The organism is Micromonospora sp. NPDC047557 (assembly GCF_043205095.1).
Taxonomy (GTDB): Bacteria; Actinomycetota; Actinomycetes; order Mycobacteriales; family Micromonosporaceae; genus Micromonospora.
Window position 1 is genome coordinate 1 of sequence record NZ_JBIDDK010000005.1, and the last position, 230,686, is coordinate 230,686.

Genomic DNA, 230,686 nt, shown 5'->3' on the forward strand with positions numbered 1-230,686 from the left:
CCCCCCCCCCCCCCCCCCCCCCCCCCCCCCCCCCCCCCCCCCCCCCCCCCCCCCCCCCCCCCCCCCCCCCCCCCCCCCCCCCCCCCCCCCCCCCGCTCCGGTGCTTGCCACTGCCGTTGAGATCAAAAACTTGGCGGGCAGGGACAGCTACGAGGGGATGGCGTTCCGGCCGCGTCACCGCACGGCAACACCGCCCGGGCCGTCGGTGACGACCTGGTGACGCGGGCTCTGGCAGGGTCGCGGCACGAGGACGGCACGGTGCGAGGGGGCGGCATGATCAGGACGATGCTACGGCTGCGAGCACGTCCCGGCTGCGCGCCCGCGCTGGGGCCGGCCTGGGAGGACGTCGCCGGACAGCTCGGCGCGCTCCCCGGCGGCCTCCGGCACGAGCTGCTGCGGGACGCGCTGGACCCGTACGGCTTCGTCGTGGTCACCGAGTGGGCCGACGAGGAGGCGCTGCGCGCCTACCGCGACGGGCCGGTGGCCGCCCGCCTGTCCGACCTGCTCCGGCCGCTGACCGAACCGGCCGGCCCGCCCGACTACCCGCCGATGGTCGAGACCGGCGACGGGACCGGCCCGGTCTACGTGGACGTGGAGCTGACCGTGCCGAGCGCCCGGCTCGCCGAGTTCCATCGCGGCTACCCCGAGGTGGTGCGGCGGATGAACGTCGTGCCGGGCTACCGGCGTGAGCAGCTGCTCCGCGAACCCGGCTCGGACGTGCACCACATCTTCGCCGAGTGGGACACCGCGGCCGAGTTCCTCGACTGGATCGGCGACCCGGCTCACGCCTCGGCGCAGGCCGGGCCGATCGCACCGTTCCTTCTCGACATCCGACGCCGCCTGTTCCACGTCGTGCCCGGTGGGGACGGCCGGCGATTCGACACCACAGGCAGGGAGGCCGACGTGCAGAGGACAACTGACGTACTGGTCGTCGGGGCGGGCCCGACCGGGCTGACCGCCGCCGTCGAGCTGGCCCGGCGCGGCATCGACTGCCGCGTGATCGACAAGCGGGCGACCCCGGCCGGGCAGGCCGACAAGGCGATCGGCGTGCACTGCCGCACCATGGAGATCTGGGAGGAGCAGGGCGTCGTGCGGGAGGCGATGGACGCCGGCATCTGGCTCACCGGCAACATGGTCTTCGTCAACGGCGAGCAGACCCACCGGATGAGCTGGGAGCTGCCCGGCCTGCCCTACGACCACCTCGGCCTGCCCCAGTACGAGACCGAACGCATCCTCACCGCCCGGCTGGCCACGCTCGGGGTGCGCCCGCGGCGCGGCGCCGAACTGGTGGACTTCACCCAGGACGCGGACGGCGTGACCGCCACCGTGCGCACCGCCGACGGCGCCACCGAGACCGTACGCGCGGCGTACCTGGTCGGCTGCGACGGCGCGCACAGCCGGGTCCGGGACCGGCTCGGCCTCACCTTCACCGGCGGGCTGGGCCGCTTCCCGCAGCTGTTCATGCTGGTGGACGTCGACGTGGACTGGGACATGCCCGACGGGCACCTGCTGCGCTTCCTGCACACCACCGACGGGCAGATGGACGGGATGCTGGTCTGCGTGCCACTGCGCGGCGAACACCGCTACCGCATCGCCACCCTGGCCCCACCCCGGTTCTTCGCCCGGACCGGCGGGCAGGACGCCCCGCCCGGCTTCAGCGAGGAACTCGGCGAGCCGACCCTCGACGACGTGCAGGCCGCCCTCGACCGGCTCGCCCCGCCCGGCACCCGGGCGACGAACCTGCGCTGGTCGTCGGTGTTCCGGATCAGCCACGGCATCGTCGACCGCTACCGCCACGGCCGGGTCTTCGTCGCCGGCGACGCCGCCCACCTGCACCCGCCGGCCGGCGGCCAGGGCATGAACACCGGCATCCAGGACGCCTGGAACCTGGCCTGGAAACTGGCCCTGGCGGTACGCGGGCTGGCCGCCCCCGGCCTGCTGGACAGCTACGAGGCCGAGCGGCGCCCGGAGGGCGAGGAGATCGTCGGCCGCGCGGTGCGGCTGGCCGGCACCGAGGAACTGGACCGGGCCGACCTGGAACGGCAGTTCCTCCAGGAGATGTCCCTGCTGCTCAGCTACACCGGCAGCCCGCTGGTCGGGGAGACCGTCTCCGACCCGGCCGGGCTCGGTGACGCGCCCCGTCCCGGCGACCGCGCGCCGGACGTCGAAGGTCTGCGCCGGCGCGGCGTCGGGCATCCGCTGCGGCTGCGGGACCTGACCCGGGGCACCCGGCACACGCTGCTGCTCTACGCCGACGCCACGGCCGGCACGACGGAGCTGGCCGGGTTCGCCGACCTGTGCGCCGACGCGCGGCGGCAGGCCGGCGGGGAGCTCGACGCGTACCTGCTGCTCGACCCGGACGTCGCCGAGCCGCGCCTGGCCGACCCGCCGGTGCTGCGCGACGGCGACCGCCGGTTCCGCGCCGGGTACGGCCTGGCCGGCACCGGGCTCTACCTGATCCGTCCGGACGGGCACGTCGGCTTCCGCGGCACCCCGGTCGACGCCGACGCGCTGCGCAAGCACCTGCACCTGGTCTTCGGCGGCGCGCGGTGAGCCGGGTGCGCACGGTCCTGGCGATGCGGACCCGGCAGGGGTGCGAGGAGCGCTTCGAGGCGGAGTGGCGCGCCGCCGCCGAGGAGATCCGCACCCTGGACGGCTGCCTGCACCAGGACCTGGTCCGCGACGCCGACGACCCGAGCAGCTATCTGGTCATCAGCGACTGGGCGGACCGGGAGCGGCTGGACGCCTTCGGCCGCAGCGCGCACCGGGACCGGCTGCTGCGCGTGGTCCGGGAGCTGCGCGAGTCCGCCGAACGACACACCTACCAGGTGCTGCACAGTGTGAACAGCGAGCCGGGGGAGGCCCGATGACCGACGACGTGGTGCCGGCGAGCGAGCTGTACACGGAGGCGTTCGCGGCCGATCCCTATCCCACCTTCGCCCGACTGCGTGCCGAGCGGCCGGTCTGCCCGGTCGGCTCGCCCCGGTTCGACTCGTGGCTGATCACCCGCTTCGACGACGCGCGCACGGCGCTGACCGACCCGCGGCTGTCCAAGGACCTCTACGGGCCCGACCAGCACTACCTGCGGATCTTCGGCCCGAACTCGGAGGGCCTGAACCGCAACATGCTCAACTCCGACCCGCCCGAGCACACCCGCCTGCGCCGGGTGGTGTCGCAGGCGTTCGCGCCGCGGCGGATCGAGGCGTTGCGGCCCCGGGTGGCCGCGATCATCGACCAGCTGATCGACAAGATGCTGCCGCAGGGCGAGGCGGACCTGATGCGGGACTTCGCCATCCCGCTGCCGATGACGGTCATCTGTGAGCTGCTCGGCGTGCCGCCGGCCGACCACGACCGGGTGCTCGACTGGACCCAGGTGATCCGCACCTCCGGCTCGACCAGCCGACCCCCGGCCGAGGAACGGGCGGCGGTGCAGGAGGCCCAGCTGCAGCTGCACCACTACCTGGCCGACCTGGTCCGGGCCAAGCGCGACGACCCGGCCGACGACATCATCGGCGCGCTGGTGGACGCAGTCGACCGGGACCGCACGTTGTCCGAGGCGGAGCTGGTCACCACCACGTTCCTGCTGCTGTTCGCCGGCCACCAGACCACCGCCGACTTCCTCGGCAATGCGGTGCTGGCGCTGCTCACCCACCCGGAGCAGTGGGAGCTGCTGCGGACCACGCCGAGGCTGCTGCCGACCGCGATCGAGGAGCTGCTGCGGTTCGACGGCCCGCTGCCGGTGGCCAGCCCGCGCATCGCCACCGAGGACATCGAATACCAGGGGGTACGCATCCCGCGCGGCGCGATCGTCGGGGTGGCGATCAACGCGGCGAACCACGACCCCGCCCACTTCACCGACCCCGACCGGCTCGACCTGCGCCGGGTCCGGGGCCCGCACCTCGGCTTCGGCCACGGCGTGCACTACTGCCTGGGCGTCTCGCTGGCCCGGATGGAGGCGCTGCTCGCGCTCTCCGCGCTGCTGCGCCGGCTGCCCGGGCTGCGGCTCGCCGTCCCGCTCGCCGAGGTGCGCCGGCTGCCCGCCGCCTCGCCCTTCCGCGGCCTGCTGGAACTGCCGGTCACCTTCACCGTCTAGCCCGCCTACCCAGCCAAGGAGCACGTCATGGTCTTCCGGAACGTGATCGTCTGCCACATGGTCCCCGGCAGCGACGAGATCGTCGGCAACGTCTTCGGCCACTACGACCAGGCCACCCGGCCCCAGGATCTCGGCGTCATCGGCCGGTACCTGCTGTCGCACCACGACCTCTACCTGCACGTGATCGAGCGCGAGCAGGACCCGAGGATCTCCGGGCAGACACGCGGGCTGCCCGCCTTCCAGAAGATCGCCGAGGAGATCGGCCCGTACGTGACGCCGTACCCGCGCTACTGGAAGAACCCGTCGGACTCGGTGGCCAAGGAGTTCTACCACTGGGCGCCGGAGGGCGAGCCGCCCGAGGACACCACGCTCACCGTGATCGTGGGGCGGATCAAGCCGGGCGCCGAGCCGGACGTGGCCCGGGTGTTCGGCGAGTCGGACGCCGGGTCGCTCCCGACCGACCTGGGTGTCACCGGACGCTGGCTCTACTCCATCGACGATGTCTACGTGCACCTGCTGGAGCAGGAGTCGTCGGCGGCCGAGGCGACCCGGAACCAGCACGCCGAGAAGCCGGCCTTCGGCAAGGTGATGCAGGATCTCGGCCCCTACGTGGAGCCGTACCGGCCGGACCTCTGCCACGGCCCGCAGGACCAGGTCGCGACCGTCTTCTACCGTTGGCGCGCGCAGGACTGAGCCCGCGCCGAAACCACTATTCGTCGCACCCCGTGCGCCAGGCTGAAGCCGAGGCGTACGGGGTTGTGACGGGTGCCGACGAAGCAGATCAACCCAGCACGTCCGGTGCGGCGCTGGACCTGGCCGGGTGAGTCGGGCTTCGGAGGCGGCGGCGTCGTCCATCGCGACCAGTTCGGCGCCATAGGTCGAGGCGACGACCGCGGCGATCTGTTCGCCGTACGCAGTCGGTTCCGTCAGCAGTAGCGACGTATCTCAAGGGATGTGCGGCTTGCCGGGAACAGCGCGCCGCTCTTCGTGGTAGCTCGCTGGGCGTCGCGCAGGCTGACCGTGGGTTGCTCAGAGGCCGCTGACCCAGTGCGGCAGGCCGCACGGACACGCGAATCGGCGGTGACCGTCCGGGTGAGGGTCACCGCCGATTGCGTGGTCGAACCGGTCAGATGGCCGAGCAGGCGGTGTCCAGCTCCTTGATGGCGGCTTCCAGGGCCTTTTTGCTGGGCTTGGCGTCGGCGGACTTGTTGTACGCGTCGCTCAGGCCCATCATCTCGTCCTGGATCTTTTCGCTGGCGGCGGTGACTGCCTCGTTGGCGCCCATCGAGTGCGCCAGGATCGCGACCGAGCCGGCGGCCCACTGGGCGCTGACCGCGAAGTGCCCGGCTGGCGGGCCGATCTTCTCGGCCTTGGTGACCTTAGCCGCGTTGTCCTTGAGGTCCTTCTTGATGTCGGCGCAGGCCTTCACTGTGGCCGCGTCGTTGGCCGCGTCGTTGGCCGCGGTGCTGGTCGCGGTGGTGGCCGCACTAGCGGTCGGGGCGGCGCTCGAGGCCGCCGGGGACGGCGAGGTTGCGGTGCCCGCAGATTCGGGCTGCGGATCGCAGCCGGACAGCGCGATCGCCGCCGCAACGGCCGAGCCAGTCAGGACGAGTCGAGTTCGGTTCATCGATGTTTCCCCCATGATCTTCATGTTCGGCGCACGCTACCAGCCCTGGTCGGACGGGTCGGATCAATTAGTGGGCCGACGAGCACCGGGCCCTAGGTCTGGCGCTGGATGCGGGGCGCGTGGTGACTGTGGACGACGGGTGCCGCAGTGCTCGCACGTGTCGGTCCTCGGGCGGCGACGATTGGTCTGCGTCGAGAACGTCCCCGACCGGACCGGTTCCGGGCAGAGTTGGCCGAGGTGCAGTTGCACCCATGGAGTGCGGGTGCACGCCGCCGTGGCGGGCGGTGAGGCGGCATGCGCCAGACCGTCGCTGGCCGGGCCGAGTTGGGGGCGGCCCGGTTGCTGCTGGAGCGGATGGGCATCTCGCCGGCCGATCTGCTGGAGGTAGGGCCGGCGTATCGATGAGGTGGCCCCCGAAGGTCATTCGTTGGCGGCCCGGGCCTCGGGCTTGATCCAGCCGAAGGTGCGCTCCACCGCGCGCTGCCAGTTCTCCCGTTCCTCGGCCCGCACGGCGTCGTCCATCTTGGGCACCCAGCGGGCGGCGGGGTGCCAGTTGCTGCGCAGCCCCTCCAGGTCGGGCCAGTAGCCGACCGCCAGCCCGGCGGCGTACGCCGCGCCGAGGGATACTGTCTCGGCGACCATCGGGCGCACCACCGGCACCGCGACCACGTCGGCGACGAACTGCATCAGCAGGTTGTTGGCGGTCATCCCGCCGTCCACCCGCAGCGCCGTCAACTCCAGGCCGGAGTCGGCGTTCATCGCGTCGACCACCTCCCGGGTCTGCCAGCCGGTGGCCTCCAGCACCGCGCGGGCCAGGTGCCCCTTGGTGATGTACGAGGTGAGCCCGACGATCACGCCGCGCGCCTCGCTGCGCCAGTGCGGCGCGAACAGCCCGGAGAAGGCCGGCACGATGTAACAGCCGCCGTTGTCGTCCACCGTGCGGGCGAGGGTTTCGATCTCCGGCGCCGAACTGATCAGCTCCAGCCGGTCGCGGAACCACTGCACCAGGGACCCGGTGATCGCGATGGAGCCTTCGAGGGCGTAGACGGCCGGCTGGCCGCCGATCTGGTAGCCGACGGTGGTGAGCAGACCGTGGCCGGAGTGCACCGGCTCCGTGCCGGTGTTGAGCAGCAGAAAGCTGCCCGTGCCGTAGGTGCACTTGGCGTCGCCCGGCGCGAAGCAGGTCTGGCCGAACAGGGCGGCCTGCTGGTCGCCGAGCGCCGCTGCGATCCGCACGCCGGGCAGGACGGCGGTCGCGGTGCCGTACACCTCTGACGAGGAGCGGATCTCGGGCAGCATGGCGGCCGGGATGCCGAAGAAGGCCAGCGAGTCCGGGTGCCAGCCGAGCGCGCGAAGGTCCATCAGCATGGTCCGGCTGGCGTTGGTGACGTCGGTCAGGTGCAGACCGCCGTCCGGGCCGCCGGTGAGGTTCCAGATCAGCCAGCTCTCCATCGTCCCGAAGAGCACCTCGCCGCGCTCGGCCCGCTCGTACAGCCCGGGCGTGTGGTCGAGCAGCCAGCGCAGCTTGGGGCCGGAGAAGTACGTGGCCAGCGGCAGCCCACAGTGTTGCCGGAGGTCCTCGGCGCCGGGCGCCCGGGCCAGCGTCTCCACCAGTGTGTCGGTGCGGGTGTCCTGCCAGATGATCGCCGGCGCCACCGGGACGCCGGTTCGCCGGTCCCACACCACGGTGCTCTCCCGCTGGTTGGCGATGCCGATCGCGGCGACCTGGCCCGCGACGATGCCGGCCTGGGCGAGGGCCCTGGGCACCACCTTGCCGACGTTGCGCCAGATCTCCAGCGCGTCGTGTTCCACCCAGCCGGGCCGGGGGAAGTGCTGCTGGTGCTCCCGCTGCGCCACGGAGACGAGGTTGCCCCGGCGGTCGAACACGATGCAGCGGGTCGAGGTGGTGCCCTGGTCGATGGAGACGACGTAGCTGTCAGTCATTCCTCGTCCTCTCAGGCGCAAAGGCGGGGCAGGGTGGACGGATCACCAGCGCGCCGCGCCGAGATCCCGGGACACCGCGCGTGCGGCGTCGCGGACGTACGCGACGAGCGTCGGGCGGGGGTGGCGCTGCGCGTCGCAGACGCGGTCGACCGGGCCGGAGAGCCCGATCGCGCCCACGACGAGGCCGCCGTAGCCGCGGATGGGCGCAGCGATACCGGCCTCGCCGAGGGTCATCTCCTCGATCTCGGCGCCCCAGCCGGTGTCCCGGATCGCGGTCAGCGCCCGGCTGAGGGTCCGGGCGGTGACCAGGGTGCGCCGGGTGTACGGCTCGGGTTCGCCCTGCATGACCGCGTTGGCGGCGCCGACGTCGTAGGCGAGCAGGACCTTGCCGAGGGCGGTGGCGTGTGGGGGCAGCAGGGACCCGACGTCGAGGGTCTGCAGGGTGTCGTCGGGCCGGAAGACGTGGTGGACCACCAGCACCTTGCCGTCCAACAGGGTGCCGATGCGGACGGCCTCGCCGCTGCGCGCGGCCAGCGGGTCGGCCCAGTTGATGGAGCGTGAGCGCAGTTCGTTGACGTCGAGGTAGCTGGTGCCCAGGTGCAGCAGGGCCGCCCCGAGCTGGTACTTGCCGGAGGTCTTGTCCTGCTCCACGAAGCCGACGTCCTGGAGCGTGCGGACGATGCCGTGCGCGGTGCCTTTGGCCAGGTCGAGGGAGCGGGCGATCTCCCCGATGCCGAGGCGGCCGGAGCTGCTGGCCAGCAGGCGGAGGATCGCCGCGGCCCGCGCGATGGACTGCACCTGACCCGGCATGGGGCGGAATGCTAATCGCGTTTCGGCGGCCGCAACAGTGTTCGGCATTGTCGACCGGGGTTCGTTGACCCGGCCCCGAGGGTTTCCTACGGTTCACCGCACAGTGACGTGACTGCACCACGGCGTCACCGACCGGCCCTCCACTTCCCCCGAGGGGAGGGCTGCCACCCCCACCGTTTCTGGAGGTAAGATGGCGCAACGGTTGAAAGCGCCCGGGCTCCTTGGCGAGTTGGCCGCCGAGTTCGCCGGCACCGCGATTCTCATCCTGTTCGGCGTGGGCGTGGTCGCCCAGGTGGCCGCGTCGGGTACCGGCGAGTTCGACAGCATCGCCTGGGCCTGGGGCCTCGGCGTCACGCTCGGCGTGTACGTGGCGGGCCGCATCAGCGGCGCGCACCTCAACCCCGCGGTCACCGTCGCCCTGGCGGTCTTCAAGGGCTTCTCCTGGCGCAAGGTGATGCCGTACGCCCTGGCCCAGACCGCCGGCGCGTTCGTCGCGGCCCTGATCATCCGCTGGAACTACAGCGAGGTGCTGTCCCGGTTCGACCCAGGCCTGACCAGCAAGAGTCAGGGCGTCTTCTCCACCCTGCCCGGTGCCGGCGTGAGCGAGTGGGGCGCGCTGCGTGACCAGATCATCGGCACGGCCATCCTGCTGTTCCTCGTCCTGGCCGTCACCGACGCGCGTAACTCGCTGCCCGCCGGCAACCTCGCCCCGCTGATCGTCGGTCTGATCGTGGTGGCGATCGGCATGGCCTTCGCCGCCAATGCCGGCTACGCCATCAACCCCGCCCGCGACTTCGGCCCCCGCCTCGCCTCGTTCCTGACCGGTTACGAAACGGCCTTCCAGGACACCAGCGGTTATCCGTACTTCTGGGTGCCGATCGTCGGGCCGCTCGTCGGTGGCGTCATCGGCGCCGGCCTCTACGAGCTGATCATCGGCCGCTTCCTGCCCAGCGAGGACGAGTTGGAGCCGGGCGCCCTGGCCACCGAGAAGGCCTCGGCCGAGGACGAGCTCGCCCGCATCTGACATCGCCGACCAGAATCCTTACGACGGACACAGAAGGAGACACCCGAATGGCTGACTTCGTCGGCGCGGTCGACCAGGGCACCACCAGCACCCGCTTCATGATCTTCGACCACGGCGGCAACGAGGTCGGCCGCCACCAGCTCGAACACCAGCAGATCCTGCCGCAGGCCGGCTGGGTGGAGCACAACCCACTCGAGATCTGGGAGCGAACCCAGACGGTCATCCAGACCGCGATGAACGCCCGTGGCCTGACCGCCTCCGATCTGGCCTCGCTCGGCATCACCAACCAGCGCGAGACCACCGTGGTGTGGAACCGTCGGACCGGCCGGCCCTACTACAACGCCATCGTCTGGCAGGACACCCGTACCGACCGCATCGCCTCGGCCCTGGAACGCGAAGGCAAGGGTGACGTCATCCGACGCAAGGCCGGCCTGCCTCCGGCGACGTACTTCTCCGGCGGGAAGATCCAGTGGATCCTCGAGAACGTCGACGGGGTCCGGGAGGCCGCCGAGCGCGGCGAGGCCGTCTTCGGTAACACCGACACCTGGCTGCTGTGGAACCTCACCGGCGGCGTCGAGGACGGGGTGCACGTCACCGACCCGACCAACGCCAGTCGCACCATGCTGATGAACCTGGAGACGCTGGACTGGGACGACGAGCTGCTGTCCTTCTTCGACATCCCCCGCGCCATGCTGCCGGAGATCCGGCCGTCGTCCGACCCCCGCTCGTACGGCAGCACCCGGCAGCACGGCCCGTTCGCCGGCCGGGTCCCGATCACCGGCGACCTGGGCGACCAGCAGGCCGCCACGGTCGGGCAGGTCTGCTTCGCCCCGGGTGAGGCGAAGAACACCTACGGCACGGGCAACTTCATGCTCCTCAACACCGGCACGGAGATCGTGCGGTCGAAGGCCGGGCTGCTCACCACGGTGTGCTATCAGTTCGGCAACGACGCCCCGGTGTACGCGCTCGAAGGCTCGATCGCGGTCACCGGCTCGGCCGTGCAGTGGCTGCGCGACCAGCTCAAGATCATCAGTACCGCCGCGCAGAGCGAGATCCTGGCCCGCCAGGTGGAGGACAACGGCGGGGTGTACTTCGTGCCCGCGTTCTCCGGCCTGTTCGCACCGTACTGGCGCTCCGACGCCCGTGGCGCGATCGTCGGCCTCTCCCGCTTCAACACCGACGCCCACATCGCCCGGGCAACTCTCGAGTCCATCTGCTACCAGAGCCGGGACGTGGCCGACGCCATGGAGCAGGACTCCGGGGTGCACCTGGAGTGCCTCAAGGTCGACGGCGGCGTCACCGTCAACGACCTGTGCATGCAGATGCAGGCGGACATCCTCGGCGTGCCGGTCAGCCGGCCGGTGGTCGCCGAGACCACCGCCCTCGGCGCGGCGTACGCCGCCGGCCTCGCCGTCGGCTTCTGGAAGAACACCGACGAGCTGCGCGAGAACTGGAACGAGAGCCGGCGCTGGCAGCCGGGCTGGTCGCCGGAGCAGCGCGAGAACGGCTACGGCCGGTGGAAGAAGGCGGTCCAGCGCACCCTCGACTGGGTCGACGTCGACTGACGCCCCACCCCCCTCAAGGATCCGGGCGGCCGGCGCCCGTCGCCGGCCGCCCCCACCCTCCTCAGGAGAGAGAAGACCGATGCTTTCCGCGACACTGTCACCGGCCGCCCGCGAGCGGTCCCTGGCCGCCCTCGGCAGCGGCCAGGAACTGGACGTCCTGGTGATCGGCGGCGGCGTCACCGGCGCCGGCTGCGCTCTCGACGCCGTCACCCGGGGTCTGTCGGTCGGGCTCATCGAGGCCGGCGACTGGGCCAGCGGCACGTCGAGCCGGTCCAGCAAGCTCATCCATGGTGGCCTGCGCTACCTGGAGATGCTCGACTTCGGGCTGGTCCGCGAGGCCCTGCGCGAGCGGGGCCTGCTCCTGCAGCGGCTCGCCCCCCACCTGGTCCGCCCGGTGCCGTTCCTCTACCCGCTGCGCCACCGGGGCTGGGAACGGTTGTACGCCGGCGCCGGCGTGCTGCTCTACGACACGATGAGCCTGTCCAGTCGCCATGCGCGCGGCGTGCCGGCCCACCGGCACCTGAGCCGCCGCGGGGCGCTGCGCGCCTGCCCGTCGCTGCGGCCCGAGTCGCTGGTCGGCGCTCTGCAGTACTACGACGCCCAGGTCGACGATGCCCGGCTGGTGACCTTCCTCGTCCGCACCGCCGCCGCGCACGGGGCGCACCCGCTGTCGCGGGCCCGCGTCGTGGGTTTCCTGCGCGAGGGCGCCCGGGTCACCGGCGCGCGCGTGCACGACCTGGAGACCGACCGGGTGTTCGAGGTGCGCGCCCGGCAGGTCATCAACGCCACGGGGGTGTGGACCGACGACACCCAGGCCCTCGTCGGCGAGCGGGGCCAGTTCCAGGTGCGCGCCTCCAAGGGCATCCACCTCGTGGTGCCGCGCGACCGGATCCGGTCCAGCACCGGCCTGATCCTGCGCACCGAGTCCAGCGTGCTGTTCGTGATCCCGTGGGGTCGGCACTGGCTGGTCGGCACCACCGACACCGACTGGGACCTGGACAAGGCGCATCCGGCGGCGACCAGCCGGGACATCGACTACCTGCTGGAGCGCGTCAATGCGGTGCTGGCCACCCCGCTGACCCGCGACGACGTCGAGGGCGTGTACGCCGGCCTGCGCCCGCTGCTGTCCGGAGAGTCCGACGCGACCGCCAAGCTGTCGCGGGAGCACACCGTGGTCAGTCCGGCGCCCGGACTCGTGGTGGTGGCCGGCGGCAAGTACACGACGTACCGGGTGATGGCGCGCGACGCGGTCGACGAGGCGGTGCGCGGCCTCGGCGGCGCGGTGGCCGCCTCGTGCACCGACCGGGTACCCCTGCTGGGGGCGGAGGGCTACGTCGCCCGGTGGAACCAGCGCCGCCGGCTGGCGCAGCAGTCCGGCTTGCACACCGAGCGCGTGGAGCACCTGCTGCGGCGCTACGGCGCCGCCGTCGACGAGGTGCTGGCGCTGCTGCGGGAGGACCCCACGCTCGGCGTGCCGCTCGACGGCGCGGAGGACTACCTGCGGGTGGAGGTCGTCTACGCGGCGTCCGCCGAGGGGGCGCTGCACCTGGAGGACGTGCTGACCCGGCGTACCCACATCTCGATCGAGAGCTTCGACCGGGGCCTGATGGCCGCCCGGCCGGCGGCGATGCTGATGGCGCCGGTCCTTGGCTGGGACGACGAGCGGATCGACCGGGAGGTGGCGCACTACGTCGCGCGGGTCCGGGCCGAGCGGGCCGCGCACGAGCAGCCCGACGACGCGGCGGCCGACGCCTTCCGGCTGGACGCGCCCGACGTGGTGCCGGCAGCTACCGTGGCGGCCTGAGCGGGCTCCGGCGGTGTGCCCGGCATGCCGCCGGAGCCGGTGGGCAGTGTCGGCGCTACAGCGTGCCGCTCCCGCTTCCCGGCGAAGTCCTCACCCGGGCCGCGCAGACCTGCACGACGGCCGCGCACCGGCTGCTCCTGGCACTCGTCTTGTTCTCCGCCGGTCGAATGCGCGCCGACGCGCCCTGAGTGTCGGCGGCTTCACCGATCAGAAATCCTCCGCCACGTCGTCGGTTCTGTTGGGACTCACGCACCGGTGGAAGGATTGCTGACCATGGCCGACGCCAGACCGCTAAGAGCCACCGAGGCCGCGTTCATCGCGGCGGTCCACTCAGGCGATACGGCGCGGTTTGCACTCCTCACGGAGCGCCACCGGCGTGAGCTTCAGGTGCACTGTTACCGGATGCTCGCGAACTACGAGGACGCCCAGGACATGACGCAGGAGACGTTCCTGCGAGCGTGGAAGAAGCGGGAGTCGTTCAGGGGCCACGCGGCCCTGCGGACCTGGCTGTACCGGATCGCGACGAACGCCTGCCTCGACTTCCTCGAGAAGCGCAACGACCGCACGCCCGTACCGTTCGAGCTGCCCGACCCCGACTCCGAGGTGCCGTATCTGCAGCCGTACCCCGACCGGATGCTCCCCGAGGACCCGCAGGAATCGGTGGTGGCGCGGGAGACGATCGAGCTGGCGTTCATCATCGCCGTCCAGCACCTGCCGCCGCGGCAGCGGGCGGTGTTCATCCTGCGCGACGTCCTCGGCTGGCCGGCGTCGAAAGCCGCCGACGCCCTTGAGCTGACAGTCGCATCGGTGACCAGCGCACTGCAGCGGGCCCGTGTGACGATGCGCGAGCAGCTGCCCGACCGCCGTCTCGACTGGCGGAGCCCCGCCACCCACGAGCTGTCGAATGACGAGCGCGGCGCGGTGAAGTCGTACATCGAGGCCCATGAGCGCAACGACCTCGACGGGCTGACGTCCCTACTGCGCGACGACCTGCGTTTCGCGATGCTGCCCGATCCGGGCACCGTGACCACGACGGCCAGGGAAGCGGTGGAGGGCTGGGTTTCCCATGGGCTCTTCCAACGCGGCTACGACGACTGGCGCGGTATCACCACGACGATCAACCGCATGCCTGCCGCCGCGCTGTACCTCCGCACCCCCGACGACCCGCAGTACCGGCTGTTCACCATCGCGGTCCTGCACATCGTCGACGGGAGGATCGCCGAGCTCACCGGATTCGACGCCACCGACAAACCATGGCTGGGCCTGCCTCCGACACTGTGATCAGGCGAGTCCGGCCTGTGCTCATCGCCTCGTCTCGTATCTGGTCAGTAGCACGCCGCCGGGAAACGGCCGCGTCTCCACCAGGTGGAGGTTCACCCAGCTGTCCAGGGCCGTGAAGAACGGCGTGCCGCCGCCCAGCAAGGCCGGTGCGGTGACCAGCACGTACTCGTCGATCAGCCCGGCACGCATGGCCGCTGCGGCAAGTGTGGCGCCGCCGATGTCCATGGGGCCGCCGTCTTCGGCCTTGAGCCGGGTGATCTCGGTGACCGCGTCGTCGGTGACCAGGCGGGTGTTCCAGTCGACCGTGCGGGTCGTCGAGGAGAACACCACCTTCGGCATGTCCCGCCAGCGGCGGGCGTACTCGATCTCCGCCGGTGTCGCGCCGGGCTGCTGGTCGGCGGTCGGCCAGTGGGAGCTCATCGCCTCCCACAATTTGCGCCCGTACAGCGCCAGGCCGGTCGCCCCCACCCGGTCGGACCACCACTGGAACAGCTCGTCGCTCGGTACGCTCCAGCCGAGGTCATCGCCGGGCGCGGCGACATAGCCGTCCAGGCTCACGTTCATCGCGAAGATCAGTTTCCGCCTCGTGCCAACCTCCCGTAGGTCCATTTCGTACGTACCGACGGGCGCGGCGCGAAAACCTCATCGGTGCGCGATCGGCGCCCGCAGGTAGGCCCTCGCGTCCCGGAGGGTCAGCAGCCGCATCCGGTGCTACCGCAGCCGCATCCGGCTCCAGCGGTGGCACGCTGGGCCGAGCGACGGCGGTGCAGCCACCACATGCCCAGCGCCAGAGCCACCAGGCCGGCGGCGACGGCGAACAGCGTCTTCTCCAGGATCGCGGCGCCCGCGCCGGTGAGTACCCCGGCGGCGATCAGCAGCGGCAACGCGCAGCAGGCTGCGCAGGCGAGTACGGCAAGTCCGCCGGCAACCTTGCTGCGCCCCGGCGGCGCGTTGTCGATCTCCCCGGGGGCTGGGTTCAGGATGCGGGTCGGCGACGGGACGGGCTGGCTCATTCGCGTTCTCCGGAGGGTCGAGTGGTGCCGATGGTCAGATACGGGATCGGGCAGTCCGTGCAGGTGCAGTTGGTGAGGCTGTCGCAGCGCGCGTCGACGACTTCGGTGAGCGTGGCGCGGATCGCGGTCAGGTCGGCGATCTTCAGGTCGATCTCGGCGATCTTGTCGATGGCGCGTTGCCGCAGATCCGTGCTCGGGTGCCGGTGGCGGCCCGCGTCAAGGAGTTCGGCGACCTCGTCGAGGGTGAATCCGAGTCGCTGCGCTGCCTTGATCACGTTGAGCAGGGCGACCGTGTCGGCTGGGTAGAGGCGGTGCCCGCCGTTCGTCCGTGACGGTTCGGCGAGCAGGCCGCGGCGCTCGTAGTAGCGCAGCGTCTGGATGTTGACGCCGGCCTGCTCGGCGACCTCGCCGGTGCGCAGCCCGTCCATCACGACGCCCGTGCCGTCGACCGGGTACCGGCGAAGGGCAACCCAGCCTGGGCCCAGTCGGCCTTGCCGCCGTCGTAGACGCGTACGTCGGTGTAGCCGATCCGCTCGAACGCCGCGTCACAACTGATCCGCTGCACGACGCTCCTCTCGGCTCGCGGTGCGGGCGGCAGCGTCACGGGCGCGGTCCGCAAGAGAGGCCAGAACCTCGCCATGCTGGGGCGGCACCGCGACGTCCAGGGTCACGGCCTCCCCGTCGCCGATCAGCTCGACTGCGACGGTGAAGTCGAAGAACGAGCAGCATTCCGTCTCGCGAGCGGCAAGGTCACGCACCGTGGCCGCCAGACCCGCCGGGCCGGCCAGATGCAGGCGCGTGCGTGTCGCGTCGAGCTGGTCCACCTCGCGCACGGCGGTGGCGAACAGTTCAGCAAACTCCGCCAGCCGCAACGGCTGTTGCGCCGTCGGTAGCGTGCAGGCGTCCGGAATCACGAAAGACATGCCGGCCTCCTCGAACCTGGGCGCCATCGGCGCCGTCCGTTCGACGGTAAGCCTGTACCTGGGTACCGGATGCAACCCCTGGGCCGACACGACCTTCGAGGCCGCTGCCGGATCGCGCCGCTATCTCCGCAAGGATGGCCACGATCGGGTCGCGTCGCAGCTCGCACACGTATCGGTTCCCCCGTTTGTTGGTCGATCCGGTGGGTCAACCGTCGTCTGTCCGTCACGTTCGGTGCGGGTGTCAGGGGTTCCCGCTCGGTGGGTGGGTACGGCGTGGTGGTACTGGTGCACCACCGCGTGCCCCTTGCCCCGGCTGATCATCCACCGGTTGACGGGCGTGGTCAGCAGGAACGCCACGACCAGCGACCCGGCCAGGGACGCCCAAAACAGCACGCTGGTCAGCCCGGCGTTCATCGCCCCGGGCACCGCGACGATGAACGCGTTGTCCAGCAGCTCCATGATCGCAATCGACACGGTGTCGGCGGCCAGGGCCACCTTCAGCGCGGTGCGGACGTCGACACCGGCTCGCAACACGCCGCGCATGGTCAGGCCGTAGCCGAACACGAAGGCCAGGGCGATCGACAGCACCACGGTGGCGGCGTTGTGCAGCCCGGCCGTGGTGCCGATGACCATGCCCAGGACCTCACCGATGGCGCACCCGGTCAGGCAATGCAGCGTCGCCGACGCCGCGACCGCCCAGCTCTCCACCACCCGCATCTGCTGCCGGTCGGCGTCCGGGCTGTGCTGGTTGTGGCCCTCGTGCCCATGCCCACCGTGGCCGCCCGAGCCCGGAGCGGCAGCCGCCGTGGGGCTCTGAACGTGGCTGCTGTGATCCATGTCCGACCTCCTTCACTCGCCCACAGAGTACCCCCGGGGGGTATTGGTGCCAAGGGTCGAGTAGCAGCGTGCCCCCGTGCTGCCTGTCGCGCTGACCCGCCGCGACGACGACGGACCGCCAGCCCTCAACGGCCGTCAGGCCTTCAGTCATCGGGAGTGCGTCTTATCTGTCGAGGGCGGGGCCACGTGGTACGACTGCTTCAACGACAAGCCGACGAAGCAGGCGGGCCGGTGACGACGAACAGAGTGGCCAACCTGCTGCGCGGGCGTGAGAGTCCGCAGCGGCCGACCTTCCTGGAACTGTTCTTCGATCTCGTGTACGTCTTCGCGCTCACCCGGATCGTGCACGAGTTGGTGCTGGACTACACCAGGGGTCACGTCGCCGAGACGTTGACCACCACCCTTTCGGAAAACGGCGAGACTCTGCTGCTGCTATTGGCCGTCTGGTGGATCTGGACCCAGACGGCATGGATGACCAGCAGATTCGATCCGTTCCGGCCGGAGATCCAGTTCCTTGTCCTCGCGACGATGTTCGGGAGTCTGCTCCTGGCGGTCGCGATATCCGGGGCTCTCGCCGAGACCGGCCTTCTCTTCGCGAGCACGTACGTCGCGATCCAGGTGGGCCGCACCCTCTTCTTCGCGGTTACCTTGCGGGGCCACGATCTGCGCCGCGTCAACATGCTGGCGCTCGTCTGGTTCGGCGTGTCGGCCGTGCCGTGGCTCATCGGAGCCTTCGAACCCGAGTTGACGCGCAATTCGCTGTGGGCGCTGGCCCTGGCGATCGACTACCTGGGGGGCAGACTCGGCTGGCCGGTACCGGGGCTGGGCCGCTCGCGGGTGTCCCCGTGGGCCGTCGCCGGCGAGCACCTGGCCGAACGCTACTGGCAGCTCGTCATCGTCGCCCTTGGTGAGACGATCCTGACCTCCGGCTCGAGTCTTCTACGTGGTCCGATCGTGGATGAACGAATATTGGGTCTTACATTGTCGTTCCTCACCACGGTGTTGCTGTGGAGGATCTACTTCTATCGAGCCGGCCAGATCTTGGGCGAGGCCGTCGCGGTATCCGTCGACCCAGGCCGACTCGGTCGGTCGGCCGAGCTCTGTCACCTGCTCATGGTGTCCGGCATCCTCGTGACCTCAGCCGGTTCCGAACTCGTCTTGATGGATCCATCCGGACACGCCAAACCCGCCTGGGTCGGCGCCATCCTCGGCGGGCCCGCGCTCTACCTCGCCGGGCGTTCACTATTCGAGCACGTGGCCTTCGCACGCGTTTCCCGGCCGCGGCCGATCGGGATCCTCGCCCTCGTGGCCATAGCGCCGCTGCTGGTCCGCCTGCCGCCACTCAGGGTCGCTGCGGCAGCTGCCGCCGTCCTGCTCGGCGTCGCGGTCGCGGACGCGATCCGAGCCCACGGACGCCCACTGGAGCAGGCCTCGCCGCCACGCTGACCGAGCAGGCCGGGGTGCCGGTGTCCTGCCAGAGGTGCGGGGAGAACGGAGGGAGCCGTCTGGCCGTCACCGCGCTCAGCCCCTGGTCATGGGATGACAATTGCCGGATGGACCAGGTGCTCAACCTGCTGGTGGCGCTGCCACCCGCCCTGGTGCTCGTCTTGGCGTTTCTCCTCCCGGCGCTGGAGGCGTCGACCTTCCTTGGCCTGGTGGTGCCGGGGGAGGTGGCCGTGCTGGTCGGCGGAGTCCTCGCCCACGACGGGAGGCTGCCGCTGTGGGCGGTGGTGGTTGTGGCGCTGGTCGGGGCGGCCCTCGGCGACCAGGTGGGTTATCTGGTTGGCCGCCGTTACGGCCGGCGGCTGCTGGACCGGGCGCCGCGCCGGTTCGTTCGATCCGGTGAGCTGCGTCGTGCGCTTGACCTGATCCGTCGGCGGGGCGCCGCCGCAGTGGTGCTCGGCCGCTGGGCGGCCGCGCTGCGGGCGCTGGTGCCGGGCCTGGCGGGCATGAGCGGCATACCGCAGCGCACGTTCACACTGGCCAACGTTACCGGCGGGGCGCTGTGGGCCGCGGCGGTGGCCGCGCTCGGTTACCTGGCTGGCGCTTCGTATCGACTGCTGGAACGGCGGCTTGGCCTGGGCGGGGAGGTGCTGCTCGCGGTTGTGGCGCTGGTGATCGCGGCACGGATCTGGGCCGGCCGGCGGGCGGCCCGCCGCGAGCGGGCCCTGCCGGAACCGACGAGGCCCACTGACGGCCGCCATCCTGGCGCTCCCGGGGAACCTCGACGCCGCCGACGCCTGCGCCGCTGAATTATTCGCCACCGGCGGGCTCGCTGCGGAGCAACGGTGGGACTTCCGTCGGCAGGGCGTCGATAACAGACGCGTTCAGGCCGTCCATTTCAAGCGTTCGCAGCGTGACACAGCATCGACCGAGGGGCGCTCGTCAACCCCGGGTCAGTTCCAGGGATCGGCGTTCGGATTCTCGCCGAGCAGCTGCGCGCTCTCCAGGCACAGGTCCTCGCCGAACAGTTGATTGCCGCGGGAGTCGGTGCCCCATGCGTCGTCGGCGGAGGCAGCGATGGCACGCCGATCCCCGCGTTGTTGACCAACACATCGAGTCCGCCCAGGCGGTCGACGGTCCGGCGGACACCGTCGGCCACCGAGCGCTCGTCCCGCACGTCCATGGCGACGCCACCGACCCGCCCGCGATCGCCGTCGATCTGCTCGGCGGCCTGGGCGCTTGATCAACGCGAAGGCGCCCTGCAGCTGCGCCCTCGAGTTGGATGCCCCACCTGTCCGTTCCGACCGCACTGACCCGTCCGGGCTGCTGGACGCGGCCGTCCCGTCCCGCGTTTGGCGGCCGGAGGCGCGGGAACACCTCGCCGATCGGGCCCAGGCGACCCGCCACGTCTGTCGTCCGGCAGCGCTGGTGATGCCGGCGAGACCCGAGAGGAGCGAGGATGAGCCCACGCAGGACAACCGTCCCGGCACGCAGATCACCCGGAGCCACCAAGGCCACCGGAGCGACGAAGATGCCGCCGAGCCGGAAGGTGGCGGCCAAGAAGGTCGCCGCTGCCACGAAGCGGGCCACCGGCGCGAGCGCAGCCAAGACGCCCGGCGAGAAGCCCACGCCGACCACGCCCCGCGTCGCCCGGAAGAAGGACGTTTCCGCCACCACGGCCTCGCCCAGCCGCAGGCCGACGGCGAAGGCGGCCGCCGCCAAGAACGCACCGCCAAAGAAGGCGCCCTCAGCGAGGGCCGCGGCGAAGAAGGCACCGGCGAAGAAGGCCGCGCCGACCCGGGCCCGTACCACGCCCGCCACCAGGGCACCGGCAAAGAAGGCGACCACCATGGAGTCGTTCGGCAACCGGCGTACGGCGCGCAAGGCCTGAGCTCTGCGAGTGTTGCAAACGCCCCTGCGGGGTTCGCCCTTTATGAAATGGTTTGCTCTGAAGGTTGCCGATTATCGACGGCACCCGCACGAGCAGATCAAGTGACAGGGGCGGACATGAAGTGGCTGATCGGTGGTGCGGCCGCGATTGCCGGGGGGATGGTTGTCCGGCGCCTGCTCGGTGGGGCTGGCCGGGGCAATGACCAGTGGCAACGGGTTCAGGCCCGGCGGCGCGGGGCGCAGTGGCACGTGGCGACGGTGAACCGACCGGCGGGTGACGTCGCCCCAGGCGGCCAGTTCCCCGAGCCGCTGGCCGGGCTTGGCGACGCCGTCGAGGTCCAGGTCCGGCCTGCCCCCGGCGGCCGGGGGACCGAGATCGCCGTACGGCTGCGCGACGGCGCCCGACTCCCTGTTGCCGCCGCGGCCCGACGGGTCACCGGCCGGGACCCTGAACAGGCGATCCGGGCTGCGCTGCGCGAGTCGAAGCAACTGATCGAAACCAGTGAGGTCCTGCACCCGGACTATCCGCCCACGACCGAGCCGACGCCGATGAACAAGCCACTGCGAATGGCCACCCAGCAGGGTCGGCGGGAGGGACGACAGTGAAGGCGCTGGTCTGGGAGGGAGCCAACGAGCTCGCGGTGCGGCAGGTGCCGGACCCGCAGATGCGTAACGAGCAGGACGTCATTGTGCGGGTCCGGCGGACTGTGACGTGTGGTTCGGACCTGCACCTGCTCGGCGGGTACATCCCGTTCATGGAACGCGGCGATGTCCTCGGGCACGAGTTCCTCGGTGAGGTCGTCGAGGTCGGTTCGCAGGTACGCAAGCACAAGGTAGGCGACCGGGTCGTCGTCTGCTCGTTCGTCTCCTGCGGCAAGTGCTGGTACTGCCAGCAACAACAGTTCTCGCTGTGCGACAACGGGAACACGAACCCGATGATCACCGAGAACGTCTGGGGCGCCGCGCCCGGAGGCTGCTACGGCTACTCGCACGCACTGGGGGGCTTCGCCGGCAGCCACGCCGAGTTCATCCGCGTCCCCTACGCCGACCAGGGCGCTTTCACCGTGCCGGACGAGGTGAGCGACGAGCGCGCGCTCTTCGCTTCCGACTCCGCGCCGACCGGTTGGATGGGCGCCGACCTCGCCGGCGTCAAACCAGGCGATGTCGTGGCGGTCTGGGGCGCCGGTGCGGTCGGGCAGATGGCGGCTCGGGCGTCCGTGCTGCTCGGTGCCGATCGGGTGATCGTGATCGACCGACTCGACAACCGGCTCCAGATGGCCCAGACACATCTCGGCGTCGAGACGCTGAACTACGAGCGGCAGGACGTCAGCGGCGAATTGCTGGAGCGCAGTGGCGGTCGAGGGCCGGACGTGTGCATCGAGGCAGTGGGAATGGAGTCGCACAGCAGCGGTCCGCAATTCTTGTACGACCAGGTCAAGCAGCAGCTGCGCATCGAGTCCGACCGACCGATCGCCGCCCGGGAGGCGATCTACAACTGCCGCAAGGGCGGCAGCGTGTTCATCCTGGGCGTGTTCGCCGGCCTGGTCGACAAGTTTCCGCTCGGGGCGGTGATGAACAAGGGGCTGACGCTGCGCGGCGCACAGCAGCACGGCCAGCGCTACATTCCCATGCTGCTGGAGCGGATGGCCCGCGGCGAGCTGGTCACGGAGCACCTCGCGACACACACGATGCCGTTGGACGAAGGGCCGCGCGGCTACGAGATGTTCAAACAGAAACTCGACGGATGCGTACGGGCCGTCTTCCAGCCCACCAGCTGATTCCGCCGTCGCCAGTGCCCCGCACGCCCTAGCGCGACCTCGGGGCGCGCCCGCTCAGCTCGCGCCGCTGGGCCGCTCATTGGGCGAACCGCCGATAGTCGGTCGGCCAGGACACCCCGAAGCTCTCGGGGATGTGCCGCCACGCGCGGCCGGTGCGGACGAGGTACACGATCGCTGCCAGCACCTGCCGGTCGTCCGCGCGCCGCCGGCCGCCACCCTGCGGCCGGCGTACGACCGTGACCGGCACTACCTGCCGGAACAGTTTCCCACGGCGCATCCGGTACGAGATGGTGGACGAGTTCGGGCCTGCTCTGGTTGATCGATTTCACGCCGTCCTGGCCCGTTGTGTGACGACGATGCAGCAGAGGACGACGGTCGCGGTCAGCGGCACATCGCGCTGAGGTGCTCGCCCAGCAGCAGGACCGCCCACACCAGAGTCAGCAGCGGCTGGGCGAGTTGAAGCTGACTCGCTCGCGCTACCCCGATGAGGCCCATGCCGCGATACCAGACCACGAACCCGCCGAACTGCGAGATGGTGAACGCGATGATCAGCACCCCGAGCGCGGCGAACACCGTTCCGCTCGCGAGTGGTGATGTCCGGACCAGGGGGAGAGCGCTCAGGTCGAGCCCCAGGGCGGGGCAGAGACCACGTCGTCATCCGGAAGGCCGGTCACCACCCCTGCGCGGAGTCGTGACGTGTGGGGTCCGGTCCCCGGTCCACGCCGCTTCGAGGATCGCGGTCAGGCTCGCGGTGTCCGTCGGGCCCGGATGGTTCTGGATCAACCGGGTGACGCCGCTGGCCATCTCCGCGAAGCGCGGGAGGTCGGCGCGGGCCACGCCGATGTCCGCCAGGGTGGCAGGGATGCCGATGTCGGCGAGGAGCCCGTCGAGCCAGGCGAGGAAGGCGTCCGCGGCCTCGGCATCCGAGGCGTCGGTCACGTCGAGCCCGCACACCCGGGCGAGGATGGCCAACCGGTCGCTGATGGCGTCCCTTGCCGCGTCCAGCGCGTAGGGCAGGAGCAGCCCGACGCCCAGGCCGTGCGGCGTGTGCGTGGCCGCGCCGATGGGGTACTGGAGAGCGTGCGGGGCCGCGTTGCCCGCGTGGGAAAACGCGAGCCCGGCGAGCATGGACCCGTAGGACATGTCCGCGCGCGCGTCCGTATCGCCCCCGTCGGCGACAGCACGACGCAGGCTACGGGCGATTCGCTCCGCGGCCAGCAGCGCGTAGTGGTCGGTGATCGGGTTGCGGCCGAGGAACACCTGCTCCACCGGGTCGCGCGGTCCGTGGGCTCGGGGTCGCGCGGTGTAGCTCTCCACGGCGTGGCAGAACGCGTCGATGCCGGAGTGGGCGGTGACTGTCGCCGGGCAGGTGTAGGTGAGCTCGGGGTCGACGATGGCGAAGTCGGGCACGATGTGGACGCTGGAAACCCCCACCTTCAGCTCGCGGTCCGGGTCGGTCAACACGGAGACGGGTGTGAGCTCGGAGCCGGTGCCGGATGTCGTCGGGACCGCGACCAGAGGGATCGTCGGCCCCGGCACCTTCGACTCGCCGTAGAAGTCGCGCGGCGTTCCACCGTGGCGCCGGATGACGCCGACGATCTTGGCGAGGTCGATCACCGTGCCACCTCCGATGGCGAGGATCACGTCGGCGTCCACCTCGGCGGCGACCGAGACGGCCAGGGCGACGTCGCTGAGTGGCACGTCTGACGTCGCGTCGGAGAACACCTCGACGGCCTCGACCTTCTCCCGCACGGCGGCCACGATCTCGGCCACGCCCGCCTGGCTCAGGAGAACCTGGTCGGTCACGACGAGGACCCGCGAGCCACTCTCGGCCACCACTCGGGGGATGTTCTGCGCGACCCCTTCGCCCACTATCAGCTGGCGTGGTCCGCGGACGGTCTCAAGCATGTCAGTTCCTCTCTCGAACGTCGGCGGCGATCTGCTGAGCGGGCGCTCGGAGCGGCGGGCCGGTCACGGTAGGTCGATCGCCGCGTAGGTGAGGTCGAGGTACTCGAGGATGCCCTCGTGCGACCCCTCCTTGCCGATCCCGGACTGCTTCACCCCTCCGAACGGAGCTGACGGGTCCGAGATCAGGCCACGGTTGATGCCGACCATTCCCGTGTCCAGCCCCTCGGCGAACCGGAGCGCCCGCTGGAGGTCACGGGTGAAGACGTATCCGACCAGGCCGTGCTCGGTGTCGTTGGCCTTCACCAGCACCTCGTCGTCGGACGTGAACGAGATGATCGGCGCCACCGGGCCGAAGATCTCCGTCCGCAGCATCCGCGCGTCGTCGGGCACGTCGACGAGGACTGTGGGTGGGTAGAAGTGGCCCGGCCCGCCCGGCCGCTCGCCGCCCACCAGGACCCGTGCGCCGCGATCGACCGCGTCGGTGACGAGTTCGTCGATCGTGGTGACCGAGGCCTCGTCGATCAACGCCCCGACGTCCACGCCGTCGTCGAGGCCGTGGCCCACCGACAGCGCGCCCATCCGCTCGGCGAAGCGCGCCGTGAACTCCTGGCGCACCGGCTCCTCGACGTAGATCCGGTTGGCCGCGATGCAGGACTCCCCGATGTTGCGCATCTTGGCCACCATGGCGCCGTCAACTGCGACGTCCAGGTCAGCGTCCGCACACACGATCAGGGCCGCGTTGCCGCCCAGTTCCATTGAGGTACGCAGCACGTTGTCCGCAGCCTGCCGGAGCAGCACGCGCCCGACCTCGGTCGACCCGGTGAACGAGAGCTTGCGGGTCCGAGCGTCGGCCAGCAGTGCGGAGACCACCGGGCCGGAGCGCTTGGTCGTGACCACGTTGACGACGCCCGGGGGAACGCCGACCTCCTCCATGATGCGGGCCAGGAACAGCATGGTGAGGGGTGTCTGGCCGGCGGGCTTGGTGATGGTCGTGCAGCCTGCGGCCAGCGCAGGAGCGATCTTGCGGGCACCCATCGCCAACGGGAAGTTCCAGGGCGTCACGAAGACGCACGGCCCGACCGGCTTCGGCACGGTGAGGATGCGATATCCACCTGCGGGCGCGGTGCTGTAGCGCCCCTCGACGCGCACCGCCTCCTCGGCGAACCACCGGAAGAACTCGGCGCCGTAGGCCACCTCGGCCCGAGCCTCGGCGAGCGGCTTGCCCATCTCGAGCGTGATGAGCCGGGCGACCTCCTCGGATCGCTCGGTAAGTGCCCGGTACGTCGCGGTCAACAACTCTGACCGTTTCCGCGGCGGGGTCGCCGCCCACTCCGCCATTGCCGTGCTCGCCACGTCCAGAGCGGCGAGCCCGTCGACGACGTCGGCGTCCGCCACTTCGGCGATGGTCTTGCCGGTGGCCGGATCCTCGACGGCGAAGGTGGCTCCGCTTGCGGCGTCGCGCCAGGCGTCGCCGATCCGGAGCCGCCGGTGCTCGGGGGGCAGGACGTCCATCGGGTCACTCATTGCCTCACCTCCTGTGATCTTCCTGGTGATGTCCGGCGTGCCGCAGCGATCGCGCTGTACGCGTGGACGGACAGGTCACCCGCCCTCGTCGGGGGCGAGGTTGCCGAGCGGTCGACGGTGGCAGTGGCCCGGTCTGCCGGCGCGGTTACCGCCCAGCCTCGGACAGCGACAGCCCGGTGTCCGCATCGAACAGGTGCGCACGGTCCAGGTCTACAGTGACCTGCAGCCGCTCGCCCGGCGTACCGGTGACGGTGGGTCGTGCCTTGACCTTGAGGATCTCCGTCCCCACTCGGACGTCGACCACCGTGCGGTCACCGAGCGGCTCGAGCCCGTAGAGCTCCCCGGCCAACGACGCGTCCCCACGCTGTTCGACGGACAGGTCCTCCGCGCGCAGGCCCAGCAGCAGCGCACGACCGTCCTCGGCCGTGGTCCAGCGGGGCCGCGGCAGTGTCCAGCCGTCCGCACCGACCAGGCGATCTCCCTCGGCCTGGCAGGCGAGCAGGCTGATCGGCGGGCTCCCGACGAATCCCGCGACCCACTGGTTGGCCGGACGCTCGTACACCTCGGTCGGCGTTCCGACCTGTTGCACCTTCCCCTCCTTGAGGACCGCGACCTGGTCGGCCATGGACAGCGCCTCGACCTGGTCGTTGGTCACGTAGACGAAGGTTGCTCCGAGGCTCCGGTGGATGCGGGTGAGCTCGGTGCGCATCTCGACGCGGAGCTTGAGGTCGAGGTTCGTCAGCGGCTCGTCCATCAGGAACGCGCGGGGGCGACGGACCAGCGCCCGGGCCAGGGCGACCCGCTGCATCTCACCGCCCGACAACTGCGCGGGTCGACGTTGCAGCAGACGTTCGATGTGCAGCAGGCTCGACATCTGCTCGACGGCCGCGGCGATCTCGCTCGCGGAACTACGGCGTGCCCGCAGCGGCGAGGCGATGTTCTCGTACACCGTGTGTCGCGGGTAGAGGGCGTAGTTCTGAAAGACCATGGCCAGGTCGCGCGCCGCCGGGGTGTCACCCGTCGCGTCTTTCCCGTCCAGATGCACCGACCCGGCGTCGAGCTTCTCCAGGCCGGCGATCGCTCGCAGAGTCGTCGTCTTGCCTGCCCCGGAGGGCCCGAGCACGACGAAGAACGAGCCGTCCGGCACGTCCAGCGTCACCCCGTCCAGGGCCTGGACCTTGCCGAAGGACTTGCGCAGCCCGTGCGCTGCCACGGTTCCCATCAGGCCACCAGCTCTTCCGTGCTCACGTCGTAGACCGCCGGGGTCCCGCCGGTGTACCGCAGCCCGACCTTTGCGTCAGCGGCGAAACGAATGGTCGGTGGCATCCGAACCCGGACGTCGCGCTGGCCGCTGTGGTCGACCACGTAGATAATTTCGTCGCCCAGCCACTCCGCCGAGACGACCCGGGCCGGGATCGAGCCGTCCGCCCCTGGCGCGGTGACTTCCAGCGCCTCCGGCCGGACGCCCGCCACCAGGCGACTGTCGCGCGGCAGGCCTGGCGGTGGCGTGAGAACCAGTCCGCCCTGACCGTGCAGCTTCCCGTCGGCGACCTCCACCTCAATCAGGTTCATCGGGGGAGAGCCGATGAATGCGGCGCAGAAAAGACTCGCTGGACGGTCGTAGACCTCCAGCGGCGTGCCGATCTGCTCGACGCGGCCCCTGTTGAGGATGGCGATTCGGTGACCGAGCGACATCGCCTCGACCTGGTCGTGGGTGACGTAGACCATCGTCGCCCCCAGTTCCCCCTGCAGGTGCTTGATCTCCGTGCGCATGTCCGCCCTCAGCTCTGCGTCCAGATTGGTGAGAGGTTCGTCCATGAGGAATGCGCGCGGCCGTCGTACCAGGGCGCGAGCGAGCGCGACGCGCTGCTGCTCCCCACCGGACAGCTGGCGCGGCCGCCGGTCCAGGAGCGGACCGAGCCGCATCAGCCGGGCGGCCTCGTTGACCCGCTTGTGCACCTCCGGCTTGGGCAGTCCCTCCGCCCGCAGGGGGAACGCCAGGTTGTCGCGGGTCTTCAGATGCGGGTAGAGAGCGTAGAACTGGAACACCATGGCGATGTCGCGCTCGGCGGGCGGCAGGTCGTTGACCAGCGTGTCGCCGATGCGGATGTCGCCCGTCGTCTGCCTCTCCAGGCCGGCTATGGCCCGCAGCGTGGTCGTCTTGCCGCAACCCGAAGGGCCGAGCATCACGAACAGTTCGCCGTCGCGGATGGACAGGTCCACGTGATCCACCGCTACCGTCCCGTCCGGGTAGCGCTTGTGCAGGGCGGTCACCTCGATGTCGGCCATCAGCGTCGCACCGCCCCGAGCGTCACACCGGCGATGAGGTGCCTGCGCACCAGGTAGGCGAAGACGAGCACCGGTAGGGCGAACACGACGGAGGCGGCGGCCACGAGACCCCAGTCCGTCGTGGTGCCACCGATGAGGCCGGCGATGGCGGGCGGAGCCGTCCGCACGTCGTCGCTGGAGGTGAGGAAGATGGCGAACACGAACTCGTTCCACGAGAAGATGAGCGCGAAGACCGCCGTCGCGGCGATGCCGGGCACGAGCAGGGGCAGGGTGAATTTCCAGAACGCCTGCAGACGGGTGTAGCCGTCGAGCATGGCGGCGTCCTCGTACTCCGCGGGCACCTCGTCGACGAAGCCCTTTATCATCCAGATCGTGAACGGGACGTTGAATGCGGCGTAGATGAGGATCAGCCCGAGCTTGCTGTCGATGAGCCCGACCTGGCGGTACATCAGGAAGATCGGGATCACGACCACCACGGGCGGCATGAAGCGGGTGGACAGGATGAAGAACAGTTGGTCCTTCTTGGCCTTCACGGCGAAGCGTGAGTAGGCCCAGGCCGCCGGGACCCCCAGCACGGTGGCCAGCACCGTGGAGACCCCCGCGACCACGGCGGAGTTGAGAAACGAGACGGACAGCGCCGAGCGACCGCCGCCGGGAGCGACGAACACGTCCTTGAAATGGTCCATGGTGACCGTGAAGCCGAAGAACTTGGCCGGGATGGCGTAGACGTCCCGGTTTTCCTTGATGGACGTCTCGATCATCCACAGCACCGGAAAGAGCATCACGACGGCCAGCACCACCAGCAGCGCGACCTCCAGCCCGGAGTGGCCCCGGCCGCCAAGGCGGCGCGCGGGAGGCGAGTGATCCCGGGCAGGACCTGTGGACACGGCCTCGTCGACGGAGACGGCCATCAGCCCTCCTTGAGCTTGTTCAGGTAGCGCAGGTAGAGCTGCGTGAGGACGATGACGACGAGGACCATGAGAATCCCGTACGCCGAGGCCGTTCCGGTGTTGAAGCCCAGGAACGCGACCTTGTAGACGTGGAACGACAACGTCTCGGTGGAGACACCCGGGCCTCCGTTGGTGAGGATGTAGACGAGGTCGAACAGCCGGAAGGCCTCGATGGCCCGGAACATCACGGCGATGAGGAGCAGCGGCCACACCAGCGGAAGAGTGATGGTGCGGAACCGGAACCACTCGGAGGCCCGGTCGATCGAGGCGGCCTCGTACAGGTACTTGGGAACCGCGGTCAGGCCCGCAAGTGCGATGAGCATGATGAACGGCGTCCACTGCCAGGTGTCGACCACGACCAGGGAGATCAACGCCGTCCGCTGTCGGGTGAGCCACTCCACCTGCCCCAGGCCGAGCGAGCCGAGCATGCTGTTGATCACGCCGAATTGCGCGTCGAGCATGAATCGCCAGAACAGCCCGACCACGACCGGCGACAGCATCATCGGCACCAGGAACAGAGTGGTCAGCAGTCCTCGCCCGTGCGTACGCCGCGAGATCAGGTAGGCGATGCCGAAGCCGAGCACGGTCTGCAGGCCGACCGCGCCGACCACGTAGATCAACGTCGTCAAGGCCCTCTGGTGGACCTGTGCCGACGTCAGGATGGCGGTGTAGTTCCCGAATCCGACGAACCCGGCGGGCCCCCCGCGCGTGGCCGAGTAGTCGGTGAACGACAGGTACAACGCCCACACCAACGGGAACACCGACATGGCGAGCAACAGCAGCAGCGCGGGGGAGATGAAGGCCACGGCGAGCCCGCGGTCGGTCAGCCGGCGGGACCGACCCGGTGCAGGTGGCGCCGCGGACGCCACCTGCCCGGGGTTGTCGGTCGACAGGGGGACGGGGGCACTCACAGTCCGCCGCCGCCCTTGCGGCCGCTGGAGTCGAGCACGCCCTGCTGCCCCTTGGCGATGTCGTCGAGCGCATCCTTCGGCTTCTTCGCGCCGTTGAGGGCGGCGTTCACGTTGGTGTTCTCGATGTCGACGAGGCGCGCGTACTCCGGCACGTTCCACATGTCCCGCATCCGCGGAACCGAGTCGGTGTAGACCTGGTTGAACGGCCCGGCATTGAGGAACTCGGGCGACTGCAGGGCATCCGTACGCGACGGCACGCCACCGGCCGCGGCCCACTTCTTCTGAATGTCAGGCCGCTCGAACCACTTCATGAAGTTCAGGGCCTCGGTCTGGTTCGCCTTGGCGGAGTAGGCCGACACGTGCATCCCCATGCCGCCGAGAGGGACCAGATTCGTCTTCTGGCTCGGCAGGGTGGCGAAGCCCAGCTTGTCGAGAATCTGCTCCCGCGTCTTGCCGAGCGTCGACTGCTTCGGATCGAGCAGGCCACCGCTCGCGGCGATCCAGTTGAACGCGATGCACGCCTTGCCCTGGGCGACCGCCGCGTTCACCTCGTCGATGAACCAGTTGCCGGAGCCCTTGGCGGTCAGCGGCTTCATCTTGTTGACCAGGACGTCCATCGCCTCCTGGCCGGCGGCGTCGTTGAGGACGCCGTCGATCTTGCGCGTCTTGGCGTCCCAGAGGTTGCCGCCGTAGACGCCGTTGACCGTGTTGTAGGTGACGGCTGCGGCGTCGGAGCCGTTGGCCTGGTGGAAAGCCAGCCCGCTGACGCCGGGGTTGTCTGCCTGGCACTTCTCGGCAGCTGCGATCATCTGGTCCCAGGTCTGCGGTGGCTTGTCGCCGATCAGGTCCTTGCGGTAGATCATCGTCCAGGTGTCGCCGAGCAGCGGCAGCCCGTACAGGCTGGCGTTCTCGTCGCGTTTGCCGGTCTCGGCCTGGGGGAACTGGCCGTAGGCCGCCAGCAGGTACGGGTTGTAGGCCGTGACGTCGATGTTGTTCTTGACGAAGTCGGTGATGTCGAGGATGTTGCCGTTCGTCACGGCCTCGCCGATGTGTTGCGAGTCCAGGATCGCGATGTCGAAGTCGGTCTTGTGCGCGGCGAACTGGGTGAACATCGCGTCGTGCCAGTTCGCGTTCGGCACGGTGTTGACCTTGATGGTCGCGTTCGGCCGCTCTTTCGTGTACTCGGCGTTCGCGAAGGCTTCCAGTGCCTTGGCGGGGGGCCAGTCGAACCAGATGAAGCTGAGAGTCAGCGGGTCCTTGGTGAGCTCCGGGATGGTCGCCGGTGCCTTGGGGGCACTCGCCTTCCCGCCGTCGTCCTTGCCGTCGCCGCATGCCGTCGCTGTCGTGGCGACCAGCAGCATGGCCGCCGCCGCCAGCCGCGCCTTTCGGCCGGGAACGGACATTATTCTTATGCGCTTCGGATTCCGCATCTTCTCGCCTGCTTTCTGGGTGGGAACTTCTAGAGCCTCGCTATGTGCTTCGCCGAGCGGTTGCTGGGTCGTTCAGGCGTGTTGCTGGGCTGTCGCGGGGCCGGCCCGGGGACGGGCGTCACGAGTACGCCGCGATCTGCTGGGTCTTCAGCCCGTCGAGCAGTCCTCCAGGTGATCGAGTGTCGCCATGGCGGGTGGTTCCGCGATGGTGGATGATGAAGATCATCCGCCGCTTTTCCTATACGATCCGGTGGGGGCGTCAGAATGCCGCAGCGTTGTGACTGGTGTCAACAGGTTCCCGAAGGCGCAAGAAAGGACCTCAGGTCACGATGGACGACGAAGCGATGATCGCGCGGGGCCGCAGGGCCATGCCGGGTGCGATGCCGCCGGGAAGATCTCGCGGCCGGCTTGCCGACGAGGTGTACGACACGCTGCTCGGACAGCTGATGTCGCTGCGGATCGAGCCCGGTTCCCGCGTCACGATCGACGTCCTGGCGCGGGAGCTGGGGGTCTCGCAGACGCCGATCCGAGACGCCCTGAACCGCATGGAGGCCGAGGGCCTGGTCGTGCGTGTGCCCCATGCCGGCTACCGCATCCCGCCCCAGATCACCCGTCACCGATTCGAGGACATGCTCGAGGTTCGCCTGCTCCTCGAGCCGGCGGCGGCGCGTAGATCCGCCGAACGGGCGTCCTCGGAACAGGTCGCCGGGCTGCGACGAATGCTGGAGGAGATGGCAGAGCTCCAGGGGGGCAGCGGGCTGGTGGCCTATGGCGCCTTCGGGCTACGCGACGCCGCTTTTCATGATCTCGTCGCCCTGAGCGCGGAGAACCAGGTCATCCGTGAAGCGCTCGCTCGCCTGCACAGCCACGTGCATCTCTTCCGGCTGCACCACGACACCCAGGTCACTCACCTGGCGATGGCCGAGCACGAGGACGTGGTGGCCGCGATCGCCGCGCGTGACCCCGACGCCGCCGCCTACGCGATGCGTCGGCACATCCTGCGGTCCGGCGAGCGATTCCGACGATTGTTCGACGAGGTCAAGGACGCGGACCCAATGGCGGTGGAGGGTTGACGGGCGGGCTGGGCCGAGGAATGCTGATTCGATCAGATCGGATTGGATCTGATCCACCTCACCGCCACCGCCACCAGATGCGAGGAGAAGCAGGTGCCCAGAGCGCTGCTCCTGACCGGCGACGCCGCCGAGGAACTCGACACCATGTATCCCTACTACCGCGTGCAGGAGGGCGGCTGGGACGTCGACGTCTCGTCACGGACGATGCGTGACGTACAACTGGTCATCCACGAGTTCGACCCCAACTCCGACGCCTACGTGGAGAAGAACGGCCGGAAGCTGCCGGTCGACGTGCCCTGGGCCGAGGTCGACGTCGAGCGCTATGACGCCCTCATCATCCCCGGTGGACGTGCCCCCGAGTGGATCCGGGTCGACGCCGACGTCAGGCGCATCACCGAGCATTTCTTCGCGCGCAACCTCCCCATCGCGCTGGTCTGCCACGGCGCGCAGGTGCCAGCGGTGTACGGGCTCCTGAAGGGTCGCAAGACGGCGTGCTTCCCACCCATCACCGGTGACATGGAGAACGCCGGCGCGACGGTCATCGACGCTCCCGACGTCGTGGACGGCAACCTCGTCTCCTGCCGGGGATGGCCCGACATGCCGCAATTTGGCCGGGCGATGATGGAGCTCTTCTCGAAGTCCGTCAACTCCGCCTCGGCGTGAACACACCTGGTCCGCCCCGGTGACGCCACTTCGGACCGTCACAGTCGACGGTTACCCCGTACACGTCCTGGAGAGCGGCACCGGCCCCGCGGTGCTGATGCTGCACGGCTCCGGACCCGGCACGACCGGGTCCGGCGCCTGGGCAACGACGGCGCAGGCGCTGGGCACGTCCTGGCGCCTGGTGGCCCCGGACCAGGCGGGGTTCGGCCGCACACCGGTCCCGGCGGGCTCCCGGGGCGGGCTCCGCCTGTGGACGGAACAGGCCGCGGGCCTGATGGATGCTCTCGGTATCGAGTCCTACGCCGTGGTGGGTCACTCCATGGGCGGTGCCGTGGCGCTGGCGTTGGCGGCCGCACGCCCCCAGCAGGTCACCCGTGTCGTGGCGGTCGCGACGATGGGCGCCCCCGGTGCGCCGCTGTCCGCCGAGCTCGACGCGGTCTGGGCCGCCCCCGCCGGCCCGCTCGGGGCCCGAGACATGCTGAGTCGCCTCGTCCTGGACCAGGCGCTCGTGACCGATGCGGCCGTCGATGCCCGTGCGGCTGCGATGCGGGCGGGGGCGGCCGCGTTCGCGTCGTTGTTCCCTCCGCCCCGGGCACGATGGGTCGACGATCTCACCCTCTCGGCGCAGACGCTGGCGGCGATCCGCGCTCCCGTGCTGCTCGTGCACGGCGCCGAGGACCGAGTCACCCCGCTCGCGACAGCAGCCCAGCCCCTGCTCGAACACCTGGCCGATGTCCGTCTGCACGTGTTCGGCCGATGCGGGCACGTGCCGGCGATCGAGCACCCGCACGAGTTCAGGCAACTGCTGTCGTGCTTCCTCCGCCGCAACCGAGGTCACTGATTGCTCGGGCGGCCAGGTCGGAGGAGGAAGCGGTCGAGGCCGCCCGGCTGGCGTACCCCGGCATGGACCGGGTGGTGGTGCCGGGACCGCCCCCGCCGCCGGCCCGGGCAGTCCGGGCGGCTCTGCGCCGCTGGGGGCGTGCGGCGGCCGCCGGGTCGTTGCTCATCGCGGCGCTGCTCCAGGGCCGGCGAGACCGCCGCCGGCCGGTACGGCGCGATCCAGACTGAACACGGGAGCCCGCCGGCGGCAGAGCCCGGGCGTCTTCGGTGCCGCCGCGACGGGCTACGCCGCGGCCTACGCGTACCGGGGACGTGTCCGCTGTCCGACCCGAGCGTCGTCCTGGTCAGGGCTGGACGATGCACATCCCGCCGAGGGCGGGCCGGTCCATTCCGGTCAGGGCGTCGGGCACCTCGGCGAGCCCGATGGTGCGGGTGATCAGCTCGGCGGGGCGCAGCACGCCGGCGGTGACCAGCCGGAGCAGTTCCGGGTAGGCGTGGGCGGCCATGCCGTGGCTGCCCCGCAGCTCCAGCTCGTACGCGATCACCAGGTCCATCGGCAGGGCCGGGCGGCCCTGGGCGGCGGGGAGGAGGCCGACCTGCACGTGCCGCCCGCGCCGCCGCAGGCTCTCGATTGAAGCGGTGCAGGTGGCGTGGCTGCCCAGGGCGTCGAGCGACAGGTGGGCGCCGCCGCCGGTCACCTCCCGGACGGCCGCGGCCACCGCGCCGGGCCCGGTGAGGGCAGAGCCGTCCAGACACACCGCGGCCCCGAAACGGCGGGCCAGCTCGAGCGCGCCGGGGGCGACGTCGACCGCCACCACCTGCGCGCCGTAGGCCGCGGCGATCATCACCGCGGACAGCCCCACGCCGCCGCAGCCGTGCACCGCCACCCATTCGCCCGCCGCGACCCGCCCCTGGCCGACCACCGCGCGGAACGCCGTGGCGAACCGGCAGCCGAGCGCCGCCGCGGCCGGGTAGCCCAGCTCGTCGGGGAGCCGGACCAGGTTGACGTCGGCGTGCTGCACGGCCACGTACTCGGCGAACGAGCCCCAGTGGGTGAAGCCGGGCTGCGTCTGCCGCTCGCAGACCTGCTGGTCGCCGGAGAGGCAGGCCGGGCACTGCCCGCACGCGCAGACGAACGGCACGGTGACCCGGTCGCCGGGGTGCCAGTCGTGTACGCCGGCGCCGACCGCCGTGACCACGCCGGCGAACTCGTGGCCGGGCACGTGCGGCAGGCGGACGTCCGGGTCGTGCCCCTGCCAGCCGTGCCAGTCGCTGCGGCACAACCCGGTCGCCTCGACCCTGATGACGGCGCCCCCGGGCGGCGGCACCGGGTCCGGGACGTCGCGGACCTGGGGCCGGACACCGAACTCGTCGAAGATCACGGCACGCATGCGCCGCATCCTCACATGCGCCGGGCACCGCGCCCGACGGGGGGTGACGAGCGGGAAATCGCGGGAATGATCGCAGGGCGACGGCCGAAGTCAGCTTCCAGGTCGGTCCGGACCGGGTGGTGATCCGGCCGCCCGACGCGGTGCGGGACGGCGAGCCGGCGGCCGAGGCGATGCTTGCCGCACGGCCCTGCGCCACCGGGGCGCCGCCAGGAGCACGACGGCCAGGGCCGCGGCGGCGCCGAGGCCGAGAACCGCCGGGAAGGACAGCAGCGACCGGTCCCCGGCCTGACCGTGGTGCTCGCCCTTGCCGGCGGCCGCGGCATGGTCGTCCGTCTTCTCGGCCGGGGTGACCAGGCGGCCGACGGACGCGCCGGGGGAGAGGGCGAAGCCCCAGTCGAGCAGGGCTCCCGCCTCGCCCAGGCTGCCCAGCGGCGCCGTCTCCGCGCCGAGCAGGGTCACGGCGAGCCGCCGCCCGTTGCGCTCGGCCACCCCGACGTACGTCTGTCGAGCCAGGTCGGTGAAGCCGGTCTTTCCGCCGAGTGTTCCCGGGTAGTGGTCCAGCAGCGTGTTGTCATGGGTGATGGCGAAGCCCGGGTTGCCCGCGTCGCCGGCTATCTGGGCCACCCGGGTCGCGATGTACCGCCGGAAGTCCTCGCGGGCGTAGGTGGCCCGCGCGATCAGCGCCAGGTCGTACGCGCTGGTGTACTGGCCGGGACCGTCCAGACCGGAGGGCGTCGCCGCGTGGGTCTGATTCGCGCGCAGCCGGTGCGCCTCGTTGTTCATCGCCTGCACCCCGCCCGGCCGGCCGGCGGCGGCGCCGCCGACGCGGGCCAGCACGTTGGCCGCGTCGTTGCCCGACTTGAGGAGCAGCCCCAGCCACAGGCTCTCGATCGAGTAGCGGCCACCCTCGACCACCCCCATCAGCGAGCTGGCCGGATCGAGATCCTGCAGATCAGCCCGGGTCACCTCGACCATCTGGGCCGGGTCCAGGCGGGGCATCAGGGCCGCGGCCAGCAGCATCTTCTGCACGCTGGCCGGCGTGCGGAGCTCGTGCGGGCCGCACCCGCCCAGCACCGCGCCACTGTCGAGGTCCGCCACGAGCCACGAGGTGGCCGTCACCGCCGGCGCCGTCGGCGCACCCACCGGAATGGCCAGGCCGGTCGTGGCCAGCGCGGCACCGCCGACCGCCCGATCGGCGGCACCGACCGGTGGTGGAGACGCTACGGCGGGCGGCGGCACCGCCGGCTTCACGGCCGGGCAGGGCATGTCGTGCGTGGGGGCCGTCCGTGTCGGTGACCCGGCCACCACAACCGGCGTGGCCAGGAAGGCGCTGATTGCTACGGCGGTAACGCGAATGATGGTCACGTCAATGCACCGTAATTCGCCGATCTGGCGAGCTCAGCCGGGTTGCCGAAAGTGGTCCAGCGACGGCTCGAAATCCGCCACCGCAGCGGACTCGCGTTCCTTCTGCTTCTTCGCGAAGCATTCTCCCGACGGTCCGGTTTCATGGCAGCCTGGAGGGCGGCGGAGTGCCCGCCGGACGTGCCCGGCCCGGCGGCGATCCGTGCGCTGCTGGCGAAGCGGCGCACGGCGGTCGAGTCGCGCTCTATCCGGATCAGCCGGGAGTTGCCGGTGCCTCCCGGCCGAGTCGCCGTAAGCGGAAGCGCCGGGCGCGACGCGGCCGGGACGGGATGGGCGAGCAGTGGCGTACTCATTTTGTCGGAATGGTCACGAACGGAAATGACCGGGCCGGTTCACGCCATAAGGGAATGCGTGGGGAAAGGTTTCCGGAGCCTTGCTCGACGGTTCCGCCGAAATCGCCGCCGGCATCTCTCGGCCGTGGTGAAAATGTGGGCGGAGGGAAGGCCATGAACGGGGGGACAATATGGAGCTGAGGCAGCGATTGAGGCTGCTGTCGGTGACCATCGCGGCCACGCCGTTGGTCGTGGCGGGATGCACCGCCGACCGCCTGCCGGGAGCCCGACAGGCGAACACGGCACCGCCGCAACTGACCGTGACACCCGGCGACCACGCGGGGGACGTGCCGGTCAGCGCGGAGGTGGGGGCCACCGTCAAGGACGGGAAGATCACCTCGGTGCGGTTGACCGACGACAAGGGTGCGCAGGTGCCGGCGGAGCCGCGGGAGGACGGGTCGAGCTGGGTGCCGGCCAAGCCGTTGCAGAATTCGCGGACGTACACGGCGGAGGTGACCGCGACCGGTGGCAAGGGCCGGACAACCACGCAGAAGACGACGTTCAGGACAATGGCGAAACCGGACAACAGACAGGCCGTGACCACCGTCCTGAATGTCGCCCCGGACCAGACGTACGGGACGGCCATGCCGGTGGTGGTCACGTTCGACCCGGCGATTCCGAAGGAGGCCCGGGCGGACGTGCAGCGGCGGTTGTTCGTGAAGACGAATCCGCCCCAGCCGGGGACCTGGTCCTGGCTGGACGACGGCAGGCAGGTCGAGTACCGGGCGCCCGACTTCTGGAAGCCGGGCACGAAGATCAGCGTGCGGAGCGCGCTGGAAGGGCTGCCGATCGGTAAGGACGCCATCGGCGACGCGGACCGGTCGGGCACCTCGAAGATCGGCCGGCAGGTGTCGCTGGACATCGACAACGCCACCAAGCAGATGGCGGTCTACCGGGACGGCAAGCTGCTGCGCAAGATTCCGGTCAGTCTCGGCAAGCCGAGCACCCCGAGCTCCAGCGGCACCATGGTGGTCATGGAGAAGTTCGACTACACGACCTTCAACACCATGGGCGACCCGAATGGCGGTTACATCGTCGACGTCGAGGACGCCCAGCGGCTCACCAATGGCGGCGAGTTCATCCACGCCGCACCGTGGTCGGTGGGGGATCAGGGCAACACCAACGTCTCGCACGGCTGCACCAACGTCTCCAACGAGAACGCCGACTGGCTGATGGGGATCACACAGGTCGGTGACCTGGTGACGGTCAAGGGCACCGAGGTGGCGCTGGATCCGGGCAACGGCTGGACGGCCTGGAATGTCGGCTGGGACGAGTTCGCCAAGGGCAGTGCGCTGCCCGTACCGGTCGGGCTGAGGCCCACGGTCACGGCCACTCCGCACCCGGGAGCGGTGGCCGGCGGGTCGGCGCCCGCCCCCACCCGCTCCAACAGCGGCGGCTGATCCGGTCGTACGCCTTCGCACGATCGCGCCGCGGCCTGCGGTTCCGGACGCTCTCCGGCCGCAGGTCGCGGCGTTGTCAGCTCTGCGAGGCCAACTTCCGTCAGGTCGCGCGCAACCCTAGATGTTCGAGCCGTCGGCCGGCAGGTCGTCGGGCGGCTGTGGGGATCCGCCTTCGCCAGCTGCGTCGGGGCAGGGCAGCCCGAGGGTGTAAGCCGTCATCGACAACGATCCGTAGGCGTAGCCGTCCACGAGGACGTCGGTGTCCGGCGCGTCGGCGGTGGCGGCCAGACCGGCGAGGTAGAGCGCGGGAATGAAGTGATCCGGTGTCGGCACCGCGTGGCGAAAGTCGCGGTGGGCGTCGAGCGTCGCGAACTCGCCCGGATCGGTCAACATGCGGGTCTTGGCGTCCTCGTCGAAGCGCTGGGCCCAGTCGTAGCCGTCGTCGGTCAGCTGCCAGTCCATGCCGCGTAGGTTGTGCACGACGTTGCCGCTGGCGATGACGAGCACTCCGCGTTGTCTCAGTGGAGCGAGCTTGGCGCCGAGCTCGAGATGGTAGTCCAAGGGCTTGTCGGCGTTGATGCTGAGCTGTACGACCGGGACCGAGGCGTCCGGGAAGGCGTGCGTCAAGACGGACCAGGTGCCGTGGTCAATGCCCCAGCTGTCGAGGTCGGCGCCGACCCAGGTCGGGTGAACGGCGTCGCTGATCTCCGTAACCAGCTCGGGCAGCCCCGGCGCGGGGTACTCCACCTCGAACAACGCCTGCGGGAAGCCGTAGAAGTCGTGGATGGTCCGCGGCCGGGGCATCGCGGTGACGGCGGTGGCGTTGGTGTACCAGTGCGCGCTGATGACCAGGATGACACGGGGCCGCGGCACCGCGGCGCCGAACGCCCTCCACGAGGTGGTGTATCGGTTGACCTCGAGAGCGTTCATGGGGTTGCCATGGCCGATGAACGCGGCGGGCATCAGTGCACCTGAGCCGCCGGAGGTCTCTGCGGTCACGTCGGGCCCTTCCGGAGTTGCCGTCGAGCGTCACCTGAAGTGTCGGATAGATCTTCAGGGTAGACCGCTGGCGGCCGGTCGACGGCGAACTCCGGATCGGCCCCGCAGAGGGAGGAGGGTTGGTCGATTCTGCGCGTCAGGTCGTGCGGTAGCGCTCGACCTCCGACCAGACCGAGGACATGCCGGCGAGACAGCGGTCGAACACCTGGGAGTGCGCAAGGTATGCGGCCCGGTCGGGTCCCGGGTACACGCACAGGTCGTCCTCGTCGTTGACGGTCCACGGCGGCACGTCGTGGGCAAGGGCGCCGGGCAGCAGGGAGGCGACTCCGCGGGCTCCCAGTTCGCTGGTGAGCTGGCGCCGGACGGGTCGCCCCAGCACGTCGGCGAAGATCTGCGCCCAGACCGTCGACCGGGCGCCTCCGCCGGCGAGCCGCCAGGGGCGGTCCCCGACGTCGGCGCCACTGGCCAACACCCGGTCCAACTGCACCCGGTGGTACTGGGCGACCCCCTCGATGACCGCTCGGGTGAGGTGCCCGCGGCGGTGATTGCTGGAGATGCCGATGAAGGTGCCGGAGGCCGACGGATGCTCGGGCGAGCCGTTGACGAACGGTAGGAACAGCAGACCATCGGCGCCGGGTGGCACGGTGGCCGCTTCCCGCAGGAGCTCCGCTGCGGCGACGCTGCCGACCTGGTCGTGCGCGACCCCGGCGCAGGCGAGCCACTCCAGGTTCGCCGCGGAGGTCGGCGCGACCTCCATGGCCAGCATCGTGGCCGGGTCGGGCATGAACGCGCTGAGGGTTACCTCGGGGGCGGGAGCACGCGCGGGGACGACGACACCGTTGATCGCCCAGGTGCCGACGATGATCGTCCCGTCCCCGACCTCCCGGCCCCCGGCGCCGAGGGTCGCCGCCACGCAGTCCATGCAACCCGCGATGACGGGCAGACCCTCGGGGAGCCCGCTGCGGGCCGCGGCGGCGGCGCTCAGCCCGGCGACCACCTCGTCGGAGCGCCGCAGCGGCGGGAACCGGTCGAGGTCGGTGGCCGGCAGCCCGACGAGTTCGAGCGCCGTGGCGGTGTAGGCGCGGGTGCCGAGCGCGACCATGCCGGAGGCGCTGGCGTCGCTGTAGTCGGCGCTGGCCACGCCGGTGAGCTGCGAGGTGACCCAGTCCTTGCAGGAGAGGGCCCACCGGGTGGCCGTGTAGGCGTCCGGTTCGTTGTCCCGGAGCCAGCGCAGCAGGACGCTCGGCTGGGCGGCCCAGGGAATCGATCCGGTCTCCTCGGCCAGCCGGCGTGCCTCCTGCGGCGGGATGGCCTGGACGATCCGCTGGGCGCGGCTGTCCGAGGAGGCGATGGCCGGCCCCACCGGGCGCAGCGCCTCGTCGACCGGGTAGAGGCCGTTGCCGTGGGCGGCCACCCCGATGCCGGCCGGGGCGTACCCCTCGGCGGCCAGCTTGCCGGCGACCTCGCTGAGCAGCGACATCACCGTGTCGGCCAGCGCGAGCATGTCCACGTCGTGGCGGTGGGCGGTCACGCTGGTGCGCGGCGTGCGGGCGTGCACGACGGCGAGCTCGCGGCCCTCGATGTCGAAGGCGGCCGCCTTGGTGGCGGTGAGCCCGACGTCGACCCCGAGGTAGCAGATGTGCGGTGTCGTCATGACGTCCTCCTGTCGCTGTTCGGGGTTGCCGCCGAGAGGTTCAGCGCGCGCGGGCGGAAGCGTCGCAGCTCGGCGTGGTAGGCGGCCACCTCGGCGCGGGCCCGTTCGTCGTCCCAGCCGAGATGCCGGACGGCGACGTCCGCGCAGGTCACGGCGGTCGACAGCGCCATGTCGGGTCCGAGGCCGATCAGGGTACGACGCAGCAGGACGTCTGCCAACGTCACGGCCCTCTCCTCGCGGAACGCCATGACGATCTCGGCGGCGACCGCGCCGGTCTGCTCGTCGACGACCTCGGCGAGTGATGGATCGGTGACGACGAGTTCCCGCACGCGGCGCGCCCGCACCCCGTACAGGTCGAGCAGCCGGGCTCGCTGCTCGCCGGTGAACGGGGTCGCCGAGCGCTGGAACTCCGCGCGGAACGTACGCCAGTCGGAGGTGTCGGCGCCGGGCAGCGGCCGGGTACGGGTGGTGCACCGTCCGCGGGGCCGGCCGAGCACCTTCAGCGCCGCGTCGGTGGCGTCCTCGGCGAGCGCCCGGTGGGTGGTCAGCTTGCCGCCAATGATCGACAGCAGTCCGGCGTACGCCGGCGCGTGGTCGAGCACGGTGTGCCCACGGCTGATCTTGGCGTTGTCCGAGACACCGGCCGTATGTGGCAGCGGGCGGATCCCGGCGACGCTGTAGAGCACGTCGGCCGGGGTGAGCTTGGCCTGCGGAATGATCCGGTTGGTCTCGTTGAGCAGGTACTCGATCTCGGCGTCGCTGGCGACGACCTCGTCGAGGTCCCCGTCGTAGGTGAGGTCGGTGCTGCCCAGGATGTAGCGACCCGCCCACGGGAAGATGAAGATCGGCCGCTGGTCGGCGGCGGCCTCGAAGAAGATGCAGGTGTCCGGGGCGCCGGGGAACGGGTCGAGGATGACGTGGCTGCCCTTGGTGCCGCCGTTGAGCCGCCGGCTCTCGACCTGTCCGCGTAGGACCTGGTCGATCCACGGCCCGGCGGCGTTCACGGTGAGCCGGGCCCGGATCCGCCCCTGCTGACCGGACCGGTTGTCCGTGGTCCGGACCCCGAGCACCCGGCCATCCTCGACGATGAGCCCGGTCACCGTGGTGTAGGTCAGCACCCGCGCGCCCAGCCGTTCCGCGTCGAGCAGCAGCTCGACGCAGAGCCGCTCGGCCCACGGCACCTGCGCGTCGCGAAAGAGCACCCCGCCGCGCAGCCCGTCGCGCGACAGCTGCGGCCAGCGCTTACCGATCCGGCGGGCGGACAGGCCCCGGCTGATCCCGCGTCCGCGGCGGGCGGCCAGCACGTCGAAGGCCGCCAAACCGAGCCGGACCAGCGGTCCCGGTCGGCTGTCGCGGGCGTAGGACGGGATGAGCATCGGGTAGTCGTGCACCAGGTGCGGGGCGGTGCGGAACAGCAGGTGGCGTTCGCGGATGGACTCGTTCACCAGGGTGAAGTCGTAGCGTTCGAGGTACTTCAGGCCACCGTGGATGAGCCGGCTCGACGTGCTCGTCGTACCGGCGCCGACGTCGCCCCGGTCCACGACGACCACACTCAGGCCGCGGTCGGCGGCGTCTCTGGCGATGGCAAGGCCGTTGATGCCGGCGCCGACGATGACGAGGTCGACGACATCATCGGGTCCGGTCTGTGGCTGCGACATGAAGGCTCCCGGGGGTGTGGGGTGCGGGTCCGCGGCTGCGTGCCGGGACCCGCACCCCTGGGGGTGGGTCAGGATGCTGCGGAACCGGCCGACCGCTCGCGGAAGAGCTCGTGGGCCTCCTCGGGCTTCGCGTCGTCGTGCACCACGGCGCGGACGGCGGCGAGCATCGCCGCCGGGTGCTCGCTCTGGAAGATGTTGCGGCCCATGTCGACGCCCGCGGCGCCTTCCTGCATCGACCGGTACGCCATGGTCAGCGCGTCGAGCTCGGGAAGCTTCTTACCGCCGGCGACGATGATCGGCACCGGGCAGCTGGCGGTGACGGTCTCGAAGCCCTCGTTGACGTAGTACGTCTTGACGATGTGCGCACCCATCTCGGCGCTGATCCGGGTGGCGAGCCGGAAGTAGCGGGCGTCGCGGACCATGTCCTTGCCGACCGCGGTGACCCCAAGGACGGCGATGCCGTGCCGCTGCCCGGCGTCGACCAACTTGGCCAGGTTCGCCACCGACCGCGACTCGTGCTCGCCGCCGATGAACACCTGGATCGCCAGGGCCGCCGCGTTGAGCCGGACCGCGTCCTCGATGTCGAGCGCGAGGTGCTCGTCGGAGAGGTCCCGCAGCACGCTCGGGCCGCCGCTGGCGCGCAGCACCACGCCGGCGGTGCTGTGCGACGGGATGCTGGTGCGCAGCGCGCCCCGGGTCATCATGATCGCGTCGGCGTGCGGCACGAGCGGGGCGATGTTGGTGTCGATCCGCTCCAGGCCGGCCATCGGGCCGAGGAAGTAGCCGTGGTCGAAGGCCAGCATCACGGTACGGCCGTTGTCGGGGCGGAAGATCCGGGCGAGCCGGTTCTGCAGTCCCCAGTCCTGTGCGTGAGCGCCCTTGACATGGAAGCCGGTGGCCGGGCGCTCGCTCCCGCCGAAGTCCCGGGCGTCGAGCAGACCGTCGGTGTCAGCCATGGGTGTTGTCTCCTGTAGTCGTTGCTGCGGTGGCGACGGTCGCGGGGCGCGCCCGTCGCCGGGGTCGGGAGGTGGTGGCGTCGCGGCGCGTACCGCCACCGGCCAGGAAGAGGACGAAGAGCACGAGGCCGCCCTTGAGCAGGTTCTGCGCGGCGGTGCTCCAGCCGACCAGGTTCACCAGGCCGTCGAGCAGGATGAAGAAGAGCGCGCTGCCCCAGATGCCCACCGGTACGGCGCGACCGCCCGAGATGAGCGTCCCGCCGATCACGACCACGGCGACCGAGTCGAGCAGGTACCGGGTGCCCAGGTCGGGCGAGGGTGCGATGTATGCCGCCAGCAGAGCGCCGGCCAGTCCGGCGAGGGCGCCGCTGGCCAGGTACGTGGCGCCGATGATCCGGGCGACCGGGATGCCGGCCCGTTCCGCGGCCGGCCGGCTCTGGCCGACGGCGAGCAGTGACCGCCCGTACGTCGTACGGCTGAGCAGGGCGACGATCAGCGCGGTGAGCACGGCCACGGCGACCGCGAGCACCGGTACGCCCGCGGGGCGCAGGTCGAGCAGCCGGCGCAGCCCGTCGTCGGGCATGGCGGTGAAGCCGTCGGCCAGCGACAGGGTCAGCGACGAGGCGATCAGCCCGGCCGCCAGGGTGGCGATGATCGGGGGAATGGACAGGCCGAGGATGGCCAGCACGCTGATCGCGGCGACGGCCAGGCCGGTCCCGACTCCCGCCAGGATGCCGACCGCCACCGATCCGGTCGACGCGGTCACCGCGACCGCGACGAACCCGGCGAGCGAGATGATCGGCGCCACCGAGACGTCGATGTTGCCCGGGCCGGCGGTGATCACGAGCATCTGGCCCAGGCCCACGATGACCAGGTACGGCGCCAGGGACAGCGCCAGGGAGACGGTTTGCCCGCCACCGTGGCTGGACAGCGCCAGGATGGTGGCCCAGACGAGCGCGGCGGCGACGAAGCCCCAGATCCAGGGGCGGGCGAGCGTACGGAGGGTCATCGGAGCACCTTTCCGACCACGACGCGGCCGGCGAGCACGGCCAGCACGATCGCGCCCTGGACGGCCGACTGCATGTTGGACGGCACGTCGAGGAGGCTGAGGACGACGCTGACCAGGCCGAGCGTCACGCCGCCGATGGCCACGCCCCACGGCACGGCGGTGCCGCCCCGGAAGGAGCCACCGCCGAGGATCACCGCGGCGACCGTGATCAGGGTGTAGCTGGAGGCGGACGAGACGTCGCCACCGCCGGTCTGCGAGGCCAGCAGGAGACCGGCGAGCACGCCGAGCGCGCCGGCCATGCCGTACGCGACGACCCGCGCGGCCAACGGGCTCAGGCCGGCCCGGCGCAGCGCGACAGGGTTGCTGCCGAAGGCGCGGACCCGGACCCCGACGGAGCCGCGGGAGGCGAACAGCCAGACCAGCGCGGACACCACGAGGATCGGCAGCAGCGGCGCCGGGAATCCGGCCGGCGCCCACGATCCGAACGTGGCCAGCCACTCCGGCGTGCTGCCACCGGGGGTGGGCAGGACGAACAGGCCCAGCCCCAGCCAGACGAACGAGGTGCCGAGGGTGGCGATCAGCGAGGGCACCTGACGCAGGTGGATCAGCGCGCCCAGCAGGGCGTACGCCGCGACGAGGCCGACCAGGAGCAGGACGCCGGTGCCCGGCGCGGACACCAGTTTGGTGGCGGTGAGGACGGTGACGAGGCCGACGAAGTTGCCGATGCCGAGGTCGATGTCGCCGACCGACATGAGGATCATCTGGGCCTGGGCCGCGATGACCAGCGGAACGGTGGCCGAGAGGATCAGGGTGAGGCCGGTGACGGTCAGCACGTCCGACTGCAGCGACGCGCAGACGGCGACCATCGCGAACATGGCGATCGTGCTGACCATGGCCGGCGCGAGGCGGCGCAGTCGGGCTCGTGGCGGCACGGCCGCCACGACGAGGTTGGTCATCGCGGTGCTCCCGTCGACTCGGCGAAGGAGACGGCGATGATCCGTTCCTCCGAGATCTCGTCGCCGGTCAGTTCGGCGACTACCCGGCCGGCGCGCAGCACGTAGACCCGGTCGCAGTGCGCCATCTCGGCGTTCTCGCTCGAGTACCAGACGACGCTGCGGCCGTTGGCAGCCTCAGCGCGGATGAGCGCGTACAGGTCGGTCTTGGTGTGCACGTCCACCCCGCGGAACGGGTCGTCGAGCAGGACCAGGTCGGCCGTCGAGGCGAACGCCCGGGCCACGATGACCTTCTGCTGGTTGCCGCCGCTGAGCTCGGTCATGCCCGCGTCGGCGCCGCCGCGAATGGCCAGCCGGTCGACCCAGCTCCGCACCGCCGCGCCTTCCTCGGCCCGGCGGCGGAGGCCGTACCGGGCCAGTCCGCGCTGCGCGGTGACGATCAGGTTTTCCGCCACGGACCACAGCGGGAACACGCCGGAGCGCTGCCGGTCGCCCGGCACGTACGCGCGGGTGCCGTGCACCGTGGTGTCCTTGCGGACCGGGCGCCACAGCCGTTCGAGCACCTCCTGCTGGCCCTGGCCGGCCAGTCCGGCGAGGCCCACGACCTCGCCCGCGCCGATGCGGACCGAGACGTCGTGCAGGCCCTGGCCGCTGGCGCCGCGCAGTTCTGCCATGACCGGCCGGTCACCGGCCGGTACGGCTGCCGGCGCCGGGCCGGGGTTGGCCGGGGCGGCCACCTCGGCCCCCATCAGGACGAGGACGTCGGCCTCACTGAGCCCGGCCGCCGGCTTGTCCGCCACGACCGCCCCGTCGCGCATCACGGCGACCCGGTCGGCCACCGACAGCACCTCGCGGATGCGGTGCGAGATGAGCAGCACGGCCGAGCCCTGTGCGGTGAGGGTGCGGACGTGGTCATACAGGGAGCGGGCGGCGTCCGGGCCGAGGGACTCGGTCGGCTCGTCCAGGATCAGCAGGTCGAGGCGGTCGACCAGGCTCGCCCGGGCGATCTCCACCATCTGTCGGCGGGCCAGGGTGAGGTCCTCCACCCGGTCCCGTGGCGCCACCCCGTGACCCGGGAACATCTCGTCGAGCCGGCGCTGGACCGCCACGCTGGCCGCCCGCCGCCACCGCAGTCGCGGCAGGCAGGATCGGGAGGAGATCCAGATGTTCTCCGCGACGGTGAGGTCGGGGCAGAGCGACGTCTCCTGGTAGGCCATCCGTACGGCGCGGAACTCCGCAGCCCCCGGTCCGACGTCGCGCGGCACCTCCTGCCCGCGGACGGTGACCACGCCCTCGTCGCACGCCTCGAGCCCGGCGAGGACGCGCATCAGCGTGCTCTTGCCGGCGCCGTTGTGGCCGACGAGGCCGAGCACCTCCCCGGCGCGGACCTCGAGGTCCACGCCGGTGAGCGCCCGGGTACGTCCGTACGTCCTGGTCACCTGCCGTGCGGTGACGACCGGCTGGGCCGGGGCGGCCTCCCGGTCGCCCGCCGGCGGGGCCGCGAGCGACCCCACCGGCAGGTTGTCGACGTGCATGATCCGCTCCTTTGGGATGTCCCGGTCAGCCGGCGGCCGTCGGGATCGGCGGCTGGACCGGTGCGCCACCGGTCTTCACGGCCTCGACCTGCTTGCGGAAGAGGTCCTGGGTCCACGGCCAGGCGGCGTACTCGTCGGGCTTGAGCGCGCCGGCCCAGGCGGCCACGTCCTTCTGCTCCACCAGCACGATCGGGAAGGTCAGTTCCTTGGGGATGTCCTTGCCGTCGAGCAGGTCGATCGCCTCCCAGAGGGCGGCCACCGACTGACCCGGGTCGGACATGACCGCGACCGAGCCGTTGTCGAGCTTGCTGTCCTGCCAGTACTTCAGCGCGCGGCCGTTGGTCTCGAAGGTGAGCGCCGGGATCGGCTTGCCGGCCGTGGTGAAGGCCTGGGCGACGCCGTAGCCGTCGCCGCAGCCGATGACGCCGTCCACCTTCGGCACGCTGGACAGCACGCCGAGCACAGCCTTCTGCGCCTTGGCGCCGTCGCACATCCCGTTGACGGTCGCGGCGACCTTGACATCCGGGTTGGCGGTCAGGATCTCCTGCGTGGTCTTGTACATCTCCTCCTCGGGCTGGGAGCCGACCACGCCGCGGCTGACGATGACCGTGCCCTTGCCGCCGATGCCCTTGACCAACGGCTCGGCTGCGGCCGTCGCCCAGTCCTTGAAGCTGTTGAGCAGCACGTGGGCGCAGGGGGCGTCGATCGCCGAGTCGAAGACCACGACCTTGATGCCGGCGTCGCAGGCCTGCTGGATGACCGGCTTGAGCGCGGTCGGCGAGGCCGGGTCGATGAGCAGGGCGTCCGGCTTCTGCAGCAGCAGGCTCTTGATCTGGGCGACCTGCTCGGTGGCCGAGTTCTCGCCGGGGGCGTTGACGACCTTGAACTTGCCGATCAGCCCGTCGCTCTGCGCCTTGGTGGCGGCGGCCTCGAACTTGGCGATCATCGTCTGCCGCCAGCCGTTGCCGATGAAGCCGTTGCTGAGCGCGATGAACGGCTTGTCGCCGCCCGCGCTCCCGCCGCTGTCGTTCGAGCCGGAGCCGCAACCGGACGCCGTTACCGCGATTGCGGCCGCGAGCGCGGCTGAGGCTGCGGCGCGCCAGCGACGGGATGTGTGGTGGACGCGCATGGTGGGGGCCTCCAGGAAGAGCGGCCCCGCCGGAGCGGGACACGGTGTGCGCAGGTTGCCTGGCCACCACGGGGGTGGGGCGAGGTGCAGTTATTACAGACCTGTAGTGACAGGTGCGCTAGACCTGCGTTAAGAACGTGTTGCACGTCACAGTGTTTCTGGTAACAGGGGCGTAACGACCAGGGGATTCCCCGACGGCGGTTCCCGCCGTCCGCGATCCCGTCTCGGAATCTCAAGCAACCTGTAACGACAGCATCGGCGGCATGGCATGCTGTACGCGATCGATGAGAAGGGGATCCATGACGATGGCCTACCGGCGGTTGACCCGTGACGGGGTCGAACCGCTGTGGATGCAGCTGATGCGAGCGCTGCGCAGTCAGATCGAGTCAGGTGAGGTCGGCCCGGACCAGCCGCTGCCCTCCGAGGCGGAGTTGAGCGACATCTTCGGCGTCTCTCGGACCGTCGTGCGGGAAGCGCTGCGTGAACTCGTCCAGCAGCGGATGATCTACAAGGTCAAAGGTCGGGGCGCCTTCGTCGCTCCACGTAAGACGGAGCTGAACTTCGTCGGCTCGGTGTCCGGATCCGCCCACGATCTGCGGGAGGCCGGCCGCAGGGTGGCCACCCACACGATCAGCCAGAGCCTCGGCGAGGCGGACCAGCGCGAAGCCGAGCTGCTGCAGATCCCGCACGGCGAGCAGGTCGTACGGATGCGCAGACTCCGACGGGTCGATGGACAGCCGTGGCTGCTCGTCGATACCGCCCTGCCGGCGCGCCTGGTGCCCGGCCTGGAGCGCGCCGTGCTCGAGAACCAGTCGCTGTACGACGTCCTGCGACGCCGCTACGGGCTGGAGGCCGCCGCAGCCGACCGTTGGATCGAAGCGGTCTTCCCGGAGCCTGACGACGCCGCGCTGCTCGAAGTGGCCACCTCAACGCCCCTGCTCGGCATCGAATCGGTGGCCTGGTTGCCCGACGGCACCCGTTTCGAGGCCTACTACGCGTTGCACCGCAGCGACCAGACCCGGTTCTTCGTGGGCATCCGCTGAACTCTGGGGTTCAACCCAGACTGCCTGACCGCCGTTATCTGGACCTGATGACAACCTCCGAACCGTAGGCAACAAAGTTAACGATTGCCGTTGACTTTGCCATCGATGATTATCAGGCTGTGAGAGCGCTCTCTCGGACTCGTCCTGGCCGTCAGGATGGGCCAGGCCGATGTCAGGAGGTTCCGGTTGAACAAGAGCTTGTCGATGCTAGGCCGCCTCAGGGTGGCTCTCGGCGCCGCTGCGGCGGTCCTTGTCACCGCTGTTCCGATGGTCACCGTCATGCCGCAGCCGGCCGACGCGGTGGGGCCCGATGTCCTACCTGTCACCGTCACGAACAACTCCGGCCGCGGCGAGGCCGTGTTCCTCTACATCCTGGGGCAGGACATCCGCCCCGGCGGCCGGCTCGGCTACGTCAATGCCGCCGGACAGTTCTCGGCCTGGCCCGCTGGTGGCCTGCCACCGACCCCCGCGCCGGACGTCGCGATCTCGGGCCCCGGCAATGGAGGCAGCGTCACCGTACGCGTCCCGCGGTTCATCTCGGGCCGGATCTACTTCTCCTTCGGCCGGAAGTTGGACCTCCGTCTCAGCCCCGACGGGCTTGTCCAACCCGCTCCGTGGGCCGGCGGTGACCCGAACCGGGACATCCTGTTCGACTGGTCCGAGTTCACCTACAACGACTCGGGTCTGTGGCTGAACAGTTCCCAGGTGGACATGTTCGCCGTCCCGCACGGCGTGAGCGTCACCGGTGCCGACGGACAGACGATCCGGACCGGCGACCCGGTCGCCAACGGCCGGGAGAACGTGATCAACCAGATCCGGGCCAACGGCGACTTCGCCCGTTCCGTGTACACCCGCTCCGACGGCACCGTCCTGCGGGTCCTCGCGCCCGGCAAGGCGATGGACGCCGGCCTGATGAGCCCGAATTACCTGGACGGGTACATCACCTCGGCGTGGAACGCCTACACGGGCCGAACCCTCACCGTCGTGCCCCGGGTCAACGAGCCGAACCGGCGCTTCTTCGGTCGGACCAACGGCAACACCATGGTCTTCACCGACTCTGCCGGCGCTCAGGTCGCCACGGTGGCCAAGCCCAGCACGGCCAACGTCTGGGGCTGCGACGGGGTGTTCAACGCCCCGAACACGCCACCGTTCATCGAGCCGGAGATCAAGCGGACGCTGTGCACGGCGCTGAACCGAGGCACCCTGGGCACCTCGTCGCAGGAGCCGGTGCTGGATGCGAACCAGTTCTACCGCAACAGTTCGCCCAACCACTACTCGCGGATCGTCCACGCCAACATGGCCGACGGCAAGGCGTACGGCTTCGCCTACGACGACGTCGGTGGCTTCGAGTCGCTGGTGCACCACGGTGACCCCCGCTCGGCGGCGATCATCCTCTCGCCGTTCACCGGCGGCAACCCGCCGCCCACCACGCCGCCCCCGGCCACCGACTCCAGCCGGATCGTCAGCAACTGGCACAACAAGTGCATCGACGTACCGAACTGGAACTTCAACGATGGTCAACGCCTGATCGTGTGGAACTGCACCGACGGCACGAACCAGCGGTGGGAGTTTGTCGGCGGCACGTTGCGTACCCAGAACAACAAGTGCATGGACGTGGCCTGGGGTTCCACTGCCGACGGCGCTGCCATCCAGATCGCCACCTGTTCGGGCAACCCCGCGCAGCAGTTCGTGCTCAGCGGCGCCGGTGACCTGGTCAATCCGCAGGCCAACAAGTGCGTCGACATCAAGGACTGGGACCCGAACAACGACGCGGTCCTGCAGTTGTGGACCTGCAACGGCGGCGCCAACCAGAAGTGGCGACGGGGCTGACCAACCCCCGCCAGGGGCGGGTGCCCGGAGGAGCACGTACTCGGGCGCCCGTCTCCACGTGCGCCCCCTGGTCGGCCGTGGCGGAACACTGTCGGCATGTCCTCGACGATGCTCGTGGTTGGTCCGAAGCTCGGTGTCGCGCTGGTTGTCCTGACCCTTGTCGCGGCGGTCGTCGTGACCTTCGGAAAGCTGGGTCACGGTCGGCAGGTGATGGTCGCCGCCGTCCGTGCCGCGATCCAACTGGGTGCCGTGTCGCTGCTGATCGCGGGCATCGTGGTGTCGCTGTGGGCCACAGCTGCGTTCGTTGTCCTGATGTGCGCGGTGGCGGCGGGCACGTCCGGTCGGCGTGTCACGGGCGGCGGTCGGGGGTGGTGGGCCGGCGCGCCGATCGTGGTGGGCAGCATGCCTGTGGTGGCGGGGCTGCTGTTGGCGGGCCTGGTGCCGATGCGCGGCATCGCGATCATCCCGGTCGCGGGGATCCTGATCGGCGGGGCGATGACCGCGACGTCGCTGGCCGGGCGGCGCGCGCTCGACGAGCTGACCAGCAGGCGCGGTGAGGTGGAGGCCGGCCTGGCCCTGGGCTTGCTGCCCCGCGACGCGGTGCTGCTGGTGTGCCGTCCGGCGGCGGGACAGGCGTTGGTCCCGGCGCTTGACCAGACCCGGACGGTTGGCCTGGTGACCCTGCCCGGCGCCTTCGTCGGTGTGCTGCTCGGCGGAGCGAGCCCGCTCGCCGCCGGAGTGACACAGCTTGTCGTCCTCGTCGCGCTCCTCGCCGTGGAGGCCGTCGCCGTCGTCCTCACCGTCGAACTGGTGGCCCACAGCCGTCTCCAACCCGCCACGTCGGAACCCCGGCCGAACCGTCGCTGACGTGTCTGGGCCGGTTCGGCTCATAGCCAGGCGCGCGCCAGGTCGACGAAGTCGATGGTCGCCACGGCGGTGGTCCCGAGGATGCCCCCGGTGAGCAGAATCGGGGGGAGGAAGCGGCTGCGCTGGGGCGAAGGTGCCCCGTCCGCCAGTGCCCGCACCCGGTGTACTGCTTGGCCGCCGTGCATGCCCAGCATTGTCGTCGGCCCTGATCCGCTGGTGGCCAGGCTGGCGCGGGCGACTGCCTGCGCCACCAGAGCCCGATCACCGACGGTCGTTGCGGCGTCCTCGTCGGCCCACCGCTCGACGAGGAACTCGGCGGTCTCGCGGACTCCCGTGAGCAGCGGGTTGAGAGCCGCCGCGGCGGCGGTCCATGCGACGAGGCGATGGTGCCGGTACGCCAGATGAGCGTGTTCGTGGGCGAAGACCGCTCGGCGCTCATCGTCGTCGAGCAGCCGCAGCATCCCGGTAGTGACTAGCAGGTGCCCGGGCCGGCCGGGCACCGCGACGGCCAATGGCGCGTCCCAGTCGGCGACGACGAGGCCAGCATGCGGCTTGGCCACTTCCCGTAACTTCCGGTGCGTGTCGAGGCGGCGGCGTAGGTCGGCGCGCAGGCGGATGAGACTCCATACCAGGAAGAGGACGGCGGTCAGTGCGATCGCGCCCGGCACCGGCTCGGGCAGTTCAATGCGGGGATGGTCATCCAGTGTGGCCAGCGGCGGTAGATCATCGAGCAGGGTCAGGGCCAGCAGACACAGCGACCAGGTGGAGGCCGCGGCCGCGACGACTGCGGCGACGGCCAGGGCCCGGGCGGCCAGGTCCGGAGTGCCGCGAGTCGAGATCCGCCGAGCCGCGAGCGCGAGGAGCGGCGCCAGCAGCAACGGCAGATACACCGCGACTGTCATGTCCGTCGGGTGCGCTCGACGTCGGACAGCATCTGCCGCAGGGCCGAGGCGTCGGCGTCGTCAAGCGATGCGGCGAACTGCCGAAGGACCAACTGTCGGTCGGGTCGGTCGGCCAAGGCTTCCCTCATTCGTGTGGCAGCCGCGGTAGCGGCGTCCTGCGCCGGCCAGTACACGTGCCCACGTCCGGCCCTTTCCCGCAACACCAGACCCTTGTCGTGCAGGCGGGTCAGGATCGTCTGAACGGTGTTGTACGCCAAATCAGCGCCGATGGCGGTCTGCACTTCGGTGGCGGTCAACGGCTCGCTACGCGCCCAGAGGACGCCCATCACCTCGGACTCCAGCGCTCCACGCGCCCGGCGTCTGTCTCTCTCCGTCATCGGCCCCGACCTCCGCGGCCAGAGTAGCCGGCCGGGCAGGGAGGCCGGGGTGAGCCGCACGGCGCCTGGCAGGCGAACTCCGACAAGATGTAGGTATCAGGTCGGTGCCCTCGGCGGGAGAAGACGGACAGTGCACCATTCCCAGTTGATTCGGTCTTCGGGTGACCCTGAGGTTGAAGCCGTCCGAGCGCCGTCCCGTTGCCCTCGTCGCTGGCTCGCCTGGGTGGTGACGGCGGCAGCCGTATTCGTGGTCCTCGCGCTCGCCGTGATCTGGAGCTTCACGCCGGTGATCCGGTTCGATGGTTGGGTCAGCGCGGCCGCCTACCGCGCCGCCGTCGAGCATCCGGGCTGGCGGGCGGCCATGTACGCGGTGACGTGGACGGCGAACACCACCACCATCGCGCCGATCGCGGCAGTCGTGGCCCTGCTGCTGATCTGGCGTGGCAGGTGGCGGCAGGCCTGCTTCGTTGTCGTCGCGATGTCGGCTACCGCGGCTGTTCGACTACTGCTCCTCGGCACCATCGATCGGCCGCGGCCCGTCGACCAGCTCGCCCCCTCGGGCAGTTGGTCGTTTCCGTCCGGTCACACCACCGCTCGGCGAGCGCCGCACTCGTCGCGGTGATCGTCTGTTGGCCGCTGCTGTCTGCCCGGTGGAGTCGGTTCGCGCTTGTGGGTCTTGCCGGCCTCTGGGCGTTTGCGGTGGGTCTCAGCCGGGTGGCGCTGGTCGTGCACTGGCCCACCGACGTTGTGGGGGCCTGGCTGTTGGTCATCACGATCGTGCCGACGGTCGCGGTGCTGCTGCGGGCTGCCCTCGGGCCGGGCGGCGCACCTGACGTCCTCGTGGACGAGGTCACCGAGCGCTGATCACGGCGTCGAGGTCGGTATCGCGGGGTGCGGTGTCAGCAGGTCGGCGGCTTGCCGGCGCGGTTACGCCTGTTCCGCGGAACCCGCAGCGAGCAGCAGAGGATCCGCGCCGGCGGGCGTGGCGACAGGGGCGGTTACGGCGGCGACGCCCACCATGACGAGCGCTAGGTGGTGGGGCCGCTTTGAGCGGGTCTGCGTGGCACGCGAGGTCAGGCGGCGGTCCGGTCGGCTGGCGCGGGTGCGTTCAGTGATGCAGTGGCTGGGGGCGCGGACCGATTGGGTCGGAAGAAGAGCAGCAGCACGCCGACGGCGTAAGCGATCCACACGCTGATCTCCAGCACTGTGGCCCGCGGAGTGAGGTTGACCGTGGCGGTCAGCACCGTGGCGTACCAGGATGTTGGCTCGATGACGCTCGACAGGTCGTAGGCATCGCTCGCCCCGAAGGGCAGCGCCCCGGCGGTCTGGAAGCCATGGGCGGCGTACTTGGCGATGCCGGCCGCGACGAGGATGAGCAGCACCGCCGTCCAGGTGAACAAGCGGCCGAGATTCACCCGGGCGACCGCTGCGTACATCAGCCACCCCAGCAGCACGGCCGACCCGACTCCGGCGAGCATTCCGGCCAGTGGGGCGATCGTTTCGGCGGCGGCCTGGGCGGCGGAGAACACCAGCAGCACCATCTCGACGCCCTCTCGGATCACGGCGACGAAGGCGAGCGCGCCGATCGCGACCGGGCCCATGCCGAGTGCGTCGATGAGCTTACCGGTCAATTCCGCCTTCAGGGTGCGAGCGCTGCGCCGCATCCAGAAGATCATCCAGGTGACCATGGCGACAGCGAGGAGCGACGTGACGGCCTCGAACAGTTCGAGGCGTACGCCGCTGAGCAGAGAGGTGGCCACATACGTCAGTACCGCGCCGAGGGCGGCCGCGACGACGAGGGCCGCTCCGACGCCGGCCCAGAGCGGGGCGAGTCCGTCTCGGCGCTGCGAACGCGCCAGGACGGTCAGCAGGATGGTGACCACCAGCGCCGCCTCGAGGCCGTCGCGCAGCCCGATGAGGTAGCTGGCGAAGAAAACGGAACTCATCGGACCCCTCACTATGCCTAGCCTTGCCTAACCCTCGCCAACCTCCTACATGTTGTCGGTGAAGTCAACCTGGCTGCTGGGCATGGTCTCAGTGGGCGCCAGCGCGGCGACGCTTCAGCCTGGCCTCAGGAAGGCGGTGCGAGCCTCCTCGGCATGACAATCGACGACGAGGACACCCTCGTACCGCACCTTCGGCAAATGCTGAACAAGGTGCCTGAGGTCACCATCTACTTCTGGATCATCAAAGTCCTGTCGACCACCGTGGGAGAGACAGCGGCGGACTTCCTCAACGTCGACCTCCATCTGGGTCTGACCGGGACGACGGTGGCGATGGTCGTCCTGCTGGCCGCCGTGCTCACCGTGCAGTTCCGGACCAACAAGTACGTGCCATGGGTGTACTGGCTCGCGGTCGTCCTGATCAGCATCGTCGGCACGTTGATCACCGATAACCTCGTCGACAACGTCGGTGTGCCACTGGAGATCGCCACGGTCGTCTTCGCGGTACTCCTGGCGGGCACGTTCACCGCCTGGTACCGCAGCGAGCGCAGCCTGTCGATCCACACGATCGTCACGCCCCGCCGGGAGGCGTTCTACTGGGCGGCCATCCTATTCACCTTCGCTCTCGGCACCGCTGCCGGGGATCTCCTGGCGGAGGGCCTGGCGCTGGGCTACGGGGGCTCGATCCTGATCTTCGTCGGCCTGATCGCCGTGGTCGCGGCGGCGTTCTCCCGGTCCTGGCTGAGCCCGATCTTGGCCTTTTGGGTCGCCTATATCCTGACCCGGCCGCTCGGCGCGTCGCTGGGTGACTACCTGTCCCAGGCCCCCGACGACGGAGGTCTCGGGCTGGGCACGGTCTTCACCAGCGCCCTGTTCCTCGCGACGATCCTGGGACTGGTCGCGTACCTGAGCGTCACCAAGCGGGATGTGTCGGACCAAGATTCCGGGGCCGTGCTCCGGTGACAGCACCTCACCATCGGGGTAGCCGGCCTGCCCCCGCCCCTTCGCGCGCGATGATCGGAGGTGACGCGGACCCGGCCGGGCCCGCCGGGGACTACGGGCGGGAAGGAACGAGCGGCGTGCGCGTGCTGGTCGTCGAGGACGAGACCGCCCTGGCGGAGGTGATCCGCGCCGGCCTGACCGACGAGGGATTCGCCGTCGATGTGCAGCACAACGGGACTGACGGGCTGTGGGCGGCCACCGAGAACCCGTACGACGCCGTGGTGCTCGACATCATGCTGCCCGGCCTCAACGGCTACGAGGTGTGCCGCCAGTTGCGCTCGCGGGACGTGTGGACGCCGGTGCTGATGTTGACCGCCAAGGGCGGCGAGTACGACCAGGCCGACGCGTTCGACCTCGGCGCCGACGACTATCTGATCAAGCCGTTCTCCTTCGTGGTGTTGGTGGCCCGCCTGCGGGCACTGATCCGCCGCGGCGCCCCGGCCCGACCGGTGATCCTGACCGCCGGTGACCTGGCAGTGGACCCGGCCCGGCGGCAGGTCACCCGCGCTGGGCAACCGATCCGGGTGACCGCCCGGGAGTTCGCGCTGCTGGAGTTCCTCATGCGTCATCGTGGCGACGTGGTGTCCAAGCGGCAGATCATCGACAACGTCTGGGACGCCCACTTCGACGGCGACCCCAACATCGTCGAGGTGTATGTCGGCTACCTGCGCCGCAAGATCGACCATCCGTTTGGCCGGCGGGCCATCCAGACGGAACGGGGCATGGGCTACCGGCTGGCCGCCGACGGCGGATGACAGTGCCCCGAGGGGTGTCAGGCCCCAGTTCACACAATGCGGGTGTGGTCGGTGAACCGATCCGCCCTCAACCGCAACAGTAGTGGCGATGGACAACGAGGATCTGATCGCTGCCATGGCTGGTGGTGACGAGAGCGCCCTGCGGGAACTGTTCTCGCGGCACGCCCCGTGGCTGGCCGGTCGGCTGCGCGCGGCGCTGCCGCCCTCCGACGTGGAGGACGTCCTCCAGGAGACCTTCCTGGCTGCCTGGCGGGGCGCTGCCACGTACCGAGGTGGGGGCGCCGGCGGTTGGCTGTGGGGGATAGCCCGCCGCCAGGCCGCGCTGTGGCTGCGCCGGCGCGGGCAACCCGCACTCCTGCTCTCCGCCCTGGCCGAAACCGATGACCGGCGCGTCGCAGACCCGGCTGACGCGGCGCTGTCCAGGGCTGAGCTTGCTGACGCCGTGAAAGTGCTCGGGCCGGAGGGCAGCCTGCAACGCGAAACCTGGCGGCTGATGTACGTCGAGGACAAGTCCGTGGCTGAGGTGGCCGAATTGATGGGTGTTCCCGCGGGAACGGTGAAGAGCCGCGCGTACCAGATTCGCCGGCTGATGCGCGCTGCCCTGCGGCGCCACGAGCCGGCGCGCGACGGAGGTGGGCAGTGACCAACGGTGAGGTGACGCACCGGGTCGAGGGGCCCGACGGGCGGGGCCCTGCACCAGAAGGTGTTGATCTTGGTCGGGTCTGGGTTGGGGTGGCCGCCCAGGTGTGGCGTCGCCGTCCCGGAGCGGTGGAGCGGCTGGCGGGGCATCTGCTCCGCTCGCCGGGCCTGGCCCGGGCGCTGGTCACGACGCCGTCGCTGTTGCTTGGTTGGGTTATCGCCACCGCGGTGGTGCTACTCGCCGGGCTGCTCGCCACGCTGAGCACCGGAACGCCGTACGTGGCGCTTCTTGCCCCCGCGGTCGCCGCGGCGGGCATCGCATTCGCCTACGGCCCGGGCATCGATCCCGCCTGGGAGCTGTCGTGCAGCGTGGCGGTCAGCGACCGCATGGTGCTGCTGGTCCGAGCGCTGGCGGTGTTTGCTGTGAATGCGGCGTTCGGGCTGGCAGCTTCGGTCGCGTCGGGAACCGCCACGGCCGTCACGATCGGTTGGCTGGTGCCGATGACCGCGGTGTGCGCGCTGGCCCTGGCCGCCGCGACCGTCGCCCGGTCGGCGAACGTGGGCGTGGCCGCAGGCCTCCTCGGCTGGACGATCACCGTCCTGTCCGGGCAGGTGGCCGCCGGTCGGCTCACCGCAGCGGTCACCGACACCGCGCTCTGGCCTGCCTACCTGGCGTTCGCCGCCTGCTGTGCGTCGATCGTCCTCTACTCGACCCGGACACCGAGAGGAACGTCATGAACGTCGAGATCAGCGATCTCACCCGGCGCTTCGGCCGCACCGAGGCCGTGGCCGGGGTGACGATGGAGACCGGGCCAGGGGTGTTCGGTCTGTTGGGCCCGAACGGGGCGGGCAAGACGTCGCTGTTGCGGATGTTGGCCACGGTGATCCCACCGACCTCGGGTCGGATCCGACTGCTGGGCCGCGACCCCGGCCAGTACGGGCAGCGCCGGCAGATCCGGCGCCGGCTCGGCTATGTGCCGCAGAACCTTGGCTACTATCCGCGGTTCACCGTCGTTGAGTTCGTGGAGTACTTCGCGCTGCTCAAGGAGATGCCGCCCGCGCGGGTGCACCACGCGGTTGCCGCCGCGGTCGAGCGCGTGGGTCTGGGCGACAAGGCGACGGCGAAGCTACGCACTCTCTCCGGTGGGATGCTGCGCCGGGTGGGGATCGCGCAGGCCATCGTCAACGAACCCGAACTGCTCCTGCTGGATGAGCCGACCGCCGGGCTGGATCCCGAGCAACGGGTGGCGTTCCGCGCTCTGCTGCGCGACCTTGGGCAGCGCGCCACCGTCATGGTCAGCACTCACCTCGTCGAGGACGTCGGTGCCGCCTGCACCCAGGTCGCCCTCATGGACCAGGGGAAAATCGTCTTTCAGGGGACGCCGGAGGAGTTGACGTCGCGCGCCGAGGGAACCGCCGCGGCCGGCGATGCTCCACTGGAGCGCGGATACAGCGCGGTGCTGGCGCAGGCGCGGTCATGACCGCCGACCCAGTGGTTTCCGCGCTGGAGGAGCCGGCGCGCCGTACCCGCGGGGCGATCACGGCGGCGGGAGGGCTGCTGCGGCTGGAGATCCGCCGCAGCGTGATGGTGTGGATGCTGCCGCTGGTTGCCGCGCTGTTCTGGCTCATCACCTACCGGCCGAACATGGCGTACCCACCGCTGTGGAACGTCCGTGCGATGGCCATGCAGACGACGGCTCTGGCGGTCTTCGCGCCGACGGTGGTCGGCGCCGCCGCGTGGTTGGGCTGGCGGGAGCGCCGTCACGGCATGGCCGACCTGGTGATCGGGACGGCCCGGCCGCGATGGACTCGCCAGTTCGCCACCTGGGCCGCGACCACCTGCTGGGCGATCGTCGCCTACCTGGGATGCGTGAGCGTCCTGTACGGGGTGACCGCGTGGCAGGGCGCCTGGGGCGGGCCGTTGTGGTGGCCGGCCGTGGTGGGCGTCGCGAGCATGCCGGCGTTCGCTGCGCTCGGATTCGTAGCCGGGGTGCTTCGTCCCAGCCGGTTCACCGCCCCGTTGATCGCGATCGGCGTGTTCCTCGCGCTGCAGATCAGCCTGCAGTTCATCCACGGTGCCAACTCGTACTGGCAGATCTCGCCGTTGGTGGCCGGACCCTGGGAGATCGGGCCTGACCCGGGTGTGGCGACCTTCTACCGCTACCTACCCGACCTTCCGATCGCGCAGGTCCTGTTCCTCGCCGGCCTGACCGGGGCGCTGCTGGGCGCCCTCGGCCTACCCGCCGACGCCGGCGGACGGCGGCTACGTCGGTGCGCGGCGGCCATCACCGCAGCCGGGCTGGTGACGGCCGCAGCCGCGGTTGCGCTGGCCGGGACCGGCCGACTCGACGCCCACGGCATGATCGCCATCCCCATACTGCACAACGGGGGCAACGACCGTCCGGTGCGCTACACGCCGGTATGCAGCCACACCCCGATCCCGGTCTGCCTGCACCCCGCCTACACCGGCTACCTGCCCGCCGTGACCAAAGCCCTCGAACCGGTGCTCACCGAGGTGGCGGGCCTGCCCGGCGCGCCGGTGCGGATCAGCCAGACCGCCGCGAGATATGAACAGGGGCCCGACAATGGCGTCAGCATCAGTCGGGCAGGCCCTCCTATGAGCGGCACCCCACCGGTGTTCCATCTGCTTCTGCCTCAGCAGGCGGGCGCCGACGAATTTGCTGTCGAGCTACGAGTGAACGCCCGCCACAGCATCGTGAACAGCGTCGTCGGCGGCGGCCGCAACCCGAGTCCCGCGCAGCAGGCGGTCACGGAGGCCATCCTCGGCACCTCCACCCTCGCGCCCGGTAGTCCCACCGCCGCCGCGGCACAGCGGCTCGCCGCGCTGCCGGCTGCCGCTCGGCACGCCTGGCTCATGGAGCACGTCGCGGCGCTGCGAGCGGGCCAGCTCACCCTGGAGCAGCTGCCATGACCGGGGCCGAAACCCGTCATCGCCCGCATCCGCTAGCACCGGGCGGGGCGATGCGCGCCGCGCTGCGGCTGGCGCGCCTGCACCTGGCGAGCCGCCGCGTCCCCGCGGCCCTGGCGGCGGTGGCGGCCTGCGCCATCGGCCTGCGGGTCGCCCTGCGGTGGCAGTGGGACGCGTACGGGGCGCTGCAGTTGCCGCTGATCTTCGAGACCGGGTGCGCTGTGGCCATCGTCGTCACCGCCACCAGTCTGCTCGGCGAGCCGGAACGCGTCACCGGACGCTGGTTACCGTTCCTGCGGCTGGCCACCACGCTGGCGCTGACCGTCGCCGCCGTTGGTGCCCTGGCCGCCGCTGGAGCCGGTGCGCATCTGGCCGGCGGCACGATAGAGGTGCTTCGCAACCTGGTCGGGCTGGTCGGCATCGGCTTGCTGTGCGCTGCCCTTCTCGGCGGCGCGCAGGCATGGGCCGGCCCTACCACCTATCTCATGATCGCCCTCTACGGGCTGTACACGCAGTGGCACGGGCCGGCCCTGACCACGCCGTGGCTGTGGCCCGCCCGACCGCCGCACGACCTCGGCGGCGCACTCTGCGCCGGCGTGGTGTTCGTCGCCGGAGTGCTGCTCGTCGCGGTGCGTGGAGCCCGTGACACCGGTCCGGAGACCGCACGCAGCGGATGATCGAGACAGGCGGCGGGGCAGTCGCACCACCCTGGCGGTCTCTCAGCGCCTTCTCAGCCCCGAGGACCCTAGGCTGCGGACATGGCCACGATGCTCACCTCGTTGCGGGCCCCGGCCCGGTGGGCACGCCGCCGCCTGGGCGTGCGGCTGAGTTCGGCGCTGGCCGCCACCATGGTGGTGGCGGTGGTCTTCGGGATTGGCGCGGCCGTCTTCGTCTACCTGGCCCGGGCCAACCTGGTCCGCAACGTGGATGCGGCCGCCCGGCAACGCGCCGCCGAGGTGGCCACGGCGGTAGCAGACGGTGACTCCGATGCCATCGCCCAGACGCTGAAGCCCCGTCCGGGGGAGCAGAGCCTGGTGCAGGTATTGGCGCCGTCGGGTGTGGTGCAGGCGGCGTCGCCGACGCTCGACGGTGTCGTGCCACTGTCCCGGCTGCGTCCGGCTGCCGGTCAGACGCTGCGGGAACAGCGGACGCTGCCCTTCGCGGACGATGACGCCTATCGGGTGGTCGCGATTGGTGTCGGCACCAGCTCGGGCACCCGGACGGTGCTGGTGGCCCAGTCGTTGCGACCGGTCCACGAGAGCACCGAGGTGATCGCCGCGATCCTGGTCATCGGGTTGCCGGCGATGCTGCTGCTGATCGGCGCGGCCGTGTTCCTGTTCGTTGGCCGGTCGCTGCGTCCGGTGGAGGCGATCCGCCGTCGGGTAGCGGGCATCACCGCCCGAGACCTGCACGCCCGGGTGCCGGTGCCCCAAGCGCACGACGAGGTGGCGGCACTCGCGCAGACGATGAACAGCATGCTCGACCGACTGCAGACGGCGGCGACCAGCCAGCGGCGGTTCGTCGCCGACGCCAGCCACGAACTGCGCAGCCCCCTGGCAACCCTGCAGGCCGGCCTCGACCGCCTTACGATGACGCCCCTGCCTGGCGCGAACGACGACCTGGTCCGACTGATGCGGCGAGAGTCGCAGCGACTGGGCAGGCTGGTCGCCGACCTGCTGCTCCTCGCCCGCATCGACGAAAACGGGCTCACCCTGCGCCGTGAGGACGTCGACCTCGACGACCTGGCCTACACCGAGCGGGACCACCTCGCCGCCCGCCGACCGGACCTGACCGTCCGAACCCAGCTCACCCCGGTGCGGGTGACCGGCGACGCCCACGACCTCGGGCGGGCGCTACGCAACCTCGCTGACAACGCCGCTCACCACGCACGCCACGAGGTGCTCATACGGGTCGGGGCCGAGGACGGGTGGGGATGCCTGGAGGTCACCGACGACGGGCCGGGCGTGCCGGCCGCCCAGCGGGAACGAATCTTCGAACGGTTCGTCCGGCTCGACGAGAGCAGGGCCCGCGCCGACGGCGGAAGTGGTCTAGGCCTGCCGATCACCCGGGAGATCGTTGCGGCGCACGGCGGGACCGTGCGGGTGCTGCCTGGCCCCGGAATGACGATCCAGATCCGACTGCCGCTGACCGGAGACAGCGAACCGAGCGACTGAACCTCAGGGCGTGTGCGACTGCCGGTGTCCTCGCCTTTCAGGGTCCTCTCAGTCGCGAACAGATTGGCTGGGCTCAGCCGGTCGAAGGGAGCCGGGTCGGCGACGGGATCGGACGCCCGATGAACTATCACCTGTTTCACCTCATCAACGCAGCTGCCGGACATCACGATTCGCTCGACGACGTGCTGGAGTGGTGCGCTGTCTGGCTGATCTACCCCCTCGGCGCCGTGGCGACGGTCGCGCTGCTGCTCGGCCTGAGATCGCATGGTTGGCCGCTCCTCGTCCGCGTCGGGGCGTCGCTGGCCTTGGCGTTCGCCGCCGGTCAGGTGGTCGCACGTGCCAGCAATGAGGCCCGCCCGTTTCAGACGCATCCCGTGCATCAACTGATCCCACACGACCCAGGAGGGTCGCTGCCCAGCGACCACGCCACGGCGGCTTTCGCGGTGGCCTTCGCCGTCGGGGTGTTCCTGTCCTGGCGCTGGGGACTACTGCTCTCGGTGCTGGCCGCTGTCATCGGCTTCGCCCGAGTCTGGGCGGGCGTGCACTATCCAGCCGACATCCTCGCCGGCGCGGTCATCGGTGGGGGAGCTGTCCTGATCATCGCGCTTGCCGCACGCGTCCTCGCTTGGCGTGCCCACCAACACCGTCCACGGGCCGCGGCCAGCAATTACTGAGCACTCCTGCCCACCCGCACCGCCCGACTACTCACCACACCCTTTCCGGAGGTTCTTTCGTGTCAACGTCCCTCGCTTCGGCGGCCGCGGGGCCCAGCTTCCTCGACCCGGAGTGGTTGATCTCCACCTTCGGGCTGATCGGCATCCTCGCGATCGTGTTCGCCGAGTCAGGGCTGCTGATCGGGTTCTTCCTGCCGGGTGACTCGCTGCTGTTCACCGCCGGGCTTCTCGTCGCCGACGGCCACTACCTGCAACAACCGCTCTGGCTGCTCTGCCTGTTGGTGGCCGTGGCCGCGATCGCCGGGGATCAGGTGGGGTACCTGTTCGGCAGGCGAGTCGGCCCGAGCCTGTTCCGGCGACCCAACTCCCGCCTGTTCAAGCAGGAGAACGTGCACCGGGCCAACGACTTCTTCGACCGCCATGGAGCCCGGGCCGTGGTGCTGGCCCGGTTCGTGCCGATTGTGCGGACTTTCACCCCAATCATCGCCGGGGTCAGCCACATGCACTACCGGACGTTCCTCGCCTACAACATCATCGGCGGGGCTCTCTGGGGCGTCGGCGTAACCGTCCTGGGCTACTTCCTCGGCCAGATCGCGTTCGTCAAAGCCAACATCGAGATCATCCTGATCGGCATCGTCGTGGTCTCCGTCCTACCGATCGGAATCCAGCTCCTCCGATCCCGCTGGAGCTCCGCCCGAACCTCCGCCCGCTCGTCGTAGGAGTTGCTACAGGCTGATCGACGTGCAGGACCAAGCGTGGTCGACGATGTCCTCGGCTGTCCGGGAGCGGCCGGCGGCGGCGACGCCGACGTTCGTCCAACGCTCGCGTACGGCGTTCATGACCCGCTCGGCGGTGTCGAGGGCTTCGACGGGATCGCCGACCGCGGCGAGTAGTTCACCGACGTCGTCTGCTTGGGGATCCAGCGGCGGGAACTCCAGCAGACTTCTTCGCGTACCCGCTCAGATAGGTCAGCGGCGTACCCGATAGCGCAGGTGAAGCACCCGGTTGCCGTGGATCACCACGTCAGGATCCTCCAACAGGTGCTGCGCGTGGACCGACCCGAAGTAGCGCTTGCCGGACCCGAACACGACAGGTACGACGTCCATGCGCACCTCGTCGATCAGGCCCGCGGCAAGCACCTGGCCACCGACGTCGCCAGCAGTGACCTCGACCACTCGGTCACCCGCAAGCTCCTGCGCCTTGGCCATGGCTGCCTCGACGCCGTCGACGAAGTGGAACGGCGCCTCGGGATCCCAGCCCTCGGGCGCCGGTCGGTGCGTCACGACGACCACGTGGTCGATCCCGCCCGGAGGCTTTCCGTCCCAGCCGTCCGTCATGTCGAAGACGTGACGGCCGACGACTGTCACCCCGATCTGGTCCCAGTACGGCCTGGTGTAGTCGTAGGACGTCTGCGACACCTTCAGCCCGCCGCCCTCGTCCAACGGGACGTCACCGCTGGTCAACCAGTCGAACAGCGGCCCGGGCTGGTCATTCTCGTCCGCGATGAAGCCATCCACCGACACCGAGCTGTACATGACCACTGTGCCCACGGGGCTCTCCTCTGCTTCGGGGTGCCCTCAAGTTAGCGCGTCGTGAGCCGTCGCTCTTGTAGGAAATCAATCGGCCGGCAGTGGCCAGCCGTCCATCGCGTGGCCGGGATGTTCGCGCAGGAACCGCCGCCGGACTTCGAGGTACCGGGTCGGCGTGAGCCCGGTGAACTCCCGGAACTCATGGCCGAAGTGGGCCTGGTCGAAGTAGCCTGCGCCACCGGCCAGCTCGCCCCAGTCGATCGGTTCGGCGGGGTTGATCGCGAACACGGCGGCGGTGAAGCGGTGGGTGCGGGCCAGCCGCTTCGGCGTGATGCCGATGAGCTCCTTGAACCGCTGCGCCAGATGAGTGCTGCTGACACCGGCTGCCACGCTCAGGTCGCCGATCGCCACCGCCCCGCTGGTCGCCGCGATGACGCTGCTCGTGTGGCGGACCAGCCCCAGGCCGGCGGTCTCGCACAGCCGTCGCATCAGCTCCTCCTCGAGCAGCGTCAGCATCTCGTGGGGTCCGTCCGCCGTGGCCAGCCGGTCTCGCAGCTCGGCGACGACGGGCCGGCCCCAGACCTGCTCCAGCGTCACCGGCCGGTCACACAGCTCGGCTGCGGGCATCGGCAGGAACGGCGCCAGCCCCCACGGCTTGACGTGCACGCCGACGGACCGGGTCCGGAGTGGATAGCCGAATTCGAACGCGCGGGTGGGCGTGGTGACCACGCAGCCGTCGGCGTACTCGGCCGTCTCGATGTCGGTGCCGGCGCGGATGCGGAACGGCGCCCCGAGGTTGACGATGAGCAACGCCGCCGGCATCGGCGGCAGCGTCAGCCGGGCGTACGGCGGCGTGCCGTCCAGGTAGTAAAGGTCGTCGATCAGCCCGTCCAGCGGCGGTCGCGGCACTCTGGACACGTACTCCACGCTCACAGCATCGCCGACGGCCCGGCGGCATCGCGCGCCGGGATGGTCCAGCCGCGCTGCCGCCACCATCGAGCCAGCACCGTCGCGCGCCCTGCAGTGTCGCCGACGCGTCGGCCGTCGAGCGCGTCAAATTTCCTCCACCTTGCGCCCATCCGTGTCTAGGTCGGCCTCGAATGCCTCATGACAGCAGCAATCACGTACAAGCATCTGAGGAGTTCGTATGAAGCGGCGCCTGTTTGCCACGGTTGGCGTAATCGCGGTGCTGGCCCTGTCCGCCTGCGCCGGTACCGACAGCGAGGACAGCGCCAGCGGCGCGCCGAGCATGTCGGCCAGCGCGCCGATGGCTTCGGCCTCGCCTTCGATGATGATGTCGGGTCAGTTCGGCTCGGGGTGCTCGGCCGTGCCGGCCGATCCGTCCAACCCGGGTAGTTTCGAGGCGATGGCGAAGGTGCCGGTGGCCACCGCCGCATCCGGCAATCCGCTGCTCTCGACGCTGGTGACGGCGGTCAAGAAGGCCAACCTGGTGGACTCGCTCAACGGCGCGCAGGGCGTCACGGTGTTTGCGCCGACCAATGACGCGTTCGCCAAGATCCCGAAGGCGGATCTGGACAAGGTCCTGGCCGACGACGCCATGCTGAAGAAGGTCCTGACCTACCACGTGGTGCCGACCCAGTTGTCGCCGGACACTCTGGCTGGCACCCACAAGACGTTGCAGGGCGGCGAGCTCGTGGTGACCGGCAGCGGCTCGTCGTTCACCGTCAATGGCACCTCGATGGTGGTCTGCGGGAATGTCTCGACGGCCAACGCCACCGTGTACATCGTTGACACCGTTCTGATGCCCAAGAGCTGATGGCGTCGACCGACACTGGGCCCCGGCCGGCGAACCGCCGGCCGGGGCCGTCCCTCAGCATGACCGCCGTTCGCGGCCTCGTCGTCGGCGTGTTGACCGCCGGGGTTGCCCTCGGTGTGGCGCATCTCGTCGCGGCGCTGGTCGATCCAGCCGCCGATCCGGTGCTGGCAGTCGGCGGCGTCGCTATCGACCTGGCACCGCAACCGGTCAAGGCGTTCGCCATCCGCACCTTCGGCGCCAACGACAAGATCGCTCTCCTCGTCGGCGTCTACGCCCTGTTGGCCCTGACCGCGGTTCTGCTCGGCGCGGCGGCGTTACGACGACGCCGCTACGGTCTGGCTGGCCTCGCCGTGTTCGCTGCTGTCGGTGTCGCCGCCGTCCTGTCCCGCCCGGGGGCGACGTCGTCGGACGTCCTGCCGGTTCTGGCGGGCGTCGGCATCGGGATGGCGGCGATGCTGGTGTTGGTGCGCGCCGCTCGGACGGTCACGATCACCGCGTCGAGCCGGCCGCGGCTGCTCAACCGCCGTCAATTTCTGGCCACCGCGACGGGGGCGGCGCTGACCGCCGGCGTCGCGGCCGCCATCGGCCAGGCTGTCGGTCGCGGCAGCGCGGTGGGCGCCCGCTCCCGCGCCGGCGTTCGGATTCCGCCGCCGGTGCAACCGGCGTCGCCGCTACCCGGCGGTGTCTCCGTTGGCGTGGACGGGGCCTCGGCGTTCGTCACCCGCAACCGGGACTTTTACCGGGTCGACACCGCCCTCACCGTCCCGCAGGTTGACCTTGAAACCTGGCGGCTGACTCTCGACGGAGCGGTCGATCGCCCTCGGACCTGGAAGTTCGAGGATCTTCTCGCCCGTGGCCTCGTGGAGCGTGACATCACGCTCAACTGTGTCTCGAACGAGGTCGGTGGTCCCTACATCGGCACAGCCCGCTGGACCGGCGTTCCCCTCGCACCGCTGCTACGCGAAGCGGGCATACGCCCCGGGCAGAACCAGCTCGTCAGCCGCTCGGTGGAGGGCATGACCATCGGCACCCCGATCGAGGCGATCCTCGACGGGCGCGACGCGCTCCTGGCCGTGGCCATGAACGGCGAACCCCTGCCCCTGGAACACGGCTTCCCCGTCCGCATGCTCGTGCCCGGCCTCTACGGTTACGTCGGTGCCTGCAAATGGCTCACCTCGATGAAGGTGAGCACCTTCGACGCGTTCGACCCCTACTGGGTCCAACGCGGGTGGGCTGCCGACGCACCCGTCAAGACCGCATCTCGCATCGACACTCCGAAACCCTTCGCCCAACGTCGCGTCGGACCCGTCATGATCGCCGGTGTCGCCTGGGCGCAACGGCGCGGGATCACCGCCGTCGAGGTGCAGATCGACGACGGTCTGTGGCGGCAGGCCCGCCTCGCCGACGGCCCATCGCCGGACCTGTGGCGGCAGTGGACCTACCGCTGGGACGCCACCCCTGGCAGCCACACGCTGCGCGTACGGGCCACCGATGCCACCGGTGCAACCCAGACCGACCAGCGGGCCGAGCCCTTCCCCGACGGCGCGACCGGCTGGCACAGCACCACCGTCACCATCACCTGACCTCCCGGGCCGGAAAGAACCCGGTCCGGCACCAATCCGGCGACCACCACGCCACGAATCACTCCTGACCGCACGTGAGTATCAACGCCGTACCCAGGCGGAGACGGAGATTTGTTGTGAGACTGTCCCGAGCCCTGCTCGCCCTACCAGCGGCCGTGCTGGTCCTCGCGTTCCCGGGCGTCGCGCAGGCCGACGAGAGCGTGCAGGTCCAGCTGCAGGACCTCAACGAGACCGGTGCCACCGGCACCGCGACGTTGACCGCGACGAGCGGCGGCGACCTCAAGATCATGATCTGGTCGAAGGGCATGACGCCGAACTCGCCGCACGCCCAGCACGTGCACGGCGCGGCCAACGGAATGGACTTCCACTGCCCGGACAAGTCCGCCGACACCAACGGCAACGGCTTCGTCAGCACGGAGGAGGGCCTGAAGATGTACGGGGACATCTTCATCTCGCTGACCACCACCGGGGACACGACCAAGGCCAGCGGGTTGGCGGTGGACCGGATGCCGAAGGCCGACGCGCAGGGCAACCTCAGCTACGAGCGCACCATCCCCGCTGCCGACCTGCCCAAGGGCACCATCGAGCACCTCAAGGACCTGCACCTCGTGCAACACGGCATCGACGCCAACAAGAACGGTAAGTACGACATGGAAGCTCTCGGGGAGTCGACGTTCGCCAAGTCCATCGGCGTCAACGGCATCCCCGCCGAGGCCACCGACCCTGCGACGTGCGGCATGGTCAGCGGCGCCGCCGCCGGGTCCGTACCCGCCGGGGGTGTCGCCACCGGCGATGGCAGCACCTCCGGTGGGTCGCCGATGATGATGTACGCCGTGGGTGGCCTCGCGCTGCTCGGCGCCGCGGGTGCGGTCGTCGCGCGACGCCGGCTCGCCGGCGAGCGCTGAGCCGGAATTGTTCGCGATGGACAACGGCGGCACGCCAGCGCCGGCCGGACGCCGCCGGGGGCGCTTCGCGCTCCTGGCGGTGGCCGGCATCCTCACCGTGACGGCGGCCGTGTCGATCGGCTTCGCGGTGGCCGACCGGGCTGGGGAGCCACCTCGGCCCGACGCCTCCGCTGCCGCGCCAGCCGCGACGGCGTCGCCCGCTGGGGCGACCAAGCCTGGTGAATTGACCTCGGGACCATTGATGGCCAGTTCGCCCCCAACGCGGGTGTCGATCCCGTCGCTGAAGGCCACCGCCGCGATTGTCGCCCTCGGCCTGCGGGCGGACGGGGCGATGGAGGTCCCGGACAGCGCCACCGACGTGGGCTGGTTCACCAAGGCGCCGACGCCAGGGGCCCTCGGTCCGGCCGTGCTGGCCGGGCACGTCAACTGGAAGGGACGTCGTGGAACGTTCTTCGATCTGGGCAAGCTGTCCGTCGGCGCCGGGATAACGGTCAACCGCCAGGACGGCAGCACCGCGATGTTCACCGTCAGCAAGGTCGAGCAGTATCCCAAGGACGACTTTCCCACCGATGAGGTGTACGGGGCTACCGACCACTCGGCGCTGCGTCTGATCACCTGCGGCGGCGAGTTCGACGACGCTACTGGGCACTATCGCGACAATGTCATCGTCTACGCGCGCCTCGCTCACGCGCATGCCTAGCACTCGAGTACCCGGCGGCACACGGAACGGCCGCCAGCACAGGAGAGGACATGCCGAGAATGAGCGGTGACCCGGAACAGGCGCGGCGGCTACGTTCGGTGCCGTCGGACACCGCGACGCCACCGAGCGCCGACGAGCTGCTGACTCGGGTGGCACGGGGCGACGAGGCGGCGTTCGCGGCGCTGTACGACACGATGGCGGGCCGGGTCCTCGGGCTGACTCGCCGCGTCCTGCGCGACTCGGCGCAGGCCGAGGAGGTGACGCAGGAGGTGATGGTCGAGGTGTGGCGCACCGCTGGCCGCTTCGAGGCCGGTCGTGGCTCAGCCTCAGCCTGGATTCTGACCATGGCGCACCGCCGGGCGGTGGATCGAGTGCGTTCCGAGCAGGCGCACACCAACCGGACCCTGCAGGTCGCCGCGACCGAGACGCATGTCCCCTATGACGAGGTGGTCGAGGACGTCACCGCGCGTTTGGAGCGGGAACAGGTCCGCCGCTGCCTGGGCCGGCTGACGCCGGTCCAACGGGAGGCGGTGGCCCTGGCCTACTACGGCGGCCACACCTACCGGGAGGTTGCCGAAAAGCTGAAGACACCGCTGCCGACGGTGAAGACGCGGATGCGCGACGGACTGATCCGGATGCGTGACTGTCTGGGAATCGACATGGAGGGACGGGCATGAGCGCCGACATCCACACCCTCGCCGGCGCGTACGCCCTGAACGCGGTCGACGACCTCGAGAGGGCGGCGTTCGAGCGGCACCTGGCGGACTGCGAGTCGTGCCGCCTGGAGGTGACCGAATTACGGGAGACTGTCGCACGGCTCGCCGACGACACCGTCGTCGAGGCCACACCCCCGGGCTTACGGGAGCGCACCCTCACCCAGGCGGCGCGTACCCCGCAGTTGCGCTCGGGTGCCGCAGGAGACAGCGCCAGACGGCAGGCGAGCAGGTGGCGACGGTTCACCGTGGCTGCCGCCGCAGCCGTCCTCGTGGCCGGCGGCGCGAGCGCGGTCACCTGGACCGTGAGCAATGATCGGATCAGCGACGAGCAGGCCAGCAGCGACCAGGCTCGGCAGATCGCCGCCGTCCTGGACGCCCCGGACGCCCGGGTGTTCGAGCGGTCGCTGCCGCCCGGCGGCTCCGCGACCGTGGTGGTCTCCCGGGACCGGGACCGAGGGGTGGTGCTGCTGCGTGACCTGCCCGAACCCGGCCCCGGGCGGATCTACGAGCTCTGGCTCATCCGCGGCAGCGAGCCCCGCAAGGTGGGACGACTGGCCGAGGGAGTCCGGGCGTCGACCACGGTCATCGGCCCGGTCGCCGAGGCGGGAACGTTCGGCGTTTCCAACGAGCCCGCGGGCGGCTCCGTCGCCCCCACGCGAATCCTGGGTACGGTCGAGCTGAGCTGAGCACGGGCCGGCTGCGGTCACACCGTCGGTGCGGGTCCAGCCGGTCCGCACCGACGGCTGATGTGTTTCCCGCTCATCCACCCATCCGGGCGGTGGACCGCTCCGAATCACCACCATGGATGACGAGCTGCTCGCCGGCCGGTACCGCAGGCTCCTGCCGATCGAGGACGCTGCCACTCCGGGACGCGTCTGGCTGGCCCGCGACGAGGTGCTCGACCGGGACGTCGCGCTCAAGCAGATCGCCGTGCCGGGATGGGCGAGCGACGCCGAGCGGTCCCGGTTGCACGAGCGGACGCTGGCCGAGGTTCGTGGGCTGGCCGGGCTGGACCACCCGAGCGTGATGGGGATGTGGGACGTGCTGAGCGCCGACGGGCACCTGTGGCTCGTCATGGAGTACGTGCCCTCCCGGTCCCTGACCGAGGTGGTTGCCGCCGACGGCCCGCTGACGCCGGCCGAGGTGGCGCGGGTCGGGCTGCACCTGCTCGCCGCACTGAAAGCCGCGCACGGGATGGGTGTGGTGCATCGGGAGCTCTGTCCGCAGAACGTGCTGCTCGGCGACGACGGGCGCGTCATGCTCGGCGGGTTCGGCCTGTCGATCTTCGACAGCCACAGCCCGGCGACCGTCGGTGCGGCGAACCTGTCGAGGAACCAGTACGTCGCGCCGGAGCGCGCTCGCGATGGCAGGGCCACCCCCGCCTCGGACCTGTGGGCTCTCGGCGCGACGCTCTACCTGGCCGCGGAGGGCCGCCCACCGTGGACCCGGCCCTCGACCCTGGCCACACTCGCCGCTCTGGCCACCGAGGCGCCCGACCGGATGAGCGTCCTGCCACTGGAACCGGCGATCACCGGACTCCTGCTGCGCAATCCCCGTCAGCGGCTGTCCGCGCACGAGGCCCGCGCCCTGCTGGAGCAGGTGGCCGAGGCGACCGTACCGATCGAGCCCGTGCCGGTGCCCCGGGCGCGCCGCCGGTGGCGAATGTCCACACGGCCGCGGCGGCGGTCGCGGACCGCAACGCCGCCCGTCCCGATCGCCGAGGACGCGATCGACACCACGGTCATCACGGCGAGGTCGTCGAACACCCGCGACCGGACGACCGGCTGGGCGTTCGCCGGCGCAGTGTTGGGACTGCTGGCGGTCGTGGCCATCGTCGTCACGGCAGCCGGTGCCGTGATCGGCGGCCTGCGCAGCCAGGACGGCGTGCCGGGCGTCGACCCGGGCGGTGCGGCGGCCGGCGCGATGGAGTCAACCAGTCCGGAGGTACCCGCCCACCTCTGCCTGGACGATGACGCCTCCAGCGAAGCCGAGCCTCTGCGGGAACCCACCGCACCGCTCCCGTACGCGCTGCCCGACGGATGGGCTTGGCACCAGGACCCGGCCGGCTTCCTGGTGGCAGTTCCGCAAGGGTGGACCCGGCACACCGAGGGCGAAAGTGTCTGCTTCCGCGACCCCGCCGAGGTGCGAGCCATCGCTGTCAACCTCGCCGCCGAAGCTTCCCCCACACCCTCGAAGCAGTGGGCGGCCGCGGAGCGCGAGGCGGTGAAGACCGCGGCGCTTTCCGGCTACCGGAAGATCAGCATCGGGCCGGTCATCCGCGCGGGTGGCGCGGCGGAGTGGGAGTACACCTGCGACCAGGCCGGCGGTGCGCGGCTGCACGTCCGCCGGCTGCTGGTCAATGACAGCAGGACCCGTGCCCACAGCCTGTCCTGGATGACCCAGGACAGCCAGTGGAACGCGTCGGAGCCTCTGCAACGACTGGCCCTCGCAAGCTTCCGCCTCGACTGACCCGTGTTCCCGAACCTGGTCACCTCCATCGCAGCCAGTTCCAGTTGCGTTCGCGGCGGGGCCGCCGAATGCCGCGTGTGGCCGACGCCCCGCTCCACGGTCGTCCGCCCATAGGCGGCGGCGGGTCGGCGCTGCCAGGCCGGCAACCCGGAAGCCACGTCGGGCGGCTGACGCAGGCCCGTTCGGCGGTTGTTTGTCGATGTTCGCCGCTTGCCACCGGACCGGATGGCACCCTGGGCCCGTGGACTGGGCAGCGAGCCAGGGGAAGGTGGCATCAGGATCACGGTGAACGGCAACTGATGCGTACCGCGTTGATCGTGTTGGCCGCGCTGGCGGCGGCCGTGGTCGTGGACCTGGTCTCCGGCGTGCTGGTTCGCTGGGCTGCCCGTGGCCGATACTGCTGGCTGCTGGAGCCGCTGCGGCTCGCGTGCCGCCGCCCGGCGGCCGCGGTCCTGCTGGTCGGGGCGGTGTACTACACGCTGCCGCCCGACCTGGCCGGGTGGCAGCGTTATCTGCGGCACGCCATCCTGCTGGTCCTGATCGCCGTCGGTGCGTGGCTGGTGGTCAGGATATTGCAGGTGGCCGAAACGGTCGCGTTCAGTCGACTGCCGAATGATGTGACCAGGAGCCGGCGGGCCCGGCGGGCCCGGACCCAGATCCGTCCGGTGCGGCGGCTCACGGTCGCCGTCGTCATGCTCCTCGCGGTCGGCCTGATCCTGATGACCTTCCGGCCGGTACGCCTTTTCGGCGTTTCCATTCTGACCTCGGCCGGGGTGGTCGGCGCGTTGATCGGTCTCTCCGCCCGAACCGCGCTCGCCAACGCGTTCGCCGGCATCCAGGTCGCCTTCGCTGACGGGCTGCACGTCGACGACGTGGTGGTGGTAGAGGGCGAATGGGGCCGGGTCGAGGAGGTGAAGCTGACCAACGTCGTGATCCGGCTCTGGGACGAGCGGATACTCATCCTGCCGACCACGTACTTCACGGAGCGGCCGTTCCAGAACTGGACCCGGAACGAGTCGCGGGTGATCGGCAAGATCCAGATCCATGTCGATCACACCGCGGAACTGGACGACCTGCGCCGGGAGGTACGCCGACTGGTCGAGTCAGCACCGCTGTGGGATCGCAGCCAGTGGGTGCTCCAGATGGTCGACGCCACCGCGCAGGCCGTGGTCATCCAGGTGCAGGCCTCAGCTGCGGACGGCGCCAGCGCCTGGGACCTGAGCTGCGACCTACGCGAGGGACTGATCCGCTATCTGCGTGACCAGCACCCCCAGTGGTTGCCCCGCGGCCGCAACCAGTACCAGCCGTGACCGGTGGAACCGGGCCGTGGCCGCTGCGCCGGCTGGGCTCAGGGCCGGGCTGATCCTCCCGGCCCTGAGCCCAGCCGGGTCAGGCTGTCGCCATCTGGCGGACGTTGTGGCCCTTGGCGAACTCCTCGACCATCTTCGAGCAGAAGGCTGGTAGGTCGTTGGGGTTGCGGCTGGTGACCAGGCCGTTGTCGACCTGCACCTGTTGGTCCACCCAGTTCCCGCCGGCGTTGCGGATGTCGGTGCGCAGGCTGGGGAACGAGGTGACGGTCCGACCGTTGACCATTCCGGTCTCGACCAGCGACCAGGGGCCGTGGCAGACGGCCGCCACCGGCTTCTTCTGCTGGAAGAACGCTCGGACGAAGTCCATCGCCTGCGGGTTCATCCGGAGCCGGTCGGGGTTGACAGTCCCGCCCGGCAGCAACAGGGCGTCGTAGTCGGCCGCATCGGCCTCGTTCACGGTCCGGTCCACGGGATATCGGTTGGCCGGGTTGATGTCCTGGTTCATCGACTGGATCTCGCCGGATTGCAACGAGATCAGGTGGACCTCGGCTCCGGCCTGCTCTGCGGCGGCCCGGGACTGGGTGTATTCCACGTCCTCCACTCCGTCAGCGGCGAGGCAAGCAACTCGCTTGCCGGTCAGTGGCTGCTGGCTCTGCGCCATTTCGCGGCCTCCCCTTCGCGGCGCCACCCCGTCGGCGGCGCATCGCTCACTCCCGGATCGCCTTCCCGGTGCGGGCACCCACAAACGGGCCAGCGAACGCCGCCCGTGGGTGTGCTGGCTGTCGCAGCGGGTAACGCAGGCAACCTACTGGCACCAAGGCTCAGGAAGGTCGACAAATGATCAAACTGCCGTCCGGCCAGACCATGCCCGTGCTCGGCCAGGGAACCTGGTACCTGGGTGAGCAATCCGCACGGCGGCGGGATGAGATCGCCGCCCTACGCACCGGGCTCGACCTGGGCTTGACCATGATCGACACTGCGGAGATGTACGGTGACGGCGCTTCCGAGGAACTCGTCGGCGAGGCGATCACCGGACGACGCGACGACGTCTTTCTGGTCGACAAGGTGCTGCCGTCCAACGCCAGCCGACGGGGAACCGTGCAGGCCTGCCGCCGCAGCCTGCAACGACTCGGCGTCGACCACATCGACCTCTACCTGCTGCATTGGCGCGGCAGGCATCCACTCGCGGAGACCATCGAGGCGTTCGCCGAGCTCGTCGACGCCGGTGACATCGGGCAGTGGGGCGTGAGCAACTTCGATCTTTCCGATATGACGGAGCTACTCGAGACGGAGAGCGGGCAAGACTGCGCGACCAATCAGATCCTGTACAACCTCACCCGCCGCGGTCCGGAATATGACCTGCTGCCGTGGCTACGCGAGCACCGGATCCCGGTGATGGCCTACTCGCCGATCGAGCAGGGTCGACTGCTCGGCCACTCCCAGATCGCGGAGATCGCCGCTCGGCACGAGGCCACCCCGGCTCAGGTGGCGTTGGCCTGGGTGCTGCGGCAGGAAATGGTGGCGGCCATCCCCCGATCGTCCAACCCCGAACACACCCGGGAGAACGCGGAAGCGCGAGACCTGCAGCTGACGGAGGAGGACGTAGCGGCACTCGACACCGCGTTCCCGCCGCCGACCGGCCCGCAACCGCTCGAGATCTTGTAGCGTCACCAACTTCCGGATGAGGGTGGGCTTGTGGGAATGCCCTCGAATCCGGACGGGAACCCGGCGGGCGCTCGCGCCCGCCGGGTAGAACCGCGCCGCCTTCAGCCACTTCGCCGGCCAGGTCGGTGAGTGATCCGGCGAACCACCCCGAACTGGTACAGGCCAGCGCTGGTGATCGCGTAGAAGACGGGCAGAAAGAGAAATATGGCCATGCCGAGCAACGGCGCCACCAGGTAGCCGACTATCCCGGCGAGGACGTACAGGACGACCCCGGCGAGGGCCCGGAACCGCTCGACGTGAAAAAAGCCGTCCCTGACCTGGTCCTTCAGCAGGTCGGGGTTCCGGGCCAGGTAGTGGTAGAACGCCAGCCAGCTTGCGCACAGCACTGCGCCGATCAGCGCGTAGAAGGCGACGGCCACGCGCTGGTCCGCGTTGTTGTGCTCCTGCAGCGCGTGCGACACGACAGCTGTCGGAAACGGCAGCAGGGCCGTGCTGAACAGCACGAGCAGGTTCACCCAGTGCAGACCGCGATCGGTCTGCTGAATGCGGTTGAACGCCGCCTTGTGATTGAGCCAGACGACGGCCACGTACGAGTAGGACGCGAGATACGCGGCGTACGACGGCCACTGGCTAAGCAGGCCGGACAGGAGGCGACCGGGTGGAACGTCCGGTACCCGGAGGTCCAGGACCAGCAGTGTGATGATGATGGCGAAGATGGCATCGCTGAACGCCACGGCGCGGCTGGTATCCGACCGGGTGCTCAACTCCGGGTCTGGCCCACTCACCATGCGCGCCTACCCACTGTGGTCGGCCGCAAACTGCCGGGCACGACGTTCCCGGACGGACGCACGTGGTCCGTCAGGGTTTGAGGACAACCTTCTCGCAGTTGTCCTGCTTGTTCTTGAACATCTCGAAGCCGCGTTCTGCCTGGTCGAGCGGCAGGGTGTGGGTGATGACCCGGGTCGGGTCGATCTCCCCGCGTTCGATGCGCTGCAGCAGCGGTTTCATGTAGCGCTGCACGTGGCACTGGCCGGTACGTAGGGTCAGCGCTCGATTCATCCACGCGCCCGCCGGGAACTTGTCGAGGAAGCCGCCGTACACGCCGATCACCGACACGATGCCGCCGCTGCGGCAGGACAGGATCGCCTGCCGCAGCGCGTGCGGGCGCTCGGTCTCCGAGCGGACCGCCTGCTTGACCCGGTCATAGGCGTGCACGTGCGCGGCGCCGTGGGTGGCCTCCATGCCGACCGCGTCGATGCACTTGTCCGGTCCCCGCCCACCGGTCAGTTCCAGCAGCCGGGACCGCACGTCCACCTCCTCGAAGTTCACCGGCGTATAGCCCGCCCGCTCGGCCATCTGCAGCCGGTACGGCTCCTTGTCGATGGCGATGACCTTCGCGGCCCCGAGTACCCGGGCGCCGTCCATCGCGAACTGGCCCACCGGGCCGGCGCCCCACACCGCCACCACGTCGGTGGACTGGATGTCGCACAGATCGGCACCCATGTAGCCGGTGGGAAGGATGTCCGAGAGGAACAGCACCTGCTCGTCGGTCAGGTCGGACTCGATCTTCAGCGGACCGACGTCGGCGAACGGCACCCGCGCGTACTGCGCCTGACCGCCCGCGAAGCCGCCGGTCAGATGCGAATAGCCGAAGATCCCGGAGACCGGGTGGCCGAACATCTTCTCCGCGATCCCGGCGTTGGGGTTGGAGTTCTCGCAGCAGGAATACAGCTCGGCGGCGCACGCGCCGCACGCGCCGCACGCGATCGGGAACGGCACGACGACCCGGTCTCCGACGCGCAGCCGACCCGGATCGACGCCCCGGCCGACCTCGATCACCTCACCCATGAACTCGTGACCCATGACGTCGCCGTTCTCCATCGTGGGCACGTACCCATCGACCAGGTGCAGGTCGGAGCCACAGATCGCGGTGGAAGTGATCCGTACGATGGCATCGCGCTCGTTCAGGATCCTCGGGTCCGGCACGTCACGGACCTTGACCTTGTTGCGGCCCGCCCAGGTGTTCGCCCTCATGCCTGGGCCCCCTTCGCGAACTCGGCATCGGACAGCGGCTGCGCCGGACGCTGCGGGAACTCCTTGCGGGCCCGTTTGCCCCACGGGGCGCCGTCGGACCGGACCACCTCGCCGGTCTCCAGCACCTGCTTGAGCCGGCGCAGGTCGTCGTCGAGCTGCTGGTGCGGCTCCTCGCCGAAGTACCTGGCGATCGCCTTGCCGATCGCGCCGCCCGGGATGTCGTACGACATGACGACGTGCACCTCGGTGCTCACACCGTCCGGGGCGGGCACGAACCGGACCGTACCGGCGTTCGGCACGTCGGCGTTGCCGGTCGACCGCCAAGCGATCTTCTCGCCGGGCGAGTCGTCGACGATCTCCGCATCCCACTCGACGTTCTTGCCGAACGGGGCGCTGGCGGACCAGTGGCTCGTACGGTTACCGGTGGAGCGGATCTCCTCGAGATGCGCCATGAACGTCGGGAGGTTGTCCAGATCGCGCCAGAACGCGTAGACCTTAGGCGGCGGTTTGCGAATGGTTGTCGTGGCCGTCAGCTCCATGGGTCCTCCTCTGCGTACGCCACGTCCCGCCGGCGCTGAGCCGCTCCTTTTCGCCCGGGTGGCCTGTACGGCGGTCAGCAGGTCCACCACCGTGATCCCGACGATGGCGCCGGTGACAACGAGGAGCCGCCGACGGCGGCGCCCGCCCCGGTGGGCGATGGCCAGTCCGAGCGAGGCCAGGTCCATCGCGTCGCCCGCGACCCGGGTCCACGCCCACATGCCCTTGCGCCGGCTCGTCAGGAGCCCGGCCGCGTGTATCAGCTCCCGCGCCCCGACGAGTGGCACCACCGCCCGGGACGTCGGAGAGTCGTCCACGCCGCTGATCCGACGCACCGTGTCCGGTGCCGCCAGTTGTGCCACGCCCAGGCCGAGACTCATCCAGCCGAGCCCGCGCCCCCGCCGCTGCACCTCGTCCTGCCCGGCCTTCGTTGCCTCTCCGGTTGCCAGTCCAGTCACGGGTAGCCCTCCGTATCCGGTCGCACCCGCCCGGGCAGCCCGGTTCACGGCGCCCCGGGGCACGACTCATCGGGGCCCGGTTACCCCCCGGGAAGCAGCTGAACCCGCTGATCGGCCGCTGCTTCGAGATCGCCCTCCCGGTCCGGGCCGTCCAGACGGCGTCCGGGGGTTCATCGTCGCGGCAACCTGCCGGCGACCGCCGAAAAAGCCTGCCCGGGGCGCACCGACCCCGCTCCCGCTGCTCAGCACGACGTCACGGCCGCGGATCACAAGCGTTTCGGTCGCACCTGCCCGCTCATCCCGCCCGCGTTGGGCTGGCCGTCTCGTCCCGCCAGCCGTCGGGTTCGGGATGGTAGCCGTACGCGGCCGCCCGCACCGTCTCCTCGTTCTCCAGCCCGGAGCCGATCGCCCCGCCGACGGTGGCCAGCGAACTGGTGATCCAGGCGAGCGTCAGATAGTCGGTGAAACTGACCGGTCGCTGCAAGGTCTGTTCCAGCACGGATGTGTCGATCAGCAGCGCCCCGACGAGCACCGTTCCCACGAACAACACCACGTAGGACACCGCCGTGGCCAGGGCGAGGGTGAGGATCGTACCCAGGTTGAACAGCCGGGCCAGCTCAGCCGGCGTCTCCCGGTCCGGCTTCTGCCACAGGTCGTGCGCGACGATCAGCCAGGTAATCAACCCGGTCAGCCCGAGCACCATGATCACACTGAGCCGGAGTCCGCCGAGCGCATCGCCCATCTGCCAGATGGTGTCCGTGGTGAGCGCGAACGCGGCCGTGCCGAACGCGCCGACCAGCAGCTTGGACAGGCCCAGCAGGGCGCGCCCCGGGCGGTTGGCGCGGACCATTCCGGTCAACAGCCGCACCCGGCCGATCAGCCCGGAGGCGACGTAGCGTAGATCCCCGTCGGCCTCGCCGACCACCCGGTGGACGGCGGGAATCCGGCGTGTCATGTCGGCTGGTGCCCAGCCTGCCGGCGGCACCCGCTTGTCGGAAGCGTCGGTCAGCAGCCGGCTCACCAGATCCGGAACGACCGCGCGGGCCGCTCGCAGCTGAGGCAGTCCCAGTGCGGGCAGGGACACCATCGCCACTGCACGCCGCGCCGAGGTCTGCGCGACCAGCGGCATCCGTTCGGCGTTCAGCGGCAGATCGGTCAGACAGATCGCGACGTCCCACCGGTCGTCGGCACGCCGTTGGGCCAGATCCTCCAGCAGCGCCTCACCGCCACCGTCACGGCGCGGCGCCACCTCGCCCCAGCCTTCCCGGATGGTCCACCGCACGTCCGCGTCCACCCGCTCGGCGAGCCGACCGGCCAGCTCGGCGGTGAGCCGAGCGGCCACCCGGGCCGGGTGGTCCGGCGGGGTCGCCACCAGTCCGACGATTATCTCCGGGCGGTCGTGTTCGCTGTCGGTCATCGGTGCTCCTCACCAGCTGGCAGGGCCCGTCGCCGTCCATCGTCATCGATGCTGGCTGTGGCGTAGGCAGCCGGAGCCATGCTGCTGTCAGCCACCGCGGTGGCCCGACAGCAGCATGGCCACGCTGAAAAACACCTACAGGTTGCCGGTTTCTAGTGTCGACCGTCCGGGTGCAGCAGAACCTTGGTCCAGCCGTCGTTGCGGGCATCGAAGTTCTGGTACGCCGTGGGCGCCTCGTCCAGCGTGAGTTCGTGGGACACCAGAAACGACGGGTGGGCCTTGCCGGTAGCGATGAGGTTCATCAGCTGCCGATTGTAGTTCTTCACGTTGCACTGCCCGGTTGCCATGGTCTGCCCCTTGAACCAGAACATGCCGAAGTCGAACGGCACCTTGCCCTGTTTCTGTAGCGGGTCCGGCGCTCCCGGGTCCTGAGGCACGTACACGCCGACCACGCCGATCGTGCCGCCGAACCGCACGGAGTGCACGAGGTTGTTCACGGTCAGCCCAGCCTTTTCCTGGCCCTTCGGGTCGTGCGCCTGATAACCGACGGCCTCACAGCCGCGGTCCGCGCCCATCCCGCCGGTCTGCTCCAGGATCTGGTCGACCGGTGATCCCTTCGAATCGTCGATCGGGATCGCGCCGATCTGCTCCGCCAGGCGCAGCCGGTCCGGATGGCGGTCCACCACCATCACCTTGTTGGCACCCTTGATGATCGCGGAGTACGCGGCGAGCAGGCCGACCGGTCCGCCGCCGTAGACCGCCACACTGTCGCCGGGTCGCACACAGGCGAGCTCGGTGGCGTGCCAGCCGGTCGGGAAGATGTCCGACAGCAGGACGTAGTCCTTCTGCCTGCTCATGTCCCGGGCGTCCGGCGGCAGGACCAGACAGTTGAAGTCCGCCCATGGCACCCGCAACAACTCGGCCTGACCGCCGTTGTAGGGACCCATGTCGGCGAACCCGTAGGCCGCGCCGGCCATGCCCGGTGCCGGGTTGGCCACCAGACAGAACGCGGTCAGACCCTGGTTGCAGTTGGCGCAGGACCCGCACGCCACGTTGAACGGCAGGCACACCATGTCGCCGACCTTGACCAGATCGACCCCTTCGCCGACCTCGATGACCTCACCCATGTTCTCGTGCCCGAACACCCGGCCGGGCTCGAAGTCTGTGCGCCCTTCGTACATGTGCAGGTCGGAGCCGCAGATGTTCGTCGTCGTAATCCGGATCAGCGCATCAGTCGGTCTCTCGATTCTCGCGTCCGGAACCTCCTTGACGCTGACAGTCCTGGGTCCCTCGTACACGACAGCCTTCATCTGTTTCCCCCGTGAAGAATTCGCTCACTGATGAGCCATGCCAATTCTGGCGTTCACATCCTCGCAGACCGTTGCGCCCGTTAAGGGCGGTTTGCGCAGGAGTCTCATGACGCCGGACTGGTGATCGCGCCGTTCTCGGCCGGCCACGATTGATCGTCCGCGACGCGCTGCGCGATCGCCGCCCATCCGTGGGCGCCCGGGTCAGCACCGCGATCATGCTGGCGAGCGACTGCCGCACCGGGTAGCGCGCTTCTCGAGGACGCCTGCTCTGGTCGCAGCGGCAGCGGAGGCTCTGCGCCCACGCACTCCGGTGAGAGCCCAGCGCACGCGCGCCGGGCCATGGTGCGCCCCGGCGTGGACGGCCGCCCGGTGGGCGGCCGTCCACAGTGGTGTTACGAATGCGGAGAAACTCTTCCCGGGTTCAGCGGTTCGTCACCCCGGTGCCAGAGGCTGGCGGCACCCGCTCGAACCGTACCCGGCTCAGCCATCCCGGGAGGTCGCTGAGCACGTACAGCTCGCCGTTCACATCGGCGCCGAACGCCGTCGGCTGGGTGGGGAAGGTGCCGATCTCAGCAGACTCGTAGCCACCCGTGGACGTGGGGCGCACGGCGAACGCGCGGGTCGAGCAGTAGTCGCTCGCGATGTAGGTTCCCCGCGCCTCCGGGGTGGCGGACCCCCGGTACACCAGGCCGCCGATGATGGAGCAGTTCTCCGTCAGGTAGTGCTCGTACTCGACGACCGGGTCGGTGAGCCGCACGCCCGGCCGGCACTGCGTCTGGTCGAAGACCGGCGTGCCCTCCTTGCAGGACCAGCCCAGGTTCGCTCCACGCTGCGACGGGCGAATGTGGTTGACCTCCTCAACCAGGCCCTGACCGACGTCGCCGATCCAGAGCGAGTTGTCGACCGGATCGATGGAGAACTTCCACGGGTTGCGCAGCCCGTAGACCCAGATCTCCGGCCGCGCGCCCGCCGTACGGACGAAGGGGTTGTCAGTGGGTACGCAGTAGGGCTTTCCCCCGCAGGAGCGGTTGACGTCGATCCGCACGATCTTGCCCAGCAGGGTGCCGAGGTTCTGGCCGCTCTTGAACGGGTCGTTCGCGTTGCCGCCGTCGCCGAGTGACCAGTAGAGGTAGCCCTCGCGGCCGAACGCCACCTGTCCGCCGTTGTGGTTGCCGTACTCGGCGTGCTCCTGGGTGAGCAGCACCTGCAGCCGGTCGGGAGCGCCGATGGGCACCCGCGCCAGGGTCAGCGTGCCGGCCGGCAGGCTCGTGTAGGCCACGTAGAGGATCCCGGTCCGCGCGAAGTTCGGTGCAGGCGTGATGCCGAGGAGGCCGCGTTCGTTGTCCGACGTGTCGATCCGGGCGGTCAGGTCGAGCACCGGCACGGCAGCCAGGCCGGTGTCGGGGTGGTAGGCGCGCACCGTGCCGTTCTTCTCCGCGATCAGCATCCGGCCGTCCGGCAGTCCGGTGATCGCGATCGGACGCTGCAGTCCGAACGCCACCCGTTCGGACACCACTGTCAGCTCGGCGAGTGGCGCCGCGCGGGTGTGGGACGGGCCGGCCGCGGCGTTGCCGGCCACCGACGCCGGTGGCAACAGAAGCGTCGACAGGGTCAGGATGAGCAGCCCGATCAGCATGGTGGCCGGGCGATAACGCCGTCGCTGCATGTTCAGCTCCTCGAGCAGGTGGGTGGAGGGTGTGGTCTGGGAGGGTCTCCGGCCCAGGGCGCCAACGCGCCCTGGGCCGGAGTGGTGCCGTGCCGGTCGGACCTGCCGATCAGCTGATGGTGATGTCGCTGCACCACATGTAGGTCTGGTCCAGGTGCGACGCCCTCCAGATCACGAACAGGATCTGGTTCCCGCTGCGTGCGGGGAGCGAGACGTTGAACGAGATGTTCTGCGCCGGCGCGTAGCGCCCGGTCGTCGCGATCAGGTCCAGGTTGCCCCACCCCAGCCGCTGGGTGGCCGGGTTGAACCCCTGCTTGGTGACGTAGACCTGGAAGTAGTCAGCGCCGTGGCTGGCCTGGTCGTACATCTGGACCGTGAGGTTGCGGCTGACCGCGGTCGTCTTCCATGCCCCGGGCTTGTTCACCGCGTCGTTCCTGGAGAGGGCGTTGCTGCACAGCTGCCCATCGGGCGTGCGGGCCTGGTACTGGCCAGCGAGGCCGTCCCGCAGTTGACTCATCCAGTTCCACATGGTGTCGGGGTTCGCCTGGAACGCTTGCCAGCACATCGGGTCCTGCTGCTGCATGGCCGGGTTCGTGTGCTGGTTGCCCCAGGTCTTCCAGCACTGGTACGCGCGAGTCGCCGGACTGATGACGGTGCCGTGGGCCTGGGCTGCGCCGGTCCAGGGCAGCGTGCCGACCACCATGGCGAACATCAGGACGAGCGCCTGAAGGGACCGCCGGACGGTTGACCGGGGTCGTCCGCCGGATTGATCCGACCTGTGTGAACGCACTGTTCATCCTCCGTTCCTCGGTACGAGAGATCAGCATGGGAACGCTCCCAAGGCCACTGTTGCATCTATTAACTTAAATATCAATGCTGATCTATCTATAGGTGGATGTGAAGCAAGCTGTCCGGGATCGCCGGATCGATGACGGGTCCACGGACCCTGCTCGGCCGCCCGGTGTGGTCAGAGCCCCGCTGCGGCGTCGTACCGGCGGCGCTGGTCGGCCATCTCCGCGGCGGTCAGCGCCTCCTCCTGCGCCAACGTCGCGTACTTGGCCGGGAACATCTCGCGCAGTCGATCGACGAACCTGACGTCGGCTGTCGCCTCGACGACCTGGATGCCCGGAGGGTCGGTGGACAGGTCCATGATCAGAGGGCCGGCCAGCTTGACCGCCACGTCCCAGGGACGCTTCTGCTCGGCGACTCCGCAGAGGTGGAAGCCGTAGACCTTCTGGACGTCGGCGAGAGCGGTGGCTTCTGCCGGCTCGTAGCCGTAGACGCGAACCCCGCAGATCACTGGCGGCTTCTCCGTCGTGTTCCCCTGCTGGGCGCTGTGTCCGGCGTGGTTGTGCTGGCCCGGGTCCGCCTGTTCGAGCGTGGTCCGCATCCGGGCGACAATCTGGGCTTGCAGATCCGCCGGCTTCGCCTCCGGGTCGGCCCGGTTGACCAGTACGACCGCGCCGACCGACACCGCCAGCAGGATCACCGCCGCCCAGAGCGGGCGGCGGCCGTACCGCTCCGCGAAACTCTCTTGGGAATTCATGATCGCTTCTCACCTCGTCGCCGGTTCTGGTGCGTTGGCAGCCCGAATCGGATGCCCGGATCTCGGCCGTCGAGCGCGTTGGCCGTCGGGGTCGCGTGTCGGGGATACGTGCGGCGGGGGAGGATGCCCGCCGTCATGGCGGTGGCCCGGCGATGGGGGCATGCGAGCGTCCGTCACAGTGACGCGCTGGCAGCCCTACGATGCTCCCGTGCTGGCCGTTCTCAGCACGGTTGCCCCCGTGCTGCGGCGATATGAGCCATTCCAGCACGTCTGGGTCCACTCTGGCAACATTGACAAGCGTCAGTGCGGAAGCCGCCCGGGCGGGCGGGGCGGCGGTGATGCGCCGACCGGGCGTCGCGGTGCGAGACGGCTCGGATGCCGGCGCCGACGCTCTGCCGCGCTGGCGCCCCGCGGCCGGTCAGGTCCGGAGCGGCACCGAAGGCTCACCCATCGGTTGGTTCCTGCTCGCGCAGGGTCGCGCGCGTTTGCATGAGTGCGAAGCCGAGCAGGTTCAGTCCTCGCCACCGTGCGGGGTCGGCGGCGTGCGGGTGGTCGGCGGTCAGGCCGATGCCCCAGACCCGGTCGAGCGGACTGGCCTCCACAAGCACCCGCTCGCCGGTGCCCAGCAGGTAGGTGCGCAGCGCGGGATGCTGGCCGAACTTCGCCGCGCTGCCGGTCACCACGACGTCGTATCGGTGCTGCTCCCATACCTGCTGGTCGAAGCTGGCGACCTGCCGGCCGAGGGTCTTCGCCGCGTGCGGGTGCCTCACCGTCAGAATCTGGGCGGCCGTCGCCTGGTCACCGAACAGGGTCGCCTTGCGCCACATCATGTAGTGCTCGGTCGTGGGGAAGCGCAGCCCGTCGATGGTGAACGGCGCCGGCCACCACTGACTCAGGCAGCCAGCCCCGATGGCGCCGTCGCGTTGCGGCTGGTGGCCCCAGAAGAACAGGAACTTCACCCGGGCGCCCGAACGCATCTCGCCGGTCAGCTCGGCGACACTGCTCAGTGACGTGGCCATACGGGGGAGTGTGGGGCACCAGCAGGTTCCGCCGCATCGCCATTACCGCGGCGATCTCGTCACCTCACCGTCGGTCTCGCGCTCGTCGCTGGCCCAACACTATCGGCCGCCGGACGCGCAGATCGAATTGATTCGATATAGCATCGCGGCAGGGCAGGGTCACTCCGCACGGGCGTACGACGCCAATGCACTTCATCCACCGGGCGATCCGGGCAGCGGCCGGTGGTCACACCGAGGAGAAACGCAGATGAACGACCTACCCGCTCGACCGAAGCACCGAACCAGAGGCGCCACCAGGCTGCTTCTGGGCGGAGCCTGCGCCCTGGCGGTCACCGTGTCCTCGATGGCCATGGCGACCTTCGCGCAAGCCGATCTCAGCGGCCCGCCCGGGACCACACTGCAGGCCGCCGCCGAGCGCAGCGGCCGGTACTTCGGCGCCGCCATGGGGGCGGACCGTCTCAACGATTCGGGCTTCCTGGCCATCGCGGACCGCGAGTTCGACATGATGACGGCCGTCAACGAGATGAAGCCCGACGCGACCGAGCCCAACCAGGGTCAGTTCGACTTCCGTAACGGTGACGCGATCTACAACTGGGCCACCCAGCACGGCATGCGGGTCCGCGGTCACACCCTGGCCTGGCACGCTCAGCAGCCGAGATTCTGGGGGAGCCTCAGCGGAAGCGCCCTGCGGTCCGCGATGATCAGCCACATCAACGGCGTGATGGCCCACTACAAGGGCAAGCTCGCATACTGGGACGTGGTGAACGAGGCCTTCGCGGAGAACGGCAGCCGGCGGTCGTCGAACCTGCAGTCCACCGGGAACGACTGGATCGAGGTGGCGTTCCGGACCGCGCGCGCCGCGGACCCGAGCGTGAAGCTGTGCTACAACGACTACAACATCGAGAACTGGACGTACGCCAAGACGCAGGGCGTCTACAACATGATCAGGGACTTCAAGTCCCGGGGCGTCCCGGTCGACTGCGTCGGTCTCCAGACCCACTTCACCGGTGGCAGCTCGCTGCCGGGCAACTTCCAGCAGACGCTGTCCAGCTTCGCGGCCCTCGGGGTTGACGTGGCGTTGACCGAGGCCGACGTCACCAACGCCTCGACCAGCCAGTACCAGGGCCTGACTCAGGCCTGCATGAACGTCCCCCGCTGCGTCGGCATCACGACGTGGGGCATACGGGACAGCGACTCCTGGCGCGGCAGCGAGAACCCGCTGCTGTTCGACCGCAACAGCAACCCCAAGGCGGCGTACACCGCCGTCCTCAACGCTCTCAACGCCGCCTCCACCACCGTGCCGGGCACCCCGCCGACCACGACCCCGCCGACCACGACCCCGCCGACCACCGCTCCGCCGACCACCGCTCCGCCAACGACTGCTCCGCCGACCACTGCTCCGCCAACGACCGCTCCGCCGGCCACGCCGCCGCCGGGTGCCTGTAGCGCGACGTACCGCATGGTCAACAGCTGGAGCGGCGGCTTCCAGGGCGAGGTCACCGTGGCCAACAACGGGTCCGCCGCCCTCAGCGGCTGGACCGTACGGCTGACGCTGGCCAGCGGGCAGACCATCGCCAACGTCTGGAACGGCATCAACACCGGCACCAGCGGGACGGTCAGCGTGCGCAACGCCGACTACAACGGGTCCCTCGGCGCGAACGCCTCGACCACCTTCGGCTTCCTGGTCAACGGCAGCAGCAACGCCGCACCCGGCGGCCTCTCGTGCACCAGCCCCTGACCGGCGACACGTACCAACCCGCCGCGTCAGGACGCTGAACCGGCCCGGAGCCACCGGCTCCGGGCCCGGGTGCCGTCGTGGTCGGTCGAACCCGGTCTACGCCGGTCGACCGGCTGCCGGTCGGACGCTTGCCGACGCTTGTGCCTCGTCGCGGGACCCAATGGTGGGAATCCACTGCCGGCCGACCGAAGTGAACCTCTTCGCGTACACCGATATCTATCTGTCTGACCGGAGCTGATGCGGCCGTGCCGGAACAGCTCGAATCGCCACGGCGCGGGCAGCCGCGCAGCGGTGCGAGCGGGAGCACGGCAGCGTCAGATGGCCGGAAAGTGCCTGCTGGCCCGGCCCGTGTGGTGGGGGACCAGCCGTCATGGAGGATGACCATGCGCAAATTCCTCGCGGCGCTCAGCGCCGCCCTGATCCTCGGCGCCGCAGTCGGCAGCGTTCCGGCCGGCGCGTCGGGCGCCTCCCCGTCCTCGTGCCCCCGCGGCCTGCTCTTTTGTGAGGACTTCGAGCGACTGTCTCCCGGAGGGCCCAGCACGTTGAACTGGGGCGTCGACACCCGCCACGGCACGCTCACCGTCGAACGTGCCCGTCGCGGCAACCAGGTGCTGCACATCCACACGGTCGACAACGGACGCGCCTTCCTGCGCGTCGACGACTTCGCCGCGCCGGGCAACCGCTTCTACGGCCGGATGCGTCTGCGCGTCGATGCCTTCCCCACCGCCCCGGACTGGGCGCACTTCACGCTTGTGGAAGCGACCGGCACCGGCAGCGCGGAGGTCGTCCGTCCGATCGGTGGCCAGTACGCGCCCACCGTCCCCGGAACCTTCTGGGGTATCGGCGCCGACGGCGGTCCGACCGGCGACTGGACCAACTGGCGGGAGTCCGCCCCGGTCGCCGAGGACACCTGGCAGTGCTTCGAGTGGAAGATCGACGCGACGGACAACCGCGTCGCGGTGTGGATCGACGGCGTGGCGAACCCGGAGCTGACCGCCTCCACGAGCGACCACGGTGGCAACGACGTTCCCTTCGTCCTGCCGACGGTCGACACGGTGAAGATCGGCTGGCAGCTCTACCAGGGCGGCACGACACCGGGCGAGTTCGACCTCTGGATCGACGACATCGCCCTTTCGAGTAAGCGGCTCGGCTGCTGACCTGAAGCCCTCGGCTTGCCCGGCGGCTCTCGACCCATGTCGTCGCGTTGTCAGTTCCGACCGGCGTCCCTGCCGGGGTGTGGCTCTGCTGCCGCACCCCGGCGGCGGCGTCGCAGGGCGGGTCGGGCCGAGAGGGGAAGCGCCAGCTTCCCGACGGTGTGGTCAGTCTCCACGGCCGCCACCGCCTCCGCTCGGGTCGAAGGTGAACGTGCGCGTGAGATGGGGATCGTGCGGTTGATCCCGAATTAGCTGCCCGCCGGCCTATTGCGGTGGTGGTTGACGGCGGATGACCAGGAGGGCGATGTCGTCGTTAGGGTGCTCTTCCGCGGCCGTGGCCATGATGTGGTCGCACAACGCCTCGGCTGGCCTGGACCGCACAGCGTCGGAGAGGCGCTCGATGCCGGTGTCGATCAGTTCGCTGCGGCGTTCGATCAGTCCGTCGGTGTAGAAGACGAGCGCCGCGCCCGGCGGTAGGTCCACAACGGTGGTGCGGCGGTTGGCTGATGGTCGGCCCACACCGAGTGGCCGGTCCACCGTCAGGTTGACGGGCTGGGTGGGTTGACCGGGGACAGCCAGCAGCGGCGGTAGATGGCCTGCGGAGGAGAGGTGCACCCGCGTGCCGTCCGGTGCGATCAGGGCGTAGACGGCGGTGGTGAGGTTGCCCGCTTCGAAGTGGTGGATCTTGCGGTCGAGGGAGGTCAGTGCCTGGGCGGGATCGTCGGAATCGAGGGCATAGGCACGTAGCGCGCTGCGGATGCGCCCCATGACGACGGCGGACGGCAGCCCGTGGCCGGAAACGTCGCCGATGACGGCGCCGACCCAGCCGGAGGGCAACCTGAACACGTCGTACCAGTCGCCGCCGATGCCCAGGTCGTGGCCGGGTACGTACCGGGCGGCCAAGTCGAGGCCGGGGATGTCGGGTAGCTTGCCTGGTAGCAGGCTGTGTTGCAAGGCCAGCGCTGCCTGCCGGTCGAGGGCCTGCGCTCGGGCCTGTCCTGCGAGGCTGGCACGATCGGCAACGAGCTGCAACAGCTGCACGTCGTCGGGGCCGAACTGGCGCAGGGCCAGGGAACCGACGTGTAGTACGCCGACGAGGTTGCCGTTGGCGAGCATGGGCACGCCCAGCAGGGCTCGTATGCCGGTGGCGAGCAGGATGGGGTTGACTACGTCGTCGGGCGTGACGTTGTGGATCGTGACCGGGGCGCGTGTCGCCGCCACTCGGCCGGCGAAGCCGCGTCCGACCCGGATGCGGAAACCGCGCCGCACTTCCTCCTCCAGGCCCTTGGCCGCTGTCGCGACGAGTTCGCCGGTGTGGTCGTCCAGCAGGAGGATGGTGGCGGTATCGACCTCGAGGAGGTCCCGGACCCGGTCGAGTAGCTCGTCGAGTAACTCGGTGATGTTCAGCCCGGATAGGGCGGCGTCGGTGATCGCTTCGATACGTCGCAGCCGCTCGTCGTTCGTCATCAGCTCGGCATCGGCCACCCAGGCAGCCTAGACGCTGGCACGTCATCGATGGCACGTCCGGAGGGGAGCAGGAGTATCCCGCCTTTGACGTGGGGTACCTTCTGATGTCACATCGACGCGCTCATCGTCCGGCGAGTCCGTTCTCAAGGGCTGTCCGCCTTCGTGCCACCGGTAAGGTCACCGGCTCCAGGTCCGACAGGGAGGGGAAGCAGTGGCTGATCCACCGCTGGACCAGCATGCCCCTGGCGCCGGGAAGGCCTTGTTTTCGTCGTCGTTCACCCTCGTGGATCTGACCCGGGTTCGACACGAGGTGGAGGCAGTCAGTCGCCGGTGCGGCCTCGACCGTGACGAGGTTGAGAACTGGGTCATGGCGGTCAACGAGCTGATGATCAACGTGATTCGGCACGGGGGTGGCAGGGGTGGGCTACGCCTGCTCCTGGACGGGCAGCTCACCTGTGAAGTCACCGACCAGGGGCGGGGCTTCAACACTGCTCGTTACGTCCCCTGCGCCCAACGACCGCCTCTGTCCGACGCGGGAGGAATGGGCCTGTGGGTGGTCGGGCGAATGGCCGACTACGTCCTCGTCGACAGCGGACCCGCAGGCACCACCATCCGCATCGCGGCACGCACCCGCGACACTCTCAGATAGCTGCCGGCCCGGGGCCTGAGCCGTCAGTGTTTCGGCCGGTGCCGCCCGCCCTCTTGATCTCGTACCGCAGATCACCGACGGTGGCGGGCCATCCACTGCCAGATGTGGGTGCCGTTGCGGCTCGGGTCGTTGCGGGCCACGTAGATCCAGGACCAGTGACCGGGGAACTGGTGGCCGTTCCAGACGACGTGGTCGTACAGGGTGATCAGTGATCCTTCGATGAGGTCGTGGGCGTGGATCGTGTTGGTCTCGGGTGGCACGGTGTCGTCGTCGCGCGAGGTGACCAGCCAGGTCGGGGTGTGGATCCTCGACAGTTCCGCGTCGGTGATCAGCGGCGGGCCCTCCCCGCCGAGCGGCTCGACGACCCCGCAGATCGGCACCGAGGCGGCGAACAGGTCGGGATAGGCGACGGTCATCTCCAGGGACATGTAGCCGCCATTGCTGCAACCGACCACGTAGATCCGGTCGGGGTCGACCCGCTCGCGGCGTACGAGGTCCTGGACGATCTCACGGATCAGCGGGGCGAACCGGGGGCCGTCCTCCATCCAGTAGGAGGTGCTCTGCGGAGCGACGACGTACGCGCCGGAGAAGATCCGTTGAGCCTCCGGGGTCGCGAAGCCCAGCGCGCCGCGGTTGGCGCGCAGCGTGGTCTCGTTGTCGTAGTAGTCGTCGGGCAGCGAGGCGCCCTCGCCGCCGCCGTGCAGCCAGAGGATCAGTGGCAGCCGACCGTGCCGGGGCGATCGCCTGGGGGAGTACAACCGATACTTCAGGCCCGAGCCCGAGACGTGGCGGCTGAAGGCGTCCACCTCGGGGTTCGACAGCCGCCCCTGCACGAAGCGCGTGATGGTGAGCGGCGGGCCGTGTCGCCGGGCCAGCGGGGTGTTCTGCGTGATGGTGTAGACGAGGTCCAGTCGGACGTTACGGCCTCTGCTCACGATGTAGCCGAGGGTGCCACCGCCGAGTTGACCTTCGGCGGTGCTGAGCTCCAGCACGATGTTCCCGTGCCGGTCGAGCCGGGCCGCGGTCACCGTGCGGTCCAGGTCGTACTCGCTGAAGATCAGATCACCGGGAGCGATCGGGATCGGGCTGGTGGCCTTGGCATGCACGGTGAAGGTGCCGGGGGTGAGCCCGGCGGGGTCGATCGGCCCGAGCCCGCTGGTGTCGAGGGTGACCGAGGTGACCTGCTCACCGCCGTCGAGCGTTCTCGCGTCGAGGGTGAAGCTCACGCTGGTGCTGGGATGCCCGCCGGCGTGGGCGGCGGGGCCGGGCAGCGCCAGGCCGATGGCGGCACCGGCGCCACCTGCCAGGACGCTGCGGCGAGTGACAGACGTGGACATGTGGCCCCCGTACTTATGTGTAGACGTTCGTCGATTAAATCCCAACGTAACGCCGCGGAGATCCGCTGGCAACGCGGCGGGACCTGGTCGGTGCCGCCGTGCCGGTTTCCGGAGTGAAAGGCGGCGAAACGTCGGCATTGGCGCGTGGTGAACGACGGCTATCCGGAACGGGGCTCCTGCGTCGATCATTGCCCGGAGATAGACATGAGTCACTCTCACCTCCTGGTGTAACGCCCGGGCGCGGAGGGCGAGACGTCGGCACCGGAAGCCGGGCGTACCGAACGGCCCGACTCCGCGTCCCCGGAGGATCGCCATGCCTCGTCCCGCTCTCCGTAACCGGCTCGCGGCGTTCACCGCCGCCGCCCTGACCGCGAGCGTCCTGACGGTGACCCCGCCCTCGCCGGCGCTCGCCGCCAGCACGTTCGCCGCCAACGACTACTGCCTCGGCCAGTGCGCCGACATCCTGCCCCCCGGGCAGAACGGCAACGCCACGCTGGTCGCCATCCTGGCGCACCAGACGCTCGGCACCCGCCCGGCGCACTCCAGCGACCAGCTCGACGAGTACGCGAACCTGGTCTACAACTACGCCGGGCTGACCGACGAGCAGATCGCCCACTTCTACAACGACGCCTCGTTCGGCGTCCCGGCCGCGCAGGTGGAGAGCACCGTCTCGCCGCGCGCGGACGTCACCATCGTGCGGGACAAGGCCACCGGCGTCCCGCACGTCACCGGCACCACCCGCGCCGGCACCATGTTCGGCGCCGGCTACGCCGGGGCCCAGGACCGGCTCTGGGTGATGGACCTGCTGCGCCACGCCGGTCGCGGCACGCTCACCTCGTTCGCCGGCGGCGCGCCCGGCAACCGGGAACTGGAGCAGAGCATCTGGGCCAACTCGCCCTACTCTGAGGCGGACCTCCAGGCCCAGGTGGACGCGCTGCGCACCAAGGGCGCCCGGGGTCAGCAGCTCTACACCGACGTGGTGGACTACATCGCCGGCATCAACGCCTACGTCGACAAGTCGATCGCCGACGACAACTACCCGGGCGAGTACGTGCTCGCGGGCGCCGGCAAGCCGACGCACTTCACCATGACCGACCTGATCGCCACCGCCGGTGTGGTCGGCGGGCTCTTCGGCGGGGGAGGGGGCAGCGAGATCCAGTCCGCCCTGGTCCGGGTGGCCGCCCGCGCCAAGTACGGCTCAGGCGAGGGGGACCGGGTGTGGCAGGCGTTCCGGTCGCAGAACGACCCGGAGACCGTACTCACCCTGCACGACGGGCAGAGCTTCCCGTACGGGGCGACGCCGCCGGGCGCGACCAGCGCGGTGCTCCCCGACGCCGGCACGGTGGTCGCCGAGCCCTTCGCCTACGACGCCAGCGGCGGGGCCGCCGCCCGCACCGGCGCCAGCACCGCCACCCAGGGGCTGCTCGGCGGCGTGTCCAACCTGCGCGCGCACGGCATGTCCAACGCGGTAGTGGTCTCCGGGCGGCACACCACCACGGGCAACCCGGTCGCCGTGTTCGGGCCGCAGACCGGCTACTTCGCGCCGCAGTTGCTGATGCTCCAGGAGCTGCAGGGGCCGGGGATCAGCGCGCGCGGCGCCGCGTTCGCCGGGCTCAACCTCTACGTGCTGCTCGGCCGAGGCCAGGACTACGCGTGGAGCGCGACCTCCGCCGCACAGGACCTCACCGACACGTACGCGGTGCCGCTGTGCACCACCGACGGCAGCGCCCCGACGCTGCGCACCAACCGCTACCTCTACCACGGGCAGTGCCTCGCCATGGAGGCGCTGGAGCAGCGCAACTCCTGGTCCCCGACGCTTGCCGACTCCACCCCGGCCGGGTCGTACACCCTGCGCGCGCTGCGCACCAAGTACGGGCTGGTCGCGTACCGAGGGCTGGTGAACGGGCAGCCGACCGCGTTCACCAAGCTGCGCTCCACCTACCGGCACGAGGCCGACTCGGCGATCGGCTTCCAGGCCTACAACGACCCGTCGGCGATGGGCAGCGCGGCGGCCTTCCAGGCGGCCGCGGCCAGCGTCGGGTACGCGTTCAACTGGTTCTACGTCAACTCGACCGAGGCGGCGTACTTCAACTCCGGCTCGAACCCGGTCCGTCCGGCCACCGCCGACCCGAACCTGCCGGCCAAGGCCGAACCGGCGTACGAGTGGGCCGGCTGGAACCCGGACACCAACGACGCCACGTACGCCCCGGCGTCGGCCCACCCGCAGTCGGTCAACCAGGACTACTACGTGAGCTGGAACAACAAGCAGGCGCGGGACTTCGGGGCCGCGGACGGCAACTTCAGTTTCGGCTCCGTACACCGGGGTCAGCTGCTCGACGGCCCGGTGCGCGCCGCGATCGCCCAGCGCAAGCTCGGCCGTGCCGACGTCGTCAAGATCATGGCGGACGCGGCGGTGACCGACCTGCGCGGCCAGCAGGTTCTCGGCGACCTGCTGCGGGTGCTGGACAGCACGCCGGTCACGGATCCGGCCCTGGCCGACGCGGTGGGCAAGCTGCGCGCCTGGCAGCAGGCCGGGACCCGCCGGGTGGAGACGTCGCCCGGCTCCAAGGTCTACCAGCACGCCGACGCCATCCGGATCTTCGACGCCTGGTGGCCGCTGCTGGCCTCGGCGCAGTTCCGCCCCGGCCTCGGGCCGGACCTCTACGCCGCGCTTGTCGACGCCATCGAGGTGAACGAGGCGCCGTCGGGCGGCCAGAACGGCGCGCGCGACGGCACCGCCAGCTGGGCGTTGCAGGGGCAGGCGCACAAGGGCTCGTCGTTCCAGTACGGCTGGTGGGGCTACGTCGACAAGGACCTGCGCACCGTCCTCGGCGAGCCGGTGGCCGGTGGGTTGGGCCGCACGTACTGCGGCAACGGCAACCTCGGCACGTGCCGGCAGGCCCTGCTCGACGCGCTCGGCCAGGCCGCCGCGGTGCCGGCCACGACGGTCTACCCCGGCGACAAGTCCTGTGGGGCCGGCGACCAGTGGTGCGCCGACTCCATCGCCCAGTCCGGGCTCGGCGGCATCACCCACCCCCTGATCGGCTGGCAGAACCGTCCCACCTACCAGCAGGTCGTCTCATTCCCGGCACGTCGGGGCGACGACGTCGCGAACCTGGCGCAGGGTCGTCCGACCACCGCGTCGAGCACCCAGTTCCTGACCAGCTACACCCCGGACAAGGCGGTCGACGGCAGCCTCGGCAGCCGGTGGGCCAGCAGTTACAACGACAACCAGTGGCTGCGGGTCGACCTCGGCGCGGCGCGCACCGTCAGCCGGGCGGTGCTGCGCTGGGAGTCCGCGTACGCCACCTCGTACCGGATCGAGGTCTCCGGCGACGGCAGCTCCTGGACGCCGGTGTTCGCCACCAGCACCGGCAACGGCGGCGTCGACAACGCCACCTTCGCGCCGGTCACCGCCCGCTACGTGCGGGTGTACGGGGTCAAGCGCGCCACCTCGTACGGCTTCTCGCTCTACGAATTCGAGCTGTACGGACGGTGACCTCACCCGGAGGGGGCGGCGGTAACCACTCGCCGTCCCCTCCGGGGCGTGCGCGGTGCCTCGGCGTCATCGTCGATCCGGGGCCGCCGCTGTTGATGGGGTTCAGGTCAGGCCGCGACGCCGCAGCGGGTCACCGCGGGTAGTGGTGGATGTTTCTGGTGGTCTTGCCGTCCACAGACGTGGTGGGGAGAGTCGCCGGCGCCTGCCCCTTCTCCACCCAGTTGACCAGCGCGTCGAGGTCGGCACCCGGGTTGACCAGCGGACCGGTGCTGAACAGCGGCGTGCCGCAGTGGTCGACGCCCGGCAGCAGGAAGAGGCGGTAGAAGTTGTCGACACGCTTGTTGCTGCCAAAGACGGCGTTGACGTGCTTGCGGTAGTCGACCGTGCCCTCGGTCGGGATCAGCTGGTCTGACTGACCGTGCCAGGTGAGCAGCTTGCCGCCGGCCTTGGCGAACGCCGACAGGTTCGGGTTGTTGTTGGCGATGATGGCGTCGTACTGCGTGGTCGCCGAGGTGAAGAGCTGCGTGAACGTCTTGTAGGTCAGCTTGGTGCTGTCGAACGTCGGGGACTTCGTCACGAAGTACTTGGCCCACTGGTCGGGCACCGGGAAAGGCACGCCCGGGTTGGCGATGAAGGTGAACGCGGAGCCCTTGTTCTGGCCGTACCAGAGCTTCTTGCCGAGCGGCGAGACCGGGCCGGCCCAGATCTTGTTGACCGCGTCAGCGACCGCCTTGGTGATGGTGATCTCCTCGCCTTCACATGCGACCTTCCTGCCGACGAGGCGACGAGCGTCCCACTTGCAGTCCTGCGGGTTGTCGATGACGCCGTCCTTGACACCATCGAGGGTGTCGCAGGCCGCGACCGCAGCGGTGTTGAAGGCTGCAAGTTCGCACTGCGAGGGAGCGACCTTCTCTTCGTTGTAGACGGCCTGCGACCACAGCGTGGCGATCTCGAACCGGTTCCACTCGACCGCCGGCGCGTTCGCCAGGATGCCCTGAAAGTCGGTCGGGTGGTTCTGCGCCTCCGCGTAGCCTTGGCGGCCGCCTGTCGAACAGCCGGTGAAGTACGAGTACTTCACGGCGCGCTGGTAGAACTTGTTGGCCACGTCCTTGCCGATGACCGCCATGTCGTGCACCGAGCGGGAGGCGAAGTTGGTGAGCAGGCCGTCGTTGATCTTTCCGTCGGCGGTGAGCCCCCAACTGGCGTCGAGACCGGTCTTGACGCCGGCGTCGGTGGCCGCCCCGACGTATCCGCCCTTGACCGCGCTGATCAGCGGGACGCTCAGATCGCTGAGGTCGCCGGCGGAGTAACCACTGCCGCCGGTGGCCTGGAAACGTCCGTTCCAGTTCTTCGCGTCCTGGGGCAGCGAAACCTTGATGGTGACGGTGTCGCTCGCGCCCGGGTGGGTCACGACGACATTGATGTCGCACCAGGCCGGCACGGCCTTGATCGGCGGATTCTGCGGCAGCCCCGGGGTGGAGGGGAACGTGAAGTCGCCTCCGGCCCTGGAGACAGCCCCGACCGACACCACCCTGGTGCCAGACGGCGCGGAAACGGGAACGGCGGCGCAGGTGGTAGCGGCGGTCGTACCGCCGTCACGCGTGGCGGCGTTGACGGCCACGGGTAGAAGGGAGGCCGCGAGCGGGACCGCCGCGGCCATGAGAATCATCAAGCGTCGCTTCATACCCACTACCCTCACCCGGCCGCCTCGGCCTGGCCCCAGGGTGAGGCACTGGTTCACACCCTGGCCCAGGGACCCGGGGCGCTCGACCGAGGATCGGCCGGGTCATCGGCTTCGCACCGGCGACCTCGTGGGCCTGACATGCGCCGGTCCCGGTCGCTGCCGTCGGGGTTGGCCATGCCGGCCGCAGAGAGCTGCTCGGTCGTCAGGTACTGCTTCAGTCCGTGGCGATGATGCAGCCCGGATGCGCGGCGAAGGCGCGCACACAATCCGCCGGTCCGCGCCGGTCCAGTTCGACCGCCAACAGCGATACGACCCCTGGACCGGCCGTACGCGGCCCAGAGGTCGTATCTGCGATGCGTGAAGGTCGGGTCGTCGAACACGACGGGCGAGTGACGGTGCCCGAGCGAGGTGAGGGTGACGACGCGAGCGTTCCTGGCCGCCCGCAGAGCTGGCCACAACCGGGCCACGAGCTGGGAGTGACCGAGATGGTCGATCGACAGTTGGCGTGGTCGCCTCGACGGGGATCATGGCCGCCCCGTTCGGGCGTGACGAGCGTCGATCAACCGCCGGTGACAGTGCTGCGGGCTTCGATCGCTTTGAGCGTGTTCTTCAACGCCTTACCCAGCACGCCCTTGCCGACCGAGCCAAGCAGGATGCCGGTCAGGCGGCCTTTGAAGTTCTTGCCCTCGCGGACCACGACGACGTCCAGGACCGTCGTTCCGTCCGGCTCCGGCCTCAATGTGTAGGTGTGGCCCGACTGGCCGCCCCAGATGTTGGAGTCGGTCGTCGTCATGACGACACGGCGGGGATTCGTCCAGTCGTAGCGCAGGCGCTCCCAGATGCCGCCTGAGCCTTCGGTGACGTCAGCCCAGCCAGGACCCTGGCCATGAACCGTCAGATACTCGGCGGCGCTATTGCCGAACACCTCCGACCGGCCCGGCCCGAAGTCGGTGAGTGCCGCAAGAATCTGCTCCGGCGTCGCGGTGGTGCTCTCAACAAAGTGAATCACGGACATTGCGCGCTCTCCTGGATCTCCCGGCTGACGTCCTCTCAGACTTTCCGATCGCGGAGCCAGGCGAGCCCGTGGCACACCCTGGTCTCTGCGTACCGGATCCCTGGTCGATCCCGTGGCTCGGCCACGAGCTGTCGCGCTACCCCTGCCCGCGCTGTTCGCCGAGGTGGGCGGTGGTTGTCGTCGTGCTAGTCTAATAAGAGGCCACTGGCCTCTAATTCCCTGGCGGCCCACATCGCCGCCGAGGACATCCGTCAACGCACCACCACGAGGGGTACGACATGAGCAAGACCTGGTTGATCACCGGAAGCTCGCGTGGGCTAGGCCGTCAACTCGCCGAAGCCGTGCTGCAGGCCGGCCACTGCCTGGTGGCCACCGCCCGCCGCCCCGACCAGCTCAACGACCTTGTCGACACCTACGGCCACAGCGTCCGCGTGGTCGCACTGGACGTGACAGATCCGCGCGCGGCACGCGCCGCTGTCGGCGCCGCTGTGCAAGCGTTCGGACGCTTGGACGTCGTGGTGAACAACGCCGGTTATGCCGACGTGGCCTCGATCGAGGACATGCCCGAGGACGAGTTTCGGGCGCAGATCGACGCGAATTTCCACGGGGTCGTCAATGTGACCCGCGCCGCGCTGCCGATCATGCGCCAGCAGGGCAGCGGTCACATCATTCAAATCTCCTCCGTCGGTGGCCGGGTGGGCGGTCCCGGCTTGGGCGCCTACCAGGCGGCCAAGTGGGCGGTGGGCGGATTCTCCGAGGTCCTCGCCAGGGAGGTGGCACCCTTCGGGATCAAGGTCACCGTCGCCGAGCCGGGTGGCATGCGCACCGACTGGGCGGGCTCCTCGATGACGACACTTGCGATGAGCGACCCCTACAGGCCGGTCATCGAACCTGTGATCGCCCGCCTGCGCGCCGCCAACGGCAACCAGTTGGGCGACCCGGCGCGAGTCTCCCAGGTGATCCTGGAGGTCACCGAGGTTCCCGATCCGCCGGTCCACCTGCTGCTGGGCGCCGACGCGGTGGCGGTGGCGCAAGCCGCCGCGACAGCTCTCGCCGACTCGGACGCCAAGTGGCGTACGGTGAGCGAGTCGGTCAGCTACGACACCTCACCGGCGTCGTCGGGAAGGCCTCAGGGGTAGAGCCATGAGCACCGACGGTCAGCCATTGGGCTTCCAGCGTGCCCGCAATCCCGCACAGCGCGAGGCGCGCAGACGCGCGATCCTCGAGGTGGCGGCACAGCTCCTGGCCGAGATGCCGGTAAGCGAGATCAGCCTCCGTGAACTCGCCCGACGGGTCGGGTTGTCGAAGACGAACGTCGTCCGCTACTTCGAGACCCGCGAGGCGGTCTTCTTCGCCCTGCTCAACCAGGCCATCGACGAGTGGCTCGACGACCTTCCCGCCGAACTGCCACCCGCGACAGCCACCCAGGCGCCGCCTCCCGCCGCCGTCGTGGAGGCCCTGGCGCGGTCGGTAGCCAGCCGCCCGCTGATCTGCGAACTCTGGAGCTCGCTCGGCACCGAACTCGAACGCAACATCTCCGCAGACGCCGTCCGGGCGTTCAAACTCACCCACACGGAACTCCAAGGCCGGCTCGCCGGGCTGCTCAGACAACGCATCCCCGCGTTGACCGCGCCGGCATCCCGGGAACTCGTGTCCCTGACGATCCTGCTGATCGCCGGCCTCTGGCCGTTCGCCAATCCCTCGCCGGCCGTTGCGGAAGCTGTTCAGGATCCGCTGCTCGCCCACTCCCGCGTCAATTTCTCCGACCGACTCAGCCGCGCTCTTCACATCACGGTCACCGGTCTTTCGATGGTGTAGCCCGTACCCACGTCTCTGGATCCCACGTCGCGTGCTGTCCGGCCCGCCCGCGGCTTCCATCCGCACTGTAGTAATTTCGGCTGGGGGATAACGTGCCGAGTGACAACATGGGTTTCGAACTGCTCGGCAGACACCGTGAGCGCGACCTGCTCGATCGGCTGATGGGCGACGTCCGGGCCGGTCAGAGCCGTGTGCTGGTGCTGCGAGGCGAGGCCGGAGTCGGCAAGACTGCGCTGCTGGACTACGTGACCGAGCGGACACCGTCCGACCGTGTCGTGCGGGCCTCGGGCGTCGAAGCGGAAACCGACCTGGCGTACTCGGCGCTCCAACTGCTGTGCGTTCCGCTGCTGAGACACCTGGATCGGCTCCCCGAACCGCAGCGCGACGCGCTCGCCACCGCGTTCGGCCTCCAGGCAGGCCGTCCGCCGGAAGGGCTGCTCGTCGGTCTCGCCGTGCTCGGCCTGCTCGCCGAGGCGGCGGCCGAGCAACCTCTGGTCTGCGTCGTGGACGACGCGCAGTGGCTGGACCGCATGTCCGAGGTCATCCTCACCTTCGTCGCCCGCCGTCTGGACGCAGAATCGGTGGCGTTGCTCTTCGCCGTGCGGAGCCCCACCGATGAGCAACTACTCGGCGGCCTGCCCGAACTGCGGGTCGACGGCCTGCCCGAGGCGGACGCGCGAGCGCTGCTGGACTCGGTGCTACCGGGACTTGTCGACACCCAGGTTCGGGATCGGATCGTCGCCGAGACCCGCGGCAACCCGCTCGCGCTGATCGAGCTGCCCCGCGGTCTGTCCCCGGCGGAGCTGGCGTTCGGATTTGGTGGGCACAGCTCGACGCCGTTAGCCGGCCGGGTCGAGGAGGGCTTCCGGCACCGCATCGCGGCGCTGCCGGCCGACAGCCGGCAGTTGCTGCTGGCCGCCGCGGTGGAGCCGGTCGGAGACGTGTCGCTGCTCTGGCGTGCCGTGGGCCGGCTTGGTATCGGTCCCGCCGCAGCGGTGTCGGCGGAGGCGGCCGGCCTGGTCGAGCTGGGAACCCGGGTACGCCTGCGCCATCCGCTGGTGCGCTCAGCGAGCCGGCGTTCGGCCGAGCCCGCCGAACTGCGTGCGGTGCACCGGGCACTGGCCGACGTCACGGACCCGCAGAGGGACCCGGACCGACGGGCCTGGCACCGGGCGCACGCCGCGGCGGGGCCGGACGAGGAGGTCGCCGGTGAGCTGGAACGCTCGGCCGGCCGAGCGCTCGCCCGCGGCGGCCGGGCTGCCGCTGCTGCCTTCCTCGAGCGGGCCGCCGAGCTCACCGCCGATTCCACGGTCCGCGGCCGGCGGCTGCTGGCCGCAGCGCAGGCCCGATTCGCCGCCGGCGCCACCGATCAGGTACCCGGCCTGCTGGCCGCCGCCGAGCTGAGCTACCTGGACCCGGCGCAGCTCGCTGAGGTCGAGCGGCTGCGGGCCCGCGTCGCGTTCGCCCTCAACTCCGGCCGGGCGGCGGTTCCGCCGATCCTCGGGGCCGCCCGCCGGCTCGAGGAGCTGGACCCGGCTGCGGCCCGGGAAACCTATCTCTCGGCGGTCGGCGCGGCCTTGAATGCCGGACGGTTCGGAGGCAACGACCTGCGCCTTGTCGCCCGGGCCGCCCGGCGGATGCCCGAGGGTTCGGAGCCGGCCGGCCTGCTTCTGACGGCCTTCACCACCTGGAGCCTGGATGGGCAGGCCGCAGCCGTGCCGCTCTTCGCGCAGGCGCTGCACGCGGTCACCGTGGAGACCGACGTGGACCTGGCCTGGCTGGTCGGTCTGGTTCTGCACGAGGTGTGGGACGACGTCGCCTTCCAAACGCTTACCGAACGGGCCGTGAACTTCGCCCGGGAGACCGGGCGGCTGTCGCTGCTGCCCACCGCGCTGACGTTCCGGGCCACCGCGCTGATCTTCGCTGGACGGTTCGCCGACGCGTCCGATCTGCTCGGCGAGGCCGAGGCCCTCGCGTACGCGGCAGGGCCGTCGCCCCACCCGGCCACGGCGGTAATCCTGGCGGCGTACCGGGGCCGGGAGGAGCCGGCCATCGAGCTGATCGACGCCCTGGCCAAGGAGGCCGGGACGGGCGGCATGGGCTGGTTGCTCAGCGTCGCCGGTTACAGCAAGGCGGTGCTGTTCAACGGGCTCGGCAACTACCCGGCAGCGCTGGACGCCGTACGTTGGGCGACCGAGCAGGACGACCTGGCCGTTCAGCAGTGGGCGCTCGGTGAGCTGGTCGAGGCTGCGGCGCGATCGGGTACGCACGCCGTCGCGGCGCGGGCGCGCGACCGGCTCGCCGAGCGGACCAGTCTTGCGGCGACGGATTGGGCGATCGGCACGCAGGCCCTCGCGGACGCGCTCGTCGGGGCGGACGCGGAAGCGGACGAACGCTACCGGACGGCCATCGACCGGCTCACGACCACACAGCTCGGCCTGCAACTGGCTCGGGCCCGGCTGCTGTACGGGGAGTGGCTGCGCCGGTCGAATCGCCGCGGTGACGCCCGAACCCAGCTGCGTTTGTGCTACGAGGCGTTCACGGTGATGGGGGCGGAGGCGTTCGCCCAGCGGGCCGGCCGGGAGCTGGCTGCCACCGGCGAGATGGTCCGCAAGCGCGCCGGGGGCCTGCCAGAGGAGCTGACCCCGCAGGAGACGCAGATCGTCCGGCTGGCTGCGGCCGGCCGGACGAACCGGGAGATCGGGGCCGCGCTGTTCCTCAGCGCTCGCACGGTCGAGTGGCACCTGCGCAAGATCTTCACCAAGCTCGGCATCAGTTCCCGCCGTGAGCTCGGCGCGGCGATCGACTTCAGCTCGCCTCGACCATGAGGCTGGTGCGAACAACAGGTGCTGGCTGTGGGGGCCTGGATGTCGGCATCCGGCGATGGCCCTAGGCCGCCCCGCGCTTACTCCGCGGGGTGCGCGAGAACGGTCTGAAGCCGTACGCGGCCAGAGCCTCCCCGGCGATCCTTCTCCGAGGAGGCTCTGACCACTGCTGGCCAACTGTTCGGCTAGCTCACAGGCGCGGGTCCTGCTGGACCTTCAGGGCATTGAGGATCGGGTCGCCCTCGCCCTTCTCGCGGCTGAGCTGGATCTTCAGATCGCCACCGGCGTGCTCGACGGTGACCATGTTGGTGTCCGCGGTCAGCGCACCCACCTTCGCCTGCACGTCGTGGTCGTAGAGCACGACCTTCCCGTCAACCAGGACATCGAAGGCACGCTTGCCGGCCTTGACCTTCTCGATCTCCGCGAAGTCGAGGGCGATCCGGTACGTGCCGGCGGGAGCGTTCGTGAACACGTAGCTGAACGTCTCGCCGGTCCGCTGGGTGCGGAACAGCGCGTCGTCCTCGGTGCCGGCGATGTCGGCCTTGGTGGCACGCGCCTTGCCGCCGACGTAGCCCCACGGCCGCGAGCCGAGCTCCTGGTCGGGGGACCAGACGAAGCCGTCGGTGCCGACGAACCCGGATCCGCCGACGTCGACGCCCTTCCAGTAGGCAGAGGTCGCCAGGCGCACCGGCTTGAGCTGGGCCTCGCCCTTGCCGGCGTTCGACGCCACGAGCACGTCCCCGGCGAGCACTCCCGGCTGGACGCCGGCGTTGTCGGCCGTCGCCGTGACCGTGGTGGACTCGCCGACCGCGAGCGTGACCGTGCCGGTCGCGGCCGCGCCGGTGAGGGTCAGCCACGGAAGGTCGGCCGCCTCGTGGCCGCCGTCGTCGGCGCGCTTCTGCTCGCTGATCCGTACCTCGAGCGGAGCGGAGCCGGTGTTGGTCACGGCCACGTTGGCCGTCGCCTTCTGGTCCTTGTCGAGGAGCCAGTCGAGGTCACCTGCGGTGACTGTGGCGATGCCCGTGGTCAACGCGGTGTCGACCACCTCGGCCTGATCCTTCTTGGCAATGCTCACGGGGTGGCTGGCGGTGACGTAGTTCGGCGCGGACACCTCGACGGTGTTCTCGCCGATCAGCGCCTGGGCCTTCCACCGGCCCTTGGCGTCGGCGGTGATGACCCGCTCACCGTTCGGCCCCTTGAGCGTGACGATGGCGCCCTCGATCGGCTTGCCGTCGTTCCTGTCGGTGACCGTGCCCTCGATCGTGCCCGCGGCCGGGAGGGTGTACTCCAGCCCCAGGCCGGCCTTCAGGATGGGCTGGTTGAAGGAGTACTGACCCGCGGGGTTGCGCGTCAGGCTCTCCAGGCCGACAGTCGCCGACGACCCTCGGGTGAGGGGGTTGTCGCCGCCGACGTTGTCGCCGTACCCGATCTGGATGCGTCCGTCCGCGATCAGGGTGACCGAGAAGCTCACGCGAGCCGTCCGGTCGCTGTAGAAGGCGACGTTGCGCCACTCGATGACCTGCGCCGCCAGCCCGTCCACCTCGGTCCTACCGAAGTAGATGCCCGCCTCGTCGTCGACCACGAGGTCGTCCCAGAACGGGTAGATCGCGTCGATCGGGTACGGCGACGGCAGTGCCGTGTTGCCCCCCGACGTGCTGACGCGGTCGAAGGCCAGCGTGCCGTTGGTCGTCACGCAGACCCCGTCCCAGGCCGTGTCGTAGAACGGCTGCACGAAGCTGGAGTCGAACCACAGCACGCCGCAGAGGTCATCGCCGTGCCACCCGGACTCCTCGGTGCCCTGGCGGTAGAGCCCGTCGGTCACCTTCATCGAGTACGAGCGACCGGCGGGGGCCACCGGCACCGGGCCCGGCTCCGGCTGCTCGGGCTGGGGCTCCGGCTCCACCGCGTCGGCGCGCGGGTCGAGCGTCACCCGCAGCGCGGCGATGGTCGGGGCCTTCAGGCCCTTCGAGCCGCGCAGCTCCACGGTCAGCGGACCGCCCTCGTGCTGCACGACGGCCCTGCGCCAGTCGGCGGCGTTCGGCCCCACGGCCGCTGCCGCGTCGTACGCGTACTCCGTCAACGACCCGTCCACGACGACGTCGAACACCCGCTTGCCCTTGGCCACCTTCTCGATCTCGGCGAACCCAAGGTCGATCGCGTAGGTGCCCTTGGGCGCGTCCGGGAAGCGGTAGAACAGCTGCTTGTCCGAGGTGGTGCGCTGCGACTGGAACAGGGCGTCGTCAGTCGTACCGGAAATCTCGGCCTTCGTGGAGGTGGCCTTGGTCTTCCCCTCGTAGCCCCACGCCGTCTTGCCGGCGGCCTGGTCGGCGGACCAGGTGAAGCCGGAGCCGTCGGTGAGCTTCGAGCCGCCGGCGTTGACGCCGACCTGGTACTTCGTGGTCGTGAGCGTCACCGGGACGTAGGTCTTGGACTGGCGTCCGGAGTCGGATCGCACCACGATGTTCGCGCCCAGGACTCCGGGCTTGGTGCCCTTCGAGGAGATCGAGACCTTGACGGTCGTCGACTGGCCCGGGGCAAGGGTGCCGCCGTTCGAGGAGAGCGACAGCCACGGCAGGTCGGTGAGCAGGTCGTCCTCGACGTCGACAAGCACCACGTCGTCGGCGACCTGGTCCGCCGCCCACAGCGCGCCGGTCGAGTCGGTCTCCAGGCCACCGCCCTGGCCCGCCTTCTGGCCCGGGAACCACCACGCGTTGACCAGCGAGCAGTCGTCGGGGTCGACCTGCAGCAGGCGGGTGGGCCTGTTCGAGGTGAGGTCGGTGTACCAGATGGTGTCGGACGCCTGGTTGTAGGCCAGGCCCATCACCTCGGGCAACGGCGGGGCGCAGAAGGACAGCAGCGCGCCCGGGTTGTCGTGCGACGTACCGGCGACGGTCCCGATCATGCCGTTCGCCCGGCCACCGACGTAGAACACGTCCTGGATCGGGTTGTAGGCCAGGCCGGTCAGCTGCAGCGTCGACCAGTCACCCTTGATCTGCCTCGTCTCCTTCCCGGTCCCGGTGTTGAAGCAGTGGATGAAGCTGGCCGGGCTGTCCTCCATCTGGCACATGTCACCGGTCTTGGTGTCGAGCGCCATGTCGAACGCCCGGTACGCCGGGTTCCACGCCGCGTCGAAGACCTTTCCGGTCTTCTTGCCGGTCACCGTGTAGGCGGTGTTGGTCCGCGCGTTGTAGTCGTGGACCCAGACGTCGCCGTCGTACCCGATGCCGGAGGGCTCCTTCTCCGCGATCGTGCCCGGGATGGCGATGCGGGTGATGACGTCTCCGCCGGAGGTCGCGCCGACCTTGGCAGCCGCCTGTGCTTCCGCGGCGCTCGCCGTCGCGGCCTTGCCGTCGACGTTCGACGGCTGCATGCCGCTCGCGCCGGCCTTCCATGCGGCGAGGTCGATCGTGCTGGCCGCACCCTTGCCGGTACGCCCGGTGGCGCCGGCGGCGTCGAGCTCGGGGTGGCGTGCGGCCTCGCCCAGGTTGTACGTGAGTGGGGCCGAGCCGTTGTTGGTCAGCGTCAGCGAGCCCACGCCGTTCTGGTCGGTACCCAGCAGCGCCTCGAGGCCGTCGGCCTTCAGGCCGGCGACACCCGTGGTCAGACGCGCGTCGATCTTCGCCTTCGCGTAGAGCTTGTCGAGCGAGAAGGGGTACGCCGCGGTCGCGTAGTTCGGCGCGTCGACAGTCATGGTGTAGTCGTCGACGGGAAGCTGGCGATGCACGATGCCTGTCCCGTTGGTCGTGACGGCCTCGACGAGCCCCTTCTTGTTACTGAAAGAGACCTTGGCCCCGGCCACCGGCAGCCCGTCGTTCGCATCGACGACTGTCGCGTCGAGGTACCCGAAGTCAGGCATGTCGTAGGTGACGATCATCCCGTCGCGCAGCACCGGGGCGCTGTCGGAGAACCGGATGCCGTCCACGCCGGCCCAGCCCTGGATGCCGGTGGTGGCGTGCGCGCCGGCGGTCACCGGGTCGTCGGTCCCGACGCCGTCGCCGTACCCGAAGATCACGGTGCCGGAGCGGGTGAGCGTGGCCGAGAAGTTGACCGGCGCCGTGTACTCCGACCGGGTCGGATAGGCCCAGAGCTTGGCGTTGCGGTACTCGACGACGAACGCGTCCTCACCGTTGACCTTGGTGGCTGCCGTGAAGACACCGCCGCCGGGCGCGAACTCGACGGGGGTCTGGACGTAGAACGGGAAGATGCCCGCACCACCGTAACCGGGTCCGGTGCTGCCGTCCGGGGCGATCACGCCGCGCAGGCCGATGCCGAGGCTGTCGTGGCTGCCGTTGTAGAGCGCGATCGGGAACGGCAGCTGCACCGTCGCCCACACACCGCTGTCGAACGCGACCGGGTCGGTGCCGCGCAGATACTCGCCGTCGGAGACGGCACAGCTGTAGCCGCCCTTGTCGACGACGAGCCCGACGGGGATCTCGCGCGGCTCGTTCTGCCCGCCGACGGTCAGCGGAATCGTCGTGGGCGAGAAGCAGGCGTTGGGCTTGACGGTAAGCGTGTACCCGCCCTCGGGGACCGCGCTGATCGTGAACGCGCCGTTGGCGTCGGTGCGTACCGGCTTCAGCGGCGTGTCCTTGACGGAGACGTCGGCGTTCGGGACGGGCCGCTTCTTGTCGTCGACGACCCGGCCGCTGATGTCATGCCTCGCGGCGGCCGTGAGCGGCAGCGTGACGGAGGTGTCCTGGCCGAGGGAGATCGTGACATTGGCGGTCGCCGTCAGGTAGCCGAAGACCTTGGTGCTGAGCTGGTAGTCGCCGACCGGCAGGTTCGTCGTGAACCGGCCGTCCTTGTCGGTTCCGATCGACCGGCTGAACGGCCCGCTGATCGTCACGTCGGCAGCGGGGACCGGGGCGCCGTTGGCGGTGACCACACCGGTGAGGGTGCCGCCCTTGCGGGGCGCGAGCTCGAGCAGACGGACGAGGTCCAGGCGGCCTTCGCCGTACTTGTTGTTGACCTCGGCGGTGCCGCCGCACTCGGTGTCGTCGACGTCGACGGCCGACTCGCCGAGCAGGCGGCGGGTCTCCTCGACCTGCCCGATGAGGGTCGGGTCGTAGCTCCACAGCGCCGCGACCGCGCCGGCGACGTGGGGGGCGGCCATCGAGGTGCCGGACATCTCGACGTAGCTGTTGTTGGGGTAGGACGAACGGACGGCGTCGCCCGGAGCGGAGATCTCCGGCTTGATCCGGCCACCTTCACCCTCGCCCTTGCGGGAGAACAGCGAGAGCGTGCCGTCCGAGGAGTACGCGCCCACGGAGTAGGCACTCTCGGCGGAGCCGGGCGAGGAGACGGTGTCGCAGTCCGCGTACGGCACGGTGTTGCCCGATGACCAGACGCTGAACATGCCCGCGGCGCTCCAAGCCTCGTCGATGGCCTGGAAGAAGTCGTCGAAGTCGTGCTCGACGGTCTGGCCCCACGAGTTGTTGACGACGTGCGGACGCTTGGACGGGTCAGGGTTGTTCCCCTGGACGTCGGTCGGGGCCAGCAGCCACCAACCGGACCGCAGCAGCGACTCGACGCCGGTGCTGTCGCAGCAGCCGTTCGTCGCGATCCACTGCGCATCCGGGGCGACGCCGACGTGGTTGGTGCCGTCGTCGCCGACCATGGTGCCCATGGTGTGTGTGCCGTGTCCGTTGTCGTCGCACGGCGCGTCCGTGCACGTGCCCCGGGTGGCCATCCAGTTGTAGTTGTTGTCGACGGTGCCGTCCGGCTTCGTGCCGCGGTACTGGTGCATCAGCGCGGGGTGGTCGAATTGGACGCCCGAGTCGAGGTTGGACACGGTGATGCCCGCACCGGTGGCGCCCATGGCCCACGCCTGGGGTGCGTGGATGGCGTCCAGACCCCACGAGACGGTGCCCTCGTCGGCGGCGGCCTTCGGGGCGGCGGGGCGGGCAGCCTTGTCAGCGGGGATCTTCTCGTCGACGGGCTCGACCAGCGCGACCTGCGGCGTCGCGTGGATCTCGGCGACCTGCACCTTCGAGGCCACGTTGAGGGCGAGCTTCTCGCTGCCCCCCTTGACGAGCACGGCGTTGACGATCGGGTAGGAGGTGTACTTGACGCCGGCCCGGTCGAGCTCGGTGGAGACGGAGGCCAGGGAGTCCTTCGCCGCCCCGGTCAGCGCGTCGTAGACGAACTGACCGCGAGCTGCCCAGTCGGTGATCTTCTTCGCCGGCCCGAGGTCGGCCGCGGTATCGAACGTGATCCAGAAGTCGGACGCCGGAGACGTACGGAAGCGGTCCTTCAGGCTCGGGGCGATCTTGTTGGCGGGGGCGCCCGGATCCGGCTCGGCGGCGGACGCCGGTGGCGCCTGGATCAGGCTCAGGCCGACCGCTGCGGCCAACGAGGCCGCGAGGGCTTTGAGTCTCATGGGGGGTCCTTCCGCCTACAGGGGTTGGTAGGGGTCGTGGCTCTCGTGGTCGTCGACGCGGTCGCCGTCGTGGGCGTCGTAGGCGTCGCGGGCGCCATCGTGCGGCTCGCGCGACAGCTCGAGAGGTGGCGGCTGCTCGGTGGCGGCGTCGTCACGCGCGGCAGGAAGCTCAGGCACGCATTGCCCAAGGGCTATGAATCATGCAGTCATGCTCGGGGCGCCCGAGTGCCCGTCGCTATCCAGCGGATACGTCAATTTTCACGACGCGTCGTTGAGGGAGTCCTCTTCTGCGAACACTCCGGCCTCCACTGCCTTGACCGCGAGCGCGGTCCGGGAGGTCACCTTCAACTTGCGCATCGCCGCCCGCAGTTGCTGATCCACCGTGGCCGGCGACTTGGCCAGGATCCGGCTGATCTCCCGGTTCGTCTTGCCGGCGACAACCAGTTGGACCACGTCGAGCTCGCGAGGTGAAAGCTGGTCGCCGTACCCGCGTCGGCCGCCGCGCCACAGCCGCGGGACCTCGGCGCCGTGTTCGCGAAGCCGCTGTGCGACACGGTCCGCATCACCACGGGCGCCGAGCCTGAACAGCTGCTCGTACTGTGCCGCCAGCAGCTCTCGGCCCTGTTCGATCTGGCCCTTCGCGAGGAGCGCCTCGGCTTGACGCTCGCGGGCGAGCATGGCGTCGTAGGGGCGGGGCAACGCACTCCAGGCGCGTGCCGCACGATCGAAGGCCGTCGCCGCGCGGGCGTGGTCTCCGTTTGCGGCGAGCAGCAGGGCACGGCATACGGTCAGCGCGGCGCGAGGCGCGGGCGCCGTACGGCCCCGCAGTCCCCGGGCGAACTGGTCGCTCAGGCGTGTCGCGGCCGTCAGATCGCCCGCGGCGAGGTGCGCCTCGATCCGGGCGGGGACGAGGTCCGTCGCCCAGACCCAGATGCCTTTTCGCCGGACGGTGTCCATCGGCTCGTTCGTGATCTGCAGCGCCCGGTCGCTGTTTCCGTCCGTCAGCCACAGTCGGGCGAGCGCGGCGGCGGCCTCCATCGTGTCGTCGGCTGCGCCGAGACGGGCAGACTCCTCGAGGACCAGCCGGAACTGCTCCTCCGCAGCGCGCCGCCGTCCGGCTGCGGCTGCCAGCCGGGCCGCGAGGCGAATGCTGCCGAGGTAGTGCGCCGGCCGGTCCCGGTCGGCGTCGGCGAGTGCCGCGCTGCGCTCCGCGAGACCCTCCCACCGACCGGTGAGCCACGCCAGGTTGGCCTGTTCGAGTTCGACGTTGTGGTGCAACCGGGACGCCTGCTCGGCCTCGGCAAGGCGCATGGCCACCGCGAGGTGTTCCTCCGCGTCGGCGTACCGACCCCAGATCAGGGCGCCGGTCCCGACATTCGCGTGGATGCGGGCCACGTCGAGACGCTCTGCCGCGGTCTCGCCGTCGATGGGCAAATCGGCGACGACGTCCCAGGCCTCCTCCTCGCCCAGCATGAGCAACGCCGCGGCTCGGTTGCCGGCCAGGTTCAGCCGCTCCGCGGGAGCATCGAATTCGGCGGTGAGCTCAGCGGCGCGATCCAGCCAACGCCGGTGGGTCGACGCCGGCCACGGTCCCGCATAGGCCCAGCCGAGGTAGGTCATTGCCCGAGCCGCCTCGACCGGGTCATGGTCGAGGTTGGCCACGGCCTGCTCCAGCTCGCTGAGTGCGGCCTGCGCCTCGCCCCCGGTGATCAGGAGCCGACCCAGGGGATTGCGGATCTCGGCCTGCTGGCGGGCGGAGAGACCGGGGGTCTCCAGCACCGAGCGCAGGGTACGGATCACGCGGTGGTAGACCTCGTCGACCGCTTCCCGACGGCCCAGTGCGGCAACTCCGGCGATGCGCGCGACCCGCGCCCGATCCACCGGCGCCAGCACGGCCCACGTCAACAGATCGACCAGCAGGTCGACCGCCCTGGTGTGGTCACCCGAGGCCATGGCCAGCTCGGCACTCTGCTCGGCGTACCGGGCCCAGGACTGCGTTTCGCCCGCCTCGCGGAAGTGGTGGGCGAGGCGTGCCACCGGTGGCGGATGCGTGTGCTCCAAGGCCCGGCCGGCCAGCAGGTGGACGTGTCTGCGGTCGGTCAACGGGATCGCTTCGTAGACGGCCGTGGCGGCCAGCACATGCCGGAACCGCCACCGGCCGCGGTCGTCTCCGTCCAATACACCGGCGCCGGCCGCCTCCGCGACAGCGCCTCGGCACGCAGCCGGTGACAGCCCGGCGGTCATCGCGATCGTGGCCACCGATGACCGCTCAGCCAAGGTGGCCGCCGCTCGCAGCACCTGCTGCGCCGTCGGCGACAGACGGCCCACCCGCTCCCGGGTGGAGTCGCGCACCGTCGGCGGCACCTGTAGCTCGCGCAGCTTCAGCCGGACCCACTGGCCGTCGCGAAAGACGAGGTCGGCACGGTCGCACATGAGGCGAACCGACTCCTCCAGGGCCAGCGGAACGCCCCCGGTCCGCTCGTGCATGAACGTCGTGAACTCCTGCGATATCGGGTTGCCGTCCAGCATCGAGGACACCAGCGCCGCCGTGTCGTCGGGTCGCATGGGCGCCAGGGCGATCCTCAGCTGGGTCACGCCGGCCGGCAACCGGGACGTCAGCCGCAGCAACAGCGATCCGTCGTCCACCTCCTCCGGCCGGTAGGAGATCACGAGGCTCAGCCCGTGCGATTGCTGTCGGGAGGTGACGAACAGCAGGAACTCCAGGGTCACCTCGTCGGCCCAGTGCGCGTCCTCGAGCACGAGAACGTCGACACGCAAAGCCCGCAGCAGCTCGTCCAGGGCGCGGAACAGGCGATGCCGTGCCGCCTTCGCATCGTCCAGGGGCTGCGGTGCGGGGGGCAGGTCCGTGGACCATTCAGGGAACAGGGGCCGTAACGCACCCGCGAGCTCGGTGAGCCGCAATCCTGACACCGGGCGGTCGATCCCCCGGAACGCGTCGACGATCGGCCCCAACGTCAGCGACTCGCGAAGCGGTGGGCACACCGACACCAAGGCGGTGCGCTGGTCCGGCGCGACCAGCCACTCCCGCAGCAGTCGGCTCTTCCCGATCCCCGCCTCGCCCTCCACCAGCACGATCGCCGGTGGCCGGGCCAGGGCGTCCCGAAGCGCCGCCAACTCCCGGTCACGACCCACGAAGTGCGGCGTGGAAACGGTTGGTGAAGTCCTGGCGTCCTCGGGGGAGGGGTCGAGCATGCGTGATGATCTCGCTTTTCGCTGCTCGGGCACAAGTGCCATCGCCAACTCGAACCCCGCCGTAGCCTGTCGTTCCCCCACCCAGAGGGCGGCGCCTCGCCGGCCGCCCGTGCTGGTAGCCGGCGGAATGTCCGCCGCCCCGGCAGGTCACCTCGAGCGAGAAGCCGAGGTGACCTGCCGGACGCGGGTCAGGCGACAGTGCCGTGGACCTCCAGCTCCCACAGCGAGTAGCCGTACGCGGGCAGGGCCCGTTGGGTGCCCTGGACACGCAGGTAGCGACCGCTGGCTGAGATGGCAATGTCATCCACGCCGCCGTCGCCGGTGGTCGTGGTGTGCACCGGCGACCAGGTGACGTTGTCCGGGGAGACCTGGACCTGGTACGCCCGCGCGTACGCCGCCTCCCAGGTCAGCCGTACCCGGTTGATGACGGACATGGCCCCGAGGTCGACGGTGATCCACTGCGGGTCGGCGTACGCGCTGCCCCAGCGGGTGGTGGCGTTGCCGTCCACGGCGTTGGCCGCCACGTGCGCGCTGCCCGGCTCCACGCTGGACGCGGTGACCGGCCGGCCCCGGGACAGCAGCGTGCCACCGGCGGCGGTGCCGTAGACGTTGAGGTCCCACAGCGAGTAGCCCCACTGGGTGGCCCGCTGGGTGCCGTACACCCGCAGGTAGCGGCCGGTGCCGGTGACCGTGAGGTCGTCGACGCCGCCGTCGCCGGTGGTCGTGGTGTGCACCGGCGACCAGGTGACGTTGTCCGGCGACACCTGGACCTGGTATGCCCGCGCGTGGGCCGTCTCCCAGGCCAGCCGCACCCGGTTGATCGCGTACGTGGCCCCGAGGTCGACGGTGACCCACTGCGGGTCGGCGTACGCGCTGCCCCAGCGGGTGGTGGCGTTGCCGTCCACGGCGTTGGCCGCCACGTGCGCGCTGCCCGGCTCGACACTGGACGCCGTCACCGGCCGGCCCCGGGCCAGGTCGGTGGCGGGTGGCTCGCTCGGCCCGTCCGTCCTGATCCGCACGTTGCGGTAGTTGATGTCCATGCCGGCGCCGTCGTTCTGCACCCCGAGGTAGCCGTTGGTGATGGCCCGGCTGCTGACGTAATCATTGATCTTGACTCCGTTGAGCCAGATCTCGACCCGCTGACCGTGCACGCCGATCTCGTAGGTGTTCCAGGAGCCGGGTGGGTTGAGCGCCGCCGCACGGGCGGCCTGGTCGGGTGCCTGGAGGCTGTAGACGCTGCCGGTGGTGCGCGTCGGATCGCCGTCGGTGGCGTCGATCTGGATCTCGTGACCGGCGTTGACCGGGCCCCACGGGTCGCCCTGCGGATCGGGAAACCCGATGAAGACCCCGCCGTTGTCGTCGCCCGGCATCATCCAGTCGACCTTGAGCGAGTAGTTGGCGAACGTGCGCACCGGGTACCAGAGCAACCCCATGCCGCCGTTCGACGTGAGGGTGCCGTCGGCCAGGGTGAAGCCGCCCGGCCCCGCCTGCCGCCACTGCCCGAGGCTGGCCTGGGTGCCGTCGAACAGCGGGGTGTAGCCGGGCTCCGGCCGGCAGTCCGCCGCCACGGCGCCGGCCGCCACCTGGATGCCGCCGAGCAGCATGCGGGTGAAGTTCGGGTCGCTGTAGCTCTGCTCGGTGTGGCCGAGGCCCGTGTACCAGGAGCGTCCGCCGCCGTAGCTGTGGCACCAGGTGATCGGGTGGTCGCCACCCATCGATCCACCGGAGTACGACGACTCGTCGAGGCTGGCCAGCACCTTGACCGCGGAGCGGGGGTTGGCCCGGTAGTTGTACCACTCGTCGGTGCGGGTCCAGGTCGGCGGCAGGTGTGCGGTGGAGGCGTTGGCCCGGTCCTCGACCCGGACGATCGCCTGCTGGTTGGCCGGGTGCGAGGAGAAGTACGCCCCGACCAGGCCGCCGTACCACGGCCAGTCGTACTCGGTGTCGGCGGCGGCGTGCACCCCGACGAAGCCACCGCCAGCGGCGATGTACGCCTCGAACGCGGCCTGCTGGGTGGCGTTGAGCACGTCGCCGGTGGTGCTGAGGAAGACCACCGCCTGGTACTGGGCGAGGTTGGCCGTGGTGAAGGTGGCCGCGTCCTCGGTGGCGGTGACGGTGAAGCCGTTCGCCGTACCGAGTTGTTGAATGGCGGTGATGCCGTTCGGGATGGAGGAGTGCCGGAAGCCGGCGGTCTTGGAGAAGACCAGGACCTTGCTCAGCGGTGCGGCCTCGGCCGGGGTCGGTGCCACGGCCGTCGCGCCGGTGGCGACGGTGAGTCCGGCGACCACGGCGGCGGCAAGGGCGACGATGAAGCGTCTGCGCATGAGGGCTCCTTGCGGGGGAGTGGGCGGACGGGTCACGGCAGGGTCCAGTTCTGCGCCGCGGTGCCGTTGCAGTCGTAGATCTGCAACTGCCGCCCGTTGGTCGGGGTGGAGGCGGGGATGTCGAGGCACCGGTTGGCCTGCGGATTGCGTAGGCTGCCCGCGGTGCCGGCCACCCACTGCTGGGCCCCGGTGCCGTTGCAGGTCCACAGGTGGATCGGGGTGCCATTGGTGGTGCCGCTGGACTTCACGTCCAGGCACTTGCCCAGGCTGCGGATGGTGCCGTCGCCGGGCAGCGTCCACTGCTGGTTGGTCGCGCCGGCGATGCAGTCCCACATCTGGACGCTGGTGCCGTCGGCGGTCGCGCCGGCGTTGACGTCGACGCACTTGCCCATGCCCCGGATCGGGCCGGTGCGGGGGCTGCTCGCCGGGGTGCTCACCCCGGCGCCGGTGAACGTGTAGCTGTCCAGGTCGAGCAGGGCTCCTCCGCTGCCGCCGGTGAACACGACGTACAGGTCGTGGGTGTTGTCGTCCGGCCTGGTGACCGGGGCGCTGATCTCGGTGTAGCTGTCCCAGCCGCCGGTGTTGGGCACGGTGACCCGGGCGATCTCGGGACCGGTCGGTGAGTCGTACCGGAAGGAGGCGACGTTGCCGGCCTTGTCCGAGGAGACCCGGGCGCGGATGCCGGTGATGCCCTTGAGGCTCACCGCGTGGTGCCGGACGTACTCGCCGTTCTGGATGTCACCGAGCCGCCGGCCGCCCTCGGCGCCGCCGGCGTTGATGACCTGGGGCCCGTGCAACGAGACGTAGTGCTCGGCCTGCCACTGCTTGGGCCAGAGGGTGACGTCCTTCTCGGCGGTGAGCGGCACGGTGCCGGCCGCGCCCCGGTCGGTGTAACCGGCCCGCAGCAGGAAGAAGAGCACCGAGTCCGGCCCGGCGTGCACCGGCCCGGTGTTGACGGTGAAGCCGCAGCCGGTGCCCTGGCCCTCCTCGTGCGCGTGCTCCTGGTGGCCGAGTGCCGCCCGGATCGTCACGTTCGCGCAGGGGATCGTGCCGTCCTGGGCGTCGGCGGCGGTGGCGGTGGCGGTCAGGTTCTCGTCCCAGGAGAACAGCCCGCCGTTGGGAATGCCGTTGAGGGCGACGGTGGGCCGGGTGTTGCCCACGACGACGGCCACCTGGGTGGTGCCGGACCGGCCGGTGCCGTCGGAGACCGTGAGCCGGGCGCGCTTGTCGCCGTTGCTGGCGTACGTGTAGGTGGGGTTCGCGGCGGTGGAGTCGACGGTGCCGTTGCTGTCGAAGTCCCACGCGTAGGTCAGCGGGTCGCCGTCCGGGTCGGTGCTGCCGGCGCTGGAGAAGCTGACCGTCAGCGGGCTCAGGCCGTTGTCCGGGGTGGCCGACGCGACAGCGGTCGGAGACCGGCCACCGGCGACGTAGTTGATTTTGTAGAGGCCGGCGGCGGCGTCGCCGGAGAAGTAGCCGTTGCCGTACTCCAGCAGGTAGAGAGACCCGTCCGGCCCGAACTCCATGTCGATCGGGTGGACGAACGACATACCGGCCAGCACCGGCTCGATGACTGTCGGGTTGCCGGTACGCGCGTTGCCGTTGTCGAACTGGACCTCCTTGATCCAGTTACGGCAGTACTCGGTGATGACCAGCTTGTTGTCGTAGTACTGCGGCCACTTCACGTCCGAGGCCAGGTTGGGGTCGTAGTGGTAAACCTCGGCGTGGTTGGGCGAGCCGCAGCCGCCCGGACTGTCCAGGGCCGGCCACTCCCGGCTGCCGCCGTGCTGCTCCCACACCAGCGCGCCCCGGGTCGGCGGCAACTGCTGAAGACCGGTGTTACGCGGCGAGTTGTTCACCGGGCCGGTGCTGCCACCGCACGGGAACCAGCCGCGCGGTGAGTTGGTGGCGAAGTCCCAGTCGTTGTAGGCGACGTTGGGGCCGCCGCAGTACGGCCACCCGTGGTTGCCCGGCGCGGTGGCCCGGTTCCACTCGTCGTACGCGGCCGGCCCGCGGTTGGCGATCGTCGCTCCGGCGTCCGGCCCGACCTCGCCCCAGTAGAGCGTGTTGCTGCTCTTGCGGTCCACCCATACGCGGTACGGGTTGCGCACCCCCATCACGTAGATCTCCGGACGGGTGCCGCTGGTGCCGGCGGCGAAGAGGTTGCCCGTCGGAACGGTGTACGTGCCGTTGTCCTCCGGGTGGATACGGTTGATCTTGCCGCGGAGGTCGTTGGTGTTGCCCGAGGTCCGTTGCGCGTCGTACTGGGCGTCGCGGCTCGTCCGCTCGTCGATCGGCGCCATGCCCGCCGAGTCTCCACCGGAGTTGGTGTTGTCGCCGACGGCGAAGTAGAGGTTCTCGTTGCTGTCCCAGGTCATCGAGCCCGCCGAGTGGCAGCAGAGCCGGCGCTCGGTCGGCCACTCGATCAGCCGGGTCTCGCTCGCCGGGTCGAGCACCAGTGTGCTCGGGTTGAAGGTGAACCGCGAGATGCGGTTGACCAGCGGTGTCGTGGCCGGCGAGTAGAACAGGTACACCCAGCGGTTCGTGGTGAACCTCGGGTGCGCGGTGATGCCGATCAGGCCGTCCTCGAATCGGGCGTCCAGTTGCAGGGTCAGCGCGACGGTCGTGGTGCGGGTGGCCGGGTTGTAGAGACGTACCTGGCCACCGCCGGAACTGGTGCCCCGGTTGATGTAGAGCACCTTGGCGTCGGGCAGGACGGACAGTTCGATCGGCTCTCCCATGGAGAGCCCACCGTCGAGCTTGACCTTCTCGAACTGGGTGGTCGCGGGTGGCGCCGCGGCCGCTGGCGGTGCGGCGACGGTGACCGCGACCAGGATCGGCAGGAGGCTGGCGAGGATGGCCAGGACGACGGCCGCGGTGAGGCGCGGACGTGGTGTGAGCATGGCGTACTCCGGGGTCGGGGTGGGCTGGACGGTCGGGCACACGCGCACCTGTGGGTGCGCGTACGCCAGGGCGGATGGACAAAGCCGGGCCGCCGACGCCAGGCTCGATGGGGCGACGCCGGCCGGCGGGCCCGCTGACTCGCCGTCAGAGGGCGATCAGGACGAACGGTCCCGGGGGCCGGCCGCGTGCCGGTTCACGTCCCGATGCTGGTGCCGAAAGCGGCGTCCGTGGTTGCCGTGGCGGCTGGTCCGGCCGGTTCGACGGCGACGACACCAGCGGCGAACAGGACAGTGGGCGCGATTCGTAGCGGCGTCGTCATCGTCATCGACACGATCTCCTCTGGATCGTCGTGCGGATGTCTCGCACCCCGGGGAGAGCCCCGGTCTGCCCACGTCCGCCGAAACGGGGGCGATGTGAGATGGCGCGGATCGTTGTCACGCACCGGGTACCGGCGAGATGAACATCGACCTGCATCGTTGACTTGCAGTTAACATCGGGCGTGTTCGAGGGTCAATCCCGCGCAGGGGGGATTGAAACACCGCCGGACTGCGGTGACCGCCCGGTCAGGTCGTGGACCGGCCGTCACCGTCCGGGCTCGCGGAGGGCCGCGGGTAGCCGAGTTCGTACGAGATCTGGTTGGCGGTCTCCAGGAGGAGCGGAACGTTGCTCTTCAGTTGATCGAGGCTCGCGATCACCTCGATCGCCGTGATCGAGGCGGCGGCGATGACCTGACCTCGCGAATCCCTGATCGGTGCGGCCACGCACATCACGTAGGCGTCGTGCTCGCCGTTGTCCACGGCCCAGCCGCGTTCGTGGATGCGGGCGAGCTCGGCTTCGAGGGCGTCGTGGTCGGTGAAGGTGGTCGCGGTGAATCTCTCGAAGACGACGTGGGAGAGGAGACGGTCGCGTTCCTGGCGAGGTAGGTAGGCCAGGATCGTCTTTCCCACCGCGCTCGCATAGATGGACACCGCGCGCCCGATCCGCGAGGGCAGCTTGACGGCGTCGAACGCCGGACTGTCCACCTTGTCGATATAGATGATCTCGTCGCCGGTCAACTGTGCCAGGTGCACGGTGTGGCCGGTATCGCGTTGCAGCGCCCGGAGGTGCGCGGCGGCGGGCTGGCGCAGGTCCATCGAGCCCAGCGCGAGCTCGGACAGCTCGATGAGTCCACTGCCGAGCACGTAGGTGCCCGCCCCGGTCCGGCGGACGAAGCGCGCCGATTCCAGTGTCTGCAGGATTCGCAGGGCCGTGGACTTGTGGACGCCGAGCACGTCCGCAGCTTCGGTGAGAGACAGCGGGTGCTCGGCCGATCGACGGATGAGGTCGATCGCGCGGCGAATCGATTGCGCCAAGGCTCTGTCTCCCCTCGGGGCGACGGTACGACACCGTCGCTGCCATTGCACAATATGCAATGAGGTTGGCGTCATGCGCAACCGCCTCTTGACACCGTTGCACATGTCGCTACGATCGTTGCAATTTAATTCCCTCGATGCCACCTCGTGCCACTGGAGTAGCGATGGGTAAGCAGCGCGCGCATGTCGGCGGGATCGCGGAGAGCGGCTCATGACGGTCCCACGGCCCCGCGCAGGCGCCGCCGGCGCGGACTGGGTCGGGACCGCCGCCGAGGCGTTGCCGGACGATGCGGACGCTGTTCTGATCGGCCGCATCTGGGACCCGTCGGTCGGCGGCCCCACACCCGTGGCCGTGCGCAACGGCGAGGTCATCGACCTCAGCCACCGGTTCCCGACCGTACGGGACATCTGCGAGCTGCCCGACCCCGCCGCGACCGTGGCCGGGCTCGACGGGGCGCGGGTGGGCGACTTCGGGGAGATCCTGGCCAACACCGGGGCCGCGATCCGGGACCGTGGTCGGCCCTGGCTGCTCGCCCCAGTGGACCTCCAGGCGCTCAAGGCCGCGGGCGTGACCTTCCCCATCTCGATGATCGAACGCGTCATCGAGGAGCGGGCACGGGGAGACCTGGCGCTCGCCGCGGACATCCGGCAACGGATGTTCGCCGACATCGGTGTCGACCTGCACAACCTGGAGGCGGGCTCGGCCGAGGCGGACCGGCTCAAGAGCCTGCTGGTCGCCGAGGGCATGTGGAGCCAGTACCTGGAGGTGGGGATCGGCCCGGACGCCGAGATCTTCACCAAGGGGCAGATCCTCTCCGCCGTCGGCACCGGCGTTCCGGTCGGCGTGCTCGCCGCGTCGACCTGGAACAACCCGGAACCCGAGATCACTCTCATCGTCCAGTCCAGCGGCCGGATCGTCGGCGCCACCCTCGGCAACGACGTGAACCTGCGCGACATCGAGGGCCGCTCGGCGCTCCTGCTTCCCCTGGCGAAGGACAACAACGCCTCCTGCGCGCTCGGTCCCCTGATCCGGCTCTTCGACGACCGGTTCGGGATGGAGCGGGTACGCGAACTCGAGGTGCACCTGGAGGTCCACGGTGGGGACGGTTTCCTGCTGGAGGCGGTCTCGGAAATGACCCGGATGTCGCGCGACCCGGAGGAGTTGGTGCGGCAGTTGATCGGCCCGCACCACCACTATCCCGATGGGGCCGCCCTGATGCTGGGCACCATGTTCGCGCCGATTCAGGACCGGGACCGCCCCGGCGAGGGCTTCACCCACAAGGTCGACGACGTGGTACGGATCAGCTGTCCGGCACTCGGCACCCTGGTCAACCGGGTGCGGCACGCGGAGGAGTGCGAGCCCTGGCACTTCGGCGTCCGCGATCTGATGGGCAATCTGGTGAGGAGAGGACTGCTGTGAAGGTGGTCAACACGGTCGATCCGCGCGACGGCCAGCGTCGCGCGACGGATCTCACCGAGACCGACGAGTCCCGGCTGGAGACGATCGCCGGTCAGGCGTCCCGTGCGACGCGGTGGTTGGCCGACCTCGGGCGGCGTGGCCGGGCCGAGCTGCTGGACGCGATCGCCGCGTCTCTTGAGGCCCACCGGGTGGATCTGGTCGCGGCCGCCGAGGCGGAGACCGGACTGAGCCACGCGCGCCTCGACGGGGAACTCACCCGGGCCGCGGTCCAGTTCCGGATGTTCGGCGATGTGCTGCGCGACGGGGCGTACGTGGAAGCGGCCATCGACCACGCCGCCGACACACCGCTCGGACCCGGCCCGGACGTGCGGCGGATGCTCGTACCCCTCGGACCGGTCGCCGTCTTCGGCGCCAGCAACTTCCCGTTCGCCTTCTCGGTCGCCGGCGGTGACACGGCCGCCGCGCTGGCCGCCGGCTGTCCCGCGGTCCTGAAGGCCCACCCGTCGCACCCGTTGACGTCGCACGCCTCCGCCGCGGCGATCGCCTCGGCCGTCCGCGAGATGGGCGGGCCCGAGGGTGTCATCGCGAACGTGTACGGGGAGCAGGCGGGCCGCTCGCTGGTGCGTCACCCCGCGATCCGCGCGGCCGCCCTGACCGGCTCGGTCAACGCCGCCCGCGCCATCCAGGCGGCCATCGACGAACGACCCGACCCCATTCCCCTGTACGCCGAACTGAGCAGCGTGAACCCGATCGTCGTCCTGCCCGCCGCGGCCGCCGACCGGGGTGACCAGATCGCCGAAGGGCTTTTCGCCTCCTTCACCGCCTCCGGCGGTCAACTGTGCACCAAGCCCGGCCTGGCGTTCATTCCCGCGGACCGGGGTGGTGACCAGCTTGTCGACGCCCTGCGGGAGAAGGTCGCCACCTCGGGCCGCACGGTTCTGCTCAACGAGCGCATCCGGGACGCGTACGAGAGCCGGGCCGCGGAGTTCGAGCGGGCCGGTGCTCGGGTCTCGGCACGGGCCCAGGTCGACCCCGGTGCGGGCTTCACCGCCGCGCCGAGGCTCCTGGAGGTCGATCTGCCGGGGCTGCCCGCCGAGATCGCCGACGAGTGCTTCGGTCCGCTCATGGTCGTAGTTCGATATCACGACGCTGCCGAACTCGACGCCGCGCTGGACGCCGTACCCCCGTCGCTGACCGGCTCCGTCCATCGCGGCGCGGGTGACGACGCGGACGTCGTACGCCGGCTGGTCGACGTGATCGCCGCCCGCGCGGGGCGCATCGTCTTCGACGGCTATCCCACCGGCGTCCGGGTGTCGTGGGCCCAGCACCACGGTGGACCCTGGCCGTCGACGAACGCCGTGCACACGTCGGTGGGCGCCACCTCGATCCGACGCTTCCTGCGCCCGCTGGCGTGGCAGGACGCTCCGGACTGGGTCCTTCCCGAGGAGCTGCGCGACGAGTACACCGCCATTCCCCGGCGGGTCGATGGGAGGTTGACGCCAGCGGCCGAATAACCGCGTCTGCCGGTCGCTCCCGGGTGCCTTTGTGGGCCACCCGCGGCTGGCGCGCGAATTCCTTGCCGAAAGCGACCCGACGGAGAATTCGCGCGCCAGTCGTCATGACGTCGCTGAAGCCTGCCCGAATTGTTTCGACGGGACTTTCCGATCCCATTCCCGGGCCCATCGTGACCGTGACTGCAATTCATGGTTCCGTTTTCGACGGAAACGGTGGAGCCACGCTCGACGCCGTACTCCCTGTGGTGGGGAAGCCCCGGCCGCGCACCCCTGGTGAAGCCAGGGTTGCGCGGCCGGGGTGGGTTACGGGGTCACGTCGGTGGCGTGGAGCCGCAGCATCGTCCAGGACGCGGGCGGGAGAGTCAGCTGGACGCTGGCGCCGCCGCCCCGGGCCGTGTCGTTGGCGCGCGGTTCGGCGTGGTCCGGACCGTCGGCGGTGTTCTTGGCATCGAGGTCGGCGCCGCCGACGGTGACGCACTCGATGATCCCGCCCACCTGGGCGCCGGCGACGTCGACGGTCACCTCGGCTGCGGTGTCGATGACCCGGTTGACGAGGAAGACGGTCATCTCCCCGGTGCTGTCGTCCCAGGTGGAGACCGCGTCGACCGCGCCGACCGCACCGTAGCGGTCGGTGGTCGTCGTGCTGCCGTCGAGGAGCACGTCGAGGACGGCGCCCTGGGCGTGCCGGGCCGTACGGGCGAAGGGGTGGAAGATGGTCTGCCGCCAGGCCGAGCCTCCCGGTTCGGTCATGATCGGTGCGATGACGTTGACCAGTTGGGCCTGGCACGCCGCGGTCACCCGGTCGCTGTGCCGCAGCAGGCTGATGAGCAGGCCACCGACGACGACGGCGTCGGCCACGCTGTAGTGGTCCTCCAGCAGGGGCGGCGCGATTGGCCAGTCCTCCCCACTCGGCGGCGTGGACGGGGCTGCGGACTGGTACCAGACGTTCCACTCGTCGAACGCGATCATGATCTTCTTGGTCGACCGGCGGATCGCACCGACCGAGTCGGCGATGGCGGTGACCGCGTCGATGTACCTGTCCATGTCCTCGCCCGAGGCGAAGAAGCTGGGCAGGTCGTCGTCGACCGGCTGGTAGTAGGCGTGCAGCGAGATCAGGTCGACGTCGTCGTACGCCTCGGTCAGCACGTCGCGCTCCCAACTGCCGAAGGTCGGCATGCCGAGGTAGGACGAGCCGCAGGCGACGAGTTCGAGATCGGGGTCGAAACGCCGCATGGCCTTCGCGGTCTGCGCCGCGAGTCGCCCGTACTCGGTCGCGCTGCGCTGGCCCACCTGCCACGGGCCGTCCATCTCGTTGCCCAGGCACCAGAGCCTGATCCCGTACGGGTCGACAGCGCCGTTGTCGCGGCGTTGGTCGGCGAGGTGACTCCCACCGCGGTGGTTGGCGTACTCCAGCAGGTCGACGGCCTCGGCGGTGCCACGGGTGCCGAGGTTGACCGCCATGATCGGGTCGACGCCCGCCTTGCCGACCCAGCGCATGAACTCGTCCAGCCCGAACGCGTTGGTCTCCAGGCTGTGCCACGCGAGGTCGAGCCGGGCCGGTCGCTGGTCGACCGGACCGACGCCGTCCTCCCAGCGGTACGAGGAGACGAAGTTGCCGCCCGGGTAACGGACGGTGGTGATGCCCAGCTCCCGGACGAGCGCGAGGACGTCGCCTCGGAAGCCGTCCGCGTCGGCAGTCGGGTGGCCCGGCTCGTAGATTCCGGTGTAGACACAGCGGCCCAGGTGCTCGACGAACGAGCCGAAGAGCCGGCGCGGCACCGGGGCGACGCGTCGACGTGGGTCCAGGAGCAGACGCGCGGTGTTCACGACAGCCCTCCCTGCTGGTCGCGTCGGGGCCGGACCGGCAGTGCGGCGCGGTGGGGGAGTGGGTTCGAGCGGCCGGTCGAGTGCTCCGGCGCCTCGTCGAGGTGGGTGTTCAGGGCGGGCTCCCTTCGTGCGAGGTCCCGACGTCGAGATCTGCATCGCGGTGCCGGGCCGAGGGGTGGTGGGTCGGTGCGAGCTCTGGACATCGCCATGATCATCGATTACGTTCTCGATCTATGTAAACGTTACCGATTACGTTTGCGTTAGGGAACACGGTGCCAGCGGTCGATGTCCGCGTCGGACGGCTCCCCAGCACGCCGCGCGGGTGGCGGACCTGTCGGCGCGGATGACCCGCGGATGCGGACCGGCCGACTCCGAAGGTCTTCACCGGGACCGTCGACGTTCGGGATCGGTGAGCGTTCAACCGACGTCCGGGAATGGTTCCTGACGGAGAGTGCGGTCCCGTTGTCAACGGGTGGAGCCGGCGCAGTAATTGCTGTCCACTTCGGCCGCCGGGAGTGGCAACCGTTTGCGTTCTTCGCATCGGTAACCGCGGTGGGAAGTCCGGCCTGCGACCATCCCGTTAGGACCTTCCGTTCGCGGGTCTCGCCAGGGCGAAAAGTCTTGTGTTCGTAATCGTCGTCGGTTACGTTGGCAACATCCTGGAAACGTAACCGATAACGATTGCAGTCCAGAGAGAGCGGCATGATCGAAGCCAATGCGCCGGTAACAATGAGTGATGTCGCCCGGGTTGCCGGCGTTTCCACCGCCACCGTCTCGCGCGTCGTCAACGGGCATTACGGCGTCAGCGCCCGCACGATCGCTCGGGTCCGTACCGCCATCGAGCAACTTGGCTACGAGTCGAGCCTGGTGGCGTCGAGCCTCCGACGCAGCCGCACCAATGTTCTGGGCCTCGTGGCGCACAGCTTCCAGTCGTACACGGCAGAGGTGCTCAAGGGGGTCATGAAGGCCCTGAGTCGCTCCGGCTTCGACCTCATCATCTACGCCAACAGCGACCTCTACGGGTCGTACTCCGAGGGTTGGGAGCAGCGGCACCTGACCCGCCTGTCGGGCACCCTCACCGACGGGTGCATCGTCGTCACGCCCTGGGGTGAGGTGCGCAGCCGGACGCCGGTCGTGGCCATCGACCCGGTGCGGGGCTCGACGGCGCCCTCGGTCACCGCCGACAACCTCGTGGGCGCCACCACCGCGGTCGAGCACCTGGTCGGCCTGGGCCATCGGCGCATCGGGTTCATCGCGGGCCGCGACAGCCTGGCCTCGGCGTGGTCGCGGGAGGAGGGCTACCGGGCGGCGCTGACCGAGGCCGGCGTCCCGGTCGACCCGACGTTGATCGGCAGGGGGGATTTCAACCCCGAGTCCGCGACTCCGTTGGCGCGCGCCCTGCTGCAACGAGCGGACCCGCCGTCGGCGATCTTCGCGGCGAGCGACGGGATGGCCCTCAAGGTCCTGGAGGTCGCCAGGGAGTTGGGGCTCTCCGTCCCCGGGGACCTGTCCGTCGTCGGGTTCGACAACATCCCGGAGGCGGCGTTGACCGAGCCGGGTCTGACCACCGTGGACCAGTCGATGTATCAGCTCGGGTACGAAGCCGCGCGGATGCTCAAGTCACTGGTGACGGGCGAGTGGGACGAGCCGAACCAGATAGTGCTTCCAACCAGACTCGTGGTCCGCGGCTCGACCGCAGCACCGAAGAGCGCGGCACGACAGTGACATTCGTCCGCGGGCACCAGGACCGGATCGCTTCCGACGGAGTGATCACGTCGGGTGCGCCCGTGGCGGAAGCCGGAAGGGGGTGCGCGTACCACGCACGGCGAGATCCACCGATGAGTTGAGCCAGCCAGCGGGTCGCATCCGCTGGCGGCACATGAAAGGAGTGGAGCGTGGCTACCGAACAGTATCATCGGCGCTTACGCCGTCTGGGCGTACGCCGGCTCTCGGCGGCGTTCACCGCCGGAGTCATCGCCATGGCGGCCGTCCTGGTCGCGCCGCAACCCGCGACGGCGGACTCGCCGTGGCTGGACGTCTCCCCGGACCGCTACGCCTCGTTCGCCGTTCCGGCCGCGTACGTCCAGGAGCACCTGGGCGCGGTCTCGCAGGTCGTCGTCGAGGGAAACTTCGGTCCGTCCGCCACCTGGGCGGAATTCGGTCTGACCCGTCGTGGTGACGTGTGGTCCGGTGTGCTCGGCGCCCTGAAGCCCGGGCTGTACCAGTACCAGGTCACCGCCGATGACACCAAGACCATCAAGGACCCGACGAACAGCACGAGCGTGGCGTCCAACCCGCTCCTGAGCACCTTTTTGGTCGCGGGCGACTCGGCACGCTGGCTGGCCGATGCCCCTTCCGGCACCGGCGGCACGGTCGGGACGTTGACCTACCGGGTTCGCGGCGAGCAGCGCTCGGCCCTGGTCTGGACACCACCCGGGTACGCGGCCAAGAAGCCGAAGGGCTACCCCACGCTGTTCCTGGAGTCGGGTGACGCTGTAGCCGCCTCCGACTGGCTCGACCTCGGCCGCACGAAGCAGATCCTCGACAACCTCTCATCGGCCGGCGTCATGCAGCCGATGGTGGTGGTGATCGCCGACAGCGCGGGCGATCGGGAGTGGAAGGATCTCCGCAAGGCGGTCGCCGACAACTACCGGGTCCTTCGCGATCCGGCGCACCAGGCGATCGCCGGCGTGTCCGACGGTGGCGCGCAGGCGCTGGCCGCCGCGCTCGCCAAGCCGGGTCGGTTCGGTTACGTCGGTTCGTTCTCGGGTACGTCGGCTCCGGCGATCGACCGCAAGGACGCCACGGCGATCAACCGCGACGTCAGGTTGCTGCGCCTCTACACCGGAAACGTCACCGATCCCGCGTACAACACCACCTACCGGCTGCTGAAGGCGTTGGATCGCGCCGATGTCAGGTTCGAGTTCGACGGGGTCAACCCGGACGGCGGCGCGAACTGGACGACCTGGCAGGAGAACCTGGTCGACTTCCTGCCGCGGCTGTTCCGGCCCGTGGCGGATCACGGGCCGAGCCTCGGTCACCAGCCGTTGACGCGGGAGTTCACCCCGCCGCCGGCCGGCACCACCCCGACGCCCTTCGTCAGCGAGGGCGGGTTCGTCACCTTCGAGACGACCACGGACTTCACGGCCGCTCAGCACGTCACGGTGTGGGCCAACATCGCGCCGGGCGGCAGTTGGCTGCGTGTGCCGATGACGCGTGACGGCGACCGGTGGCGGGCGACAGTGGGGCCGCTGAAGCCCTGGTTCTACTACTACCGGCTGATCGTCGACCGGGTCCCGTTCAAGGACGTCTCGAACCCCACGACTGTGACCTCCGAGCCGATGTGGAGCACCTTCCTCATCCCGGGGCCGGGGGCCCGACTGCTGTCGGACGTGCCCGCCGGCCAGGGCGGGAAGGTCGAAAGCATAACCTACACCAGCACGGTGGCCGGTCAGGACCGCACCGCGCTGGTGTGGACCCCACCCGGGTACGACCCGGGCCGGGCGCAGCCGTATCCCGTCCTCTATCTCCAGCACGGCAGCGGGCAGAACTACACGGACTGGGTCGAGATGGGACGCGCCAAGCAGATCCTCGACCACCAGTTCCTCGACGGCGACCTCACGCCCATGGTGGTCGTGATGGGCAACGGCAACTCGTCGAACTTCAACAAGGAGCTGTTGGAGAACATCGTGCCGACGGCCCGTGCCCGCTACCACATCTCCAGCGATCCGTCCCAGCAGGCCCTCGCCGGCCTGTCGATGGGGGGCGGGCAGGCGCTGGGCGTGCTGCGGACCTACCCGGGCCAGTTCGCCTACGTCGCGGCGTTCTCGGCCGGGTTCGGCAGCGGCACCGGCGTCGACGTCACGGCGATCAACAACGGGACGAAGATGCTGCGCCTGTACGTGGGCGACCAGACCGACTTCGTGTACCCGAGCTTCATGGCGTCGCTGACCACGTTGAACGCCCTCGGTATCCGCTACGAGTTCGACGGCGTCACCCCCGGACCGCACGGCTGGGACGTGTGGCAGAAGAACCTCATCGACCTGGCGCCGCGTCTTTTCAAGCGCTAGGAGCCTTCCAGGCGAACGCCACCGGGAGCAGGGTCTCCTGCCCCGGTGGCGCCCGCCAGCGCATGGATGCCCGTGCACCGCCACCCCCGAAGGGAACCATCTCAATGAAGAGAAGACGCATACTCGCCACGGTTGCCATGCTCGCGGCCGGGAGCGGCCTGGTCGCCTGCTCCTCGGACGAGGGCGGCAGCGACGCGAGCAACTGCACGAACACCATCACCAAGCAGAACGTGCCGGTCGTGACGATGTGGGGGTGGTACCCCAACACCCAACTCGTCGTCGACAACTTCAACAAGCTGCACGACGACGTGCAGGTCTGCTGGACCAACGTCGGCCAGGGCGGCGACGAGTACGACAAGTTCCAGACGGCCATCTCGGCGGGCACCGGCGCACCCGACGTGATCATGGTCGAGGCGGACCGGATCCCGACCTTCCAGATCCAGGGCGCGCTCGTCGACATCAAGCAGTACGGCTACGACGCGGTCAAGGCCAACTACGGCGAGGGCGCCTGGAAGGACGTGTCGGTCGGCGGCGCGGTCTACGGCGTCCCGGTCGACGGTGGCCCGATGGGCATGATCTACCGCAAGGACATCTTCGACAAGTACAAGATCACTCCGCCGAAGACCTGGGCCGAGTACGAGCAGGCCGCGCAGAAGGTGAAGGACGCCGGTGGCCCGCTGTTCGGGGATCTCGGCGCGAACGTCCCGGCGGTCCTGATGGCGCTGCAGATCCAGAAGGGCGCCTCGCCCTTCACCTTCGATCCGGCGCAGCCGAAGTCGATCGGCGTGAAGCTCAACGACCAGGCGTCCAAGGACGTGCTGGACTACTGGGGTGGCCTCGCCCGCAAGGGCCTGGTCGGTACGCAGGACCAGTTCACCCCGGAGTACATCTCCGGCGTGATCAACGGCAAGTACGCGACGTACATCTCGGCGGCGTGGGCGCCCGGCTACCTCACCGGCGCGGGTGTCGGTAAGGGCCAGGACACCGGCAAGTTCGCGGTGGCGCCGCTGCCGCAGTGGGATCTGGCCAACCCGGTGCAGGTGAACTGGGGCGGGTCGGCCTTCTCGGTGACCAAGCAGGCGAAGAAGCCGGAGCTGGCGGCGAAGGTCGCCTACGGGCTCTACGCCGACAAGGAGTCACTCACCGATGGCTGGACCAACCAGATCATCTTCCCGCTGAACCTCACGGCGCTCAAGGATCCCGCGTTCGTCGACCTGAAGGTGGCGTTCTTCGATGGCCAGCAGGCGAACAAGGAGGTCTACCTCCCCGCCGCCGAGGCCTACAAGGGTGTCGCCTACGCGCCCTTCGGTCAGTACTACCTCGACGCCATGACGAAGCAGGTCAGCGAGGTCATCAAGGGCTCCGTCACCGGTTCGCAGGCTGCCGACAAGCTCCAGGAGGACGTGGCGAAGTACGCCAAGGAACAAGGTTTCACCGTTCAGTGACCGGACGGGTGGGCCGTGCCGGCACTGAGCGGGCGGCCCACCCTCCACCCTCAGCGTCCACGTCCCGGAGACCACGATGACATCCCTTACCGAGAAGCACGCACCGCCTACTCAGCCTGAGACGCGCAAGATCCGTGGCAAGGTGCACCTCCGCGAGCACCTGATGGGGTGGCTCTTCGTCGGGCCATTCGGGGTCGTCTTCCTGGCGTTCCTCATCGCGCCGCTGGCGTACGCGCTGTACCTCAGCCTCTTTCAGAAGAAGCTGATCGGCGGCACCAGCTTTGTCCTCTTCGACAACTACGTGAAGGCGTTCACCGACCCGAGCTTCCTGTCCGGGGCGTGGTTCGTCATCCGCTTCTCGCTCGTCTCCATCCCGCTGCAGATCGTCCTCGCGCTCGTGATGGCCCTCATCCTGGACGCGGTGACCACCCTGTTCGCGCGCTTCTCCCGCCTCATGATCTTTCTTCCGTACGCGATCCCCACCGTCATCGGGGCCGTGATGTGGGGGTTCCTCTACAGCAAGGGCTTCGGCCCGCTCACCGACATCTTCGGGCTGTTCGGCGCGACCGCACCCGACTTCCTGGGCAGCGACCTGATCTTCTATGGCCTGCTCAACGTCGTCACCTGGCAGTGGGCCGGCTACTACATGATCATCCTGTACGCGGCGTTGCAGGGAGTCGACCCGACGCTCTACGAGGCCGCGCGGATGGACGGCGCCGGACGATTGCAGATCGCGACGCGCATCAAGATCCCGCTCATCGCGCCCGCGCTGATCCTGATCCTGGTCTTCTCGCTCATCGGCACCCTGCAGTTCTTCAACGAACCGCAGATCCTGCGCTACCTCGCCGCCGGCACTATCGGCTCCGACTTCACGCCCAACATGTACGCGTACCAGCAGGCGTTCTCGCTCGCCAACTTCAACTACGGGTCCGCGATCTCGTTCGCCCTCGGCGGCATCGTGTTCATCTGCGTGTACGCCTTCCTGTTCTTCACCCGCAAGCGGAGGAGCTTCCTGTAGATGACCGATCGCATCAGCGCCCGCGCAGGCTCTCGCCGCCCGCAGCGCTATCTCCCCCTGCAGATCCTCCTCGGCTTCCTGGTGATCTATTTCCTCGTACCGTTCTGGTGGGTCATCGTCAACAGCTCCAAGGACGCGCCGGGCCTGTTCGGTGGCGGCAACACCCTGTGGTTCACCGACCAGGTCGACTACCTCGGCAACCTCAAGCAGCTCTTCACCTACGACGGTGGCATCTACCTGCGGTGGATCCTCAACTCCACGCTGTACGCCATCGCCGGCGGAATCGGCGCCACGGTCCTCTCGGTGATGGCCGGCTACGGCTTCGCCAAGTACCGGTTCGCCGCGCGGCGCTTCAGCTTCGCGGTCGTGCTCGGCGCGCTGATGGTGCCCGCCACCGCTCTGGTCATCCCGACCTTCATCATGTTCTCCCGGCTCGGCATGACGAACACGGTCTGGGCGGTGATCCTCCCGTCGCTGCTCAACCCGTTCGGCGTCTACCTGATGCACGTGTACGCACGCGACGCGGTGCCGGACGAACTCCTGGACGCGGCGCGGGTCGACGGCGCGGGGGAGGTGCGGACGTTCATCCAGATCGCTCTTCCGCTGATGCGCCCCGCGGTGGTCACCGTGCTGCTCCTGTCGGCAGTGGCGTCCTGGAACAACTACTTCCTGCCCTTGGCCATGCTCTCGGACAACCGGCTCTTCCCGGTGACCGTCGGCCTCGGTCTCTGGCAGGGGATCGCCTCCGCGAACAACTCGGGAGGCACCTCGCTGTGGAGCCTCATCATCCTGGGCTCGCTCGTGTCCGTGATCCCACTTGTCATCGCGTTCTTCAGCCTGCAACGACACTGGCGCGGCGGACTGTCCGTCGGAGGCCTTCGCTAGGTCGCGCCGCGCGATCTTCAGGCATGACAGAAAGGTGTGCTGATGTCGACGACGAATCGACCGCTGCGCAGCGGGCAGTGGTTCGGCGCGGAAGGCCGTAACGGGTTCATCCATCGGTCCTGGATGCGCAACCAGGGTTTCGCGGACGACGTCTTCGACGGTCGCCCGGTGATCGGCATCGCCACCACCTGGTCGGAGCTGACGCCCTGCAACGCCCACCTGCGCGACCTGGCCGAATCGGTGAAGCGGGGCGTGTGGGAGAGCGGCGGTCTGCCGCTGGAGTTCCCGGCGATGAGCCTGGGCGAGCCGCTCATGCGACCCACCACCATGCTCTACCGCAATCTGCTGGCGATGGAGTTGGAAGAGTCGGTCCGCGCCAACCCGCTCGACGGGGTGGTCCTGCTCTCCGGCTGCGACAAGACCACTCCCGGCCTGCTGATGGGGGCGGCGAGCGTCGACCTGCCGACGCTGATGATGACCGGCGGCCCGATGCTCAACGGCAAGTTCCGCGGCCAGGACATCGGCTCGGGCACCGTCGTCTGGCGCTTCACCGAGGAGATGCGGGCCGGCCGGATGACCGCGGCCGACTGCGCCGAGGCGGAGGTCGGCATGTCCCGCAGCCGGGGCCACTGCATGACCATGGGCACCGCCTCCACCATGGCCTGCGTGACCGAGGCGCTGGGCGTGCAACTGCCCGGGGCCGCCGCCGTGCCGGCGGTCGACTCCCGGCGGTACGCGCTCGCGCAGGCCGCCGGCCGCCGGATCGTCGCCATGGTCGGCGAGGACCAGCGGCTGTCCTCGGTGCTCACCCGGGAGGCGTTCGAGAACGCGATCCGGGTCAACGCCGCGATCGGTGGCTCCACCAACGCCGTCGTGCACCTGCTCGCGATCGCCGGACGCCTCGGCGTGCCCCTGTCGTTGGAGGACTTCGACACCCTCACCGCCGACGTGCCCCTGCTCGTCAACCTCATGCCGTCCGGGGCGTACCTGATGGAGGACTTCGCCTACGCGGGCGGCCTTCCGGTGGTGATGAAGGAACTCGCCCCGCTGCTGCACACGGACCACATCACCGTCAGTGGCAGGACCGTGGCGGAGAACGTCGACGGCGCCCAGTGCTGGAACCGGGACGTCATCGCCACCCTGGAGGAGCCGTTCCAGCCCGCCGGCTCGGGCACCGTCGTGCTGCGCGGATCGCTCGCGCCGTCCGGGGCGGTGCTGAAGGTCTCCGCCGCCTCCCCCCACCTCCTCACGCACACCGGCCCGGCGCTCGTCTTCGACCGGATCGAGGAGTACGTCGTCGCCGCCGACGACCCGGACCTCGATGTCACAGCCGACACGGTGATCGTCGTCCGCAATGCCGGACCACGCGGCTACCCCGGCTTCCCCGAGGTGGGCAACGTGCCCATGCCCCGCCGGTTGCTCGCCGACGGCATCACGGACATGGTGCGGATCTCCGACGCCCGCATGAGCGGCACCGGCTACGGCACCTGCGTCCTGCACGTGGCGCCGGAGGCGGCCGTGGGCGGACCTCTCGCGCTGGTGCGCACCGGCGACCTGATCCGAGTCGACGTCACCACGCGCCGCCTGGACCTCCTGGTCGACGACGCGGAACTCGCCGAGCGCCGTTCCGCGTGGAAACCACCACAACCGGTGGCCGACCGAGGTTGGACGCGGCTGTACAGCGAGCATGTTCTCCAGGCCGACAGCGGCGCGGACCTCGACTTCCTCGTCGGTGGCAGTGGCAGCGCAGTGCCCCGTCACTCACACTGACGGCCCCGGAACGTACGAGAAAACGACTCATCGAAGAACGGACGGCCCGCCAGTGCGAGTAGACGCGGAGAAAGCGGTGACCGCCGCCCATCGGCCACCGGTGATGGCGGACGTCGCCCGCCTGGCGGGCGTGTCGCACCAGACGGTGTCCCGGGTCATCAACGGGGCACCCGCCATCAGGCGCGAGACGCGGGAGCGGGTTCTCGAGGCCATCCGCCGGCTGGACTACCGCCCCAACACCGCCGCCCGAGCGCTGGTCCGCGGACGCTCCGGGATGATCGGCATCATCGGCACGGCCAGGACGCTGTTCGGTCCGACGAGCATCCACCGCAGCGTCGAGGATGCCGCCCGCGCCGCCGGCTACTTCGCCACCTCGGTGAGCCTTTCCGAGGTGACGGTACGGGCGCTCAGCGACGCCACCGAACACCTCATGCGCGTCGGCGTGGAAGGCGTCGTGATGATCGCCGGCAACGACGAGGCTCTCGAAGTGGTGCGGATGACCCGATCCGGCGTGCCCTTCGTGGTGGTGGAGGGCGATCTGTCCCGGGCCAGCGTCACCGTCGGCGTCGACCAGGTGCTCGGCGCCCGGATGGCGACCGACCACCTGCTCGGCCTCGGGCACACCGAGATCGTGCATGTGTCCGGTCCGCTCAACTGGGCGGAGGCCCGTGCCCGCCGCGACGGCTGGCGGGCGGCGATGAGTGCGGCGGGCCTACGCCCGCCCGAGCCGGTCCAGGGTGACTGGATGGCCCACAGCGGCTACGTCGCCGGGCTGCGGATCTGCGAGATGCCCGGGACCACCGCGGTCTTCGCCGCCAACGACCAGATGGCCATCGGTGTGCTGCGCGCACTGCACGAGCGTGGGCGGCGAGTGCCACAGGAGATCTCCGTCGTCGGATTCGACGACGTCCCCGAGGCGGCGTACCTGATTCCGCCGTTGACCACGATCCAGCAGGATTTCGGCGCGGTCGGTCAACGGGCCATCACGGCCGTCACCCAGGCCATCGACGACACGGCGCCGCAGCCCCTGCCGTTGGTCGTCCCCCAGCTCGTGGTGCGTGCGAGCACGGCGCCGCTGACCGGTACGTGAGCCATGGTGCCGCCGCACGCCCGGGCGGGCCCGGCGTGACGCCGAGCCCGCCCGGTTCGGTCCGAGCTTGATCACTAGGTCAGGGCGACGAGCCGGAACTGCTGGTTGGTCTGTCCGTGGCAGTCGTAGAGCTGGACCTGGGCGCCGTTGGCGGTGCTCCAGACGTCGAGGCATCGTCCGGACTGGACGCTGCTGATGGTGCCGTTGGAGTTGACGTTCCACTGCTGGTTGGTTTGGCCATGGCAGGTGTAGATCTGTACCGCCGCGCCGTTGCCGGTGCCTGCCGCGTCGAGGCACATGGTGCCGTACACCTGTAGTTGTTTGCCTGAGGTGTAGGTCCATGCCTGGTTGATCTGCCTGTTGCAGTCGTAGAGGGTCACCCGCGTGCCGTTGGTGCGCGAGGCGTTGGGTACGTCGATGCACCGGCCCGACTGCGCGCCGATGATCTGGCTGGCGGAGCCGGGTGGCAGGGTAGGCGTGACGGTGGGCGTCGGCGTCGGGCTGCCCGTCGGGGTGGTGGTCGGCGTCGGACTGGTCGGCGTCGACGGCAGCAGCGGGCAGGTGCTGCGGTAGGTGACCACGCCGCTGTTGTCCAGCAGTGGGCAGAGGAACTGGCTGTACCGGGCGTCGTTGTCGATGAACATCTTGACGAACGGCAGCATGGTCCGGACCAACACGGGGTTCGACCGTCCGACCATGAACCCGTGGTCCGCGCCGGCGACCTCCAGGTAGGCGCTCTCGGTGGTGCTCGGGATGCTGTTGTAGAGACCGGTGGCGTAGGACGGGGTGACCACCGTGTCCGCCTGGCCAGCGAAGATCATGGTGGGTACCCGGTCGTTGGCCAGGTTCGACGACGGCGAGTACGGCGCGATGCCGACCACCGCCTTCAGCGACGGACGCCGCATGGCGGCGCTCAGCGCGCCACCGCCGCCCATGGAGTGGCCGGCGACGGCCAACCGGTTCGGGTCGACGCGGTCGCGGACCGGGCTCTGCTGCGTCAGGTAGTCCAACGCGGCGAGGAGTTGGGTGCCGCGCGCCGTGTCGAAGTCGTTGCGGCTGTTGGTCTCGATGCCGATCACGACGAAGCCGTGCGAGGCGAGCCACGGTCCCATCCAGGCCAGTTCGGCGGAGAACAACGCGGTGTAACCCGGCGAGATCGCGATGGCCCCGAAGGTGCCCTGGCTCGTGTCGGTCGGGTAGTAGATCCGGCCGCCGTTGAAGCCGTATCCGGTCGGGACGCTTACCGAGGTGTTGGCGAAGGGGCCGTTCACGGCGGTGACGCTGGTCCGGTTGGGGTCCGGGCCGCGCTGGTACGGGTTGTCGGCGGCCGAAGCCGACCCGGTCGCCAGGGTGATGGTCAGCAGTCCGACCGCGGCGGCCATCCCGGCGGCTGCCACCGTGAGCAGCCGTCCCCGGATGCGGGGCGGCCTGCGGTCGACAGGGGTGTCCGCCGGAAGCGGCGGCTGGTCTGCGAGTCCTCGCACTGTCGGTACCTCCTGGTGGTGGAAAGGCGAGGGGCGGGCGGGCTCGTCCTGCGGTGAGCCCACCCGACCCGGCGGTGTCCGAATCGTCAGCGTTGCAGCGTCAGCAGACCCGGCCGGACTGGGCCGCGGCGCCGCCGAGGGTCGTCTCGGCTGCCGGGGCGAGATGGGGCAGTAGCGACACGACGGGAGCCGCAACTATCGCGGCTGTTCCGGAAACAGTGAGTGTTCGGAGTCGGGTACGCCCGGTGGGACGGTGCCGGGAAATCACGCTGATCCTCCGGTGGTGGGATGAGTGGGACCTGGCCGCTTGGCCATGGTTGGGCCTGACGGTCGCGTGCAGCGCCTCCGGGACTGAGTGGATCATGTTAACGTTCACATTTATCGATGCGTCCCAGGCTGGCAGAAAGTTCCAGGTTTTTCAACCGGTAGTTTCGGGCCTGTTACGGCTACTGGCGACGCGCGAGGGGCGTTCGCCGGGTTGAACACCACCAGTGGCGAGGTCCTGCAGCGACGTGCCGCTCGGGACAGGGCCCGAGCGGCACGTCTGGCTGGCTGAACGGTGCGTGCTGCGGCAACTAGACGAATACTTCCTGCCCTTTGCTGGCGCGGCCGCCGGTCGGCGGTGACCCTCGGTTACCTCCGTGGGGGCGGATGCGGTGGTAAGCGGTATTCCTCAGAGTCATATTCATACCTCTGAGGAATACCGCTCCACAGCACATCGACACAGCGGGCAGCCACAGCGGACGACCAGCGCCCTTCGCCGCAGCCCCAGCCCCAGCCCGTCTTGTTTGAGGACTTATTCGTCTAGGTGCGCGTGCTCCACTGCTGGTTGGCGCCGCCGTGGCAGGCCCAGAGGTGCAGTTGCGTCCCATTGGCGGTGCCGGAGCTGACGGCGTCGAGGCAGAGCCCCGACTGGACTCCGGTGATGGTGCCGTTGGAGTTCAGGTTCCACTGCTGGTTGGGTTGGCCGTTGCAGTCCCAGATGATGACCGCGGTGCCGTTGCTGCTTCCCGCCCCGCTGGCGTCCAGGCACTTGTTGCCGTAGACGGTCAGGGTGCGGCTGGCGGTGTGGGTCCAGCGCTGGTTGGTGCGACCGTGACAGTCCCACAGCTGCACGCGGGTCCCGTTGGCGGTGCTGGAGTTGGGGATGTCGATGCAACGGCCGGACTGGCTACCCGCGATCAGCACGTTCTGCTGGCCGGGCGGCGGGCTCGATGGCGGGGCAGTGGTGGGCGGGGCAGTGGTGGGCGGCACGGTAGAACCGAACTGGGTGAAGAACCTCCACACCTCCTGCTTGACCCAGCTCCGCGCGCCGCTCTCACAGCCGGCACACCCGTCCACCGGACCTTGCTGGTGGCCGCCGTCGAACGCGGCCCAGACCACCGGATATCCGGGCTGACACGAGTAGGCGGTGGTGATGTGGGTCAGACTGCCCGCCCTAGGTTCCGGCGGGTTCTGCGCGGCGCAACCGTTGTTCCGGACGAACCTGTCGCGCAACGCCCGTCCGTTCGCGATGTTGTCGTTGATGCCGTGGATCCCCAGGTACGCCACCGGCTGGGTGCCACCGCTGCAGCCGCTGATCGCCCCCGGGGCCGCGATCGCCGCTACCGCACGGAACACGGTCGGCCGGGAACACGCCAACGAGTAGCTCATCGCGCCGCCGTAGCTGAATCCCACCGAGAAGAGTTGCGTCGTGTCGACACAGAGAGCGTTCTCGATGACGCGGACCATGTCGTCGGTGAAGGTCACGTCCTCACCGTTGGAATTGCCCCAGCCGTTGTTGATGCCCTGCGGCGCGACGAAGATCGTGGTGTTGTTCGACTGGGAGAGCATGCCGTAGTACGCCCACGGGGCCCCGTCGCTGCCGCCCGACGCGACCTGCTCGGCGGTGCCGCCCAACCAGTGGAACCCGAAGGCCAGCCGGTGGGCGTAGGTGTTGTTGTAGCTGTCGGGCAGCCGAAGGATGAAGCTGCGGGTCTTTCCGCTGCTCTGGATGGTGTGGGTGCCGCTGTTCAGTCCGGGCGCCTTGCCGCAGCCGGCGGTGGTGGCGGCGGTCGCCGGTCCGCCAGCCATGATGACGTACGCCCCGACGGCGACGAGAACCATGACCGCCATGGCGGCCCCTATCCAGGGGCTGGAGAGTTTGCGAAGTGGCACAGTTGCGCCTCCTTGTGGTGGACGAAGATCCATTGGTGGTGTGGGCGTGAGGCGTCACCGGCTGGCGAGGGAGCCGCGCGGCGGTCCTTCGTGGACCGTCCACGGCGGTGCCGACGCCGCGGTGGCCGGTTCTGGTCGCCCAGCCGACGGCCGGCGGTGAGCCGCAATAAATAGATTAGCATCGTGGTGTGACGTATGACGTCCGCGATTCCTGCGGCGCGGGTCCGTGGAGTGGATTCACCCTCTGGGCGCGCTGTTCCGCCGAGTTGAACGAGCATCATCGATGCCTTGACACTCCAGATGTGATCGCTAACACTTGTCCGCAACACGTACTTAATGATCTGGACACATGGCGTCTGCCTCGTCGGTGACGCCGGCACGGCGCGTCACCCGCCGCTCCCAACCGCGCGGCCCTGGGACGCGCCTCGTCGGAGCTGTTAACGCTCACATCTAAGTCGGCTCGGGGTGTTGTCGCCCGCCCCTCCGCGAAGGAGAAGGACCCATGTCGAGAGTCCTCGCCCGGCTCTACGCGGTGTCGCTCGCCGCGTGTCTGCTGTTCACCACCTGGTCGGTGGCGACGCCGAAGGCAGCTGTCGCGCTCGACCCGGCCGTCGGTTACCTGATGGCGCACTTCACCGGCGAGTCCTCGACCGGTCAACAGATCTACCTCGCACACAGCGCCGACGGTCTGCGTTGGACCGACCTCAACAACGGCGGGCTCGTGCTGCGATCCACCGTCGGCACCCGTGGCGTCCGCGACCCGGCTCTGGTTCGCTCGCCCGCCGGTGACCGGTACTGGATCATCGCCACGGACCTGTGCATCGGCTGCGGCCAGGACTGGTCGACCGCGGTCAACAACGGCAGCCGCAACCTCGTCGTGTGGGAGTCCACCGACCTGGTCACCTGGTCCACGCCGTGGCTGCTGAACGTCGCCGGCCCGATTCCGGACGGACGCAACGCCTGGGCTCCGGAGGCGATCTGGAACCCGGCCACCGGCGACTACGTCCTCTACTGGGCGACGAACGTCTCGCTCAACGGGGTGACCAAGCACCGCATCTACTACGCGCGCACGGCGGACTTTCGCAGCATCACCACGCCGCAGGTCTACCTCAGCCGTCCCGGCAACCAGGAGATCATCGACACCCAGATCGTCGAGGTGCCGGCCGGCGTCGGCGCCTACCGTTACGTCCGGGCCTCCCGCGACGGCCAGATCACCCTGGAAGGCAGCAACTCCATCCTCGGCACCTGGACCACCCTCGGGAACCTGTCCGGCATCGGGCTGACGGGCTCCCAGGTCGAAGGCCCGATGTGGATGAAGTTCAACGCCCGCAACGAGTGGGTTCTCTACCTCGACCAGTACGCCAGCGGGCGCGGCTACCTGCCCGTCCTGACCACCAATCCGTCGAGTCCGGCCAGCTTCCGGCTGCCGGCGTCCGGCTCGTACGACATGGGCGGCACCAGGAAACGGCACGGTTCGATCCTCAACCTGACCGCCGCCGAGCAGAACCGCGTGCTCGCCCGCTGGCCCACCACGGCGGTCAGCCGGATCCAGTCGTACAACCTCCAGGACCGGTTCGTACGGCACTACGACTATGACGCCCGCATCGACCCGAACGTCAGCCCCGCGCAGGACGGTCAGTGGCGGCTGGTGCCCGGTCTGGCCGGCTCCGGCACGGTCTCCATCCAGTCGGTCAACTACCCGGGCTACTACCTGCGCCACTACGGGTTCGACTTCCGGCTGGAGGCCAACGACGGCACCGCCACCTTCGCCACGGACGCCACCTTCCGGCAGGTCGCCGGCGTCGCCAACTCCTCGTGGACGTCCTTCCAGGCGTACAGCCACCCGGACCGCTACATCCGGCACTACAACTACCTGCTTCGGCTCGATCCGCTCTCCGATGCGCAGAGCCGTGCCGACGCCACCTTCCGCGTGACCACCTGAACGCCGACTGTCTCCCCACACCGATTGGACCCGTCATGAAACGGAAAAGGCTGTCGCACGGCCACGGATCGCCGAGCGCCCGGTCGCTGCGCCGACTCCTGATCGCTCTGGTGAGCGCGGTGACCGCGCTGGTTGGCATCGTCGTCGTCACGTCGTCGTCGGCCACTGCCGCCACCAGCCAGTTCCGGGGCATGAACTGGGCCGTGCTGGGTGACAACTTCAGCACCGGGCCGCTCGTCGTGCAGGGCCTCAGTTCGTCCGACAGCAACGCGACAGTGCGGGCCAAGGCCAACGCCCTCTACGACAGCATGGCCTCCACCATGGGGGTCAACACCGTCCGGCTGCCCATCAACACCCACACGGTGGGGACGGCGTGGTGGGAGGCGTACCGCGGTGCGATCGACGCCGCGACCGCCCGCGGATTCAAAGTCATCCTCGCCTACTGGGAGGACGGTGCGGCCTCCGGCGGCAGGATCACGAACCTCGCCGCGTGGAACGCGATGTGGTCCACGGTGACCAACACGTACGGCTCGAACACCAACGTCTACTTCGAGCCGATGAACGAGCCGCACGGCTACAGCTCGGCGGAGTGGCGCGACGTCGCGGCGAACTGGCTGAGCTACCACTACTCGGCGGTGCCCGGCCGGGTGCTCATCGGCGGCACCGGCTTCAGCCAGGATCTGCGGGACATCTGCAACGACAGCCGCTTCAACTCGACCCTGCTGTCCTTCCACTACTACGCGTTCTTCTACGGCGCGATGACCTACGACGCCTTCCGCAGCCACATCCAGACCCGCCTGGGCAACTGCGCCTCCCGCGCGGTCGCGACCGAGTTCGGCGCTCCCATGAACGACGGCCGCAACTACGCCGACGCGGGCAGCACCGACAACTTCGTGCGCTACATCCGCGCGATGGCCCAGGTCATGCGCGACAACCAGATGGGCGGCACCTACTGGCCCGCCCTCGGCGGCAAGCCGGGCACCATCGGATACGACTGGTACTCGATGTTCGCCCTCGGCGGCAGCGGCACCAACCTCAGCCTGACCGTTCGCAACACCTCCGGCGCCGACCGGATCCGGTACGGGTGGGGCGACACCATCGGCGGTGGTCCGACGACACCTCCGCCCACGACGGGAACGTTCTACCGGATCACCGTGCGGCACAGCGGCAAGGCCATGGACGTCCAGCAACCGAACACCGACAACGGCGCGCGGGTCGGCCAGTACACGTACGGCGGCAACGCGTGGCAGCAGTGGCAGTTCCAGGACGCCGGCAGTGGCTACTGGCGCATCATCAGCCGACACAGCGGAAAGTGCCTCGATGTGGTGAGCGCTTCGACCGCCGACGGCGCCGAACTCGTCCAGTACACCTGCGGCACCGGCACCAACCAGCAGTTCCAGATGGTCACGAACGCCAGCTACTTCCAACTCCGTGCCCGCCACAGCGGCAAGTGCGTGGACGTACCGGCCGCATCGACAGCGGACGGGGTGGTGCTCAAGCAGTATCCGTGCAACACCGGCGCCAACCAGCAGTGGTCGCGTACGACCGTCTGACCCTCGTCTCGCCGCGACGACCGATCCACTGTGGTCCGCACCCCCGGTACCGAGCTGTGACCGGCGCCGGGGGTGTGCGCCGTTGCGACGCCGCATATGCGGGCGTCGCTGCGGGGCAGCGCGGCGACGTCAGACGGCCTTGAGGTCGGCCGCGCCGAAGGAGACGGCGAATCGCTTGCACCAGATGGAGACGCTCCGGAAGTCGCGGGGGTCGACCGATGCCGGTATCTCGTACACCTGGTTGCCCTGATTGCCCTTGAGCCTGGCCAGTTCGACCCATTCGCCGTCATCGAACACCCGCCACCCGGCCTTGCCGAGGGTGACCGGTTGGTCGGTCAGCCACACTCGCAGGTCCGGCCCGCTCGACGTGTTCAGGTTCCGGATGACGAGCTGGTGGCGTCCGTCGGCGAGCCGGTGGATCTCGGCACTGCCGGTCGTCCGGTGCTCGTGGGTGACGAACTCGCCGGCCGTCAGGATCGCGTTCCCGGCCGGTGTCGCCGACGGCGCCGCGGACGCGGGAGTGGGCGCGGTCGATGTCGTCACCACAGGGGGAAGCGCCTCGTCGACGTACGTGTCGGTGAACAGCTTCCACGGTTGGAACCAGTAGAGGGCCAGAGCCGTCACGAGGACAGCGGCGGCGAGACCGGCCCAGGCCACTCGCGACCGGAAGATCCATTTTCCCACCCTCGCAGGGTACGAGCCCCGCAGCCGTCGAACGGGTCGCCAACCCTTTCGGAACTCTTACGACGCTCCGGGTCGCCCGCTCCAGCCGGTCTGGTAGACGTCGGGAACCTCGTCACCGTCACGGTCGACGTGCTCGGCCTCGTATATCTGCCGGTACACGCGATTGCGTGCCCGCAGGACGGTCGTGGCGAGCGCGGCGGCGATCACGGAGCCTGCCAGCACGGCGATCTTGACTCGGCCGTTGGCGTCGGTGCCGGCACCGAAGGCGAGTTCGCCGATCAGCAGCGAGACGGTGAACCCGATGCCGGACAGCACGGCCAGGCCGACCACGTCGATCCAGGCCAGCCCTTCGTCCAGTCGGGCCCGGGTGAACCGGGCGACGAGCCAGGTTGCCAGCAGGATGCCGATCGGCTTGCCGACGACCAGACCGAGTGTGACGCCCACGGCGATCGGGTCCATGAACGCCTGCCCCAGGCCGTCGAACCCGCCGACGGCCACCCCGGCGGACATCAGCGCGAACACCGGCACCGCGACGCCAGCGGAGATCGGCCGGAATCGGTGCTCGAAGTGCTCGGCCAGGCCGGGCCCGGGGCCGGCCCCTGCGGAGCGCCGCACCGGGACGGCGAAGGCGAGCAGTACCCCGGCGACGGTGGCGTGCACGCCGGAGGCGTGCACCAGCGCCCAGGTTGCGAACGCGAGCGGCAGGAGCAGCCACCATGAGCGCACCCGACGCTGCACCAGCAGCATGAACAAGCCCAGCGGCACCGCCGCGGCCAGCAGCGGCAGCAACGACAGGTGGGCGGTGTAGAAGACCGCGATGATGACGATCGCCAGCAGGTCGTCCACCACCGCCAGGGTCAGCAGGAAGGTGCGCAGCGCGCTCGGCAGATGCCGGCCGATCACGGCCAGCACGGCGAGGGCGAACGCGATGTCGGTGGCGGTCGGCACGGCCCAGCCCTTCACCGCGCCGCCCCAGTTCACCACCGCGTACAGCAGGGCCGGCACGAGTACGCCGCCGACCGCAGCGGCGACCGGGACCGCGGCCCGGCGAGGATCACGCAGATCGCCGGCGACGAACTCGCGCTTGAGTTCGAGACCGGCGACGAAGAAGAAGATCGCCAGCAGCCCGTCAGCCGCCCACGTCGCCAGCGACAGATCAAGGTGCAGCGCGTGGGGCCCGACGGTGAGCGCCGTCATTGCTTCGTAGCGGTGCGCCCACGGCGAGTTCGCCCAGATCAGCGCCACGACGGCACCGATCAGCAGCAACGCGCCGCCAATCGTCTCCTTGCGCAGCACGTCGGCGATGCGACGTGCCTCAGCCCAGGAACCACGGCCGAGAACACGAGGAGGCGACTGAGGGTTCGACGTCACAAGCAGGCCAACTTTCGAAAGACGGGTCGGAACCATCTGCCGACCAGACTTCCCGGCGCACCGGAACCCATCGTACCGGGGCCTTTCGCCGCGTATCCCTCGACAGCCGACAGCCGACGGTGCGCCGTCGGCCGCCAGATCTCGTTTCAACCGACCGGCTCCGTGGGTACGCTCCCACCGGCTGATCATCCGATCGACGGAGACCCTCGTGATCATGGCTCTGCTGCTCGACCTCGCCAACATCGTCGGTGGGTTCCTGCTCGCCGTCTCGCTGCTGCGGCTGTTGCCACGCGTCGGTGACGACCTGGGCCGCCTCGCCGATCGGGCGGCCCCGATCGCGTGGGTGGTCGGCCTCGTGGCGCTCGTGACCGGCGGCTACTACCTCATCGTCCACCTGGTGTCCGGCCCCCGGGTGTTCCACTTCGAGGTGGTGGGCATCGGTGTGGGGCTCGCCCTGCTGTGGGGGCGGCTGACCGGTCGGCCGGCGTCGCGCGAGGAGCGGTCGGACGGCGCGACCGGAGTCCGCCTGTTGCTCGCGATCTTCGGTCTCATCGCGATCGTCGTCGGCATTCAGGGGCTCTTCACGCCGGACGGCTGATCACGCCCGCGCGCTCGGCCCGCCCGTGCGGCGTTCGCGCATGAGCGGGGTGTCACCCCGGCGGTCAACGTCGGTCCCCATCAATTCCCTGATTGAGGAGAGTCCCATGTCGGCTCAGGCATTTCTCTACGTCATCGCGGTCATCCTGATCGTGCTCGCCGCACTGCCACTGCCCACTCGGGGTGTCTCGTTCGCGCTGCTGGGCGCCGCCTGCGCCCTGCTCGCCTACGCCTGGCCGGTGATCACCGGCTGATTCGTCGTCGGTGTGGTCGATGCCGGCAGCCAGCGCCCGACAGTGTTGCCGGCACCCGGCCATGTTTCCGTCGCCGGGTCCACCAGGGACTCGTCGATGGACGGGCGCGACGGACGCCAGCGGCGTCCACGAGACGCTTCCGGTCAGGCGGTGGTGGACGGTCGCGGTGCCCTGGTGTTCACGGCGCTGGCAATGAGGAGCGCCGCGGCCGGCAGGAACGCGCCGCCGATGCCCAGCCCGAGCAGCAGCCCCCACCCGACGACGATCAGCGCGGCCGTCAGGTCGACGACCAGGCTCGGCCGGCCGAGCCGCTGTGCGAGGACCGGCAACAACGCGGCGACGACAGGGACCCCGAGCAGATAGGCGGCCGCGGCCCCGGAGTCGTCCACGGTGAACGGGGTCAGCACGGCGGCGACCAGCACGGTGATGGCCAGGGCCGACCAGCGCAGGACCCGGCGAGCGTCGTCCGGCTTGCGGATCACGACCACAACACCGACGAGCAGGACGGCCGCGATCGCACCGATGGTCGCCAGACCGATCATCATGTTCTCCTCGACCGCCGCAGGTGGTGTTTCATCGAGGACCGCGGATCGTCGTCCCTGCGTGCCACGATACGGCTGGTTGGGCTTGCCGCACGAGATCCGATGCCCAGCCCGCGCAAGGACGGTGTTTTCCGGTCACCGGGGCAGGCCGAAGTGGTGGGTGAGCGAGGCGCGCAGGGTGTCCGCATCCCCGGCGGACCAGGCGACGAAGCAGTCGGGGCGTACGAGCAACGCGGTCGCGGTCGTGCCCCGCAACGCGCCGGTGACGACGTCGACCCGGTCTCGCCAGGGCGCGGCCACCTCGGCGTAGACACCCGTGGAATCCAGTAGCAGCGGCCGGCCGGTGCGGGTCAGCTCGGCGAGGCGTACCGCGCCGTGGTCGGCGTGCACGACCACGTCGGGGGCACATCGGCCGGCCAACGGATCGGCGGCGTCGGCGGGGTAGCGGACGTCCGCGCCGGACATCAGCGCCGCGATGTGCCCGGTCACCTCCGGGATGCGCAGCAGTTCGCCGAAGAGTTGCCGCAGGCCGGTGATCTCGTCGCCGGGCCCGATGAGCGCCGACTGCGCCTGGGTGGACATGACGACCCGTTCGGCGACGGGACGGCGCTCGGTCTCGTACGTGTCGAGCAGGCCCTGCGGCGCCCACCCGCGCACCGTGGCGGCCAGCTTCCAACCCAGGTTGACGGCATCCTGCAGGCCGAGGTTGAGGCCGGGGCCGCCGATCGCGGGGTGCACGTGCGCGGCGTCGCCGACCAGCAGCACCCGGTCGGCGCGGTAGCGGGTGGCGATGCGGGTGTTGCCGCCGGTCAGCCGCCGCAGCAGGCCGGGGCCGTCGGGTGGGCCGAAGGGGACGTCGGCGCCGAGCACCCGGCCGACGCTGGCGCGTAGCTCCGCCAGGGTCATGGGGGTCTCGTCGCTCGTCGGCGCGTCGGGCCACTCCGTCGTGCTCAGGATCGCCGGGCGGCCGGGGAAGGGCGCCCAGGCGATCAGGCCCCGCGGGGTGCGGGTGTGCTGGAACGGCGGGACGACGCCGTAGCCGGGGGCGCACAGCCCGCCGGTCTCCGGGTCGAGGGATGACGCGGGGACGGTCACGGTGGCGGTGCGGGAGACCGACCGGTCGAACGTGGCGCCGGGGAAGTCGATGCCGGCGAGGCGGCGCACCGCGCTGCGACCGCCGTCGGCGCCGACGAGGAAACGGGACGTGAGCTGCGTACCGTCGGCGAGGTGAACCTCGACCGCGTCGGGGCGCTGGCGGAGGTCGACGACCTCGTGGCCGCGGCGCAGGTCGACGCCGAGCTCCACGGCGCGGGCGGCGAGGGTGGCCTCCAGCTGGGCCTGCGGCACGCCGAGCACGTAGTGCGGATTCTCCGCGAGCACCGTGAGATCCAGCGGAAACGCGCCGAAGGTGAAGGCTGGTTGGGGGGACGGCGGGGTGCTCTCGCCGCTGAGCCGCGCGTAGAGGCCGCGCCGGTCGAGCAGGCGGACGACCTGGCCGACGAGGCCGTTGGCGCGGGGCTCGCCTCCGGGCGTGGCGTGGCGTTCGAGGACGACGGGGTGGACGCCGGCCAGGGCGAGTTCGCAGGCGAGCATGAGGCCGTTGGGGCCGGCTCCGACGATGAGCACATCGATCACGATCGTGATCCCTTCGGGGTGTGCGTCATCGCCGCGGCAGGCGCCGAACGCGGCCGGCCCGCAGTGGGGTGTGACGCGACTAAGAAGTGGCTGGGGTGGTGCCGTGAGCGAGGGGCGGGCCTCAGCGGGGCGGCGCGGGGAGGCCGGCGGCGACCTGGGTGAAGGCGTCGGTGATGAGGCGCTCGATCGGGGTGGGCGGGTCGGGGCTGTCGAGATAGTGCTGCATGGCGACGGCGACCGCGGCGCTGGCGGCGGCCGCGACGAGCCTCGGGTACATGTCGGTGGCGAGGTCGGTGCCGGTGCGCTCGGCGACCGCGGTGGCCAACTCGGCCTCGGCGATCGCGACGGCACGCAGTCGCTCGCCCTGTAGGGCAGGCTCGGCGAGCATGGTGCGTACGCCGGCCACCCACTGGGCGTGCGCGGGGGACGGCATGGCGTCGACCTCGGGGCCGCGGGTGAACTGCTCCAGCGAGGCCTGGGTGAGCGCCGCCCAGAGCGGCTCGTCGGCGGGGCGTTCGCGCAGCGCGGCGGCGGTGCGCAGGCTGCGGTCGAGGTGGCGGGACGCGATCGCCTCGGCCTTGCTGGAGAAGTAGTTGTTGAAGGTGCGCGGGGAGACGCCGGCGGCCTCGGCGATGTCCTCGACGCGGACGTTGTCGTAGCCGCGCTCCGCAGTGAGGTGGATCGCGGCCCAGCCGAGCGCCGCCCGCGTCTCGGCCTTCTTGCGCTCCCGCAGCCCCGTCATGTCACCACGGTAACACTAGTTGCGTGTCGCGCAAAGATGCGTGTCGCGCAAAAACGTCGCCGACGGGGCGCGGCTCACCCGCTCCCGCTGGATCGGCACTGGCGCGGCGTCACTCGACGGGGAGACGGTAGCCGTGTCCTCGCACCGTCTGAATCAACTCGGGCCTACCGAGTTTGGCGCGCAACGCCGCCACGTGGACCGCCAGGGTGTGCCGGCCCGACCAGGTGGTCTGCCACACGTCCAGAATGATGCGCTCGCGCGTGAGCGCGAAACCGGGCCGGCGCGCGAGCGAGGCCAGGATGTCGAATTCCTTGCGGGTCAACGACACCGGCCGGGCGTCCACGTGGACCGTGCGGGCCGTGAGGTCGATCCGCAACCCTGCGACGTCGATGACGTCACAGGGTTGCGCACCCTGCCGTGCTGTGCGCCGCAGCACCGCCTCGATGCGCGCCTGAACCTCGTCGATCGCGAACGGTTTGACGACGTAGTCGTCGGCGCCCATCCGCAGGCCGACGATGCCGCCACGCTCTTCGCCCCGCTCGGTGACCGCGATGATGCCCAGCTCGGCGCTGCGTTCCCGCAATGCCCGGCATACGGCGAATCCGCCGCCGTCCGGCAGGCCGAGATCCAGCAGGACCAGGTCGCAGGGGGCCGCCACGAGCGCCGCGGCAGCGGTCGACGCGTGTTCCATCTGGTAACCCTGCCGGCGCAGCGTCGAACCCATGACCGCGAAGATCCGCCGGTCGTCCTCCACGAGCAAGATCCGCATTGCCCCCGCCTGTCGTCGTCGCGGCGACCACCCGCCGCGGGGGCGAGAGCGGGATCGCCAGCGGCCACGGCGGCAGGCGACGTCGTCGATGCATCTCGTGAGTCCCGAACGACGGGGGTCGTTTCGCTGCGAATGACAGTCGACAGCGCTGAGCCGGCGCTGATTTCTGGCTGAGGCGGCGATTGGAGGGGCGGAGGTCGAGGGCGCGAGGCGTGGCTGTTCCGCACGGAAATACTGTTCGGTCAGGGACTCGCAGTCGAGGCCTCGCGATCGAACTTGAGAAAGTCTTGATTGGCGTCCCGGCTAGTCGAGCGGTGCCGCCTCGGCGGCGCCCATCTCCCGGAACAGCTCGTGTGCCGCCCGCCATCGGGTCTGCGCCGCCGACGGACGGCCCAGCGCCGCGTACGCGCCGCCGACGGTCATCAACGTGCGGGCGTACGCGAGGCGTTGCCCTGCCCGGCGTTGGACGCGCAGCGCCTGACGGCCCTCGACGAGGCACCCCGCGGGATCTCCGAGGCCCAGTCTCGCGGCGGCGAGGCGGCTGCGAGCCTGACCGGCCACCAGCCGGTACCCACCGGCGCGCGCCGCCGCTATCGCGCTGGTGGCGTGCTCGTGGGCGCTGTCGAACTCCTTGCGGGCCGCGCTGAGATCGGAGAGCAGCATCAGCGCCTCGACCCGGGCGCGCTCGTTGCCGGTCCGCTCCGCCAGGTCAAGCACCAGATCGAGCCGGCGGCTCGCCTCCGCCAGTCGGTTCTGCCGCAGCAGTACCTCGGCGAGCGCGGTCTGGGTGACCACCTCCAGTCGGCCGTCCGGCAGTCCCTGGACGATGTCGAGGCCGAGGTGGAGCACCTCCTCGGCCTCCGCGCAGCGTCCCGCGTCACCGTGCACGCGGCCGAGCGTGGTGAGCGAAGCGGCCTCCTCGTGCCGGGCGCCGATCGTCCGGCCGAGGCGCACCGCCTCCTCCGCTGCGGTCCGCGCCTCGTCGAGCCGGCCGAGTTCCCGAGCCACCAGCGCGAGGTTCTCGCTTGCCACGGCGGCGCCCATATGTTGGCCGGTCGCCCGCAGCAACCCCATGGCCAGTTCGCCGTGCCGTGCGGCCGCGGCGAGGTCGCCCACCTCCTCGCAGGCGGCCGCCAGGTTCGCCAGTGTGCCGGCCTCGGCTCGGCGGTCGCCGATCTCCCGATCGATGACAAGGGCCTGCTCGAACCGGCTGATCGCGGCCCGGGGCCGGCCCATCTGGGCCAGTGCGATGCCGATGCTGCAGTGTGCCGCCGAAGCGCCGACCTGCCAATCGGCTCGGGCGGCGAGCGCCGCGACCGCCTCGTACTCGGCGCGGGCGGCGCGCAGATCGCCGGTACGCCAGTTCAGCAGTCCCAGGCTCTGTCGCATCACCGCCTCGCCGCGCAGGTCGCCGTCGCGGCGGGCCGCTTTGAGCCCGGTCCGGACGATCGACCGCCACTGGCTCAGTGGCGTCCGCATGCGGAGGAAGTCGTACAGCCCGTGGGCGAGTTGCCACGCGACTCGGTCTCGGCCATCGGCAGCCGCGTGTTCCAGCGCCGCCACCAGATTCGCCGTTTCCGCAGCGAGCCATTCGCGGGCGTGTGCCTGATCGTCGAGCTCAGGGATCCGTACACCGGTCGGCGGTGGATCCGGCGGTAGCCGTAGCCGCGACGGGCCGTTCAGCGCGGCGCTGGCCCGGGCGACGGCGTGCAGGTAGAAGTGCAGCAGTCGGTGTACGGCGGCGGCATTGTCGGCCGCGTCGCCATGTTCGGCGGCGAGCTGCGCTCCGTACTCGAGCAGCAGGTCGTGGCTGACGATCCGGGCTGCCCGGGTGATTCGGATCAGGTGCAGTCGGGCGAGGGTGTCGATGAGCGGTTCGAGGTCGTCGCAGGGCAGGCCGGTCAACGCCGCGGCCGCGGGCACGGCGAGGCCGGCCGGTGCCGGCACCAGCCCGAGCAGCCGGAACACCCGACCCGCTGGGGCCGGGAGCGCCTGGTACGACAGCTCGAACGCGGCCCGGACGGCGCTGCTGTCGTCACCCTCGACCCGCAGCTGCGCGACCCGGCCCCGCGCGATCAGCTCGTCGAGGTGTCTGCGCACGCTGACGTGCGCCCGGTCGGCCAGGCGGGCGCCGGCGATGCGCAGGGCCAGCGGCAGGTGCCCGCAGATCTCGGCCAACTCCCGAGCAGCGGCCGGGTCGGCGTTGATCCGCTCGGCCCCCGCGGTGCCGACGAGCAGTTCCACCGCGTCGGCGGCAGGTAGGACGTCGAGAGTGAGCCGAGCGGCACCGTCCCGGGCGACCAGGCCGCTGAGCCTGTCCCGGCTGGTCACCACCACCAGGCAGTCCGGCCCGCCTGGAATGAGTGGCCGCACCTGGTCGGCGTCGGCGACGTTGTCCAGTAGGAGCAGAACGCGTCGGCCGGCGAGCGTCGAACGGTACAGCGCGACCTGCGCGTCCGGCTCGGCCGGTATCCGGTCGGCGGTGACGCCCAGCGCGTCCAGCAGCAGCGGCAGCGCTTCACCGGGGGTACGGCGTGGACGACGGTGGAACCCGCGCATGTCCACGAACAGATGTCCGTCGGGGAACTGGTCGTGGACGTCGTGCGCCCACCGCACCGCCAGGCTGGTCTTGCCCGCCCCCGCGGGGCCGCAGACGACGGCGATCGAAGCCGCCCGCGCCTTCAGCACCTCGTCGAGGGCTGCCAGTTCGCGATGGCGGCCGACGAAGCCGGGTGTGGCCGCCGGCAGTTGCCGCGGCACCACGCCCGTCGGTTCCCGCACCCGCTGCCCCGCGGATTCCGCGGTGGGCTCGGCGCCGGCCAGCATTGCGCGATAGGCATGCTGGAGCTCCTCGCCCGGCTCGATGCCGAGCCTCTCGACCAGATTCTCGCGGACCCGACGGAACAGGGCCAGCGCGTCGACCCGACGGCCGCACCGGTGCAGCGCGATGAGCACTGCCAGCGCCAGACGCTCCCGGGCCGGGTTGTCAGCTATGAGGTCGGACAGATCGTCGACGATGTCACCGTACCGGCCCAGCCGGAGGTCGAGGTCGGCTCGCAGCTCAACCGCCGCGAACCGCTCCTCGTTCAGCTGCGGGGCGATGAGTTCGTCCAGCCACGGGCCGGCGACGTCCGCCAACGCCGGCCCCCGCCAGTGGCGCAGGGCGCGGTCGACCAGCTCACGAGCCCGCTGCGGCTCACACGTGCGCGCGGACCGCAGCAGATCCCGAAAGTCGTGCAGATCCACCGCTGACCGGTCGACGGTCAGCCGATAGCCGGTCCCCACCCCGACCAGCTCAGCCGCGCGTGACGGCGGGTCGACCGAGTTGAGCAGGGCCCGCAGTCGGGAGATGCAGCCCTGTACCGCGTTGCGAGCCGATGCGGGCGGTGCCGTGCCCCACAGTGCCGTCACCAGGCGATCGATCGGAACGATGTTTCCGCACTCCAACGCCAGCATGGCCAGCACGGTGCGGTGCTGCGCGGCCGACGGGCCCAGCCAGCGGGTGCCGTGCCACACGCCGACCGGACCCAGCAGCCGGATCTGCAGGCCGTCCTCCACTTGGTCCACGCCGGTCCGATCCGTAGGAATCCACGACGTTGGAAATGATCTCACCATCGACACGCCCCCGACGACCAATCGACGCCCGCTCCTGAATCAGCCGTCCGTGTCCTCGGTCACGCTGCTGCCGAGAGGTCTCAACGCTTTCCGGCACCTGACGTCCACAGCGGACGCGCCCGGCGCGTTGCGGCGACCACGGGTCGTAGCTGCTTCGGTCAAGATCTGTTCAAGAACACCGCCGAAACCTGGACCCCCGAATTGTTCTCTTGAAACGGTGATGGAAGTCGATCAGAGCGGCATCGATGTCCGGAGACACATCGATGCGGCCCATCGTCCGGACGCCGTCGTCACCACCTCGGGAGGCACCGTCGTGTCAGGACCATCCGGAGCGCGCTGGGGGCGCGCCGGGGGTCGATCACCAGCACAGTCGCGGCGACCGCCGTGGGGTGGTCGACCGAACAGCCCCAGTCCGCCGCGGCGTCGCTCCGGACCCGCGGGTTCTCGCTCGATTCGGGCGCCGATACCGGTAGATCGTCCTCATGGACCAGATCCGAGGAGTACGCATGAATCAGGAAAAGGGACTATCGCGGCGGCAGATCCTCCGCGTTGGTGCCGTGGTGGGATCGACAGTCGCCGTGGTGGCTGTCTCAGGCGAGTCGGCATCGGCCGACCCAGGGACGGATGCGGCGCAGGCCGGTTCGCGCGGTGAGCTGGCCCGCGTGTCAGCGATGGCGGCCGGCGGCGCCGTGGTGAGCACGCCGAAGGTGGCGAACCGCACCGCGATCCGGGCCGCGGAGCGTGTTCCGTTCGCCGGCTTCCCGGACGGGATCGCCCCACGACCGGGTGACCTGGTCACCGTGACCGACCTGTGGCCCGGCCTCGCAGTGGCCGCCGTGCCGGTGGTGCACTGGGTGACCGGAGTGCCGAAGCGCGACGGCAGCGGATATGCGGTCGCGGGCCAGCGGCTGGCCGCCTCGCCGTTGCTCGACAAGCGGACCGCACGGCGTGTGCGGGTCTGCGTCCTGGACACGGAACTGGCCGACGCCCAGGTCCTCGCGGTCGTCCCGGCCTGAGCTGGTGCCGATGATCGAGGCAACGGTGCGGATCGTCGCGGCAGCTGTCCTGCTCTACACGGCGGGTCAGAAGCTCGCCGCGCCCATCGCCTTCCGTCGCACGCTCGTCGCGCTCAGGATGCCGCGTCCGCGCGTCCTGGCCGTGCTGGTCAGCGGCGTGGAGCTGATCACCGCGGTCCTCCTGCTCACCGCACCGCGTGCCTGGGTGACAGCGGGCCTGGTGATCGCGCTCGGCGCGTCGTTCGCAGGTGCGGCGTCGATCGCTCTGGCGCGAGGCGCCTCGGTGCGCTGTGCCTGCTTCGGCGGCACGTCCGAGGCGAAGCTGGGTTGGACGCAGCTCGCGCTGCTCCCGATCTGGCTCGCCGTCGCCTGGACGGCGCACCGCGACTCATCGGATCTGCTCGTCGGTCCGGACGCCGTCGCGGTGACGGCGCTGGTGCTCTGCCTGGCGACCGTCGTCCGTCAGCTGTTGCCTCTGGCCCTGCGGAGCTGGAGCTACCTCAAAGTGTTGGAGAGTCAATGGGCTTCCTCTGGGTCGTCGTCGCCGCATTGAGCGTGCTGATGGGGATCTGCGTGTTGGCGCTGATCGACCAATATCAAACCCTCGAACTGATCCGTACGTCCCTCAAGCTCGAAGACAACCCGTCGCCGATCCCGATCCCGATGGACGACTCGATCAGGCCCTCCCTGGTCGGGCTCCCGGCACGGCTCGACGCGCAGCCGCATCTCGCGCTGCTCTTCCTGTCCGTGTCCTGCACGACCTGCCGGTCAATCGCGGAGGGCCTGCGCCGCAAAGATCTGGAACTGGTGTGGATCGTCCTGCAGCAGGCGCATTCCGAGCAGGAGGGCCGCGCCTGGCTCGAAGGACTGAACATGCCGATCGACCGGGCGACCATCGACGTCGACGAAAATGTCGCGCGGGCGATCGGCATCGACACCGTCCCGTCGGTGGTCCTCTACCGCTCGGGTGAGGCCTTCCTGGCCCAGACACTGCCGTCATTCCGGCAACTGCAACCGCTGTTGAACGCCCGCACCGTCCCGTCCCGCCTGCCCGTCGCCAAGGAAGGAACCGTACGGCTATGACCGATCAGATGGAGTGCGTGACACCGACCGAGACGGCGGTGCTCACCGACCGCCGTCGTAGCCGCCGATTCGCGCTCATGGGCGCGGCATCCGCGGTCGTCGCCGGCCTGGCCACCGTGCTGAAGGCATCCCCGGCGGTGGCCGACTGCCTGGGGTCGCCCTGCTGCTCGCTGGCCAGCTGCACCCGGTGCCACTACGCGGTCGAACCTGATCGCTACACCTGCCCGTCGGGCTATTACCGCACGTTCTGGACCTGCACCAGCGGCGGTCGCACGTACGGCTGCGGTGAGTGCAGCAAGAGCAAGACCAGTTGCTGGTCCGGTCCCTTCGCCTGCTCGATCTGGTACGTATGGTAGTTCTGTGGACGATCGTGCTCGCCGCGGTGGCGGGCTTCGCCCAGCTCTTCAGCCCTTGAGGCCAGTCCTTCATCGGAGTCATCCGCCCCTTCGTGCAAGGGGACTCGTCCCGTCTCGTCCGAAACGGTCTGCGCTTCGTCGCCGTACTGTCCGTCGCGCACATCGCCATGGCGGGCTTCGTCACCGCGTCGCTGTACCAGGTCGGCACACTGTTCGCCGGGCGGCTCGATGCCCAGCTCACAGTGGGGCTGTGTCTCGTGGCGGCACTGGTGGCGGCGTCCTTCGACGTACACGCGATCCGGACGGATTCGTACGCCCCCGGGCTGCGCCGACAGACGTCCAAGGAGCTGGGCCATCGGGAGAACATCCCGTGGTGGGTTCCTCCGATGATCTGGGGTCTGGACACCGGGCTCATGTGGAGCACGTTCCGGGTGTCGGCGACGACCTGGGTACTGCTGGTGGCGGCGCTGCTCAACGTCGCTCCGCAGTGGAGTGGGCTGGTGTTCGGCGGCGCGTTCACCGGTCCACTGGTCGTGGCGATTCTCGCCGGTCGCGGAAGCGTGAGTGACCTGGGGCGTCCCGGGCCACGGCGGCTGGTGCAGTCCGCGGCGGTCGCCACGGCGTTGCTGCCGGCCATGGTGGTGGTCGTGACGTCCGTGATCTGAGGTTCGGCCGGGGCCCGACGTGGGGCCCCGGCCGAACCGACGCGACCCTGATGATGGGTCGATACTGTCAGGGGGCCCAGGGGGCGGCGATGTTCCAGGTGCTGTCGGCCGCCCAGAGGGTGGGGCTGTTGTAGGCGTCACCGCCCGTGCCGTTGCTGAGCCAGACCTCCGAGTTGTAGTGCCGGAGGTACTTGCCGCGGAAGTTGTACGACTCCAGCGAGACGCCGCTTCCGGTCAGCCCCACGCGGGCGCACCAGGTGGCGTCGGCGCGCAGGAGCGCCGACCCGTCGTTCGGCGAGTTGCGCACCCGGGAATCCTGGTGCCGCAGGTACTGACCGGGATAGTTGACCGACTCGAAGGAGTAGCAGGCGCCGTCGGCCAGGCCGGGCCGGATGGTGTACGTCGCGTCGTTCTTGAGCAGCGCCGAACTGCCCGCGTCGACCACCTCGGTGTACGCCAGGCTGTTCTGGTGGCGCAGGTACCGGTTGGTGTAGCCGGGGGTGGTCACCTGCAGCGAACGCCGGGTGTTGACCGGCAGAGCGACGGGGGCGGAGCTGCCGATCGTCCTGGACGCGTTGACGAGGGCGGTGTTGGCCGCGCGGACGCGGGCCTGGTCCATCTTGACCACCTGCCGGTCGTAGGTGAGGAAGCCGTTCAACTCCCCCTCCTGGTCGGCGATCTCGGTGTAGATCGAGGCGCTGAGTCCCTTGCCGAGCATCAGGTTCTGCGCACCCTCCACCAGCCCCACGTACCTGTCGGTGAGCGCAGCGGAGGTGGGTTGCCACTCGTAGGCGAAGAACTGCCCGTTCGGGCTGTACTCGTGGCCCGGTGTGCGCAGGCCCAGGCCGCCGAACTCGCCGAGCACCGCGATCCGGCTGCTCGAAGGGGAGGGGGAGTCCGGACCGAGGTAGACGTGCCAGTCGTCGATGTCGCCGTTGCCGGGGTTGCCGAGGGACTGGCAGCAGTTGTAGCCGCTGTGCGGGTTGACCAGCCGGGTCGGGTCCTGATTCTTGATGTTCTGCGCCACGCGGCGGGTGTCGGCCACGGCGCGCTCGCCCCAGCCCTCGTTGTAGGGCGTGTAGGCGACGACCGCGGGGGAGCTGCGGTGCTCGTCGACGATCTCGCGTGCCTCGCTCTCGAACTGCGCCTGCTGGGCATCGGTGGGGTCGATGTTCTGCGCGGTCAGCGACGGGATGTCCTGCCAGACAAGCAGGCCGAGCCGGTCGGCGTGGTAGAACCAGCGCTGCGGTTCGACCTTGATGTGCTTGCGCACCATGTTGAAGCCCAGGTCCTTGTGCTTCTGCAGGTCGAAGGCGAGGGCGGCGTCGGTCGGCGCGGTGTACAGGCCGTCCGGCCAGAAGCCCTGGTCGAGGGTGCCGACCTGGAAGACGAACTGGCCGTTGAGCTTCGGTCGCAGCACCCCGTTGACCATGCCGGTGGTGATCTCCCGCATGCCGAAGTAGTGGACGGTCTGGTCGACCGTCGCGCCGCTGGCGTTGCGCAGGCGTACCCGCAGGTTGTAGAGGAACGGGTCGTCGGGTGACCAGCGGCGGGCGTTGGGCACCGGCACGCTGAAGTCGGTGAAGCCGCCGGTGGCGGAGCCGACAACGGTAGCGCCGTCGAGCGCCTCGGCGAGCACGCTGTGCCCGCTCACGTCGCCCCGGGTGAAGACCCGGACCCGCAGGGTGTTGGTGCCCAGGTTCGGGTAGACGTCCACGCTGCTGATCGACGCCGCGGGCACCGGCTCCATCCACACCGTCTGCCAGATTCCGGAGCTGGGCGTGTAGAAGATCCCGCCGGGCTGCTTGGTCTGCTTGCCGATCGGGGGCAGGCTGCCGTTCTGCCGGGTGTCGGTCGGGTCCCACACCTTCACCACGATCTCGTTCACGCCGCCGTTGAGCTGCGGGGTCACGTCGAAGGCGAAGGCGTCGTAGCCGCCGGTGTGCGCGCCGACCCGCACGCCGTTGACCCAGACCGTGCTCTGCCAGTCCACCGCACCGAAGTGCAGGAGGGTCCGTCGGCCGGACCAGTTCGGCGGGACGGTGACGGTGCGTCGGTAGAACAGGTAGTTGCGGTTGTCGTTGGCGGCCCGCTGGACACCGGAGAGGGCGCTCTCCACGGGAAACGGCACGTTGACCCGCTCGGGCAGGTCGGTGTTGAACTGCGGGGCGTCGTCGGTGCCGGACTGGCGCAGCTGCCACTCCCCGTTGAGGTTGAGCCAGTCCGGTCGGGTCATCTGCGGTCGCGGGTACTCCGGCAGGGGCGTCCCGGCCAGGGCCTGGCTGGTCCACGGGGTGGTCAGTGGCGGCGTCTTGGCCGGGGCGGCCCGCACCGGTCGGGCCGGTGCGGCGAACACGCCGACGACGAGGGTGAGGATGAGCAGCAGGGGCAGGGTGGGGCGGGCGGGGACCTGACGTGTCATGCCGTCTCCGAGGGGCGGGTCGCCGCGGGCCGTGCAGCTGAGCCCGCAGCGCGCGGGCGGTGGGCATCGGGTGGCTTCTCGAACGCGGACGGCGGATGTCGGCGGGATTTCCACCCACAGGCGATGGTGATCCGATCGACATCCATCACCACCCGTACAACGTTATAGAGGCACCCTGGACACTCAGTCAATTGCTGATCGTCAATGCTCGCGGTTTCGAGCCCGATCGTCGTACCTCGGCCACGGCGACCGCCCCGGCTCCGAGCCGGGGCGGTCGGTCGCGGGGCGCCCCCGTGGCGCGCCCCGCGCGTCCTCAGTGGTTGTTGTTGAGCCAGATGCAGGAGTTGTCGCTGCCCGTCCACCGCCAGCAGAGGTGGTCGCGGGTCTGTGGCCCGTACTCGCCGTCGGCGGAGATGCCGAGGTCGGCCTGGACGCTGCGCAACGCGCTCTGGGTGTAGCCGCCGAAGTCGTTGTCGACTCCGTTGGGGCCGAGGTACCTCCCGTAGATCCCCGTCAACGTCCGCTGGAGTTCACCGACGCCCGAGCTGTGGTCGCCGCGGGTCAGCAGGCAGTTGAAGTTGATGGTGCTGCTGACGTACGCCGGGATCCAGGCCGTCGCCCCGCGGGCGCCGGACCAGGTGGAGGTGTAGACGCCCGCGCCGTTGCAGTGCGGCAGGGCGGCCTGGGCGGGCGAGGAGATCGCCACCGCGCCGCCCACGGTGGTGACGGCGAGCATGGCGGTGAGGCCGAGGCGAAGAAGACGTCGGAGCATGGGGAACCCCCAGGTCGAGGTGTGTGCCGCACGCGCAACGCTGCGGTCTGCGGCTTGCCCCACCATCGTTTCGTCCGCCGCAGTGGCCGGACAGGAGGCGGACCGGAGATTGACCGGCACTTCGGGGCCCTTCAGCGCAGCGAGGCGAGCTTGGCCTCGATCGCGTCGGTGTCGGCCTCCCGCAGCGACACGAGGATGTCCAGCGCCTGCTGCCAGGCCACGCGGGCCGAACCGGCGTCGCCGGCGGCCAGGTGAGCGTCGCCGAGGCTCACCAACGCGTCCGCCTCCAACCGTCGATGACCGATCTCGCGACGCAGACGGACGGCGTGCTCGTGGCAGGTGACCGCCTCCGTGAACGCGTCGAGCTGCAGGTGGGCGTGCCCGAGACTGGCCCACGTGATCGCCTGGCCGAGGACGTTGTCGACCGACGTGAACAGGGTCAGTGCCTGCTCGCAACTCTCGATCGCGCCGTGGTGGTCACCGAGCTGACTGTGGGACCAGCCGACCGCGTTCAGCGCGAAGGCCTGGCCGGTGACGTGTCCGGCCTGCCGGTGCAGGCGTAGCGCCTCCAGGGCGTGGGCGAGAGCCTGCGCGGGCTGCCCGGTCCGGTCGCAGATCCACCCGAGGTTGAGTTCGACCCGGGCCTGCCCGGCGAGGTCGCCCAGTCGCCGGTACCTGTCGTACGCCAGCTCCAGGTGACGCTGCGCGTCGGCGTACTGCTGGAGCGCTATGTCGGCGAAGCCGAGCACCCCGTGGGCGTACGCCTCGGCCCGGTCGTCGGCCAGCCGGACGGCCGCCGACAGCGCCACCCGCAGGCTGCTGGTCCAGTCCTGGAAGTAGCCGCGCTGGTTGAGATAGGTGGTGATCGCCCAGGCGAGGTGACACGTGTGGCGGTCGAACCCGTGGCTGCTCGCCAGCCGCAGGGCCGAGAGCAGCACCGGGTGCTCGTCGGTGAACCACCACATGGCCGCGTCGCGATCGGCCAACGCCACCGGCGCGACCCCGGGCCCCGGCGGATCGATGGGCAGCCGGTCCCGCTGCGGATAGACCAGTTCGTCGGCGGCGTACGCGACGGACAGGTAGTGGTCGAGCAGGCGGGAACGGGCGGCGTGACGACTCGCCTCGCTGTCCTCGGCAGCCGTCAGCTCGGCGGCGTACGCGCGCAGCAGATCGTGGTACGTGAACCGTCCGGGGCGGTGCTCGGTGAGCAGGTGGGCGCGGGTCAGCTCGGCCAGGTGGCGGTGGGCCTGACCGGGCGCGATCCCCGCGATGCTGGCCGCTGCCGCGACGGCGAAGTCGGGGCCCGGATGGACGCTCAGCAGCCGGAAGAGCCGGGCGGTGTGCGCGTCGAGGGTCCGGTGCGACCAGGACATCACCATCCGCAGGTCGGTCACGGGTTCGCCGCCGTCGAAGGCATCCAGCCGCCCGGACACCGGGCGCAGACTCGCCGCCAGGTCGGTCAGCCGGAACCCACTGTGGATGGCCGCCCGGGCGGCGACGACGGACAGCGCCAGGGGCAGCCCGGCGGAGGCGCTGACGATGGCGTCGACGGCATCGGGCTCGGCGGTGACGCGTTCCGCGCCGAGGCGTCGGGCAAGCAGTTCGCGGGAGTCGGCCCCGGACATGACGTCCAGGGTGACCGGATGGGCGCCGTTCACGCTGACCAGACCCAGGAACTGGTCCCGACTGGTGACGAGGACGAAGCAGCCCGGCGCGCCCGGCAGCAGCGGGCGTACCTGATCGGCGTCGCCCGCGTTGTCGAGGACGACCAGCACCCGCCGGCCGCCCAGCACACTGCGATATCGAGCGACCTGCTCATCCAGTGCGCTCGGCGGACGGGCGCCCGGTCCCGCGAGAGCGTTGACGAATCCGGCGAGCGCCGTGCTCGGGCTGACCGGGACGCCGCCCGGGTCGAAGCCGCGCAGGTTGACGTAGAGCTGGCCGTCGGGAAAGTGCGCGGCGACGCGATGAGCCCAGTGCACCGCGAGCGCCGTCTTGCCCACTCCGGCGGTGCCGGAGACGATCGCGACTCCCATCGCGGTCGGCTGATCCGCCGCTTGGGCCAGGATCTCGTCGAGGCGTGCCAGCGCGTCGGCGCGACCGACGAAGCCGAAGCCGTCCGCGGGCAGCTGCGCCGGAACGCCGCTCGCGGCGGCCGGCGTCGGCGTCCCGGCGAGGAACCGGTCCCGTCGTACCCCTCGCAGGCCGAAGGCGTCGGCCAACAGCAGCATCGTCGCGGGTCGCGGTCGTGCGATCCGCCCTGCCTCCAGGTCCCGGAGGTGCCGGACCGACAGCCCCGTCTTCGCGGCCAGATCTTCCTGCGTCAGCGCGCTGTGACGCCGCAGCTCCTGTACGGCCTCCCCGAACACGGGGATCACGGTATCGACGGCTTTCAGTGCGGGCAATCGGCCATACGACGCAAGACCCGGCGACCCCGAGTGGCCGCTCGTTGTCACCCGCCCTCCGCCGCGGACACAATGGTCGTGATCGTCCGCGGAGGGTGATCGACAAGCACCGGCATCGGCGGCACGTCGCCGGGGCCGGGAGCGGCCAGCCCGGTGGCGACGGACCGGGGGAGGGAGCGAGGGTGGCGCAGCCGAGAGCACTTGTGGTTCGGGGCGGGTGGGAGGGGCACCAACCGGTCAAAGCGACCGAGCTGTTCCTCCCCTTCCTCGAGCGGAGCGGCTATGCCGTCCGCGTCGAGGAGTCGACGGAGATCTACGCGGATGCCGCCGAGATGGCCGGGACCGACCTCGTCGTGCAGTGCATGACGATGTCGCAGATCACCGCGGACCAGGTGGCGGGCCTCAGCGCCGCGGTCATCGCCGGTACGGGCTTCACCGGCTGGCACGGCGGCATCGTGGACGCGTTCCGCGCGTCATCCGAATACCTGCACCTGGTGGGCGGCCAGTTCGCGACCCACCCGGGTAAGGAGCCGTGCGAGCGTCACGGCGGCCCGGAGGACAACTTCCTGCCACACACGGTGCGCATCACCGACCTCGGCCGGGAGCACCCGATCACCGCGGGCATCGAGGACTTCGATCTGGTCACCGAGCAGTACTGGGTGCTGCACGACGACCTGATCGACGTCCTGGCCGTCACCACCCACCCGACGCAGGCGTGGCATCCGTGGCACCGGCCGGTCACCTCGCCGGCGATCTGGACCCGGCTCTGGGGCGCCGGGCGCATCGTCGTGACGACCCCGGGGCACAGCCTCGACGTGCTGGAGGACGCGAACGTCCGTACCGTCATCGAGAGGGGGATGGTGTGGGCGACCCGCACGGCGTTGGAATCGTAGGTCTCGGGGTCATCTCCCGCGCCTACCTGGACACCCTCGCCGACCACCCCGAGGTGCGCATCGCCGCGGTGGCCGACCTCGACGCGTCCCGGTCGGCCGCTGTCGCCGCCACGGTGCCCGGCGCCGAGGCGTTAAGCGTCGAGCGCCTGCTCGCCAGCCCGGACGTGCAGACGGTGCTCAACCTCACGATCCCCGCGGCGCACGCCGACATCTCGCTCCGCGCGATCGAGGCCGGCAAGAACGTGTACGTCGAGAAGCCACTGGCGGTGACCTTTCCGGACGGGCGCTCGACCATCGAACGGGCGGCATCGGTCGGCGTCCGCGTCGGGTGCGCGCCGGACACCGTCCTGGGCACGGGTACGCAGACCGCGCGGGCGGCGATCGACGGCGGCCTCATCGGACGCCCGATGTCCGCGACGGCTGTCATGGTCACGCCGGGGCACGAGCGCTGGCATCCCCACCCCGACTTCTACTACGCCGCCGGCGGCGGGCCGTTGCTGGACATGGGGCCGTACTACATCTCGGCGCTGATCCACCTGCTCGGGCCGGTTCGCGCGGTCATCGGAGCGGCCGGCAGCCTGCGCGCCGAGCGCGTCATCGGCTCGGGCCCCCGGGTCGGCGAGCGGATCCCGGTGGAGGTGGACACCCACGTCAGCGGCGTACTCGAACACGCCAACGGTGCTCTCTCCACCATCACCACGAGCTTCGACGGCGTCGCGACGACGGCCGCGCCGATCGAGGTGCACGGGGAGGCCGGCACCCTCGCCGTGCCCGATCCGAACTACTTCGACGGGGACGTCCGTGTCTTCGCGCTGGGCGGCACCGAATGGCGCGTTCTCGAACCACGGGCCGGTTACGTCGAGGGCTCCCGGGGCATCGGTCTGCTCGACCTGGTCACCGCCGATGGTCAGCGCCCGCCCCGCGCCAGCGGCGACGTCGCACTGCACGTGCTCGAGACGATGACCTCGCTGCTCGCCTCGGCGGCCGAGGGCCGGCGGATCGAGCTGACGACTGTGGCGCAGCGGCCGGTACCGGTTCCGCTCACACCGGTCGAGGACTGGAAGGGGTGAACCGGCGCGCGACCTGGTCCTCGACCCCCGTCAGATGGTGATGACGACCTTCGCCCGCGCGTGCTCGCCTTCGAGATACCGGATGGCCGCGGGCACCTCGTGGAGGGGATACGTACGGTCGATGACCGGGGTGAGACGGCCGGCCTCGACGTAGCCGCGCAGCGTGTCGAGGTGTGGTCGGCCCGGCGCCGTCGTGAGCGTGACGATGCGCTGTCGGACCAGCGGCGCCACCAGCCGTCCGCGCGCGATCAGCCAGACCGGTCCGATGAGGCTGCCGCCGTCGTACACGCCGCCACCGGAGAGCACCAGCGTCCCGGTCGGTGTCAGCGCCCGCCGCAGCTCCCTGAGTGAGCGGTTGCCGACCAGGTCGAACACGACGTCGTGGCGGTGTGTGCCGCGGGTGAAGTCGTCGCGGTCGTAGTCGACGACGTGGTCGGCGCCGAGCGAGCGGACCAGGTCGACGTTGCGGGTGCTGCACACCCCGGTCACGGTGGCGCCGAGCGCCTTGGCCAGTTGCACGGCGAGAGTGCCGACGCCGCCCGAGGCGCCGTTGATGAGGACGCGGTGGCCGGGCTCGACGCCCCCGGCGTCGCGCAGCCCCATGAGCGCCGTGATGCCGGCCAGCGGCAGGGCTGCCGCCTGCTGCGGGGTCAGGTTCGCCGGCATCGCCGCGACCAGCGTCTCGGGCACGCACACGTACTCGGCGAACGCCCCGTTGGCCTCGCCGAGGTCGCCGAACACCGCGTCGCCCGGCCGTACCTGCCGGACGTCGGCGCCGACGGCCTCGACCCGGCCCGCGAAGTCGCGGCCACGGATGCGCGCCCGGGGCCGCGTCCGGCCCATCGCCAACCGCGCCATCCGGGGATCACCCCGCATGGCATGCCAGTCGTACGCGTTGAGCGAGGCCGCCTCGACCCGTACGAGCACGTCGCCCGGGCCGGGCGCCGGCGTGGCGACCTCGGCGAGCGCGAGGGTCTCCGGTGGGCCGTATCGGTCCTGAACGATCGCCTTCATGATCCCTCCCGAGGGGTGTACGGCGTACACTCACGGTAGGTGTACGCCGTACACCTGTCAAGGCGGTTATGGTTCAACAACCGCCGGACAGGACGAGGACGAGATGGCTGAGCAGGCTGAGACGCTGCGCCGGACGCCGCTGAGCAGGGATCGCGTCCTGCGTGCCGCCGTGGCGCTCGCCGACGAGGCCGGCATCGAATCCCTCAGCATGCGCAACCTCGCCCAGGATCTGGGCGTCGTGCCGATGGCGCTCTACAAGCACGTGGCCAACAAGGACGAACTCCTCGACGGCATGATCGACGTGATCGTCAGCCAGATCGACCCGCCCGCGTCCGACACCCACTGGAAGGACGCCATCCGCCGGCGCATCCTCTCGGCGCGGGAGGTGCTGCGCCGGCACCCCTGGGCGCCGCTCGCGATCGAGTCCCGGAGCATGGCGACGCCGGCCGTCCTCGCCTATTTGGACTCGGTGGTCGCGACCTTCAAGGCCGGCGGGTTCTCCGCCAACCTCGCCCACCACGTGATGCACACGATGGGCAGCCGGGTGCTGGGCTTCAGCCAGGAACTGTTCGACGCCTCCCGACAGGCCGGTCGCTCCGGAGCCACCAGCCCCGAGCCGCCCACCGCCCTACCGCCGGAGTTCGCCGCCCAGTTCCCGCACCTGGCGGAGATCGCCGCGGCGGCGTCCCACGACGACCAGTCGGTCGTCGGGCAGGGCTGCGATGACCAGTTCGAGTTCGAGTTCGCGCTGGACCTGCTGCTCGACGGCATCGAACGGCTGCACCAGCAGGGCTGGACATCGCCGCGGCGGGCCCGGTAGGGCGAGGGCCCGTAGTGTCGGCTCGGCGAGGTGGCGCGCGGCCCTGATTCTTCACTCCGATGTCACCACGCGACCCCCCGGGTGACGTGTCCGTGTCCGTCGGCCGGAGTTGGCTGTCAGCCGTCGCACTTGCCTTGACCAGGAGCTGATACGCGTGCCTTCCTCCCGTCGTACCTTCCTCGCTGGCGGCGCCGCCGCCGGTGTGGGCCTCGCCGTCGCCGGTGGCCTGCCGTCCCTGGCGCAGGCCAGCCCCGGTCGGCCGCACTCGCAGGGCTTGGGCGGTCCCGTGCCCTTCCCGCCGCTCGTGGACGACCCCAAGGGGATCCTGGCCCTGCCCGCGGGCTTCAGCTACACCGTGGTCACCCGGACCGGCGTCACCCGACTCGACCGCGGCCAGGGCACGACCCCGTCGGACCACGACGGCATGGCCGTCTACGACGCCGGCCACGGCCGCTACACCCTGATCCAGAACCACGAGATCGACCCGGGCGCCGAGTTCGGCGTGCCGCACGTCAAGGGAACGGTCTACGACGCGGGCGCCGTCGACGCCGGTGGCTGCACCGTCATCACGACGGACCGTGCGGGCCGCAACCTGGGCGAGTTCGTCGCCCTCTCTGGCACCGTCTCCAACTGCGCCGGCGGGCCGACCCCGTGGGGGACCTGGCTGACCTGCGAGGAGACCGAGGACCGGGCCGGCGATGAGTGGGAGGAGGGCGGCCGCACCGGCGCCTTCGCCAAGGACCACGGGTACGTCTTCGAGGTCTGGGCCGACGGCAGCGCGGACCCGCGGCCGATCAAGTGCCTGGGCCGCTACTCCCATGAGGCCCTGGCGGTCGACAAGGACCGGACCCACGTCTACCTCTCCGAGGACGCGGACGAGCCCAACGGCCTCTTCTACCGCTGGACCGCCCCGGCCGGGGTCAAGCTGGGCCCCGGCGTGCTGACCCGCCTCGCGCCGAACGCCGGCGTCCTCGCCGCGATGCAGATCATCATGGACGACGGTTCCGTGCTGCCGGACGTCGCCTACCTGACCTCCGCCCAGTTGGGCCGCCCGTTCCCGGTGCGGTGGATCGCGGTGCCGGACCGCGACGCGCGGACCACGTCCGTACGCGAGCAGTTCGCCGACGGCCAGGTCACCCGGGGACGCAAGTTCGAGGGCGTGTGGGCCACCGACGAGGGCGTGTACGTGGTCAACTCGTACGCCTGGGACGAGGGTGACCTGCCGGCGGACGCCGCGCCGCACGACGGCATGGTCTGGTTCTACAACTTCAAGGACCAGACCATCCAGCTGGTGACGTACTTCCCGCACCAGACCCAGTCCGAGGAGGGTGCGCCGGTCAAGTACAGCGACCTCACCTTCGACGGCCCGGACAACGTGACCGTCACCCCGTGGGGAACCCTGGTGCTCGCCGAGGACGGCGCCGGCGCCTCCCACGTGCTCAGCACGGTTCCGGGCGGGCCGACGTACGCGATCGCCCGCAACCAGCTCAACGATTCGGAATTCTGCGGGCCGACCTTCACCGCCGACGGCAGGGTGCTCTTCGTCAACATGCAGGACCCCGGCCTCACCCTGGCCATCACCGGCCCGTGGGAGAAGTACCTGGGCTGACGCGCCCTGACCGACCGGTGGGGGATCAGGGGAGCGGCCCGATTCCCCACCGGACCGGCTGCGTGGCCGCAGGTCGTCGACAATGGCAAGTGTGCGCCCCGCCTTCGTCCTGCACCACCACCGCAAACCCCGACCGCACTTCGACCTGCGGCTCGAGGAGGACGGCGTGCTGCGCTCGTGGGCGGTTCCCCGTGGTCTGCCGGACAGTCCCCGCGACAACCGGCTCGCGATCGCGGTGCCCGATCACCACCTTGATCACCTCACCTACGAGGACGCCGACAAGTCGATCGCCGACATCGGCACGTGGGAGGAGCACGACCGCACGGACCGCCGGATGCTGTTCACGCTGCACGGGCGCACCGGCCAGAGGCGGTACGCGCTCATCCGCACCGGCGAAGGGTGGCTGCTGCACCTGACGAAGGAGCAGCCACCGGGCTGAGGCTCGCGCGGGTCGCGGGGCCGGGCACGTCAGCGTGCTCGCCCATGTCGAGCGTCGCTACCGAGAGTGACGGTGATCCCGGCGGCGATGACCTCTCCAATTTCGATTGAGTGACGGCACTGTTAACCCAGCGATCACCGGGGCCTGGTTTCCGCCCGCCCGAGGGGGCAGGAGCGAGCAGGTGGGTGAGCAGGCGAACGCGTCGCGTCACCGATCCGGTGGGAGAATTCCCAGGTCAGCGGCTCGCGAAGCCGCATCAACGCGTACGACGTTCGCGGACGGCCTCGGGTGCGGGCCGGTGGGCGATGCTCTGCGGACCCGGTCCCGTGGGCCTGACTAATGTCATGCGTACCGATGCGCCCTGCACCGAAGTCCGTGACTAAGCGCACTGGAGCGCACCTCCTCCCCTCGACGAAACTCGATTCAACGCCGGAACAACAGCCGGCCGAGTTCGAGAGGAGGCGGGACGGTGGACGAACGCTACGACAGCTACTGCGCGGCGGATCGGCTGTTCTACGACTCGCTCGGCAGCGCCGTCGCGCAGCCCGTCTTCCCGGCCGCCGAGCGCCCCATCCCGACCGGCTGGCGCCGCGAGCCGCTCGACGACTGGCTGATCTACGCGCCGGACGGCGGCTCGCTGCCGCAACAGGGCTGGAAGATCCACGTGTCGGCGGGCCTCGCGAACGCCGAGCGGGTGCTGGACGCCGTCTGGAACTACTGCGTCCCCCGCGGCCTGTCCTTCAAGTTCCTCCGCGGGCCCCGCACGCTGCTGCTGCGCAACTCCAAGTACGCCTCCCGGGCCGCCAGCGGCAAGTTCATCACCGTCTACCCGCACGACGACGCGGAGCTGGAGCTGGTCTGCAAGGAGCTCGACGAGCTGCTCACCGGCGAGACCGGCCCGTACATCCTCAGCGATCTCCGCTACGGCGACGGCCCGGTCCACGTGCGCTACGGCGGCTTCGCCGCCCGCTACTGCCACTCGCCCGACGGTCAGGTGGTGCCGGCGATCGAGGACGACAACGGCACGCTGGTGCCGGATCGCCGTGAGCCGGTCTTTCACGTACCGGACTGGGTCACCCTGCCCGACTTCCTCGGCCCGCACCTGGCCGCCCGCAACGACACCAGCACCAACCAGGTGCCGTACCGGATCGAGAAGGTGATCCACTTCTCCAACGGCGGTGGGCTGTACGTGGGCCGGGATCTGCGTACCGACACCCAGGTGGTGCTGAAGGAGGCCCGACCGCACGCCGGCCTGGACGCCGACGGCACCGACGCCGTCGCCCGGCTGGCCCGCGAGGCGCAGGCCCTGCGGCAACTGGCCGACCTGCCGCAGGTGCCGCGGGTGCACGACGAGTTCGCCCTCGGCGAGCACCGGTTCCTCGCGCTCGAGTTCATCGAGGGCCGGCCGCTGAACAAGGTGCTTGTCGACCGGTACCCGCTGATCGACGCCGACGCGACCGACGACGACCGGGCGGCGTACGCCCGCTGGGCCCGGCACGTCCACGAGCAGGTCGAGTCCCTCGTCGCGGCGATCCACGAGCGCGGCCTGGTCTACGGGGACCTGCACCTGTTCAACATCATGATCCGGCCGGACGACCGGGTCGCCCTGGTCGACTTCGAGGTGGCCGCCCCGATCGCCGGGCACCGCCGGCCCGGCCTGCGCAACCAGGGATTCGCGGCACCGCGGGACCGAACCGGCCCGGCCGTCGACCGGTACGCCCTGGCGTGCCTGCGGTTGGCGCTGTTCCTCCCACTGACCCAGCTGGTGCGGCTCGCGCCGGCGAAGGCGGCTCACCTGGCCGACATCATCGCCACGAACTTCCCGGTGCCGAGGTCGTTCCTTGACGCCGCGGTCGAGGAGATCGCCGGGGGTCCGCAGGGCGCAGACGCATACGACGCGCCCGTCACGCGGGAGAAGCTGACCACGGCGACCCTGGCGAGCGCCACCCCCGAGCGCGACGACCGGCTCTTCCCCGGCGACATCGAGCAGTTCCGCAGCGGCGGCCTCAACCTCGCCCACGGAGCGGCCGGAGTGCTGTACGCGCTCGACAAGAGCGGCGCCGGGCGGTGGCCCGAGCACGAGGACTGGCTGGTGCGGCGGGCGACAGCGCCACCGTCCGGCACCCGCTGCGGCTTCTACGACGGCCTGCACGGCGTTGCGTACGCCCTCGATCACCTCGGACGCCGCCAGGACGCGCTGGACGTGCTCGACATCTGCCTGCGCGAGCCCCTGGACGGGCTCGACCACAGCCTGGCGAGCGGGTTGTCCGGCATCGCGCTCAACCTGGCCGAGCTGGCCGGGCGCACCGGGGAGGCGTCGTTGCGCGACGCCGCCTGGCGAGCCGCCGAGCGGGTGATCGGGCAACTGGCCGACGACCCCGGCCCGGACATCAGCGGTGGACGCAATCCGTACGCCGGGCTGCTGCGCGGCCGGACCGGACCGGCGCTGATGCTGCTGCGGCTCTACGAGCTCAGCGGCGACGAGGAGCTGCTGGGACACGCCGCCACGGCACTGCGCCAGGATCTGCGCCGGTGTGTGGTGCGGCCGGACGGCGCCCTGGAGGTCAACGAGGGCTGGCGGACGATGCCGTACCTGGCGCACGGCAGCGTCGGTATCGGGCTGGTCCTCGACGCGTACCTGCGTCACCGGGCCGACGACCGGTTCGCCGAGGCCAGCGCGGGGATCCGCCGCGCGGCGCGGTCACCGTTCTACGCACAGTCCGGGCTCTTCGCCGGCCGTGCCGGCATCATCGCCTACCTCGCCGCCTCGGTCCACGAGGCCGACCGCCGGGAACTCGCCGCGCAGGTGGACCGGCTGGCCTGGCACGCGCTGCCGTACGGGAACGGGACCGCGTTCCCCGGCGAGCAGTTGCTGCGGCTCTCCATGGACTTCGGCACCGGCACCGCCGGCGTGCTCTACGCGCTGGCCTGTGCGCGACACGACGAGCCGCCGGTGCTGCCCTTCCTCGCGCCCCTGTCGGGCGCGCAGAGACTCCCTCGCGACAGCGGGGGCGACCGGATCGACGAACGGATGGAAGGGAGGTGAACGACATGGCGCTTCTGGACCTCCAGGGCCTGGAGATGGCTCCGGCCGACCGCACGGGTGGCGGTAGCCGGGCGAGCCTGCTGCTCTGCGGCGACAGCTCGCTCTCCGTCACGACCTGCAACTGATCCATCGCAGAACGCGGTCGCCCTGGGCGGGCAGACGTGCCCACCCAGGGCGACCGCGTAGCACTGGGAGGACCGATGCCGACGTTCGAGGCGGGGGACCGACTGCTGAAGCGGACGGTTCTGGCCGGCGGCGGCTGGACCGGTGGACTCGCGGCGGTCGCGCTACTCGGCGCGGCCGCCGAACTGTTGCTGCCCGCGGCCCTCGGCCGTGCCGTCGACGCCGCCCTCGCCGGCGGCTCCGGCTGGTGGGCGGTGTCCGCCGCTGGCCTGGTCGTCGTCCTCGTCTGCGTCGACACCCTCACCGACCTGGCCAGCGGATTCGGTGCGGCACGTGCCACCGCCGGGCTGCGCCGGCGCCTGCTGCGTCACCTGTTCGCCGTGGATGTGCGCACCACCCGCCGCTATCCGGTGGGTGATCTCGTCGGCCGGTTGGTCGGCCAGGCCGCCGACGCGGGACAGGCCGGCAACGCCGTCGTCCTGGCCATCGTGGCGGTGCTTCCACCACTCGGCAGCGTCGTCGCGCTCGCCATCATGGAACCGATCCTGGGGATCACCCTGCTCGCCGGCCTCGGCCTGCTCGCCGTCCTCATGCGCGCCTTCGTGGCCGACGCCTCGGCCGCGACCGCCGGATACCAGCGGGTGCTCGGCGCCATCGCCGGCCGACTGCTGGAGTCGCTGACCGGTGCCCGGACCATCGCCGCGGCCGCCACCGTCCGCCACGAGGAGGACCGGGTGCTGGCGGCCCTGCCGGAGCTGGGCCTGCACGGCCGACGCGCGTGGGACCTGCTGGCGCGGGCGAGTGCGCGTACCTCCGCCGTGGCGCCGCTGCTGCACCTGAGCGTCATCGCGGTCGGCGGGTACGCCCTGACCGCGGGCTGGCTCACGCCGGGCCAACTGGTCGCTGCCGTACGGTACGCGGCCATGGGCGCCGGCCTCGGTGGGGTGCTCGCCACCCTGAACCACCTGGTCCGCAGCCGCGCGGGGGCACACCGGGTCGCCGAGCTGCTGGAACAGCCCGCCGCGCCGGCGGGCGAGCGACAGCTTCCACCCGGCGGCGGTGCCCTGCGACTGCGCGGGGTACGCGTGCACGCCGACGACGGCCGGCCCATCCTGGACGGCATCGACCTGGACGTACCGGCCGGCGCGATCGTGGCCGTCGTCGGAGCGTCCGGTGCCGGCAAGTCGACCCTGGCCGCCGTGGCGGGACGGCTGCACGACCCCGACGGCGGTGAGGTGCTACTGGACGGTGTGCCGCTGCGCGACCTCGACGGGGCGACGCTGCGCCGAGCCGTGGGCTATGCGTTCGACCAGCCGGTGCTGATCGGCGCGACCGTCCACGACGCGATCGGCCTGGCACTGCCGGTCGAGTCCGCGACGCCGCCGGCCGACGGGAGCCCGGCCACGCCGGCGGTCCTGTGGGGGGCCCGCAGGGCGGCGGTCGCCGACGTGATCGACCGTCTGCCCGACGGTTACCGCACCCGACTGGTGGACACACCGCTCTCCGGAGGTGAGACCCAACGCCTCGGCCTGGCCCGGGCATTCGCCGCCGAGCGGCTGCTCATCCTGGACGACGCGATGTCCAGCCTGGACACCGCGACCGAGCACCGGATCACCGAGGCGGTTCTCGGACGCGGCGGCGGGCGGACCCGACTGGTGGTCACGCACCGGACCGCTGCGGCCGCCGCGGCCGACCTCGTCGCCTGGCTGGACGGCGGTCGGCTGCGCGGCCTGGCGCCGCACCGGCGGCTCTGGGCCGACCCGGACTACCGCGCCCTCTTCCAGCCGGTAGGCGGTGGGCCGTGAGCCGTCCCAGCGTACGACTGGTGACCTGGCGGGCGCTGCGGGCCCGCCGGCGTGACCTCGCCCGGCTCTGCGGCTGGTCGCTTGTCGAGTCGCTGCCCGCGCTGCTCGCCGGCCTCCTGGTCGCCCGCGCCGTCGACGACGGTTTCCTGGCCGGACGGCTCCTCGACGGCCTGGCGTGGCTGGGGGTACTCGCCGTGACCGTGCTGGTCGGCGCGGCGGCGACCGGTCGGACGTACCGCAGCCTCGGCGCGGTGGTCGAGCCGTTCCGCGACGAGGTGGCCGCTCAGGTGGTCCGGGGTGCCCTGCGCGACGCCACTCGGGCGGGTGGTCGCCCGGACAGCGCGGCCGTGACCCGGCTGACCCACCAGATGGAGATCGTCCGCGACACCTTCGCCGGCCTGCTGATGGTGACCCGCGGTTTCCTCTTCTCCGCCGGCGCGGCCCTGCTCGGCCTTCTCGCCCTGGCCCCGGTGGTGGCGGCGCTGGCCGCCGCGCCGCTGGTCGTCGGCCTGGCCGTGTTCCTCGCCGCGTTGCCGGCGATGGCCGGGCATCAGCGCGCCTACGTCCGGGCTGGTGAGCAGCTCGGCCAGTCGGCGTCGGCCGCGCTGGCCGGTCACCGCGACGTGCTGGCCTGCGGCGCGCAGGCACGCGTCACGGCCGACGTGGAACGGCAGGTGTCCGCACAGGCCGCCGCCGAACGCGCCCTCGCCCGGATGGCGGTGATCCGCAGCCTCAGCCTCGGCATCGGCGGCTGGTTGCCGCTGGTCGTGCTGCTCTCGGCGGCTCCGTGGCTGGTTGAACGCGGATTGACGGCGGGCGCGGTGCTGGGGGCGCTGATCTACGTCTCCACCGGCCTGCAACCGGCCCTGCACACGCTGGTGCAGGGCATCGGCGGCGGCGGGCTGCGGTACGCCGTCACCCTGGAGAACATCCTGCGGGCCGGTCCGGTGTCCGATGGACCCCACCTGCCCGCTCCCACCGCCCGGACGCCGCGCTCCCGGCCGCCGGCCCGTCCGGTCGACGGCTCACCGGCCGTCGAGGTCCGCGGGCTGACCTTCGGCTACGGCCCGCGCGCCCGGCCCGTTCTCCGGAACTTCGCACTGACGCTGGCCGACGGGGATCACCTCGCCGTGGTCGGCCCGAGCGGCGTCGGCAAGTCCACGCTGGCCGCCCTGCTCGCCGGTCTGGTGCCGCCGCAGGCGGGCACGGTCCGCCTGGCCGGCGCGACGGTGGCCGACGCCCAGCCGGCCGACCTGGCCCGGATGAGAGTGCTGGTGCCTCAGGAGGCGTACGTCTTCACCGGCAGCCTCGCCGACAACCTCCGCTACCTGCGGCCGGACGCCGACGACGACCTGCTGGAGGTCACCCTCGCCGCGCTCGGTGCGCGCCCTTTGGCGACGCGCCTGGGCGGTCTGGACGCGCCGGTCGTGCCGGCGCTGCTCTCCGCCGGTGAACGGCAGCTCATCGCGGCCGTCCGGGCCTGGCTGGCGCCCGTCCCGCTGGTGGTCCTCGACGAGGCGACCTGTCACCTGGACCCGGCGCTGGAGGCGACCGTCGAGAGTGCCTTCGCCCGGCGGCACGGCAGTCTCGTGGTGATCGCGCACCGGATCAGTTCCGCGCTGCGGGCCGATCGGGTGCTGGTCCTCGACGGCGACGAGCCCGTGGTGGGAACGCACGAGCAGTTGATGGCCCGATCGGCCACGTACCGGGCGCTCGTCGGTTGCTGGGATGATCCGGTGGCGCTGTCCCGGACGGGCGCGAGGCTGAGCTGACCTCCGCGCCCCCGAGCCGGCGGCGCCGTCAGATCCAGCCTGCCTCGCCTGCCATCCGCACGGCCTCCACCCGGGTGCGCGCACCCACCTTGCGGGTGATTCGACCGAGGTGGTTGCGGACGGTGCCCCGGCTGAGCCCGAGCGTCGCCGCCACCTCCGCGACCGGCGCCCCGGCCGCCGTCAGCGTCAACACCTCCGTCTCGCGGCTGGTCAGCGGGCTGTCCGAGCGCAGCGCCGCGACGACGAGATCCGCGTCGACCACCGGCTCTCGGCGAGCGAGCCGGCGGATCCCGTCGATGACCCGCTGGGGGCCCGCGTCGCTGCGCAGGATGCCGACCGTCCGGGTCGGGCAGAGCATGCCGCGCAGTCGCCGTGCCCGATGCGGGTGGGCCAGCACCAGGACGGGGCACCGACCGAAGCGGCTCGGATCGACTCCCTCGACGACGTCGAGGTCGGCCACCACCACGTCGGGGCGTTGAGCGCGGACGGCCGCGGACACCGCGTCGCCGCGATCCACCTCCGCCACGACGCGGATGTCGTCCTCGGCGGCGAGGACGAACGACAGCGCGCCCAGCACCAGGGCACCGTCCAAAGCGAGCAGGGTACGGATCACGATGAACCTTTCCGCACTCCGAAGGTGATCACACTACGTCAATATTCAAACACGCATCCGTTGGGTCCGCACGGCGACGGAGGCGGGGCCGGACACCTTCGCCAGCCCCGCCCCCGACGGCTACAACCAGCCGTTACTCCGCGCGCGCCACACCGCTTCCAACCGGTTGCGCGCACCGGTCTTGCGCAGGATCACCGAGAGGTGATTGCGCACCGTCCCGTGTGCCAGGTAGAGGCGGGCCGCGATCTCCTTCAGGGGCAGACCCTCGGCCGCCATCCGCAGCACGTCCATCTCCCGAGGCGTCAACGGGATCTCCGGAGGGCTCAGCACCGCCACCGCGGCGGCCGGATCGATCGCCCGTTCCCCGGCGGCGAGCGCGCGGATCGCCCGCACCAGCTCCACCAGGGAGCTGTCCTTCCCGAGCAGGCCGCGTGCGCCGGCCGCCAGCGCGGCCTCCACCAGGGTGGGGCTCCACCGAGGGCTCATCGCCAGCACGGCGGCGTGCGGCGCCTCGACGCTGATCCGGGTGACCATCTCCACCGGGTCGGGCAACTCCGGTGTCAGCGCCAGCACCACCACCTGGGGTCTGCACCGGCGCACCACCGTCAACAGTTCGCCGACACCCTCGACGTCGGCGACCACCTTCATGTCCTCCTCACCTGACAGCGCGGCGCAGAGCGCAGCGCGCAGTAAACCCATGTCCTCGGCGACGACAACGTGGATCACCACGTTTCTCCGATCTCAGGTACGCGTCACACCGGCCACCGAACCCGGAACATTCACGGGCTGGTCAGGGGTCGTGCGCGACGGACGGATAGGCATGGGCCCGCGGCACCGTCACGGCAGACGGCACGGGCACTGATCGACCAGGCCAGCGGATGGGACCGAGCGTGTCAGCCGGCCACCCGGGTCGGTCGACACGCCTCAGCCGGGGCGGGCGATCGCAGACCTAGCGTGGCTCTCGACGAGGGGTGGCACGAGTTCGCAGGGCACCCCGGAAGCGAGGGGCGACTGCCGGTCGACGGGCCGGATCAGACCCGGCCCCGCCGTCGATCCATTGTCGACGCCGGCGGCATCCTGGTCGACCGGCGCGACGGGTCGGCCGGGAAGTTCGGCGGCCACCGCCAACGGGGCCGGGCGTGCGGCGAGGTGCCCCTTCGAGGCCGTGGGACGCGTGGGGACGGCGACGGACATCGGCGGCGGCGCGGCGGGAGGCGGCGCCGCCGTGGCACATACGATCACCGGCGCGGCGCGGACGGGCGACATCGCCGAATCCGCCGGTGGTGTCGGCGCGGCCGCTACGGGTGGCGAGTCGGTCATCGGCACGGTGGCCGGCCCGGGCGCTGGGGGAGCGGTCAGCGGAGGTGTCGCCGGAGGGATCACCGCCCCGAGATCGGGCGGTAGAACGGCGGCGGTGACACGGAGAAGCGCCACGATGACCGACTGGATCGGCACTGTCCGCACGATGTCGACGACATGCGGCAGTGGGGCGGTGATCAGGCCCACCGCGAGAGAACCGGCCGGTTCGGGCAGCGCGTGTGCCTCGGACGCGGGGGGGACCGGCCGCCGTACCGGATCAGCGGCCGGCCGGGACGGGTGCCCATGGCGAGTTGGACGATGAGCCGCGGGCGCTGGGGAGGCGGGCCGGAGCCTCGCGCGCTCGGCAGCGCCGGGCGGGACGGCTGCGCCGACCCGAGGCAGCGGCACGGACCCGGGCGACGCGTCCCTGGGCCGGCGAGGCGGCGTCGAGGGTGTCACGTCGCGGGGGGTGACGACGCTACCGATGGCCCCGGCCAGCGGGGCGCGGGGCCGATCAGGGCGGGGTTTGTCGGCCCGCACGACGCGCGGGCGCTCACCCGCGGAGCGCTCCGCGACCGTGAGCCGTGCGATCGGCTCGACCAGAGCGCGGATCTGCCGATGAGGCTCGTTGCCGGGGTCGCTGCGTATCCCGTCGGCGGCGGCCGGCCCCTGGAACAGGGCGGCCAGGAGGAAACCGGCCCCGACGGCAGCCGCGATCAGCACCAACCGCCGGGCGAGCCCGCGCAGTCGACCGGCCACGGGCGCAGCCGACCGGCTCGACGCAGACATCGTCGTGGTTCCGTTGACGGGACTTCGCACGCGGGCACTACCCCCCTTCCCTCTGGATTGCTGACCCATAGTAGCGATGCACTCACCTATTCGCATCCGGTGATGCGCGCAAGTCGTCGGCCACGTCATCTCCGCAGCGAGGCCGTGGCCCTGCGGCGGCGGACACGGACCGATCGCTGATGCGAAACACTCATTGCGAAAGCTATCTCCAGGGTCGTATAAACGAAAGGAGTCTTTCGATTGGGAGTGTCACCCATGGAACCGACCGGGTCCGAGCGTCGCGTACGGGTACGCGACGCCACCACGCTGCGCGCGCTCGCCCACCCGCTGCGCCTGCGGCTGCTGCGCTACCTGCTGGCCGCTGGCCCGCGAACCGCCGCCCAGTGCGCCGAGGCCCTCGACGACACGGGCTCGAACTGCAGCTACCACCTGCATCAGCTGGCCCGGCACGGCCTCATCGAACGGGTCCCCGCTGAGGGGGCCAACCGACGTGACCGGCCCTGGCGTGCCGCCTCCACCGGGCTCGAATACCGCCCCGACTCCGGCGATGCCGACGGACAGCAGGTCAACGACGCACTGGCCGCGCTCGAGCTCGACGAGGTGTTCCGGTCGCTGCAGCGCTACCAGAACCGGCAGCACAAGCTGACAGACGAGTGGCGAGAAAGCGCGACCTTTCACAACTACACGCTGTCGCTCACCCCGGAGGAGTTGCGACACCTCACGCTGACCCTGGACGCCGTCATCCGGCCGTACCTGCGCCCCCTGCGCAACGCGCCCCCGAGCGACGCCCGACCGGTCAGCCTCAGCCTGCAGGCCTACCCCACACCGGAATTCGTCTGACATGGTGACGCTGTTGCGTCACCGCGGATTCGTCGTGATCTGGGCCGCGGGGCTCTGCTCGAGCGTGGCGAGCTGGTTGCTGCTCACGGGGCTGCCGATCTACGTGTTCGGTGTGACCGGGTCGGCGTTCACCACCTCCGCCGTCTTCCTCGTCGAGCTGCTGTGCGGCATCACGCTGGGGTCGTTCGCCGGTGCTCTGGCCGACCGCTACGACAGGTTCCGGCTCATGGGCTGCGCCGCCGTGGCGCAGGCGGTAGCGGTGCTTCCCCTGCTCGCCGAACCCGGCCACCATCTGTGGATCATTTGCGTGATCGCTGGTGCCCAGGCCGTGCTGACCCAGACGTTCGACTCCGCCCGCAACGCGGCACTGCCCAGCCTCGTCGAGCCCGCGCACCTGGTGAGCGCAAACAGCATGGTGGCGCTCAACATCAGTGTGGGACGGCTCATCGGAGGCTCGCTCGGTGGGTTCGCGATCACCCGCGCCGGCACCGGTTACCTCGCCCTCGGTGCCGTCGTGGCCTTCACGACCACGGCAGCCCTGATCGTCGCTGGCCGCCGGGCCGCGCGACGCGGGGTCGCGGCGTCACACCCACCGGAGCGTACGTCCTCGTTCTTCGCCACCTGGCGCTCCGGCCTCGCGGCGATGCTGCGCAACCACACCGTGCGGGTGACGATGCTGAGCGTGGCGCTGGGTGGCATCGCGCAGGGCCTGTTCGTGGTGCTCTTCGTGGTCTTCGTCAGCCGCGCGCTGCATGCCGACGGCACGCTCACCGGCGTGCTCCGTGGCGTACAGGCGATCGGCGGTGTGGCCAGCGGGCTCATCGTCGGCATGCTGGGGACGCGGCTCAGCTCCCGGCTGCTGATGAGCCTCGGCGCCACCACGTTCGGACTGATCAGCGCGGTCATCTGGAACGGGCCGGCGGTCACCCGTCAACCCGGGTGGTACGTCCTGCTGTTCATCCTGGTCGGCGTACCGGGCGTCGCCTACGGCAGCGGGGCCTTCGCGCAGATCCAGCAGAGCGTGCCGGACACCGATCTCGGCCGCGCCTTCGGCGCGTACTACGCGATCTACAACGCGGCACAGGGCCTGGGCATGGTGGCGGCCGGTCTGCTCGGCGACGCGCTCAGCGTCGTGCTCGTCCTCAACGTGCAGGCCGCGTTGTACCTGGCCTCCGGTGTGGTCGCCTTCGTGGGCCTGCGCCCTGTCGGCCGCGACGCTCGGTCGTCGGACAGAAAGATCCTGGTCAGCAGTTGATGAGGTGCCGCAGGTCGTCGACGCCGTTGCTCTCCGCCCAGTAGCGGATGGCCGGCTTCATTCTGCCGGCGGCGACCGCGAGCGGCCACCGCCGGCGCGGGTGTGGCGTCAGAGTCGGGAGGTGAAGGTGGCCAGGAAGCGGTGCGGGGTGACCGTGCCGGCGTTGTCGAAGCAGATCACGTCGACGTCGGCGTTTGTGGTGTACGTCCACGGTTGGGTGAGGTGGCAGTAGTTGCTGCCGGCGCCCTGCGCCACCACCTGGACGTGGGTCTCCTTGAGGCCGATCTGCGGGAAGGTCGCCAGGTAGCGGCCAGCCGGCACCAGCGGCGCCACCGTGTTCGCGCCGACGCCCAGCACCGAGTTGTCGTTGGTCGGGCCGCCGACGGCGGTGCCGAGGTAACCGAAGTACGACGGTGGCGCGAGGGACCCGATCACCGGCCGCCGACGGTGGTACGACAGGACGAAGTCGGTGTTGACGAACGCCCCGGCCTGGTCGTAGCAGAAGACGTACACCTGCACGTCGCTGCCGACCGCGCTCCAGGAGTAGACCTTGCACCGCCGAGGTCCGGCGTTCGGCTGTACGGCGGTGACCTGCACGTCGCCGGCGAGCACCCCGGCCAGCCCCACCCCGGGCAGCCGCACCAGGTACTGCCCAACCCCCAGCGGCCCGACCGTGTTCACCACGCCCGTCGAGTTGTACGACTGCACCACCACGCCACCGCCCCACTGCACGTACGCGTGGGAGGTGCCAGCCGGCAGCACGCCCGAGCTGGTCGTCCAGAGCACGGTGAACGGGGTGTCCTCGCGCGTGCCGCCGGGGCGGTGGCACTGCACGTCCACGATCTCGTCGGCGCCGGACTGGAACCAGCGGACCACCTCGCAGTAGTGCCCGGTCCGGTTCACCGGGGTCACGTGCGGCACGCCCCGTGAACTGGCGCCCACCTGTGGGAAGCGGACCTGGAACCGGCCGGGCGCGAGCTTGACACCGTCGGCCCAGGCGGCCGGGAACGCTGTCTTCCAGCTACCCCACTGCCGGCTGGTGTCCAGCACGGTCCAGACCGGCACGGTGGGGTCCTGCACGTACGCGACTCCCCAGCGGTCGGCGGTGGCCGCGGCGGCCGGTGCCGGTGGTGCGAGCGCGCTGGCGGCCAGGACGGCGGCCAGCGCGGCGTTGACGAACGATCGGAGACGCATGTGTTCCTCCATTCGACGGGAACATGTCGGGGAGGAGTGTGCTTGTCGCGACGAGATGGTCACAGTCGGCTACCGCGTGCTCCGGTGTCGGGTGTCGGCCACCCGGGACCGAGCCGACCGGTGCGGTGAACGGCGGACGGCCCCTCGCCGGGGCGAGGGGACCGTCCAGGAGTGCGCAGGCGGGGATCAGCCGCCGGCGAAGGTCACCTCGGTGCCGCACTTGGCGTTCTGGTTCAGGCATGACTTCACCAGGGGGCCGAGGCGGACCGGGTCCCAGGCGTTCATGAAGTCACCGTGCATGGAGGACGGCTTGCCGGAGGAGAGGCTGAGACCGTTCCCGCCCAGCGACTGATAGTTGACCATGAAGGACAGGTTCGGCACCGCCACCGGGTACTTGCCGGTGCAGACGCCGTTGACCGGGTCGCCCATGTGCGACCTGTGATCGGGCGAGTCGATGTTCCTGCCGTCCCAGCAGTCCTTGAAGACGAGCTGGAAGATGAGGTTGCCGCCGGAGGCGCAGACCGGCCAGTTGCCGTCCGCGCTGCGGCCGGTCTCGGCGCTTCCGGCGCACCAGAACTGGTTGCTGCCGGCGTTCTTCGGGGTGTCGACCTGCTTCTTGGCGTCGCCCTCGACCATCCGCAGGCCAGGCGGGAAGGGCTTGACGGTGGACGGGTCCTTGACCCGGGAGCCGTAGTAGACCCGGAAGCTCTTCATCGGCACGGGCTTGCCGTCCTTGCGCAGCTCCGGAGTCCAGTAGGCGCTCAGGTCGCCGGGGGCGTTGCAGGTGGTCGTCGAGGAGAGCAGCTTGTCGGTCGTGGTGAAGGCGTCGACCTTCGGGCCGAAGAAGGTGTGCATGTGCGAGGCGCCCGGCAGGCCGGGGACGACGATCGGGTCGTCCGGGGCGGAGTTGGCGACCTCGCAGTCGGTGTGGAACTCGGGGACGCGGGTGGTGCCCGGCGTCACCGCCTTCGGCTTGATCGCGGTGAAGGCCGCCAGCTCCTGGTTCCACCTGGTCTGGTCGACCGGCACCCAGCCGGCGGCCGGCGCGGTGGTCGGCGTGCCCGGGGTGGTGCCGGGAGTGGTCGGCGTCCCCGGCGTCGGCGTCGCCGGGCCGGAACTCGGCGTGGGGGATGCGCTCGGCGTCGTGCCCGTCGCGGAGCCGAACGTGAACCAGTTCAGGTTCACGAAGTCCGATCGGGAGGCGCTCTTCATGACGGCGAAGACGGTCTGTGGGCCGGCCGGCACGCTGGACGCCTTGGCCGTGACGGTCGTCCACTTCTGCCAGCCGCCGGTGTGGGCGATCGGGAAGCTGGCCAGCACGGCGCCGGTCTGCGTGCCGAGGCGCAACTCGACGGCCCCGCCGTCGGCGTTGTGCGCGGCGACCCGGGCCGTCAGCTCCGCGCCCGTTATCGAGACGTGGTCGTACCGCAGCCAGTCGCCGTTGGCGAGCCAGCCGACGTTCCTGCCGCCGTCGGCGTCGCCGGTGCTCTCGGTCTGCGCTCCGGACTGCGCCGCGAAGGCCTCCGCCTGGACCCGGCCGGGCACGGCGACCTCCTCGGCCTGAGCGCCGGCGAGGTAGATGCCACTGCCGCCCAACGCGGCGACGACCGCGCAGGCGAGGGTGACGCGGGCGAGTCGACGGCGCTTTCGCGCCCGGTCCAGCGGTGCGACATGCGCGGCGGGAGTCCGCATTACCAATGGTTTCCTTCGAATCGACGATAACGCTCCTGTCGGGTGAAGTATGTGCACGTCCAGCGCCTGCATCAACGTGTGGAAAAAGAATTAAGGAGGGCGGTGGGTAGGCTTCCTGGTAGCCGTCGTCCCGGCTCCGGATAACAGTTTTTCGCCCGCGCAGCCTTAATTTTGTTTTAACTCCTCGCCGGCGACCCGGCCCCGCTGATTACGGATTTCGCGGTAACGAATCGTCTTCCGATCGGATACTGGAGGCATGTCGTCCAGCCCTGGCGCTCCTCGGCTCACGCGTCGGCCGGGGCGGCTGGTCGCCTTCAGCGACGGTGTCTTCGCCATCGCGGTCACGCTTCTCGTGCTGGAGATCCAACCGCCGAAGGACTTCGGACGGCTCCTGCCGGGCCTCGGGGCGTTGTGGCCGTCGTACCTGGGGTATGCGCTGAGCTTCCTGCTCGTCGGGCAGGTGTGGGTCAATCATCACGTCATGTTCGACCGGGTCCGGCACGTCGACCGTCCGGTCCTGTTCCTCAACACGCTGCTCCTGATGGTCATCGCGTTCCTGCCGTTCTCCACGTCGCTGCTCGCCGACGCGCTCCGCGCGGAGCAGGGGCTGCGGACGGCGGTCGTCGTCTACGGCACGACACTGTGGTTGGCAGCGGCCCTGTTCAACGTCATCTGGGCCCATCTTCGCCGGACGAGTCTCCTGGACCCCAGTCTCGGCGCCTTCGGCGTCCGGGCCATCGGCCGCCGATTCGCACTCGCGCTGGTCTGGATCGGCGGCGGCATCCTCGTCGGCGCGTTCGTGCCGATCGCGGGCGTCGCCATCATCGCGGCCTTCCTGCCCGCCTACTACCTGCCGATCCGCGGCGAGTACGGCGAGGACGACAAGACCACCGACCGTCCCGGCTGAGCCGGACCGGATGGCCCGGAGACGGCTCGGCGTACACCGGCGAGGAGGCCGTCAAAATATTGTGGGGTGCGCCTGTCGATCGGGACCGGCTCTCTTCGTAGCCATGGTGAGAGCCCGGAATCGAGACGGGCCGCACCCCGCTGGAGGGCACGATGACCACCACCCCGCAGACCACCCGCACCACCACCTCGGCCGTCGGCGCGCTGATCGGGGCTGGCGTGATCGCCACGGTCGCCGCGAGTGCCGCCACCATGGCGGTCGCCGCCGTCGGCCACGCGGCCGGAATCAGCCTCGACATCAGCGGCGCCCCGATTCCGGTGCCGGGGTTCGGCGTGCTGACCGCCGTCTTCTCGTCGATCGGCGTGCTCCTCGCCGTGCTGCTGTCCCGCTTCGCGCGGCGTCCGCGGCGCGCGTTCGTCCGTACGACTGTGGTGCTGACGGTCCTGTCCCTGGTGCCGGACGTGCTCGCCGACGCCGGGACGGCCACCAAGGCGCTGCTGATGCTCACCCACCTGGTCGCGGCCGCGATCGTGATCCCGGCTGTCGCGCGCCGCCTGGCCGCCTGACCCGTTCCCCACTCACCGTCGAGCTATCGGAGGATCATCATGAAGCAGTACCTGCTGTCCGTGCACATCGTCGAGGGCGCGCCGACACCGACCGACGAGGAAACGCAGATCGTATTGCGGGAGACCGGTCGGATCAACGACGACATGCAGGCCGCGGGCGCCTGGGTCTTCGCCGGAGGGCTCACGTCACCCGACAGCGCCACGGTCGTCCGGGTCGAGAACGGTGCCACCTCCATGAGTGACGGGCCGTTCGCCGAGACGAAGGAACACATCGCCGGATTCTGGGTGATCAAGTGCGCGGACCTGGACCAGGCGCTGGCCTGGGCCGAGAGGTGCGCGGCGGCCTGCGGCACGGTCGAGGTGCGCCCGTTCGACGACCTGTCCCAAGCCTGAGCGGGTGCCGTCACCCGACATGGACCTGGCGAGCATCTACCGCGCGGAGTACGGCCGCTGCGTCGCCACCCTTGCCCGCCTCCTCGGTGACATCAACCTCGCCGAGGAGGCGGTCCAGGACGCCTTCACCACGGCCCTGCAGAAGTGGCAGACCCCGCCACCCAACCCCGGCGCCTGGATCGTGACGACCGCACGCAACCGGGCCATCGATCGGCTCCGCCGAGAGTCGACCCGCGAGGCCCGGCACGCCCAGGCCCTGCTGCTGCACCACCAGGACGAGCCCCAGGAGGTGGGACCGGTGAAGGACGACCAGCTGCGACTCATCTTCACCTGCTGTCACCCGGCGCTCGCCCCGGACGCGCGGACGGCCCTCACGCTCCGTCTGCTCGGCGGTCTCGAGGTACCGGAGATCGCCCGGGCCTACCTGGTCCAGGAAACGACGATCGCGCAGCGGATCGTGCGCGCGAAGAAGAAGATCCGGGACGCCGGCATCCCGTACCGGGTACCCGCTGAACACGAACTGCCGGACCGGCTGCCGCCCGTGCTCACCGTGCTCTACCTGATGTTCAACGAGGGCTACGCGTCCACCGCCGGGCCACTGATCAGAACGGACCTGTGCGCCGAGGCGATCAGGCTCGCCCGCGAGTTGGCCGCGTTGATGCCCGACGAACCCGAGGTCCTGGGCCTGCTCGCCCTGCTGCTGTTGACCGAGGCACGCCGCCCGGCCCGGCTCGGCCCGACCGGCGAACTGGTACTCCTTCCCGACCAGGACCGGTCACTGTGGAACCGGGGACTCATCGCCGAGGGCCACGACCTGGTCCGGCGCTGCCTGCGGCGTAACCGACCCGGCCCGTACCAGATCCAGGCCGCGATCGGCGCGGTGCACACCGACGGCGCGGCCACCGACTGGCCGCAGGTCCTGACGCTGTACGACCAGCTCTTCGCGCTCGCGCCGACCTCCGTCGTCGCGCTCAACCGTGCCGTCGCGGTCGCCGAGGTGCACGGGCCGGCGGCGGCCCTCGCCGCGTTGGCGGACGTCGACCTCCCGGGCTACCACCGGCTGCCCGCCACCCGGGCCGAGCTGCTGGCTCGGCTCGGACGCGACTCCGAGGCCCGCGCCGCCTTCGACCAGGCCATCGCACTGACCAGCAACGAGACCGAGCGCGCCTTTCTGCGGACGCGCCGTACCGAACTCACCCACCCGAGGAGCGCATCGTGACCGCCACCTACACCTTCGACGTCTTCACCAGCCTCGACGGCTTCGGCAGCACCACGGGCAACTGGGGCGGCTACTGGGGTAAGCAGGGCCCGGAGCTGCTCGAGCGCCGCCTCGCCACGTACGGCGAGGACCAGCGCATGGTCTTCGGCGCCGGCACCTACCGGGTGTTCGTGGGAATGCTGGCCGACAGCACCGAGGAGTCCGACGTCCGGGACCCCTGGGTCACCCGCATGATCAACCTTCCGGCGACGGTCGTGTCGAACACGGTGCAGGGGCCCCTCGACTGGCCGGACGGGACCATCGTGCGCGGGGACGCCGTCGACGTCGTCGCCCGGCTCAAGGAGGAGTCCGAGGTGCCGTTGCGGTCACACGGCAGCCTCTCGATGAACCGGGCACTGCTGGCCGCCGGTCTGGTCGACTTCGTCCAGGTGACGCTCTTTCCGGTGCTCACCGGTGAGACCGGAACGGATCCGATCTTCCACGGGGTGGCCGACTACGACCTGGAGCTGATCGAGAGCCGGACGCTCGACGGCCGCTCCCAGGAACTCATCTACCGACCCACCCTGCACACCTGAGTCGACCCGGCCATCCGCCGGTGGCGCGGTGCCGCCGGCCGTGCCTGGTGATCCCCGGCGGCGGCACCGGACGCCCACCCGTGTCGGTCAGCAGCGCACCTCGGTCTCCTTCTGCGCCACGTCGGAGATCCCTCCGAGGGCCCGGGTGCACACCGTCAGCGTGTTGGCACCCAGCGACCAGACGTCCGGCCCGCTCGAGCACTGCAGGTCGCGAAGCGTGCTTCCGGTGACGATCGAGGTGCAGACCTGGTACGAGCCGTGGCTGGCCCGGTACTGCTGCCACACGTACGTGTAGGCGTAGTTCTTGCCGCAGCCCTTGTACTGCTTGACCGAGGCGGCGGTCTGCCCGCCGACGGTGACGTACGCCGTCGCGCCGATCTGCACCGAGCTGGCGCAGCGCGGGTTCGTCTCGGCGTGGGCGGGGCCGGCGAACGCCAACGTCGCGGGCACGGCCAGCCCAGCGGCCGCGAGGATGCGTACGCCGCGTCGGGAAAGGCTCTTCATCGATGACCTCCTTCAATGCACCGGGATCGTCGATCCCCGTGTCGTCGATGCACCACATTGATGGTCACCGTGGCCCGTTCGGTAGCCTCTGACACGCCTTGACAACGTCTGACGGAGTCGTCTGACATGGGGGACTGATGAAGGACCAGCGTGCCGCCGCGGAGTCGAGTCAGGACGGACGGGCCGCCGAGAGGTTCGCCGAGCAGTTGCGGACACTGCGCAGCGCTGTGGGAGACCCGTCGTTCCGCAAGATGGCGGGGCGGTCTGGTCGGATCTCGCACACGACCCTGCACGAGGCCGCCGCCGGGACCAGGTTTCCCTCCTGGGAGACCACGCGGGAGTTCGTCCGAGCCTGCGAGGCGGACGAGGCCCAGTGGCGGCGCCGATGGGAGGACGCGCAGCGCCCGGGGATGGCCCAGCCCAGCGAGGACGCTGACCTCGCGCCCGTCGTCGCCACCTCCGCGTCGGTCGTCGCCGCGTCCGCGCCGACGGAGCAGGGCGCGTTGCAGGTCGTCGAGTATCCACGGGCCGAGGAGGGCGTCGCGAGTACGCGGCGGCGTCGCCTGCCGTGGCTCAACGCCGCCGCCGCCGCGGTGGTGCTGGTGGTGGCGGTGGCAGCCGTCCTGGGCGCAACCGTTCGTGACCGGTCGGGCCCCGACAACTCCGGCACCCCGACCGCGTCACCGTCAGCGGTGGCGTCGCCGTCCACGACGGCGTTCTCGGACTCGTTGATTCCCGGGGACTCGAGCAAGTTCATCGCCGACGTCACCATCCCCGACGGCACCCAGGTGAAGGTGAACGCCCAGTTCGACAAGGTGTGGGCTCTCGCGAACGTGGGAAAGGTCGTCTGGCACAACCGGTACCTGGCGCGTACGGACCCCACCGCCGGCGGCGACGGTTGCCTGACACCGAACCGGGTGCCGATCGGTGACACGCCACCCGGCGAGCAGGTGATGATCCGTGTTCGGGTCACCGCGCCGAGCCGCCCCGGCAAGTGTTGGGTCAGTTGGAAGATGGTCGACGAGACCGGTCGGGAGTACTTCCCCACCCGGCGGCCGGTGTACTTCATGGTCACCGTGACCGCCTGACGACTCGCCCCGAGCGGCGTGCGGGTGCGCACGTCCGCTGTCAGGCAGGGGCTCGACCCAATCTGACAACACCGTATTCATCGAGGTCAGTGGCGGCTTGACGGATCTGACAGGACACCGGGGTACCGAACAGCAGGGCACTTCTCGCAGGGTGATGTCGCACCGAGAACGACTCACCAGCTACGAGGAGGACACATCTTGCGCCGTCCCTGGTTAACCGTCGGGCTCGCCGCGCTCTGCGTGGCAGTCGGCGTCCCGGCCCACGCGGCGGCATCCGGCGCCACAGTACAGCGGACCGCCACCACGGCTGCGTTGCCCGTGGTGAACATGGAGGCCACGGTCCTGGCCGCCCAGATCGACCCCCGCCGTGCCGACAACACGCTGACCCCGGGTGCGAAGAGTTCCGTGCTCGCCGTCGAGCAGGCGCTCCAGGCCAGGAAGCTGCTGGACGCGCAGTGGGTCGACGGCTACTTCGGCACCGTGACCGTCTCGGCGTACGCGGCCTACCAGCGCTCGCTCGGCTACACCGGGCTGGCCGCGAACGGGCTGCCCGGCACGACGTCGCTGACGAAGCTCGGGCTGAACCGCTACACCGTCGGCAACACGATCGGTCCGGGCGCGAAGGTCCCGCGCGACGGGTTCGTCGTCAACGCCCGTACCCAGGCGATGCTGGCCGAGGCCCAGCGTCTGCTCGGCTACACCCTGGTGCTCGAACAGGGCTCGTACAACCCCGGGGGTGACCCCACCTCGGCCGGCACGCACGACGGCGGGGGCGTGGTGGACATCGCGGTCACCGGCATGACCGCGGCCCGGCGCACCGCCGTCGCCAGGGCCCTGCGCCAGGTCGGCTTCGCCGCCTGGGTCCGCAACCCGAGTCAGGGCGACTGGCCGTGGCACATCCACGCGACGGCGATCAACGACACGGACCTGTCCAGTCAGGCGCAGCACCAGGTCGGCGACTACTACCTCGGCATGAACGGCCTGGCCAACCAGGGACCGGACGACGGCCCCCAGATCCCCATCAAGACCTGGGAGCAGTACCAGCGCGGGCAGTGACCCGCACCCCTTCACCGTTTCCGAAAGGACACCATGAACATCCGTAAGAGTCTCGCCGCCGCCGGCGTAGCGCTGGCCGCGACCACCTCGATCCTCAGCGTCGCATCGCCCGCATCGGCGGCGGCCCGGGACGGGGTCTGCGACAGCGGCGAATTCTGCTACTACTACAACAGCGACAACGCGGGATCGATCTCGGACTTCACCGGTTCGCTCGACGACTACGGCACCGAGCAGCCCTCGTGCTACGACTTCAAGGGTGCCGGCGCTGGCAAGGGCCTGTGCATCAAGAACGAGGCCGCCTCGGTCTGGAACCGCAGCACCAAGACCGTACGCGTCTACTACAACAGCGGCTACGCCGGTTCTTACCAGGACTTCGCGGCCGGCGCGAAGGGCAACCTCAACGCCACGCTGAAGAACAACAACGCCTCGCACCAGTTCTCGCCGTCGACGCGCACGAACCTGTCGTACGCCCTGTACCAGGCCAGCGGCGGGGCGGTCACGTGCGGCTTCGACGGTTACACCACCACGCCCGGCCGCCACGAGGGCATCGACATCGCTCGCAGCGTCGGTTCGGACGTGCACGCCCTGGTCTCCGGAACTGTCACCTACGTCGCGCAGGGCAGCACCGGCAGCGGCGGCCTGTCCACGATCTCCGTCTACAACTCCTCGCTCAACAAGACGGTGATCTACCTGCACACCGCGCCGAGGTCCGGGGTGAGCGCGGGCGACACCATCAGCAAGGGCGAGATCATCGCCGATGAGTCGTGGCACGGGGTGTCCTCCAGCTCGGGCGCGCACACCCACGTCGAGGTCCGGGCCGGCCGGCAGACCCACGCGGCCGTCAGCGTCGGTGACCCCACCCTGGACAACGCCGACCCGACCGCGTTCTGGAACTCCCAGGGCTACAACGAGAGGTAGGACGTCGTGAATATCCGCAAGGGCCTCGCCGTCGTCGGCGCCGTCCTCGCCATGTCCACCTCCATCCTGAGTGTCGCCTCGCCGGCAGCGGCGGCCGAACGGGACGGAACCTGCGACAGCGGCGAGTTCTGCTACTACTACAACAGCAACCAGGCCGGCTCGGTCTCCGACTTCACCGACTCGCTGGACGACTACGGCACGACCCAACCGACCTGCTACGACTTCAAGGGCGCGGGCGCCGGCAAGGGCCTGTGCGTGAAGAACAACGCCGCGTCGGTGTGGAACCGTACCGGCAAGACCGTGCGGGTCTACTTCAACAGCAACTTCGCCGGTGCCACCCAGGACTTCGCGTCCGGGGCGAAGGGCAACCTCAACGCCACGCTGAAGAACAACAACGCCTCGCACGAGCTGCTGAGCGGGCCGACGGGCTGTAGCACCGACGGCACCAACAGCAAGCTGCCGAGCACCATCCTCGTCTACCGGGTCAGTCTCGGACGAGTCGATCGGGTCGACTTCAAGACGTACGTCAAGAACGTCCTCCCGAACGAGTGGATCACGAGTTGGCCGGCCGCCTCGTTGGATGCCGGTGCGATGGCAGTCAAGAGCTACGCGTGGTACTGGGCGCTGCACTCGACTCGCAAGACGTCCGGCGGCCAGTGCTACGACGTCCGGGACGACACCGGCGACCAGGTCTACCGGCCGTCGTCGGCGCAGACGTCGACGTCTGCGGCGGTGGACCGGACCTGGTCGACCCGGATGACCCGCAGCGGCAACATCCTGCGGGCGCACTACTGCGCGACCACCACCGCGTGCGGTGGCTGGGTGGACGGGGACTGGCTGTCGCAGTACGGCTCGCGTGACCTCGCGAACTCGGGCAGCAGCTACCAGACGATCCTGCGCCACTACTACCGCGACGTGGTCATCTCCTGACGTCACGCGTCAACCGTGCCGCCCGCCGCACCTCCGCGGCGGGCGGCACGCGCGTGGGGAGCCCGGGTCGGTCGCCGGGCCGACAGGACGCGTCCGCGCCGGTCGTACGGCGACGGGTGGCAGACTCGTCGGCGTGAACGACATGGCCGCATCGACGGTGGACGGCGAGCTGGAGAGCGTCAGTCTGGTGGACCTCGCCGTCTCCCGGCTGACCCGGGAGATCCTCAGCGGCAAGAGCGACCCGGGTGAACGCCTCGTCGAGGAGCAGTTGACCCGCCGGCTGGGGATCAGCCGGGCTCCACTGCGGGAGGCGCTGCGGTTGCTGGCCCAGCAGGGCCTGGTCGAGCACGTGCCCCGGCGCGGAGTCCGGGTGGCCACCCTGTCCGACCGCGACGTGCGGGAGCTGTACGAGCTGCGGGACGTGCTGGAACGATTCTCGGTGCGAGCGGGGATACCGGTCGGCCGCGAGAGCGACCTGGCGGGGTTGCGGGCGACGCTGGACCAGATGCGGGAGGCGACCCGGGCCGGCGACCGGATGACGGTCGCGGAGTCGCACCGGGCGTTCCACGTCGCGCTGGTGGCGCTCGCCGGCAACCGCCACCTCTCCGCCGTGTACGGCTCGATCCTGGTGAAGTTGCAGCTCTACATGGCGATCAACCTGCGCCGCGAGGCGGAGATGGCGCAGCCGCTGGACGGGGTCCACCGGCACGAGCGGCTGTTCGAGGCGGTCGTCGGGGGAGACCCCGAGGAGGTTCTCGCCGTGCTCTCCGCGCACGGGGCGCGTTCGTACCTCGACTAGGCCCCCGATCGGGGTACGCGTGCCGTCATGTCCTCGTTACAGAGCGCGTGATTCGCTGTAACAGAACGGTCGACAATCGACAGTATGCCAGAGCGAGTGGGGTCCATCTCGGAGCTTCGGACGGCGTACCGCGAGGGTGGCCGAACCCCCGTCGACCAGGCCGAGCGCATCCTGGACGGCCTGGCCGGGCGTGACGGCGAGCCGGTCTGGATCAGCACCGTCCCGGCCGACCGGCTGCGCGAACGGGCCGAGTCGCTGACCCGCCACGGTGATCCGGCACTGCCGCTGTACGGGATCCCGTTCGCGGTCAAGGACAACATCGACGTCGCCGGCATGGTCACCACGGCCGGCTGCCCCGACTTCGGATACCTGGCCGCCGAGGACGCTCCGGTGGTGCGCCGACTGCTCGACGGCGGCGCGCTACTCGTCGGCAAGACCAACCTGGACCAGTTCGCCACCGGCCTCACGGGGGCCCGCTCGCCGTACGGCAGCTGCCAGAGCGTCTTCGGCGGCGGCCTCATCTCCGGCGGTTCCAGCTCCGGCTCCGCGGTCGCGGTCGCCGCGGGCCAGGTCAGCTTCGCACTGGGTACGGACACCGCCGGCTCCGGCCGGGTGCCCGCGGCGCTCAACGGGATCGTCGGCCTCAAGCCCACCCGGGGTCTGCTCAGTACGGCCGGCGTGGTGCCGGCCTGCCGTTCGCTGGACTGTGTGTCGGTATTCGCCCCCGACGTGGCCGGCGCCCTCGACGTGCTGCACGCCGCCCGTGCCGTCACCTCGGCCGACCCGTGGGGACGTCCGTTGCCGGCGGAGCGGGTGGTTCCCCGCATGCCGGGGACCCTACGCCTCGGGGTGCCGCGCGCAGAAGACCTCGAATTCTTCGGCGACAGCGGGCAGGAAGCCCGGTTCGCCGCCGGCGTGCAACTGCTGCGTACCCTCGTCGGGTCCCCGCGGTCGGTGCCGCTCGGCCCCTTCTTCGCGGCGGGGGACCTGCTCTACCAGGGGCCCTGGGTGGCCGAGCGGCTCGTCGCGCTGGGCGGTTTCCTGCGGTCGCACCCGGAGTCGGTCCTCGCGGTCACCCGGGCCGTGTTGGAGACCGGGTGGCGCTACGACGCGATCGACGCCTTCCGGGGCCAGCACCGGCTGCGCGAGCTGCGCGCGCAGGTCGACCAGCTCTGGCAGGACGTCGACGTGCTGGTCGTGCCCACCGTCGGCACCACGTTCACGCTCGACGAGATCGCCGAGGACCCGATCGGGCGCAACGCCATGCTCGGCCGCTACACCCAGTTCGCGAACCTGCTCGACCTGGCCGCGGTGACCGTACCCAACGGGTTCACCGCCGCCGGCCGGCCGGCGAGCCTGACCCTGCTCGGCCCGGCGTTCAGCGACACCACCCTGGCCCGGCTGGCCGCCACCCTCACCACGGGCGGCGCAACCGGTCCGGAGGTCGAGCCCGGCCCGCCGCCGATCGAGGTGCCGGCCCAGCGCCGGGCGGACGTGCTGATCGCCGTGGTCGGGCGGCACCTGGCCGGCGAGTCCCGCAACGGCGAGCTGCTCGGGCACGGCGCGGTCCTCGCCGGCACCGCCCGCACCGCGCCGCTCTACCGGCTCTACCGCATGGACACGCCCGACGGCGAGGGACTGCCCGGTCTGGTCCGGATCGCCCCGGACGGGCCGCCGGGCCATCCCATCGAGGTCGAGCTGTGGCGGTTGCCCAGCGCAGCGGTCGGTGGGCTGCTGACCGGCGTGCCCGCACCCCTCTCGCTCGGGTGGGTCCGCCTGCACGACGGGCGGGACGTGCTCGGTTTCCTCTGCGAAGCGTATGCCGCGGGCCCGCCGGCCGAGGACATCAGCGCCAGCGGTGGGTGGCGGGCCTACCGCCGTTCCGCCGCCCGGCGCTGACGCGGGCGGCACCAGCGATCACGACAGGAGGCGAGAGGATGGGCAGCATCGGACCGGTACCGGCCAACCCCTACCCGTGGCCGTACGACGGCGCGGCCGACACCGCGCGTACCGCACTGCTCTGCATCGACTGGCAGACCGACTTCTGTGGGCCGGGCGGCTACGTCGACGCGATGGGTTACGACATCGGCCTCACCCGGGCCGGCCTGCCGGCCACCGCCCGGCTGCTGGAGCACGCCCGATCGCTCGGGATGCTCGTCGTGCACACCCGGGAGGGGCACGACCCGCAGCTGTCCGACCTGCCGGCGAACAAGCGGTGGCGGTCGGCGCGCATCGGCGCCGAGATCGGGACGGCCGGCCCGGCCGGCCGGATCCTGGTCCGGGGTGAACCGGGCTGGGAGATCGTGCCCGAGGTCGCCCCGGTGGCCGGCGAGGTGATCATCGACAAGCCGGGCAAGGGCGCCTTCTACGCCACCAACCTCGACCTGGTGCTCCGCACCCGGGGCATCACCCACCTGATCCTCACCGGCATCACCACCGACGTCTGCGTGCACACCACAATGCGCGAGGCGAACGACCGGGGTTACGAGTGCCTGATCCTCTCCGACTGCACCGGCGCCACCGACAAGGCCAACCACGACGCCGCGCTGCACATGGTGACCATGCAGGGCGGCGTCTTCGGCTGCGTCACCACATCCGAGGACGTCATCGCCGCCACGGCGAAGTGAGGTGCGCCCATGTTGACCATCGCCGCACGACCCGGCCCGTACTCCTTCGACCTCCCGAGCACCGCGCTGCTCGTCATCGACATGCAACGCGACTTCCTGGAGCCCGGCGGCTTCGGTGCGAGCCTGGGCAACGACGTCAGCCAGTTACGCACGACGATCGCGCCGCTCGCGGCGCTGCTGGCCGACGCCCGCGCCGTCGGCCTGACCATCGTGCACACCCGCGAGGGGCACCTGCCCGACCTGTCCGACTGCCCGCCCGCCAAGCTCCACCGGGGCGCGCCGAGCAAGCGGATCGGTGACCCCGGCCCCAAGGGCCGGATCCTGATCCGCGGCGAGTACGGCCACGACATCGTCGACGAGCTGGTGCCGCTGACCGGCGAGCCGGTCATCGACAAGCCCGGCAAGGGCGCCTTCCACGCCACCGATCTGGACGCCCTGCTCGTCGAGCGGGGCATCCGCAGCCTCCTGGTCACCGGGGTCACCACCGAGGTGTGCGTGCACACCACAGTCCGGGAGGCCAACGACCGCGGGTACGAGTGCCTCGTGCTCGCCGACTGTGTCGGGTCCTACTTCCCCGAGTTCCAGCGGGTCGGGCTCGACATGATCGCCGCCCAGGGCGGGATCTTCGGCTGGGTCGCCGACTCGGCGCAGGTACGCGCCGCGCTGCCCACCACGTCCGCGTTGCAGCCCTCCTCCTGACCGGGAGCAGCCATGGTCCCCACGAAGCCCACAGTCGTCCCGCTCCCGTACTGGGTGCGCGGCGACACCAACGCGTTCTTCGGTTTCGGCGTCAACGTCCTGGTCAACGTGCTCACTCTGACCGGGCTCTGCATCGCCGTGGTGAACCTTCCCGAGGGGGAGGTGTTCGGCACCATCCTGCCGGCGCTCGGCATCGCCCTGGTCGCGGGCAACGTCTACTACACCTTCCTGGCCCGCCGCCTCGCCCGCCGGGAGAACCGCGCCGACGTGACGGCCCTGCCGTACGGGCCGAGCGTGCCGCACATGTTCATCGTCATCTTCGTCATCATGCTCCCGATCTACCTGCGTACCCAGGATCCGGTGCGGGCCTGGGAGGCCGGGCTGGCGTGGGCCTTCATCATCGGCGTGATCGTGCTGATCGGCGCGTTCGTCGGGCCCTACATCCGCCGGTACGCGCCCCGGGCCGCGCTGCTCGGCACCCTCGCCGGAATCTCGATCACCTTCATCTCGATGAACCCGGCCGGGCAGATGTGGCGCATGGCCTGGGTCGCTCTGCCGGTCTTCGCGTTGCTGCTGATCGGTCTGCTCACCGACGTGAAGCTGCCGTTCAACTTCCCGATCGGGCTCGCGGCGCTGCTGGTGGGCACCGCGATCGGCTGGGCCGGCGGTGCGATGTCGGTGCCCGACGTCACGGCGGCCGCGCGGGACATCGCGGTCGCCGTACCCTCGCTCAAGCTCGACCTGCTGGTCACCGGGCTGTCCGACATGGCGCCGTTGCTGGCGACGGCGATTCCGCTCGGCGTCTACAACTTCACCGAGGGCATGACCAACGTGGAGAGCGCGGCGACCGCCGGTGACAACTACAACCTGCGCAGTGTGCTGCTGGCCGACGGCGCGGGCGCGGTGATCGGTGCAGCGCTCGGGTCGCCGTTCCCGCCCGCCGTCTACGTCGGCCACCCGGGCTGGAAGGCGGCGGGTGGACGCAGCGGCTACTCGATGGCGACCGGCGTGGTGATCGCGGTGCTCTGCTTCCTCGGCATGTTCGGGCTGCTCGCGGCGATCTTCCCGACGGCGGCCATCGTGCCGATCCTGCTCTACATCGGTCTGCTGATCGGGGCGCAGGCGTTCCAGGCGACCCCACGGGCGCACGCCGCGGCCGTGGTCGCCGCGCTGATTCCCAACATCGCCGCCTGGGCGACCGGGCAGATCGACAACGCCTTGGCGGCGGCCGGCACCAGCGCCGCCGCGGTCGGCGACGACGCGCTCAACGGCGCCGGCGTGGTGTACGACGGGCTGCTGGTGCTCGGCCGGGGAGCCATCCTCGCCGGCCTGGTGCTCGGCGCGGTGGTGGTCTTCATCATCGACAAGCGGTTCGTCCGGGCGGCGATCTTCGCCGGCACCGGCGCGGTGCTCTCGTTCATCGGGCTGATCCACGGCGAACGGATCGAGTGGAACGCCAACGGACAGGTGGCGCTCGGCTACCTCTTCGTCGCGGCGATCTGCGTGATCGTCGCGCTCGGTCGGCCCACGCCGCGCGATCCCGACCCGGAGGAGGCCGAGCTGGACCGGCCGCCCAATCCGACCGCATCCACCAGCCCCGCCACCGATCGAGCGGAAGACGAGCAGAAGACGTCGGCCCTGAGCGGCTGAGCCGGCGGTCCCGGAGGGATGCCGACACCTTCCCACCGGGCCGGCCAGGTGCCGACGCCTTCGCAACGGGCCGGCCAGGTGCCGACCCGACGGATCGAGAGGACGTACCGCGTGGAGATCGATCGGACGGACGTGGTCACCGAGGTGGCGGCGGCCTTCGCCGGCTACGAGCGGGCGCTGGTCGACGGCGACGCCGAGGGGATCTGCGGGTACTTCTGGGACTCCGACCGGACCGTGCGGTTCGGCCTCGCCGACCACCAGTACGGGTTGGACGAGCAGCGCAAGTGGCGGACCGCGCAGCCACCGCTGCCGGCCGGCCGACGGCTTGTCGACCCGATGATCAGCACGTTCGGCGCGGACCTCGCGGTCGTGACGACCCGCTTCGGGTACGCCGGCGCCGCCGCCACCGGGCGGCAGACCCAGACCTGGGTACGCCTGCCCGTCGGCTGGCGGATCGTCACCGCCCACGTCTCCGAACCGGCCGCGGACCCCGGCTGAATGGACCCGACGGCTCGTCGGCTTCGAATGAGGGCTCGACGAAGCACCCCGCCCGGCATGGACGGGGTGCTTCGTCGGTTCATCCGACGTCGGTGCCGGGCACCGGTCGGGCCTCGTCGGCGCTCGACGCCGGGGCGGCCACCTCGATCCGGGGCGACCGGTCCGGCGGAAGATGGGCGCGGTCGGCGATCACGACCACGTCCACCTCTCCGTCGATCATCTTCTGCTCGACGGCCTCCCACGGGGCCCGCAAGATCCCGCTCAGTCGGTAGTCATGCCGGCGGAGGTGGGTCAGACACGTCGCGATGGCGTGCTCCGACGGCTCGATGTCGGCGGGTACCCAGATAATGGCTAGTTCCATGATCTCTCCTGATCAACGTCGTGGACGTGGGTGACAGATCAGGAGCTGCCGTGGCGGTGGGGGACCCCGCTCCACGGGCCGACTGGTGGCGTGGCTGTCGAAGGAAAGGACGGTACGCCCCCGGTGCAGCGGTGCGACGGGCGGCGGCCCGTTGGCCGCCGACGCCTTCTGGTCGAGCCCGCCGGCGCCGTTGTTGGCGCCGACGGGGGCGGACACGAATGCCGGCACCAGCGCCGGTTGCCCCGGGAAGGGCCCGGCGGGAGGGTGCGGTGCCGACAGCGGTCGAGCGGTCAGCGCCGCCAGCGTTCGAGCCGGCGCGCGGCCGTCGACGGTGCCGGGAAGGCTCGCCCGGGACACCATCGCCGTCACGTGGGTCAGCGGCGGTGGCGCGGTGGTGCGTGCGGCCGGCGAGGCCGAGGCAGACGGAACGCGCGCGGCCGGCGGCGGGGACGACTGTCGCGCCCGGGTTCGTCGGGTGGGCGTGGCGGTCGGCGGTTCGACCGACAGCGCAGCGGTGACGCTCGGCAGGGGCAGGGGCAGGGGGACGGCCGTCGGCACGGGCCGGGGGACGGCTGTCGGCACGGGCCGTGGGAGGGTCGTCGGCACGGGTCGGGGGAGGGCTGTCGGCAGGGGCAGGCCAACGTCCAGCGGTGTCTCGACCACGTCGGGCACCAGCGCCCCGACGATCCCCGGTGCGGTGGCGTCCTCCGCCGGCGCGCCGGCAGACGGTGACGGTGACGGGGCGGCGTGTGCGGGCTCGGCGCCCAGGGCCGCGGCGAGGGCCGCCGCGCCCAGTGCTGCCGCTCCGAACGCCGCTGCGCCGAGCGCCGCCGGCGGCGAACACCGCTTCGGCCGCCTCACGCCGTCCCATCCATGCACGGACTGTTGCCCCCGGGTAACTCGGGCTACACCTGTCGCGGGCCGATCCGCGGCCACCGCGCCGGTCCAGCTTCGCCGGGCCCGAGCGGCGCGCGGATTCCCGCCCGGCGGCCCCTGCGGTACGCGGGGCAGGTGACTTGGACTGTGAGCGATAACAAGGCCATCGCCCGGTGCGCCTACCACGTCGAGGCGGCACGGATCGTCGAACCGTTCCCGTACGGACGTCGACAGGTGGCAATGATCCACGCTCCGCGAACCGATTCGGCCGGGTCGCCATGTGGCCGGCTCGTTACGTCTTGACGAACAGCATGTTATCGCTCACTCTCGATGCAGAGGCTGGCGGCGTCAGTGGCTCACCGGGCGAGTCCCGCGGTCGCGCCTCGAAGCACGGCGTCCCCGGGCAGCGGACGTCGTCTCAGGACTCGCGTGGTTGCCGGCGAGCGCCGGCCAGGCTGCGTGCGCCGGTGCGCGGTGCCCAGGATGACCGTTCCGGATTCCTCGGCTCACGCCGGCGTCCGCCGTCGGGACCAGTTCGTCCTGAGTGAAGTGGCACATCACCACCACCGATGCAACCACTGAGAAGGAACGACATGAGACCCAAGAAAGCTCTGCTGGCGACGGCGACCCTCGCGGTCGCACTGACCGCGGGTATGACTGTGGCGCTCGCGCCGATGGCCAGCGCCGGAACGACGTTGAAGGCGTCGGCGGCCGAGAAGGGCCGCTACTTCGGCGCCGCCGTCGCGACGGGCAAGCTCTCCAACAGCCAGTACGTCGGCATCCTCAACAGCGAGTTCAACAGCGTCACCCCCGAGAACGAGATGAAGTGGGACGCCACCGAGCCGTCCCAGGGCCAATTCAGCTACACCGGTGGTGATCGTCTCGTCAGCCACGCGCAGGCCAACGGCATGAGCGTGCGGGGGCACGCGCTGTTGTGGCACGCCCAGCAGCCGGGTTGGGCGCAGGGCATGTCCGGCACCGCGCTGCGCAACGCCGCGATCAACCACGTCACGCAGGTCGCCACCCACTTCCGGGGCAAGATCTACGCCTGGGACGTGGTGAACGAGGCGTTCGCCGACGGCGGCAGCGGCGGTCGACGGGACTCGAACCTGCAGCGCACCGGCAACGACTGGATCGAGGCCGCGTTCCGCGCCGCCCGCGCCGCCGACCCGGGCGCGAAGCTCTGCTACAACGACTACAACACCGACGGCATCAACGCGAAGTCCACCGGCATCTACAACATGGTGCGCGACTTCAAGTCCCGCGGCGTGCCGATCGACTGCGTCGGCTTCCAGTCCCACCTGGGCACCACGTTGGCCAGTGACTACCAGGCCAACCTGCAGCGCTTCGCCGACCTCGGCGTCGACGTGCAGATCACCGAGCTCGACGTGATGACCGGCTCCAACCAGGCCAACATCTACGCCTCGGTGACCCGCGCCTGCCTGGCCGTCGCCCGCTGCGCCGGCATCACCACCTGGGGCGTCCGGGACAGCGACTCCTGGCGCGGGTCCGACAACGCGCTGCTGTTCGATGGATCGGGCAACAAGAAGCCGGCGTACACCTCCGTCCTCAACGCCCTCAACGGGGGCAGCACCTCACCCACCACGCCCCCGCCGAGCGCCGGGGTGGACACCACCGCCTGGTACGTGCTGGTCAACCGCAACAGCGGTAAGGCGCTCGACGTGTACGGACGGGCGACCACCGACGGCGCGCGGATCGATCAGTGGGCCCGCAACGACGGCGCGTGGCAGCAGTGGCAGTTCGTGGACTCCGGTGGCGGCTACTACCGACTGAAGTCCCGCAACTCCGGCAAGGTGCTGGACGTCTACAACTTCTCCACGGCCGACTCCGCGGCGATCGTGCAGTGGAGCGATGGCAACGGCACGAATCAGCAGTTCCGGCTGGCCGAGTCCTCCGGCGGCTACCTGCGCCTGATCAACCGCAACAGCGGCAAGGCCGTCGAGGTGCAGGGCGCGTCCACCGCCGACGGTGGAAACATCGTGCAGTATGCCGACTGGGGCGGCACCAACCAGCAGTGGCAACTGGTCCGTGTCGGGTAGCCACCTGACCCGCTGAACCGGCAGCGCGGTGGCGCGGACCACTTCGTCCGCGCCACCGTCGCCGCTGCCCGCGACGCCCTGCGGTACGCGACAGTTGAATCCCGTGCCTGCTCATCCACGCTTCGGACAGCGGATGGACAAGGCCAGCACTATTGGAGAGCATCTATTTCATGATTATCCGGTCCGCCACCCCGCCACCGACCACGGAGAACGCGCCGCCCGAGCCGATCTCCGACGACCGGCCACCTGCCGATTGGGGTCGATGGCGCTGGGCCCGTTCGGAATGGACCGTGGCGGTACTGGCGAGCCTGCTGCTGGCGGTGGTGCTGACCTGGCCGACGCTGCGGCATCCGGCGAGCACGATCCCCGGCGACCTGGGCGACCCGCTGTTGCAGGCGTGGCAGGTCGCCTGGTCGGGGCATGCTCTGCTCAGCAGCCCGGCCGACCTCTGGCACTCCAACACGTTCTACCCCGAGAAGTACACCTACGCCTACAGCGACACCCTGCTCGGCTACGCGCCGATGGGAATGCTCGGCTCCGGCTTCACGGCCGCCGTGATCCACTACAACGTGCTGTACGTGCTGCTGCACGCCTTGGCGTCGCTCGGGGCGTACGCCCTGGCGCGGCAGCTCGGCGCGAACCGGTGGGGCGGGGCCGTCGCCGCGATCGCGTGGGCGTACGCGCCCTGGCGGTTGGCGCACTCCGGGCACCTGAACATCCTGTCCAGCGCGGGAATCGCGCTGTCGCTGGCCATGCTGGCCCGTGGCCACGGCTGGTCGCTGCGCCACGGGTACCGGCCGGAGCTCCGCCGGCCCGGCTGGGCGTTGGCCGGGTGGCTGGTCGCCGCCTGGCAGGTCACCCTCGGCTTCGGCATCGGCCTGCCGCTGGTGTACTTCCTGCTGGCCGCGGTGCTGGTGGCGGCGGGTTGCTACGGCTGGTCCTGGTGGCGGCGGCGGGAGCGCCCGCCGTTCGGTCGGCGGCTGTTGCTCGCTGATCTGCTCGGTGGGGGTGCGTTCGGCGCGGTGACGCTGTTGCTGGGCATGGTCTACCTGCGCGTCGTCGATCTCAACCCGCAGGCCGAGCGGACGCTGGACTGGACGAAGATGTTCTCGCCTCCGCTGATCGGGTTCGTCACCGCGCCGGCGGATTCGTGGCTGTGGGGCGAGCGGCACGCCGCCGCACGCGAACAGCTGTCCTGGCCGCCGGAGATGGCGCTGCTGCCGGGGATGATGCTGATCGGGCTGGCCGCGGCCGGGCTGTTCCTCTCGGCGTATCCGCTGCGGCACCGCATCGCGCTGGGGCTCGGCGTGGTCGGCACGGTGCTGCTGGGCCTGGGCGCCACCCTCGGCGGTGACGGCGACCCGGGCTACCTGACGCTGTCCACGCTCCTGCCGGGCTGGGACGCGTTGCGTACCCCCGGGCGGATGATGCACTGGACGAGCCTGCTGCTGGCGGTGCTGGCCGCCGGTGCGGTGACGGCGCTTGCCGAATCGCTGCGCGAGTCCTCGCCCCGCCAGTGGACGCGGATCCTCACGCCGCTGGTCCTGCTGGTGCCGTTGACCATGGTCACCCTGGAGGGCGTCAACCGGACACCCCACCCGACCGTGCCACAGCCACCGGCCGCGATGCGGACGGTGCAGGACCCGATCCTGGTGCTGCCGGCCGGCAGCGTGGGCGATCTGACGTACATGCTGTGGACGACCGACGGATTCCCCCGGGTGACCAACGGTCTGGCCGGCTTCGAGCCGGTCAGCCAGGCGCAGACCCGGACCGCGGTGGCGTCGTTCCCCGATGCGGGCAGCGTGGCGTACCTGCGGGGGATAGGCGTGCGGTCGGTGGTGTTCGTGCCGAGCCGCGCCGCGGGGACGCCGTGGGAGGGCATCGAGGCCCGGCCCGTCGACGGGCTGGGTATCACCCGGGAGGATCTTGATGGCACGCTGGTCTACCACCTCTGACCGCGCGGGCGCCGGGCTGGCCGGCGTCGGCAGCGGATGCCCGGCTACGGGCGGGGCGAGGTGACGAGAGTGCGTTTGTCAGTCGTGGTGCCCTGCTTCAACGAGGAAGCGTCGGTGGAGCGGTTGCACGAGACCGTGTGCGCCGCCCTCGCCGAGCTGCCCGACGTGGACGTCGAGGTGGTGTACGTCGACGACGGCAGCGAGGACGGCACCCTCGCGGCGCTGCGTCGACTCGCCGCCGCGGACCCCGCCGTCTGCTACACGTCGCTGAGCCGCAACTTCGGCAAGGAGGCGGCGATGCTCGCCGGGTTGCAGCGGGCCACCGGCGACGCGGTCGTCATCATGGACGCCGACCTGCAGCATCCGCCGCGGCTGCTGCCCGAGATGGTGATGCTGTACCAGCAGGGCTTCGACCAGGTGATCGCCCGTCGGGACCGGCGCGGCGACCGGTTCGTGCGGATGGTCGCCTCGCGGTCCTTCTACCGCGTGATCAACTGGTGGATCGACGTGCGCCTGCAGGACGGGGCGGGTGACTTCCGTCTGCTGTCCCGACTGGCGGTGGACGCGATCCTGGCGATGCCGGAATACAACCGCTTCTCCAAGGGACTGTTCTCCTGGATCGGCTTCCGCACGGCGGTGGTGGCACACCCCAACGAGAGCCGGCAGTCGGGGCGGAGCAGGTGGACGTTCGGCAAGCTCTTCAACTACGCGTTCGACGGCCTGCTGTCGTTCAACAACCGGCCACTGCGCCTGGCGATCTACGGCGGCCTGTTCCTCACCCTCATCGCGCTGGTCTACATGGCCTGGGTGGTCGCGGACGCCGTCGAGAAGGGCATCGACGTTCCCGGCTACACCACCATCATCGTCAGCGTGATCGGCCTCGGCGGCATCCAGATGACGATCCTGGGCGTGATCGGGGAGTACATCGGCCGGATCTACTACGAGACCAAGCGCCGACCGCACTACCTGGTGCAGGAGACCGAGCACCTGCTCGCGGAGAACGGCGAGGCGCCACGGCGGCCCGTCTCGCCAGCGCCACGTTCGGCCGCGCGCGGCCAGCGGACGGTACCGGTCCGGGAGGACTCCCTCGGCCGGACTCCCGCACCCCACCGGCGGGAGGCCCACGACCGCGACACCGGCTGACCCGGGCATGCGGGTGTCGGGCGTCTGCCGGAGTGCGGTCGGTCAGCGGCCGCAGGACCGGCACGCGCCGCGGGTGCGCAGGTGGTAGTCGGTGGACGCGGCGAGGAGGCCCAGCCCCAGGAGGCAGTACGCCGACAGGGCCACCCAGAGGAACACGTCGGAGAACTCGCCGGCCGATCCCGATGCCACCTGCGTCAGCCCCATTCCGAAGTAGGCCACGATGCTCGCCCCGAGCCCGAAGCCGGGCACCAGCAACAAACGTCGGGGGATCGTGCGGCCGGCGAGCAGCGGCACCCATCCCGGCCAGACCTCACCCCAGTGCCGCACCAGTGCCAGCGGCAGCAGCGCCCCGGCAAGCACCAGACCGATCTCCAACCCGATCACCGAGGCGTCCTGCGTGAGACCGTCGAAGCCCACCACCGCCTGGGCCGCGAACCGGGCCACGAGGCCGGCCACCGCCACGTACGCGGCCCAGCGCGCCCACGGCGCGGGTGCCGATCGCCGGTGGCCGGGTCGGACCGTCCGGCAGCAGTCCGGGCAGTCGCCCCGGGTGCGCCGCTGGTAGCGGGCGGTGGCCAGGCCGAGCAGCACCGCTCCGGTGACGCATCCGAGTCGGCTCGCGAACGCCACCGGATCGAAGGACGGGCCACGGGCGAACAGCAGGAGGCTCACCAGCTCCGGCAGCAGGATCGCGGCGGCCGCGACCAGCGCCCCACCGAGGGCCCAGGCGAGTCCCGCGAGCATCGGCCGCCAGGTCGTCGCCCGGTCCAACGCCACCGCCGCCGCGCCTGCGGCCAGGCACAACACCACCGACCGCCAGCCGGTGAAGCCGAGCAGGTCGGTTCCGAACGGGCCGAACTCCGGCGCCTCTCCGAGCGTCCACGCCAGACGTACGCCGCCGTAGGCCACGGCCCAGGCGAGTACGGCGTAGGTCAGGCCGTTGCCGCTCCTGCGCGCGATCGCTCCCGGTCTCGTCATGCGTCCGATCCTCGCGGGGCTCCGACGGGAGCGGTCCCCTCCTGTCGGGGAAGGCACTCCCCGCAGGGAGGGAGCCGCGCTGACCGATCTTGATCCGGCGGCGGTTCCGCCGTACGCTCGAAGCATGGTTGAACATGTTCAAAAACTGGTGCCGGCCGAGGATCGACCGTGAAGATCGTCATTCCGGGTGGCACCGGCCAGGTCGGCGCGATCCTGGACCGGGCGTTGACCGCACAGGGTCACGACGTCGTGCTGTTGACCCGCTCGCCCAGGGGTGCGCGTCAGGTTCGCTGGGACGGCGCCACGCTCGGCGACTGGGCCCGGCAGATCAACGGCAGCGATGTGGTCATCAATCTGGCCGGGCGCAGCGTGAACTGTCGGTACACCCCGGAGAACCTCGACGCCATGATGCGCTCCCGGGTGGAATCCGCGCGGGTTGTCGGCGAGGCCATCGCCGCGGCCGACCGGCCGCCCAGGGTGTGGATGCAGATGAGCACCGCCACCATCTACGCGCACCGCTTCGACGCCGCCAACGACGAGCGCGACGGCGTGCTCGGTGGCGGCGAGCACGGTGTGCCCGGGTACTGGTCGTACAGCGTCAGGATCGCCCAGAACTGGGAGGCCGCGCAGGAGCGGGCGGTGACTCCGCACACGCGCAAGGTCGCGCTGCGCTCGGCGTTGGTGATGAGCCCCGACCGCGGTGGTGTGTTCGATGTGCTGAGCTGGCTCGCGCGGCTCGGGCTCGGCGGCTCGGTCGCCGGCGGTGGGCAGTACGTCTCGTGGATCCACGACCAGGATTTCGTCCGCGCGGTGTGTTTTCTGATCGACCGCGGCGACATCGCGGGGCCCGTGAATCTGGCCGCGCCCGGCGCGGTGCCACAGCGGGAATTCATGCGGGCGCTGCGGTCGGCCTGGCGGATGCCGGTCGGCCTGCCGGCCACCCGGTTGATGGCGGAGATCGGCGCGTTCGTGCTCCGGTCGGACACCGAACTGCTGTTGAAGAGCCGGCGCGTCGCCCCGGGCCGGCTCTCCGCCGCGGGCTTCACGTTCGACCATCCGGGGTGGCCCGATGCCGCCGTGGACCTGGCCCTGCGACGCCGGCACGCTGGCCCGGTGGGGCGTGGGGGAGCGCACGGTCGCTCGCACCCCCACGCCCGGTCGCCGCGCGACCGACTCCCGGGAGCGGTCAGAGAGTGAACACGACTGTCGAGATGCTGCGTGCGCCGACGTTGATGGTGGCCTGTCCTCCGTTCACGCTGGTCGGCTGGCTGGCCGCGTTGGCGTTCTGCGAGGTGAGGTAGTACTCGGCCCTGCTGACGTTCTGCGGCGCCTGGATCACGGCGTTGTTGACCGCGCTGTTCGACCGGTTGAGGATCACCAGCGTGATCTTGCCGTCGCCCTGGTAGGCGGTCACCTCCAGCGGCGAGGCCTTGGAGCTCTTGCTCAGAGCCACCCGCTGATAGCCCGGCCGGACGTACTTCGCGTACTGGGAGAACGCGTACCCGCGCTTGAGCGGAGCGCCCGCGGTGGTGCCGTAGGCAGCCTCGCCGTCGCCGATGAAGGAGTAGTAACGCTTGCCGTACCACCAGATGTAGGCGCTCCAGTTCGACTCCATCGACTTGTGCACCGTGCGCATGATGTCGTCGAGCGTCTCGTTCCAGACCGCCAGGTTGGCGGGGTTGCCCCAGATGTTGGAACCGCCGCCGTCCGCCTCGTGGTAGTTCCACTCGGTCATCCACACCGGCTTGTTGTACTGGGCGGCCAGGGAGTACGGCGCCAGCCGTCCCGCGGCCTCGGTGCCGTACAGGTGGCCGCCGATGTAGCCGATGTTGTTGCGGGCGGTCGCGTCGTTCAGGGTCGGGTCGGTGTAGCCGTAGTTCATGTTGACCGCCTCGGCGACCATCAGCTTGCTGTTCTGCACCTTCGTGCCCTGATCACGGACGAAGTTGCGCAGCTCGGTGCCGCTCCAGTCCATCGAGTCGTAGTCCGGGTGCCAGTCCGGCTCGTTCTGCACCGACGTGACGTCGATGGTCACGCCCTGGCCGCGCATGTACTGGACATAGCTGTTCAGGTGGTTCGCGTAGTCGTCGTAGTAGTCCGTCTTCAACTTGCCGCCGTTGGTTCGGCTGTTGTTGGTCTTCCACGCCGCTGGCGCCGTCCACGGTGAGGCGAGGATCTTCACACCGGACCCGTACGACTTCGCCGTCTTCAACGAGTTCACGTGGGTCGCCCATTCGCCGGAGACCGGCGAGAGCCCGGTGCGCACGATGGACAGACCGAGCTGGTTGGCACCCATCCCGACCAGCGTCTGGGTGTCGGTCGTCGACCAGGCGCTGCCCCAGATGGACTGGGCGGCCCCGAACCCGTCGATCGTCTGGTACCGGGTGGCGCTGTTCACCGTGATGTCCGCCGGCCCGTTGGGTGGCGGAGTGGTGGGTGGCGGCGTGGTCGGCGGCGGTGTCGTCGGGGGTGCCGAGGTCGGCGGCGGTGTGGTCGGCGTCGTGCCGCCGGTGCAGGTCACACCGTTCAACGCGAAGCTGGACGGATCGGGATTGCTGCCCGTCCACGAGCCGTTGAACCCGAACGATGCCGTGCCGTTGGTGGGGATGGCCCCGTTGTAGCTGACGTTCTTGGCGGTGACCGCGGCGCCGCTCTGGGTCAGAGTCGTGTTCCACGCCTGCGTGACGGTCTGGCCCGCGCTGTAGGACCAGGTCAGCGTCCAACTGCTGACCGCGTCGCCGAGGTTGGTGATGGTGACGTTCGCGCCGAAGCCGCCCTGCCACTGCGACGACACGGCATAGTTCACCGCACAGCCGGCGGCTGCGGCACCGGCCGGCGCCGCCAGGGCGACCGCCGTCGACGCCAGCAGGACGGCACCGGCCGAGACCAGGGCGGCCTTGGTCACTCTTCGTTTTCTCATGAGACTTCTCCTGAAGGGGTGGTGGCGGCCGACGCATCCGGTGGTGCGCTCTTCGGGCGAGCGCCGGGCGGTACGTCAGCAGTGCGTCAGGCGATGCTCGGGAGCGCTCCCAAGCGTGCGGCGGCGGGGTGTCGACATGTCGCCCGTCCAGTCCAGCCCCGCATGGCAACCCGCGACATCACCTGTCGGCCACCGACTCTCGCGCTACGCAGACAGGCGCGGAGAAGACACCGGGGGAACGCCGGTGCGGCGGCCGGGACGGCGGCACCGATCGGCCCTCGTGCCATCGGTCGCGGGTACGCGAGCGGCGGCAGGACTGATGGTGCGGCGAACGGGTCCAGCGGGACTGTGGCACCCTCCTCTGTCGGCCGGTTCCCTGAAGCGGGCCGGCCTCGCTGCTCATTCGCGGGCTCGCGGGTGAGTGCCGCACGGCGAGCGTACGAAACAGTTTCTCGTTGCCAGGAATTTATTTCGTCAAGTGGTGCCTGTCAATGCGTCACGCGTGCCTCTCGTCCGGCGCGACGGTCCGGGCCTGCTTCCCATGGCCCGGGGGTGCGGGAACGGCCGAGAGCCTGCTCGTCCGGGCCGAACCGGCTGCATCGGAGTGCTCGGGCGGGCCGGCGCTCCCCTGCGTGACCAGCGTCTGCAAAAAACCTGCAAACGCCAACCCTTGCCCAGAGGGAAACCGCTTTCCTACGATTGCGTTACATCGATGTTTCATTGCCGAACTGGGCGGGCGCGTATCGGGATGCGCCTTCGGCGACGTGCCGCTTGGCCAGCGGTTTCGCCGCGCATGCCAGGGCGATGAGGTTCTCGGCGATGAGCCACCAATTCATTGCCGTCAATGCACAGTGATCGACTTGAATCGCGTACCCGCCGAGGGTCGGCGCGTCGATCGCCGCTGCCATCGGCACATTCAGACGATGACGAAGGAGACGCGACATGAGAAGACCAGTCGCACTGCGACTTCAGGCAGCGCTGGCCACGGCCGCTGTCGGGATCGCGGTGGGCATGACACTCTCCACGCCACAGGCGTCGGCGGCGGCCGGCACCGCCACCGGCTACGCCACCCAGAACGGCGGGACCACCGGCGGCGCGGGCGGGCAGACGGTGCGGGCCAGCACGGGCACCGCGATCCACGCGGCGCTGTGCGGGCGTGCCAGCAGCAGCACCCCGATCACCATCGAGGTGACGGGGACGATCAACCACGGCAACACCAGCAAGGTGTCGGGGTCGAGCTGCAACACCGCCGACGGCGTGATCGAGCTCAAGCAGATCAGCAACGTCACCATCATCGGGGCCGGCAGCGGTGCCATCTTCGACCAGTTGGGCATCCACATCCGTGACTCCAGCAACATCATCATCCAGAACGTGACGGTCCGGAACGTCAAGAAGTCGGGTTCGCCCACCTCCAACGGTGGAGACGCCATCGGCATGGAGAGCACGGTCCGCAACGTCTGGGTCGATCACGTCACCCTGGAGGCGTCCGGCGGGGAGTCGGAGGGCTACGACGGCCTGTTCGACATGAAGGACAACACCCAGTACGTGACCCTGTCGTACAGCATCCTGCGCAACTCCGGTCGTGGCGGCCTCATCGGCTCCAGCGAGAGCGACCTCTCGAACGGCTTCATCACGTTCCACCACAACCTCTACGAGAACATCGACTCCCGTACCCCGTTGCTGCGCGGCGGCATCGCGCACATCTACAACAACCACTACGTGAGCCTGCACGAGTCCGGCATCAACTCCCGGGCCGGCGCACGGGCCAAGGTGGAGAACAACTACTTCCGGAACTCGAAGGACGTCCTGGGCACCTTCTACACCAACGAGCGCGGCTACTGGCAGGTCAGCGGCAACACCTTCGACAACGTCACCTGGTCCAGCGCGGGCAGTGAGAACTACCCCGCCGGCCCCAACCCGACGTCCACCACCACCGTCAGCATCCCGTACGCGTACCGCCTGGACGGCGCGAGCTGCGTACCGGACGTCGTGCGTCAGACGGCCGGCGCCAACACGGGTCTGCGGGTCTCCGACGGGAGCTGCTCGCCGCAGACGCCGCCGCCGACCACGGCTGCGCCGACCACCGCGCCGCCCACCACCGCGCCGCCGCCGAGCGGGATCAACCTCAGTCTGGGGGCCGGGGCCGACGGTTCCAGCAAGGCCAGCGGAACCAGTTACGGCAACGTGCGCGACGGTGACCTCAGCACCTACTGGTCGCCGGCCGGTTCGACCGGCTCCATCTCGATCAAGTGGGGATCCGCCACCCGGGTGTCCCGAGTGGTCATTCGGGAACCCTCCGGGACCCAGGGATCCATCGGCTCCTGGCAGCTCGTCAACCACGACACGGGCGCCGTCCTGGCCTCCGGCAGTGGCGCGGGCGCGATCACCTTCTCCGCGACGGCACTGAGCAAGATCACCTTTACGATCACCAGCTCGGGCGGTACGCCGCGGGTCGGCGAGTTCGAGACGTACGCCAGCTAGCCAGTGGATGGGCGGGGGTGGCGGCCGTGCCGCTCCCGCCACCGCAGTGGTCCACGAAGGACGCGGGCGGGACCACATCGGCACTCGGCAATCACGCTCGGTGGCTGCCGTATGACTGCTAGCATGCGGCAATGTCCGCAGCTCAACAAGGGATTCAGTCAGGCGACAGTGGTCCCGCGGTGACCGATGCGGGCCGGCTGGCGGCGTTCAGCGACGCGGTGTTCGCCATCGTCATCACCCTGCTGGTGTTGGATCTGCGGGTACCGGATTTCCACGAGGGTGGGCTGGCCGACGGGCTCCTCCGAGAGGGTCCGTCCTATCTGGCCTTCGTGGTGTCGTTCATCTATGTCGGTGTTCTCTGGCTGAACCATCACGCCGTGCTCCAGTTGGTCCGGGGCACCACCGCCGCCTTCAGCTCGATCAACCTCGGCATCCTCTTCGGAGTGGTGATCATTCCATTTCCGACAGCCGTCCTGGCGTCGGCGCTGGCCGACGGCAACACCGACGATCTGCGGGTGGCGGTCGTCCTGTACGCGTTCGCCGCGTCACTGATGTCGGCGCCCTGGTGGGTGCTCTTCGCCTATGTGCGCCGCCACCCGGCGCTGCGTGCCGACACCGTCGACCAGGAGCAGGTCCGGGTGCAGGAGATTCGCCCGATCGTCGGCCTGGTTCTCTACGGCCTCACCGGGGTGCTCGGCTGGTTGGTGACCCCACTGCTCGGCCTGCTCGGTGTGGTCGTGATGATCATCTTCCACGGCGCCACCAGCCAGGGCCTCCGCCACGGGCCGCGGCGGCGGACACGCGGCGCCCGCCGGAGCTGATCCACCCGCGTCCCACCGAACCTCGATTCGCGCAGGTCACACCGCTGCGGCTATCTTTCGGCCTTCGGTGGAGATCGTCTGGGGGAGGGCCATGAACACCATCGCCGATCGGATGGCCGCGGCGTACGACGATGCCATCGAGGATCTGTGTGGGGCGACTCCGAAGGGTTGGTACGCGAAGCGCGGCACCGCCCGCGCGGCGGTGACCCACGCGGGTGCGGCGACGTTGAACGTCGCCTACGACCTGTCGCCGGAGCCGGACCTGAAGTCGCTGGACGAGCTGGCGACAGACGTGGCCGGGCAGGTCGAGACCTGGTCGATCATGGTCCGGGGCGACGCCGACGGCTCGGTGGCTGATCTCGCCGGCCGACAGGGGCTCCGGGAGCGCAGCGAGCTGCCGCTGCTGGCCTGCACGGCGGGCGAGCTGCTCTTCCGGGCCGACGAGGCGCAGCGCGAGCGCGTGCGTCGGGTCGGCGCGGTGGACAGCGATCGGTACACGGATGTCCTCACCAGGGGGTTCGAGGCCCCGGACGGTCTGTTCGGGTCGCTGATGGGCGGCGCCGTGCTCGACGCCGAGCGGATCGACGGCTACCTGTACGAGGAGGCCGGCGAAACCCTCGGCACGGGTCTCGGGATACGGACCCGGGGTATGGTCGGCATCTTCAACATCGCTGTCGTCCCGGGCGCGCGCGGTCGTGGCCTGGGTCGCGCGATCACCGAGAAGGTGCTGCGCGAGGGTGTCGCGGCCGGCGCGGACGCGGCGTACCTGCAGACCAGCGCGCTCGGCCGGCCACTGTACGAGTCGATGGGCTTCCGCTTCCAGGAGAACTGGATCGCCTTTCATGCCTGAGACCCGAGGGAACATCCACCGTGAGCTTCAGTGACGACGTCCGCTCGGCCTTTCGGCGTGGGGAGACCGACGCGGTGGTACGGATGAGTACGGCCGAGATCGAGCGGGCCCGGGCCGTCGGCGACGCGGCGGGCGAGGTGGAGGCCCGGTACAGCCTCGCGCGGGTGGCGATTCGTGGCGGCGAAATGACGCTCGGGGAGGCGCGAGCGCGCGAGGCGCTCGACGTCGCGGTGCGCTCCGGCGATCGCGCGTTGGAGGAGCGGCCGAGACACGTGCTGGCCGCCGTGGCGCGGATGGCCGGTGACCTGACCCGGGCGCGGGATCTGTACCGGGAGAGCATCGCGCTGAACGAGGCGCTGGGTCGGCCGGAGACCGTCAACTCCGAGACGCACAACCTGGCCTTCTGCGAGCTGGGCCTCGGCAATCTCGCCGAGGCGAGGAGACTGTTCACCCTCAGCCGTACCCGGGTGTTCCGGCACGGCTGGAACGAGTTCGTGCCGTACGTCTGCGTGGCGGGCGCGGCGCTCGCGTCCGCCGAGGGCGACCACCCGCGAGCGGCGCTCATGGTCGGTCTCGCGGACGCGGCGTTCGCGGCGCTCGGCCAGGTGCCGGACCCGGACGACGCGGCCGACCTCGCCGCCGTGCGGGACGCCGCGATCGAGGCGCTCGGCCCCGCCGGTTACGCCGCCGCGCAGGAGCGGGGCCGGCACCTCGATCCCCGTACGGCGTTCGACGACGACCTCTGAGAGGTGCCGGCGGTCAGGCCGGCGGCTCGGGGGCCGAGCGGGCACCGTGATCGTCACCCGCGCGGGCCCGCGCGGCGGTGACCGCCTGGCCGCGCTCCGACCCGGGAAAGCGGTCGAGCATCGCGCGTACCTCGTCGGCGCTCACGTTGGCGCCGAACAACTCGCTGCCCGGCTCGAGTCGAACCCCCTCGGCGAGGGGACCGGCGACGACCGGGTCGAAGCCGAGATCGTCCACAAGGGACGCGACCGTGGCGAGGTCGGCCTCGTCATCACCGGCGATCGCGATGGCCTTGCGGCCGGCCGCGCCCGTCGGCCGCGCCTCGTCCTCGAGATCGTGATAGCCCATGTGGTTGAACGCCTTGACGACCCGCGCGTCGGCCAGAAACGCCTGGACGATCTCACTGGACGAGGTGCGCGGGTCGGTCAGGTCGTCGCGGATGCCATCCACCTCCCACCAGTAGTTCATCGCGTCGACGACGAGCTTGCCGCGCAGCGCCTCGGCGGGGAGCGCACGGTACTTGCCCAGGGGGAGGGCGAGGATGACGATGTGGGCGTCGGCCACGGCCTCGACCGCGGTGGTCGCCACCGCCCCGGGAGTGAGCACCTCGACGGTCAGGGCGATCTTCGCCGGGTCACCGGAGCCGGCGACGAGCACCCGGTAGCCGGCGGCGAGCGCAAGCCGGGCGAGGACCGTGCCCACCTTGCCGGCGCCGAGGACGGCGAGGGTCCGGGGTCGGTCAGGGCCGCTGTCGTTCATGTCTTCCCTTCCGAAGGGTCGGCCGGCGGGTCAGCTGGCCAGGATGTCGCGGACCATGGGGATCACCCGGGAGCCGTACAGCTCCACGGCGCGCATCCGGGCGCTCACGGGCTGCGCTCCGGCGGTGTAGATGAGGTCGAACCGGCCGACGCCCAGGCTGCGGATGGCACCAGCCATCCGGCGGGCCACCGTCTCGGGCGAGCCGATGTAGAGCGAGCCGTGCTCGACCTCGGAGTCGAACTCCGTACGGCGGATCGGTGGCCAGCCCCGCAGCGCGCCGATCCGGTCCCGCATGACCCGGTAGTGCGGCCAGAACAGCTCCTTGGCCTCCTCGTCGGTGTCGGCGATGAAGCCGGGCGAGTGCATCCCGACCGGGTGCGCGGTGGTGCCGAGCTGGTCGGCCGCCCGGCGGTAGAGGTCGATGTAGGGCGCGAAACGCTCGGGAGCGCCGCCGATGATGGCGAGCATGAGCGGCAGGCCGTACCGGGCGGTCCGCACCACCGACTGGGGTGAGCCGCCCACGCCCACCCACGTGGTGAGGTGCCCCGACTCGGTCTTGGGGAAGACGTCGGCGTCCTTCAGTGGGGCACGCGTGGTGCCGCTCCAGGTGACCGGCTGCTCGTCGAGCAGCTTCGCGAACAGCTCGATCCGCTCCTCGAACAGCACGTCGTAGTCGGCCAGGTCGTAGCCGAACAGGGGGAAGGACTCGGTGAACGAGCCCCGACCGAGGATGACCTCGGCCCGGCCGTGCGACAGCGCGTCGACAGTGGCGAAACGCTGGAACACCCGGACCGGGTCGTCCGAACTCAGCACCGTCACGCCGGAGGAGAGCCGAATCCGCGAGGTGCGGGTGGCGATTCCCGCCAGCACCGTCTCCGGCGTCGACACCGAGTACTCCGGACGGTGGTGCTCGCCGAGGGCGATCACGTCGACGCCGAGGTCGTCGGCCAGCACCGCCTCGTCGACGACCTGCCGGATCGCGGCGGCGTGCGACACGGGCTTGCCGAAGTCGTCCTCCGGTACGTCACCGAAGGTGTCGAGGCCGAACACGAGATCAGACATTGGTGGGCTCCTTCGCCAACAGCTCCCGGACCCGCGGCGCGACCTCACTGCCCAGCAGCTCGATGGTGCGCGCCCGTGCCTCGCGAGGCAGGTGCATGATGTCGTACTTCAGGTCGAACCGACTCAGCCGCAGGTCGCGGGCCATCGTGGCGATCTTGCGGGCGATCGTCTCCGGTGAGCCGACGAACAGCGCCCCGTGGTCGATCTCGGCCTCGTAGCGGGCGCGGTCCGGTTTGTAGAAGCCGCGCTCCTCGGCGAGCCGCGCCACGGTCGGCTGCCAGTAGCGCCACCAGGTCTCCACCGCCTCCTCGTCGGTGTCCGCGACAAGACCGAGCGAGTGCTGCCCGACCGGTCGCGCCGGCTGCCCGAACTGTTCCAGCGCCTGGTGGTAGAGGTCGACGTGGCCGGCGAACCGCTGGGGACGCCCTCCGATGATCGCGAGCATGAGGGGAAGCCCGTAACGGGCGGCGCGGACCACCGAGTTGGGGCTTCCTCCGACGCCGATCCAGGTCGGGATCCCGCCCGGTCGCATCCGTGGATGCAGCCGCTGGGCGACCAGGGGACTGCGTACCGTTCCGGACCAGGTGACCGTCTCGTCGCGCTGAAGCCGTACGAAGAGGTCCAGCTTCTCTTCGAACAACCGCTCGTAGTCCGCCAGGTCGTAGCCGAACAGCGGGAACGACTCGGTCGCCGACGCCCGCCCGAGGACCAGTTGGGCGCGCCCGTCGCTCACCGCGTCGAGGGTGGCGAACTCGTGGTAGAGCCGTACCGGATCGTTCGTGCTGAGCACCGTGACCGAGGTGCCGAGGCGGATCCGCTCGGTCGCCGTCGCGATCGCCGCGAGCAGGACGGGTGTGGCCGAGTCGTTGTGGCCCTCCCGGTAGTGCTCACCGAGGCTGAACACGTCGAGCCCTACCGACTCCGCGAGGCGGGCCTCGTCCACGAGCAGTCGTACGGTCTCGGCGTCGCTCAGGGTCCGGTCGCCGTCGGTGGCCACCTCTCCGAACGAGTTGAGCCCCAGTTCGAAGCCTTGCGCCGTCATGTCTCCTCCTCGGCGATCCTCGCCGCCGACCGTGGGGAAGTGACCTCCCCGGTTGACGTGTCAATGATGCTAACCTGCTGATTGACGCGTCAATTCCCGGGGAGGGACACATGGCGAGCGCCACACCCGAGCGGCGGAGGGGCCGCCAGCTGCCGACCGCGGAGGAGCTGCGGATCTGGCGGGACTTCGTCGAGACGACCGAGTTGCTGAGCTCCCGGGTCGCGTCCCGCCTCCAGGTGGACTCTTCCCTCTCGTCGGGCGACTACGCCGTCCTGCTCGCCCTCACCGAGGCGCCGGACAAGCGGATGCGCTCCTCCGCCCTGGCCGCACACATCGGGTGGGAACGGAGCCGGCTCTCGCACCACCTGGGGCGGATGGAACGGCGCGGGCTCATTCGACGCGAGGAGTGCGCGACCGTCCCCCGGGGTGCGGAGGTGCACCTCACGCCGAGCGGGGCGGAGGCGTTCGCGGGGGCCACCTTCCCGCACCTGCGCGCCATCCGCGAGCTGTTCGTCGACGCTCTCACACCGGACCAGCTCCGCGCGGCCGGCGACATCGCGGGGGCGCTGCGCGAGCACCTCGGGCCGCGGCCCGAGGAGCACGAGGAGTAGGCCGGGCCGCATGCCGCGCGGCACACCGGGTACGCCGCTGCGGCCCCACATGCTTGCCGCACAGCCCGAGGAGCGCCGACATGTCCATCGCGGGGCGGGTACGACTGTCACCGACCGTCTCCCTGGTGCTGCTCGCGTCGATCCTCGTGTCGTTCCTGGCCGCGTCGGCGGCGCCGACCCCGCTCTACGGGATCTACCAGGAGCGCTGGCACTTCTCGCCGGTCACGACCACGCTGGTGTTCGCGGTCTACGCGCTCGCGGTGCTGGCGTCGCTACTCACCTTCGGTAAGTTGTCCGATCATGTCGGCCGGCGCCCGGTCCTGGCCGTCGCGATCGCCGTGCAGATCCTCTCGCTCGTGGTCTTCGTCCTCGCCAATGGCGTACCCACATTGCTGACCGCTCGCCTCGTGCAAGGGCTGGCGACCGGTGCCGCCACGGGCGCCATCGGCGCCGCCATGCTCGACATCGACCGTGCCCGAGGCACGCTGGCGAACTCGATCGCCCCCGGTCTGGGCACCGGCAGCGGTGCGCTGCTCTCGGCGCTGCTCATCCGCTATCTGCCCGCGCCCACGAGGCTGGTGTTCGTCGTCCTCATCGTGATCCTGCTGGTGCAGGCCGTCGGGGTCGCCCTGATGCCGGAGACGGTCACGCCGATGGCGGGCGCCCGACAGAGCCTGCGGCCGGAGGTCAGGCTGCCCCGCTCCGTACGCGGGCCGGTGCTGGTCGTCGTTCCGGTGCTGTTCGCGGTCTGGGCGCTGGCCGGCTTCTTCGGGGCGCTCGGCCCGGCGCTCGTCCGCAGCCTGATGGACACGTCGATCGTGGTCGCCGGTCTGGTTCTCTTCGTCTTCGCCCTCTTCGGGTCGGTCGCCGTTCTGGTGCTGCGCAACACCGCGGCGCGGACCGTGATCCTGACCGGGATCGTCGCCCTCATCCTGGGCATGGTCGTCACGGTGCTCTCGGTCATGGCCGAGTCCGTTCCCGGGTTCTTCGTCGGCCTCGCGCTGGGCGGCGTCGGCTTCGGCGGCGGGTTCCAGGGCAGTCTCAAGACGATCATGCCGCTGGTCGAGGCGCACGAACGCGCCAGCGTGCTGTCGCTGCTCTACGTCGTCTGCTACGTCGGCTTCGGCCTTCCCACAGTGATCGCCGGCTTCCTCGTCGTCTACGCGGGCGGTCTGCCGCAGACCGCCGACGAGTACTCGGTAGCCGTCATTCTGCTCGCCCTCGTCGCCCTGCTCGGGGTGCGCAGAGCGACGAGGGCGGCACCCGGCTGATGCCGGGAACGCCGCACCCGCCGCCGGCGCAGGACGTAGCGTGGTGATCGCCGACGGCGGTGCCCGCACGCAATCCAGGAGGCCGTGATGAGCCCGAAGGCTGGCCAGGGCGACGCGAGCGCCGCGTCGAACCTCGCAGGCCTCGACGTCAAGGTCGAGGTGGTCGTCATCCCGGTGTCGGACGTCGACCGCGCGAAGCGGTTCTACCAGGGCCTCGGGTGGCGACTCGACCAGACGCCGCCCGGCATCGTCCAGTTCACGCCGCACGGCTCCGCGTGCTCGGTGCAGTTCGGTGCGCAGCTCACGTCGGGGACGCCGGGTTCGGCAACGGCGTACCTGGTCGTGTCGGACATCGAGGCGGCCCGCGACGCGCTGGCCGTGGCCGGTGTCGAGGTGAGCGGCATCTTCCACGTCACGCCGGACGGCCCGGCCGACGGCCCGGACCCCGAGCGGCGCAGCTACGTCTCGCGCGCCACGTTCCGCGACCCGGACGGCAACACCTGGCTGATGCAGGAGATCACCACCCGGCTGCCGGGGCGCGTCGAGGGCGACCTGACGTCGTACGGGTCCGCAAGCGAGCTGGCGAGCGCGCTGCGGCGCGCGGCCGCCGCCCACGGCGAGCACGAGAAGCGCACCGGCGAGCGGGACGAGAACTGGCCCGACTGGTACGCGACGTACATGGTGAGCGAGCAGTCGGGGGCCACGCCGCCCGAGTGAGTCGCGCCGGTCCCACCCCACCGCCCGCCGAGGCCGGCGCGGCGGTGCGGCTGCGTGCCCGCCTTCCGTGGTGCCCGACAGAAATCGTCAGATGTATTGGCGAGGCGTGTGGATGGTGTGGGCCTCCACCGTGGCCGCCGGTCCCCGCGATCGTCCCGGGCGAGCCCGAACTCTCCCGATAAGTGTCGGCTCGCCGCCCGCGATCCTTCCAGCTATCGACCGTTGCCTATTGCGTGACACCGGAGTAATCTTCCCGAAACACATCGGACGTTTGGTCGTCCGAGGGTCTGCCAACGGCCTGCGCAGCGAGGCCGGTGTCACCGCGCGGATCCACTATCGGGGGTCGTCGTTGTCGCGCTTGGGTGGCCGCATCGGTCACCGTTTGGAGGATCGATGTCAGACCTGACCCGGCGGCAGGCCCTCAAGATCGGCGCGGCCGGCGCGGGTGGCGCCCTGCTGCCGCTGCCCTGGACGGCGACCGCCCAAGCCGACTCCGTCGCGCCGCCGCAGGTGCTGGCGGCCAACGACCTCGCCCTCTGGTACGACGAGGGCGCCGGCACGGACTGGCTGCGGGCCCTGCCGATCGGCAACGGCCGGCTCGGCGCGATGGTGTTCGGCAACGTCGACACCGAGCGACTCCAGCTCAACGAGGACACCGTCTGGGCCGGCGGGCCGCACGACCCCAGCAACACCAAGGGCGCCGCGGCGCTGCCGGAGATCCGGCGACTGGTCAACGCGAACCAGTGGACCCAGGCCCAGGACCTCATCAACCAGACCATGATGGGCAACCCCGGCGGGCAGTTGGCGTACCAGACCGTCGGCAACCTCCGGCTCGCCTTCGGATCCGCCAGCGGGGCGTCCCAGCACAACCGCACGCTCGACCTGACCACCGCCACCGCCACGACGTCGTACGTCCTGGGTGGTATCCGCTACCAGCGTGAGGTCTTCGCCAGCGCGCCGGACCAGGTCATCGCGATGCGACTGACCGCCGACCGCAGCAATTCGATCAGCTTCACCGCCACCTTCGACAGCCCGCAGCGCACGACGGTGTCCAGCCCGGACGGCACGACGATCGGCCTCGACGGCGTCTCCGGCAGCCAGGAGGGCGTCACCGGGCAGGTCCGTTTCCTCGCCCTGGCCAACGCCACCGTCACCGGGGGCACCGTGTCCAGCTCCGGCGGCACCCTGCGGGTCACCAACGCGACAAGCGTGACAGTGCTCATCTCGATCGGCTCCAGCTACGTCAACTACCGCAACGTCGGTGGTGACTACGGGGGCATCGCGCGACAGCGCCTCAGCGCGGCGCGCGCCTACAGCTACGACCAGCTGCGCAGCCGGCACGTCGCCGACTACCAGGCGCTGTTCGGGCGGGTCACCATCGACCTGGGCCGCACCTCCGCCGCCGACCAGACGACCGACGTCCGCATCGCCCAGCACAACAGCGTCAACGACCCGCAGTTCTCCGCGCTGCTGTTCCAGTTCGGCAGGTACCTGCTGATCTCGTCGTCGCGGCCCGGCACCCAGCCGGCGAACCTCCAGGGCATCTGGAACGACTCGCTGACCCCCTCGTGGGACTCGAAGTACACGATCAACGCCAACCTGCCGATGAACTACTGGCCGGCCAACACGACCAACCTGGCCGAGTGCCACAACCCGGTGTTCGACATGGTCCGCGACCTGTCGGTGGCCGGCGCCCGTACCGCCCAGGTCCAGTACGGCGCGGGCGGCTGGGTCACCCACCACAACACCGACGCGTGGCGGGCCACCGCCGTCGTGGACGGCGCGTTCTGGGGCATGTGGCAGACCGGCGGTGCCTGGCTGTCCACACTGATCTGGGACCACTACCTGTTCAACGGCGACGTCGAGTTCCTGCGGGCGAACTACCCGGCCATGAAGGGCGCCGCGCAGTTCTTCCTCGACACGCTGGTGACCGAGCCGACCCTCGGCTATCTGGTGACCAACCCGTCGAACTCGCCGGAGCTCAGCCACCACGCGAACGCCAGCGTCTGCGCCGGCCCCACGATGGACAACCAGATCCTGCGCGACCTGTTCGATGGGGTCGCCCGGGCCAGCGAGATCCTCAACGTGGACAGCACCTTCCGGGCCCAGGTCCGCGCCACCCGGGACCGGCTCGCGCCGATGAAGATCGGCTCGCGGGGCAACATCATGGAGTGGCTCTACGACTGGGTGGAGACCGAGCCCAACCACCGCCACATCTCGCACCTCTACGGGCTGGCCCCCAGCAACCAGATCACCAAGCGCGGCACCCCGCAGTTGTTCGAGGCCGCCCGCAAGACGCTGGCGCTGCGCGGCGACGACGGCACCGGCTGGTCGCTGGCCTGGAAAATCAACTTCTGGGCGCGGATGGAGGAGGGCAAGCGGGCCCACGACCTGATCCGCTACCTCGCCACCACCGCCCGGCTCGCGCCCAACATGTTCGACCTGCACCCGCCCTTCCAGATCGACGGCAACTTCGGTGCCACGGCCGGCATCGCCGAGATGCTGCTCCAGAGCCACATCGGTGAGCTGCACATCCTGCCCGCGCTGCCGCCGGCCTGGCCCAGCGGACGGGTGACCGGCCTGCGGGGCCGCGGTGGGCACACGGTCAGCATCACGTGGGCGAGCGGCGCGGCCACCGAGGTGCTGGTGCGACCGGACCGTGCCGGCACCGTCCGCCTGCGGTCGCGGTTCCTGACCGGCACCGTCAGCGTTGTCGACACCGCCGACGGGACGTCGCCCCGGGTCACCCGCGTCGAATCCGACCTGATCGAGGTCACCGTGCAGGCGGGACGCACCTACCGGGTCAGCAGCACGGGTGTCGCCACGCCGACGCTGGAGCAGAGCTTCACCAACGCCGGCATCAGCAACGACAGCAACACCAACGTCGCAAACTTCGACGGCAACGGCGCCAGTCTCTCCGCGCAGGCCCTGGCGCAGGCCGGTGCCAGCCCGGGCAGCACGGTGAGCCGCAACGGAGTGAACTTCCGCTGGCCCAACGTCAGCCCCGGCACGGCCGACAACGCCATCGCCTCAGGCCAGACCATCGGCGTCAGCGGCACCGGCAGCACGCTCGGCTTCCTGGTGACCGGCACGTACGGCGCCGTGTCGGGAACGGGCACCGTGGTGTACGCCGACGGCACCCGCCAGACGTTCACGTTGAGCACCCCCGACTGGTACGGCGGGCCGCAGTCCGGGGCGACCGCCGCCATCGTGTCCGCCTACCAGAACCGGCCCAACAACGCCCGCCAGGCCACGGCGGCCTGCATCTACTACGTGGGCGTCGCGTTGCAGAGCAAGGCGGTGACCCAGGTCGTGTTGCCGAACATCAGCGCACGGGCCGCGGCGAACGTGCCCACCATGCACGTCTTCGCCATCGCGATCGGGTCCTGACCGTCCGCCTCGCCACCTCCCCGGCGCCGGGGAGGTGGCGAGGTCGCGCGGCCCGGCCGCGCGGGCGGGCAGCGCGGTCACCGGCGACGCGGCGTGATCAGTCCCGACTCGTACGCCCATACGACCAGCTGGGCCCGGTCGCGGCAGTGCAGCTTGGTCATCGCCCGGTTCACGTGTGTCTTGGCGGTCAACGGACTGATCACCATCCGCACGGCGATCTCGTCGTTGGTCATTCCGCGGGCGACGAGCTCGACGATCTCCTGTTCGCGGGCGGTCAGCACGTCCCGGCCGGCCGCCGGCACGGCAGGTGGCGGGCCGGCCACGAACTCGCTGATCAGCGTACGGGTGACGGCCGGCGCGAGCAGCGCGTCGCCGCGCGCCACGACGGCGACGGCCTGCAGCAGGTCGGCGGGGTCGGCGTCCTTGAGCAGGAAACCGCTGGCGCCCGCTCGCAGGGCGGCGAAGACGTAGGAGTCGAGCCCGTAGTTGGTGAGGATGAGAATCCGGATCGCGGCAAGGTCGGGATCCGCGGCAATGCGCCGGGTCGCCTCGATGCCGTCGAGCCCCGGCATCTGCACGTCCATCAGTACGACGTCCGGGCGCAGGCGCCGCGCGAGGTGCACGGCCGACGTGCCGTCGGTGGCCTCGCCGACGACCTCCAGGTCGTCCTCGGCCTCCAACAGCGCCCGAAATCCGGCTCGCATCAGCGCCTGGTCGTCGACGAGCAGGACCCGGATCATGCCGGCTCTCCGCGCCGTCGCCCGGTCATGCCGGCTCGTCGAGGGGGAACGTGGCCCGCACGGTGAACCCGTGGTCGTCGCGAGCGGCGGCTTGCAGGGTGCCGCCCAGTCCGGTGACCCGTTCCCGCATACCGCGCAGTCCCACCCCAGGTGTCGGGGGCCGCGCCGGCGACGCCTGCCCGTCGTCGGTGACCGCGACAGTCAGCCCGGCCGGGGCGTACTCGAGGTGAATGTGCGCGGTCGCGGGGCCGGCATGGCGGGCCACATTGGTCAGGGCCTCCTGGACGACCCGGTAGCCGGCCTGGTCGACCTCGTCGGGCAGGCTCCGGGGCCGGCCGCTGACGGTGACCTGGACCGGCACGCCGACCGCCCGGGTCCGCTCGGCGAGTTCGTCCACCCGGGCCAGCCCGACGCGGTCGTCGTCGGGCGCGCGCAGGACGTCGAGGGTGGTGCGTAGTTCCCGCATCGCGGCGCCGCTGGCCTCCTGGATCGCCAGCAGCGTGGCCGACGGTTCCTCGCCGTGCTTGCGGGCCAGGTGCACGGCGATCCCGGCCTGCACCTTGATCACCGAGATGCTGTGGGTCAGGGAGTCGTGCAGGTCGCGGGCGATGCGCAGACGCTCTTCCCCGGCCCGCCGCAGCGCCATCTCCTCGCGGGTGCGCTCAGCCTCGATGGCCCGCTGCTCGACCTGCTCCAGGTACGCCCGGCGTTGCCGACCGACGAGCCCGGCGACGTTGGCCGCCACGAACCATCCCAGCAGCAGGGCCGTCCGCTCGACGATCAGCTGGTTGGGGCGGTCGGCCGGCGCCACCGAGAAGTCGCGGGCCAGGAAGCCACCGAGGAAGGCGAGGCTGGCCACGGCGGCGGCCGCCCGGCGACCCCGCCAGGCGGCGAGGTAGACCACGCCGAGCACGGGGAACGCGGCGGACACCCCGGAGTGCACCCGGATGTGCAGGGCCAGCATGGCGGCGGTCACCACGCCCAGCGCGACCACCGGGTACCGCCGGCACACCGCGAGGGCCGCCGCCATGGCGAGGACCAGGGCGACGTCGAGGGCCCCGACGGTCGCGGCGTCCGGTGCGAGCGCGGCGTTGCCGAGCAGCAGGCCGCCGAGGGCGAGACCACTGAGGGCGTACGGCAGGTCGCGGCGCATGGTCGCACTGTAGAACGGCCGTCGTCCGTGGAGCATCCCGCGCGCGCGGTAGATCAGGCGTACCACCGGCGTGGTATCGCGCCGGTGCAAGTGTCTGCGGCGGAACGACGTTTTCCCGGCCCGCCACGGCAAGCATCGACCTCATGACATACCGCTTCTTCACGCCCGTTCCCACAAAGGCGGCCACCGGCCGCACCGCAGAGGTCTACCAGCAGTCGCGCGAGGACTTCCTCGGGCCGCTGCCCACCTTCCAGGTGCTCTCGGTCGTGCCGGAGGTGCTGGCCGCGACCTGGTCGTTGCTGCGCGAGGCCCTGATCGCCGGGGACGCGTCCCGGGTCGAGCGCGAACTCGTCGCGGCGGCCGTGTCCCGGGCCAACCGCTGTCAGTTCTGCGTCGACGCCCACGTGCTGCTGCTGCACGCCCTGGGCGAGCACGCTCTGGCCGAGGTCGTCGCCCGGGGCGGGACGCCACCCGACCCGAGGCACGCCGAACTCGTCCGCTGGGCCCAGGCCAGCCGCAGCCCTCGCGCCGCCGACTGGAGCAGCACGTACCGCACGGAGGTTACCGGCACGCTTCTCGCCTTCCACTTCATCAACCGGATCGTCTCGGCGCTGCTCGACCCCGACCTGCTCCCCGGCGGCCTGCAACGCTCCCCGCTGGTGCGTTCGGTCGGGGGCCGGCTGTACGCCAGGGCCGCGCGGGAGCCGAGGGATCCCGGGCGCAGTCTCCCGCTCCTCGAGGCCGGTCCGCCGCCGCCGACCTGGGCGGGGGACAGCCCGGTCGGTGTCGCCTACGCGTCGTTGCGAACCGCCGCCACCCGGGGCGGGGACCTGCTGGGCGACGTGGCCCGCCAGACCGTGACGGCCGCCGTGCGCTGGGAGGACGGGCGGTTCCCGGCCCGGCCCGCGGACTGGGCCGTCGACCTGGTCCGGGACGTGCCCGGCCGGGACCGCATCGGAACCCGGATCGCGTTGCTGGCGGCGTTCGCACCCAGCGCGATCAGCGTGGGGGACGTCGCCCTCTGGCGGCTGTCGCACCCCGCCGACGCCGACCTCGTCCGGCTGGTCGCGTACGGGGCGATCACCGCCACCGACCACGTCGCCCAGGCCCTGGCCTCGGCGCACCTCTAGGAGATCACCATGCGTAAGGCATTCGTCGTCAGCGCCGCCCTGCTGCTCATCGCGTTCGCCGTCCAGTTCGTCTTCGCCGCCGTCGGCGCGTTCACGAAACCCGGGGGCGACGACGCGTACGCCCTGCACAGTGTCAACGGCATGGCCGTCATCCCCGTCCTCACCCTGCTCACCGCCCTGTTCGCCGCGCTGGCGAAGGCGCCGGGTCGACTCGTCGGACTGGCGATCCTGCCGGTCGGCCTCGTCGTCGTGCAGGCGCTCCTCGCCATGCTCGCCAACGCCTCCACCGACGCCGCCGGAGTCAGCACCGCGTTCGGCCTGACCCTCGGCGGGTTGCACGCGCTCAACGGCATCGTCGCGGTGCACGTCGTGGTCGGCGTCCTGCGGGGAGCGCGGAGGCTGGGCGGTCCGGCGCCGGTGGGCGACATGCGCGAGGCCGTCCGGGAGGGGGAGCCGGCATGACCACCGGCTCGCTGCTCGTGGCGGACCTGGTGCTCGCGGTTCTCACCGCCGCCGGATGGCTGGGTGGCGGCGCCGCGGCGGCCGCCCGGCGCCGTCCGCTCGCACTAGGGCTGGCCGCCGTCGCGCTGCTCGCCACGCTCGGCCGCGCGCTCACGGTGACCGCGCTCGCCCGCGCCGGCTGGTGGTTCGCCGCGGAGAAGGTCCTCATCGCCGCGCCCCTGTCGCTCGCCGCGGTGGTCGTCGCCGGGCCGCGGCTGCTGCGGGCCGCAGGCGACCTCCGGTCCGTCGCGGTCCCGCTCCTCGTCGCCGGGTACGCCGTGAGTGGCGCCCTGCTCGTGACGATCCTGCACGGGTATCCGGCGTCGGCCTCGGTGGGGCTGCTCGCGGTCGCCGGGGTCGGCACGGCGGCGGCGGTCTCGTGGCGCCTCCTCGACGCGCGTCCGTCCCGGACGGTGTCCCGGGCGGCCACCGTGCTGACGGTCGCGGCCCTGCTGGCCGGAACCGGCCTGGCCGTCGCCCCGGACGCCGCGCCCGCCGTACCGCATGATCATGGCTATCCGCAGATCCGGACCACCGACGAACCCACCCGGCGGTTCACCCTGACGGCCGGGACCGCCACGGTGAAGGTGGGTGGCCGCGACGTCGCGGCGTGGGCGTTCAACGCGCAGGTACCCGGGCCGGAGTTGACCGCCACCGTCGGCGACGTCGTGGAGGTGACGCTGCACAACCGGGACATCGGACGGGGCGTCACCCTGCACTGGCACGGGTACGACGTGCCGAACAGTCAGGACGGGGTGCCCGGGGTGACGCAGGCAGCGGTGCTGCCCGGCCAGGAGTTCGTCTACCGGTTCCGTGCCGATCAGGCCGGGACGTACTGGTACCACACCCACGCGGTGTCCGACGTCGGTGTGCGGATGGGCCTCTACGGCGTCCTGGTGGTGCGCCCGGGGCCGACGACAGGCCTCGACGTGACCGTGCCGGTGCACACCCTGGCGGGTCGTCCGCTGCCCGCGTCGAGAGTGGAGCGGGTCGAGGCCGGCGTGCCGGTACGGCTGCGCTTGATCAACACCGACAACACGACGCACCGCTACGCCCTGGCCGGGGCCGCCTTCCGGGTCGCCGCGATCGACGGCTCTGATCTGCGGGGTCCGACGCCGCTCGCGGACACCGCCGTGCTGATCCCGGCCGGGGGCCGTTACGACCTGGTGTTCACCGCGCCGGCCACCCCGGTGACGCTGTTCGTCGACGGACGGGTGGTCTACTCCACCGGGGAGGTGTCGGCGGCGACCGGCGGGTGGCCCGTCCTGGACCCGCTCACCTACGGTGTGCCGGCTCCGATGCCGTGGGCCCGGTTCGACCGGACGTTCACCCTCGTCCTCGATCGTGGTCTCGACCTGCACGGACTGCTTCCGCGATACGCCCACACCGTGAACGGCGCGGCGGATCCGGACATCCCGCCGCAGGTCGTCCGCCGCGGCGACGTCGTCCGCTTCACGATCGTCAACCGGTCGCAGACGGTGCACCCGTGGCACCTGCACGGCCACCACGTCCTCGTGCTGTCCCGCACGGGGAAGGCGGCGATCGGAAGTCCGTTGTGGCTGGACTCGTTCGACGTCCGGCCGGGTGAGGTGTGGGAGGTGGCGTTCCGGGCCGACAACCCGGGGATGTGGGCCAACCACTGCCACAACCTGGGGCACGCCGACGCCGGGATGACGCTGCACCTCATGTACTCGTGATCTCCCGCGCCGTTCCCGGTTTCGGCCCGAGCCTGGCGGGAACCCCGTCGCCGCCCGTGCAGCGGAGGCAGGCGACGAAGAGGTGGCTATGACCCTGGCCAACCCGGCTCCCGACTATTTCGAGCCCGAAGACGGCATGTTCCTGGCGACGCTGCTCATCGTCCGCGACATCGATCGGTCGCGGGAATACTACGAGCGGGTGTTCGGGGCGACGTGCGTCCACGACGCGAACCCGCTGATCATGAGGTTCTTCAACAGCTACATCATCATCAACGTCGAGGGCGGACCGACGGACGACAAGCCGACGGTCCAGGCCAAGGCCCCGGTCGACTTCAACACCCTGAGCTGCGCGATGAATGTCCGGGTCCGGGACATCCGCGCGCTCTACACCGACTGGAAGGCCCGCGGCGCGGATTTCCTCACCGAGCCGAAGGACCACGGCACGGAGATCCGTTGTTACCTCCGCGACCCCGACGGCTATCTGGTGGAGATCGGGCAGGGCCTCTAGCCGCGGAGTCCCATCGCGGGCAGCCGGATCGGGCAGGCGCAGCACCCGGCCCCGTCGCGTGGCGACGGGGCCGGGTGTCGGTGCGCGGAGTCGGTCGGGATCAGCTAGTTCCGCAGCTGACCGTCGGCCAGTTCCAGTTGCCGTTGGCCATGATCGTTATGCCGAAGTTGTTGCCGTTGCCGTTCGGCCTGGCGGTGACGGTTCCGCTGGTGCCGCTGACGGAGGCGTTCCAGCTGTTCTGAATGCTCTGGCCGCCGCCGAGTCCGAGTCTGACGACCCAGTTGTTGGTGCCGCTGACCGCGACGTTGAGATTGAAGCGGTCGCCCCACTGCTGACCGGCGGAGAGCGTCGCGTTGCAGGTGCCGGTCCCGGGGTTACCGGTGGTGGGCCCGGAGGTGGGCCCGGAGGTTGGGTTGCCGCCGCCGCCCTCCTGAACGGTGACGTCGGAGCTGCCGCTGCTCTGGTAGCCCTCGGTGGCCATGATCTGGTAGCTGTGGTTGGTGCCGAGGTTCAGGCCGGCGCGGGCCCATGCGTCGAAGTGGTTGGCGGTGGTGATGGTGCCACTCGAACGCTTCTGCTGGCGGACGCTCCAGTACTGGTAGAACGTCTGGTTGCCGTCGATCGACGGGGCGTTGACCCGCTGGCTGCGCAGGATGTCGTAGGTGCCGCCGTCAGTGGTCACCGTGCCCAGCCGCTGTGCGCCGCTGCTCGGGTTGTAGCTGCCGAAGTTCTCCACCACGTAGTACTCGATGAGCGGGTTGCGCGTCCATCCGTACAGGGCGAGGTAGGTGTTGTTGTTCCCCGGGTTGTAGTTGGCCGAGTAGCTGACCGTCCGCCGCGAGCCGGTGGCCCAGCCCTTGCCGCCGACCCAGTTGTTGGTGCTGCGGTCCCAGCTGCTGGAGTACCGGCCGTTTTCGCGCAGCGTCATGCTGGCGTTGCCGCCGTCCTTCCAGAAGGAGAAGTAGTAGCCGTTGTGCGTGCCGGTCAGGCTCGAGGTGAGCGTCCGGTCGGCCTCGGCGTACGCGTTGGTCGCCGTCACCGTGCCGGCGACGGCCAGGACGGCCGCGCAGGCGGCGCCCAGGAGCAACCGGATGCGGCCGCGCCTCCCTGGCCTGGTGGGGGTGTGGCTGGTGTCGGTCATGTGGGTGGTTCCTCCTCGTAACGGCCACGGCGTCGTGCCGCGTGGTGGTGGTTGGCCGGTCGTCCTGCACGACGACCGGAGGAGTGGGCCGTGGTGGCGGGTGCTGACGGTGATTGAGCATCGTCGATGGGGACCGTATTAACCCAGTCGTCGACTTGTCAACAATTTCCGGAAACGCCGCGGCAACATCGCTCTCGGCTCGCACTTCGGGGGGTGAGCGTGTCAAGCCAGGTCAGTAGTCAATCAGAGTTCGGTATCGTCATGCGGCCGCCGGGCGCTCATGGGCCTCGCCTCGGCCGGAAGTCACCGAAATTTCCGACGACTTTCCGGACCTCGACCACCGGGTGCGGGAAGTGGGTCCGGGAGGGGTCAGCGCCACTCCGGCGTGCCGGATGGGTTAAAACTTGATCCGTTCCAAAATAGTGAGCTAGTGTTCCTCGGGTGATGCCCGACTTCGAGGCGCAACTGCGAGCCGCCTCGCTGCGCGTGACCCGGCCCCGGCTGGCGGTGCTCGCGGCCCTGCGCGACCACCCCCACGTCGGCACCGACGCGGTGATCGCGCTGGTGCGGGCGGAGCATCCCACCGTGTCCCACCAGGCCGTGTACGACGTGCTGCGGGTGCTCACCGACGCCGGTCTGGTACGCCGGATCCAGCCGGCCGGCGCTACCGCCCGCTACGAGTCCCGGGTGGCGGACAACCACCACCATGTCGTGTGCCGCTCCTGCGGCGCCATCGCCGACGTCGAGTGCGCCGTCGGCCACGCCCCCTGTCTGACCGCCTCCGATGACCACGGGTTCGTGGTCGACGAGGCGGAGGTCGTCTACTGGGGCACCTGCCCCGGTTGCGCGGCCGCTCGCACCTCCCAGTGATCCGCCAGTTCGGAAGGAAGTACATGAGCGACACCCAGGACAATGGCCCCATCAGCGCGCAGGGCGTGGACGAGAAGGCCGCGGCCGGCTGCCCGGTCGCGCACGACTCGGTGACCGCGCACGGCAGCGAGAGCGAGAACCCGGCGATCGACTCGCCGACCCCGAAGACCGGCGGTCGTCCGCGCACCACCCGGGACTGGTGGCCCAACCAGCTCGACCTCTCGGTGTTGCACGCCCACTCGTCGAAGGGCAACCCGCTGGGTGCGGACTTCAGCTACGCCAAGGAGTTCGCCAAGCTCGACGTCGAGGCCCTCAAGCGCGACATCGTCGAGGTCCTCACCACCTCGCAGGACTGGTGGCCGGCCGACTTCGGCCACTACGGCGGCCTGATGATCCGGATGAGCTGGCACGCCGCCGGCACGTACCGCATCGAGGACGGTCGGGGCGGCGCCGGCGACGGTGGGCAGCGGTTCGCGCCGCTCAACAGCTGGCCGGACAACGCCAACCTGGACAAGGCCCGTCGGCTGCTCTGGCCGGTCAAGCAGAAGTACGGCCAGAAGATCTCCTGGGCCGACCTGCTCGTGCTCGCCGGCAACGTCGCCCTGGAGTCGATGGGCTTCAAGACCTTCGGCTTCGGCTTCGGTCGCGAGGATGTGTGGGAGCCCGAGGAGATCTTCTGGGGCCCGGAGGACACCTGGCTCGGCGACGAGCGGTACGCCTCCGAGAAGGAGATGGCGGCCGGCGTCGGTTCGACGGAGATGGGTCTCATCTACGTCAACCCCGAGGGCCCCCGCGGCAACGCGGACCCGGCGGCGGCGGCGCACTTCATCCGGGAGACCTTCCGCCGGATGGCGATGAACGACGAGGAGACCGTCGCCCTCATCGCCGGCGGTCACACCTTCGGCAAGACCCACGGCGCCGGCGTCGCCGACGGCCACGTGGGCCCGGAGCCCGAGGGCGCCCCGCTGGAGACGCAGGGCCTCGGCTGGCTGAGCACCCACGGCAGCGGCAAGGGCCCGGACACGATCACCAGCGGCCTCGAGGTGACCTGGACCGACCAGCCGACGCAATGGAGCAACCGCTTCTTCGAGATCCTCTTCGGCTACGAGTGGGAGCTCACCACGAGCCCTGGTGGCGCGAAGCAGTGGGTCGCCAAGGATGCCGAGGCGATCGTCCCGGACGCCTTCGACCCGTCGAAGAAGCACCGGCCGACGATGCTCACGACCGACCTGTCGCTGCGCGTCGACCCGGCGTACGAGAAGATCTCGCGCCGCTTCCTGGAGAACCCCGACCAGTTCGCGCTGGCCTTCGCCAAGGCGTGGTACAAGCTGCTGCACCGCGACATGGGCCCGATCGATCGCTTCCTCGGGCCGTGGGTGGCCGAGCCGCAGCTCTGGCAGGACCCGGTGCCGGCCGTCGACCACGAGCTGGTGGGCGACGCCGACATCGCCGCCCTCAAGGCCAAGGTTCTCCAGGCTGGTCTCACCATCGACCAGCTGGTCTCCACCGCCTGGGCCTCTGCCGCGAGCTTCCGGTACACCGACAAGCGCGGTGGCGCCAACGGCGCGCGGATCCGGCTCGAGCCGCAGCGCAACTGGGAGGTCAACCAGCCCGAGCAGCTCGCGTCGGTACTGAGCACTCTGGAGGGGATCCAGCAGGAGTTCAACGCCGCCGGTGGGGCGAGGATCTCGCTCGCCGACCTGATCGTGCTGGCCGGCTCGGCCGCGGTCGAGAAGGCGGCGCGCGACGCGGGTGTCGAGGTGACCGTGCCGTTCCGGCCGGGCCGCACCGACGCCACCCAGGAGCAGACCGACGTCGAGTCCTTCCGGGTCATGGAGCCGCGCGCCGACGGGTTCCGTAACTACCTGCGGCCGGGTGAGAAGACCCAGCCGGAGGTGCTGCTCGTCGACCGTGCCTACATGCTGAACCTGACCGCGCCCGAGATGACCGTCCTCGTCGGCGGTCTGCGGTCGCTCGGCGCCAACACCGGCGGCAGTCAGCACGGCGTCCTCACCGACCGGCCCGGTGTGCTCACCAACGACTTCTTCGCCAACCTGCTCTCCCCGGGCACCCGGTGGAGCGCGTCGAAGTCCGACGAGCACGTGTACGAGATCCGGGACCTGGCCACCGACGAGGTGAAGTGGACCGCCACCGCGGTCGACCTCATCTTCGGCTCCAACTCCCAGCTGCGGGCCCTCGCCGAGGTCTACGCCAGCCAGGACGCGCGCGACAAGTTCGTGCAGGACTTCGTCGCGGCCTGGACGAAGGTCATGGAGCTCGACCGGTTCGACCTCGCCTGATCCTGCCCTCACCGACGAGCCCCGGCCGATCCGTCAGCGATCGACCGGGGCTCGTCCGCGTTCTGCCGCCGAACGCGAGAGCCCGTCAGCCCAGCCCGGACAGGTACTCTCTGCGTCGCTGCGGCTCGAACTTCTCGATCGCGTACCGCAGCATGACGCGTGGCATGACCCGGTGATGCCGTGCCAGGAACTCCTCCTCGGCCGCCCGGTCGCGGTTGCCCACCTCGCGCAGCATCCAGCCCACCGCCTTGCGGACCAGGTCGTGCGGGTCGTGCAGGAGCCGTTCACCCAGGCGGAACGTCCAGTCGAAGTCACCGACCCTGATGAAGGCGAAGGTCGCCATGATGGCGATGCGCCGGTCCCACACCAGGTCCGACGAGGCCAGGCGATCCAGGACGCTCCGGTCCTTGTCGATCAGCCACGGCCCGAGGATGTACGGGGCGGACGAGTCCACCAAATCCCAGTTGTTGATGTGGTCGGTGTTGTCCAGCAGGAGGCGGACGACGCGACCCCGTTCCTCCTCGTCGCCCCGGGCGAACGTGCGGACCAGAATGAACAGTGCCGTCAACCTCTCCTCGTGCACGTCGCTGGTCAGCAGCTCCGCCGTGCCGGTCAGGGAGAGATCGCGCCAGTACCGGGCGGCCACCCGGCGCTGTTCTGGTACGGAAACCCCGATCGCCCGGTCACCCTCGCCGTAGCCGCCCGGGCCCAGTCGGAGGAACCGGCTCGATCTGGCCGCCCGGACCGGGTCGGCGAGGCTCGCGAGTTCGCGTCGGACGTCGGCGGGCGTGGCCATGTCCGTGCAACATACCGGCTGCGTCCGACGGTTCCGCCGTTCTCGGCGGATTCGCTCGGCGGCGCGCGGTTCGAGGGGCGGTAGGTGTCTGACGAGTTTGGGATGCTGTGCCCGTCTATCTGCCGACAGCACCTGACGTGAAGGAGCACCGCGATGGCGAAGGTCATCTCCACGCTGTTCATCTCGGCCGACGGCGTGGCCGAGATCGACCCCGACTGGCACTTCCCGTACTTCGACGACAACATGGGCCGCGCCGTCACCGAGGACTACGACACGTCCGACGTGCTGCTCATCGGCCGGGTGACCTACGACAGCTTCGCCGGAGCCTGGCCCGACCGGGAGGCGGCCGGTGGCGAGGACGCCGGGTTCGCCAAGCAGCTCGGGGATGTCCGCAAGGTGGTCGTCTCCCGCCAGCCGCTGGAGTTCTCCTGGCGCAACTCGGAGCTCATCGACGGCGATCTCCCGGCGGCCGTCGCCGCGCTCAAGGCCGACGCCGGGATCAAGGGCATCCTCATTCCCGGGTCGATCTCCGTGGTGCAGCAGCTCCTCGCCGCCGGGCTGGTCGACGAGCTGCGTCTGCTGGTGCACCCGGTGGCGGCGCGCAAGGGCCGCAGGCTCTTCGACGACGGCGACACGCCGTACCACCTGCGGGTGATGGCGACCGAGGTGTTCCCGACCGGCGTGCTCCGCGTGATCTACGCGCCGACCGACGCGCCCGGCGCGGTCGGCTACGACGACGTCAAGGACCAGGTGGCCGCGGGAAACTAGGCGACTCGACCACCCGCACGCCTGGTCCGAGCCGGCCCCGTCGCTTG

At 70.4% G+C, this 230,686-nt stretch carries 199 protein-coding genes; 112 read left to right on the forward strand and 87 right to left on the reverse strand.

All coding sequences use genetic code 11. The features are described from left to right. Positions 1–273 precede the first annotated feature (273 nt). Genes ACGGAQ_RS14890 through ACGGAQ_RS14905 form a run of 4 tightly spaced genes read left to right on the forward strand, consistent with a single transcriptional unit; the run spans position 274 to position 4,786 of the window. Positions 274–2,553, forward strand: a complete 2,280-nt coding sequence (locus ACGGAQ_RS14890; RefSeq protein ID WP_393048908.1) for an FAD-dependent oxidoreductase — start codon at positions 274–276, stop codon at positions 2,551–2,553. A 5-nt stretch (positions 2,554–2,558) separates the two neighbouring features. Further along, positions 2,559–2,870, forward strand: a complete 312-nt coding sequence (locus tag ACGGAQ_RS14895) for an antibiotic biosynthesis monooxygenase family protein (RefSeq protein WP_354862537.1) — start codon at positions 2,559–2,561, stop codon at positions 2,868–2,870. Further along, complete coding sequence (locus ACGGAQ_RS14900; RefSeq protein ID WP_393048911.1) at positions 2,867–4,093, forward strand: cytochrome P450; 1,227 nt, start codon at positions 2,867–2,869, stop codon at positions 4,091–4,093. Before ACGGAQ_RS14895 ends, ACGGAQ_RS14900 begins: the two co-directional genes overlap by 4 nt. A gap of 27 nt (positions 4,094–4,120) precedes the next feature. Next, a complete protein-coding gene (locus tag ACGGAQ_RS14905; RefSeq protein WP_393048914.1) occupies positions 4,121–4,786 on the forward strand; it encodes a TcmI family type II polyketide cyclase in 666 nt (221 codons plus the stop codon). 433 nt (positions 4,787–5,219) lie between these two features. Here the strand turns inward: ACGGAQ_RS14905 and ACGGAQ_RS14910 are convergent, their stop codons facing one another. The 3 genes from ACGGAQ_RS14910 to ACGGAQ_RS14920 all read right to left on the reverse strand — a co-directional run bounded on the left by ACGGAQ_RS14910 (position 5,220) and on the right by ACGGAQ_RS14920 (position 8,474). Then, positions 5,220–5,744, reverse strand: coding sequence for a hypothetical protein (locus ACGGAQ_RS14910; protein WP_393048917.1), 525 nt, complete (start codon positions 5,742–5,744; stop codon positions 5,220–5,222). Positions 5,745–6,140: 396 nt separating this feature from the next. Then, positions 6,141–7,664 (reverse strand): glycerol kinase GlpK, encoded by a 1,524-nt coding sequence (gene glpK, locus ACGGAQ_RS14915; protein WP_393048919.1) that lies wholly within the window; start codon positions 7,662–7,664, stop codon positions 6,141–6,143. A gap of 42 nt (positions 7,665–7,706) precedes the next feature. Next, entirely contained in the window at positions 7,707–8,474 is a 768-nt protein-coding gene (locus ACGGAQ_RS14920; RefSeq protein WP_393048922.1) for an IclR family transcriptional regulator, read from the reverse strand. Positions 8,475–8,664: 190 nt separating this feature from the next. Between ACGGAQ_RS14920 and ACGGAQ_RS14925 the strand changes: the two genes are divergently transcribed. The 4 genes from ACGGAQ_RS14925 to ACGGAQ_RS14940 all read left to right on the forward strand — a co-directional run bounded on the left by ACGGAQ_RS14925 (position 8,665) and on the right by ACGGAQ_RS14940 (position 14,148). Beyond that, complete coding sequence (locus tag ACGGAQ_RS14925) at positions 8,665–9,498, forward strand: MIP/aquaporin family protein (protein WP_393048925.1); 834 nt, start codon at positions 8,665–8,667, stop codon at positions 9,496–9,498. A 47-nt stretch (positions 9,499–9,545) separates the two neighbouring features. Then, the gene (gene glpK / locus ACGGAQ_RS14930; protein ID WP_393048928.1) at positions 9,546–11,063 is read left to right on the forward strand and encodes a glycerol kinase GlpK; all 1,518 of its coding nucleotides are present in this window, start codon (positions 9,546–9,548) and stop codon (positions 11,061–11,063) included. A gap of 79 nt (positions 11,064–11,142) precedes the next feature. Beyond that, positions 11,143–12,867 (forward strand): FAD-dependent oxidoreductase, encoded by a 1,725-nt coding sequence (locus ACGGAQ_RS14935; RefSeq protein WP_393048930.1) that lies wholly within the window; start codon positions 11,143–11,145, stop codon positions 12,865–12,867. Between the two features lie 273 nt (positions 12,868–13,140). Continuing rightward, positions 13,141–14,148: an RNA polymerase subunit sigma-70 gene (locus tag ACGGAQ_RS14940; protein ID WP_393048933.1), complete on the forward strand. Its 1,008-nt coding sequence runs from the start codon at positions 13,141–13,143 to the stop codon at positions 14,146–14,148. 21 nt (positions 14,149–14,169) lie between these two features. Here the strand turns inward: ACGGAQ_RS14940 and ACGGAQ_RS14945 are convergent, their stop codons facing one another. The 6 genes from ACGGAQ_RS14945 to ACGGAQ_RS14970 form a co-directional block, all read right to left on the reverse strand. Beyond that, complete coding sequence (locus ACGGAQ_RS14945) at positions 14,170–14,757, reverse strand: dihydrofolate reductase family protein (protein ID WP_393048935.1); 588 nt, start codon at positions 14,755–14,757, stop codon at positions 14,170–14,172. 83 nt (positions 14,758–14,840) lie between these two features. Further along, positions 14,841–15,161 carry a hypothetical protein gene (locus ACGGAQ_RS14950; protein WP_393048938.1) on the reverse strand — a complete coding sequence of 107 codons (321 nt, stop codon included), beginning with the start codon at positions 15,159–15,161 and terminating at the stop codon, positions 14,841–14,843. Continuing rightward, positions 15,158–15,589: a MerR family transcriptional regulator gene (locus ACGGAQ_RS14955; protein WP_393048941.1), complete on the reverse strand. Its 432-nt coding sequence runs from the start codon at positions 15,587–15,589 to the stop codon at positions 15,158–15,160. Before ACGGAQ_RS14955 ends, ACGGAQ_RS14950 begins: the two co-directional genes overlap by 4 nt. Next, positions 15,589–15,726 carry a hypothetical protein gene (locus ACGGAQ_RS14960; RefSeq protein ID WP_393048944.1) on the reverse strand — a complete coding sequence of 46 codons (138 nt, stop codon included), beginning with the start codon at positions 15,724–15,726 and terminating at the stop codon, positions 15,589–15,591. The genes ACGGAQ_RS14955 and ACGGAQ_RS14960 overlap by 1 nt, the downstream gene beginning before the upstream one ends. Further along, a complete protein-coding gene (locus ACGGAQ_RS14965; protein ID WP_393048947.1) occupies positions 15,707–16,174 on the reverse strand; it encodes an FAD-binding protein in 468 nt (155 codons plus the stop codon). The genes ACGGAQ_RS14960 and ACGGAQ_RS14965 overlap by 20 nt, the downstream gene beginning before the upstream one ends. Before the next feature lie 30 nt (positions 16,175–16,204). Continuing rightward, positions 16,205–16,921: a DUF4396 domain-containing protein gene (locus tag ACGGAQ_RS14970; protein ID WP_393048950.1), complete on the reverse strand. Its 717-nt coding sequence runs from the start codon at positions 16,919–16,921 to the stop codon at positions 16,205–16,207. 231 nt (positions 16,922–17,152) lie between these two features. Here ACGGAQ_RS14970 and ACGGAQ_RS14975 point away from each other — a divergent pair, with 231 nt between their 5' ends. Further along, positions 17,153–18,367 (forward strand): low temperature requirement protein A, encoded by a 1,215-nt coding sequence (locus ACGGAQ_RS14975; RefSeq protein ID WP_393048953.1) that lies wholly within the window; start codon positions 17,153–17,155, stop codon positions 18,365–18,367. A gap of 107 nt (positions 18,368–18,474) precedes the next feature. Then, positions 18,475–19,173 (forward strand): DedA family protein, encoded by a 699-nt coding sequence (locus ACGGAQ_RS14980; protein WP_393048956.1) that lies wholly within the window; start codon positions 18,475–18,477, stop codon positions 19,171–19,173. 89 nt (positions 19,174–19,262) lie between these two features. Here ACGGAQ_RS14980 and ACGGAQ_RS14985 read toward each other — a convergent pair whose 3' ends face one another. Continuing rightward, positions 19,263–19,547, reverse strand: a complete 285-nt coding sequence (locus tag ACGGAQ_RS14985; protein ID WP_393048958.1) for an SDR family NAD(P)-dependent oxidoreductase — start codon at positions 19,545–19,547, stop codon at positions 19,263–19,265. Positions 19,548–19,823: 276 nt separating this feature from the next. On the opposite strand from ACGGAQ_RS14985, the gene ACGGAQ_RS14990 reads away from it, so the two are divergent. From ACGGAQ_RS14990 to ACGGAQ_RS15000, 3 genes are all read left to right on the forward strand, one after another. Further along, entirely contained in the window at positions 19,824–20,255 is a 432-nt protein-coding gene (locus tag ACGGAQ_RS14990; protein ID WP_393048961.1) for a hypothetical protein, read from the forward strand. A gap of 257 nt (positions 20,256–20,512) precedes the next feature. Next, positions 20,513–20,860: a hypothetical protein gene (locus tag ACGGAQ_RS14995; RefSeq protein ID WP_354860279.1), complete on the forward strand. Its 348-nt coding sequence runs from the start codon at positions 20,513–20,515 to the stop codon at positions 20,858–20,860. Continuing rightward, a complete protein-coding gene (locus ACGGAQ_RS15000; protein ID WP_393048964.1) occupies positions 20,857–22,032 on the forward strand; it encodes a zinc-dependent alcohol dehydrogenase in 1,176 nt (391 codons plus the stop codon). The genes ACGGAQ_RS14995 and ACGGAQ_RS15000 overlap by 4 nt, the downstream gene beginning before the upstream one ends. A 76-nt stretch (positions 22,033–22,108) precedes the next feature. On the opposite strand, the gene ACGGAQ_RS15005 is transcribed toward ACGGAQ_RS15000, so the two are convergent. From ACGGAQ_RS15005 to ACGGAQ_RS15045, 9 genes are all read right to left on the reverse strand, one after another. Then, entirely contained in the window at positions 22,109–22,309 is a 201-nt protein-coding gene (locus ACGGAQ_RS15005; protein ID WP_393048967.1) for a transposase, read from the reverse strand. A 104-nt stretch (positions 22,310–22,413) separates the two neighbouring features. Continuing rightward, positions 22,414–22,605 carry an EamA family transporter gene (locus ACGGAQ_RS15010; RefSeq protein ID WP_393048970.1) on the reverse strand — a complete coding sequence of 64 codons (192 nt, stop codon included), beginning with the start codon at positions 22,603–22,605 and terminating at the stop codon, positions 22,414–22,416. Positions 22,606–22,686: 81 nt separating this feature from the next. Continuing rightward, positions 22,687–23,940, reverse strand: coding sequence for an iron-containing alcohol dehydrogenase (locus ACGGAQ_RS15015; RefSeq protein WP_393048973.1), 1,254 nt, complete (start codon positions 23,938–23,940; stop codon positions 22,687–22,689). Positions 23,941–24,003: 63 nt separating this feature from the next. Beyond that, entirely contained in the window at positions 24,004–25,464 is a 1,461-nt protein-coding gene (locus ACGGAQ_RS15020; protein WP_393048975.1) for an NAD-dependent succinate-semialdehyde dehydrogenase, read from the reverse strand. Positions 25,465–25,609: 145 nt separating this feature from the next. Further along, complete coding sequence (locus tag ACGGAQ_RS15025) at positions 25,610–26,686, reverse strand: ABC transporter ATP-binding protein (RefSeq protein ID WP_393048978.1); 1,077 nt, start codon at positions 26,684–26,686, stop codon at positions 25,610–25,612. After that, entirely contained in the window at positions 26,686–27,753 is a 1,068-nt protein-coding gene (locus ACGGAQ_RS15030) for an ABC transporter ATP-binding protein (RefSeq protein ID WP_393048981.1), read from the reverse strand. Before ACGGAQ_RS15030 ends, ACGGAQ_RS15025 begins: the two co-directional genes overlap by 1 nt. After that, positions 27,753–28,664 carry a carbohydrate ABC transporter permease gene (locus ACGGAQ_RS15035; protein ID WP_393048983.1) on the reverse strand — a complete coding sequence of 304 codons (912 nt, stop codon included), beginning with the start codon at positions 28,662–28,664 and terminating at the stop codon, positions 27,753–27,755. Before ACGGAQ_RS15035 ends, ACGGAQ_RS15030 begins: the two co-directional genes overlap by 1 nt. Next, positions 28,664–29,614 (reverse strand): carbohydrate ABC transporter permease, encoded by a 951-nt coding sequence (locus ACGGAQ_RS15040; protein ID WP_393048986.1) that lies wholly within the window; start codon positions 29,612–29,614, stop codon positions 28,664–28,666. Before ACGGAQ_RS15040 ends, ACGGAQ_RS15035 begins: the two co-directional genes overlap by 1 nt. Continuing rightward, positions 29,611–31,044 (reverse strand): extracellular solute-binding protein, encoded by a 1,434-nt coding sequence (locus tag ACGGAQ_RS15045; protein ID WP_393048989.1) that lies wholly within the window; start codon positions 31,042–31,044, stop codon positions 29,611–29,613. Before ACGGAQ_RS15045 ends, ACGGAQ_RS15040 begins: the two co-directional genes overlap by 4 nt. Before the next feature lie 329 nt (positions 31,045–31,373). Here ACGGAQ_RS15045 and ACGGAQ_RS15050 point away from each other — a divergent pair, with 329 nt between their 5' ends. The 3 genes from ACGGAQ_RS15050 (at position 31,374) to ACGGAQ_RS15060 (ending at position 33,621) form a co-directional block, all read left to right on the forward strand. Continuing rightward, entirely contained in the window at positions 31,374–32,117 is a 744-nt protein-coding gene (locus tag ACGGAQ_RS15050; RefSeq protein WP_393048992.1) for a GntR family transcriptional regulator, read from the forward strand. Positions 32,118–32,210: 93 nt separating this feature from the next. Then, positions 32,211–32,780, forward strand: a complete 570-nt coding sequence (locus ACGGAQ_RS15055; RefSeq protein ID WP_222952845.1) for a DJ-1/PfpI family protein — start codon at positions 32,211–32,213, stop codon at positions 32,778–32,780. A gap of 19 nt (positions 32,781–32,799) precedes the next feature. Continuing rightward, positions 32,800–33,621, forward strand: a complete 822-nt coding sequence (locus ACGGAQ_RS15060) for an alpha/beta fold hydrolase (RefSeq protein WP_393048995.1) — start codon at positions 32,800–32,802, stop codon at positions 33,619–33,621. A gap of 343 nt (positions 33,622–33,964) precedes the next feature. On the opposite strand, the gene ACGGAQ_RS15065 is transcribed toward ACGGAQ_RS15060, so the two are convergent. Both ACGGAQ_RS15065 and ACGGAQ_RS15070 read right to left on the reverse strand, forming a co-directional pair. Beyond that, complete coding sequence (locus tag ACGGAQ_RS15065; protein ID WP_393048998.1) at positions 33,965–35,011, reverse strand: zinc-dependent alcohol dehydrogenase family protein; 1,047 nt, start codon at positions 35,009–35,011, stop codon at positions 33,965–33,967. A gap of 90 nt (positions 35,012–35,101) precedes the next feature. Beyond that, on the reverse strand, positions 35,102–36,376 hold the full coding sequence (locus ACGGAQ_RS15070) for a D-alanyl-D-alanine carboxypeptidase family protein (RefSeq protein WP_393049001.1): 1,275 nt from the start codon (positions 36,374–36,376) through the stop codon (positions 35,102–35,104). Between the two features lie 520 nt (positions 36,377–36,896). On the opposite strand from ACGGAQ_RS15070, the gene ACGGAQ_RS15075 reads away from it, so the two are divergent. After that, positions 36,897–38,165 (forward strand): Ig-like domain-containing protein, encoded by a 1,269-nt coding sequence (locus ACGGAQ_RS15075; RefSeq protein WP_393049004.1) that lies wholly within the window; start codon positions 36,897–36,899, stop codon positions 38,163–38,165. 117 nt (positions 38,166–38,282) lie between these two features. On the opposite strand, the gene ygiD is transcribed toward ACGGAQ_RS15075, so the two are convergent. The 8 genes from ygiD to ACGGAQ_RS15115 all read right to left on the reverse strand — a co-directional run bounded on the left by ygiD (position 38,283) and on the right by ACGGAQ_RS15115 (position 48,058). Beyond that, on the reverse strand, positions 38,283–39,128 hold the full coding sequence (gene ygiD / locus ACGGAQ_RS15080) for a 4,5-DOPA dioxygenase extradiol (protein WP_393049006.1): 846 nt from the start codon (positions 39,126–39,128) through the stop codon (positions 38,283–38,285). Between the two features lie 172 nt (positions 39,129–39,300). Next, positions 39,301–40,818, reverse strand: a complete 1,518-nt coding sequence (locus ACGGAQ_RS15085) for an FGGY-family carbohydrate kinase (protein WP_393049009.1) — start codon at positions 40,816–40,818, stop codon at positions 39,301–39,303. Beyond that, positions 40,815–42,476, reverse strand: a complete 1,662-nt coding sequence (locus ACGGAQ_RS15090) for a glycerol-3-phosphate dehydrogenase/oxidase (RefSeq protein ID WP_393049012.1) — start codon at positions 42,474–42,476, stop codon at positions 40,815–40,817. Before ACGGAQ_RS15090 ends, ACGGAQ_RS15085 begins: the two co-directional genes overlap by 4 nt. A 68-nt stretch (positions 42,477–42,544) precedes the next feature. Further along, complete coding sequence (gene lsrF / locus ACGGAQ_RS15095; protein WP_393049014.1) at positions 42,545–43,432, reverse strand: 3-hydroxy-5-phosphonooxypentane-2,4-dione thiolase; 888 nt, start codon at positions 43,430–43,432, stop codon at positions 42,545–42,547. Continuing rightward, on the reverse strand, positions 43,425–44,441 hold the full coding sequence (locus tag ACGGAQ_RS15100; RefSeq protein WP_393049016.1) for an ABC transporter permease: 1,017 nt from the start codon (positions 44,439–44,441) through the stop codon (positions 43,425–43,427). Before ACGGAQ_RS15100 ends, lsrF begins: the two co-directional genes overlap by 8 nt. Further along, entirely contained in the window at positions 44,438–45,397 is a 960-nt protein-coding gene (locus tag ACGGAQ_RS15105) for an ABC transporter permease (protein ID WP_393049019.1), read from the reverse strand. Before ACGGAQ_RS15105 ends, ACGGAQ_RS15100 begins: the two co-directional genes overlap by 4 nt. Next, a complete protein-coding gene (locus ACGGAQ_RS15110; protein ID WP_393049022.1) occupies positions 45,394–46,929 on the reverse strand; it encodes a sugar ABC transporter ATP-binding protein in 1,536 nt (511 codons plus the stop codon). Before ACGGAQ_RS15110 ends, ACGGAQ_RS15105 begins: the two co-directional genes overlap by 4 nt. A gap of 25 nt (positions 46,930–46,954) precedes the next feature. Further along, positions 46,955–48,058: an ABC transporter substrate-binding protein gene (locus tag ACGGAQ_RS15115; protein ID WP_393049024.1), complete on the reverse strand. Its 1,104-nt coding sequence runs from the start codon at positions 48,056–48,058 to the stop codon at positions 46,955–46,957. Between the two features lie 299 nt (positions 48,059–48,357). On the opposite strand from ACGGAQ_RS15115, the gene ACGGAQ_RS15120 reads away from it, so the two are divergent. The 3 genes from ACGGAQ_RS15120 (at position 48,358) to ACGGAQ_RS15130 (ending at position 51,798) form a co-directional block, all read left to right on the forward strand. Further along, complete coding sequence (locus tag ACGGAQ_RS15120; RefSeq protein ID WP_393049027.1) at positions 48,358–49,101, forward strand: GntR family transcriptional regulator; 744 nt, start codon at positions 48,358–48,360, stop codon at positions 49,099–49,101. A 204-nt stretch (positions 49,102–49,305) separates the two neighbouring features. Next, positions 49,306–50,931, forward strand: coding sequence for a beta-1,3-glucanase family protein (locus ACGGAQ_RS15125; RefSeq protein ID WP_387261331.1), 1,626 nt, complete (start codon positions 49,306–49,308; stop codon positions 50,929–50,931). A 96-nt stretch (positions 50,932–51,027) separates the two neighbouring features. Beyond that, positions 51,028–51,798 carry an ABC transporter permease gene (locus tag ACGGAQ_RS15130; RefSeq protein ID WP_393049030.1) on the forward strand — a complete coding sequence of 257 codons (771 nt, stop codon included), beginning with the start codon at positions 51,028–51,030 and terminating at the stop codon, positions 51,796–51,798. 20 nt (positions 51,799–51,818) lie between these two features. Here the strand turns inward: ACGGAQ_RS15130 and ACGGAQ_RS15135 are convergent, their stop codons facing one another. Both ACGGAQ_RS15135 and ACGGAQ_RS15140 read right to left on the reverse strand, forming a co-directional pair. Next, positions 51,819–52,700: a M56 family metallopeptidase gene (locus tag ACGGAQ_RS15135; RefSeq protein ID WP_393049033.1), complete on the reverse strand. Its 882-nt coding sequence runs from the start codon at positions 52,698–52,700 to the stop codon at positions 51,819–51,821. Next, on the reverse strand, positions 52,697–53,077 hold the full coding sequence (locus ACGGAQ_RS15140) for a BlaI/MecI/CopY family transcriptional regulator (RefSeq protein ID WP_393049036.1): 381 nt from the start codon (positions 53,075–53,077) through the stop codon (positions 52,697–52,699). The genes ACGGAQ_RS15135 and ACGGAQ_RS15140 overlap by 4 nt, the downstream gene beginning before the upstream one ends. A gap of 223 nt (positions 53,078–53,300) precedes the next feature. Between ACGGAQ_RS15140 and ACGGAQ_RS15145 the strand changes: the two genes are divergently transcribed. Then, complete coding sequence (locus ACGGAQ_RS15145; protein ID WP_393049039.1) at positions 53,301–53,699, forward strand: hypothetical protein; 399 nt, start codon at positions 53,301–53,303, stop codon at positions 53,697–53,699. Next, positions 53,696–53,941 carry a hypothetical protein gene (locus ACGGAQ_RS15150; RefSeq protein WP_393049041.1) on the forward strand — a complete coding sequence of 82 codons (246 nt, stop codon included), beginning with the start codon at positions 53,696–53,698 and terminating at the stop codon, positions 53,939–53,941. Before ACGGAQ_RS15145 ends, ACGGAQ_RS15150 begins: the two co-directional genes overlap by 4 nt. 209 nt (positions 53,942–54,150) lie before the next feature. Here the strand turns inward: ACGGAQ_RS15150 and efeU are convergent, their stop codons facing one another. Next, positions 54,151–55,023, reverse strand: coding sequence for an iron uptake transporter permease EfeU (gene efeU / locus ACGGAQ_RS15155; protein ID WP_393049043.1), 873 nt, complete (start codon positions 55,021–55,023; stop codon positions 54,151–54,153). Between the two features lie 153 nt (positions 55,024–55,176). Here efeU and ACGGAQ_RS15160 point away from each other — a divergent pair, with 153 nt between their 5' ends. The 11 genes from ACGGAQ_RS15160 (at position 55,177) to ACGGAQ_RS15210 (ending at position 64,086) form a co-directional block, all read left to right on the forward strand. Beyond that, positions 55,177–55,983 carry a hypothetical protein gene (locus ACGGAQ_RS15160; protein WP_393049046.1) on the forward strand — a complete coding sequence of 269 codons (807 nt, stop codon included), beginning with the start codon at positions 55,177–55,179 and terminating at the stop codon, positions 55,981–55,983. Between the two features lie 116 nt (positions 55,984–56,099). Then, a complete protein-coding gene (locus ACGGAQ_RS15165; RefSeq protein ID WP_393049048.1) occupies positions 56,100–56,777 on the forward strand; it encodes a response regulator transcription factor in 678 nt (225 codons plus the stop codon). Between the two features lie 88 nt (positions 56,778–56,865). Continuing rightward, a complete protein-coding gene (locus ACGGAQ_RS15170; protein ID WP_393049051.1) occupies positions 56,866–57,420 on the forward strand; it encodes an RNA polymerase sigma factor in 555 nt (184 codons plus the stop codon). Next, the gene (locus tag ACGGAQ_RS15175; protein WP_393049054.1) at positions 57,417–58,154 is read left to right on the forward strand and encodes a hypothetical protein; all 738 of its coding nucleotides are present in this window, start codon (positions 57,417–57,419) and stop codon (positions 58,152–58,154) included. The genes ACGGAQ_RS15170 and ACGGAQ_RS15175 overlap by 4 nt, the downstream gene beginning before the upstream one ends. Further along, positions 58,151–58,897, forward strand: a complete 747-nt coding sequence (locus ACGGAQ_RS15180) for an ABC transporter ATP-binding protein (RefSeq protein ID WP_393049057.1) — start codon at positions 58,151–58,153, stop codon at positions 58,895–58,897. Before ACGGAQ_RS15175 ends, ACGGAQ_RS15180 begins: the two co-directional genes overlap by 4 nt. Next, positions 58,894–60,348 (forward strand): hypothetical protein, encoded by a 1,455-nt coding sequence (locus ACGGAQ_RS15185; RefSeq protein ID WP_393049060.1) that lies wholly within the window; start codon positions 58,894–58,896, stop codon positions 60,346–60,348. The genes ACGGAQ_RS15180 and ACGGAQ_RS15185 overlap by 4 nt, the downstream gene beginning before the upstream one ends. Continuing rightward, positions 60,345–61,022, forward strand: a complete 678-nt coding sequence (locus tag ACGGAQ_RS15190; protein ID WP_393049063.1) for a hypothetical protein — start codon at positions 60,345–60,347, stop codon at positions 61,020–61,022. Before ACGGAQ_RS15185 ends, ACGGAQ_RS15190 begins: the two co-directional genes overlap by 4 nt. A gap of 81 nt (positions 61,023–61,103) precedes the next feature. Then, positions 61,104–62,519, forward strand: a complete 1,416-nt coding sequence (locus ACGGAQ_RS15195; protein WP_393049066.1) for a sensor histidine kinase — start codon at positions 61,104–61,106, stop codon at positions 62,517–62,519. Between the two features lie 119 nt (positions 62,520–62,638). Beyond that, entirely contained in the window at positions 62,639–63,193 is a 555-nt protein-coding gene (locus ACGGAQ_RS15200; protein WP_393049069.1) for a phosphatase PAP2 family protein, read from the forward strand. A 59-nt stretch (positions 63,194–63,252) separates the two neighbouring features. Further along, a complete protein-coding gene (locus ACGGAQ_RS15205) occupies positions 63,253–63,912 on the forward strand; it encodes a DedA family protein (RefSeq protein WP_393049072.1) in 660 nt (219 codons plus the stop codon). A gap of 36 nt (positions 63,913–63,948) precedes the next feature. After that, positions 63,949–64,086: a hypothetical protein gene (locus tag ACGGAQ_RS15210; protein ID WP_393049075.1), complete on the forward strand. Its 138-nt coding sequence runs from the start codon at positions 63,949–63,951 to the stop codon at positions 64,084–64,086. 75 nt (positions 64,087–64,161) lie between these two features. On the opposite strand, the gene ACGGAQ_RS15215 is transcribed toward ACGGAQ_RS15210, so the two are convergent. Both ACGGAQ_RS15215 and ACGGAQ_RS15220 read right to left on the reverse strand, forming a co-directional pair. Then, positions 64,162–64,743: a dihydrofolate reductase family protein gene (locus tag ACGGAQ_RS15215; RefSeq protein WP_393049077.1), complete on the reverse strand. Its 582-nt coding sequence runs from the start codon at positions 64,741–64,743 to the stop codon at positions 64,162–64,164. Positions 64,744–64,809: 66 nt separating this feature from the next. Further along, positions 64,810–65,649 (reverse strand): helix-turn-helix domain-containing protein, encoded by an 840-nt coding sequence (locus tag ACGGAQ_RS15220; RefSeq protein ID WP_393049080.1) that lies wholly within the window; start codon positions 65,647–65,649, stop codon positions 64,810–64,812. Between the two features lie 220 nt (positions 65,650–65,869). Here ACGGAQ_RS15220 and ACGGAQ_RS15225 point away from each other — a divergent pair, with 220 nt between their 5' ends. From ACGGAQ_RS15225 to ACGGAQ_RS15260, 8 genes are all read left to right on the forward strand, one after another. Further along, on the forward strand, positions 65,870–66,499 hold the full coding sequence (locus ACGGAQ_RS15225; protein WP_393049083.1) for a fasciclin domain-containing protein: 630 nt from the start codon (positions 65,870–65,872) through the stop codon (positions 66,497–66,499). Between the two features lie 59 nt (positions 66,500–66,558). Then, positions 66,559–68,082 (forward strand): molybdopterin-dependent oxidoreductase, encoded by a 1,524-nt coding sequence (locus ACGGAQ_RS15230; protein ID WP_393049086.1) that lies wholly within the window; start codon positions 66,559–66,561, stop codon positions 68,080–68,082. A gap of 116 nt (positions 68,083–68,198) precedes the next feature. Further along, positions 68,199–68,987, forward strand: a complete 789-nt coding sequence (locus tag ACGGAQ_RS15235) for a hypothetical protein (protein WP_393049089.1) — start codon at positions 68,199–68,201, stop codon at positions 68,985–68,987. A gap of 16 nt (positions 68,988–69,003) precedes the next feature. Further along, on the forward strand, positions 69,004–69,687 hold the full coding sequence (locus ACGGAQ_RS15240) for a class F sortase (protein ID WP_393049092.1): 684 nt from the start codon (positions 69,004–69,006) through the stop codon (positions 69,685–69,687). A gap of 50 nt (positions 69,688–69,737) precedes the next feature. Then, positions 69,738–70,364, forward strand: coding sequence for an ECF RNA polymerase sigma factor SigK (gene sigK, locus ACGGAQ_RS15245; protein ID WP_393049095.1), 627 nt, complete (start codon positions 69,738–69,740; stop codon positions 70,362–70,364). Beyond that, complete coding sequence (locus tag ACGGAQ_RS15250) at positions 70,361–71,089, forward strand: anti-sigma factor domain-containing protein (protein WP_393049098.1); 729 nt, start codon at positions 70,361–70,363, stop codon at positions 71,087–71,089. The genes sigK and ACGGAQ_RS15250 overlap by 4 nt, the downstream gene beginning before the upstream one ends. Before the next feature lie 115 nt (positions 71,090–71,204). Continuing rightward, entirely contained in the window at positions 71,205–72,872 is a 1,668-nt protein-coding gene (locus ACGGAQ_RS15255; protein WP_393049101.1) for a serine/threonine-protein kinase, read from the forward strand. Positions 72,873–73,171: 299 nt separating this feature from the next. After that, complete coding sequence (locus ACGGAQ_RS15260; protein ID WP_393049104.1) at positions 73,172–74,182, forward strand: mechanosensitive ion channel family protein; 1,011 nt, start codon at positions 73,172–73,174, stop codon at positions 74,180–74,182. A 79-nt stretch (positions 74,183–74,261) separates the two neighbouring features. On the opposite strand, the gene ACGGAQ_RS15265 is transcribed toward ACGGAQ_RS15260, so the two are convergent. Further along, the gene (locus ACGGAQ_RS15265) at positions 74,262–74,843 is read right to left on the reverse strand and encodes a type 1 glutamine amidotransferase domain-containing protein (protein ID WP_393049107.1); all 582 of its coding nucleotides are present in this window, start codon (positions 74,841–74,843) and stop codon (positions 74,262–74,264) included. A 176-nt stretch (positions 74,844–75,019) separates the two neighbouring features. Here ACGGAQ_RS15265 and ACGGAQ_RS15270 point away from each other — a divergent pair, with 176 nt between their 5' ends. Continuing rightward, complete coding sequence (locus ACGGAQ_RS15270; protein WP_393049110.1) at positions 75,020–75,847, forward strand: aldo/keto reductase; 828 nt, start codon at positions 75,020–75,022, stop codon at positions 75,845–75,847. Between the two features lie 101 nt (positions 75,848–75,948). On the opposite strand, the gene ACGGAQ_RS15275 is transcribed toward ACGGAQ_RS15270, so the two are convergent. From ACGGAQ_RS15275 to ACGGAQ_RS15315, 9 genes are all read right to left on the reverse strand, one after another. Further along, entirely contained in the window at positions 75,949–76,581 is a 633-nt protein-coding gene (locus tag ACGGAQ_RS15275) for a TMEM175 family protein (RefSeq protein WP_393049113.1), read from the reverse strand. A 124-nt stretch (positions 76,582–76,705) separates the two neighbouring features. Continuing rightward, the gene (locus ACGGAQ_RS15280; protein ID WP_393049116.1) at positions 76,706–77,881 is read right to left on the reverse strand and encodes a zinc-dependent alcohol dehydrogenase; all 1,176 of its coding nucleotides are present in this window, start codon (positions 77,879–77,881) and stop codon (positions 76,706–76,708) included. Next, a complete protein-coding gene (locus ACGGAQ_RS15285) occupies positions 77,878–78,876 on the reverse strand; it encodes an SRPBCC family protein (RefSeq protein ID WP_393049119.1) in 999 nt (332 codons plus the stop codon). Before ACGGAQ_RS15285 ends, ACGGAQ_RS15280 begins: the two co-directional genes overlap by 4 nt. Before the next feature lie 295 nt (positions 78,877–79,171). Then, positions 79,172–80,293 (reverse strand): hypothetical protein, encoded by a 1,122-nt coding sequence (locus tag ACGGAQ_RS15290; RefSeq protein ID WP_393049122.1) that lies wholly within the window; start codon positions 80,291–80,293, stop codon positions 79,172–79,174. Between the two features lie 152 nt (positions 80,294–80,445). Continuing rightward, complete coding sequence (locus ACGGAQ_RS15295) at positions 80,446–81,603, reverse strand: glutathione-independent formaldehyde dehydrogenase (RefSeq protein ID WP_393049125.1); 1,158 nt, start codon at positions 81,601–81,603, stop codon at positions 80,446–80,448. Between the two features lie 421 nt (positions 81,604–82,024). Beyond that, positions 82,025–83,269 carry a PQQ-dependent sugar dehydrogenase gene (locus tag ACGGAQ_RS15300; protein WP_393049128.1) on the reverse strand — a complete coding sequence of 415 codons (1,245 nt, stop codon included), beginning with the start codon at positions 83,267–83,269 and terminating at the stop codon, positions 82,025–82,027. A gap of 109 nt (positions 83,270–83,378) precedes the next feature. Next, complete coding sequence (locus ACGGAQ_RS15305; RefSeq protein WP_393049130.1) at positions 83,379–83,981, reverse strand: lytic polysaccharide monooxygenase; 603 nt, start codon at positions 83,979–83,981, stop codon at positions 83,379–83,381. Positions 83,982–84,236: 255 nt separating this feature from the next. After that, entirely contained in the window at positions 84,237–84,815 is a 579-nt protein-coding gene (locus ACGGAQ_RS15310; RefSeq protein ID WP_393049133.1) for a hypothetical protein, read from the reverse strand. A 443-nt stretch (positions 84,816–85,258) separates the two neighbouring features. After that, a complete protein-coding gene (locus ACGGAQ_RS15315; protein WP_393049136.1) occupies positions 85,259–85,834 on the reverse strand; it encodes an NADAR family protein in 576 nt (191 codons plus the stop codon). Positions 85,835–86,081: 247 nt separating this feature from the next. Between ACGGAQ_RS15315 and ACGGAQ_RS15320 the strand changes: the two genes are divergently transcribed. Both ACGGAQ_RS15320 and ACGGAQ_RS15325 read left to right on the forward strand, forming a co-directional pair. Further along, positions 86,082–87,572, forward strand: a complete 1,491-nt coding sequence (locus ACGGAQ_RS15320; RefSeq protein WP_393049139.1) for an endo-1,4-beta-xylanase — start codon at positions 86,082–86,084, stop codon at positions 87,570–87,572. 383 nt (positions 87,573–87,955) lie between these two features. Further along, on the forward strand, positions 87,956–88,729 hold the full coding sequence (locus tag ACGGAQ_RS15325; protein ID WP_393049142.1) for a hypothetical protein: 774 nt from the start codon (positions 87,956–87,958) through the stop codon (positions 88,727–88,729). Between the two features lie 261 nt (positions 88,730–88,990). On the opposite strand, the gene ACGGAQ_RS15330 is transcribed toward ACGGAQ_RS15325, so the two are convergent. After that, the gene (locus ACGGAQ_RS15330; RefSeq protein WP_393049145.1) at positions 88,991–90,211 is read right to left on the reverse strand and encodes a PP2C family protein-serine/threonine phosphatase; all 1,221 of its coding nucleotides are present in this window, start codon (positions 90,209–90,211) and stop codon (positions 88,991–88,993) included. A 193-nt stretch (positions 90,212–90,404) separates the two neighbouring features. Here ACGGAQ_RS15330 and ACGGAQ_RS15335 point away from each other — a divergent pair, with 193 nt between their 5' ends. Continuing rightward, positions 90,405–90,842 carry an ATP-binding protein gene (locus tag ACGGAQ_RS15335; protein ID WP_393049148.1) on the forward strand — a complete coding sequence of 146 codons (438 nt, stop codon included), beginning with the start codon at positions 90,405–90,407 and terminating at the stop codon, positions 90,840–90,842. 71 nt (positions 90,843–90,913) lie between these two features. Here ACGGAQ_RS15335 and ACGGAQ_RS15340 read toward each other — a convergent pair whose 3' ends face one another. Continuing rightward, positions 90,914–92,179 carry a prolyl oligopeptidase family serine peptidase gene (locus ACGGAQ_RS15340; protein ID WP_393049151.1) on the reverse strand — a complete coding sequence of 422 codons (1,266 nt, stop codon included), beginning with the start codon at positions 92,177–92,179 and terminating at the stop codon, positions 90,914–90,916. 313 nt (positions 92,180–92,492) lie between these two features. Here ACGGAQ_RS15340 and ACGGAQ_RS15345 point away from each other — a divergent pair, with 313 nt between their 5' ends. Next, positions 92,493–95,678: a penicillin acylase family protein gene (locus ACGGAQ_RS15345; RefSeq protein WP_393049154.1), complete on the forward strand. Its 3,186-nt coding sequence runs from the start codon at positions 92,493–92,495 to the stop codon at positions 95,676–95,678. 130 nt (positions 95,679–95,808) lie between these two features. On the opposite strand, the gene ACGGAQ_RS15350 is transcribed toward ACGGAQ_RS15345, so the two are convergent. Together ACGGAQ_RS15350 and ACGGAQ_RS15355 are read right to left on the reverse strand one after the other, a co-directional pair. Continuing rightward, positions 95,809–97,362, reverse strand: coding sequence for a tannase/feruloyl esterase family alpha/beta hydrolase (locus tag ACGGAQ_RS15350; protein WP_393049157.1), 1,554 nt, complete (start codon positions 97,360–97,362; stop codon positions 95,809–95,811). Positions 97,363–97,921: 559 nt separating this feature from the next. Next, the gene (locus ACGGAQ_RS15355; protein ID WP_393049160.1) at positions 97,922–98,377 is read right to left on the reverse strand and encodes a hypothetical protein; all 456 of its coding nucleotides are present in this window, start codon (positions 98,375–98,377) and stop codon (positions 97,922–97,924) included. Positions 98,378–98,655: 278 nt separating this feature from the next. On the opposite strand from ACGGAQ_RS15355, the gene ACGGAQ_RS15360 reads away from it, so the two are divergent. The 3 genes from ACGGAQ_RS15360 to ACGGAQ_RS15370 all read left to right on the forward strand — a co-directional run bounded on the left by ACGGAQ_RS15360 (position 98,656) and on the right by ACGGAQ_RS15370 (position 103,023). Further along, positions 98,656–99,516, forward strand: coding sequence for an oxidoreductase (locus ACGGAQ_RS15360; protein ID WP_393049162.1), 861 nt, complete (start codon positions 98,656–98,658; stop codon positions 99,514–99,516). Between the two features lie 4 nt (positions 99,517–99,520). Beyond that, the gene (locus ACGGAQ_RS15365) at positions 99,521–100,195 is read left to right on the forward strand and encodes a TetR family transcriptional regulator (protein ID WP_393049165.1); all 675 of its coding nucleotides are present in this window, start codon (positions 99,521–99,523) and stop codon (positions 100,193–100,195) included. 107 nt (positions 100,196–100,302) lie between these two features. After that, complete coding sequence (locus tag ACGGAQ_RS15370) at positions 100,303–103,023, forward strand: AAA family ATPase (protein ID WP_393049168.1); 2,721 nt, start codon at positions 100,303–100,305, stop codon at positions 103,021–103,023. Between the two features lie 187 nt (positions 103,024–103,210). Here the strand turns inward: ACGGAQ_RS15370 and ACGGAQ_RS15375 are convergent, their stop codons facing one another. The 7 genes from ACGGAQ_RS15375 to ACGGAQ_RS15405 form a co-directional block, all read right to left on the reverse strand. Further along, a complete protein-coding gene (locus ACGGAQ_RS15375; RefSeq protein WP_393049171.1) occupies positions 103,211–109,399 on the reverse strand; it encodes a S8 family serine peptidase in 6,189 nt (2,062 codons plus the stop codon). 15 nt (positions 109,400–109,414) lie between these two features. Then, positions 109,415–109,576 (reverse strand): hypothetical protein, encoded by a 162-nt coding sequence (locus ACGGAQ_RS15380; protein WP_393049174.1) that lies wholly within the window; start codon positions 109,574–109,576, stop codon positions 109,415–109,417. 81 nt (positions 109,577–109,657) lie between these two features. Beyond that, positions 109,658–112,612, reverse strand: coding sequence for an ATP-binding protein (locus ACGGAQ_RS15385; RefSeq protein WP_393049177.1), 2,955 nt, complete (start codon positions 112,610–112,612; stop codon positions 109,658–109,660). A 188-nt stretch (positions 112,613–112,800) separates the two neighbouring features. Further along, on the reverse strand, positions 112,801–114,936 hold the full coding sequence (locus ACGGAQ_RS15390; RefSeq protein WP_393049180.1) for a ThuA domain-containing protein: 2,136 nt from the start codon (positions 114,934–114,936) through the stop codon (positions 112,801–112,803). Positions 114,937–114,968: 32 nt separating this feature from the next. Further along, entirely contained in the window at positions 114,969–117,836 is a 2,868-nt protein-coding gene (locus ACGGAQ_RS15395) for a ricin-type beta-trefoil lectin domain protein (protein ID WP_393049183.1), read from the reverse strand. Positions 117,837–118,030: 194 nt separating this feature from the next. Next, the gene (locus ACGGAQ_RS15400) at positions 118,031–118,162 is read right to left on the reverse strand and encodes a hypothetical protein (protein WP_393049186.1); all 132 of its coding nucleotides are present in this window, start codon (positions 118,160–118,162) and stop codon (positions 118,031–118,033) included. Between the two features lie 238 nt (positions 118,163–118,400). Then, on the reverse strand, positions 118,401–119,264 hold the full coding sequence (locus ACGGAQ_RS15405) for an IclR family transcriptional regulator (protein WP_393049189.1): 864 nt from the start codon (positions 119,262–119,264) through the stop codon (positions 118,401–118,403). Positions 119,265–119,400: 136 nt separating this feature from the next. On the opposite strand from ACGGAQ_RS15405, the gene ACGGAQ_RS15410 reads away from it, so the two are divergent. Together ACGGAQ_RS15410 and ACGGAQ_RS15415 are read left to right on the forward strand one after the other, a co-directional pair. Next, positions 119,401–120,609: a fumarylacetoacetate hydrolase family protein gene (locus ACGGAQ_RS15410; RefSeq protein ID WP_393049192.1), complete on the forward strand. Its 1,209-nt coding sequence runs from the start codon at positions 119,401–119,403 to the stop codon at positions 120,607–120,609. Further along, positions 120,606–122,123, forward strand: a complete 1,518-nt coding sequence (locus ACGGAQ_RS15415; protein ID WP_393049195.1) for an aldehyde dehydrogenase family protein — start codon at positions 120,606–120,608, stop codon at positions 122,121–122,123. Before ACGGAQ_RS15410 ends, ACGGAQ_RS15415 begins: the two co-directional genes overlap by 4 nt. Positions 122,124–122,426: 303 nt before the next feature. Here the strand turns inward: ACGGAQ_RS15415 and ACGGAQ_RS15420 are convergent, their stop codons facing one another. Beyond that, a complete protein-coding gene (locus tag ACGGAQ_RS15420) occupies positions 122,427–123,950 on the reverse strand; it encodes an alpha-N-arabinofuranosidase (protein ID WP_393049198.1) in 1,524 nt (507 codons plus the stop codon). A gap of 702 nt (positions 123,951–124,652) precedes the next feature. Between ACGGAQ_RS15420 and ACGGAQ_RS15425 the strand changes: the two genes are divergently transcribed. The 7 genes from ACGGAQ_RS15425 (at position 124,653) to ACGGAQ_RS15455 (ending at position 134,228) form a co-directional block, all read left to right on the forward strand. Beyond that, positions 124,653–125,675 carry a LacI family DNA-binding transcriptional regulator gene (locus tag ACGGAQ_RS15425; protein ID WP_393049200.1) on the forward strand — a complete coding sequence of 341 codons (1,023 nt, stop codon included), beginning with the start codon at positions 124,653–124,655 and terminating at the stop codon, positions 125,673–125,675. A 170-nt stretch (positions 125,676–125,845) separates the two neighbouring features. Beyond that, positions 125,846–128,020, forward strand: a complete 2,175-nt coding sequence (locus tag ACGGAQ_RS15430; protein ID WP_393049203.1) for an alpha/beta hydrolase-fold protein — start codon at positions 125,846–125,848, stop codon at positions 128,018–128,020. 104 nt (positions 128,021–128,124) lie between these two features. Next, positions 128,125–129,465 (forward strand): ABC transporter substrate-binding protein, encoded by a 1,341-nt coding sequence (locus ACGGAQ_RS15435; protein ID WP_393049206.1) that lies wholly within the window; start codon positions 128,125–128,127, stop codon positions 129,463–129,465. Between the two features lie 76 nt (positions 129,466–129,541). Then, on the forward strand, positions 129,542–130,483 hold the full coding sequence (locus ACGGAQ_RS15440) for a carbohydrate ABC transporter permease (protein ID WP_393049209.1): 942 nt from the start codon (positions 129,542–129,544) through the stop codon (positions 130,481–130,483). Next, positions 130,484–131,368 (forward strand): carbohydrate ABC transporter permease, encoded by an 885-nt coding sequence (locus tag ACGGAQ_RS15445; protein WP_393049212.1) that lies wholly within the window; start codon positions 130,484–130,486, stop codon positions 131,366–131,368. A gap of 42 nt (positions 131,369–131,410) precedes the next feature. After that, positions 131,411–133,138, forward strand: coding sequence for an IlvD/Edd family dehydratase (locus ACGGAQ_RS15450; protein ID WP_393049215.1), 1,728 nt, complete (start codon positions 131,411–131,413; stop codon positions 133,136–133,138). Positions 133,139–133,214: 76 nt separating this feature from the next. Beyond that, on the forward strand, positions 133,215–134,228 hold the full coding sequence (locus ACGGAQ_RS15455) for a LacI family DNA-binding transcriptional regulator (RefSeq protein WP_393049217.1): 1,014 nt from the start codon (positions 133,215–133,217) through the stop codon (positions 134,226–134,228). Between the two features lie 74 nt (positions 134,229–134,302). On the opposite strand, the gene ACGGAQ_RS15460 is transcribed toward ACGGAQ_RS15455, so the two are convergent. Both ACGGAQ_RS15460 and ACGGAQ_RS15465 read right to left on the reverse strand, forming a co-directional pair. Further along, the gene (locus ACGGAQ_RS15460) at positions 134,303–135,712 is read right to left on the reverse strand and encodes a ricin-type beta-trefoil lectin domain protein (RefSeq protein WP_393049219.1); all 1,410 of its coding nucleotides are present in this window, start codon (positions 135,710–135,712) and stop codon (positions 134,303–134,305) included. A gap of 804 nt (positions 135,713–136,516) precedes the next feature. Next, a complete protein-coding gene (locus tag ACGGAQ_RS15465) occupies positions 136,517–137,827 on the reverse strand; it encodes a ricin-type beta-trefoil lectin domain protein (RefSeq protein WP_393049221.1) in 1,311 nt (436 codons plus the stop codon). A gap of 544 nt (positions 137,828–138,371) precedes the next feature. Here ACGGAQ_RS15465 and ACGGAQ_RS15470 point away from each other — a divergent pair. Then, entirely contained in the window at positions 138,372–139,811 is a 1,440-nt protein-coding gene (locus ACGGAQ_RS15470; protein WP_393049224.1) for a glycoside hydrolase family 43 protein, read from the forward strand. Positions 139,812–139,846: 35 nt separating this feature from the next. Further along, on the forward strand, positions 139,847–141,364 hold the full coding sequence (locus ACGGAQ_RS15475; RefSeq protein ID WP_393049227.1) for an RICIN domain-containing protein: 1,518 nt from the start codon (positions 139,847–139,849) through the stop codon (positions 141,362–141,364). A 129-nt stretch (positions 141,365–141,493) separates the two neighbouring features. Here the strand turns inward: ACGGAQ_RS15475 and ACGGAQ_RS15480 are convergent, their stop codons facing one another. Both ACGGAQ_RS15480 and nhaA read right to left on the reverse strand, forming a co-directional pair. Beyond that, entirely contained in the window at positions 141,494–142,048 is a 555-nt protein-coding gene (locus ACGGAQ_RS15480) for a DM13 domain-containing protein (RefSeq protein WP_393049230.1), read from the reverse strand. 57 nt (positions 142,049–142,105) lie between these two features. Then, positions 142,106–143,455, reverse strand: a complete 1,350-nt coding sequence (gene nhaA, locus ACGGAQ_RS15485; RefSeq protein ID WP_393049233.1) for a Na+/H+ antiporter NhaA — start codon at positions 143,453–143,455, stop codon at positions 142,106–142,108. 178 nt (positions 143,456–143,633) lie between these two features. Between nhaA and ACGGAQ_RS15490 the strand changes: the two genes are divergently transcribed. Beyond that, entirely contained in the window at positions 143,634–144,017 is a 384-nt protein-coding gene (locus ACGGAQ_RS15490; RefSeq protein ID WP_393049236.1) for a hypothetical protein, read from the forward strand. Between the two features lie 106 nt (positions 144,018–144,123). Further along, positions 144,124–144,270, forward strand: coding sequence for a hypothetical protein (locus tag ACGGAQ_RS15495; protein WP_393049239.1), 147 nt, complete (start codon positions 144,124–144,126; stop codon positions 144,268–144,270). A 143-nt stretch (positions 144,271–144,413) separates the two neighbouring features. On the opposite strand, the gene ACGGAQ_RS15500 is transcribed toward ACGGAQ_RS15495, so the two are convergent. The 5 genes from ACGGAQ_RS15500 to ACGGAQ_RS15520 all read right to left on the reverse strand — a co-directional run bounded on the left by ACGGAQ_RS15500 (position 144,414) and on the right by ACGGAQ_RS15520 (position 151,525). Continuing rightward, positions 144,414–144,812 carry a hypothetical protein gene (locus ACGGAQ_RS15500; RefSeq protein WP_393049241.1) on the reverse strand — a complete coding sequence of 133 codons (399 nt, stop codon included), beginning with the start codon at positions 144,810–144,812 and terminating at the stop codon, positions 144,414–144,416. 135 nt (positions 144,813–144,947) lie between these two features. Beyond that, complete coding sequence (locus ACGGAQ_RS15505; protein WP_393049244.1) at positions 144,948–146,447, reverse strand: FAD-dependent monooxygenase; 1,500 nt, start codon at positions 146,445–146,447, stop codon at positions 144,948–144,950. Positions 146,448–146,568: 121 nt separating this feature from the next. After that, on the reverse strand, positions 146,569–147,189 hold the full coding sequence (locus ACGGAQ_RS15510) for a TetR/AcrR family transcriptional regulator (RefSeq protein WP_393049247.1): 621 nt from the start codon (positions 147,187–147,189) through the stop codon (positions 146,569–146,571). 109 nt (positions 147,190–147,298) lie between these two features. Then, entirely contained in the window at positions 147,299–147,958 is a 660-nt protein-coding gene (locus ACGGAQ_RS15515) for a response regulator transcription factor (protein WP_393049250.1), read from the reverse strand. 303 nt (positions 147,959–148,261) lie between these two features. Next, positions 148,262–151,525 carry a BTAD domain-containing putative transcriptional regulator gene (locus ACGGAQ_RS15520; RefSeq protein WP_393049252.1) on the reverse strand — a complete coding sequence of 1,088 codons (3,264 nt, stop codon included), beginning with the start codon at positions 151,523–151,525 and terminating at the stop codon, positions 148,262–148,264. 710 nt (positions 151,526–152,235) lie between these two features. On the opposite strand from ACGGAQ_RS15520, the gene ACGGAQ_RS15525 reads away from it, so the two are divergent. The 5 genes from ACGGAQ_RS15525 to ACGGAQ_RS15545 all read left to right on the forward strand — a co-directional run bounded on the left by ACGGAQ_RS15525 (position 152,236) and on the right by ACGGAQ_RS15545 (position 154,693). Next, complete coding sequence (locus ACGGAQ_RS15525) at positions 152,236–152,589, forward strand: hypothetical protein (protein WP_393049255.1); 354 nt, start codon at positions 152,236–152,238, stop codon at positions 152,587–152,589. Positions 152,590–152,599: 10 nt separating this feature from the next. Next, positions 152,600–153,142 carry a MauE/DoxX family redox-associated membrane protein gene (locus tag ACGGAQ_RS15530; RefSeq protein WP_393049257.1) on the forward strand — a complete coding sequence of 181 codons (543 nt, stop codon included), beginning with the start codon at positions 152,600–152,602 and terminating at the stop codon, positions 153,140–153,142. Beyond that, entirely contained in the window at positions 153,109–153,672 is a 564-nt protein-coding gene (locus tag ACGGAQ_RS15535) for a hypothetical protein (RefSeq protein WP_393049260.1), read from the forward strand. The genes ACGGAQ_RS15530 and ACGGAQ_RS15535 overlap by 34 nt, the downstream gene beginning before the upstream one ends. Then, entirely contained in the window at positions 153,669–154,028 is a 360-nt protein-coding gene (locus ACGGAQ_RS15540; RefSeq protein ID WP_393049262.1) for a hypothetical protein, read from the forward strand. The genes ACGGAQ_RS15535 and ACGGAQ_RS15540 overlap by 4 nt, the downstream gene beginning before the upstream one ends. A 92-nt stretch (positions 154,029–154,120) precedes the next feature. Then, entirely contained in the window at positions 154,121–154,693 is a 573-nt protein-coding gene (locus tag ACGGAQ_RS15545; protein ID WP_393049265.1) for a hypothetical protein, read from the forward strand. A 67-nt stretch (positions 154,694–154,760) separates the two neighbouring features. Here ACGGAQ_RS15545 and ACGGAQ_RS15550 read toward each other — a convergent pair whose 3' ends face one another. From ACGGAQ_RS15550 to ACGGAQ_RS15560, 3 genes are all read right to left on the reverse strand, one after another. Beyond that, positions 154,761–157,115, reverse strand: a complete 2,355-nt coding sequence (locus ACGGAQ_RS15550; protein ID WP_393049268.1) for an AbfB domain-containing protein — start codon at positions 157,113–157,115, stop codon at positions 154,761–154,763. A gap of 313 nt (positions 157,116–157,428) precedes the next feature. After that, a complete protein-coding gene (locus ACGGAQ_RS15555) occupies positions 157,429–157,887 on the reverse strand; it encodes a peptidoglycan-binding protein (RefSeq protein WP_393049271.1) in 459 nt (152 codons plus the stop codon). Between the two features lie 131 nt (positions 157,888–158,018). After that, entirely contained in the window at positions 158,019–160,256 is a 2,238-nt protein-coding gene (locus ACGGAQ_RS15560) for an ATP-binding protein (protein WP_393049274.1), read from the reverse strand. A 218-nt stretch (positions 160,257–160,474) separates the two neighbouring features. Here ACGGAQ_RS15560 and ACGGAQ_RS15565 point away from each other — a divergent pair, with 218 nt between their 5' ends. Both ACGGAQ_RS15565 and ACGGAQ_RS15570 read left to right on the forward strand, forming a co-directional pair. Next, positions 160,475–161,185 carry a ThuA domain-containing protein gene (locus ACGGAQ_RS15565; RefSeq protein WP_393049277.1) on the forward strand — a complete coding sequence of 237 codons (711 nt, stop codon included), beginning with the start codon at positions 160,475–160,477 and terminating at the stop codon, positions 161,183–161,185. Continuing rightward, positions 161,155–162,255, forward strand: a complete 1,101-nt coding sequence (locus ACGGAQ_RS15570) for a Gfo/Idh/MocA family protein (RefSeq protein ID WP_393049280.1) — start codon at positions 161,155–161,157, stop codon at positions 162,253–162,255. The genes ACGGAQ_RS15565 and ACGGAQ_RS15570 overlap by 31 nt, the downstream gene beginning before the upstream one ends. 30 nt (positions 162,256–162,285) lie before the next feature. Here ACGGAQ_RS15570 and ACGGAQ_RS15575 read toward each other — a convergent pair whose 3' ends face one another. Further along, positions 162,286–163,269 carry an NAD(P)-dependent alcohol dehydrogenase gene (locus tag ACGGAQ_RS15575; protein WP_393049282.1) on the reverse strand — a complete coding sequence of 328 codons (984 nt, stop codon included), beginning with the start codon at positions 163,267–163,269 and terminating at the stop codon, positions 162,286–162,288. A gap of 103 nt (positions 163,270–163,372) precedes the next feature. Here ACGGAQ_RS15575 and ACGGAQ_RS15580 point away from each other — a divergent pair, with 103 nt between their 5' ends. From ACGGAQ_RS15580 to ACGGAQ_RS15610, 7 genes are all read left to right on the forward strand, one after another. After that, positions 163,373–164,089 carry a TetR/AcrR family transcriptional regulator gene (locus ACGGAQ_RS15580; protein WP_393049285.1) on the forward strand — a complete coding sequence of 239 codons (717 nt, stop codon included), beginning with the start codon at positions 163,373–163,375 and terminating at the stop codon, positions 164,087–164,089. Between the two features lie 154 nt (positions 164,090–164,243). Continuing rightward, positions 164,244–165,698, forward strand: a complete 1,455-nt coding sequence (locus ACGGAQ_RS15585) for an alkaline phosphatase PhoX (protein WP_393049287.1) — start codon at positions 164,244–164,246, stop codon at positions 165,696–165,698. An 82-nt stretch (positions 165,699–165,780) separates the two neighbouring features. Continuing rightward, complete coding sequence (locus tag ACGGAQ_RS15590; protein WP_393049289.1) at positions 165,781–166,137, forward strand: DNA polymerase ligase N-terminal domain-containing protein; 357 nt, start codon at positions 165,781–165,783, stop codon at positions 166,135–166,137. A gap of 469 nt (positions 166,138–166,606) precedes the next feature. Beyond that, entirely contained in the window at positions 166,607–169,183 is a 2,577-nt protein-coding gene (gene lanKC, locus ACGGAQ_RS15595; protein WP_393049292.1) for a class III lanthionine synthetase LanKC, read from the forward strand. Positions 169,184–169,188: 5 nt separating this feature from the next. Further along, positions 169,189–169,308 (forward strand): SapB/AmfS family lanthipeptide, encoded by a 120-nt coding sequence (locus tag ACGGAQ_RS15600; protein WP_013734295.1) that lies wholly within the window; start codon positions 169,189–169,191, stop codon positions 169,306–169,308. Between the two features lie 75 nt (positions 169,309–169,383). Then, positions 169,384–171,111: an ABC transporter ATP-binding protein gene (locus ACGGAQ_RS15605; protein WP_393049294.1), complete on the forward strand. Its 1,728-nt coding sequence runs from the start codon at positions 169,384–169,386 to the stop codon at positions 171,109–171,111. Then, entirely contained in the window at positions 171,108–172,883 is a 1,776-nt protein-coding gene (locus tag ACGGAQ_RS15610; RefSeq protein ID WP_393049297.1) for an ATP-binding cassette domain-containing protein, read from the forward strand. The genes ACGGAQ_RS15605 and ACGGAQ_RS15610 overlap by 4 nt, the downstream gene beginning before the upstream one ends. A gap of 28 nt (positions 172,884–172,911) precedes the next feature. Here ACGGAQ_RS15610 and ACGGAQ_RS15615 read toward each other — a convergent pair whose 3' ends face one another. The 3 genes from ACGGAQ_RS15615 to ACGGAQ_RS15625 form a co-directional block, all read right to left on the reverse strand. Beyond that, positions 172,912–173,496 (reverse strand): response regulator transcription factor, encoded by a 585-nt coding sequence (locus ACGGAQ_RS15615; protein WP_393049300.1) that lies wholly within the window; start codon positions 173,494–173,496, stop codon positions 172,912–172,914. 120 nt (positions 173,497–173,616) lie between these two features. After that, the gene (locus ACGGAQ_RS15620) at positions 173,617–174,222 is read right to left on the reverse strand and encodes a LuxR family transcriptional regulator (protein WP_393049303.1); all 606 of its coding nucleotides are present in this window, start codon (positions 174,220–174,222) and stop codon (positions 173,617–173,619) included. A gap of 198 nt (positions 174,223–174,420) precedes the next feature. Continuing rightward, positions 174,421–175,002, reverse strand: a complete 582-nt coding sequence (locus tag ACGGAQ_RS15625; protein ID WP_393049306.1) for a hypothetical protein — start codon at positions 175,000–175,002, stop codon at positions 174,421–174,423. Between the two features lie 837 nt (positions 175,003–175,839). Between ACGGAQ_RS15625 and ACGGAQ_RS15630 the strand changes: the two genes are divergently transcribed. Together ACGGAQ_RS15630 and ACGGAQ_RS15635 are read left to right on the forward strand one after the other, a co-directional pair. Then, positions 175,840–176,424 carry a winged helix-turn-helix domain-containing protein gene (locus ACGGAQ_RS15630; RefSeq protein ID WP_393049308.1) on the forward strand — a complete coding sequence of 195 codons (585 nt, stop codon included), beginning with the start codon at positions 175,840–175,842 and terminating at the stop codon, positions 176,422–176,424. A gap of 1 nt (position 176,425) precedes the next feature. Then, positions 176,426–177,679 (forward strand): MFS transporter, encoded by a 1,254-nt coding sequence (locus ACGGAQ_RS15635; protein ID WP_393049311.1) that lies wholly within the window; start codon positions 176,426–176,428, stop codon positions 177,677–177,679. A 108-nt stretch (positions 177,680–177,787) separates the two neighbouring features. On the opposite strand, the gene ACGGAQ_RS15640 is transcribed toward ACGGAQ_RS15635, so the two are convergent. Both ACGGAQ_RS15640 and ACGGAQ_RS15645 read right to left on the reverse strand, forming a co-directional pair. Next, positions 177,788–178,873 (reverse strand): hypothetical protein, encoded by a 1,086-nt coding sequence (locus tag ACGGAQ_RS15640; RefSeq protein ID WP_393049314.1) that lies wholly within the window; start codon positions 178,871–178,873, stop codon positions 177,788–177,790. A gap of 186 nt (positions 178,874–179,059) precedes the next feature. After that, positions 179,060–180,565 carry a DUF1996 domain-containing protein gene (locus tag ACGGAQ_RS15645; protein ID WP_393049316.1) on the reverse strand — a complete coding sequence of 502 codons (1,506 nt, stop codon included), beginning with the start codon at positions 180,563–180,565 and terminating at the stop codon, positions 179,060–179,062. Between the two features lie 256 nt (positions 180,566–180,821). Between ACGGAQ_RS15645 and ACGGAQ_RS15650 the strand changes: the two genes are divergently transcribed. The 5 genes from ACGGAQ_RS15650 (at position 180,822) to ACGGAQ_RS15670 (ending at position 184,225) form a co-directional block, all read left to right on the forward strand. Beyond that, positions 180,822–181,472 carry a TMEM175 family protein gene (locus ACGGAQ_RS15650; protein WP_393049318.1) on the forward strand — a complete coding sequence of 217 codons (651 nt, stop codon included), beginning with the start codon at positions 180,822–180,824 and terminating at the stop codon, positions 181,470–181,472. Between the two features lie 152 nt (positions 181,473–181,624). After that, on the forward strand, positions 181,625–182,038 hold the full coding sequence (locus ACGGAQ_RS15655) for a DUF6069 family protein (protein WP_393049321.1): 414 nt from the start codon (positions 181,625–181,627) through the stop codon (positions 182,036–182,038). Positions 182,039–182,077: 39 nt separating this feature from the next. Beyond that, on the forward strand, positions 182,078–182,431 hold the full coding sequence (locus ACGGAQ_RS15660) for a YciI family protein (protein WP_393049323.1): 354 nt from the start codon (positions 182,078–182,080) through the stop codon (positions 182,429–182,431). Positions 182,432–182,450: 19 nt separating this feature from the next. Next, positions 182,451–183,650, forward strand: a complete 1,200-nt coding sequence (locus ACGGAQ_RS15665; protein ID WP_393049663.1) for an RNA polymerase sigma factor — start codon at positions 182,451–182,453, stop codon at positions 183,648–183,650. Then, a complete protein-coding gene (locus ACGGAQ_RS15670; protein ID WP_393049326.1) occupies positions 183,647–184,225 on the forward strand; it encodes a dihydrofolate reductase family protein in 579 nt (192 codons plus the stop codon). Before ACGGAQ_RS15665 ends, ACGGAQ_RS15670 begins: the two co-directional genes overlap by 4 nt. 87 nt (positions 184,226–184,312) lie before the next feature. Here the strand turns inward: ACGGAQ_RS15670 and ACGGAQ_RS15675 are convergent, their stop codons facing one another. Beyond that, positions 184,313–184,729: a hypothetical protein gene (locus ACGGAQ_RS15675; protein ID WP_355066537.1), complete on the reverse strand. Its 417-nt coding sequence runs from the start codon at positions 184,727–184,729 to the stop codon at positions 184,313–184,315. A gap of 137 nt (positions 184,730–184,866) precedes the next feature. Here ACGGAQ_RS15675 and ACGGAQ_RS15680 point away from each other — a divergent pair, with 137 nt between their 5' ends. The 10 genes from ACGGAQ_RS15680 to ACGGAQ_RS15725 all read left to right on the forward strand — a co-directional run bounded on the left by ACGGAQ_RS15680 (position 184,867) and on the right by ACGGAQ_RS15725 (position 194,994). After that, entirely contained in the window at positions 184,867–185,817 is a 951-nt protein-coding gene (locus ACGGAQ_RS15680; RefSeq protein WP_393049329.1) for an NBR1-Ig-like domain-containing protein, read from the forward strand. Positions 185,818–186,015: 198 nt separating this feature from the next. Beyond that, the gene (locus ACGGAQ_RS15685; protein ID WP_393049332.1) at positions 186,016–186,873 is read left to right on the forward strand and encodes a peptidoglycan-binding protein; all 858 of its coding nucleotides are present in this window, start codon (positions 186,016–186,018) and stop codon (positions 186,871–186,873) included. 33 nt (positions 186,874–186,906) lie between these two features. Next, complete coding sequence (locus ACGGAQ_RS15690; protein WP_393049334.1) at positions 186,907–187,791, forward strand: peptidase inhibitor family I36 protein; 885 nt, start codon at positions 186,907–186,909, stop codon at positions 187,789–187,791. Positions 187,792–187,797: 6 nt separating this feature from the next. Further along, the gene (locus ACGGAQ_RS15695; protein WP_393049336.1) at positions 187,798–188,721 is read left to right on the forward strand and encodes a SpoIID/LytB domain-containing protein; all 924 of its coding nucleotides are present in this window, start codon (positions 187,798–187,800) and stop codon (positions 188,719–188,721) included. A gap of 142 nt (positions 188,722–188,863) precedes the next feature. Next, positions 188,864–189,520 (forward strand): GntR family transcriptional regulator, encoded by a 657-nt coding sequence (locus ACGGAQ_RS15700; RefSeq protein WP_393049665.1) that lies wholly within the window; start codon positions 188,864–188,866, stop codon positions 189,518–189,520. Positions 189,521–189,604: 84 nt separating this feature from the next. Further along, positions 189,605–191,419: an allophanate hydrolase gene (gene atzF / locus ACGGAQ_RS15705; protein ID WP_393049339.1), complete on the forward strand. Its 1,815-nt coding sequence runs from the start codon at positions 189,605–189,607 to the stop codon at positions 191,417–191,419. A gap of 38 nt (positions 191,420–191,457) precedes the next feature. Beyond that, positions 191,458–192,147: a cysteine hydrolase family protein gene (locus tag ACGGAQ_RS15710; protein ID WP_393049341.1), complete on the forward strand. Its 690-nt coding sequence runs from the start codon at positions 191,458–191,460 to the stop codon at positions 192,145–192,147. A gap of 9 nt (positions 192,148–192,156) precedes the next feature. Then, positions 192,157–192,846, forward strand: coding sequence for a cysteine hydrolase family protein (locus tag ACGGAQ_RS15715; RefSeq protein WP_393049344.1), 690 nt, complete (start codon positions 192,157–192,159; stop codon positions 192,844–192,846). Between the two features lie 12 nt (positions 192,847–192,858). Continuing rightward, positions 192,859–194,496 carry a regulator gene (locus tag ACGGAQ_RS15720; RefSeq protein WP_393049346.1) on the forward strand — a complete coding sequence of 546 codons (1,638 nt, stop codon included), beginning with the start codon at positions 192,859–192,861 and terminating at the stop codon, positions 194,494–194,496. A gap of 111 nt (positions 194,497–194,607) precedes the next feature. Beyond that, positions 194,608–194,994 carry an AtzH-like domain-containing protein gene (locus ACGGAQ_RS15725; protein ID WP_393049349.1) on the forward strand — a complete coding sequence of 129 codons (387 nt, stop codon included), beginning with the start codon at positions 194,608–194,610 and terminating at the stop codon, positions 194,992–194,994. A 79-nt stretch (positions 194,995–195,073) separates the two neighbouring features. Here the strand turns inward: ACGGAQ_RS15725 and ACGGAQ_RS15730 are convergent, their stop codons facing one another. Next, positions 195,074–195,355, reverse strand: a complete 282-nt coding sequence (locus ACGGAQ_RS15730; protein WP_393049351.1) for a hypothetical protein — start codon at positions 195,353–195,355, stop codon at positions 195,074–195,076. Between the two features lie 12 nt (positions 195,356–195,367). Then, complete coding sequence (locus ACGGAQ_RS15735; RefSeq protein ID WP_393049354.1) at positions 195,368–196,216, reverse strand: hypothetical protein; 849 nt, start codon at positions 196,214–196,216, stop codon at positions 195,368–195,370. Positions 196,217–196,824: 608 nt separating this feature from the next. On the opposite strand from ACGGAQ_RS15735, the gene ACGGAQ_RS15740 reads away from it, so the two are divergent. The 3 genes from ACGGAQ_RS15740 (at position 196,825) to ACGGAQ_RS15750 (ending at position 201,389) form a co-directional block, all read left to right on the forward strand. Next, positions 196,825–198,291, forward strand: coding sequence for an endo-1,4-beta-xylanase (locus ACGGAQ_RS15740; protein ID WP_393049356.1), 1,467 nt, complete (start codon positions 196,825–196,827; stop codon positions 198,289–198,291). Positions 198,292–198,461: 170 nt separating this feature from the next. Further along, a complete protein-coding gene (locus tag ACGGAQ_RS15745; RefSeq protein WP_393049359.1) occupies positions 198,462–200,246 on the forward strand; it encodes a hypothetical protein in 1,785 nt (594 codons plus the stop codon). A gap of 60 nt (positions 200,247–200,306) precedes the next feature. Next, positions 200,307–201,389: a glycosyltransferase family 2 protein gene (locus ACGGAQ_RS15750; RefSeq protein ID WP_393049361.1), complete on the forward strand. Its 1,083-nt coding sequence runs from the start codon at positions 200,307–200,309 to the stop codon at positions 201,387–201,389. Positions 201,390–201,431: 42 nt separating this feature from the next. On the opposite strand, the gene ACGGAQ_RS15755 is transcribed toward ACGGAQ_RS15750, so the two are convergent. Continuing rightward, positions 201,432–202,367 (reverse strand): hypothetical protein, encoded by a 936-nt coding sequence (locus ACGGAQ_RS15755; RefSeq protein WP_393049363.1) that lies wholly within the window; start codon positions 202,365–202,367, stop codon positions 201,432–201,434. Positions 202,368–202,535: 168 nt separating this feature from the next. Here ACGGAQ_RS15755 and ACGGAQ_RS15760 point away from each other — a divergent pair, with 168 nt between their 5' ends. Continuing rightward, positions 202,536–203,564 (forward strand): DUF1731 domain-containing protein, encoded by a 1,029-nt coding sequence (locus ACGGAQ_RS15760; protein ID WP_393049366.1) that lies wholly within the window; start codon positions 202,536–202,538, stop codon positions 203,562–203,564. Here the strand turns inward: ACGGAQ_RS15760 and ACGGAQ_RS15765 are convergent. Next, positions 203,554–205,287, reverse strand: coding sequence for a cellulose binding domain-containing protein (locus tag ACGGAQ_RS15765; RefSeq protein WP_393049369.1), 1,734 nt, complete (start codon positions 205,285–205,287; stop codon positions 203,554–203,556). The two genes, ACGGAQ_RS15760 and ACGGAQ_RS15765, sit on opposite strands and share 11 nt — an antisense overlap. A 704-nt stretch (positions 205,288–205,991) precedes the next feature. Next, complete coding sequence (locus tag ACGGAQ_RS15770) at positions 205,992–206,195, reverse strand: hypothetical protein (protein ID WP_393049372.1); 204 nt, start codon at positions 206,193–206,195, stop codon at positions 205,992–205,994. A gap of 34 nt (positions 206,196–206,229) precedes the next feature. Here ACGGAQ_RS15770 and ACGGAQ_RS15775 point away from each other — a divergent pair, with 34 nt between their 5' ends. The 4 genes from ACGGAQ_RS15775 (at position 206,230) to ACGGAQ_RS15790 (ending at position 210,185) form a co-directional block, all read left to right on the forward strand. Continuing rightward, on the forward strand, positions 206,230–207,768 hold the full coding sequence (locus ACGGAQ_RS15775; protein ID WP_393049374.1) for a polysaccharide lyase family 1 protein: 1,539 nt from the start codon (positions 206,230–206,232) through the stop codon (positions 207,766–207,768). 179 nt (positions 207,769–207,947) lie between these two features. Then, positions 207,948–208,589, forward strand: coding sequence for a TMEM175 family protein (locus ACGGAQ_RS15780; RefSeq protein ID WP_393049377.1), 642 nt, complete (start codon positions 207,948–207,950; stop codon positions 208,587–208,589). 91 nt (positions 208,590–208,680) lie between these two features. Continuing rightward, entirely contained in the window at positions 208,681–209,439 is a 759-nt protein-coding gene (locus ACGGAQ_RS15785; RefSeq protein WP_393049380.1) for a GNAT family N-acetyltransferase, read from the forward strand. 20 nt (positions 209,440–209,459) lie between these two features. Continuing rightward, complete coding sequence (locus tag ACGGAQ_RS15790; RefSeq protein WP_393049383.1) at positions 209,460–210,185, forward strand: tetratricopeptide repeat protein; 726 nt, start codon at positions 209,460–209,462, stop codon at positions 210,183–210,185. Positions 210,186–210,198: 13 nt separating this feature from the next. Here the strand turns inward: ACGGAQ_RS15790 and ACGGAQ_RS15795 are convergent, their stop codons facing one another. The 3 genes from ACGGAQ_RS15795 to ACGGAQ_RS15805 are packed head-to-tail and all read right to left on the reverse strand — an operon-like array spanning position 210,199 to position 213,046. After that, positions 210,199–210,942: an NADPH-dependent F420 reductase gene (locus ACGGAQ_RS15795; protein WP_393049385.1), complete on the reverse strand. Its 744-nt coding sequence runs from the start codon at positions 210,940–210,942 to the stop codon at positions 210,199–210,201. A 30-nt stretch (positions 210,943–210,972) separates the two neighbouring features. Next, positions 210,973–212,004, reverse strand: coding sequence for an LLM class flavin-dependent oxidoreductase (locus ACGGAQ_RS15800; protein ID WP_393049387.1), 1,032 nt, complete (start codon positions 212,002–212,004; stop codon positions 210,973–210,975). Further along, positions 211,997–213,046, reverse strand: coding sequence for an LLM class flavin-dependent oxidoreductase (locus ACGGAQ_RS15805; RefSeq protein ID WP_393049390.1), 1,050 nt, complete (start codon positions 213,044–213,046; stop codon positions 211,997–211,999). Before ACGGAQ_RS15805 ends, ACGGAQ_RS15800 begins: the two co-directional genes overlap by 8 nt. A 110-nt stretch (positions 213,047–213,156) precedes the next feature. Here ACGGAQ_RS15805 and ACGGAQ_RS15810 point away from each other — a divergent pair, with 110 nt between their 5' ends. From ACGGAQ_RS15810 to ACGGAQ_RS15825, 4 genes are all read left to right on the forward strand, one after another. Next, the gene (locus tag ACGGAQ_RS15810) at positions 213,157–213,657 is read left to right on the forward strand and encodes a MarR family winged helix-turn-helix transcriptional regulator (protein ID WP_393049393.1); all 501 of its coding nucleotides are present in this window, start codon (positions 213,157–213,159) and stop codon (positions 213,655–213,657) included. An 80-nt stretch (positions 213,658–213,737) separates the two neighbouring features. Beyond that, positions 213,738–214,928, forward strand: coding sequence for an MFS transporter (locus ACGGAQ_RS15815; protein WP_393049395.1), 1,191 nt, complete (start codon positions 213,738–213,740; stop codon positions 214,926–214,928). An 87-nt stretch (positions 214,929–215,015) separates the two neighbouring features. Further along, positions 215,016–215,645, forward strand: a complete 630-nt coding sequence (locus tag ACGGAQ_RS15820; protein ID WP_393049398.1) for a VOC family protein — start codon at positions 215,016–215,018, stop codon at positions 215,643–215,645. Between the two features lie 393 nt (positions 215,646–216,038). Continuing rightward, on the forward strand, positions 216,039–219,035 hold the full coding sequence (locus ACGGAQ_RS15825) for a glycoside hydrolase N-terminal domain-containing protein (protein WP_393049399.1): 2,997 nt from the start codon (positions 216,039–216,041) through the stop codon (positions 219,033–219,035). Positions 219,036–219,112: 77 nt separating this feature from the next. On the opposite strand, the gene ACGGAQ_RS15830 is transcribed toward ACGGAQ_RS15825, so the two are convergent. Together ACGGAQ_RS15830 and ACGGAQ_RS15835 are read right to left on the reverse strand one after the other, a co-directional pair. Beyond that, complete coding sequence (locus tag ACGGAQ_RS15830; RefSeq protein ID WP_393049402.1) at positions 219,113–219,775, reverse strand: response regulator; 663 nt, start codon at positions 219,773–219,775, stop codon at positions 219,113–219,115. A 25-nt stretch (positions 219,776–219,800) separates the two neighbouring features. Next, positions 219,801–220,928, reverse strand: coding sequence for a sensor histidine kinase (locus ACGGAQ_RS15835; protein ID WP_393049404.1), 1,128 nt, complete (start codon positions 220,926–220,928; stop codon positions 219,801–219,803). A 143-nt stretch (positions 220,929–221,071) separates the two neighbouring features. Between ACGGAQ_RS15835 and ACGGAQ_RS15840 the strand changes: the two genes are divergently transcribed. From ACGGAQ_RS15840 to ACGGAQ_RS15855, 4 genes are all read left to right on the forward strand, one after another. Then, positions 221,072–222,058, forward strand: a complete 987-nt coding sequence (locus ACGGAQ_RS15840; RefSeq protein WP_393049406.1) for a carboxymuconolactone decarboxylase family protein — start codon at positions 221,072–221,074, stop codon at positions 222,056–222,058. A 9-nt stretch (positions 222,059–222,067) separates the two neighbouring features. Beyond that, positions 222,068–222,520: a DUF6220 domain-containing protein gene (locus tag ACGGAQ_RS15845; protein ID WP_393049408.1), complete on the forward strand. Its 453-nt coding sequence runs from the start codon at positions 222,068–222,070 to the stop codon at positions 222,518–222,520. After that, positions 222,517–224,256 (forward strand): multicopper oxidase family protein, encoded by a 1,740-nt coding sequence (locus tag ACGGAQ_RS15850; protein ID WP_393049411.1) that lies wholly within the window; start codon positions 222,517–222,519, stop codon positions 224,254–224,256. Before ACGGAQ_RS15845 ends, ACGGAQ_RS15850 begins: the two co-directional genes overlap by 4 nt. A gap of 88 nt (positions 224,257–224,344) precedes the next feature. After that, positions 224,345–224,764 (forward strand): VOC family protein, encoded by a 420-nt coding sequence (locus ACGGAQ_RS15855; protein ID WP_393049414.1) that lies wholly within the window; start codon positions 224,345–224,347, stop codon positions 224,762–224,764. Between the two features lie 100 nt (positions 224,765–224,864). On the opposite strand, the gene ACGGAQ_RS15860 is transcribed toward ACGGAQ_RS15855, so the two are convergent. Next, on the reverse strand, positions 224,865–225,905 hold the full coding sequence (locus tag ACGGAQ_RS15860) for a glycoside hydrolase family 11 protein (protein WP_393049417.1): 1,041 nt from the start codon (positions 225,903–225,905) through the stop codon (positions 224,865–224,867). A 441-nt stretch (positions 225,906–226,346) separates the two neighbouring features. Here ACGGAQ_RS15860 and ACGGAQ_RS15865 point away from each other — a divergent pair, with 441 nt between their 5' ends. Both ACGGAQ_RS15865 and katG read left to right on the forward strand, forming a co-directional pair. Continuing rightward, positions 226,347–226,775, forward strand: coding sequence for a Fur family transcriptional regulator (locus ACGGAQ_RS15865; RefSeq protein WP_393049419.1), 429 nt, complete (start codon positions 226,347–226,349; stop codon positions 226,773–226,775). A gap of 23 nt (positions 226,776–226,798) precedes the next feature. Next, positions 226,799–229,075, forward strand: coding sequence for a catalase/peroxidase HPI (gene katG / locus ACGGAQ_RS15870; protein ID WP_393049422.1), 2,277 nt, complete (start codon positions 226,799–226,801; stop codon positions 229,073–229,075). An 85-nt stretch (positions 229,076–229,160) separates the two neighbouring features. On the opposite strand, the gene ACGGAQ_RS15875 is transcribed toward katG, so the two are convergent. After that, a complete protein-coding gene (locus ACGGAQ_RS15875; protein ID WP_393049424.1) occupies positions 229,161–229,871 on the reverse strand; it encodes a DNA alkylation repair protein in 711 nt (236 codons plus the stop codon). Between the two features lie 153 nt (positions 229,872–230,024). Between ACGGAQ_RS15875 and ACGGAQ_RS15880 the strand changes: the two genes are divergently transcribed. Further along, a complete protein-coding gene (locus ACGGAQ_RS15880; protein WP_393049426.1) occupies positions 230,025–230,639 on the forward strand; it encodes a dihydrofolate reductase family protein in 615 nt (204 codons plus the stop codon). Positions 230,640–230,686 lie beyond the last annotated feature (47 nt).

Coding starts and splice junctions, on each gene's coding strand:
- ACGGAQ_RS15400 (WP_393049186.1), bottom strand. CDS start 118,162: ATGACGATGACGACGCCGCTACGAATCGCGCCCACTGTCCTGTTCGCC.
- ACGGAQ_RS14890 (WP_393048908.1), top strand. CDS start 274: ATGATCAGGACGATGCTACGGCTGCGAGCACGTCCCGGCTGCGCGCCC.
- ACGGAQ_RS15470 (WP_393049224.1), top strand. CDS start 138,372: ATGTCGAGAGTCCTCGCCCGGCTCTACGCGGTGTCGCTCGCCGCGTGT.
- ACGGAQ_RS15795 (WP_393049385.1), bottom strand. CDS start 210,942: ATGAACGACAGCGGCCCTGACCGACCCCGGACCCTCGCCGTCCTCGGC.
- ACGGAQ_RS15860 (WP_393049417.1), bottom strand. CDS start 225,905: ATGACCGACACCAGCCACACCCCCACCAGGCCAGGGAGGCGCGGCCGC.
- ACGGAQ_RS15675 (WP_355066537.1), bottom strand. CDS start 184,729: ATGAAGAGCCTTTCCCGACGCGGCGTACGCATCCTCGCGGCCGCTGGG.
- ACGGAQ_RS15635 (WP_393049311.1), top strand. CDS start 176,426: ATGGTGACGCTGTTGCGTCACCGCGGATTCGTCGTGATCTGGGCCGCG.
- ACGGAQ_RS15115 (WP_393049024.1), bottom strand. CDS start 48,058: ATGCGCGTCCACCACACATCCCGTCGCTGGCGCGCCGCAGCCTCAGCC.
- ACGGAQ_RS15030 (WP_393048981.1), bottom strand. CDS start 27,753: ATGGCCGACATCGAGGTGACCGCCCTGCACAAGCGCTACCCGGACGGG.
- ACGGAQ_RS15345 (WP_393049154.1), top strand. CDS start 92,493: ATGCCTCGTCCCGCTCTCCGTAACCGGCTCGCGGCGTTCACCGCCGCC.
- ACGGAQ_RS15110 (WP_393049022.1), bottom strand. CDS start 46,929: ATGCACGTCGACAACCTGCCGGTGGGGTCGCTCGCGGCCCCGCCGGCG.
- ACGGAQ_RS15065 (WP_393048998.1), bottom strand. CDS start 35,011: ATGCGTGCCGTGATCTTCGACGAGTTCGGTGTCCGGCCCCAGGTCCGC.
- ACGGAQ_RS15305 (WP_393049130.1), bottom strand. CDS start 83,981: ATGTTCGCCATGGTGGTCGGCACGCTGCCCTGGACCGGCGCAGCCCAG.
- ACGGAQ_RS14900 (WP_393048911.1), top strand. CDS start 2,867: ATGACCGACGACGTGGTGCCGGCGAGCGAGCTGTACACGGAGGCGTTC.
- ACGGAQ_RS15120 (WP_393049027.1), top strand. CDS start 48,358: ATGACGATGGCCTACCGGCGGTTGACCCGTGACGGGGTCGAACCGCTG.
- glpK (WP_393048928.1), top strand. CDS start 9,546: ATGGCTGACTTCGTCGGCGCGGTCGACCAGGGCACCACCAGCACCCGC.
- ACGGAQ_RS15770 (WP_393049372.1), bottom strand. CDS start 206,195: ATGGCAGCGGCGATCGACGCGCCGACCCTCGGCGGGTACGCGATTCAA.
- ACGGAQ_RS15535 (WP_393049260.1), top strand. CDS start 153,109: ATGGGCTTCCTCTGGGTCGTCGTCGCCGCATTGAGCGTGCTGATGGGG.
- ACGGAQ_RS15405 (WP_393049189.1), bottom strand. CDS start 119,264: ATGACGCCAACCTCATTGCATATTGTGCAATGGCAGCGACGGTGTCGT.
- ACGGAQ_RS15005 (WP_393048967.1), bottom strand. CDS start 22,309: ATGCGCCGTGGGAAACTGTTCCGGCAGGTAGTGCCGGTCACGGTCGTA.
- ACGGAQ_RS15720 (WP_393049346.1), top strand. CDS start 192,859: ATGGTCCCCACGAAGCCCACAGTCGTCCCGCTCCCGTACTGGGTGCGC.
- ACGGAQ_RS15325 (WP_393049142.1), top strand. CDS start 87,956: ATGCGCAAATTCCTCGCGGCGCTCAGCGCCGCCCTGATCCTCGGCGCC.
- ACGGAQ_RS15845 (WP_393049408.1), top strand. CDS start 222,068: ATGCGTAAGGCATTCGTCGTCAGCGCCGCCCTGCTGCTCATCGCGTTC.
- ACGGAQ_RS15085 (WP_393049009.1), bottom strand. CDS start 40,818: ATGACGACACCGCACATCTGCTACCTCGGGGTCGACGTCGGGCTCACC.
- ACGGAQ_RS15270 (WP_393049110.1), top strand. CDS start 75,020: ATGATCAAACTGCCGTCCGGCCAGACCATGCCCGTGCTCGGCCAGGGA.
- ACGGAQ_RS15575 (WP_393049282.1), bottom strand. CDS start 163,269: ATGAAGGCGATCGTTCAGGACCGATACGGCCCACCGGAGACCCTCGCG.
- ACGGAQ_RS15650 (WP_393049318.1), top strand. CDS start 180,822: ATGTCGTCCAGCCCTGGCGCTCCTCGGCTCACGCGTCGGCCGGGGCGG.
- ACGGAQ_RS15530 (WP_393049257.1), top strand. CDS start 152,600: ATGATCGAGGCAACGGTGCGGATCGTCGCGGCAGCTGTCCTGCTCTAC.
- ACGGAQ_RS14935 (WP_393048930.1), top strand. CDS start 11,143: ATGCTTTCCGCGACACTGTCACCGGCCGCCCGCGAGCGGTCCCTGGCC.
- ACGGAQ_RS14945 (WP_393048935.1), bottom strand. CDS start 14,757: ATGGACCTACGGGAGGTTGGCACGAGGCGGAAACTGATCTTCGCGATG.
- ACGGAQ_RS14920 (WP_393048922.1), bottom strand. CDS start 8,474: ATGCCGGGTCAGGTGCAGTCCATCGCGCGGGCCGCGGCGATCCTCCGC.
- ACGGAQ_RS15445 (WP_393049212.1), top strand. CDS start 130,484: ATGACCGATCGCATCAGCGCCCGCGCAGGCTCTCGCCGCCCGCAGCGC.
- ACGGAQ_RS15690 (WP_393049334.1), top strand. CDS start 186,907: ATGAACATCCGTAAGAGTCTCGCCGCCGCCGGCGTAGCGCTGGCCGCG.
- ACGGAQ_RS15755 (WP_393049363.1), bottom strand. CDS start 202,367: ATGACGAGACCGGGAGCGATCGCGCGCAGGAGCGGCAACGGCCTGACC.
- ACGGAQ_RS15320 (WP_393049139.1), top strand. CDS start 86,082: ATGAACGACCTACCCGCTCGACCGAAGCACCGAACCAGAGGCGCCACC.
- ACGGAQ_RS15130 (WP_393049030.1), top strand. CDS start 51,028: ATGTCCTCGACGATGCTCGTGGTTGGTCCGAAGCTCGGTGTCGCGCTG.
- ACGGAQ_RS15365 (WP_393049165.1), top strand. CDS start 99,521: ATGAGCACCGACGGTCAGCCATTGGGCTTCCAGCGTGCCCGCAATCCC.
- ACGGAQ_RS14985 (WP_393048958.1), bottom strand. CDS start 19,547: ATGGACGTGCGGGACGAGCGCTCGGTGGCCGACGGTGTCCGCCGGACC.
- ACGGAQ_RS15255 (WP_393049101.1), top strand. CDS start 71,205: ATGGATGACGAGCTGCTCGCCGGCCGGTACCGCAGGCTCCTGCCGATC.
- ACGGAQ_RS14910 (WP_393048917.1), bottom strand. CDS start 5,744: ATGAAGATCATGGGGGAAACATCGATGAACCGAACTCGACTCGTCCTG.
- ACGGAQ_RS15745 (WP_393049359.1), top strand. CDS start 198,462: ATGATTATCCGGTCCGCCACCCCGCCACCGACCACGGAGAACGCGCCG.
- ACGGAQ_RS15105 (WP_393049019.1), bottom strand. CDS start 45,397: ATGACCAACCTCGTCGTGGCGGCCGTGCCGCCACGAGCCCGACTGCGC.
- ACGGAQ_RS15140 (WP_393049036.1), bottom strand. CDS start 53,077: ATGACGGAGAGAGACAGACGCCGGGCGCGTGGAGCGCTGGAGTCCGAG.
- ACGGAQ_RS15850 (WP_393049411.1), top strand. CDS start 222,517: ATGACCACCGGCTCGCTGCTCGTGGCGGACCTGGTGCTCGCGGTTCTC.
- glpK (WP_393048919.1), bottom strand. CDS start 7,664: ATGACTGACAGCTACGTCGTCTCCATCGACCAGGGCACCACCTCGACC.
- ACGGAQ_RS15875 (WP_393049424.1), bottom strand. CDS start 229,871: ATGGCCACGCCCGCCGACGTCCGACGCGAACTCGCGAGCCTCGCCGAC.
- nhaA (WP_393049233.1), bottom strand. CDS start 143,455: ATGGTTCCGACCCGTCTTTCGAAAGTTGGCCTGCTTGTGACGTCGAAC.
- ACGGAQ_RS15015 (WP_393048973.1), bottom strand. CDS start 23,940: ATGCTTGAGACCGTCCGCGGACCACGCCAGCTGATAGTGGGCGAAGGG.
- ACGGAQ_RS15280 (WP_393049116.1), bottom strand. CDS start 77,881: ATGAGGGCGAACACCTGGGCGGGCCGCAACAAGGTCAAGGTCCGTGAC.
- ACGGAQ_RS15100 (WP_393049016.1), bottom strand. CDS start 44,441: ATGACCCTCCGTACGCTCGCCCGCCCCTGGATCTGGGGCTTCGTCGCC.
- ACGGAQ_RS15730 (WP_393049351.1), bottom strand. CDS start 195,355: ATGGAACTAGCCATTATCTGGGTACCCGCCGACATCGAGCCGTCGGAG.
- ACGGAQ_RS15200 (WP_393049069.1), top strand. CDS start 62,639: ATGAACTATCACCTGTTTCACCTCATCAACGCAGCTGCCGGACATCAC.
- ACGGAQ_RS15310 (WP_393049133.1), bottom strand. CDS start 84,815: ATGAATTCCCAAGAGAGTTTCGCGGAGCGGTACGGCCGCCGCCCGCTC.
- ACGGAQ_RS15230 (WP_393049086.1), top strand. CDS start 66,559: ATGACCGCCGTTCGCGGCCTCGTCGTCGGCGTGTTGACCGCCGGGGTT.
- ACGGAQ_RS15260 (WP_393049104.1), top strand. CDS start 73,172: ATGCGTACCGCGTTGATCGTGTTGGCCGCGCTGGCGGCGGCCGTGGTC.
- ACGGAQ_RS15715 (WP_393049344.1), top strand. CDS start 192,157: ATGTTGACCATCGCCGCACGACCCGGCCCGTACTCCTTCGACCTCCCG.
- ACGGAQ_RS15090 (WP_393049012.1), bottom strand. CDS start 42,476: ATGTCGCAGCCACAGACCGGACCCGATGATGTCGTCGACCTCGTCATC.
- ACGGAQ_RS14950 (WP_393048938.1), bottom strand. CDS start 15,161: ATGAGCCAGCCCGTCCCGTCGCCGACCCGCATCCTGAACCCAGCCCCC.
- lsrF (WP_393049014.1), bottom strand. CDS start 43,432: ATGGCTGACACCGACGGTCTGCTCGACGCCCGGGACTTCGGCGGGAGC.
- ACGGAQ_RS15580 (WP_393049285.1), top strand. CDS start 163,373: ATGGCTGAGCAGGCTGAGACGCTGCGCCGGACGCCGCTGAGCAGGGAT.
- ACGGAQ_RS15660 (WP_393049323.1), top strand. CDS start 182,078: ATGAAGCAGTACCTGCTGTCCGTGCACATCGTCGAGGGCGCGCCGACA.
- ACGGAQ_RS15225 (WP_393049083.1), top strand. CDS start 65,870: ATGAAGCGGCGCCTGTTTGCCACGGTTGGCGTAATCGCGGTGCTGGCC.
- ACGGAQ_RS15500 (WP_393049241.1), bottom strand. CDS start 144,812: ATGATCGGTCTGGCGACCATCGGTGCGATCGCGGCCGTCCTGCTCGTC.
- ACGGAQ_RS15350 (WP_393049157.1), bottom strand. CDS start 97,362: ATGAAGCGACGCTTGATGATTCTCATGGCCGCGGCGGTCCCGCTCGCG.
- ACGGAQ_RS15680 (WP_393049329.1), top strand. CDS start 184,867: ATGAAGGACCAGCGTGCCGCCGCGGAGTCGAGTCAGGACGGACGGGCC.
- ACGGAQ_RS15025 (WP_393048978.1), bottom strand. CDS start 26,686: ATGGGAACCGTGGCAGCGCACGGGCTGCGCAAGTCCTTCGGCAAGGTC.
- ACGGAQ_RS15295 (WP_393049125.1), bottom strand. CDS start 81,603: ATGAAGGCTGTCGTGTACGAGGGACCCAGGACTGTCAGCGTCAAGGAG.
- ACGGAQ_RS15645 (WP_393049316.1), bottom strand. CDS start 180,565: ATGCGGACTCCCGCCGCGCATGTCGCACCGCTGGACCGGGCGCGAAAG.
- ACGGAQ_RS15375 (WP_393049171.1), bottom strand. CDS start 109,399: ATGAGACTCAAAGCCCTCGCGGCCTCGTTGGCCGCAGCGGTCGGCCTG.
- ACGGAQ_RS14970 (WP_393048950.1), bottom strand. CDS start 16,921: ATGGATCACAGCAGCCACGTTCAGAGCCCCACGGCGGCTGCCGCTCCG.
- ACGGAQ_RS15800 (WP_393049387.1), bottom strand. CDS start 212,004: ATGTCTGATCTCGTGTTCGGCCTCGACACCTTCGGTGACGTACCGGAG.
- ACGGAQ_RS15250 (WP_393049098.1), top strand. CDS start 70,361: ATGAGCGCCGACATCCACACCCTCGCCGGCGCGTACGCCCTGAACGCG.
- ACGGAQ_RS15665 (WP_393049663.1), top strand. CDS start 182,451: ATGGACCTGGCGAGCATCTACCGCGCGGAGTACGGCCGCTGCGTCGCC.
- ACGGAQ_RS15370 (WP_393049168.1), top strand. CDS start 100,303: ATGGGTTTCGAACTGCTCGGCAGACACCGTGAGCGCGACCTGCTCGAT.
- ACGGAQ_RS15265 (WP_393049107.1), bottom strand. CDS start 74,843: ATGGCGCAGAGCCAGCAGCCACTGACCGGCAAGCGAGTTGCTTGCCTC.
- ACGGAQ_RS15035 (WP_393048983.1), bottom strand. CDS start 28,664: ATGGCCGTCTCCGTCGACGAGGCCGTGTCCACAGGTCCTGCCCGGGAT.
- ACGGAQ_RS15125 (WP_387261331.1), top strand. CDS start 49,306: ATGCTAGGCCGCCTCAGGGTGGCTCTCGGCGCCGCTGCGGCGGTCCTT.
- ACGGAQ_RS15050 (WP_393048992.1), top strand. CDS start 31,374: ATGGACGACGAAGCGATGATCGCGCGGGGCCGCAGGGCCATGCCGGGT.
- ACGGAQ_RS14925 (WP_393048925.1), top strand. CDS start 8,665: ATGGCGCAACGGTTGAAAGCGCCCGGGCTCCTTGGCGAGTTGGCCGCC.
- ACGGAQ_RS15440 (WP_393049209.1), top strand. CDS start 129,542: ATGACATCCCTTACCGAGAAGCACGCACCGCCTACTCAGCCTGAGACG.
- ACGGAQ_RS15805 (WP_393049390.1), bottom strand. CDS start 213,046: ATGACGGCGCAAGGCTTCGAACTGGGGCTCAACTCGTTCGGAGAGGTG.
- ACGGAQ_RS15290 (WP_393049122.1), bottom strand. CDS start 80,293: ATGACCGACAGCGAACACGACCGCCCGGAGATAATCGTCGGACTGGTG.
- ACGGAQ_RS14990 (WP_393048961.1), top strand. CDS start 19,824: ATGAGCCCACGCAGGACAACCGTCCCGGCACGCAGATCACCCGGAGCC.
- ACGGAQ_RS15390 (WP_393049180.1), bottom strand. CDS start 114,936: ATGCGCAGACGCTTCATCGTCGCCCTTGCCGCCGCCGTGGTCGCCGGA.
- ACGGAQ_RS15785 (WP_393049380.1), top strand. CDS start 208,681: ATGAACACCATCGCCGATCGGATGGCCGCGGCGTACGACGATGCCATC.
- ACGGAQ_RS15240 (WP_393049092.1), top strand. CDS start 69,004: ATGGACAACGGCGGCACGCCAGCGCCGGCCGGACGCCGCCGGGGGCGC.
- ACGGAQ_RS15810 (WP_393049393.1), top strand. CDS start 213,157: ATGGCGAGCGCCACACCCGAGCGGCGGAGGGGCCGCCAGCTGCCGACC.
- ACGGAQ_RS15340 (WP_393049151.1), bottom strand. CDS start 92,179: ATGTCCACGTCTGTCACTCGCCGCAGCGTCCTGGCAGGTGGCGCCGGT.
- ACGGAQ_RS15740 (WP_393049356.1), top strand. CDS start 196,825: ATGAGACCCAAGAAAGCTCTGCTGGCGACGGCGACCCTCGCGGTCGCA.
- ACGGAQ_RS14980 (WP_393048956.1), top strand. CDS start 18,475: ATGGACCAGGTGCTCAACCTGCTGGTGGCGCTGCCACCCGCCCTGGTG.
- ACGGAQ_RS15815 (WP_393049395.1), top strand. CDS start 213,738: ATGTCCATCGCGGGGCGGGTACGACTGTCACCGACCGTCTCCCTGGTG.
- ACGGAQ_RS15395 (WP_393049183.1), bottom strand. CDS start 117,836: ATGCTCACACCACGTCCGCGCCTCACCGCGGCCGTCGTCCTGGCCATC.
- ACGGAQ_RS15315 (WP_393049136.1), bottom strand. CDS start 85,834: ATGGCCACGTCACTGAGCAGTGTCGCCGAGCTGACCGGCGAGATGCGT.
- ACGGAQ_RS15825 (WP_393049399.1), top strand. CDS start 216,039: ATGTCAGACCTGACCCGGCGGCAGGCCCTCAAGATCGGCGCGGCCGGC.
- ACGGAQ_RS15835 (WP_393049404.1), bottom strand. CDS start 220,928: ATGCGCCGCGACCTGCCGTACGCCCTCAGTGGTCTCGCCCTCGGCGGC.
- ACGGAQ_RS15605 (WP_393049294.1), top strand. CDS start 169,384: ATGCCGACGTTCGAGGCGGGGGACCGACTGCTGAAGCGGACGGTTCTG.
- ACGGAQ_RS15855 (WP_393049414.1), top strand. CDS start 224,345: ATGACCCTGGCCAACCCGGCTCCCGACTATTTCGAGCCCGAAGACGGC.
- ACGGAQ_RS15640 (WP_393049314.1), bottom strand. CDS start 178,873: ATGCGTCTCCGATCGTTCGTCAACGCCGCGCTGGCCGCCGTCCTGGCC.
- ygiD (WP_393049006.1), bottom strand. CDS start 39,128: ATGCCCGCCGCGTTCATCGGCCATGGCAACCCCATGAACGCTCTCGAG.
- ACGGAQ_RS15600 (WP_013734295.1), top strand. CDS start 169,189: ATGGCGCTTCTGGACCTCCAGGGCCTGGAGATGGCTCCGGCCGACCGC.
- ACGGAQ_RS15775 (WP_393049374.1), top strand. CDS start 206,230: ATGAGAAGACCAGTCGCACTGCGACTTCAGGCAGCGCTGGCCACGGCC.
- ACGGAQ_RS15840 (WP_393049406.1), top strand. CDS start 221,072: ATGACATACCGCTTCTTCACGCCCGTTCCCACAAAGGCGGCCACCGGC.
- ACGGAQ_RS15360 (WP_393049162.1), top strand. CDS start 98,656: ATGAGCAAGACCTGGTTGATCACCGGAAGCTCGCGTGGGCTAGGCCGT.
- atzF (WP_393049339.1), top strand. CDS start 189,605: ATGCCAGAGCGAGTGGGGTCCATCTCGGAGCTTCGGACGGCGTACCGC.
- ACGGAQ_RS15075 (WP_393049004.1), top strand. CDS start 36,897: ATGGAGCTGAGGCAGCGATTGAGGCTGCTGTCGGTGACCATCGCGGCC.
- ACGGAQ_RS15880 (WP_393049426.1), top strand. CDS start 230,025: ATGGCGAAGGTCATCTCCACGCTGTTCATCTCGGCCGACGGCGTGGCC.
- ACGGAQ_RS15180 (WP_393049057.1), top strand. CDS start 58,151: ATGAACGTCGAGATCAGCGATCTCACCCGGCGCTTCGGCCGCACCGAG.
- ACGGAQ_RS15765 (WP_393049369.1), bottom strand. CDS start 205,287: ATGAGAAAACGAAGAGTGACCAAGGCCGCCCTGGTCTCGGCCGGTGCC.
- ACGGAQ_RS15135 (WP_393049033.1), bottom strand. CDS start 52,700: ATGACAGTCGCGGTGTATCTGCCGTTGCTGCTGGCGCCGCTCCTCGCG.
- ACGGAQ_RS15820 (WP_393049398.1), top strand. CDS start 215,016: ATGAGCCCGAAGGCTGGCCAGGGCGACGCGAGCGCCGCGTCGAACCTC.
- ACGGAQ_RS15160 (WP_393049046.1), top strand. CDS start 55,177: ATGACAATCGACGACGAGGACACCCTCGTACCGCACCTTCGGCAAATG.
- ACGGAQ_RS15170 (WP_393049051.1), top strand. CDS start 56,866: ATGGACAACGAGGATCTGATCGCTGCCATGGCTGGTGGTGACGAGAGC.
- ACGGAQ_RS15495 (WP_393049239.1), top strand. CDS start 144,124: ATGTCGGCTCAGGCATTTCTCTACGTCATCGCGGTCATCCTGATCGTG.
- ACGGAQ_RS14955 (WP_393048941.1), bottom strand. CDS start 15,589: ATGGACGGGCTGCGCACCGGCGAGGTCGCCGAGCAGGCCGGCGTCAAC.
- ACGGAQ_RS15490 (WP_393049236.1), top strand. CDS start 143,634: ATGGCTCTGCTGCTCGACCTCGCCAACATCGTCGGTGGGTTCCTGCTC.
- ACGGAQ_RS15515 (WP_393049250.1), bottom strand. CDS start 147,958: ATGCGGATCTTGCTCGTGGAGGACGACCGGCGGATCTTCGCGGTCATG.
- ACGGAQ_RS15020 (WP_393048975.1), bottom strand. CDS start 25,464: ATGAGTGACCCGATGGACGTCCTGCCCCCCGAGCACCGGCGGCTCCGG.
- ACGGAQ_RS15450 (WP_393049215.1), top strand. CDS start 131,411: ATGTCGACGACGAATCGACCGCTGCGCAGCGGGCAGTGGTTCGGCGCG.
- ACGGAQ_RS15465 (WP_393049221.1), bottom strand. CDS start 137,827: ATGGCGGTCATGGTTCTCGTCGCCGTCGGGGCGTACGTCATCATGGCT.
- ACGGAQ_RS15355 (WP_393049160.1), bottom strand. CDS start 98,377: ATGTCCGTGATTCACTTTGTTGAGAGCACCACCGCGACGCCGGAGCAG.
- ACGGAQ_RS15710 (WP_393049341.1), top strand. CDS start 191,458: ATGGGCAGCATCGGACCGGTACCGGCCAACCCCTACCCGTGGCCGTAC.
- ACGGAQ_RS14940 (WP_393048933.1), top strand. CDS start 13,141: ATGGCCGACGCCAGACCGCTAAGAGCCACCGAGGCCGCGTTCATCGCG.
- ACGGAQ_RS15475 (WP_393049227.1), top strand. CDS start 139,847: ATGAAACGGAAAAGGCTGTCGCACGGCCACGGATCGCCGAGCGCCCGG.
- ACGGAQ_RS15540 (WP_393049262.1), top strand. CDS start 153,669: ATGACCGATCAGATGGAGTGCGTGACACCGACCGAGACGGCGGTGCTC.
- ACGGAQ_RS15195 (WP_393049066.1), top strand. CDS start 61,104: ATGGCCACGATGCTCACCTCGTTGCGGGCCCCGGCCCGGTGGGCACGC.
- efeU (WP_393049043.1), bottom strand. CDS start 55,023: ATGAGTTCCGTTTTCTTCGCCAGCTACCTCATCGGGCTGCGCGACGGC.
- ACGGAQ_RS15655 (WP_393049321.1), top strand. CDS start 181,625: ATGACCACCACCCCGCAGACCACCCGCACCACCACCTCGGCCGTCGGC.
- ACGGAQ_RS15435 (WP_393049206.1), top strand. CDS start 128,125: ATGAAGAGAAGACGCATACTCGCCACGGTTGCCATGCTCGCGGCCGGG.
- ACGGAQ_RS15190 (WP_393049063.1), top strand. CDS start 60,345: ATGACCGGGGCCGAAACCCGTCATCGCCCGCATCCGCTAGCACCGGGC.
- ACGGAQ_RS15185 (WP_393049060.1), top strand. CDS start 58,894: ATGACCGCCGACCCAGTGGTTTCCGCGCTGGAGGAGCCGGCGCGCCGT.
- ACGGAQ_RS15510 (WP_393049247.1), bottom strand. CDS start 147,189: ATGACGGGGCTGCGGGAGCGCAAGAAGGCCGAGACGCGGGCGGCGCTC.
- ACGGAQ_RS15385 (WP_393049177.1), bottom strand. CDS start 112,612: ATGCTCGACCCCTCCCCCGAGGACGCCAGGACTTCACCAACCGTTTCC.
- ACGGAQ_RS15410 (WP_393049192.1), top strand. CDS start 119,401: ATGACGGTCCCACGGCCCCGCGCAGGCGCCGCCGGCGCGGACTGGGTC.
- ACGGAQ_RS15425 (WP_393049200.1), top strand. CDS start 124,653: ATGATCGAAGCCAATGCGCCGGTAACAATGAGTGATGTCGCCCGGGTT.
- ACGGAQ_RS15590 (WP_393049289.1), top strand. CDS start 165,781: ATGGCAAGTGTGCGCCCCGCCTTCGTCCTGCACCACCACCGCAAACCC.
- ACGGAQ_RS14905 (WP_393048914.1), top strand. CDS start 4,121: ATGGTCTTCCGGAACGTGATCGTCTGCCACATGGTCCCCGGCAGCGAC.
- ACGGAQ_RS15830 (WP_393049402.1), bottom strand. CDS start 219,775: ATGATCCGGGTCCTGCTCGTCGACGACCAGGCGCTGATGCGAGCCGGA.
- katG (WP_393049422.1), top strand. CDS start 226,799: ATGAGCGACACCCAGGACAATGGCCCCATCAGCGCGCAGGGCGTGGAC.
- ACGGAQ_RS15700 (WP_393049665.1), top strand. CDS start 188,864: ATGGCCGCATCGACGGTGGACGGCGAGCTGGAGAGCGTCAGTCTGGTG.
- ACGGAQ_RS15555 (WP_393049271.1), bottom strand. CDS start 157,887: ATGCTCCGACGTCTTCTTCGCCTCGGCCTCACCGCCATGCTCGCCGTC.
- sigK (WP_393049095.1), top strand. CDS start 69,738: ATGCCGAGAATGAGCGGTGACCCGGAACAGGCGCGGCGGCTACGTTCG.
- ACGGAQ_RS15300 (WP_393049128.1), bottom strand. CDS start 83,269: ATGCAGCGACGGCGTTATCGCCCGGCCACCATGCTGATCGGGCTGCTC.
- ACGGAQ_RS15045 (WP_393048989.1), bottom strand. CDS start 31,044: ATGCGGAATCCGAAGCGCATAAGAATAATGTCCGTTCCCGGCCGAAAG.
- ACGGAQ_RS15550 (WP_393049268.1), bottom strand. CDS start 157,115: ATGACACGTCAGGTCCCCGCCCGCCCCACCCTGCCCCTGCTGCTCATC.
- ACGGAQ_RS15630 (WP_393049308.1), top strand. CDS start 175,840: ATGGAACCGACCGGGTCCGAGCGTCGCGTACGGGTACGCGACGCCACC.